The sequence below is a fragment of the Xanthomonas theicola genome, assembly GCF_014236795.1.
Classification (GTDB): domain Bacteria; phylum Pseudomonadota; class Gammaproteobacteria; order Xanthomonadales; family Xanthomonadaceae; genus Xanthomonas_A; species Xanthomonas_A theicola.
In genome coordinates this window covers 2710667-2935971 of sequence record NZ_CP049017.1, presented here as the reverse complement: position 1 = coordinate 2935971, position 225305 = coordinate 2710667, and the positions used below count along the sequence as shown (strand labels likewise).

Annotated in this window: 187 protein-coding genes, 2 tRNA genes and 23 pseudogenes (2 of these 212 running past the window's edge); 105 read left to right on the top strand and 107 right to left on the bottom strand. The window is 69.0% G+C overall.

Annotated elements, in window-relative coordinates; genetic code table 11:
* From secA to G4Q83_RS13710, 3 genes are all read left to right on the top strand, one after another.
* Positions 1-736: the final stretch of a preprotein translocase subunit SecA gene (secA, locus tag G4Q83_RS13720; RefSeq protein WP_128420731.1), read on the top strand. Its footprint begins 2003 nt before the window's first position; only the last 736 of its 2739 coding nucleotides appear in the window; the start codon falls outside the window, past its left edge; its stop codon occupies positions 734-736.
* A 313-nt stretch (positions 737-1049) separates the two neighbouring features.
* Positions 1050-1451 (top strand): VOC family protein, encoded by a 402-nt coding sequence (locus tag G4Q83_RS13715; protein ID WP_128420730.1) that lies wholly within the window; start codon positions 1050-1052, stop codon positions 1449-1451.
* Positions 1452-1881: 430 nt separating this feature from the next.
* Positions 1882-2313 (top strand): hypothetical protein, encoded by a 432-nt coding sequence (locus G4Q83_RS13710; RefSeq protein WP_128420729.1) that lies wholly within the window; start codon positions 1882-1884, stop codon positions 2311-2313.
* 105 nt (positions 2314-2418) lie between these two features.
* Here the strand turns inward: G4Q83_RS13710 and G4Q83_RS13705 are convergent.
* Positions 2419-3173, bottom strand: a protein-coding gene (locus G4Q83_RS13705) for an IS5 family transposase (protein ID WP_425509728.1) whose coding sequence is annotated in 2 segments (ribosomal slippage) — positions 2419-2871 and positions 2874-3173 — 753 coding nt in all. Because the reading frame shifts where the segments join, the coding sequence is not laid out codon by codon here.
* Positions 3174-3672: 499 nt separating this feature from the next.
* Here G4Q83_RS13705 and G4Q83_RS13700 point away from each other — a divergent pair.
* Positions 3673-4635, top strand: coding sequence for a Nudix family hydrolase (locus tag G4Q83_RS13700; RefSeq protein ID WP_128421649.1), 963 nt, complete (start codon positions 3673-3675; stop codon positions 4633-4635).
* Between the two features lie 124 nt (positions 4636-4759).
* On the opposite strand, the gene G4Q83_RS13695 is transcribed toward G4Q83_RS13700, so the two are convergent.
* The 3 genes and pseudogenes from G4Q83_RS13695 to G4Q83_RS13685 form a co-directional block, all read right to left on the bottom strand.
* The gene (locus G4Q83_RS13695; protein ID WP_128421648.1) at positions 4760-5350 is read right to left on the bottom strand and encodes a DUF4124 domain-containing protein; all 591 of its coding nucleotides are present in this window, start codon (positions 5348-5350) and stop codon (positions 4760-4762) included.
* 286 nt (positions 5351-5636) lie between these two features.
* The gene (metF, locus tag G4Q83_RS13690; RefSeq protein ID WP_128421647.1) at positions 5637-6461 is read right to left on the bottom strand and encodes a methylenetetrahydrofolate reductase [NAD(P)H]; all 825 of its coding nucleotides are present in this window, start codon (positions 6459-6461) and stop codon (positions 5637-5639) included.
* Between the two features lie 218 nt (positions 6462-6679).
* Positions 6680-7652, bottom strand: a pseudogene (locus G4Q83_RS13685) (alpha-amylase family protein); the annotation flags it as partial.
* A 108-nt stretch (positions 7653-7760) separates the two neighbouring features.
* Between G4Q83_RS13685 and G4Q83_RS13680 the strand changes: the two are divergent.
* The 9 genes and pseudogenes from G4Q83_RS13680 to G4Q83_RS13640 all read left to right on the top strand — a co-directional run bounded on the left by G4Q83_RS13680 (position 7761) and on the right by G4Q83_RS13640 (position 16238).
* Complete coding sequence (locus tag G4Q83_RS13680; protein WP_158255073.1) at positions 7761-7964, top strand: ribbon-helix-helix domain-containing protein; 204 nt, start codon at positions 7761-7763, stop codon at positions 7962-7964.
* On the top strand, positions 7961-10630 hold the full coding sequence (locus tag G4Q83_RS13675; protein ID WP_128421645.1) for a TrlF family AAA-like ATPase: 2670 nt from the start codon (positions 7961-7963) through the stop codon (positions 10628-10630). The genes G4Q83_RS13680 and G4Q83_RS13675 overlap by 4 nt, the downstream gene beginning before the upstream one ends.
* Positions 10631-10642: 12 nt before the next feature.
* Positions 10643-11884 (top strand): RNA-binding domain-containing protein, encoded by a 1242-nt coding sequence (locus G4Q83_RS13670; protein WP_128421644.1) that lies wholly within the window; start codon positions 10643-10645, stop codon positions 11882-11884.
* A gap of 311 nt (positions 11885-12195) precedes the next feature.
* Positions 12196-12994, top strand: a pseudogene (locus G4Q83_RS13665) (IS5 family transposase).
* A 79-nt stretch (positions 12995-13073) separates the two neighbouring features.
* Entirely contained in the window at positions 13074-14036 is a 963-nt protein-coding gene (locus tag G4Q83_RS13660) for an IS5 family transposase (protein WP_185817438.1), read from the top strand.
* Between the two features lie 561 nt (positions 14037-14597).
* Entirely contained in the window at positions 14598-14855 is a 258-nt protein-coding gene (locus tag G4Q83_RS24665; protein ID WP_128421927.1) for a DUF2958 domain-containing protein, read from the top strand.
* Between the two features lie 145 nt (positions 14856-15000).
* Positions 15001-15177, top strand: a pseudogene (locus G4Q83_RS22640) (chromosome partitioning protein ParB); the annotation flags it as partial.
* A pseudogene (locus tag G4Q83_RS13645) lies at positions 15174-15679 on the top strand (DUF2840 domain-containing protein). The pseudogenes G4Q83_RS22640 and G4Q83_RS13645, both read left to right, overlap by 4 nt.
* Before the next feature lie 46 nt (positions 15680-15725).
* The gene (locus G4Q83_RS13640; protein ID WP_386273136.1) at positions 15726-16238 is read left to right on the top strand and encodes a S26 family signal peptidase; all 513 of its coding nucleotides are present in this window, start codon (positions 15726-15728) and stop codon (positions 16236-16238) included.
* A 500-nt stretch (positions 16239-16738) separates the two neighbouring features.
* Here the strand turns inward: G4Q83_RS13640 and G4Q83_RS13635 are convergent.
* Positions 16739-17537 (bottom strand): annotated as a pseudogene (locus G4Q83_RS13635) (IS5 family transposase).
* A gap of 353 nt (positions 17538-17890) precedes the next feature.
* On the opposite strand from G4Q83_RS13635, the pseudogene G4Q83_RS13630 reads away from it, so the two are divergent.
* Together G4Q83_RS13630 and G4Q83_RS13625 are read left to right on the top strand one after the other, a co-directional pair.
* A pseudogene (locus tag G4Q83_RS13630) lies at positions 17891-18256 on the top strand (TraB/TrbI/VirB10 family type IV secretion system protein); the annotation flags it as partial.
* The gene (locus tag G4Q83_RS13625; RefSeq protein WP_128421487.1) at positions 18253-18462 is read left to right on the top strand and encodes a DUF2274 domain-containing protein; all 210 of its coding nucleotides are present in this window, start codon (positions 18253-18255) and stop codon (positions 18460-18462) included. The pseudogene G4Q83_RS13630 and the gene G4Q83_RS13625, both read left to right, overlap by 4 nt.
* Before the next feature lie 354 nt (positions 18463-18816).
* Here G4Q83_RS13625 and G4Q83_RS13620 read toward each other — a convergent pair whose 3' ends face one another.
* Together G4Q83_RS13620 and G4Q83_RS13615 are read right to left on the bottom strand one after the other, a co-directional pair.
* Positions 18817-20214 carry a chloride channel protein gene (locus G4Q83_RS13620; RefSeq protein WP_128421486.1) on the bottom strand — a complete coding sequence of 466 codons (1398 nt, stop codon included), beginning with the start codon at positions 20212-20214 and terminating at the stop codon, positions 18817-18819.
* A 140-nt stretch (positions 20215-20354) separates the two neighbouring features.
* Positions 20355-21588: pseudogene (locus G4Q83_RS13615) on the bottom strand (alkaline phosphatase family protein).
* 730 nt (positions 21589-22318) lie between these two features.
* Here G4Q83_RS13615 and G4Q83_RS13610 point away from each other — a divergent pair.
* On the top strand, positions 22319-23020 hold the full coding sequence (locus tag G4Q83_RS13610) for a transposase (RefSeq protein WP_246432393.1): 702 nt from the start codon (positions 22319-22321) through the stop codon (positions 23018-23020).
* Here G4Q83_RS13610 and G4Q83_RS13605 read toward each other — a convergent pair.
* Together G4Q83_RS13605 and G4Q83_RS13600 are read right to left on the bottom strand one after the other, a co-directional pair.
* Positions 23017-23532, bottom strand: coding sequence for a methylated-DNA--[protein]-cysteine S-methyltransferase (locus tag G4Q83_RS13605; RefSeq protein ID WP_128421484.1), 516 nt, complete (start codon positions 23530-23532; stop codon positions 23017-23019). The two genes, G4Q83_RS13610 and G4Q83_RS13605, sit on opposite strands and share 4 nt — an antisense overlap.
* Entirely contained in the window at positions 23525-25006 is a 1482-nt protein-coding gene (locus tag G4Q83_RS13600; protein WP_128421483.1) for an AlkA N-terminal domain-containing protein, read from the bottom strand. Before G4Q83_RS13600 ends, G4Q83_RS13605 begins: the two co-directional genes overlap by 8 nt.
* A gap of 228 nt (positions 25007-25234) precedes the next feature.
* Between G4Q83_RS13600 and G4Q83_RS13595 the strand changes: the two genes are divergently transcribed.
* The 5 genes and pseudogenes from G4Q83_RS13595 to ubiM form a co-directional block, all read left to right on the top strand.
* Entirely contained in the window at positions 25235-26284 is a 1050-nt protein-coding gene (locus G4Q83_RS13595; RefSeq protein WP_128421488.1) for a COG3904 family protein, read from the top strand.
* Between the two features lie 96 nt (positions 26285-26380).
* Positions 26381-26641, top strand: coding sequence for a hypothetical protein (locus G4Q83_RS13590; RefSeq protein ID WP_128421482.1), 261 nt, complete (start codon positions 26381-26383; stop codon positions 26639-26641).
* A gap of 83 nt (positions 26642-26724) precedes the next feature.
* The gene (locus G4Q83_RS13585; RefSeq protein ID WP_128421481.1) at positions 26725-27258 is read left to right on the top strand and encodes a DUF4019 domain-containing protein; all 534 of its coding nucleotides are present in this window, start codon (positions 26725-26727) and stop codon (positions 27256-27258) included.
* Between the two features lie 25 nt (positions 27259-27283).
* Positions 27284-27673, top strand: coding sequence for an MAPEG family protein (locus G4Q83_RS13580; RefSeq protein ID WP_128421480.1), 390 nt, complete (start codon positions 27284-27286; stop codon positions 27671-27673).
* 140 nt (positions 27674-27813) lie between these two features.
* A pseudogene (gene ubiM, locus G4Q83_RS24660) lies at positions 27814-28881 on the top strand (5-demethoxyubiquinol-8 5-hydroxylase UbiM); the annotation flags it as partial.
* Here the strand turns inward: ubiM and G4Q83_RS13570 are convergent.
* A complete protein-coding gene (locus G4Q83_RS13570) occupies positions 28857-29873 on the bottom strand; it encodes an IS30 family transposase (RefSeq protein WP_185817217.1) in 1017 nt (338 codons plus the stop codon). The pseudogene ubiM and the gene G4Q83_RS13570 sit on opposite strands and share 25 nt — an antisense overlap.
* A gap of 50 nt (positions 29874-29923) precedes the next feature.
* Here G4Q83_RS13570 and G4Q83_RS13565 point away from each other — a divergent pair.
* Positions 29924-30064: pseudogene (locus G4Q83_RS13565) on the top strand (5-demethoxyubiquinol-8 5-hydroxylase UbiM); the annotation flags it as partial.
* A gap of 582 nt (positions 30065-30646) precedes the next feature.
* On the opposite strand, the gene G4Q83_RS13560 reads toward G4Q83_RS13565, so the two are convergent.
* The 3 genes from G4Q83_RS13560 to G4Q83_RS13550 all read right to left on the bottom strand — a co-directional run bounded on the left by G4Q83_RS13560 (position 30647) and on the right by G4Q83_RS13550 (position 32222).
* Positions 30647-30868: an RNA-binding S4 domain-containing protein gene (locus G4Q83_RS13560; protein WP_128418611.1), complete on the bottom strand. Its 222-nt coding sequence runs from the start codon at positions 30866-30868 to the stop codon at positions 30647-30649.
* A 164-nt stretch (positions 30869-31032) separates the two neighbouring features.
* Positions 31033-31689 (bottom strand): serine/threonine protein kinase, encoded by a 657-nt coding sequence (locus tag G4Q83_RS13555; protein WP_128418610.1) that lies wholly within the window; start codon positions 31687-31689, stop codon positions 31033-31035.
* 26 nt (positions 31690-31715) lie between these two features.
* Positions 31716-32222 (bottom strand): RNA polymerase sigma factor, encoded by a 507-nt coding sequence (locus tag G4Q83_RS13550; RefSeq protein ID WP_128418609.1) that lies wholly within the window; start codon positions 32220-32222, stop codon positions 31716-31718.
* Positions 32223-32381: 159 nt separating this feature from the next.
* On the opposite strand from G4Q83_RS13550, the gene G4Q83_RS13545 reads away from it, so the two are divergent.
* The 3 genes from G4Q83_RS13545 to G4Q83_RS13535 all read left to right on the top strand — a co-directional run bounded on the left by G4Q83_RS13545 (position 32382) and on the right by G4Q83_RS13535 (position 36380).
* Positions 32382-34388: a DEAD/DEAH box helicase gene (locus G4Q83_RS13545; RefSeq protein WP_128418608.1), complete on the top strand. Its 2007-nt coding sequence runs from the start codon at positions 32382-32384 to the stop codon at positions 34386-34388.
* Positions 34389-34497: 109 nt separating this feature from the next.
* Entirely contained in the window at positions 34498-35217 is a 720-nt protein-coding gene (locus tag G4Q83_RS13540; RefSeq protein WP_128418607.1) for a pseudouridine synthase, read from the top strand.
* A gap of 35 nt (positions 35218-35252) precedes the next feature.
* The gene (locus G4Q83_RS13535) at positions 35253-36380 is read left to right on the top strand and encodes a GGDEF domain-containing protein (RefSeq protein ID WP_386273625.1); all 1128 of its coding nucleotides are present in this window, start codon (positions 35253-35255) and stop codon (positions 36378-36380) included.
* A gap of 19 nt (positions 36381-36399) precedes the next feature.
* Here G4Q83_RS13535 and G4Q83_RS13530 read toward each other — a convergent pair whose 3' ends face one another.
* The gene (locus G4Q83_RS13530) at positions 36400-37347 is read right to left on the bottom strand and encodes a DMT family transporter (protein WP_128418605.1); all 948 of its coding nucleotides are present in this window, start codon (positions 37345-37347) and stop codon (positions 36400-36402) included.
* A 151-nt stretch (positions 37348-37498) separates the two neighbouring features.
* A pseudogene (locus G4Q83_RS13525) lies at positions 37499-38313 on the bottom strand (DUF72 domain-containing protein); the annotation flags it as partial.
* Between the two features lie 271 nt (positions 38314-38584).
* Here G4Q83_RS13525 and G4Q83_RS13520 point away from each other — a divergent pair.
* Complete coding sequence (locus tag G4Q83_RS13520) at positions 38585-40168, top strand: serine hydrolase (protein WP_386273628.1); 1584 nt, start codon at positions 38585-38587, stop codon at positions 40166-40168.
* 136 nt (positions 40169-40304) lie between these two features.
* Here the strand turns inward: G4Q83_RS13520 and G4Q83_RS13515 are convergent, their stop codons facing one another.
* Both G4Q83_RS13515 and G4Q83_RS13510 read right to left on the bottom strand, forming a co-directional pair.
* Positions 40305-41333, bottom strand: a complete 1029-nt coding sequence (locus G4Q83_RS13515; RefSeq protein ID WP_246432098.1) for a LacI family DNA-binding transcriptional regulator — start codon at positions 41331-41333, stop codon at positions 40305-40307.
* A complete protein-coding gene (locus tag G4Q83_RS13510; RefSeq protein ID WP_246432097.1) occupies positions 41330-42871 on the bottom strand; it encodes a glycoside hydrolase family 30 protein in 1542 nt (513 codons plus the stop codon). The genes G4Q83_RS13515 and G4Q83_RS13510 overlap by 4 nt, the downstream gene beginning before the upstream one ends.
* A gap of 80 nt (positions 42872-42951) precedes the next feature.
* Between G4Q83_RS13510 and G4Q83_RS13505 the strand changes: the two genes are divergently transcribed.
* Together G4Q83_RS13505 and G4Q83_RS13500 are read left to right on the top strand one after the other, a co-directional pair.
* Positions 42952-45717 (top strand): TonB-dependent receptor, encoded by a 2766-nt coding sequence (locus G4Q83_RS13505; RefSeq protein WP_128418603.1) that lies wholly within the window; start codon positions 42952-42954, stop codon positions 45715-45717.
* 62 nt (positions 45718-45779) lie between these two features.
* Positions 45780-48296 (top strand): glycoside hydrolase family 3 protein, encoded by a 2517-nt coding sequence (locus G4Q83_RS13500; RefSeq protein WP_128418602.1) that lies wholly within the window; start codon positions 45780-45782, stop codon positions 48294-48296.
* Between the two features lie 238 nt (positions 48297-48534).
* On the opposite strand, the gene G4Q83_RS13495 is transcribed toward G4Q83_RS13500, so the two are convergent.
* Entirely contained in the window at positions 48535-48954 is a 420-nt protein-coding gene (locus G4Q83_RS13495; protein WP_128418601.1) for a rhodanese-like domain-containing protein, read from the bottom strand.
* 92 nt (positions 48955-49046) lie between these two features.
* On the opposite strand from G4Q83_RS13495, the gene G4Q83_RS13490 reads away from it, so the two are divergent.
* Both G4Q83_RS13490 and G4Q83_RS13485 read left to right on the top strand, forming a co-directional pair.
* A complete protein-coding gene (locus tag G4Q83_RS13490; RefSeq protein WP_128418600.1) occupies positions 49047-50009 on the top strand; it encodes a helix-turn-helix domain-containing protein in 963 nt (320 codons plus the stop codon).
* A gap of 101 nt (positions 50010-50110) precedes the next feature.
* A complete protein-coding gene (locus tag G4Q83_RS13485; RefSeq protein ID WP_128418599.1) occupies positions 50111-51943 on the top strand; it encodes an ABC transporter ATP-binding protein in 1833 nt (610 codons plus the stop codon).
* A gap of 22 nt (positions 51944-51965) precedes the next feature.
* On the opposite strand, the gene G4Q83_RS13480 is transcribed toward G4Q83_RS13485, so the two are convergent.
* The 8 genes from G4Q83_RS13480 to G4Q83_RS13445 all read right to left on the bottom strand — a co-directional run bounded on the left by G4Q83_RS13480 (position 51966) and on the right by G4Q83_RS13445 (position 60818).
* Positions 51966-52529: a hypothetical protein gene (locus G4Q83_RS13480; RefSeq protein ID WP_128418598.1), complete on the bottom strand. Its 564-nt coding sequence runs from the start codon at positions 52527-52529 to the stop codon at positions 51966-51968.
* 19 nt (positions 52530-52548) lie between these two features.
* Complete coding sequence (locus G4Q83_RS13475) at positions 52549-54057, bottom strand: phospholipase effector Tle1 domain-containing protein (RefSeq protein ID WP_246432096.1); 1509 nt, start codon at positions 54055-54057, stop codon at positions 52549-52551.
* Between the two features lie 97 nt (positions 54058-54154).
* Positions 54155-54718 (bottom strand): hypothetical protein, encoded by a 564-nt coding sequence (locus G4Q83_RS13470; RefSeq protein ID WP_128418597.1) that lies wholly within the window; start codon positions 54716-54718, stop codon positions 54155-54157.
* Positions 54715-55830 carry a phospholipase effector Tle1 domain-containing protein gene (locus tag G4Q83_RS13465; RefSeq protein WP_185817215.1) on the bottom strand — a complete coding sequence of 372 codons (1116 nt, stop codon included), beginning with the start codon at positions 55828-55830 and terminating at the stop codon, positions 54715-54717. The genes G4Q83_RS13470 and G4Q83_RS13465 overlap by 4 nt, the downstream gene beginning before the upstream one ends.
* Positions 55831-55855: 25 nt before the next feature.
* Positions 55856-56509 (bottom strand): hypothetical protein, encoded by a 654-nt coding sequence (locus G4Q83_RS13460; RefSeq protein WP_246432095.1) that lies wholly within the window; start codon positions 56507-56509, stop codon positions 55856-55858.
* 855 nt (positions 56510-57364) lie between these two features.
* The gene (locus G4Q83_RS13455) at positions 57365-59170 is read right to left on the bottom strand and encodes a DUF885 domain-containing protein (RefSeq protein WP_128418596.1); all 1806 of its coding nucleotides are present in this window, start codon (positions 59168-59170) and stop codon (positions 57365-57367) included.
* Positions 59171-59368: 198 nt separating this feature from the next.
* Entirely contained in the window at positions 59369-59662 is a 294-nt protein-coding gene (locus G4Q83_RS13450; protein ID WP_128418595.1) for a hypothetical protein, read from the bottom strand.
* Between the two features lie 214 nt (positions 59663-59876).
* On the bottom strand, positions 59877-60818 hold the full coding sequence (locus G4Q83_RS13445) for a LysR substrate-binding domain-containing protein (protein WP_128418594.1): 942 nt from the start codon (positions 60816-60818) through the stop codon (positions 59877-59879).
* Between the two features lie 224 nt (positions 60819-61042).
* Here G4Q83_RS13445 and G4Q83_RS13440 point away from each other — a divergent pair, with 224 nt between their 5' ends.
* Both G4Q83_RS13440 and G4Q83_RS13435 read left to right on the top strand, forming a co-directional pair.
* Positions 61043-61972, top strand: coding sequence for a DMT family transporter (locus G4Q83_RS13440; RefSeq protein ID WP_128418593.1), 930 nt, complete (start codon positions 61043-61045; stop codon positions 61970-61972).
* A 147-nt stretch (positions 61973-62119) separates the two neighbouring features.
* Positions 62120-62755: a DinB family protein gene (locus tag G4Q83_RS13435; protein ID WP_128418592.1), complete on the top strand. Its 636-nt coding sequence runs from the start codon at positions 62120-62122 to the stop codon at positions 62753-62755.
* On the opposite strand, the gene G4Q83_RS13430 is transcribed toward G4Q83_RS13435, so the two are convergent.
* The 3 genes from G4Q83_RS13430 to G4Q83_RS13420 form a co-directional block, all read right to left on the bottom strand.
* Entirely contained in the window at positions 62686-63588 is a 903-nt protein-coding gene (locus G4Q83_RS13430) for a peptidylprolyl isomerase (protein ID WP_128418591.1), read from the bottom strand. The genes G4Q83_RS13435 and G4Q83_RS13430 overlap by 70 nt on opposite strands.
* Before the next feature lie 92 nt (positions 63589-63680).
* The gene (locus tag G4Q83_RS13425) at positions 63681-64991 is read right to left on the bottom strand and encodes a polyhydroxyalkanoate depolymerase (protein WP_128418590.1); all 1311 of its coding nucleotides are present in this window, start codon (positions 64989-64991) and stop codon (positions 63681-63683) included.
* Between the two features lie 63 nt (positions 64992-65054).
* Positions 65055-65660, bottom strand: coding sequence for a methyltransferase domain-containing protein (locus G4Q83_RS13420; RefSeq protein ID WP_128418589.1), 606 nt, complete (start codon positions 65658-65660; stop codon positions 65055-65057).
* A gap of 82 nt (positions 65661-65742) precedes the next feature.
* Between G4Q83_RS13420 and G4Q83_RS13415 the strand changes: the two genes are divergently transcribed.
* Complete coding sequence (locus G4Q83_RS13415) at positions 65743-66198, top strand: CopD family protein (RefSeq protein ID WP_128418588.1); 456 nt, start codon at positions 65743-65745, stop codon at positions 66196-66198.
* A gap of 115 nt (positions 66199-66313) precedes the next feature.
* Here the strand turns inward: G4Q83_RS13415 and G4Q83_RS13410 are convergent, their stop codons facing one another.
* From G4Q83_RS13410 to G4Q83_RS13345, 14 genes and pseudogenes are all read right to left on the bottom strand, one after another.
* Positions 66314-67273, bottom strand: a complete 960-nt coding sequence (locus G4Q83_RS13410; protein ID WP_128418587.1) for an acetyl-CoA carboxylase carboxyltransferase subunit alpha — start codon at positions 67271-67273, stop codon at positions 66314-66316.
* A gap of 168 nt (positions 67274-67441) precedes the next feature.
* A complete protein-coding gene (dnaE, locus tag G4Q83_RS13405) occupies positions 67442-71029 on the bottom strand; it encodes a DNA polymerase III subunit alpha (RefSeq protein WP_128418586.1) in 3588 nt (1195 codons plus the stop codon).
* A 142-nt stretch (positions 71030-71171) separates the two neighbouring features.
* The gene (locus G4Q83_RS13400; RefSeq protein ID WP_128418585.1) at positions 71172-71864 is read right to left on the bottom strand and encodes a ribonuclease HII; all 693 of its coding nucleotides are present in this window, start codon (positions 71862-71864) and stop codon (positions 71172-71174) included.
* Positions 71861-73222: a lipid-A-disaccharide synthase gene (gene lpxB, locus G4Q83_RS13395; protein WP_246432094.1), complete on the bottom strand. Its 1362-nt coding sequence runs from the start codon at positions 73220-73222 to the stop codon at positions 71861-71863. The genes G4Q83_RS13400 and lpxB overlap by 4 nt, the downstream gene beginning before the upstream one ends.
* On the bottom strand, positions 73219-74010 hold the full coding sequence (gene lpxA, locus G4Q83_RS13390) for an acyl-ACP--UDP-N-acetylglucosamine O-acyltransferase (RefSeq protein ID WP_128418584.1): 792 nt from the start codon (positions 74008-74010) through the stop codon (positions 73219-73221). The genes lpxB and lpxA overlap by 4 nt, the downstream gene beginning before the upstream one ends.
* A gap of 19 nt (positions 74011-74029) precedes the next feature.
* On the bottom strand, positions 74030-74485 hold the full coding sequence (gene fabZ, locus G4Q83_RS13385) for a 3-hydroxyacyl-ACP dehydratase FabZ (protein WP_128418583.1): 456 nt from the start codon (positions 74483-74485) through the stop codon (positions 74030-74032).
* Positions 74482-75504 carry a UDP-3-O-(3-hydroxymyristoyl)glucosamine N-acyltransferase gene (lpxD, locus tag G4Q83_RS13380; protein ID WP_128418582.1) on the bottom strand — a complete coding sequence of 341 codons (1023 nt, stop codon included), beginning with the start codon at positions 75502-75504 and terminating at the stop codon, positions 74482-74484. The genes fabZ and lpxD overlap by 4 nt, the downstream gene beginning before the upstream one ends.
* Before the next feature lie 242 nt (positions 75505-75746).
* Positions 75747-78113, bottom strand: a complete 2367-nt coding sequence (bamA, locus tag G4Q83_RS13375) for an outer membrane protein assembly factor BamA (RefSeq protein WP_128418581.1) — start codon at positions 78111-78113, stop codon at positions 75747-75749.
* 86 nt (positions 78114-78199) lie between these two features.
* Positions 78200-79558, bottom strand: a complete 1359-nt coding sequence (gene rseP / locus G4Q83_RS13370; RefSeq protein ID WP_128418580.1) for an RIP metalloprotease RseP — start codon at positions 79556-79558, stop codon at positions 78200-78202.
* Positions 79559-79584: 26 nt separating this feature from the next.
* Positions 79585-80790, bottom strand: a complete 1206-nt coding sequence (dxr, locus tag G4Q83_RS13365) for a 1-deoxy-D-xylulose-5-phosphate reductoisomerase (protein ID WP_128418618.1) — start codon at positions 80788-80790, stop codon at positions 79585-79587.
* Positions 80791-80882: 92 nt separating this feature from the next.
* Entirely contained in the window at positions 80883-81707 is an 825-nt protein-coding gene (locus G4Q83_RS13360) for a phosphatidate cytidylyltransferase (protein WP_128418579.1), read from the bottom strand.
* Complete coding sequence (gene uppS, locus G4Q83_RS13355; RefSeq protein WP_128418578.1) at positions 81704-82444, bottom strand: polyprenyl diphosphate synthase; 741 nt, start codon at positions 82442-82444, stop codon at positions 81704-81706. The genes G4Q83_RS13360 and uppS overlap by 4 nt, the downstream gene beginning before the upstream one ends.
* A 39-nt stretch (positions 82445-82483) precedes the next feature.
* A complete protein-coding gene (gene frr, locus G4Q83_RS13350; protein ID WP_128418577.1) occupies positions 82484-83041 on the bottom strand; it encodes a ribosome recycling factor in 558 nt (185 codons plus the stop codon).
* A gap of 216 nt (positions 83042-83257) precedes the next feature.
* Positions 83258-83879: pseudogene (locus tag G4Q83_RS13345) on the bottom strand (IS5 family transposase).
* Between G4Q83_RS13345 and G4Q83_RS13340 the strand changes: the two are divergent.
* Positions 83859-84197 (top strand): annotated as a pseudogene (locus G4Q83_RS13340) (transposase); the annotation flags it as partial. The pseudogenes G4Q83_RS13345 and G4Q83_RS13340 overlap by 21 nt on opposite strands.
* Before the next feature lie 69 nt (positions 84198-84266).
* Here G4Q83_RS13340 and pyrH read toward each other — a convergent pair.
* The 12 genes and pseudogenes from pyrH to G4Q83_RS13285 form a co-directional block, all read right to left on the bottom strand.
* A complete protein-coding gene (gene pyrH, locus G4Q83_RS13335) occupies positions 84267-84989 on the bottom strand; it encodes a UMP kinase (RefSeq protein ID WP_128418576.1) in 723 nt (240 codons plus the stop codon).
* Between the two features lie 516 nt (positions 84990-85505).
* The gene (locus G4Q83_RS13330) at positions 85506-86987 is read right to left on the bottom strand and encodes a hypothetical protein (RefSeq protein ID WP_128418575.1); all 1482 of its coding nucleotides are present in this window, start codon (positions 86985-86987) and stop codon (positions 85506-85508) included.
* Positions 86988-87210: 223 nt separating this feature from the next.
* A pseudogene (locus G4Q83_RS24655) lies at positions 87211-87292 on the bottom strand (UMP kinase); the annotation flags it as partial.
* Between the two features lie 131 nt (positions 87293-87423).
* Positions 87424-88935, bottom strand: a complete 1512-nt coding sequence (locus tag G4Q83_RS13325; RefSeq protein WP_128418574.1) for a GGDEF domain-containing protein — start codon at positions 88933-88935, stop codon at positions 87424-87426.
* Positions 88936-89056: 121 nt separating this feature from the next.
* Positions 89057-89935, bottom strand: coding sequence for a translation elongation factor Ts (tsf, locus tag G4Q83_RS13320; protein WP_128418573.1), 879 nt, complete (start codon positions 89933-89935; stop codon positions 89057-89059).
* Positions 89936-90084: 149 nt separating this feature from the next.
* Positions 90085-90885 carry a 30S ribosomal protein S2 gene (rpsB, locus tag G4Q83_RS13315; RefSeq protein ID WP_128418572.1) on the bottom strand — a complete coding sequence of 267 codons (801 nt, stop codon included), beginning with the start codon at positions 90883-90885 and terminating at the stop codon, positions 90085-90087.
* Between the two features lie 269 nt (positions 90886-91154).
* Positions 91155-91760: a fimbrial biogenesis chaperone gene (locus G4Q83_RS13310; RefSeq protein ID WP_386273151.1), complete on the bottom strand. Its 606-nt coding sequence runs from the start codon at positions 91758-91760 to the stop codon at positions 91155-91157.
* Positions 91761-91875: 115 nt separating this feature from the next.
* Positions 91876-92223 (bottom strand): hypothetical protein, encoded by a 348-nt coding sequence (locus G4Q83_RS13305; protein ID WP_128418570.1) that lies wholly within the window; start codon positions 92221-92223, stop codon positions 91876-91878.
* 172 nt (positions 92224-92395) lie between these two features.
* Entirely contained in the window at positions 92396-93433 is a 1038-nt protein-coding gene (locus tag G4Q83_RS13300) for a Csu type fimbrial protein (RefSeq protein ID WP_128418569.1), read from the bottom strand.
* Positions 93430-95769, bottom strand: a complete 2340-nt coding sequence (locus G4Q83_RS13295) for a fimbria/pilus outer membrane usher protein (RefSeq protein ID WP_128418568.1) — start codon at positions 95767-95769, stop codon at positions 93430-93432. The genes G4Q83_RS13300 and G4Q83_RS13295 overlap by 4 nt, the downstream gene beginning before the upstream one ends.
* Before the next feature lie 10 nt (positions 95770-95779).
* Entirely contained in the window at positions 95780-96544 is a 765-nt protein-coding gene (locus G4Q83_RS13290; RefSeq protein WP_128418567.1) for a fimbrial biogenesis chaperone, read from the bottom strand.
* Between the two features lie 7 nt (positions 96545-96551).
* Entirely contained in the window at positions 96552-97076 is a 525-nt protein-coding gene (locus tag G4Q83_RS13285) for a Csu type fimbrial protein (protein WP_128418566.1), read from the bottom strand.
* 277 nt (positions 97077-97353) lie between these two features.
* On the opposite strand from G4Q83_RS13285, the gene map reads away from it, so the two are divergent.
* The 6 genes from map (at position 97354) to asnB (ending at position 105482) form a co-directional block, all read left to right on the top strand.
* Positions 97354-98130, top strand: a complete 777-nt coding sequence (gene map, locus G4Q83_RS13280) for a type I methionyl aminopeptidase (protein ID WP_128418565.1) — start codon at positions 97354-97356, stop codon at positions 98128-98130.
* Positions 98131-98159: 29 nt separating this feature from the next.
* On the top strand, positions 98160-100766 hold the full coding sequence (locus G4Q83_RS13275; protein WP_128418617.1) for a [protein-PII] uridylyltransferase: 2607 nt from the start codon (positions 98160-98162) through the stop codon (positions 100764-100766).
* A complete protein-coding gene (gene dapD, locus G4Q83_RS13270; protein ID WP_128418564.1) occupies positions 100766-101794 on the top strand; it encodes a 2,3,4,5-tetrahydropyridine-2,6-dicarboxylate N-succinyltransferase in 1029 nt (342 codons plus the stop codon). The genes G4Q83_RS13275 and dapD overlap by 1 nt, the downstream gene beginning before the upstream one ends.
* A gap of 56 nt (positions 101795-101850) precedes the next feature.
* The gene (locus tag G4Q83_RS13265) at positions 101851-102207 is read left to right on the top strand and encodes an arsenate reductase (protein ID WP_128418563.1); all 357 of its coding nucleotides are present in this window, start codon (positions 101851-101853) and stop codon (positions 102205-102207) included.
* A gap of 157 nt (positions 102208-102364) precedes the next feature.
* On the top strand, positions 102365-103498 hold the full coding sequence (dapE, locus tag G4Q83_RS13260) for a succinyl-diaminopimelate desuccinylase (RefSeq protein WP_128418562.1): 1134 nt from the start codon (positions 102365-102367) through the stop codon (positions 103496-103498).
* A 292-nt stretch (positions 103499-103790) separates the two neighbouring features.
* The gene (gene asnB, locus G4Q83_RS13255) at positions 103791-105482 is read left to right on the top strand and encodes an asparagine synthase B (RefSeq protein ID WP_128418561.1); all 1692 of its coding nucleotides are present in this window, start codon (positions 103791-103793) and stop codon (positions 105480-105482) included.
* Positions 105483-105645: 163 nt separating this feature from the next.
* Here the strand turns inward: asnB and G4Q83_RS13250 are convergent, their stop codons facing one another.
* On the bottom strand, positions 105646-106761 hold the full coding sequence (locus G4Q83_RS13250) for a right-handed parallel beta-helix repeat-containing protein (RefSeq protein WP_386273154.1): 1116 nt from the start codon (positions 106759-106761) through the stop codon (positions 105646-105648).
* A complete protein-coding gene (locus G4Q83_RS13245; protein WP_128418559.1) occupies positions 106758-109136 on the bottom strand; it encodes a penicillin acylase family protein in 2379 nt (792 codons plus the stop codon). Before G4Q83_RS13245 ends, G4Q83_RS13250 begins: the two co-directional genes overlap by 4 nt.
* A gap of 158 nt (positions 109137-109294) precedes the next feature.
* On the opposite strand from G4Q83_RS13245, the gene bfr reads away from it, so the two are divergent.
* Entirely contained in the window at positions 109295-109777 is a 483-nt protein-coding gene (gene bfr, locus G4Q83_RS13240) for a bacterioferritin (RefSeq protein ID WP_128418558.1), read from the top strand.
* Between the two features lie 84 nt (positions 109778-109861).
* On the opposite strand, the gene parC is transcribed toward bfr, so the two are convergent.
* Positions 109862-112105, bottom strand: a complete 2244-nt coding sequence (gene parC, locus G4Q83_RS13235) for a DNA topoisomerase IV subunit A (RefSeq protein WP_128418557.1) — start codon at positions 112103-112105, stop codon at positions 109862-109864.
* Between the two features lie 324 nt (positions 112106-112429).
* Here parC and G4Q83_RS13230 point away from each other — a divergent pair, with 324 nt between their 5' ends.
* From G4Q83_RS13230 to G4Q83_RS13215, 4 genes are read left to right on the top strand one after another with little or no spacing between them, the layout of a single operon-like run.
* Complete coding sequence (locus G4Q83_RS13230; protein ID WP_128418556.1) at positions 112430-112879, top strand: MarR family winged helix-turn-helix transcriptional regulator; 450 nt, start codon at positions 112430-112432, stop codon at positions 112877-112879.
* A gap of 8 nt (positions 112880-112887) precedes the next feature.
* The gene (locus G4Q83_RS13225; protein WP_128418555.1) at positions 112888-114369 is read left to right on the top strand and encodes an efflux transporter outer membrane subunit; all 1482 of its coding nucleotides are present in this window, start codon (positions 112888-112890) and stop codon (positions 114367-114369) included.
* Positions 114370-114379: 10 nt separating this feature from the next.
* Positions 114380-115573, top strand: coding sequence for an HlyD/EmrA/EmrK family protein (locus G4Q83_RS13220; protein WP_128418554.1), 1194 nt, complete (start codon positions 114380-114382; stop codon positions 115571-115573).
* Positions 115574-115581: 8 nt separating this feature from the next.
* Complete coding sequence (locus G4Q83_RS13215) at positions 115582-117162, top strand: DHA2 family efflux MFS transporter permease subunit (protein WP_128418553.1); 1581 nt, start codon at positions 115582-115584, stop codon at positions 117160-117162.
* A 97-nt stretch (positions 117163-117259) separates the two neighbouring features.
* Here G4Q83_RS13215 and G4Q83_RS13210 read toward each other — a convergent pair whose 3' ends face one another.
* Both G4Q83_RS13210 and G4Q83_RS13205 read right to left on the bottom strand, forming a co-directional pair.
* On the bottom strand, positions 117260-118141 hold the full coding sequence (locus G4Q83_RS13210) for an EAL domain-containing protein (protein WP_128418552.1): 882 nt from the start codon (positions 118139-118141) through the stop codon (positions 117260-117262).
* A gap of 7 nt (positions 118142-118148) precedes the next feature.
* Complete coding sequence (locus tag G4Q83_RS13205) at positions 118149-119192, bottom strand: CfaE/CblD family pilus tip adhesin (RefSeq protein WP_158254950.1); 1044 nt, start codon at positions 119190-119192, stop codon at positions 118149-118151.
* Between the two features lie 295 nt (positions 119193-119487).
* Here G4Q83_RS13205 and G4Q83_RS13200 point away from each other — a divergent pair, with 295 nt between their 5' ends.
* The 7 genes from G4Q83_RS13200 (at position 119488) to G4Q83_RS13170 (ending at position 129933) form a co-directional block, all read left to right on the top strand.
* Positions 119488-120120, top strand: a complete 633-nt coding sequence (locus tag G4Q83_RS13200; RefSeq protein WP_158254949.1) for a response regulator — start codon at positions 119488-119490, stop codon at positions 120118-120120.
* A 4-nt stretch (positions 120121-120124) separates the two neighbouring features.
* On the top strand, positions 120125-124306 hold the full coding sequence (locus G4Q83_RS13195; protein ID WP_158254948.1) for an ATP-binding protein: 4182 nt from the start codon (positions 120125-120127) through the stop codon (positions 124304-124306).
* Positions 124307-124786: 480 nt separating this feature from the next.
* Positions 124787-125533, top strand: a complete 747-nt coding sequence (locus G4Q83_RS13190) for a hypothetical protein (RefSeq protein ID WP_128418548.1) — start codon at positions 124787-124789, stop codon at positions 125531-125533.
* A gap of 21 nt (positions 125534-125554) precedes the next feature.
* Positions 125555-126088, top strand: a complete 534-nt coding sequence (locus tag G4Q83_RS13185; protein ID WP_128418547.1) for a CS1 type fimbrial major subunit — start codon at positions 125555-125557, stop codon at positions 126086-126088.
* A 298-nt stretch (positions 126089-126386) separates the two neighbouring features.
* On the top strand, positions 126387-126890 hold the full coding sequence (locus G4Q83_RS13180; protein WP_128418546.1) for a hypothetical protein: 504 nt from the start codon (positions 126387-126389) through the stop codon (positions 126888-126890).
* A gap of 168 nt (positions 126891-127058) precedes the next feature.
* Entirely contained in the window at positions 127059-127232 is a 174-nt protein-coding gene (locus tag G4Q83_RS13175; protein ID WP_158254947.1) for a hypothetical protein, read from the top strand.
* A complete protein-coding gene (locus G4Q83_RS13170) occupies positions 127219-129933 on the top strand; it encodes a TcfC E-set like domain-containing protein (RefSeq protein ID WP_128418545.1) in 2715 nt (904 codons plus the stop codon). Before G4Q83_RS13175 ends, G4Q83_RS13170 begins: the two co-directional genes overlap by 14 nt.
* A 238-nt stretch (positions 129934-130171) precedes the next feature.
* On the opposite strand, the gene G4Q83_RS13165 is transcribed toward G4Q83_RS13170, so the two are convergent.
* Positions 130172-130522: a helix-turn-helix domain-containing protein gene (locus G4Q83_RS13165; RefSeq protein WP_128418544.1), complete on the bottom strand. Its 351-nt coding sequence runs from the start codon at positions 130520-130522 to the stop codon at positions 130172-130174.
* Positions 130523-130815: 293 nt separating this feature from the next.
* Here G4Q83_RS13165 and G4Q83_RS13160 point away from each other — a divergent pair, with 293 nt between their 5' ends.
* Positions 130816-131013 (top strand): hypothetical protein, encoded by a 198-nt coding sequence (locus G4Q83_RS13160; RefSeq protein WP_128418543.1) that lies wholly within the window; start codon positions 130816-130818, stop codon positions 131011-131013.
* Positions 131014-131182: 169 nt separating this feature from the next.
* Here the strand turns inward: G4Q83_RS13160 and G4Q83_RS13155 are convergent.
* Together G4Q83_RS13155 and G4Q83_RS13150 are read right to left on the bottom strand one after the other, a co-directional pair.
* Positions 131183-131269: transfer RNA gene (locus G4Q83_RS13155), tRNA-Leu, on the bottom strand.
* A 108-nt stretch (positions 131270-131377) separates the two neighbouring features.
* Positions 131378-131815 carry a VirK family protein gene (locus G4Q83_RS13150; protein WP_128418542.1) on the bottom strand — a complete coding sequence of 146 codons (438 nt, stop codon included), beginning with the start codon at positions 131813-131815 and terminating at the stop codon, positions 131378-131380.
* A 364-nt stretch (positions 131816-132179) separates the two neighbouring features.
* Here G4Q83_RS13150 and G4Q83_RS13145 point away from each other — a divergent pair, with 364 nt between their 5' ends.
* The 7 genes and pseudogenes from G4Q83_RS13145 (at position 132180) to G4Q83_RS24650 (ending at position 137972) form a co-directional block, all read left to right on the top strand.
* Complete coding sequence (locus G4Q83_RS13145) at positions 132180-132356, top strand: hypothetical protein (protein ID WP_158254946.1); 177 nt, start codon at positions 132180-132182, stop codon at positions 132354-132356.
* Between the two features lie 55 nt (positions 132357-132411).
* Positions 132412-132498, top strand: a tRNA-Leu gene (locus G4Q83_RS13140).
* A 138-nt stretch (positions 132499-132636) separates the two neighbouring features.
* Positions 132637-135090: a ribonuclease R gene (gene rnr, locus G4Q83_RS13135; RefSeq protein ID WP_386273170.1), complete on the top strand. Its 2454-nt coding sequence runs from the start codon at positions 132637-132639 to the stop codon at positions 135088-135090.
* A 108-nt stretch (positions 135091-135198) separates the two neighbouring features.
* Positions 135199-135669: a GFA family protein gene (locus tag G4Q83_RS13130; RefSeq protein ID WP_128418541.1), complete on the top strand. Its 471-nt coding sequence runs from the start codon at positions 135199-135201 to the stop codon at positions 135667-135669.
* A 118-nt stretch (positions 135670-135787) separates the two neighbouring features.
* Positions 135788-136534 (top strand): 23S rRNA (guanosine(2251)-2'-O)-methyltransferase RlmB, encoded by a 747-nt coding sequence (gene rlmB, locus G4Q83_RS13125; RefSeq protein WP_128418540.1) that lies wholly within the window; start codon positions 135788-135790, stop codon positions 136532-136534.
* Between the two features lie 210 nt (positions 136535-136744).
* Positions 136745-136954, top strand: a complete 210-nt coding sequence (locus tag G4Q83_RS13120) for a hypothetical protein (protein ID WP_128418539.1) — start codon at positions 136745-136747, stop codon at positions 136952-136954.
* Positions 136955-137028: 74 nt separating this feature from the next.
* Positions 137029-137972: pseudogene (locus G4Q83_RS24650) on the top strand (IS1595 family transposase).
* A 63-nt stretch (positions 137973-138035) separates the two neighbouring features.
* Here the strand turns inward: G4Q83_RS24650 and G4Q83_RS23405 are convergent.
* Positions 138036-138236 (bottom strand): TolC family protein, encoded by a 201-nt coding sequence (locus G4Q83_RS23405; RefSeq protein ID WP_246432093.1) that lies wholly within the window; start codon positions 138234-138236, stop codon positions 138036-138038.
* A gap of 10 nt (positions 138237-138246) precedes the next feature.
* Here G4Q83_RS23405 and G4Q83_RS23400 point away from each other — a divergent pair.
* Positions 138247-138414: pseudogene (locus tag G4Q83_RS23400) on the top strand (ATP-binding protein); the annotation flags it as partial.
* Between the two features lie 159 nt (positions 138415-138573).
* Here the strand turns inward: G4Q83_RS23400 and gvpU are convergent.
* The 13 genes from gvpU to G4Q83_RS13040 form a co-directional block, all read right to left on the bottom strand.
* Entirely contained in the window at positions 138574-139035 is a 462-nt protein-coding gene (gene gvpU / locus G4Q83_RS13100; RefSeq protein ID WP_128419116.1) for a gas vesicle accessory protein GvpU, read from the bottom strand.
* 391 nt (positions 139036-139426) lie between these two features.
* A complete protein-coding gene (gene rnt / locus G4Q83_RS13095; RefSeq protein WP_170069128.1) occupies positions 139427-140071 on the bottom strand; it encodes a ribonuclease T in 645 nt (214 codons plus the stop codon).
* 175 nt (positions 140072-140246) lie between these two features.
* A complete protein-coding gene (locus G4Q83_RS13090) occupies positions 140247-140957 on the bottom strand; it encodes an HvfC family RiPP maturation protein (RefSeq protein WP_246432092.1) in 711 nt (236 codons plus the stop codon).
* Positions 140958-141050: 93 nt separating this feature from the next.
* Positions 141051-141920, bottom strand: coding sequence for an MbnB/TglH/ChrH family RiPP precursor modification enzyme (locus G4Q83_RS13085; protein WP_128419118.1), 870 nt, complete (start codon positions 141918-141920; stop codon positions 141051-141053).
* A gap of 94 nt (positions 141921-142014) precedes the next feature.
* Positions 142015-142266 (bottom strand): hypothetical protein, encoded by a 252-nt coding sequence (locus G4Q83_RS13080; protein WP_128419119.1) that lies wholly within the window; start codon positions 142264-142266, stop codon positions 142015-142017.
* Positions 142267-142420: 154 nt separating this feature from the next.
* Complete coding sequence (locus tag G4Q83_RS13075; protein WP_128419120.1) at positions 142421-142771, bottom strand: RcnB family protein; 351 nt, start codon at positions 142769-142771, stop codon at positions 142421-142423.
* A 157-nt stretch (positions 142772-142928) separates the two neighbouring features.
* Entirely contained in the window at positions 142929-143639 is a 711-nt protein-coding gene (gene phoU, locus G4Q83_RS13070; protein WP_128419121.1) for a phosphate signaling complex protein PhoU, read from the bottom strand.
* Between the two features lie 17 nt (positions 143640-143656).
* Positions 143657-144487 (bottom strand): phosphate ABC transporter ATP-binding protein PstB, encoded by an 831-nt coding sequence (gene pstB / locus G4Q83_RS13065; RefSeq protein WP_128419122.1) that lies wholly within the window; start codon positions 144485-144487, stop codon positions 143657-143659.
* Between the two features lie 18 nt (positions 144488-144505).
* Positions 144506-145372: a phosphate ABC transporter permease PstA gene (gene pstA / locus G4Q83_RS13060; RefSeq protein ID WP_128419123.1), complete on the bottom strand. Its 867-nt coding sequence runs from the start codon at positions 145370-145372 to the stop codon at positions 144506-144508.
* A 1-nt stretch (position 145373) separates the two neighbouring features.
* Positions 145374-146348 carry a phosphate ABC transporter permease subunit PstC gene (gene pstC / locus G4Q83_RS13055; RefSeq protein WP_128419124.1) on the bottom strand — a complete coding sequence of 325 codons (975 nt, stop codon included), beginning with the start codon at positions 146346-146348 and terminating at the stop codon, positions 145374-145376.
* Between the two features lie 199 nt (positions 146349-146547).
* Positions 146548-147648: a phosphate ABC transporter substrate-binding protein PstS gene (gene pstS / locus G4Q83_RS13050; protein WP_128419125.1), complete on the bottom strand. Its 1101-nt coding sequence runs from the start codon at positions 147646-147648 to the stop codon at positions 146548-146550.
* A 373-nt stretch (positions 147649-148021) separates the two neighbouring features.
* The gene (gene pstS, locus G4Q83_RS13045; RefSeq protein ID WP_185817212.1) at positions 148022-149041 is read right to left on the bottom strand and encodes a phosphate ABC transporter substrate-binding protein PstS; all 1020 of its coding nucleotides are present in this window, start codon (positions 149039-149041) and stop codon (positions 148022-148024) included.
* Positions 149042-149195: 154 nt separating this feature from the next.
* A complete protein-coding gene (locus G4Q83_RS13040) occupies positions 149196-150446 on the bottom strand; it encodes an OprO/OprP family phosphate-selective porin (protein WP_128419126.1) in 1251 nt (416 codons plus the stop codon).
* 301 nt (positions 150447-150747) lie between these two features.
* Here G4Q83_RS13040 and G4Q83_RS22625 point away from each other — a divergent pair, with 301 nt between their 5' ends.
* Positions 150748-150972: a hypothetical protein gene (locus tag G4Q83_RS22625; RefSeq protein WP_128419127.1), complete on the top strand. Its 225-nt coding sequence runs from the start codon at positions 150748-150750 to the stop codon at positions 150970-150972.
* A gap of 87 nt (positions 150973-151059) precedes the next feature.
* Positions 151060-151276 (top strand): annotated as a pseudogene (locus G4Q83_RS23395) (SulP family inorganic anion transporter); the annotation flags it as partial.
* Between the two features lie 386 nt (positions 151277-151662).
* On the opposite strand, the gene nth reads toward G4Q83_RS23395, so the two are convergent.
* From nth to G4Q83_RS13025, 3 genes are read right to left on the bottom strand one after another with little or no spacing between them, the layout of a single operon-like run.
* Positions 151663-152337 carry an endonuclease III gene (gene nth, locus G4Q83_RS13035; RefSeq protein WP_128419128.1) on the bottom strand — a complete coding sequence of 225 codons (675 nt, stop codon included), beginning with the start codon at positions 152335-152337 and terminating at the stop codon, positions 151663-151665.
* Positions 152334-152696, bottom strand: coding sequence for a hypothetical protein (locus G4Q83_RS13030; protein WP_128419129.1), 363 nt, complete (start codon positions 152694-152696; stop codon positions 152334-152336). Before G4Q83_RS13030 ends, nth begins: the two co-directional genes overlap by 4 nt.
* Before the next feature lie 10 nt (positions 152697-152706).
* Complete coding sequence (locus tag G4Q83_RS13025) at positions 152707-153489, bottom strand: enoyl-CoA hydratase/isomerase family protein (protein WP_128419130.1); 783 nt, start codon at positions 153487-153489, stop codon at positions 152707-152709.
* A 161-nt stretch (positions 153490-153650) separates the two neighbouring features.
* Here G4Q83_RS13025 and G4Q83_RS13020 point away from each other — a divergent pair, with 161 nt between their 5' ends.
* The 4 genes from G4Q83_RS13020 (at position 153651) to G4Q83_RS13005 (ending at position 157127) form a co-directional block, all read left to right on the top strand.
* On the top strand, positions 153651-154352 hold the full coding sequence (locus G4Q83_RS13020) for an FKBP-type peptidyl-prolyl cis-trans isomerase N-terminal domain-containing protein (protein ID WP_128419131.1): 702 nt from the start codon (positions 153651-153653) through the stop codon (positions 154350-154352).
* 116 nt (positions 154353-154468) lie between these two features.
* Positions 154469-155272, top strand: a complete 804-nt coding sequence (locus G4Q83_RS13015) for an NUDIX hydrolase (protein ID WP_128419132.1) — start codon at positions 154469-154471, stop codon at positions 155270-155272.
* Positions 155269-156138: a sulfurtransferase gene (locus G4Q83_RS13010; protein WP_128419133.1), complete on the top strand. Its 870-nt coding sequence runs from the start codon at positions 155269-155271 to the stop codon at positions 156136-156138. The genes G4Q83_RS13015 and G4Q83_RS13010 overlap by 4 nt, the downstream gene beginning before the upstream one ends.
* Positions 156139-156194: 56 nt before the next feature.
* Entirely contained in the window at positions 156195-157127 is a 933-nt protein-coding gene (locus tag G4Q83_RS13005) for a DUF1684 domain-containing protein (protein WP_128419134.1), read from the top strand.
* Positions 157128-157313: 186 nt separating this feature from the next.
* Here the strand turns inward: G4Q83_RS13005 and G4Q83_RS13000 are convergent, their stop codons facing one another.
* The 9 genes from G4Q83_RS13000 to ccmA form a co-directional block, all read right to left on the bottom strand.
* Positions 157314-158369 (bottom strand): tetratricopeptide repeat protein, encoded by a 1056-nt coding sequence (locus G4Q83_RS13000; RefSeq protein ID WP_128419135.1) that lies wholly within the window; start codon positions 158367-158369, stop codon positions 157314-157316.
* Between the two features lie 4 nt (positions 158370-158373).
* Entirely contained in the window at positions 158374-158826 is a 453-nt protein-coding gene (locus G4Q83_RS12995) for a cytochrome c-type biogenesis protein (protein WP_128419136.1), read from the bottom strand.
* Positions 158826-159428, bottom strand: coding sequence for a DsbE family thiol:disulfide interchange protein (locus G4Q83_RS12990; protein ID WP_128419137.1), 603 nt, complete (start codon positions 159426-159428; stop codon positions 158826-158828). The genes G4Q83_RS12995 and G4Q83_RS12990 overlap by 1 nt, the downstream gene beginning before the upstream one ends.
* On the bottom strand, positions 159428-161362 hold the full coding sequence (locus G4Q83_RS12985; RefSeq protein WP_128419138.1) for a heme lyase CcmF/NrfE family subunit: 1935 nt from the start codon (positions 161360-161362) through the stop codon (positions 159428-159430). The genes G4Q83_RS12990 and G4Q83_RS12985 overlap by 1 nt, the downstream gene beginning before the upstream one ends.
* Before the next feature lie 120 nt (positions 161363-161482).
* Complete coding sequence (gene ccmE / locus G4Q83_RS12980) at positions 161483-161935, bottom strand: cytochrome c maturation protein CcmE (RefSeq protein ID WP_128419139.1); 453 nt, start codon at positions 161933-161935, stop codon at positions 161483-161485.
* Positions 161932-162105 (bottom strand): heme exporter protein CcmD, encoded by a 174-nt coding sequence (gene ccmD, locus G4Q83_RS12975; RefSeq protein WP_128419140.1) that lies wholly within the window; start codon positions 162103-162105, stop codon positions 161932-161934. The genes ccmE and ccmD overlap by 4 nt, the downstream gene beginning before the upstream one ends.
* A complete protein-coding gene (ccmC, locus tag G4Q83_RS12970) occupies positions 162102-162851 on the bottom strand; it encodes a heme ABC transporter permease CcmC (protein WP_128419141.1) in 750 nt (249 codons plus the stop codon). The genes ccmD and ccmC overlap by 4 nt, the downstream gene beginning before the upstream one ends.
* A 95-nt stretch (positions 162852-162946) precedes the next feature.
* Positions 162947-163642, bottom strand: a complete 696-nt coding sequence (gene ccmB, locus G4Q83_RS12965) for a heme exporter protein CcmB (RefSeq protein WP_128419142.1) — start codon at positions 163640-163642, stop codon at positions 162947-162949.
* On the bottom strand, positions 163639-164286 hold the full coding sequence (gene ccmA / locus G4Q83_RS12960) for a heme ABC exporter ATP-binding protein CcmA (protein ID WP_128419143.1): 648 nt from the start codon (positions 164284-164286) through the stop codon (positions 163639-163641). The genes ccmB and ccmA overlap by 4 nt, the downstream gene beginning before the upstream one ends.
* Before the next feature lie 222 nt (positions 164287-164508).
* Between ccmA and G4Q83_RS12955 the strand changes: the two genes are divergently transcribed.
* From G4Q83_RS12955 to G4Q83_RS12945, 3 genes are all read left to right on the top strand, one after another.
* Positions 164509-165657, top strand: a complete 1149-nt coding sequence (locus G4Q83_RS12955; protein ID WP_128419144.1) for a pyridoxal phosphate-dependent aminotransferase — start codon at positions 164509-164511, stop codon at positions 165655-165657.
* Positions 165658-165780: 123 nt separating this feature from the next.
* Positions 165781-166620, top strand: coding sequence for an amidohydrolase (locus G4Q83_RS12950; protein ID WP_128419145.1), 840 nt, complete (start codon positions 165781-165783; stop codon positions 166618-166620).
* Between the two features lie 89 nt (positions 166621-166709).
* Complete coding sequence (locus G4Q83_RS12945; protein ID WP_128419146.1) at positions 166710-167147, top strand: hypothetical protein; 438 nt, start codon at positions 166710-166712, stop codon at positions 167145-167147.
* Between the two features lie 200 nt (positions 167148-167347).
* Here the strand turns inward: G4Q83_RS12945 and G4Q83_RS12940 are convergent, their stop codons facing one another.
* Entirely contained in the window at positions 167348-167671 is a 324-nt protein-coding gene (locus G4Q83_RS12940) for a hypothetical protein (RefSeq protein ID WP_128419147.1), read from the bottom strand.
* Positions 167672-167690: 19 nt separating this feature from the next.
* On the opposite strand from G4Q83_RS12940, the gene G4Q83_RS12935 reads away from it, so the two are divergent.
* Positions 167691-168398: a hypothetical protein gene (locus G4Q83_RS12935; RefSeq protein ID WP_128419148.1), complete on the top strand. Its 708-nt coding sequence runs from the start codon at positions 167691-167693 to the stop codon at positions 168396-168398.
* 461 nt (positions 168399-168859) lie between these two features.
* On the opposite strand, the gene G4Q83_RS12930 is transcribed toward G4Q83_RS12935, so the two are convergent.
* From G4Q83_RS12930 to G4Q83_RS12920, 3 genes are read right to left on the bottom strand one after another with little or no spacing between them, the layout of a single operon-like run.
* Positions 168860-170377 carry a pseudouridine synthase gene (locus tag G4Q83_RS12930; protein ID WP_128419149.1) on the bottom strand — a complete coding sequence of 506 codons (1518 nt, stop codon included), beginning with the start codon at positions 170375-170377 and terminating at the stop codon, positions 168860-168862.
* The gene (scpB, locus tag G4Q83_RS12925) at positions 170370-171356 is read right to left on the bottom strand and encodes an SMC-Scp complex subunit ScpB (protein WP_128419150.1); all 987 of its coding nucleotides are present in this window, start codon (positions 171354-171356) and stop codon (positions 170370-170372) included. The genes G4Q83_RS12930 and scpB overlap by 8 nt, the downstream gene beginning before the upstream one ends.
* A gap of 19 nt (positions 171357-171375) precedes the next feature.
* Entirely contained in the window at positions 171376-172311 is a 936-nt protein-coding gene (locus tag G4Q83_RS12920) for a segregation and condensation protein A (RefSeq protein ID WP_128419151.1), read from the bottom strand.
* A 362-nt stretch (positions 172312-172673) separates the two neighbouring features.
* Here G4Q83_RS12920 and G4Q83_RS12915 point away from each other — a divergent pair, with 362 nt between their 5' ends.
* The 9 genes from G4Q83_RS12915 (at position 172674) to G4Q83_RS12875 (ending at position 186117) form a co-directional block, all read left to right on the top strand.
* Positions 172674-172973, top strand: a complete 300-nt coding sequence (locus G4Q83_RS12915) for a YciI family protein (RefSeq protein ID WP_128419152.1) — start codon at positions 172674-172676, stop codon at positions 172971-172973.
* Complete coding sequence (locus tag G4Q83_RS12910; protein WP_128419153.1) at positions 172970-173254, top strand: BolA family protein; 285 nt, start codon at positions 172970-172972, stop codon at positions 173252-173254. The genes G4Q83_RS12915 and G4Q83_RS12910 overlap by 4 nt, the downstream gene beginning before the upstream one ends.
* A 246-nt stretch (positions 173255-173500) precedes the next feature.
* Positions 173501-174514 carry a LacI family DNA-binding transcriptional regulator gene (locus G4Q83_RS12905; protein WP_128419154.1) on the top strand — a complete coding sequence of 338 codons (1014 nt, stop codon included), beginning with the start codon at positions 173501-173503 and terminating at the stop codon, positions 174512-174514.
* A 107-nt stretch (positions 174515-174621) separates the two neighbouring features.
* On the top strand, positions 174622-177588 hold the full coding sequence (locus G4Q83_RS12900; RefSeq protein ID WP_128419155.1) for a TonB-dependent receptor: 2967 nt from the start codon (positions 174622-174624) through the stop codon (positions 177586-177588).
* A gap of 108 nt (positions 177589-177696) precedes the next feature.
* Positions 177697-179322, top strand: coding sequence for a glucoamylase family protein (locus G4Q83_RS12895; RefSeq protein ID WP_128419156.1), 1626 nt, complete (start codon positions 177697-177699; stop codon positions 179320-179322).
* A complete protein-coding gene (locus G4Q83_RS12890; protein WP_246432091.1) occupies positions 179319-180632 on the top strand; it encodes a sugar ABC transporter substrate-binding protein in 1314 nt (437 codons plus the stop codon). Before G4Q83_RS12895 ends, G4Q83_RS12890 begins: the two co-directional genes overlap by 4 nt.
* Positions 180629-181510: a carbohydrate ABC transporter permease gene (locus tag G4Q83_RS12885; protein WP_128419157.1), complete on the top strand. Its 882-nt coding sequence runs from the start codon at positions 180629-180631 to the stop codon at positions 181508-181510. Before G4Q83_RS12890 ends, G4Q83_RS12885 begins: the two co-directional genes overlap by 4 nt.
* On the top strand, positions 181507-182343 hold the full coding sequence (locus tag G4Q83_RS12880) for a carbohydrate ABC transporter permease (protein WP_128419158.1): 837 nt from the start codon (positions 181507-181509) through the stop codon (positions 182341-182343). Before G4Q83_RS12885 ends, G4Q83_RS12880 begins: the two co-directional genes overlap by 4 nt.
* A gap of 657 nt (positions 182344-183000) precedes the next feature.
* Positions 183001-186117 carry a discoidin domain-containing protein gene (locus G4Q83_RS12875; RefSeq protein WP_185817435.1) on the top strand — a complete coding sequence of 1039 codons (3117 nt, stop codon included), beginning with the start codon at positions 183001-183003 and terminating at the stop codon, positions 186115-186117.
* 133 nt (positions 186118-186250) lie between these two features.
* Here G4Q83_RS12875 and G4Q83_RS12870 read toward each other — a convergent pair whose 3' ends face one another.
* The 5 genes from G4Q83_RS12870 to zwf form a co-directional block, all read right to left on the bottom strand.
* Complete coding sequence (locus G4Q83_RS12870) at positions 186251-186946, bottom strand: bifunctional 4-hydroxy-2-oxoglutarate aldolase/2-dehydro-3-deoxy-phosphogluconate aldolase (protein ID WP_128419159.1); 696 nt, start codon at positions 186944-186946, stop codon at positions 186251-186253.
* An 89-nt stretch (positions 186947-187035) separates the two neighbouring features.
* The gene (gene edd / locus G4Q83_RS12865) at positions 187036-188952 is read right to left on the bottom strand and encodes a phosphogluconate dehydratase (RefSeq protein ID WP_128419160.1); all 1917 of its coding nucleotides are present in this window, start codon (positions 188950-188952) and stop codon (positions 187036-187038) included.
* A gap of 131 nt (positions 188953-189083) precedes the next feature.
* Entirely contained in the window at positions 189084-189803 is a 720-nt protein-coding gene (locus G4Q83_RS12860) for a 6-phosphogluconolactonase (protein WP_128419161.1), read from the bottom strand.
* Complete coding sequence (gene glk, locus G4Q83_RS12855; RefSeq protein WP_128419162.1) at positions 189800-190807, bottom strand: glucokinase; 1008 nt, start codon at positions 190805-190807, stop codon at positions 189800-189802. Before glk ends, G4Q83_RS12860 begins: the two co-directional genes overlap by 4 nt.
* Complete coding sequence (zwf, locus tag G4Q83_RS12850) at positions 190804-192267, bottom strand: glucose-6-phosphate dehydrogenase (RefSeq protein ID WP_246432090.1); 1464 nt, start codon at positions 192265-192267, stop codon at positions 190804-190806. The genes glk and zwf overlap by 4 nt, the downstream gene beginning before the upstream one ends.
* Before the next feature lie 407 nt (positions 192268-192674).
* Here zwf and G4Q83_RS12845 point away from each other — a divergent pair, with 407 nt between their 5' ends.
* Positions 192675-193763: an ABC transporter ATP-binding protein gene (locus G4Q83_RS12845; protein WP_128419163.1), complete on the top strand. Its 1089-nt coding sequence runs from the start codon at positions 192675-192677 to the stop codon at positions 193761-193763.
* A 101-nt stretch (positions 193764-193864) separates the two neighbouring features.
* Here the strand turns inward: G4Q83_RS12845 and ygfZ are convergent, their stop codons facing one another.
* Positions 193865-194743, bottom strand: coding sequence for a CAF17-like 4Fe-4S cluster assembly/insertion protein YgfZ (ygfZ, locus tag G4Q83_RS12840; RefSeq protein WP_128419164.1), 879 nt, complete (start codon positions 194741-194743; stop codon positions 193865-193867).
* A 38-nt stretch (positions 194744-194781) separates the two neighbouring features.
* On the opposite strand from ygfZ, the gene G4Q83_RS12835 reads away from it, so the two are divergent.
* The 17 genes and pseudogenes from G4Q83_RS12835 to G4Q83_RS23385 form a co-directional block, all read left to right on the top strand.
* Positions 194782-194952, top strand: a complete 171-nt coding sequence (locus G4Q83_RS12835; RefSeq protein ID WP_128419165.1) for a DUF1674 domain-containing protein — start codon at positions 194782-194784, stop codon at positions 194950-194952.
* Positions 194953-195012: 60 nt separating this feature from the next.
* A complete protein-coding gene (gene sdhC, locus G4Q83_RS12830) occupies positions 195013-195405 on the top strand; it encodes a succinate dehydrogenase, cytochrome b556 subunit (RefSeq protein ID WP_128419166.1) in 393 nt (130 codons plus the stop codon).
* Positions 195402-195788: a succinate dehydrogenase, hydrophobic membrane anchor protein gene (sdhD, locus tag G4Q83_RS12825; protein ID WP_128419167.1), complete on the top strand. Its 387-nt coding sequence runs from the start codon at positions 195402-195404 to the stop codon at positions 195786-195788. Before sdhC ends, sdhD begins: the two co-directional genes overlap by 4 nt.
* A gap of 29 nt (positions 195789-195817) precedes the next feature.
* Positions 195818-197608, top strand: coding sequence for a succinate dehydrogenase flavoprotein subunit (sdhA, locus tag G4Q83_RS12820; protein WP_128419168.1), 1791 nt, complete (start codon positions 195818-195820; stop codon positions 197606-197608).
* A gap of 97 nt (positions 197609-197705) precedes the next feature.
* On the top strand, positions 197706-198488 hold the full coding sequence (locus G4Q83_RS12815) for a succinate dehydrogenase iron-sulfur subunit (protein WP_128419169.1): 783 nt from the start codon (positions 197706-197708) through the stop codon (positions 198486-198488).
* Between the two features lie 131 nt (positions 198489-198619).
* Positions 198620-198868, top strand: coding sequence for an FAD assembly factor SdhE (locus G4Q83_RS12810; RefSeq protein WP_128419170.1), 249 nt, complete (start codon positions 198620-198622; stop codon positions 198866-198868).
* The gene (locus G4Q83_RS12805; RefSeq protein WP_128419171.1) at positions 198819-199274 is read left to right on the top strand and encodes a hypothetical protein; all 456 of its coding nucleotides are present in this window, start codon (positions 198819-198821) and stop codon (positions 199272-199274) included. The genes G4Q83_RS12810 and G4Q83_RS12805 overlap by 50 nt, the downstream gene beginning before the upstream one ends.
* 23 nt (positions 199275-199297) lie before the next feature.
* Entirely contained in the window at positions 199298-200542 is a 1245-nt protein-coding gene (locus G4Q83_RS12800; RefSeq protein ID WP_128419172.1) for a lipoprotein-releasing ABC transporter permease subunit, read from the top strand.
* A 37-nt stretch (positions 200543-200579) separates the two neighbouring features.
* Complete coding sequence (gene lolD, locus G4Q83_RS12795; protein WP_185817434.1) at positions 200580-201290, top strand: lipoprotein-releasing ABC transporter ATP-binding protein LolD; 711 nt, start codon at positions 200580-200582, stop codon at positions 201288-201290.
* 444 nt (positions 201291-201734) lie between these two features.
* A pseudogene (locus tag G4Q83_RS12790) lies at positions 201735-203870 on the top strand (methyl-accepting chemotaxis protein).
* A 649-nt stretch (positions 203871-204519) separates the two neighbouring features.
* Positions 204520-207006: pseudogene (locus G4Q83_RS12785) on the top strand (DNA internalization-related competence protein ComEC/Rec2).
* On the top strand, positions 206900-207562 hold the full coding sequence (locus G4Q83_RS12780) for a MotA/TolQ/ExbB proton channel family protein (RefSeq protein WP_128419182.1): 663 nt from the start codon (positions 206900-206902) through the stop codon (positions 207560-207562). Before G4Q83_RS12785 ends, G4Q83_RS12780 begins: the two are co-directional and overlap by 107 nt.
* A gap of 4 nt (positions 207563-207566) precedes the next feature.
* Positions 207567-207989 carry an ExbD/TolR family protein gene (locus G4Q83_RS12775; protein ID WP_128419174.1) on the top strand — a complete coding sequence of 141 codons (423 nt, stop codon included), beginning with the start codon at positions 207567-207569 and terminating at the stop codon, positions 207987-207989.
* Positions 207986-209734, top strand: coding sequence for a lipid A export permease/ATP-binding protein MsbA (gene msbA / locus G4Q83_RS12770; RefSeq protein ID WP_128419175.1), 1749 nt, complete (start codon positions 207986-207988; stop codon positions 209732-209734). The genes G4Q83_RS12775 and msbA overlap by 4 nt, the downstream gene beginning before the upstream one ends.
* Positions 209734-210768, top strand: a complete 1035-nt coding sequence (gene lpxK, locus G4Q83_RS12765; RefSeq protein WP_128419176.1) for a tetraacyldisaccharide 4'-kinase — start codon at positions 209734-209736, stop codon at positions 210766-210768. Before msbA ends, lpxK begins: the two co-directional genes overlap by 1 nt.
* 104 nt (positions 210769-210872) lie before the next feature.
* Positions 210873-211694 (top strand): 3-deoxy-manno-octulosonate cytidylyltransferase, encoded by an 822-nt coding sequence (kdsB, locus tag G4Q83_RS12760; protein WP_128419177.1) that lies wholly within the window; start codon positions 210873-210875, stop codon positions 211692-211694.
* A gap of 305 nt (positions 211695-211999) precedes the next feature.
* Positions 212000-212095, top strand: a pseudogene (locus G4Q83_RS23385) (gamma carbonic anhydrase family protein); the annotation flags it as partial.
* Here G4Q83_RS23385 and G4Q83_RS23380 read toward each other — a convergent pair.
* Positions 212096-212887, bottom strand: a pseudogene (locus G4Q83_RS23380) (IS5 family transposase); the annotation flags it as partial. It abuts the pseudogene before it with no gap.
* Between the two features lie 79 nt (positions 212888-212966).
* On the opposite strand from G4Q83_RS23380, the pseudogene G4Q83_RS12745 reads away from it, so the two are divergent.
* Positions 212967-213226, top strand: a pseudogene (locus tag G4Q83_RS12745) (transposase); the annotation flags it as partial.
* Between the two features lie 573 nt (positions 213227-213799).
* Here G4Q83_RS12745 and G4Q83_RS12740 read toward each other — a convergent pair.
* Positions 213800-215059 carry a TIGR03862 family flavoprotein gene (locus tag G4Q83_RS12740; protein ID WP_128420100.1) on the bottom strand — a complete coding sequence of 420 codons (1260 nt, stop codon included), beginning with the start codon at positions 215057-215059 and terminating at the stop codon, positions 213800-213802.
* 13 nt (positions 215060-215072) lie between these two features.
* Positions 215073-215516, bottom strand: coding sequence for an FKBP-type peptidyl-prolyl cis-trans isomerase (locus G4Q83_RS12735; protein WP_128420101.1), 444 nt, complete (start codon positions 215514-215516; stop codon positions 215073-215075).
* Between the two features lie 65 nt (positions 215517-215581).
* Here G4Q83_RS12735 and G4Q83_RS12730 point away from each other — a divergent pair, with 65 nt between their 5' ends.
* Both G4Q83_RS12730 and G4Q83_RS12725 read left to right on the top strand, forming a co-directional pair.
* Complete coding sequence (locus tag G4Q83_RS12730; protein WP_128420102.1) at positions 215582-215947, top strand: DUF6164 family protein; 366 nt, start codon at positions 215582-215584, stop codon at positions 215945-215947.
* A 28-nt stretch (positions 215948-215975) separates the two neighbouring features.
* The gene (locus G4Q83_RS12725; RefSeq protein ID WP_128420103.1) at positions 215976-216743 is read left to right on the top strand and encodes a sulfurtransferase; all 768 of its coding nucleotides are present in this window, start codon (positions 215976-215978) and stop codon (positions 216741-216743) included.
* Positions 216744-216909: 166 nt separating this feature from the next.
* On the opposite strand, the gene G4Q83_RS12720 is transcribed toward G4Q83_RS12725, so the two are convergent.
* Positions 216910-217716 (bottom strand): SDR family oxidoreductase, encoded by an 807-nt coding sequence (locus tag G4Q83_RS12720; RefSeq protein WP_128420104.1) that lies wholly within the window; start codon positions 217714-217716, stop codon positions 216910-216912.
* A gap of 202 nt (positions 217717-217918) precedes the next feature.
* Here G4Q83_RS12720 and G4Q83_RS12715 point away from each other — a divergent pair, with 202 nt between their 5' ends.
* On the top strand, positions 217919-218914 hold the full coding sequence (locus tag G4Q83_RS12715; protein ID WP_128420105.1) for an LLM class flavin-dependent oxidoreductase: 996 nt from the start codon (positions 217919-217921) through the stop codon (positions 218912-218914).
* 590 nt (positions 218915-219504) lie between these two features.
* On the opposite strand, the gene G4Q83_RS12710 is transcribed toward G4Q83_RS12715, so the two are convergent.
* Positions 219505-220158, bottom strand: a complete 654-nt coding sequence (locus G4Q83_RS12710; RefSeq protein ID WP_128420106.1) for an exopolysaccharide biosynthesis protein — start codon at positions 220156-220158, stop codon at positions 219505-219507.
* Positions 220142-221485: a hemolysin family protein gene (locus G4Q83_RS12705; protein WP_128420107.1), complete on the bottom strand. Its 1344-nt coding sequence runs from the start codon at positions 221483-221485 to the stop codon at positions 220142-220144. Before G4Q83_RS12705 ends, G4Q83_RS12710 begins: the two co-directional genes overlap by 17 nt.
* Positions 221486-221730: 245 nt before the next feature.
* Between G4Q83_RS12705 and G4Q83_RS12700 the strand changes: the two genes are divergently transcribed.
* Both G4Q83_RS12700 and G4Q83_RS12695 read left to right on the top strand, forming a co-directional pair.
* Positions 221731-222357: a DUF47 domain-containing protein gene (locus tag G4Q83_RS12700; protein WP_128420108.1), complete on the top strand. Its 627-nt coding sequence runs from the start codon at positions 221731-221733 to the stop codon at positions 222355-222357.
* Positions 222358-222442: 85 nt separating this feature from the next.
* Positions 222443-223564 carry an inorganic phosphate transporter gene (locus tag G4Q83_RS12695; RefSeq protein WP_128420109.1) on the top strand — a complete coding sequence of 374 codons (1122 nt, stop codon included), beginning with the start codon at positions 222443-222445 and terminating at the stop codon, positions 223562-223564.
* Between the two features lie 91 nt (positions 223565-223655).
* Here the strand turns inward: G4Q83_RS12695 and G4Q83_RS12690 are convergent.
* Positions 223656-224285: pseudogene (locus G4Q83_RS12690) on the bottom strand (peptidase S10); the annotation flags it as partial.
* On the opposite strand from G4Q83_RS12690, the pseudogene G4Q83_RS12685 reads away from it, so the two are divergent.
* Positions 224272-224505, top strand: a pseudogene (locus G4Q83_RS12685) (IS5-like element ISCARN85 family transposase); the annotation flags it as partial. The pseudogenes G4Q83_RS12690 and G4Q83_RS12685 overlap by 14 nt on opposite strands.
* 6 nt (positions 224506-224511) lie before the next feature.
* On the opposite strand, the gene G4Q83_RS12680 reads toward G4Q83_RS12685, so the two are convergent.
* A protein-coding gene (locus G4Q83_RS12680; RefSeq protein ID WP_128420110.1) for a TonB-dependent receptor domain-containing protein crosses the window boundary here: on the bottom strand, positions 224512-225305 show its final stretch. The gene runs 1120 nt beyond the window's last position; 794 of the gene's 1914 nt are visible here — the last part of the coding sequence; its start codon lies beyond the right edge, outside the window — the gene reads right to left on this strand; it ends in the stop codon at positions 224512-224514.

The following is a 225305-nucleotide window of genomic DNA, read 5'->3' as shown; positions in this document are numbered from 1 at the left end:
GGTCAAGGACAACGTCGACGGCATCCGCGACGACGTGATCTACGACCTGGTGGCGCGCTTCGTGCCGCCGAACTCGGTCGACGAACAATGGGACCTGCCTGGCCTGGAAGCGACCCTGTCCAGCGACCTGGGATTGCCGCTGTCGCTGACCGGTCTGGTCGAGCGCCACGAGGAACTGGATGCCGCCGGCATCGCCGAGAAGGTGCGCGAGGAAGTCGATCGTCACTTCCAGCAGAAAGAAACCGCGGTCGGCGGCGAGACCATGCGCGCGCTGGAAAAGCACGTGATGCTGACCGTGCTCGACCAGAGCTGGAAGGAGCACCTGGCGCGCATGGACTATCTGCGCCAGGGCATCCACCTACGCGGCTACGCGCAGAAGCAGCCCAAGCAGGAATACAAGAAGGAAGCCTTCGAGCTGTTCTCGGAAATGCTCGATCACGCCAAGCGCGAGGTGGTGACCCTGCTGGCGCGCGTGCGCATCCGCAGCGAGGAGGAGGTGGCGGCGCTGGAGGTGCAGGAACGGCAGCAGGTGCAGGCGCAACTGCGCCAGGCCCAGTTCCAGCATCAGGACGCCGGCGGCTACAGCGCCGACGAGGACGCCGAGCGGCTGGCGCTGGGGGCGAGCGCGCCGGCGGTGGCGCAGGTCACCCGCGAGACGCCCAAGGTCGGCCGCAACGATCCGTGCCCGTGCGGCAGCGGCAAGAAGTACAAGCACTGCCACGGCCAGTTGAGCTGAGAGCGCTGTTGCGCAATCGCGCAACAGCGCCACGTTCGGCTTCGCAAAACGTGGGCCCCGCCTCGCCACGACCCCGGCCTGTCGGCACGCCCCCTTGATTCAAAGGGGGAGCTGTAGCTCCGGATGGGGCGTCGGGAGACAACGCTACCGGCAATACTGCAGCACCTGCTGGTGCTTGCGCCGATCGATGCCCCGCCTTGCGCGGGGTGTTTGTTTCTGGCATGGGCTCGGGGCGCGCACGCGTGCCGGCGTTGCGTGTCGTGCGTTCTGCGCGTAGGGTGCCGGGTGTCGCCATTGCCGTCGGCTGCATGCCTTGGAACCTTCCGCCAGTCTTGAATTGAAGGTATTCGTGCCGGCGCGTGATTACGCGCTGTCCGTGCGGTTCTATCGGGAGGTGGGGTTCTTGCCCGAAGAGATCGGTCCCGGGCTCACCTGCTTCCGCCATGGCGAACGCTGCGCGTTCCTGCTGCAGGACTTCTACGAGCAGGGGCTGGCGCACAACCTGGTGCTCCACCTGTGGGTGGCGGACGCGGATGCCTGGTGGCGGCGGCTCGACGTCGCCGACCTGGCTGGCCGCTATGGCGCGCGCGTCGGTGTGCCGGAGGACCGGCCATGGGGCATGCGCGACTTCACCCTGCACGATCCCAGCGGCGTGCTGTGGCGGATCGGCCACACCAGCAACAGCCAGCCTCCACGAAAGTGTGGAGGCAGCTGATCGCCATGCCCCAGGCCTCTGTCTGGCGCGTCGAGGCTGAATTCCCGATTCGGCACGTTCGCTACCACGTCCAGGCGGCTGTCGCGGATGCGGACGCTTGTGGCCACCGCCAACCTGGGCCGCAGGCCATCGGTCCTCACCAAGCGGCGCACGTGGTGGCGACCGCAGCATGCACCTTCCTGGCGCTTTGCATCCAGCCATGCCGCGTGTGTTTGGCGCACGGACACGGACGCGTTTCCACATCTACGGCTGTGACCCCACGATTGGCGACCTGCCCGACCGCCTTGGCCTTGAACTCATCCGTGTACGGCCTGTTGCCCGCAATGACGGCACGCAGATGTCTCTGGAAGACGGCACGGTTGAAGGCGGTTCATCTTACAGCCCTGGGCTGATAGGATTGCCGCTCAATGATTAATACAAAAGGAGCGCCATGCCTGTAGTCAATTTGTTGAACGCAGTTTCATCGTCGCCGGCGGCGACCAATGATGCATCTGCATTTGCAAGCCATTCAACGTTGCCTATCATCGGGGTTGGCGGTAGTTCGAAAACATTTGCAATGCAAAATGGATTGCCGGCTCGAATCGGTTTTTATGGTCATGATTTGGCTTATTCTAAGCATAAGCCGCGGGTAAGGAGGGATGACAGCGCGGCGATACCTTACGGCACCTATTCGGAAAATGTTTGCCTCAAAACAGCTGACCGATTGGAGGAGGCTAATCCTCGGGTCAATGTCTTCCCATACCCGCCTGATTCAAAAAGGATAGTTGATGAATATAAAAGAGTGGTCAACAGTCCTGATTGCAGACTGGTTCTAACTACTACGACATCGATGCCCCCCTTGTTTAAACCGTGGGGTGGGTGATGTTCCGCCCGCGTTGTAGCGCGGGCTTATTGGGTAATCACTCGACCTGAGTCACTGGCGGCCCGCAGTTCGATCACCACCTCGGCTTACGCCTAGGGCGTGTCATCAATTAAGTAAAATGACGGAGGCGGCCCAGTAGATGGCGCCGAGGAAGTTGCAGGCGGTCTTGTCGTATCGGGTCGCAATGGCTCGGTACTGCTTGAGTTTGGCAAAGAAGTTCTCGATCAAGTGTCGATCCCTGTACAGCACCCGGTCGTAGTCACGTTGCACGTTGCGTGTTGGGTGGGAGGGGATGACGATCTGGGTCCCCTGTCGCTGCATCGGCTCGATGACGCGCGCGCTGGCGTCGTAGGCTCGGTCAGCGAGCAATGCGCCCACCGACAAGGGCGGCAACAAGGCATCTGCGCCTTCCAGATCCGACGCCTGGCCTGCGGTCAGATGAAACGCCAGCGGATTGCCCAGTGCATCGACCACCGCGTGGATCTTGCTGCTCAGTCCGCCGCGGCTGCGTCCGATGGCTTGCCGCTCCCCCTTATTGCCCCGGCGCTGTGCTGATGCGCCCGGACGATGGTGCTGTCGATCATTGCGTACTCGTTGTCCGCGTCTTTCGACAAGGCCTGGAACACCTGGTGCCAGATGCCGGACCGGCTCCAGCGGCTATGTCGCAGGTGGATCACGCGAAAATCGCCGAAGCGCTCAGGCAGATCGCGCCAGGGGATGCCGGCTCGGTAGCGGTACAGCACGGCTTCGACGAACAGCCGGTTGTCTTTGGCAGTCACGCCGACATGGCCGGCTCGGCCGGGAAGCAGATCGCGGATGCGATCCCACTGATCGTCTCGCAGGGCGTAGCGACGTGCCATTGCAGGGCCGGAGAGTAAAGGGGCGACAAGCATCCACTATTCTAGCAATTGATGACAGATCCTAGCCGATGCTGCGCAAGCATCCGCCGCCTCGCTTTGCCAACCCGGTGGAGGGTCTCGTCGAAGACGTGGTCCTCAGGGCGTGGCATCAATCCCCGAGCAGGGACGGCCCCGCGGCTTGGCTCTGGCGGTCCGCCAGCCGGTGCCGCGCGGCTGGACCTGACCGCCGTCAGGCGCTGTGCCCGCACCACCACCAGCTGGCGGCCTGCCGGGTTGGCTGTCGCGCTGACGCCGCAGACGGCGGCGTCTTTCGCCTTCGCTCGGATGTCGTCGTCCTTGAGGGCCGCAGGGGATCCGGCCATTGCGCAAGGCCGCTGGCGAGGAGGCCTTCCCGGCGATGCCAGCGCTGGCGTCGGTCACTGCCGTCGCGTGCGGATCGGCGGCGATGTGGACTCAATTGTCATTGCGCTGGCACCGCCGAAGGCGGCAAGCTGGCGTTATGTTCGAACCGCTCAGATCCATCCATGTCGTTGCCGGCGTGATCACCGATGCCCGCGGCCGCATCCTGCTGGCCCGGCGCACCGATGGCCGCGACCTGGCCGGCTTGTGGGAGTTCCCCGGCGGCAAGCGCGAGGCGGGCGAGACCTCCGAGCAGGCGCTGGTGCGTGAACTGCACGAGGAACTTGGCATCAAGGCGCTGGTCGGCGCGGCGCTGATGGAGGTGCCGCAACGCTATCCGGACAAGCGGCTGCGCCTGGAGATGCGCCAGGTGCTGGCGTGGAAAGGCGCCGCGCGCGGCCGCGAGGGCCAGGCGCTGACCTGGGTCACGCCGGACAAGCTGGATCGTTATGCGATGCCGCCGGCCGACCAGCCGGTGGTGGCGATGCTGCGCCAGCCTGATCGCTATCTGGTGACCCCGGAGCCGACCGACGCCGACCGCTGGCTGGCGGCGCTGGAGCAAGCGTTGCAAGGCGGCGTGCAACGCGTGCAGCTGCGCGCGCGCAGCCTGCCGGCGCAGCGCTGGCAGCCGCTGGCGCGGGCCGCCGCGGCGCTGTGCGCGGCGCGCGGCGCGCAGGTGCTGGTCAATCGCGATCTGGCCCTGGCGCAGGAACTGGGCGTCGGCGTGCATCTGCAGTCGGAGCAACTGCTGCAGTTCGAAGCACGGCCGTTGCCGGCAGGACAATGTGTGGCGGCGTCCTGCCATACCCTGGAAGAGCTGCAGGCGGCACAGCGACTCGGCTGCGATTTCGCCGTGGTCGGGCCGTTGGCGGCCACCGCCAGTCATCCCGGGGCCGCGGCACTGGGGTGGGACGCGTTCGAGCGCCTGCGCGAGGAAGTGGCGCTGCCACTGTATCCGATCGGCGGCCTGTCGCCGGACCAGGTGGCCGAAGCGCGCCGCCACGGCGGCCAGGGCATCGCCGCGATCTGCGGCCTGTGGCCGGTCGAAGTGGACGCGGCCTGAGCGGACGCGCGGTTGCGTGCGCATGGCGGACGCGGCGCAAAGGCCCGCGAACGGCGGCGCCTGCGATGCTGGCCGGCCGCGGCGGGGGGCTGCTGCGGCCCGCGAGCCGCCGGGCGACGCCGCCCTAGAAACTGATCCAGAAGCAGTTGTACTGCCGGCGCAGGTTCAGCATGGTCGGGGTCGGCGTCGCGCCGCCGAGAGTCTGCTCCAGGCGCAGCGCGGTGGCGCGCCTGTGCGGCGGCGCGGCGATGGCGCCGAGCGCGGCGTCGGCCGATGTTTGCGCTGCGGCAGGCGCAGTGCCGGTCGCCTGTTGCGCCGGCGGTTGCGGCACAACAGGCACGATCGCCAGCAGCGGCCGCCGGGTGATCGCGTCGAGGCGGTCGAGGATGCGCCGCGCTGCATCGTCGGACACGTCGTTCCACCAGTACAGCGTGGACAGGCGATTGACGTCGCGTACGTCCACCGCGGTGCGGATCTGCTGCGCCAGTTCGCTGAGCCGGCGGACGCATTGTGGCCGGTACAGGCCGCTGGCGCTTTCGCTGGCCGCGCTGGGCGCGGCGCGCGGCGGCAGCCGGTCGATCGCGCCCAGATCCTCGCAGCGACGATCGCTGAACACCGTGGCGCCGTCTGCACCGATGCAGCGGTTGACCTTCTGCGCGGCGGCAGGCGCGGCGCACAGGCCCAGCAACAGGAGGATCGGCGAGAGTGCGCGCATCGGCCTAGCCTAGCCGCAGGGCGGGTGAGTGGGAAGCTGTCGGAGGTGCAGGTGGCCGCTTGGGCGAGGCGTAGGGTCGCGCGGCGATCGTGGGATGGGCATCGGTCCCGATCCGTCGAGGGCGGGTGTGGCTGCTGCACTGGTCGCGGCTGATGGCCCTAGACCGCCCGGAGCCGCTCCTCCCTACAGGGGCGACGAGGTGCGGCGCCAGGGAGCTTCAGTCCGGGCGCTGTCCGGCATCGGGGCACGTCGCATGGTAAGTGGGTGGGCCCGGCGCGGACGGCGCTCACGCCAGCCGCGACAGCACGCCGACGGTGGGCTTGGCCAGGTTGAGCGTGTAGAAGTGCAGCGATGGCGCGCCGCCAGCGATCAGGCGTTCGCACAGCGCTGCGACCACGTCGGCGCCGAACTCGCGGATCGCATCGGCGTCGTCGCCGAGGGCCTGCATGCGCTTGCCGATCCAGCGCGGGATCTCCGCGCCGCACTGTTCGGAGAAACGCCGCAGCTGGCTGAAATTGGAGATCGGCATGATCCCCGGCACGATCGGGATCTGCACGCCGAGCCTGCGGACCGCATCCACGAAATGGAAATACGCGTCGGCGTTGTAGAAATACTGGGTGATCGCGGCGTCGGCACCGGCGTCGACCTTGGCCTTGAAGTGGCGCAGATCGAGCAGCGCGTCGCTGGCCTGCGGATGCGTCTCCGGATAGGCGCCGACCTCCAGGTGGAAGGCATCGCCGTGTTCGGCGCGGATGAAGGCGATCAGGTCCGCGGCGTAGCGCAGATCGCCGGGATGGCCCATGCCCGACGGCAGGTCGCCGCGCAGCGCGACCAGGCGCCGGCAACCGATCGCGCGGTACAGCTTGAGCAGTTCGCGGATCTCCTCGCGGCTGCCGCCCACGCACGACAGGTGCGGCGCCGCCTCGAAGCCATGGTGCTGCTTGAGGTGGCGCACCGTTTCGGAGGTATAGCTCAGCGTCGAGCCGCCGGCGCCGAAGGTGCACGAGACGTATTCGGGCGCGTACGCCTTCAGGCGCGCGGCGGTGCGGTCCAGCTGCGCACGTTGTTCGTCGGTCTTGGGCGGGTAGAACTCGAAACTGATGGCGGTCATGGGCGCGGCGCGTCAGGTGATGGCTGTAGTATATCTCTTCATCCGGATGGATGTGCCATTGGCGCGGTCGCAGGGGGCGCCGGTCGTCGCCGCTCCCCGCGGATCGCGGTGGCGGCTGCAGCACAGGCCGGGATGGGGGCGCCGCCGCCTTGCCGCCCTGGAGCCGCGCTGCGGCGCGTGGACGCCGCCGCCATCCGCGGTGTTGTCGTCCGCGGTGATCAACGCTTCCACATCCGCGCCTGGCGTGGCGGCAGGTTGAAGCTGTAGCTGCTGCTGGAGATGCGCACCACGCTGCCCGCGCCCAGCGCGTCGGTGTAGTCCCGGTTCCAGTGCAGCGCGCTGTCGCTCATCGCCACGGCGGCGGTGACCGCGGTGCCGCAGTTGTTGATGCCGACGATGCCCAGATCGCCGCGGCGGAACAGCAGATGGCAGGCGTCGTGGGACAGCACCTGCATGTCGCTGCCCTGCGCGGCGTTGTGGAAGCCGATCGTGCGCCTGAGGTCGTCGCGCTGGTAGACGCCTACCCAGCGATTGTCGCCGCTCTCGTCGTTGTCCGAGTAAACCATCGGCACGCCGCCGTCGCGGCCGAGAGCCGGTAGGCATAGGCCAGGGTCGCGTCGACTGGATCGAGGATCGTGTAGCGGAAGCCTGCGTTGTCTGGGATGTCGTGGGTGATCGTGAAGGTCGCTGCGCGCTTGCCGGGCAACGCCTGGCCGCAGGCGCCGGGATCGGCCAGCGGGTCCCGGCTGCCACCGAAGGCAAGGCGTCGCGGATCGAGTTGAACAGCGGGAAATCGTAGGCATGCGGCGGCGTCTGCAGGTAGGCCGCCAGGAACTGGTCGTAGTGGGTATTGCCGCCGCCGCCGGTGATGACCTCGCCGAACACATGTCCCCCCCGGAGCGGATGCCGCCGTCGAGCACGCGATTGAGGTGGTCCAAGCGCATGTGCTTGGCCGCGTCGATGCGGGGGCCGGCGACGCCCAGCGCCTTCAGCGCCTGCAGGTAGCTGCGCTGCTGCTGCACCCCAGTCGTTGCCAAGCCGGTTGGGCAAACGCGGATCGCCGCCGCCGGAGGCGGCAGGTGCGCACCTGGTAAGGGTCGTTGCAGTCGGTGATGCATTGCGCCGGGCCGAAGTCGCCGGCGCCGAGGAAGTTCACCGACAGGTCGCCGAACACCGCAGCGATGCGTGGCGCGCCGGGTCGGGGGCGCCCATGCTGTTTGACCATACGCCATTCCCTATGCGCAGTGAGTCAAGATGCAGTATTATTAAGCAACCTGATGCAAGTTGATGTTCAACCCCATGAGCCGCCCTGTAGACGCCGAAATCAAACGAGTGACTGTCACGCTGCCGCAGCGACAACTCGACGCGCTGCAAACGATCGCTTCGCGCGAGGATGTGAGCGTGGCATGGCTGGTGCGCAAAGCCGTGGACAAACTGCTGCGCGAAGGACCTGACATGCCTGTGACGAATCCCGCGCGGCCTTCCGGGAGGCGCAAGGAATGAACGACACGACTAGCCAGCCGAGCTACACCGTCGCCCGCTTCTGGCGCTGCGCTCTTCAGGTCAATCCATCCGGCTACCAATCGAAGTACCGCGGCACCGAACACGGGCTCGACGAGGCCACCTACAACCAGCAGTTGCTCGACCACTGCCTGGCACAGGACATCAAGGTCGTTGGCATCGCGGATCACGGCAGCGTCGATGCCGTCGATGGCCTGCGTCGTTTTCTGGAGCCGCACGGCATCGTCGTGTTTCCCGGCTTCGAGATCGCGTCCAGCGAGAAAATCCACATGGTGTGCCTGTTTCCCGAAGGCACGACCAAAGACCGGTTGAACCGCTACCTGGGACGGCTTGATCTGACGGACGTCCAGGACACGGTATGGCCCTCGGGCAAGACCTGTCTCGACCTGGCGCAAACCATCTTCGACTTGGGCGGCTTCTGGTATGCGGCGCACATGACGAGCGGCAATGGATTGTTGCGCCTCAATCAGGATGGCGGCGGGCTGGTGCATATCTGGAAGACCGAGGCGTTGGTGAAAGCCGGCCAGATTCCGGGGCCTCTGAAGGACTTGCCAACGAACTACAAAGACATCGTCCTCAACAAGAGCTCCGCCTACCAGCGCGAGCATCGCATCGCGCTGCTGAACGCGAAGGACGTAGCCAAGCCGGAGGACATCGCCGATCCATGCGCCAGTTGCTGGATCAAGATGACGCGGCCAAGCTTCGAGAGCTTCACCACTGCGTTCAAGGATCCGGAGTCACGCATCCGGCTTGGCGCCCTGGCTGACACGCACTACTCCCGGCTGGAAAACCTACGCTTTCATGGGGGCTACCTGGATGGCATCAGCATCGAGCTGTCGGCACACCTGAACGCAGTGATCGGCGGACGCGGCACCGGCAAATCGACCTTGATCGAGTGCCTGCGCTACGTGCTGGATGCGCCGCCGCGCGCGGCGTCCGCTCGCCGGCAGCACGATGAAATCGTCAAAGCCAATCTCGGCGCAGGCGGTCGTATCGAACTGGAGGTCGTCTCCCGAGCACTGCATGGCAGGCGCTATCTGGTTTCCCGCCGCTACGGCGAACCGCCCATCGTCAAGGATGAGCAGGGGCAGGTCTCCACGCTGCACCCGCGCGACCTGCTGCCCCGCATCGAGATATACGGCCAGAACGAGATTTTTGAATTGGCTCGCGATCCCGCAAGCCAGACGGCGATCCTGAATCGGTTTCTGCCCGGCGGCACCTCGCTGACCAGCGAGTTGGCGGCTATCGCCAAACGGCTCGCCGAGAACCGCGACAAGCTGCTGGCTGCAACCCGGCAGAAGGATGAATTGCAGACCCAAGTCGGGCGATTGCCCAAGCTGACCGAACAGGTGCAACAGTTCAAATCGCTCGGCCTGGAAAACAAGCTCGCGCTCGTGCCGCTGCTCGAACGGGAACGCCAGCTTTCAAGACGGGTCAATGAAGAGCTTGGTCGAGTCGGCGAAGGATTGTCGGCGCTGGAGGACAGCCTCCCGGACATGGCATTCCTCAGTGAGAAGGCGCTGGACGGGCTGCCGCACGCGCCTATTCTCGCCGCTATGCGTACGGTACTGGACACGCTTGGCAAGGACTTCACGACGCACCTCACCGCTCTGCGGAGGCTGCTTGCCGCAGCTTCCGCGACAGCCGAAGGTCAACAAGGGCAGTTGAAGACCCAGATCGACGCGGAATCGGAGTCCCTAGAAAAGGTCTTTTCCAGCCTGCCAGCGTTCGCCGGAAAACCCGGCCGCGACGTCGGCCGGGCATATCAGGAGCTGTTGCGCGAGATCGAGTCGATTCGGCCCAGCGAGACCCGTGTGGGGACCGTGGACAAGCTGCTGGCCGAGCTGGAAGCTCAGCGCAGAAATCTTCTGGACGAGTTCTATCGCCTTCGGGATCAGCGCAGTGACGAACTTCGGGCAGCCGTCAAGAAGCTCAATCGCAAACTCGACGGAAAGCTCCGGCTGAATCTGAAAATCGGTGGGCAGCGCAAGGCTTTGAAAGAGTTTCTGCTACAGGCGCCGGGGCTCGGCGAGAAAAAGCTCGCCTGGATCGAACAGGCAGGCGACGATCTGACCGTGCCCGCGCTGGTCCAGGCCATTCGCGGCGGCGAAGACGCCATCAAAACCTTGACCTGGGATTGGGGCATGCAGAACTCGGTCGTCGAAACCCTCGCACGGCTGGATCGCAGCCTGGTTCTCGAACTTGAAGAGATCGACCTTCAGGATCGCATCCTGATCGAACTGAATATCGCGCACCAGGGGGATATATTCAAACCGCTGGCGCAGTTGTCAACCGGCCAGCAATGCACGGCCATCCTGCACCTGCTGCTTCTGGAGAACGACGACCCGCTCATCATGGATCAACCGGAAGATAACCTGGACAACGCTTTCATCGCCGAGCGGATCGTCACGCAACTGCGTAGTGCGAAGACGGAGCGCCAGTTCCTGTTCGCCACCCACAACGCGAACATTCCGGTGTTCGGTGATGCGGAGTGGATCGGCATCTTCTCTGCCTCGGATTCCCATGCCGAGATGCCTGAGCAAGCCCAAGGCTCCATCGACGTGCCGGAGATCCGCGAACGCGTCGCCGAGATTCTTGAAGGAGGCCGGGAGGCGTTCTCCCAGCGCAAGGAAAAATATGGCTTCTAGCGAGAACAGAAGATGTTGAGAACCGAACTGCTGGAAATTATCGCGAATGGCGAGAACTCGGGCGTGGAGTTCAAACGCGACGACATCCGCCCAGAACAACTCGCCAAAGAGATCGTCGCGCTGGCGAACCTGCGGGGCGGGATGGTTTTGCTCGGTGTCGAGGACGATGGCGCCATATCCGGCGTTCAACGCGACGACCTCGAAACATGGGTCATGGACACCGTCTTCGGCCGCTATGTCCATCCTCTGCTGCTGCCGTTCTATGAGGTAATTGCTCTCGACGATGGCAAGCGCGTCGCCGTGGTCTCGATCGCTACAGGCACATCCAAGCCCTATGTGCTCCGACACAACGGGCGCGAAGACATCTATGTGCGGGTCGGAAGCACGTCGCGCCTGGCCACCCGGGAGCAGCAAGCCCGCCTGTTTGAAAGTGGCGGCATGCTACACAGCGAAATGCTGCCCGTCTCTGGCGCGGCCTTTGAAGCACTCGATCGAGAGCGCCTACAGGACTATCTGTTGACGCTGGCAGGCGACCGCGAGTTGCCGGCAACCGATGAGGCATGGCTGCGCCGCATGATCGGCTTGGGGTTCATGACGGAGACAGGCGTTGCCACGCCTGTCTGCACGATTGCGGGCCTGGTCCTGTTCGGTCGCACGCCGCGTCGCTTTCTGCGTCAGGCGGGCGTGCGTTGGATGGCGTTCATTGGGAACGACAAGACTTATCAGGCGCTCGACGACACGATCCTGGACGGTCCTCTCGTTGGCCGCTTTGGTTCACAAGGCGGCTCCCGGGAATTGATTGAACGGGGGCTGATCGAAGACCTGACGGACAGGATGCAGCCCTTCGTCAGCGTCGAAGACGAGACGCTGGCGCAAGGTTTGCGACGGCAGCGGACATGGCACTATCCGCCCGAAGCACTGCGCGAGTCGATCATCAACGCGCTGGCGCATCGCGACTGGACTCGCGCGCTGGAGGTTGAAGTCGTATCGTATTCTGACCGACTGGAGGTTTTGAGTCCCGGCGCGCTCCAGAACTCCATGACCATTGAAAAAATGCTCGCGGGGCAGCGATCCCCTCGCAACCCGATCATCGTGGAGGTGTTGCGTGACTACGGCTACGTGGATGCACGCGGCATGGGCGTGCGCAACAAAATCGTTCCTCTGATGCTCGAAGGAAACGGCGTTCGTCCCGACTTTGAAGCCACCGAGGATCATGTCAGGGTCGTACTACCCAGGTCCCCTGCAAATCCATAAGAACGCGCCCCTCTATGACGACAGCAAGATGGAGATGCGACCTTCGAAATTTCGGATGATCTGCACCAAGCTACCGTGAGGAATTAGCGCGGGTCCATGCTCTTTCTGAATCCATAGACTCCCAGCCTCGTCGCGAACTGTCCATATTCCAGCGACGCTGTACTGGTCCACGATCTGAATGTTCCCCACCGGAAGCCCGCAGCCATGCGGGATGCGTAAGCAGTTGTCAATCGCCGAAAAGCGCGCAAATCCTACGCTGTGCGCTCTAAGAACCTGTTCACGATCTTTCCCGGGTAGTGCAAACTCTGCGGATGCGCACAAAGACGTATCCGAGTGCCATGAGCCGGGAGCGGTTCGAGCAGATCCGCCCCATTCTGGAGCAGGCGCGCAAGCGTACCAAGCCACGGACCGTGGATCTGTAGGACGTGTGGTGCGCGGTGCTGTACCTGCTGCACACCGGCTGTCAGTGGCCAGCGCTGCCCAGCGACTTCCCGAAGTGGCGCACCGCGCACTGCTACTTTGCCAAGTGGAGCGAACCAGACGATGAAGGAGTGAGCCTGCTGGAGCGGGCGCTCAAAAAATCAGGTTGGCGCGGCCCGCCAGAGACAGGGGCGCAACGCTTGCAGCACGTTCTTGATCGTGGACGCACAGAGCGTGAAGAACACGGACACGGCCGGCCAGAAGGGTTATGACGCGGGCAAGAAGGTCTCGGGGATCAAGCGTCGCATCGCCGTCGATACCCAAGGCCTGCCACATGCGGTCGCGGTGACGACGGCGGAAGTGACCGACCGCAAAGGCGCGCTCCAATCCCTGGATCGTTGCAAGCCGAACCTGGGACACGTGCAAAACCTGTTGTGCGATAGCGGCTATACCGCAGAACCGTTCGCCGAAGGCGTACGAGAGATCCTGGGCAAGCAAGTCACGGTGCAGATCGCCAAACGCAGCGAACTGCACATCTTCAAGGTCATGCCCAAGCGCTGGATCGTCGAACGCAGCTTTGCGTGGCTGGAAAAGAACCGAAGGCTATGGAAGAACTGCGAGCGCAAGCTCAACACCAGCTTGCAGTTCATCCACCTGGCATGCCTGACACTACTACTCAAAAGATCGTGAACAGGTTCTAAGGAAGGTCTGAACAACACACCGCAGATGAGCGACACTATTCGCTCACGTAGAGGGATGGGCCACGCAACTGACGTTTGGTGATGCTGAGGGCCTGGGCAAGCGTAAGCGGAGGCGCCGTGAGATCTTCCTTGCCGAGATGGAGCAGGTCGTCCCATGGAAGCAATTGCTGGGGCTGATCGCACCGCACTATCCGGTGTCGGGGCGTCCAGGTCGGCCACCGTACGCATTGGCGACGATGTTGCGGATTCATCTGTTGCAGCAGTGGTATGCGTTGAGCGATCCGGCGATGGAAGAAGCGTTGCACGAGATCCCGAGCTTGCGTCGTTTTGCCCAGCTCGGTGGCTTGGACAACGTTCCCGAGGAGACCACGATTCTTAACTTTCGCCGCCTGCTGGAAACCGATGGCCTCGCCGCGCGGATGTTGGCAGCGGTCAACGCGCATCTGGCGCGCAAGGGCCAGAGCCTGCGGTCGGGCACGATTGTCGATGCGACGCTGATCGCCGCACCCAGTTCGACCAAGAATGCCGACCATGCGCGTGACCCTGAGATGCATCAGACCAAGAAGGGCAATCAGTGGTATTTCGGGATGAAGGCGCACATCGGCGTGGATGCGTTTTCCGGGTTGGTGCACCAGGTCCGTTGCACGGCCGCCAATGTCGCCGATGTCACGGTGACGCACGCCTTGCTGCATGGCAAAGAAGACAGCGTGTTCGGCGATAGCGGCGATAGCGGTGCGGACAAACGCGACGAACTGCAAAACTGCAAGGCAGCATTCTTCATTGCCGCCAGACCCTCGACGATCCAAGCCATCGGCAATCAACGCGAGCGTGTCCGGCAAACGCGTTGGGAACACTTCAAGGCCAGCGTACGCGCGAAGGTGGAGCATCCATTCCGGGTGATCAAACGCCAGTTCGGTTACACCAAGGTCCGCTATCGGGGCCTAGCCAAGAACACGGCGCAGGTGCTGACGTTGTTTGCGCTCTCCAATCGATGGATGGCGCGCCGGCAGTTGCTGCCGGCCAGGGGGTAATGCTGCCTGGCGCGGGATACGTCGCCAGAAAAGCGCAAAACCTCGTCCGACAAACCCGCTTTACGCGTTCCTGGCGTTCAAGATGCCGGAATGTATGTGGTCTGGAACGTTGTTCAGAGCTTCCCTAGGGGCTTCCATCGCTGACGCCTCAGGCCCGGATTCCGATCCGGGCCTGCGGGCTCCGCTTGCGTGCGGTCGGCGCACAAGTGCGCCGGTGCCTGTTGCCACCGTCTTCCCTGAGTTCATCACCTTGTCAGCGACGGTAGCCCACGACCGTGTGCTGTCAAGGAGCGCAGGGCCGTGTCCTCGGCAAGCCTGCGGGCCGCACCAACCCTGCGCTTTTGTCCTTGACAGCACACGGTCGCGGGCTACTTGGGTCGCGGGCGATGAACTCAGGAAAGGCGGTGGCAACAGGGCCAACCGGGTTCCTCGCGCCGACCGCACAAACAGCCAAAGCAAAGGCGGGCTCCGAATCTAGGAATCCGGTGTGCGGTGACACAGTGGCGGACGTGCGCGTGCCCCATACCTCCGCTTCTGTGCTTGCGTGCTTTTACGGATGCGATGGGTTGCGCATTCGTGTTTCTGCACGAATGCACGGATACGATTCAATGGTTGTGCGCTTTTCCACGCAAGTGCATCCGCGCTTCCGTGGAAGCGCCGCCTGTCGTGCGCGTGTTCGTAGCGAACACGCGCGCGACTTGGCTACGGGGGCCGCTCAATCCCGTCGGGCGAAGAGGTGGCCTGATCGACTTGGTAATCGGAATGCTTGCGCTGGCCACGGCCGAGCAATGCATCGTGGCATCCATTGTGACTATTTGAGTCTGGCCCAAGACCTGATCGGTCTTGGCCCGCACTGTTGCATTGATGCAGGACAACCCTGCCGCAAACAGTCCTGATCTTCGGCGCGGGCTGCGGCGCGGTGGTTGTGCTGTGCTCCATTTGGATGACGACTTAGCCGACGCATTCAGATGCGTTACGCAAAGCCGATCTCTACACCGCGCGTTTGACGCTCGACATTACGCCCGCCATGCGGGCGCGCATCAAGGTATCGGTCTTCACGCAAGGCGTGACCGTGGCCGAGTTACTGCGCGGCTTGCTGGAACGAGAGTTTCCCGAGAGCCGCAGAGAGGACGCACCATGAACCCATCTGCTTTGCCTGCCGCTGGCGCGGCCACGGCTGCACTGCCACTGCATCCCACAGCACTCGCTGGACATGCCGGCGCACCGCTGACCCGCGTGGTGCTGGCGTACATCGAACCGCGCTTCAAGCTGTACCTGCGCTTCGGTGAACCCGCTCGCACGCTCCAGCTCGACCGCTGGCGGCGCTGCGCCGCTGGCAGGCCAACGATTACGGCACTGTGCGCTGGCAGCTCATGGTGATGCAGACCGCCACGCTACTCGACGCCATGCAGCGCATCCCCGGTGTGCAGCCCGGCGCGCGCCTGCTGCATGCCGAGGGCGAAAACCAAGTCCGTGCCGTGCTGGAACGCATCGACGCCATCGAGGCGCTGGGCATCACACCCTCCGCTGTCTCGCCCGCGTACTGGCGCACGCTTGCTAACCGGCTCGCTGCGCGCCTACCGCTGCCCGAATACACCGCTGAGAAGCACGCCGCCTGGCTCATCGGAAAGGGACTGCCATGACCGCAGTTTCCACTGCCGGCACCGCGCCGCGTCCTCGCTCGCGGGCTTGTCCGCCTGCGGCCTCGCTGCGCTGGCCTGGGCATCCTTCGTGCATCCGCTTCCGCGCCTGATCTACAACCCTTCCGACAGCGTGACGGTCGGTTGGTATCGCGTCGATCCGCTCGGCCACGATACCGACTCGCGGCCACGTCCTTTGTCGGTGGGCAGCATCGTCCTGACGACGCTGCCGTCGAAGGCGGCCGCCTTGGCGGCGCAGCGCCGTTATCTGCCGATGCGTGTGCCGCTGCTCAAGCGGGTGGGTGCCGTCGCGCCGCAGGAGGTGTGCATCACGGGCCGTATCGTCCGCATCGACGGAGTGCCTGCGGCCGCCGTGTTGCCGACCGACCGGCTGGGCCGGCCGCTGCCATCCTGGCAGAAATGCCGATGCCTGGAACCTGGCGAACTGTTCCTGCTCAGCGCAACTAACCCGGCGTCGTTCGACAGCCGTTATTTCGGCCCCGTCCGCGCATCCGCCGTGATCGGCGTTGCACACCCGGTCTGGTTGGAGGCTCGCCCGTGATGGCCGCCCATTCGCTGCGCTTCATCGTGCTATCCGGCGTGTCGGCCTGCTGGCCGTTGCCATGTCGTCGCGCATGTCGCGCAAGCGCATCCGCGCTGCACTTCGCGCTGCCTTCTCATGTGCAGGCGTCTTGCCTCGAACGCGCTCGGCCTGCGGCCGTCTCCGCGTTCGCCGGGGCGCTGGCTGCGCATGCAGCGGCGCAGCCGGGCCGCAGGAGCCGGGAGCGACAGCGGAAGGCAACGGCGGAAGGCAAGACAAAAGGACGCGGCACTTGGCCGCGTCGAAAGGCTGTCTGCACATGGAGGAAACACGGCACGCAGCGGCTTTGCCGCCGTGCCGTGTTAAGCGCAAAGCGCGCGCCAATGCACGCATGTCCGCGTGCTTCGCACGATCGCACACGCCCGAACTTACGAGGAGCGCAGTCATGAGCGATCGCCGCGACGACGATTTCCGCGTGCGCCCCAGCGCCCCTAAGAACCTGTTCACGATCTTTTGAGTAGTCACGATCTTTTGAGTAGTAGTGTCAGGCATGCCAGGTGGATGAACTGCAAGCTGGTGTTGAGCTTGCGCTCGCAGTTCTTCCATAGCCTTCGGTTCTTTTCCAGCCACGCAAAGCTGCGTTCGACGCTCCAGCGCTTGGGCATGACCTTGAAGGTGTGCAGTTCGCTGCGTTTGGCGATCTGCACCGTGACTTGCTTGCCCAGGATCTCTCGTACGCCTTCGGCGAACGGTTCTCCGGTATAGCCGCTATCGCACAACAGGCTTTGCACGTGTCCCAGGTTCGGCTTGCAACGATCCAGGGATTGGAGCGCGCCTTTGCGGTCGGTCACTTCCGCCGTCGTCACCGCGACCGCATGCGGCAGGCCTTGGGTATCGACGGCGATGCGACGCTTGATCCCCGAGACCTTCTTGCCCGCGTCATAACCCTTCTGGCCGGCCGTGTCCGTGTTCTTCACGCTCTGTGCGTCCACGATCAAGAACGTGCTGCAAGCGTTGCGCCCCTGTCCCTGGCGGGCCGCGCCAACCTGATTTCTTGAGCGCCCGCTCCAGCAGGCTCACTCCTTCATCGTCTGGTTCGCTCCACTTGGCAAAGTAGCAGTGCACGGTGCGCCACTTCGGGAAGTCGCTGGGCAGCGCTGGCCACTGACAGCCGGTGCGCAGCAGGTACAGCACCGCGCACCACACGTCCTACAGATCCACGGTCCGTGGCTTGGTACGCTTGCGCGCCTGCTCCAGAATGGGGCGGATCTGCTCGAACCGCTCCCGGCTCATGGCACTCGGATACGTCTTTGTGCGCATCCGCAGAGTTTGCACTACCCGGGAAAGATCGTGAACAGGTTCTAAGAACCAAGGCAAGGGCCAAGGGCAGAGCTTCGTTTCCAAGGTGCTCAAGCAGGCGGGCAAGGGCAGCGGCGGCAAGTCGGCGGTACGCGGCCCGTGGAAGGGGGGCTGCACCGGCCAACGGCCCGGCTCGTGGCTGGGGCGCGGCCATACGGCGGCGCGCTTCGCAGGGGCGAAACCCACGCCCATGTCGCGGCGCGTGGCCGCCGATCCCGTGCGGTTCAAGGCGCTGCGTGCGCAATGCGCAGCCGACGCGCCAGTCGCGGCCGAAGAAGCTTGCCGCGCTGCCGCTGATGCATCCCTGCTGCGCTTCTTCGGCGGCCACGCTCGACAACCTGGCCGACACCGACCCGGCGGGCTACGCCGGCCTGGAGGAGGGTGTCGATTGGCATTGGGATCATATCTTTGCCGGCGCCGCGCTGACCACGCTGCTGGGTGTGGGCGCCGAACTGGCCGCGCCGGAGAACCGCCAGGACGGCAACCCCATCATCGTCGCCGGGCGCGACAGCGCGCAGGACAGCATCAATCAGGTCGGCCAGGAGATGACCCGGCGCAACATGAACATCCAACCGACGTTGACCGAGCGGCCGGGCCTGCCGGTGCGGATCATCGTGAACCGCGACCTGGTACTGCGGCCTTATCGGCCGTTGTTCTTCAACAGGGGGACTTCACGATGACGACGCGCAAGCTGCGGTTGGGGCCACTGCCCAAGACCGAGAGCATCAAACTGACCTTCACGTGTCCGGCCAGTCTCAAGGTGGACCTTGACCGCTACGCTGCGTTGCACGCGCAGACCTATGGCGAGACGGTCGATGCAGCGACGCTCATCCCCTACATGCTCGAAGCATTCATGGCCAGGGACAGGGGGGGGCAAGAAAGGTAGTGCCGGCAAGGCAGCGTCGCCGAAGCCAAACGGATGATGCGGTTTCCACAGATGGTTATCCCTCGAACGCGCAGCCCAAGGCTGCGCGTTCTTCGTCTTGGAGGCAGGCAGTCAATTGGGCTATGATGGCCGAACGCGCATGCCGCCTGCCGGCAATCAGCCCCGATGCAGTACGCTCCGGCTCTCTCCCGCGAAGCTCTTATGTGGCTCCTAGCCCATACCGCCGCAGCCTCGAAAATCGGCTCAAAGTAGATCTAAACCCTTGCCCCATATAGACTTCCGGTCATCCGGTCGTTTTCAATTGGTGCTTGACGCCGGCCATTTTTTGCGCGCGTGTTCGCGCTCGCCGCATCGCTAGCGCGGCGGTCGCACGTCCTCGCCAGGGTCGCCGGCCAGTTCGGCAACCAGCGGCGTCCGCTCCGTTTCCGGCTCGGTGACCGCCGGCACCGCCAGCAGCTGCTCGGCCAGGCCGCGATAGATCGGCGTGCGGCAGACCAGCGCCGACGCGCCGCGCGCGATCAGCACCGTGGCCAGGATCGGCAGCAGCATGCCGCTGCTGTCGGTGAGTTCCAGCGAGATCACCGCCGAGGTCAACGGCGCCTGGGTCACGCCGGTCAGGTAAGCGCACATGCCGAGCAGCACGAAGGTGCGCGGATCCACATCCGGCATCAGCACCGCCAGGTTGTGGCCGACGCCAGCGCCGACCGCCAGCGCCGGCGAAAACAGTCCGCCGGGGATGCCAGCCACGTACGACACCAGGTTGGCGAGCAGCTTCGTCACGCCAAATTCGTGGCCGACGCTGGCCTGGCCCTGCACCAGGCTGCGCGCCTGCTCGTAGCCGGTGCCGAACGCGCTGGCGCCGAACGCCAGGCCCAGCGCGACCAGCAGCAGGCCGCACAGTGCGGCCAGCAGTACCGGATGGCGGCCGCGCAGCGCGCCCAACCAGCGCGGCTTGCCGGCGACAGTGGCCAGCACCATGCGACTGAACGCGCCACCAAGCAGGCCGGCGACCACGCCGCACAGCACGATCGCCAGCCATGCCCGGCCCAGCGGCAGCGCCGTGGACACCTTGCCGAAGTAGGTGTAGTCGCCGAGCAGGCCCAGCGACATCACGCCGCCGACGATCACCGCGGTCAGCAGCGTGCCGGAGAAGTGGTGTTCGAAGCGGCTGCTCAGCTCCTCGATCGCGAACACCACCCCGGCCAGCGGCGCGTTGAACGCCGCGGCGATGCCGGCGGCGCCGCCGGCGAGCAGGAAAGGCGAGGCATGGCGCGGGTCGCGGAAGCCGCAGCAGCGCCCGAGCACGTACATCAGACTGGCGCCGACGTGCACGGTCGGGCCTTCGCGCCCGACCGAGGCACCGCCCAGCAACGCCAGCGTGGTCAGCAACAGCTTGCCGGCGGAGATGCGCAGCGACAGGTTGCTCTGGCGGAATGCGCCATCGGGCCGCTCCAGCGCGGCGATGACCTGCGGGATGCCGCTGCCGCGGGTGGGACGCAGCGCGCCGTTGGTCAGCCAGGCGAGCAGGGCGAACACGCCGGGGGTGAGCAGCAGCGCCCACCACGGCGAATGCGCAACGATGCGCTGGAACAGGTGAAACGCCGCATCGCTGGCCTTGGCGAACACGATCGCGACCAGCGCCACCGCGACCGCGCCGCCCCACAGCACCGCGCGCTGTTTCCAGCGCTCGTGCGAGAGCAGCAGACGCAGGCGATGGCGCATGCGCCATCGCGTGGGGTCGGGCGAATCCATGTGCGGATTGTCGCACGCGCTGCCAGGCGCAGTCGTCTTGCCTCATCCGCACGTGCGGGCCGTATGCATCTCGTGCAGCCGGCACCCGCCTCGCGCGGTGCGGCAGCCGCCTTCGCGAATCGCGTGGCCGTGCGCCGCGCTCAGCGCAGCGCCGGCATCAGCGCCTGCGGGTCGCCGTCGTTCGGCGCGGCGGGAATCCCGAGCAGCCGCGCCAGCAGCGGATACACGTCGACGTTGTCGAGCGGCGCCAGCGTGGCGCCCTGGCGGAACGCCGGGCCGCGCACGATGAACACCGCGCGCATCGCCGGCAGCGCCGGATCGTAGCCGTGCGCGCCGCGCAGGCCGCTGCGTGGCTTCTCCGCGGCGCGCTCGGCCGGCAGCGCGTCCCAGCCTTCGTGCATCTGGCACACGATCGGCGGGATGCGCGGATGGCTGCCGTAATGCCAGCGCGCCGGCAACTCGGCCTTGCGCCAGCAATCGTAGTGCGGATGCGCGCCGAGCAGCCTGGCTTCGACCGTGGCCTGCTGGCCGGGCCGCGGCGCGATGCCGACCGACTGGCCGTAGCTGACCACTTCTGCCTCCTGCATCGACACCATGTCCTGGATGACGACCACCTGCTGCGCCGGCACCGTCGCCATGCCGTGGTCGGACACCACCACCAGGTTGGTGCGCTGCAGTTGGCGCCCCGATCGCGGCGTCGACCTGCGCGACGGCGCGCGCGTACTGCGCCGACTGCGGGCCGAAATCGTAGCCGGCCTCGTCGACCTGCTCGAAGTGCAGTGTCAGCAGTTGCGGATGCGGCGCGGTGCGATCATCGAGCCAGCCCAGCGTCTGGTCGACCCGCGCGTTCGGCGCGACGTGGCCGTCGAAGGCCCGGCGGCGGCTCGGGCGCAGGCCCTGGATCGCCGCCGCGTGCCCGGCCAGGCCCAGATCGCCGCGGACAGACCGGCCTTCTCGGCGCCGCCCCAGATCGGTTCGCCGCCCCACCAGCGACCGTCGCCGACCGCGTCGCGGTCGCTGATCCGGAACGTGCCCAGCGCCGGGTCGCGCATGCTGTTGTGGACGATGCGGTGATGGTCAGAGCGCAGCCCGGTGACGATGCTGTAGTGGTTGGGGAAGGTCAGCGACGGATACGACGGCGACATCCATTGCGCGCGCACGCCTTCGTGCGCCAGGCGGCTCAGGTTCGGCGCGATGCCGCGATCTAGCATGTCCGCGCGCAATCCGTCGATCGAGATCAGCAGCAGCGCCGCCGGGGCGGATGCGGCGTGCGGCGTCGGGGCCGCGGTGCCGGGGTGAAGAGAGAGTGGAAGCGCAAGCGCCGAACAGCAGTGCCGCGCAGGCGCTGGCCAGTCGTAGGGCGGTGGAAGTCATCCGCGCATGATAAGGCGCGCCCGGTGACGTGGCGAAGACAGACATGGCGTGGCAGCGACTGCACGATTGCCGATGCGACGCGGTCGCGCAGTGCTGTGCGACGCGCGCCAGCGACTTCGCTGCTGTTGTAGGCGCGGCTTCAGCCGCGACAGGCGTTCTGGCAATGTCTGTCGCGGCTGATGGCCCGAGGCCACCCGGAGTCGCTTGTGTCTTATACGGGTCTATCGTTGAGGTGAGAGCGGAGTGCGGCAGGCCGTTAAGCCGCAGTGCCAAGCGAGCACGAGTGGGAGTCAGGACCGCCGCACTGCGTTTCTCCTGCCCTACAAGCCCGAACCGTTGCCTGAGCTGCGAGTTCGAACCGACAAGCATGGGCATCGGCAGGAGATCTCTGGCCCCTGAGTCTACTGCGGAGAACGTCCATGTCCATGCCACGTTTTGTCGGGATCGATGTCGCCAAGGCCGAACGCGTCACGCATGTCTTGCCGGACGCCCTGGCCTGGATCCAGGCCACTACGCCCGAGGAGCATGCCTTGCTGGTCGAACGCCTGGCACCGATGGAATGCCAGCCGATCGTGCTGGAAGCCAGCGGCGGCGACGAACAGGCCGTGCTGCAGGCGCTGGCGCAGGCCGGTCTGCCCGCGGTGCGGCTGTCTGCCCAGCGCCCCCGGGCGCTGGCGCGCGCGTTGGGCCTGAAGGCAAGACCGATGCCCTGGATGCGCGCTTGCTGGCCATGGCGGCCCAGTGCCTCCATGCCGCGCCCACCGCCGCGCTTCCTGCGCCGTTGCAGGCGCGGCGCGAAGGGCTTCACCTGCGCCGCACCCTGCTCGCCCAGCGCGATGCGCAGCGCCGCTGCCTGGCGCAGGTCACCTGCCAGGCCGTGCGCGGCCAGTGGGTCGAGGGGATCGCGCTGCTGCAACAGCGCATCAAGGACGTGTCCGGACAGATCGCCCAGGCCGGCGCGGCCTGCTCGCGCCTGCGCAAACGGCCTGGGCTCGGTCCAATCCTGCGCGCTACCCTGGCGGCCCGGCTTCCGGAGCTGGGTACCGTGCATCCGCGAAAGATTGTCGCTCTGGTCGGGCTGGCGCCGTTCAATCGCGCCAGCGGCCGCTGGCGCGGCCAACGCCGCATCCAGGGCGGTCGCGCCGGCGTGCGGCGGGTGCTCTCCATGGCCGCCTGGGCCTGGATCCGTACAGGCTCGCCGCTGTCACACACCTACGCCCGCTTGACCAGCGCAGGCAAACCCACCGATCTCGCCATCCTCGCGCGCATGCACAAGTACCTGCGATGGCTCAATGCCATCGCCCGCAATCAAGTGCCGCACAACCCTCCTGTCATCGCTTTCTGCATGACAGTCGACTCCTACAAAACTGCCACCGCGGCGTCAGCGGCAATTGTGCGTATTGCGTCGACGACGAACCGCGCTGCGGTTTAGTCGCACAGCGAGGTCGTCGCCCCGTCCGCCCCGCGCCGCTCCAGCGCCAGTAGCGCGGCCTTGAGCGGTAGGCCGCCGCCGAAGCCGGTCAGCGTGCCGTTGGCGCCGATCACGCGGTGGCAGGGCAGCACGATCGGCAGCGGATTGCGGCCGTTGGCGGCGCCGACTGCGCGCACCGCGCGCGGCTGTCCGATATGCCGCGCCAGCTGCGCGTAGCTCCAGGTCGAGCCGAACGGAATCTCGGCCAATGCCTGCCACACGCGGCACTGGAAGGCGGTTCCGCGCGGCGCCAGCGGCAGCTCGAACTCGGCGCGGTCGCCGGCGAAATAGGCCAGCAACTGCGCGCGCGCCTCGCGCACCGGCGCCGCGTCGCGGATCCAGTCGGCGCGGCCGCGCGCGTCGTAGCGGTTCTCCGGGAACAGGATGTGGCGTACGCCGTCCTCGCCGACGGCCACGGTCAGTTCGCCGATCGGGGTGGCGAAGGTGTCGTAGTGCAGGCGTTGCTCAGTCATGGAAAGTCTCCTCGGGCGGATCGCCGGCCAGGTGCCACAGCTGCAGCACGGCGTAGGCGCGCCATGGCCGCCAAGCCTGCGCGCGGGCTTCAGTGGCGCGTTCGCCCAGGCGTGCGCCGTCGGCGCCGAGCGCGCGCTGCAGGACCAAGTCGCCGGCCGGGAACGCATCGGGCTGGCCGAGCGCGCGCAGGGCGATGTACTGCGCGGTCCAGGCGCCGATGCCGGGGAGGGCGGTGGCGCGCTCGACGAATTCGGACAGGCGCTGGCCGGCGCGGAACTGCAGGCGTCCGGCCGCCACCGCCGCGGCCAGCGCGCGGATCGTGGTGGCGCGCGAGCGCGGCAGGCCGATCGCTTCCAGCGGTGCGTCCAGCAGGTCCTGTGGTGCCGGGAACGCGCGGTCCAGGCCGGGCGGCTGGCCGGGCCGATGGCCGCCGTGGCGGGCGACCAGGCGCGCGGCCAGGGTCGCCGCGCCGGCCACGCTGACCTGCTGGCCGAGCACCGCGCGCACTGCCACTTCGAAGCCGTCCCAGCCGCCCGGCACGCGCAGCCCGGGGCGGCGCGCGATCGCGCGCGCCAGCAGCGGCTCGGTGGCGAGCGTGGCATGCACTGCGCGCAGGTCGGCGTCCAGATCGAAGATGCGGCGCACCCGGCGCACGATGTCCGGGATCGCGCGCGGATCGGCCGCGGCGATCCGCAGGCGCAGTTCGTGGCGCTGCGGATCGGCGTCGACGCGGATGCGGGTCGAGGTCGCGAGCGGGCCGAGCACGCGCTCGTAGCTGGCTTCGCCGATGCGCTCGATGCCAGGGATCGCGCGCTTGCGCAGGAACGCCAGCATCGCCGGGAAGTCCAGCGGCGGGCGGTAGCCCAGGCGCAGCAGCAGGTCGCCGCCGGGCACCTCGGCGCGCCGCTTGCGGATCGCCGACGGCGGCATGCCGCAGCCTTCCAGGAACGCGGCGTTGAAGCGGCGCAGGCTGTTGAAGCCGGCCGCCAGCGCCACCTGGGTGATCGGCAGCGCGGTTTCGGTCAGCAGTTGCTTGGCCAGCAGCAGGCGCCGCGTCGCGTGCACCGCCGCTGGGGTGGCGCCGAGCTGGGCGACGAACACGCGCTGCAGCTGGCGCGCGCTGAGTCCGATCTCGGCCGCGAGATGGTCGACGCTGGCGTCCTGCAGCGCGCCCTCGGCGATCAGCGCCAGCGCGCGCCGCACCGATTCCTCACCCAGGTGCTGCTGTGCCTCCGGCGACAGCTCCGGCCGGCAGCGCAGGCACGGACGATAGCCGGCCGCGGCCGCGGCCGCGGCGCTGGGGTAATAGCGCACGTTGCTGCGCTTGGGCGCCGGCGCCGGGCACACCGGCCGGCAGTAGATGCCGGTGCTGCGCACGGCGGTGAAGAACACCCCGTCGAAACGCGCGTCGCGCGACTGGCGGGCGCGGTCGTAGAGGTCGTGATCGTCGGGCGTGGGGTGGGGCTGGGGCATGGCGCCAGTCTAGTCCGCGGCGGCGCGCCGGACTCGCCGTTTTCGGACATGGATGCGGCGGTCTTCGGCACGGCCCGTTCAGCGTACGGGCCGCGCGGTGCGGGCGGTTTAGGCGCAGTTGGGAACTGAATGCGCATCGGCACTAGACTAGCGACGCGCACTTCCCGGGTGCGCGCGTCTCTCCTGTCGTGGACCGGTCGCTTGTCTCTCCCGTATAAAACCTGGTTGTTGTCGCTGTGCTGTGCGGGCCTGTTGGCGTGCCAGCAGGGCGTGCCGTCCGCCGGCAGGACCGTGGCCGACAGCCCGCCCGGCGACGGCGAGCACATGGTCTCGGTCGGCACGCCGCCGGTGCCGTCGCCGCCGCCCGCCGCCAGGCCCAAGCCCGCCGCCGGCGCCGACGCCTGGGGTGCGGCCGCGCTGGAGAACGGCGAGGCCTTCGTCAGCTGCGACACCGACTACGCGGCCGCGGCCGGCGACGGCCAGGCGCTGGCCGGACTGGACCGGCCGACCCTCGAAGCGGCGTTGGCGCCGTGCCGCGAGCGCGGCCTGCTGCGGGTGCGCTACGCAGGCAAGATCAACGCCGGCTTCGCCGACCTGGTGCGACGCCTGGCCGAGGTCGCCGCGCGCGTTGGCATCGGCAAGCGCGTGCTGGACCTGGATTCAAGCGGCGGCCAAGTCGAGGCGGCGATCCGCGCCGGCGATGCGATCGGCGAGTCCGGCTGGACCATCTGGGTGCGCGAAGGCTCGATCTGTCACAGCGCCTGCGTGTTCGTGCTGGCTGCCGGCGACAACCGGCTGATCTCCGGCAAGGTCGGCATCCACCGCATGATGCGGATCAGCTCCACCGCCACCTCGCGCGCCGAGCTCAACCGCGAGTTGCAGGAGGTCTACGGCAACGTCAAGGACTACCTGGAGCGCAACGGTGTGGCGGTGGCGGTGGCCGACCTGATGATGACCGTGCCCAACCGCAGCCTGCGTCTGCTCAGCAGCGACGAGCTCAAGCAGTACGGGCTCGACGGGACCAACGCGGTGCAGGACGACCTGGAGCGGATCAAGCAGCTGCGCAAGTGCGGCGGCGACTTCGTACGGCGCAAGGATGCGTTCCTGATCGCGTTCGACCACGAGTGCAAGGCCAAAGGCGTGGGCCTGGAGACGCTGACCGCCTGCGGCCAGACCTTGAAGCAGCGCTTCGGCTTCCCCGACCCGGCCTGCCCGGCGGAGAGCCCGTTGTCGGAAATCGACGTGGCCACGCTGCCGCTGGCCTCGCCCGGGGCCTGAACGCCGGTTGCGCGCTCGCGCCGGGCGATGCGGCGTTCACGCCGCCGGCACCGTGGCGGCGCTAGCGTCCGCGTCATCCACTTCGGGAGCGTGCAGATGGCGGTCGGAACCAAGCTGATGGTGCGACTTTACCTGCCGCCGGCGTTGCTGGTGCTGGGCGGCTTCCTGGTCGCGGAACTGCTGCTGCACTTCGCCAGCGGCGCGCATGCGCAGACGCTGGCGCGGATCGCCTCGCTGTTGAGTCTGGCCGGGTTGCTGGCCGGTACGTCCTGGGCGCTGTGGGCCAGCTGGCGCGCCTGGCACCGGCAGCGCTATGCAGTGCCGGTGAGCGCTGTCGCGCCGGCCCAGGAGCCGTGAGCGGCGCCACTGCGCCGGCGTGCGCGGCCGGCGTAGACTGCGCTCCCGGCCGCTGCCGCGCCGCCTGAGCGATGTCCATCCCGATGCCTGCCTTGCCGCGCCTGTTGGCGCCATTGCTGTGTGCGGCCGCATTCGCTGCGGCAGCGCAGCCCGCTGTTTCCCAGCCCGCACCCCCCCAACCTGCCGCGCCACCGCCGGCCGCGTCCAAGCCGGCCGCGGCGGTCACGCCGGCCGCGCCGGGGCCGCTGTCCAAGCAGGATGCGCAGATGGCCCAGGCCGGCTTGCGCGCCGCGCAGCTGGTCGACGCCGGCCGCAGCGGCGAGCTGTGGGACGGCGCATCGGCGGTGGCGAAGAAGGCGGTTGCGCGCGAGGTGTTCGTGCGCCAGGTCGATGCCGACCGTGCTCGGCTCGGCGCGTTGCTCGGGCGCGGCGTGGCCAGCGTGGCGCGGGTGCAGTACGCGGCCGGCTCGCAGGTGCCGCCCGGGGTCTACGTCAACATTCGTTTCCCCAGCCGCTTCGCCAATGCGCCGCAGCCGGTGCGCGAGCTGGTCTCGTTGCGCCTGGACGAGGACAAGACCTGGCGCCTGGTCGGCTATCACGTTGGCCCGCCGAACTGACCCTTTGCTTTCGCCCGAGGTCTTGATGAGTATCGAAATCCGCATGCTGGCCTGGGCGATCCTGCTCGGGATCGTGCATTTGCTGCTGGCCTCGGCGTTCGTCACCGCGCAGCGCGGCGTGAAGTGGAATGCCGGCGCGCGCGATGCGCCGCAGGCGCCGCTCACAGGCGTGGCCGGGCGCATGGACCGCGCATTGCGCAACTTCCTGGAGACCTTCCCGTTCTTCGCCGCCGCGGCGTTGGCGGTGGTGGCGATGGACAAGGGCGGCACGCATACCGCGCTGGCGGCACAGCTGTATTTCTGGGCGCGCGTGGCCTACGTGCCGCTGTACGCGGCAGGCGTCCCCTACGTGCGCTCCTTGGTATGGGGGGTGTCGCTATGGGCGATCCTGCAATTGGTGTGGGCGCTGCTCTGAGGCCGCGCGGTGCCGTGATGCGCTACGTCCACGACACGCGTGCGCGGTGCTGCGACCGTTTGCCGCATGCCCGATCCAAGATCAACGACGCCGCGCGTGGCGGGTTTATGCTGGCCGCGTCTGATACGGGAAACGCAGCCATGCATATGGATATCGCCATCGTCGGCGCCGGCTCGGCGGGCCTGTGCTTCGCGCGTTCGCTGGCCGGCAGCGGGCTGTCGCTGGCGTTGATCGAGCCGCAGCCGCGCGCGGCGCTGGCCGAGGCCGCCTTCGATGGCCGCGAGATCGCCTTGACCCATGCCTTGCGCACGCTATTGGAGCAATTGGACCTGTGGCCGCGGATCGATCCGGACGCGATGGCGTCCCTGCGCGATGCGCGCGTGATGAACGGCTCCTCGCCGTTCGCGCTGACCTTCGCCGCCACTCGGGGCCGCCGTGCAACCTCGGCTGGCTGGTGCCCAGCCGCCTGATCCGCCGCGCCGCGTTCGACGCGGTGCAGGCGCAGCCGCCGGGGCTGACCCTGCTCGACGGGGTGTCGGTGCAGGTGCTGCGCAGCGACGACGCGCAGGCGCGGTCAGCGCCTGTCCAATGGCCAGGCGCTGACCGCGCGCCTGGTGATTGCGGCCGACAGCCGCTTTTCGGCGATCCGGCGCATGCTTTGCATCGGCGTGCAGATGCGCGATTTCGGCCACAGCATGCTGGTGTGCCGGGTGCGTCACGAGCGCCCGCACCAGCACACCGCCTGGGAATGGTTCGACTACGGCCAGACCCTGGCGTTGCTGCCGATGCGCGGCAACCAGGCCTCGGCGGTGCTGACCCTGGCGCCTGACCGCGTGCAGGCGCTGCTGGAGATGGACGCCGCCGCGCTGGCGCGCAGATCGGCGCCCGCTTCGAGCATCGGTTCGGCGCGATGACGCCGATCGTGCGGCCGCAGGCCTATCCGCTGGTCGCGGTGTACGCGCAGCGTTTCGTCGGCAAGCGCTAAGCGCTGATCGGCGATGCGGCGTTGGGCATGCACCCGGTGACCGCGCACGGCTTCAATTTTGGCCTGCAGCGCCAGGCGCGGCTGGCGCGCGCTGCACGTGGCGGCGGCGCAGGGCCGCGACATCGCCGCGCCGGGGCTGCCGGCCGGCTACGAGCGCGGGCGCCGCCTGGCCACCCGCACGCTGTACGAGGGGCGGTCTCAAGAATCAAGTGCAACACGTGATTTGAACGCTGCGATGTCCGCTTCCATTGCCTCGCTAGGCGTCTTCCAGCCAAGTGTCTGGCGAGGGCGAGTGTTCATCAGCAACGCGATGTGATTGAGGTATTCCTGGCTGACGGCGGATAGGTCCGCCCCCTTGGGCAGGAACTGGCGAAGTAGACCGTTGGTGTTCTCATTGCTTCCGCGCTGCCACGGTGCGTGCGGATCGGCAAACCACAGGTCGATGTTCAACCGTTCCATCAGCTCGGCATAGCGCGTCATTTCGGTGCCACGGTCATAGGTCAAGCTGGTTCGCATGGATGCGGGGAGCTTCTTCATCTGACGGGTGAAACCTTCCAGTGCGTCTGTGGCGGTGCAGCCGTCCATCCGGCACAGCACCACAAAACGCGTCTTGCGCTCCACCAGGGTGCCAGCACAGGAACGATTGAACGCTCCCTTGATCAAGTCACCTTCCCAATGTCCTGGGACCAACCGCTGTTGCACCTCTTCGGGTCGGTGCACGATCCGCGGTTCCTCAGGCACCCAGCTGCGTTTGGCGGCGGTCGTGCGCCGTGATCCCCGGGACGGCCTGCGCTGGCGCAACGCCTCCACAAGCTCCTTTTTCAGGCCGCCGCGCGGGTGCGCGTAGATCGTGGCGTAGATGGTTTCGTGACTGACGCGCTGGGCAGGATCATCCGGGGACATGAGGAGCAGCTTGGCAGCAATCTGCTGGGGCGACCAGCGCCACAGCACCAGATGATCGCGCACCATCTGGAATAAATCCGTTCCCGGTGTCAGCCGTCGCCGCCGAACGCTGTGCTGACGTCCTGTCCGGTAACGCATGGCCGCCTCTCGAGCACGGTAGACCGTGGCTTGCTGCCTGGCCAGCTCCCTGCTCGATGTCGACGGGCTTCTATCCAGCAGCCTGGATATCGAGCGTAAGCTCTGACCACGTCGCGTTTCGATTTGGAGTACCGCGCGCTCTTCTGCGCTCAGGTGGAGATAGCTTCTTGACATGCATACACCCTACTGGCTGAGAGGGTGTCGCGCTTGGAAGTTGAGTCTAAGAGGCGACCAATGCGATCGCCGCGTTGTATGCCGATGACCGCCTGCCGGCGCGCGCGCTGCGCGTGGCCGACCGGGTGGCGCCGTTCAAGCGCGCGATCGCCGCGCACCTGACCCAGTGCGGCGCGGTGGGCGCGCGCTGAAACCTGGATGCGTGCAGATGGGGAGTGTGTATCGCGCTGCTCGGCGAGGCGCAGCGACACCCGGTGCTGGATGTGGCAGTGGACCTATGGGCCGGCACGCGGATGCCAGTTGTCCTATTGGCTTGGCGAAGTGGTCGTGGGAGTCGCGATAGGCTTTTACCGGTAAGGCCCGTGGCGACTGAAGTTGCTCCACAGGTGTCGTTGCGCGGGCGCGGCGGCGTTCGGCAGCTCCGGCGATGCGTTGGGCGAGGGCGCTTCGCACATCGCCCGAGCGCTGCGCCGTTTCGATCGGCGCGATGGCCCAGGCGCAACCGGCGTGGCGCGGGCGCCAGTCGCCCGGCCAGGCATGCAGTTCGTCCAGGCCCAGGAACACCGTGCCGCCGCGGTCGGCATGCCCGCCATGGATGGACTGCGCCAGGCGGAACGGCCCGCGCCGCGTCGGCGTCGACCGGCAGTGCGGACACGCCGTGCAGCGGATCGTCCGCCGACAGCGCGGTCTTGCGCCTGCCGGTGCTGGTCAGCATGTCGCGGCTGCTGCGTGGGGCGGCTGGGAAGGCGGCGCGCCGGCCGCACCGCCTGCGCTCATGCCTTGCCGATCACCCGGATCTGCACGTCATGCAGCGCGACCACCTGGCCGGCGTGGATCTTGCACGCCTTGCGCAGTTCGACTTCGCCGTCCACGCGCACCTGGCCTTCGCCGATCACGGTCTTGGCCGCGCCGCCGCTGTCGCAGACGCCGGTCAGTTTCAGCAAGTGCTTGAGTTCGACGTAGTCGCTTTCTAACTGGAGATCGATGGTCTGCATGGGGGCTGCTCGGAAATCGGCGTCCATTGTCGGTCATCCGCGCGCGAAACGCTCGGACTTCACGCCGCGGCGCCTGGCTCCGGCTGTCGCCGGCGGACGGTGCCGCCGCCGGCGGCGTGCTGCGGCAGGGTTTGGCCCCTCCCGCAACACATGCGCTGCCGCGCTCAGTCGTGCCGGAAACGTTCCACCTCGTCGAGCACACGGCTGGCCTTGCGCAGGCTGGCGCCGCCCAGGCTGTCGTCGACGATGCGCATCAGCCGGGGCCGGCCGGGATGGCGCGACCTGCGATAGAGCCATGCGCTGGCGGCGATGCCTGCCACGCCCACGCCAAGTCCGCTCCACACCAGCCCCGGCGCCCTGGCCAGCAGATCGACGCCGGCGAGCGCGCCGAGCGCCATCAGCACCGGCACCCACAGCACCCACCAGGACAGGCCGCAGAGCAGGCCGCTGCCGACGTGCCAGCGCCGGGTGCGCGCGATCTGGTGCTGGATCTCCAGCACCGGCGCGCTGTAGTCGATGCGCAGCAGCCGGCCCACGACGATGCCGGCCATCGCCACCGTGACCACGCCATAGGCATGCACCGCCACGCCGGCGGCGACCACGTGCGCCGGCAGCGCGCTTCGGCTCCACAGCAGGCCGGCCAGGGCGATGCAGGCCAGGCCAAACGGCAGTTGCAGGATCTGCCCCCACAGCAGCGGCCGCAGGCTGCTGCGCACGCGCTGCAGGTTTTGCTGGAGCAGCCATTGCACCTGCAAGCGATCGTGGCGTTGCAGGCGCCGGTCCAGCGCCTGCCAAGCTTGCTTCAGTTCTTCGGGATGCATGGTGATGGGTTCCTGTGGGCGAAGGGTCAGAGTTCGTCGCGGAGGCGGTGCTTGAGGCGGCCGATTTTGGTGGAGACGTTGCTTTCGCCGATGCCCAGGATCTCGGCGATCTCGCGCTGCGGGCGTTCGTCCAGATACAACAGCAACAGCGCCCGCTCCAGCGGCGGCAGCTGCGCGATGAAGTGGTACAGCGCCTGCACTTGCCGCTCGCGCTCCGGATCGGTGGCGCGCGCGTCGGCGATGTCCAGATCCTGCAGCGGCAGGGTCTGCCGATGCGCGCGGGTGCGCCCGCGTAGCTCGCCGATCGCCACGTTCAACGCGATCCGGTACAGCCAGGTGGAGAACGGCCGCTGCCGGTCGTAGCGCGGGAACGAACGCCAAGCCTGCGCGGCAATCTCCTGGATCAGGTCGGCGCGGTCGTCCGGATGCCGGCAGTAGCTGCCGGCCACTTTCGCCGCAATGCCGCGGTGCGCCTGGAACAGCGTGGCGAAGTCGGCGGCGAGCGGTGCGGCAGGGGCGGGAGCGTCGTGCATGGGTGGGTGGTGCAAGGGTCTTGGAAGGTGGTTCGCGGCGTGGCGGCGTTTCTCACGCCTGAACGGCTTCGTTCACCCGCTTTCGACATGCGGCCCTGCAAGGCGCACAATGCGCCTCTTTGCGCCTGCCGGTTCTCTGCGGCGCCCCCGGAGTCTCCCATGTCCCAAGATACCCCCGCGCCGCTGCCGTTCGCAGACCTCGGCCTCTCGCCTGCTGTGATGAAGGCGGTCTCCGACGTCGGCTACGAATCCCCGTCGCCGATCCAGGCCGCCACCATCCCCGCGCTGCTGACCGGCCGCGACCTGCTCGGCCAGGCCCAGACCGGCACCGGCAAGACCGCCGCGTTCGCGCTGCCGATCCTGTCGCGGCTGGATTTCAACCAGCGCAAGCCGCAGGCGCTGGTGCTGGCGCCGACCCGCGAGCTGGCGATCCAGGTCGCCGAGGCGTTCCACCGCTATGCCGCGTCGATCCCCGGCTTCCAGGTGCTGCCGGTGTACGGCGGCCAGCCCTACGTCCAGCAGTTGTCGGCGCTCAAGCGCGGCGTGCACGTGGTGGTGGGCACCCCCGGGCGGGTCATCGACCACCTGGAGCGCGGCACCCTGGACCTGTCGGAGCTGAAGACGCTGGTGCTCGACGAGGCCGACGAGATGCTGCGCATGGGCTTCATCGACGATGTCGAGGCGGTGCTGAAGAAGCTGCCGGCCTCGCGCCAGGTGGCGCTGTTCTCGGCGACCATGCCGAGCGCGATCAAGCGCATCGCGCAGACCTATCTGCACGATCCGGCCGAAGTCATCATCGCTTCCAAGACCACCACCTCGGCGAACATCCGCCAGCGCTACTGGGCGGTCAGCGGGCTGCACAAACTCGATGCGCTGACCCGGATCCTGGAAGTGGAGCCGTTCGACGCGATGATCGTGTTCGCGCGCACCAAGGCCGGTACCGACGAGCTGGCGCAGAAGCTGCAGGCGCGCGGCCTGGCCGCCGCGGCGATCAACGGCGACATCCAGCAGGCGCAGCGCGAGCGGGTGATCCAGCAGCTCAAGGACGGCAAGCTCGACATCCTGGTCGCCACCGACGTGGCCGCGCGCGGCCTGGACGTGGAGCGGATCAGCCACGTGCTGAACTACGACATCCCGTACGACACCGAAAGCTACGTGCACCGCATCGGCCGCACCGGCCGCGCCGGCCGCAGCGGCGAGGCGATCCTGTTCGTCAGCCCGCGCGAGAAGGGCATGCTGCGCGCGATCGAGCGCGCCACCCGGCAGCCGATCGAGGAGATGCAGCTGCCCAGCGTGGACGCGGTCAACGACCAGCGCGTGACCCGCTTCATGGAGAAGATCGGCGAGACCATCGCCAGCGGCGGCATCGACACCTACCGCGAACTGCTGCAGCGCTTCGAGACCGAGAAGAACGTGCCGATGGTCGAGGTGGCCGCGGCGCTGGCGCGGCTGCTGCAGGGCGACACGCCGCTGCTGCTGGCGCCGGAGCGGCCGCGTCCGCCGCAGGGCGAGCGGCGTTTCGAGCGGCCCGGCGTCGAGCGGCGCGAGCGCGCCGACCGCGGCGAGCGCCCGGAACGCGCCAGGTTCGAGCCGAAGTCCGAGCGCGGGGCGCGTCCGCCGCACCGCGACGAGGGCGAACGCGGGCCGCGCCCGCCGCGTCCCGCGCCGGCCGGCCATGGCCCCGATTTCGACTACCAGCGCGACGTCGGCAGCTTCGAGGCGCCGCGCCGCGACAAGGCCGCCAAGGCGCCGCGCGCCGCGCCGGAAGTGGGCATGGAAACCTACCGCATCGAGGTTGGCCACCAGCACGGAGTCAAGCCGGCCAACATCGTCGGCGCGATCGCCAACGAGGCCGGCCTGGAGAGCAAGTACATCGGCCGCATCGACATACACGACGACCACTCGGTGCTGGACCTGCCGGCGGACATGCCGCGCGAGCTGCTGACCCACCTGAAGAAGGTGTGGGTCTCCGGCCAGCAACTGCAGATGCGCAAGCTCGACTGCGCCGCCGCCGGCGGCGCGCCGTTCAAGCCGAAGTTCGCGCGTGCCGGCGGCAAGCCCGGCGGCCGACCGAACGCGGCCGGTCCGCGCCCGGCCGGCGCCGCCAGCCGCCTCGCCGACAAGGCCGGCGAGCGTCCGCCGCGCAAGGGTCCGCCGAAGCGCTGAGAGGCCGGGATTGAGGATTCGCACCCGCTCCCCGGTTCCTTGATCCCTCGTACCGCTTCCGATGGCAGTAGCCCGTTGTTGCCAATCTCCCATCCCCCATCCCGGCCCCATGTCCACGCGCCTCAACAAGCACATCGCCGAGACCGGCCATTGCTCGCGCCGCGAGGCCGATCGCCTGATCGCCGCGCGCCGGGTCACCGTCAACGGCCTGCCCGGCGGGGTCGGCGCGGTGGTCGGCGAGGGCGACGAGGTCAAGGTCGACGGCCAGCCGCTGCGTACACGCGCCAAGCACAAATCCGGCCGCCGCCATGTCTACATCGCGCTGAACAAGCCGGTCGGGGTGACCTGCACCACCGAGCGCGAGGTCAAGGGCAATATCGTCGACTTCGTCGGCCACGAGCAGCGCATCTTCCCGGTCGGGCGCCTGGACAAGGAGTCCGAGGGCCTGATCCTGATGACCAGCAACGGCGACATCGTCAACGAGATCCTGCGCGCCGAGAACCGCCACCAGAAGGAATACCTGGTGGCGGTGAACAAGCCGGTCAGCGACGAATTCCTGCGCGGCATGGCGCGCGGGGTGCGCGTGCACAACGCGACCACGCTGCCGTGCCGCACCGCGCGGATCGCCAAGTTCGGCTTCCGCATCGTGCTCGAGCAGGGCCTGAACCGTCAGATCCGGCTGATGGCCGCCGCGTTCGACTACCGCGTCATCCAACTGCGCCGGGTGCGCATCGACAACATCAAACTCGGCGCGCTGAAGCCGGGCCAATGGCGCAACCTCAGCGAACAGGAATTGCGCGGCCTGCTGCCGCAACGCCAGGACTGGTGAACCCAGGCTGCCGGCGCGACCGGCCCGGCGCTGGCATTTGCCGCGGATTTGGCGATACTTCGCAACGCGATCCGTTGCCAGCCGCCCGGTGCCCCGTGATCAAGCCACGCAAACCCGACAACGAAGCTGCACGCCTGCGCGCACTGCACGCATTGCAGATCATGGACACCGAGCCGGAGGCGGCCTACGACGACCTGGTCGGCATCGCCGCCAGCCTGTGCGACACGCCATCGGCGCTGATCTCGCTGGTCGGCGAGGAGCGCCAGTGGCTGAAGTCGCAGCGCAACGTCGCCCTGCTCAGCACGGCGCGCGACGACTCGTTCTGCGGCCATGCCATCCTCGCGCCGCAGCAGGTGCTGGTGGTTGCCGATGCTGCGGTGGACCCGCGCTTCGCTTTCAATCGGCTGGTCACCGAAGCCGGGGTCCGCTTCTACGCGGGCGCGCCGCTGGTCAGCAGCGAGGGCCTGGCGGTGGGGGCGCTGTGCGTGCTCGATCGCCGGCCGCGCTCCCTGGAACCGGAGCAGGTGGTGGCGCTGCAGGCGCTGTCGCGGCAGGTGATGCAGCTGATCGAGCTGCGCCGCACCAGCCATGCGCTGGCATGGCAGCTGCGCGAACGCGATTGGTACGAGCAGCAGTTGGCCCAGTACCAGTCCTCGCTGGAATCGCTCAACGCGGACCTGCTCGAACAGTCCCGCACCGATCCGCTGACCGGGCTGCTCAACCGGCGTGCCTTCGCCACTGCGCTGATGGTCAACGCCGAGGTGGCGCAGATGAGCGCCAGCCCGCTCAGCGTGGCCTTGCTGGACTTGGACTACTTCAAGAACATCAACGACCTGCACGGCCACGACAAGGGCGATGCGGTGCTGCTGGCGCTGGCGGACATGCTGCGCATGCAGGCGCCGCCGGGCAGCCTGGTGGCGCGCTACGGCGGCGAGGAGTTCGCGGTCCTGCTGCCGGGAATGGACGCCAGGCAAGCCATGCTCGAATGCGAGGCCCTGCGCCAGGAGACCAGCCTGCTGCAGCTCGGCGTGCCGTTGACCGCCAGCATTGGCGTGGCCGCGTTGCAGCCGCCTGAGAGCGCCGAGCAGCTGCTCAAGCGCACCGACCTGGCGCTGTACCAGGCCAAGCGCGCCGGCCGCGACTGCGTGTCGCTGGCGGAGTGAGCGCAAGCCAGCGCCGCGTTCACTCCAGTGCGTTCTTCGCTTCGCTGGTCGCCAGCAGTTCCGCATGCGGCACCGGCCGGGGGCGGGTCAGCAGCGGGTGCAGGAACACCGCGCCCAGGATCACCGCCACGCCGAGATAGAACAGCGCGGTGAGCTGCTTCTGTTCGTCCAGCAGCACGATCGCGAACACGATCGCATAGACCGGTTCCAGGTTGGTCACCAGTTGTACCGCATAGGCGCTGAGGCGGCGCAGCGCGACCAGCGCCAGCGCGAACGGCAGCAGCGTGCACAGCAGCGCCAGGGCCAGCAGCAGGAGGGTGTCGTGCAGGCTGGGCAGCACCAGCAGCGGGCCGCTCAGCGCCGGCAGCAGCAGCGGCAGCAGCGGCGCCAGCAGGGTCAGGGTCACGGTACCGGCGCCCAGTTCCAGCGCGGTCACGGTCAGCGGATCGGCGTGGTCGACCAGGCGCTTGTTGAGCGAGCCGAACGCGGCCACGAACAGTGCCGACACCGCGCCGACCGCGACGCCGGCGCGCATCCCGTCGGGCACGCCGCCGACCACCAGCGCCATGCCCGGCAGCACCGCCAGGCCGAATCCCAGTTCGCTGGGGCGGAACGGGCGCTTGGCTACCCACGGTTCGATCACCGCGGTGAACACCGGCGCCAGCGCGATGCAGGTCGCCGCCACCGAGGCGTTGGCCAGCTTGATCGCGCCGTAGAAGGTCAGCCAGTGCAGGCCGACCAGTGCGCCGACCACGGCGTAGCCGAGCAGCAGCTTCGGGGTCAGCGCGGCCAGCCCGCGCCACACCCGCGGCAGCAGCGCCAGCGCCGCCGCCGCCAATAGCATCCGCCACCACACCAGCGGCAGTGCCGGCAGGGTGATCAGCTTGCCGAGGATCGCGGTGATGCCCCACAGCAGCACGCAGAAATGGATTTGCAACTGGGCTTTGGTGGTGGGGTGCAGGGGCATGGAGCTATTGTCGCGCGTTGACGTCGGGAATGGGGACTCGGGACTCGGGACTCGAAAACCCAAAAGCGCCGGAACGGCGCTTTTGGGTTTTCGAGTCGGATTGGAAGCAGCTGCCGCCGGGCCCGCCTTGATCCGCTGTTACGAGTCCCGAGTCCCGACGGAGTTCGGCCAGCAGCGCCATCGCCGCGGCCGGATTGCGCTCCTTGGCCGCACTGATAAGTAGATGAAGACCTCGCGCGGCGGGGCCGGCGCCGCCGACGTGCGGCAGGGCCTGCGGATCCTCGCCGCGCCGCCAGGCCTGCGCCTGGGCGGCCCAGGTGCGCAGCTCCTTGGGCGGCTAGCCGTGGGCCAGGTTGGCGCGGCTGCGCATCAGCCGCGCGTAGACGTAGTCGGTGCCGAGATCGGCGAAGGACGGATAATCGGGCGAATCGGTGAACACCGTGGCCACGCCGTGGGTGCGGGCCAGGTCCAGCAGGCGCGGCCCGACGCAGGCCGCATCGCGCACTTCCAGCACGTGCCGCAGCCGCCGGCCGCCGCCCTGTTGCGGCAGCAGGTCCAGGAACACGGCCAGGTCGTCGAGGTCGAGGGTGCGGCCGTGCTCGAACTGCCACAGCAACGGGCCGAGTTTTTCCCCGAGCGCGACGATGCCGCCGACGAAGTCCTCGATCTGCGCGGCGGCCGCGGCCAGCCGACGCATGCCGGTGATGCGTTTGGGCGCCTTGGCCGAGAACAGGAAATCTGCCGGCGCCTCGTCGCGCCAGCGCGCGTAGGTGTCCGGCTTCTGCGTGCCGTAGTAGGTGCCGTTGATCTCGATGCTGGCGACATGGCGACATGGCGGCTGGCGTATTCCAGCTCGCGGCGCTGCACCAGCCCCTGCGGGTAGAATGCGCCGCCGCGCCGCGGCGCGTAGGTCCAGCCGCCGATGCCGTCCGCCGCGGCCGGGGTGGCGTCGAAGAGGTGGTTCATGGCGTCAGCGAGGGCAGCGAGGGCAGCGGGCAGGCGGCGGATTTGCCGCAGCGCAGCGTGACCGGCATGTGCGCGGCGGCCGCGCGCGGGTGCAGGCGCGCCCGCGGCGGGCATCGCCGCGGCGCAACCCGGCACTGCCGCGGCCTGCAGCGGTTGCCCTACACTTCGCTCCTGCGCTGCGGCGGGCAGCGAGGCCTTGGCCGCGGTGCCGCCCGCGGCGCGTCTTGCCCCGATGTTTTTGCAGGAGTTTGCCGATTTGAAGAGCATGTCGATGGGCTGCGGCCTGTTGTTGGCGATGACCGCCACCGCGCAGGCGCAAGCGCCCGCCCCCGTGCAGCCCGCACTGCCGCCTGCGCTGCAGGACCTGGACGCGCGGGTCGAGCGGGTGCGCAAGCAGTTCGACGTGCCCGGCATCGCCATCGCCATCGTCAAGGACGGGCAGGTGGTGCTGGAGCGCGGCTACGGCGTGCGCGAACTCGGCAAGCCGGAACCGGTGGACGCGCAGACCCTGTTCGCGATCGCCTCCAACACCAAGGCGTTCACCGCCGCCTCGCTGTCGATCCTGGCCGACGAGGGCAAGCTCGCGCTCGACGACCGGGTCATCGAGCACCTGCCCTGGTTCCAGATGGCCGATCCCTACGTGACCCGCGAAATGCGCGTGCGCGACCTGCTCAGCCACCGCAGCGGGCTGAGCCTGGGCGCCGGCGACCTGCTGTTCTGGCCTGCGACCAGCTACAGCAACGAGGAGGTGGTGCGGCGCCTGGCGCAGGTGCCGCTGAAGGGCGGCTTCCGCGACCGCTATGCCTACGACAACATCCTCTACGCGGTGGCGCAGAAGCTGATCGAGCAGGTCTCCGGGCAGTCCTACGCCGAGTTCGTGCGCCAGCGCATCTTCGTGCCGGTGGGGATGAGCGGCGCGCGCATCAACAGCGACTACCTGCAGCCCGGCGACCATGCGGCGGTCGGCCATGCCAAGTTCGATTTCCGCGACCTGCGCCCGGTGCCGCCGCTGACCTGGTCGAACAATTCCGGCGCCGGCGGCATCTACGCCAGCGTGCACGACATGGCCAAGTGGATGCAGGTGCAGCTCGACGGCGGTCGCCTGCCGTCGGCCGATGGCCAGGAGCGGCGCCTGTTCAGCGCGCAGCGGCAGCAGGAGATGTGGCAGGTGATCACCCCGATCGCCATCGCCGAGCCGAGCGTGCCGCAACTGCTGCCGGCCAAGCCGAACTTCGCCGGCTACGGCGAGGGCTGGAGCCTGAGCGACTACCGCGGCCACAAGCTGGTCTGGCACACCGGCGGCTGGCCGGGCATGGTGTCGCGGCTGACCCTGCTGCCGGAACAGAAACTGGGCGTGATCGTGCTGACCAACCAGGAAGTGGGCGCGGCGTTCAACGCGCTGACCCTGCAGGTGCTCGACGCCTACCTGGGCGCGCCGGCGACCGACTGGACCGCCGCCTATGCGGCCGCGGTGGCCAAGGCCGATGCGAAGGCCGACGAGGACTGGAGCAAGCACCAGGCCGCGCGCGATGCGAGCTCCAAGCCGTCGCTGCCGCTGGCCGGCTACGCCGGCACCTATCGCGATCCGTGGTACGGCGAGGTGGCGATCGTGCAGCGCGGCAAGCAGCTGGAATTGCGCTTCAGCAAGACCGCGCAGCTGGTCGGCACGCTGGAACATTGGCAGCACGACACCTTCATCGTGCGCTGGCGCGACCGCTCGCTCAATGCCGACGCCTTCGTCAATTTCGCGCTGACCCCCGACGGCAAGGTGCGCGAGGTGCGCATGGAAGCGATCTCGCCGCTGACCGATTTCAGCTTCGACTTCCAGGATCTGTTGCTGACGCCGGTGCAGTGATTGGGCGGGACTCGGGACTGGGGACTCGGTTCTGCCAGCAAGGGGCAGCCCCGTTTCGTCGAATCGCCTGACTGCGATTCGCGCTGGAATGCATCCTGCCGTCCGAGTCCCCAGTCCCCAGTCCCGCACCAAACACTCAGCGCCGCGGCGCGGGCGGACCCAGCGAGTCGCGCAGCAGCAGCCGGTGCGGCAGGGTCTCGCACACCGGCGGTTGCGGCGCGCGCTGCCGCGCCAGCAGCAGTTCCAGCGCGCGCCGGCCCATCTGCTGCAGCGGTTGCTGCACCGTCGCCAGCGCCGGCGAGACCTGTTGCGCGACCAGGGTGTCGTCGAAGCCGCACACCGACAGGTCGCGCGGTACGGCGAGTCCGCGCAGGCTGGCGCTGCGCAGCACGCCGGCGGCCATCTCGTCGTTGGCGGCGAACACCGCGCTCGGCCGCTGGCGCTGTCCGAGCAACTGCTCGGCGGCCTCGACGCCGGACGCGAAATCGAAGCGTCCCGGCACCACCAGGCGCGGGTCGTAGGCGATGCCGGCGGCGGCCAGCGCATCGCGGTATCCGGCCAGGCGCCACTGGGTCGCGCCGTGGCCGGGCAGGCCGCGGATGTGGGCGATGCGGCGATGGCCCAGGCGCAGCATCTCGCCGACCAGTTCGCGCGCGGCGCGGCGCTCCTCCAGGCGCACGCCCGGCCACTCGCGCTGGCGCCGCGGCGACACGCACGCCAGCGCGATGCCTTCGGCGTGGAGCCGGCGCAGCAGCGGCGCGTCGTCGGTCAGCGGCGGGATCAGCAGCAAGCCGTCGATGCGCTGGTGCCGCGCCAGCGCGACCAGCGCATCGGCATGGTCGGGTCGGGTGCGGTCCACCGGCGCCAGCATCAGCGTATAGCGCTGCGCGCGGCAGGCCTCGAGCACGCCGTTCTGGATCTCCATCTGGTAGTACGAGGGATTGTCGTAGGCCAGCGCCACCGCATAGGAACGCTGGCCGGCCAGGCTGCGGGCCGAGGGATTGGGCTGGTAGCCCAGTCGCTGCATGGTCCGTTCCACCTTGTACCGGGTCTGCTCGCGCACGTTGGGCTCGCCGTTGATGACCCGCGAGACCGTCTTCATCGACACGCCGGCGCGTGCCGCCACGTCCTCGATGCGCAGCTCCTGTGCGGCGCGCCTGCTCACCGCGCCGGCGCCGGCCACACGAAGCTGGCGACGCTGCGCGCCGGCACGGTGTAGCGGAAGCGGCGCGCGCCCTCGGCGACCGCCACCGAGCGCTCGCGCTCGGCGCTGTTGACCACCACCAGCACCCGGCTGCCGTCCGGGTTCTCGAACGCCACGTTGTCCACGCCTTCGCCACCCTCGCTGGAATCGATGCGCCAGGCCTGCGGGCGCACGAAGCGGCTGGCATGGGCGAGCGCATAGTACTCGTCGCTGCGCAGCACGCGCTCGCCGTGCGGATCGACATCGACCACGCCACGGCAGGTGGCGCAGCCGCCGCTGTGCGGGCCGCCCTGCAGGTCCAGCGCCAGATTCCAGAACAGCACGCCGCGCGCGCCGTGGCGGACCGACTGCACGATCAGGCGCCGCGTCTGCAGGGTCAGGCCGCCGCTGCGCAGCGGTTCCCAGTCGCCGCCGGAGCACTCGGTCATGTACGCGTCCTTGTCCGGATAGGCCGCCTGCACCGGACCCTGCGCGGCCGGATCGCCGGCGTAGCAGTGCCAGGCGACGCCGGCGACGTGGCGCCGCGCCTGCGCGTCGGCGAGCACCGCCAGCGGCTCCTGCGGCTGGTCCCAGTTGTGGTCCCAGGCGAAGAGCAGCGGCGCGCCGCCGCGCGCGTCGAGCAGCGGGCCGAGGTGGCGGCCGATCAGTTGCGCGCGCTGCGCGGCCTGCAGGCGCATGCCCGGATAGTCCGCCGGGGTGAAGCCCGGCTCGTTCTGCAGGGTCAGCGCGAAGATCGGCACGCCGGCCTGCGCATAGGCATCGACGTAGCGCAGCAGATAGCGGGCGAAGGCGTCGTAGTGCTCGGGCTTGAGCGTGCCGCCGATCAGGCTGCCGCTGGTCTTCATCCAGGCCGGCGCGCTCCATGGCGAGGCCATGATCTTCAGCTCGGGATTGATCGCCAGCGCCTGTCGCGCGACCGGCAGCACGTCGTCGCGGTTGGCGGCGATGCTGAAATGCGCCAGCGCCGGATCGGGCGCGTTGTCCGGCGTGTCGTCGAGGCTGTAGTGGCGGCGCGAGAAATCCGACGCGCCGATGGTCAGCCGCGCGAAGCTCAGGCCCAGGCCGCCGTCCGCGCGGCCGAACAGTTCGCGCATCAGCGCCGCGCGCCGCGCAGCCGGCAACTGCTGCAGCACCCAGGCGGAGGAGTCGGTGATGGACGCGCCGAACCCGAGCATGCGCTGGCGCCGCGCCGCGGGGTCGATGCGGATGTCGGCGGCGGTCCCGGTTTCCCAGGCCGCGGCCGTCGCCGGCGCGAGCGCCAGGCGATGGTCCTGGGTGGTGATCCAGACCTGCACATCGCCCGGCGGTGGCGCTGGCCGCGCGCCGGGGGCGGCGCCGGTCCACGCCAGCAACGCGCCGCACACGGCGGCCGCCACCCGTTGCCGCACCGCGCGCGTGGCGGCCGGATGCTGCGCAAACCGCGTGCTGCGCCGCAGCGATTCGGCATGGCGCGGCGCCGTGGCGGCGAGAAAGTTCATCGACTTGCGTGGCTGCGGCATGTCTCGCTCCTGCGGGCATTGACCGCACTGGATACGACGAGTATGACAGCGCTGTCAAAAATGCCGGGAGAGGGCATCACATGATGGGCATGCGGAAATTCTTCATGGGCCGTGTGCGGCGCGGCGTACCGTCGCGGCGCTTGCTGGCGGTCGCCTGTTGCGTCGCCGCGCTGCAGCAGGCGCACGCGCAAAGCGCCGGTTCCGACGCGCCGGCGCCGCAGGACACGGTCAACACGCTGGATGCGGTGCGCGTCACCGGCATCCGCCACGCGATCGAGACCGCGGTGGAAACCAAGAGTGAATCGTCGCTGATCGTGGAGGCGATCTCGGCCGAGGACATCGGCAAGCTGCCCGACGTGAGCATCGCCGACTCGATCTCGCGGCTGCCCGGCGTCGCCACCCAGCGCGTGGACGGGCGCTCGCAGGTGATCAACATCCGCGGCATGTCCGAACAGTTCGTCGGCACCACGCTCAACGGCCGCGAGCAGGTCAGCACCGGCGACAGCCGCGGCGTGGAGTTCGACCAGTTCCCGGCCGAACTGATCAATGCCGTCACCGTCTACAAGACCGCCGATGCCGCGGTGATCGGGCAGGGCCTGTCCGGCACCGTGGACCTGAAGACGATCCGCCCGCTGGACCTGGACGAACGCCGCATCGTGGTCAGCGGCAACGGCGAGAAGAATTCCTTCGGCAAGCTCGGCGACGACGGCCACGACCGCGGCTACCGCGCCGCGGCGTCCTACGTCGACCAGTTCGCCGGCGACACCATCGGCGTCGCGCTGGGCGTGGCGCGGCTGAATTCGCCGTTCCAGGAAAAACACTACAAGGCGTGGTGGTGGGGCAATCCGGACAGCTGGGGCGCCACCCAGCCCGGCAAGCCGCCGGGCGCGGTCGCGCTGCAGGGATCGGAGGCATGGATCAAGTCGCGCGAACTCACCCGCGATGGCGTGATCGGCACGCTGGAATACAAGCCCAACGAGCATTTCCACAGCGTGCTCGACGGCTACTGGTCGAAGTTCGAGCAGAAGGAGACGATGCACGGCGCGATGTGGTCCAACGCGCCGGACTTCAGCAATGCGCTCGGCGAGCAGGTGAGCTACCGCGACATCGTCACCCGCGACCGGCAGGGCGTGCCGATCGTCACCCAGGGCACCCTGAGCGGGGTGCAGCCGGTGCTGCGCAACGACCGCAACGACCGCGAGGACAGGCTGCTCTCGCTCGGCTGGACCAATACGCTGCGCTGGGAGCCGTGGTCGCTGAGCCTGGACCTGAACTACTCGCGCGCCGAGCGCCGGCAGTCGCAGCTGGAGACCTACGCCGGGCTGGCCGATCCGCAGGGCATCGGCTTCGACCTGCCGCTGAGCAGCGACTTCGCGCGCTATTCGCTCGCCGACCTGGCCGATCCCGGCGCGGTCTACCTGTGGGACCCGCAGAAGTGGGGACACGACGGACGGCTGGAGAATTCCTGGCAGAAGGACGAGATCAAGGCCGGCCGGCTCGCGTTCTCCTACGACGTGGACACCGCGCTGGTGCGCAGCTTCGACCTGGGCGTGAACGTCAACCGCCGCAGCAAGGACAAGCGCGCCGACGTGTACTTCGCCGACCTGCCGGGGCGCACGCCGACCCTGGTCGATCCGTCGCTGCTGTATGCGCCGACCTCGCTGGGCTTCGCCGGCATCGGCGACATCCTCAGTTTCGACCCGCGCGCGCTGCTGTCGCGCTACTACGGGGTCACCCTGTCCGAGAGCAACGACGACCTGCGCAAGGACTACGTGGTCGACGAGGACGTCGACACCTATTACCTGCGCGCCAACATCGACATGGACCTGGGCGAGCGCGTGCGCGTGCGCGGCAACGCCGGCCTGCAGTACATCGCCACCGAGCAGTCCTCCACCGGCTTCAACGCCGGCGGCGGCGCGGTGGTCGGCGCGCAGACGCTGGGCGCGCGCTACCACGACGCGCTGCCGAGCCTGAACCTGGTGTTCGACTTGGGCGACGGCTGGATGGCGCGGCTGGGCGCGGCCAAGCAGCTGATGCGGCCACCGATCAACTACCTCAGCGCCGACGCCAGCGCCGCGGTGGACACCACCACCGGGCTGTGGAGCGGCAGCGGCGGCAACCCGACCCTGCAGCCGTACCGCGCCGATGCGCTCGACCTGTCGCTGGAGAAGTACTTCGGCTCGGCCAGCTACGTCAGCCTGGCGCTGTTCTACAAGGACCTGCAGACCTACATCTACCGGCAGAACCTGCGCTGGGACTTCACCGGCTACAACCCCGACGGGCAGACCCCGGTGTCGAACATCGGCACCTTCAGCACCTGGGCCAACGGCAGCGGCGGCTACATGCGCGGCGTCGAGTTCGCCGCCACCGTCACCGGCGACGTGTTCAGCGAACGCCTGGACGGCTTCGGCGTGCAGCTCAACGGCTCCTACACCGAATCGTCGATCGATCCCGATCCCAGCGACAATTCGCCCGGCACCGACACCATCGCCGGCCTGTCCAAGATCGTCGCCAACGCCACCGTGTTCTACGAGAAGCACGGCATCGGCGCGCGCATCAGCCAGCGCTACCGCGACGCCTACCGCGGCGAGTACGGCTCGCTGTTCGGGCAGCGCAGCTACCGCAACACGCTCAGCGAGCGCGTCACCGACCTGCAGCTGAGCTACGACTTCCCCGACAGCAGCCGGCTGAAGGGCCTGTCGCTGATGTTCCAGGTCAACAACCTGACCAACGAGGCGTTCCGCACCGAGGTCAGTGCCGCCGGCGTCGCGTCCACGGTGTTCCTGCCCGAGGAATACACCGAGTACGGCCGCCAGTACCTGCTCGGCTTCCGCTACAAGCTCTGACGCGGGCACCGCCCCGCCCGCCACGACCGGCGCCGCGCCCGCACTTCGATGGAGGAAACAGGATGTCCACACCGCATGCCCTGGCCCGCGCCGTGCTCGCCGCCGCCGCCCTCGTCGCCGTGGCCGACGCCGCGCCGCCCTCCGCGCCGGCGCCGTTGCGCGACTGGCCGGCGCTGCGCAGCGCGGTGGCGCCCGACCCGGCCGAGGAAGCCAGGATCGCGCAGATCCTGGACGGCATGACCCTGGCGCAGAAGGTCGGGCAGATGACCCAGGCGGAGATCAAGTCGATCACGCCCGAACAGGTGCGCCAGTACTACATCGGTTCGGTGCTCAACGGCGGCGGTTCGTGGCCGGGCAAGGACAAGCACGCGCGCGTGGACGACTGGCTGCGGCTGGCCGATGCCTACTACCAGGCTTCGATGCGCAGCGACGCGCAGGTGCCGATCCCGATCGTGTGGGGCACCGACGCGGTGCACGGGCACAGCAACGTGTACGGCGCCACGCTGTTCCCGCACAACATCGGCCTGGGCGCGGCGCGCGACCCGGCGCTGGTCGAACAGGTCGCGCGCGCCACCGCCGAGGCCAGCCGCGCCACCGGCATCGCCTGGGCGTTCGCGCCCACGCTGGCGGTGGCGGAGGATCCGCGCTGGGGCCGCACCTACGAGAGCTTCTCGTCCGACCCGGCGCTGGTGCGCAGCTATGCCGCCGCCTACGTGCGCGGCATGCAGGGCCGGCTCGGCGACGATGCCAGCGTGCTGGCCACCGCCAAGCACTACCTCGGCGATGGCGCCACCGCGCACGGCCGCGACCAGGGCGTGGCGCAGATCGACAAGGCGCGGATGCTCAACGTGCACGCGCAGGGCTACTACGGCGCGATCGAGGCCGGCGTGCAGACGGTGATGGCCTCCTACAGCAGCTGGCACGATGCCGCCGCCGGCGTCGACTACGGCAAGATGCACGGCGCCGCGCCGCTGCTGAGCGAGGCGCTGAAGCGCAAGATGGGCTTCGACGGCTTCGTGGTCTCCGACTGGAACGGCATCGGCCAGGTACCGGGCTGCAGCAACGCCAGCTGCGCGCAGGCGATCAACGCCGGCGTGGACATGGTGATGGTGCCCGACGAGTGGAAGGCGTTCATCGACAACACCGTCGCCCAGGTGCAGGCCGGACAGATCCCGCAGACGCGCATCGACGATGCGGTGCGGCGCATCCTGCGGGTCAAGCTGCGCGCCGGCCTGTTCGCGCACGCGCCCTCCGCCAGCCGCTACGCCGGACGCGAGGACGCGCTGCTGCACCGCGACCTGGCGCGGCGCGCGGTGCGCGAATCGCTGGTGCTGCTGAAGAACGAGCGCGGCGCGCTGCCGCTGCGCCGCGGCCAGCGCCTGCTGGTGGTCGGCAAGAGCGCCGACACTCTTTCCGACCAGGTCGGCGGCTGGTCGCTGACCTGGCAGGGCACCGACAACCGCAACGCCGATTTCCCCAATGCGCAGAGCGTCCTGGCCGGCTTGCGCGATGCGGGCGGCGCCGCGCAGGTGCGCTATGCCGCGTCGGTCGCCGCGGTCGCGCCGGACAGCTACGACGCCATCGTCGCGGTGATCGGCGAAACGCCGTATGCCGAGGGCAGCGGCGACATCGTCGCCTCCAACACGATGGCGCACAGCCAGCGCCATCCCGAGGACCTGAAGACGCTGCAGGACGTCGCGGCGACCGGCAAGCCGGTGATCACCGTGCTGCTGTCCGGGCGGCCGCTGTACGTCAACGACCTGCTCAACCTCTCGCAGGCCTTCGTCGCCGCCTGGCTGCCGGGCAGCGAGGGCGGCGGGGTGGCCGACGTGCTGTACGGCGGGGCGTACGATTTCCGCGGCCGGCTGGGCTTCCCGTGGCCGGGCCAGGCCTGTCCGCCGCCGGTGGCGCCGGCCGATCCAGCGCGGCCGCCGCTGTTCGCGCTCGGCTACGGCTTGCGCTATGCCCAAGGCGGCCGGGTCGGGACGCTGCCGGTGCAACTGCCGGCCGACTGCGGCGCGGCCACCACGCTGCCAGTATTCAACCTGCGCGACGCCGCGCCGTACACGCTGAAGCTGGCCGCGCGCGGCCAGGAGCGCGCGCTCGGCGCCGACCTCAACGCGGTGGTGGAGTGGCCGCAAGCGGATCCGGCGCTGCGCGTGCGCACGGTACAGGTCAATACGCAGCAGGACGCCAAGCAGGTGACCTGGCTGGCGCCGGCGCGGCTGCTGGCCAGCGGCGCCGCCAGCCAGAACCTCACCGCGATGGCGCAGGCGCACGCCGCGCTGCAGTTCGACGTGCAGGTGCAGCAGGCGCCGACCGCAGCGGTGACGCTGCGCCTGGGCTGCGTGCGCGGCTGCGGCGACGGGATCGACATCGCCGCAGCGCTGCCCGCGGCGGGATCCGGCAAGCGCACCATCAGCGTGCCCCTGGCCTGCTTCGCCAAGCGCGGCGCCGACCTCGGCGGCATCGACATGCCGTTCGCGATCGATGCCGATGCGCCGTTCGCGGCGGCGTTCACCCGCATCCAGGTCGTGGCCGGCGCGGCGGACGCGCCCGATGCGCTGCGCTGCGATTGAGGCTGGCGCGGGCGCCGGGCAACGCGCAAGCGCCGGATGCCGCGTTGGCAGGAGACGCTCGTTCGCGGCAACCGTGCCGTCTTCTCGCTGCGGTGAAGGCCGTTGCCGCGCACCCGGAGCGTCGCGCGCGGCGTGAACCCATTGCGGCGTCGGCGGGTGGGCGTCCGTCGTCGCCGCGCAACCGGCGTGGGCCGCGTGCAGGCCGGCAGGGCAGTGCCATCCGCGCCCGCACGCCGGGTCAGGCAGGCTCCGCGCCGGCAGCGCCGCGCACCAGCGCGAAGCCTTCGTCCAGCCAGCCGGTGATGCCGCCGAGCATCAGTTTCACCGGGCGTTGCAGCGTGGCCAGGCGCAGCGCCGCCTTGTCGGCGCCGTTGCAATGCGGGCCGGCGCAATACACCACGAACAGGGTGTCGGCCGGATAGGCGGACAGCTTGCCGGGCACGATCTTGGCGTGCGGCAGGTTGATCGCGCCGGGCAGGTGGCCTTGCGCGTACAGCGCCGGGGAACGGACATCGAGCAGGACGAAGCCGGCCTCGCCGCCGCCGGACACCGCCGCGTGCACGTCCCAGCAATCGGTTTCCAGCGAGCGCTTGGCGGCGAAATGGCGCAGCGCGTCGGCGCTGGAGGCGGCGGCTGTCTGCAGCACGGGATTGCGCATGGGGCGTGTCCTTGGCGTGGGAGCGGCCAGTGTGACGCCGGCGCCGCCGCGGCTACACTGGCAGGATGGACGAACAGCGGTCGTTTCCTGCCATGACGAAGACGCCGCCCCGTGTGGTCGCGTTGGCCTATCCGAACCTGTGCCTGTTCGAGTTCGGCATCGCCGCCGAGCTGTTCGGCCTGCCGCGGCCGGAACTGGACATGCCCTGGTACCGCTTCGGCGTGGCGATGACCGCGCGCAAGGTGCGCAGCGGCATCGGCGGCCTGCGGGTGGCCGCCGACGGCGGGCTGGCGCTGTTGCGCACCGCGCACACGATCGTGGTGCCGGGCTGGAGCGGGCCGGCGGTGCTGCCCGGCGCCGCACTGAAAACCGCGCTATGCGACGCCCATGCCCGCGGCGCGCGGCTGCTGTCGATCTGCTCGGGCGCGTTCCTGCTCGGCCATTGCGGCCTGCTCGACGGGCGCAGGGCGACCACCCACTGGCGCTACGCGCAGCAGTTCCGCGACTGCTTCCCGGCCAGCACCCTGGTCGGCGATGCGCTGTACGTGGAAGACGGCCGCATCGTCACCTCGGCCGGCAGCGCCGCCGGCATCGACGCCGGCCTGCACCTGATCCGCAGCGACTTCGGCACCGCCGTGGCCAACCGGGTGGCGCAGCGGCTGGTGATGCTGCCGCACCGCGAGGGCGGGCAGCGCCAGTTCGTGGCCAGTCCGGTCGCCACGCCGCGTGCCCATCCGTTCGACGGCGTGTTCGACTGGGCGCGGCAGCACCTGCACGCCGGCATCGGCGCCGCGGACCTGGCGTGGGCCGCGGCGATGAGCGAACGCAATTTCTATCGCCGCTTCAAGGCCGCGCTCGGCGCCACCCCGGCGCAGTGGCTGCAGCAGGAGCGGGTGCGCGCGGCGAAGGCCTTGCTGGAGGACGGGCGGCTGGCGTTGGGCCGGGTCGGCGAGGCCTGCGGCTTCGACAGCCTCGACGCGTTCCGCGCCGCGTTCCGGCGCCACGTGGGCGTGGCGCCTTCGGTCTACCGCAGCGGTTTCGGACAGGTGGCCTGACCGCCGCGCGGACGCGCACGCCGTCGCCGCCGGCGCGAGCGCACATGCCCAGGACAGCGGTATCGGCTACGCTGCGCGTCCTGCAGGATGGATGCGTTGCGATGTTCCGCTGGTTCGAGTCGCTGATTCCCGTGTTTCCCGAGATCGATCCGCGCACCCCGCCGCGCGGGGTGTGGCGCTTCTACGCGTTCTACCTGCGCCCGGTATGGCCGGTGTTCGCCGCCACGCTGGTGGCCGGGCTGCTGCTGGCGCTGGTCGAAGTGGCGATGTTCGATTTCCTGGGGCGCATCGTCGACCTGGTCGCCGAAGCGCCGGGGCCGGACTTCTTCGCGCGCCACCGCGACGAACTGCTGTGGATGGCCGCGATCACCCTCGTCGCGCGGCCGTTGCTGACCGGGCTGCACAACCTGCTGGTCAACCAGGCGATCATGCCCGGGCTCAGCAACCGCACGCGCTGGCTGATGCACAACTACGTGGTGCGGCAGAGCCTGGGCTTCTTCCAGAACGACTTCGCCGGGCGCATCGCCAACCGGGTCATGCAGACCGGCACCTCGCTGCGCGAATCGGCGGTGCAGATGGTCGATGCGCTGTGGTACATCCTGGTCTACACCGGCACCGCGCTGTACCTGTTCGCGCAGGCCGATGCGCGTCTGATGGTGCCGCTGCTGGTCTGGCTGGTCGCCTACACGGCGCTGATGGCGTACTTCGTGCCGCGCATGCAGCAGCGCGCGTGGATCGCCTCGGAGGCGCGCTCCAAGGCGATGGGCCGCATCGTCGACGGCTACACCAACATCGCCACGCTGAAGCTGTTCGCGCATGCCAGGCGCGAGGAAGCCTACGTGCGCGAGTCGATCCAGGAACTGGCGGTCAAGCACCGCGGGCAGACCCGCATGACCACCGCCATGGATTTCTCGATCGCGGCGTTGAACGGCTTCCTGATCGTCGGCACCTGCGCATTGGCGATGTGGCTGTGGAGCCAGGGCCGGATCAGCGTCGGCGCGATCACCCTGGCCACCGGGCTGGTGATCCGCATCCACAACATGTCCGGCTGGATCATGTGGGTGGTCAACGGCATCTTCGAGGACATCGGCACGGTGCAGGACGGCATGGAGAGCGTGGCCCAGCCGATCCAGGTGCAGGACCGCGCCGATGCGCAGGTGTTGCAGGTGACGCGCGGCGAAGTGCGCTTCGAGCACATCCACTTCCACTACGGCAAGCGCGGCGGGGTCATCGCCGGGCTCGACCTGCAAGTACGGCCGGGCGAAAAGATCGGCCTGGTCGGGCCGTCGGGCGCCGGCAAGTCGACCCTGGTCAACGTGCTGCTGCGGCTGTACGACCTGGAGCGCGGGCGCATCCTGATCGATGGCCAGGACATCGCCGCGGTGACCCAGGAAAGCCTGCGCGGGCAGATCGGCCTGGTCACCCAGGACACTTCGCTGCTGCATCGCTCGATCCGCGACAACCTGCTGTACGGCCGTCCCGACGCCACGCAGGCGCAGCTGCAGGCGGCGGTGCGCAAGGCGCGCGCCGACGGCTTCATCGACGCGCTGCGCGACGGCGAAGGCCGCAGCGGCTACGCGGCGCATGTGGGCGAGCGCGGGGTCAAGCTGTCCTGCGGCCAGCCCCAGCGCATCGCCATCGCCCGGGTGCTGCTGAAGGACGCGCCGATCCTGGTGCTGGACGAAGCCACCTCGGCGCTGGATTCGGAAGTGGAGGCGGCGATCCAGGACAGCCTGGACGAACTGATGGCGGGCAAGACGGTGATCGCGATCGCGCACCGGCTCTCGACCATCGCGCGCATGGACAGGCTGGTGGTGATGGACCAGGGTGCCATCGTCGAAACCGGCACCCACGCCGAACTGGTCGCGCGCGGCGGCCTGTACGCGCGGCTGTGGGCGCGGCAGACCGGCGGCTTCGTCGGGGTGCGGACATGATGTCGGACACGCGCGATGACACCTATCGTACGAGTGCGTACTCGCCCTGCGCACCGAAGTGCTGCGGCTTTCTGCCGATCCGTGCGCACAATCGGTCGCCGCACTGGGTCAATGCACCGGAGCGGGTCGCGGCCAACACCGCCTCGGGGAACTGGGCATCGCGCAGGGCCTGCTGGCTGCGCCAGACGAAATAGCCGCTGCCGGCGACCGCCAACAGCGACCCCAGCAGCAATGCCAAGCCGCTCTTCCACAGCAGCGACTGCCGGCTTGCCAGCAACTGCGCCACTTCCTCGGACAGGCGCAGCTCGGCCTGGCGCACCTGCGCGGCGGCCTGCTTCAAGCGTTCCTCGCCCTGGCGCAGGCCGTCGCCCGTGGCGCGTTCCACCACGCCGCGCGTCTCGTTGCCCACGGTGCGCACCACATCCTGCGACAACTGCTGCGATTGCGCGGCGAAGCTCTGCGCGGCCCCGTGCAACGCCTGCGCACTGCGCTGCTGCTCGCGCAGCGCGGCCTCGGCGCGCTGTTGAAGCGTGTCGGCCAAGGCGCTCAGGCGCATCGCCAGTTCTTGTAATTGGTCCGATGTCATGGCACGCGGTCTCCTTGCCTCATCCCAGGCGCATGACCGGAGCGGCATGCACCGGCGCCTGCTGCTGGGCTTCCAGTGCGCGCTGCTGCTGCAACTGCCGCTCCTGTTCCTGCTGCAGCGCCAGCGCCTGGTTCGCTTGCTGGCCGCTGCGCAACCAGGCCTGGCCATCCTCGCTCTGGGCGTAGGCGCGACCGGCGGCCAGCACGCCGTCGCCATCGTTGCGCAACGCCGCATCGGTGGCCGCCAGGAACAGCGGATTCCAGCGCATCGGTGCCGGTTGCCCAGCTCCGGCGACCTGTTCGCGGTCCGGTGCCCGATCCTGTGCGGCGGGCGCGGCGGCGTCGCGCCGCAGCGAGGCATGGGGCGCATTCAACAGCAGGGGCGTCCAACTCTCGATCTGCGGCGCCGGCGCCGGCGCCGACGGACGTTGCTGGAAGAACGCCGGCAGCGATGGATCGGTGCGTTCGGCGGGCAGCGGCACCGCCCGCAACGGGTACCGTGCGCGCAATGCCGCATCCAGTGGCTCGGCATCGGTACGGTTCAGGCTCCATGCCGTGCCGGCCAGCTCCTTCACGTGCACGCGCTGGCCGAGCACGCTGGCCAGCGCCGTGGTGTAGAACGCCTGGTGCTGCTCGGAGCGGTGGATCACGTTCATCTCCGGCGCCCCCGGCACCGTGCGCGCCTGCGCGAACGGGGTGTCGCCGAGGCTGTTGACATAGGCGGACAGCAGATTGCCATTGCGCACCGCCAGCCCGTCGAGCCGGTAGGAGCCGCCGATGTCCGAATGCGCCCCTGGATTGACCAGATCGAGGAAGCGCCCGTCGCGCGAGCGGCCGGGGTCCAGGATGTCCTTGACCGGGAACGCGTCGCGGCGCTCGTCGCGCGCGCTGATCTGCAGGCCCGACACCACCGACGGCGGCAGGCGCACGTCGCGCAGGTTCATGTCGCCGGTGGCGACCGGGTCCAGCAGCGCCACCGCCTGCGCGGTGCGCCCCGGCGGCGCCAGCGGCGGCCGGGTCGCGGTGAGCTGGCGCACCTCGCCGGCCGGGCCGTAGTCGATCTGCATCCCTTCCGGATCCTGGATGCCGCGCTCATCGACCATCCGGGTGAACATCGCCGCGGTCACCGCGCCGCGGCTGAAGCCGGTGGAGAGGATGCTGATTTCGGCGTGGGGATTTTCGTCATGCCACCTCCTGGCTTGGAGAATGAACCGCAAGTACATTTCTTCCATGCGCGGACCGTAGCTGTAGCCCAGGCCGCCATCGATCGCTTGGGTGAAGGCATTGTCCTGGGTGCCCACGCCGGGGACATAATATCCTCTTATATTTTTAACATCGTTATTTTTTGCCGTTTGCACCTGATCGTCCAGGATGCCGATATTGGTGATGTGCTCGGGATCCTTGTACTTGTCGTTGCCCGTGCCATCGAAGGAGGCTACGAACAGGCGGGAGTGCGGATTGCTCCCGCTGACCAGCCGCGGCGCCTGGAACTGCGCCAGCGCGTGGCGGCTCTGCTCATAGATTGCCAAGTCTTGCTGTCTGGCCGGATATGCCTCCACGCCATCAGGCCAGCGCCTCGGATCGCTTTGCTCGCTTCCCATCGTCTTCTCCTTGGTCACCGTGCCTTCAGTAGCTCTTGGTGTAAGCAAGCATCAGGTCATAACGAAATCTACTGTCCGGTTTGCCAGCGCGCTGCGGAACAGTAGTAAACACCATTGCCCGCATATACACATTGATGGTGCGATCGTTCACTTCCAGGATGATGTCCGGAAAGATCGGCGCCGTCAGAATCGGCGGCAACTGCTCCTGCGGTACCTTGTGCAGCACGATCTTGTCCTTGAAGATCGCGCCGATATCCACCGTGGCGTGGTGTGGTTGGCCATCCTTGGAGCGCCAGCTGACTTCGGCAGGGGGCGGGAAGTCTGGGAAATTGCGGATGCCGATTGTCGAACCTGATAGGTTGTCTGGGTAGCCATCCCCCAGCGAGGCTGATGAGATACGCTTTACATCATCCGAATCGTGGGCCTCGTAGCGACCATTATACAATATCTTGCAACCATAAGTGTCGTAGCACGCAGTACCAAAGGCATGCCGATCGAACGGAATCGGCTTGCGCGTATCGATATGCACGGTGCGATTGGCGTCCAACGGCACGTTGGTGGGCGACTTGACGGCGGGAGCGTTGGTCATTTGCGGACATCCTGCAAGTACGAGCGGCAATGCGGTTGCCAGCAGCGCAAGAAACGACTGCATCTGACGCTTGTTGAAGGAATAGAACATGAGCGCCGCTCCATCGTGAGAGAAGTGGATCGCGACATGGTGTGGTGACCATCCATGGAAGCGCCCGTTATGGCCATTCGACCGAGGCGAGGCGGGGAAGTCAAGCATGACGGTCCTTGTCGCCATCGCGGATTGACTTGCGCCGCCAGCGGATTGCCGTTGCGCACCGCCAGCCCGTCGAGCCGGTAGGAGCCGCCGATGTCCGAATGCGCCCCCGGATTGACCAGATCGAGGAAGCGCCCGTCGCGCGAGCGGCCGGGGTCCAGGATGTCCTTGACCGGGAACGCGTCGCGGCGCTCGTCGCGCGCGCTGATCTGCAGGCCCGACACCACCGACGGCGGCAGGCGCACGTCGCGCAGGTTCATGTCGCCGGTGGCGACCGGGTCCAGCAGCGCCACCGCCTGCGCGGTGCGCCCCGGCGGCGCCAGCGGCGGCCGGGTCGCGGTGAGCTGGCGCACCTCGCCGGCCGGGCCGTAGTCGATCTGCATGCCTTCCGGATCCTGGATGCCGCGCTCATCGACCATCCGGGTGAACATCGCCGTGGTCACCGCGCCGCGGCTGAAGCCGGTGGACAGGATGCTGATTTCGGCGTGGGGATCCTGTTTCTGCCATTCCTTGGCCTGACGTACGAACCGCAAGTACATTTCTTCCATGCGCGGACCGTAGCTGTAGCCCAGGCCGCCATCGATCGCTTGGGTGAAGGGATCGTCCTGGGTGCCAACGCCTGGGACGTAATGGCCTCCGATGTTGCGCATGCCGGATTTTTGCGCCGCTTTGACCTGATCGTCCAGGATCCCGATATTGGTGATGTGCTCGGGATCCTTGTACTTGTCGTTGCCCGTGCCATCGAAGGAGGCCACGAACAGGCGGGAATGCGGATTCTTATCGCTGACCAGCCGCGGCGCCTGGAACTGCGCCAGCGCGTGGCGGCTCTGCTCATAGATTGCCAAGTCCTGCTGGCTGGCCGGATACGTCTCCACGCCATCAGGCCAGCGCCGCGGATCGTTGCGTTCGCTTCCCATCGGCTTCTCCTTGGTCACCCTGCTATCAGTAGGTTTCGGTATAGGCAAGTATCAGGTCATTGCGGAAATCACTATATTTATTTCCAGGCTCCTGCAGAACCGACGTGGAAACATGTGCTCGCATATACACATTGATCGTACGGTCGTTCACTTCCAATATGATGTCCGGGAAGATCGGCGCCGTCAGAATCGGCGGCAACTGCTCCTGCGGCACCTTGTGCAAGACCACCTGATCCTTGAAGATCGCGCCGATATCCACCGTGGCATGGTGCGGCTGGCCGTCGCTGGAGTGCCAACTGACCTCGGCCGGCGGTGGGAAATCGGGATAATTGCCGATACCGATGGTGTGCGCGGTCATGTTGTCGGGATAGACATCGCCCAACGAAGCGGACGACATCTGCTTCACGTCGTCCGGGTCACGGGCCTCGTACCGGCCGTTGTAGAGCACTTTGCAGCCATAGGTATCGAAACACGACGCACCAAAGGCATGCCGATCGAACGGAATCGGCTTGCGCGTATCGATATGCACGGTGCGATTGGCGTCCAACGGCACGTTGGTGGGCGACTTGACGGCGGGAGCGTTGGTCATTTGCGGACATCCTGCAAGTACGAGCGGCAATGCGGTTGCCAGCACCGCAAGAAACGACTGCATCTGACGCTTGTTGGAGAAATAGAACATGAGCGCCGCTCCATCGTGAGAGAAGTGGATCGCGACATGGCGTGGTGACCATCACGACGCCGACGAAATTTTCTTGGTATCGTCCAGGATGCGACAACTAAATACTTGCCATTATAAATCACCTTGCAGCCGTAGGTGTCGTAACAACCGGCCCCAACGCATGCCGATCGAACGGGATGGGCTTGCGGGTGTCGATATGCACGGTGCCATGGGCATCCAATGGGATGTTGCAAGGATCCCTTGTCACAGGCTCACGGCGCATACGGTGCCATCCTGTCGGCAGCAGTGGCAGGGTGAGGGCCAGCACCGCGATGGGCAACCACGTCCGGCGCTTGGCAATGAGGGGCATGATCGTGCTCCATGGTCGAGGTGGGCGACGGCATCCATGGGCCGCCGCGCGCGTGGCCGCCGTGACCATATATGAAGAAGTGCGCTGTGGCGGTTGGCGAAAGACGGTCGCATGGCCAGGTTCTATCACGAGAGGACAGGCGGCAGAACGGTCCGCAGTGGACGCGATGCGGTCTCCACTGCCATTGAAGTGATGCGTGCGCGCAAAGCCAAGTAGCGCAAGACTTTTCTGCCGGCCAGCGTGCCGGCTCTGTGCGTCCGCCGCCGGTTTCGATCGCTGGCCGTTTTCACCCACGCCCGCCTATGCAGACGGTCGTCATTGGTTTCAGGATGATGCTCGGGAAGCTCGTGCCTTCCGGATCGGCAGTCGCCATGTTCCGACGATAAAACACGCTTTCGGGTGCGATCCCTGGGCCAGCCTGCTGTGGGTGGCAGGCTCGGGTTTTCCAGGGGCTCGGCAGCGTCCGCTTCCATGCCGGCGGCGGCGGTCCGCCGCCGGCTGGCCGGTTACCGAATCGGCTCGTCCAGCATCAGCTCGCGCACGAACCGCACCGGCGGCGCGCCGTAGGACAGCACCTGGTCGTGGTAGGTCTTCAGGTCGAACTTGTCGCCGAGCTTGGCCTGCACCGCCTTGCGCAGATCCAGGTGTTCCTGCACGCCGACGAAGTAGGTCGGCAGCTGCGCCGAGGTCAGCTGCGCGCGCACCCACTTGCCTTCGGCCTCGCTCTGCTGCTGGAAGGTGTCGTGCACCATCAGCTGCAGCGCCTGCTGCTTGCTCCAGTGGTCCACGTGCACGCCCTGGTCGAGCAGCGCGTTGGCGACGCTGCGCAGGTAGAACTTCAGCTGCACCAGGTGGAACAGCGGATCGTGGTCCAGGTAGCCCTGTTCCTGCATCATGCGCTCGGTGTACACCGCCCAGCCCTCGGCGAATACGCCAGAGCGCAGCACGCCGCGCAGCGTCGAGGGGAACTTGGCCGAATGCCAGCCTTCCACGTAGTGGCCGGGCACGCCTTCGTGGATGCTCAGCAGGTGGATCATGCGCCCGTTGTACTCGCGCAGGAACGATTCGGCCTGCTGCGCGCTCCAGTCGTCGGGAATCGGCGACACCGCGTAGAAGGTCTTCAGGTGCTTGTCCAGCGGGCCGGGCGAGTCGCAGTAGGCCACCGATACGCCGCGCTGGAATTCGGGCATCAGGATGATGTCCACCGGCGCATCGGGCAGGGTCAGCAGGTTCCTGGCGCGGACGAATGCGGTGGAGGACGCCAGCGAGGCCTTGGCCTCGTCGATCACCTTGTCGCGCGCCGGGTGCTGCGCGTACGCCAGCTCCAGCGCCGCCTCGATCGCGGCCTGCTGCTGCGCCTGGCTCGGCGCATCGGCCAGCGCCGGCGCGTGCGGCGCGTCCTTCAGCACGCTGCGGGCGATGCCGTACATCTGCTCGCGCACGCGCTTGAGTTCGGCCTCGGCGCGCTGCTTGATCTCGGCGCGCGACAGCGAGGAATTCAGCGCGAACGTCAGTTTCTGGTCGTACTTCTCCGCGCCGATGCGGAAGTCGCCCTTGGCGTTGGGCACCAGGGTCTGGTCCAGCCAGGCCTGCTGTTCGGCCACCGCTTGCTTCAGCCCATCGATCGCCGCCTGCAGGCGCTGCGCGTCGGCGTCCGGCAGTTCCTTGACGTGCGGGACGATGAAGGTGTCGACGATGCTGAGGATGCCCTGGTTCTGCTTGGCCACGGTCTGCGCGTTGATCAGCGGCACTCGCGCCGGGTCCAGGTTCGCGCGTGCTTGCGCGAACAGGGCCGGGATCTTCTCCATGCGCGCGGTGGCGGACGTCAGCCGCTCCGGCAGCGGCGCGAATTCGCGCGCCATCAGCCCGTAGATCGCGCCGCCGGCCAGGCCGTTGTAGACCTGCGGATCCCAGGCCCAGTTCTGCGACACTTCGCTGCTCCAGATGTCCGACTGCAGCTGGTTGCGCAGCAGCGCCGCATCCACCTGGTTCTCACGCGAGAGCTTGGTCACCTGGAGCTTGTCCAGGTCGGCCAGCAGCTGCTTGCTCGCGTCCAGGCTGTTCTGCCGGCCGGCGGCGCTGAGGTCGTCCAGTTCGCGGTCGTAGCGGTGGTCGCCGGCCTGGGTGGCGGCGACCGGGGACGACCGCATCCAGGTGTCCACGGCACGCGTGGACAGCGCGGCGAAGGCGCTGTCGGCGGCCGCATCGGCGGCGCCGGCGGCAGCCCCGGGCGTGGCGCTCGGGGCGTCGGCGGGCCTCTGGCAGCCAGTGAGGGCCGTGAGCAGGGCGGCGGCGAGCAGGTGCGTGCGCATCGGGGTTCCTGTTGTGGAGGGATCGCCAAGCATAGGTGGCGGCGCCAGCGCATGCACCTGCCGTGGGTCGCGATCTGCCGGCAGGTGTGGCTTGGTGGCCGGTCGCGGGCGACGCCCGGGCGCGCCGCGACCAGCCAGGCAACCGAGCCGGTGCGGCGGCGCCGCTCGCGCGCCCCGCAGACGCTGGACGCAGGCGTCCTAGCCTTCGTCCTGTTCGAACTCCACGATCACTTCCAGGTCGAAGGCCAGCGCCTCCACCGCCTCGCGCACCTTCTGCGCGGTGGCCGCGTTGCCGGCTTCGATCTCGACTTCGTGGGTGCCCGGACCCTGGTCGTCGGGCAGTCCGGCGGAACTGGAATCGTCGTCGTCCATATGGCTCATCAGGTCGTCGATTTCCTCGACGTGCTCAATGCCTTCCAGGCTGCCGAGCAGATTGATGATGGCGCGGGCGTCGTCCTCGCCGCCGGTGATGCGGATGCGGAGCAGGGGCATGGGCCTTCCTCTGGGTGGAAAGCCCCAGGCTAGGCAGGCGGCGGCTAAGGCGAGGTGACGAATCCTGGGCTGTGCGCGCTCGGGCGGCACCAGCACCATGCACCGGCCGGCCGATGCTGGCGCGCGGAGCAGCGACGTCCGATCGCGGCCGCTGGCGGCGGCATGCCCGGTCGCGACTGAAGCCGCTTCTATGCGAGCCGCCCTGGCCTGGCCGCTAGTCTGCGCGGGGCGGCAGCCCGAGCAGTTCCGCAGGCAGTGCCGGCAGCGGCGTGCGTTCGTCCAGCGCTTCGCGCTTGAGCCAGTCGATGAACTGGCTGGCCGCCGGGCTGGGCAGGCGGTGGCCGGGATGCACGATGTAGTAGGAATAGCGCGCCTTCAGTGCCGGGCCGGGCAGGCGCACCAGTTCGTAGCGCTGCAGATACGGCTGGGCGATGTGCTTGCGCGCCAGCACCGCGCCGACGCCATAGACCGCCGCGCGCATCGCGTCGGTGCTGTCGTTGAACGTGTGCATCGGCGGCAGCCGCACGCCGCGCACCGCGGCGGCGCGAAACCAGTCGCGCCAGCCCTGCGGCGACATGTCGCTGAGCAACGGCAACTGCGCGATCTGCTCGGGATGGCGCAGCGCGGCCAGTTGCGGCAGCGCCGGCGATGCCACCGGGAACAGTGCGTCGTCCATCAGATGGTGCGAGGTCAGCCCGGGCCACGCGCCCTGGCCGTAGCGGATGCCCAGATCCGGCCCGCCTTCCTCGAAGCGCGAGAACGCGGCGTCGGTCTGGAGATCCAGGCGCACGTGCGGATGCGCCTGGCAGAAGCGCGGCAGCCGCGGCAGCAGCCAGCAATAGGACAGCGACCGCAGCGTGGTGATGCGCAGCGGCGCGGTATCGGCCTGCGGATGCAGGTTGCCGGCCACGGCCGCGATATCGGCCAATGCCGCGCTGGCCGCGTCGGCCAGCTGCCGGCCCTCGGCGGTGAGCTTGACCCCGCGCGCATGGCGCTGGAACAGCGTGGCGCCGAGCAGCGCCTCCAGCTTGCGCACATGGTGGCTGACCGCGCTGGCGGTGAGGTGCAGCTCCACCGCCGCGTGGGCGAAGTTCTGGTGGCGCGCCGCGACGGCGAACACGCCGAGCGCGGGCAGCAGGGCAGGGCGCAGTTGCATCGCCAGGCACGCGGCAGATTTGTGGCTCGCGACGATATCACACGCTTGTGGACATTGCTGTGGCGGGAGATCCTGGCAGCCATGCGCAGGATAGGCGGCCGGCCCGGCGCCGGCGAGGCCGGCCCGGTGCATCCGGCAATCGCCGCGCCATGCCGGCGCAAGCGGCGCGCGTCGCCGACGTCGGCACGACGACGCAACCGCCACGACCACCGCAACCCGCCACGATGAACACAGGAGACAGCACGGTGAATGCAGCCGACCCCGCGTCCGCCGATCCGGCCGACGCCCCTCCGGCGCCGCTGGTGCGCGACTGGCGCACCCCGCTGGAACTGCTGTTGCTCGGTATCGTCTGGGGCTGCTCGTTCCTGTTCATGCGCGTAGCCGCGCCGCAATTCGGCGCCTATGCGCTGGTGGAACTGCGTCTGGCGCTGGGCGCGGCGGTGCTGTTGCCGTTCCTGTGGCTGGCGCGTGCGCGCTTCCCGCTGCGGCGCTGGCCGGCGCTGGTGGCGATCGGCGTGCTCAATTCGGCGCTGCCGTTTTTGCTGTTCGCCTGGGGCGCGCAACATGCGCCGGCCGCGATCGGCGCGATCTGCAATGCGATGACGGTGCTGTTCACCGCGTTGGTCGCGTTCCTGTTCTTCGGCGAGCGGATCGGTGCGCGGCGCGCGGTCGCGCTGTTGGTCGGCTTCGTCGGCGTGCTGGTGCTGGCCACCGGCACGTCGGCCGGGCTGAGCGTGGGGCCGGCCGCGTTCGCCGGCGCCACCGCCTCGCTGCTGTATGGCATCGGCTACAACCTGGTGGAGCGGCACATGGGCGATCTGCCGCCGGCGGCGTCGGCCGCCTCCACCCTGGGCTGCAGCGCGCTGCTGCTGGCGCCGCTGGCGTGGACGCACTGGCCGGCCGCGCCGGTGCCGGCACGCGCCTGGGCTTGCGCCGGCGCGCTGGGCGTGGTCTGCACCGGCCTGGCGTTCCTGATGTACTACCGGCTCATCCAGCGCATCGGCCCGGCGCGCGCGTCGACGGTGACCTACCTGGTTCCGGTGTTCGGCGCGCTGCTGGCCTGGTCGATCTTGGGCGAGCCGCTGACCTGGAGCATGCTGGTGGCCGGTGCGCTGATCCTGGGCAGCGTCGCCTTCAGCCAGCGCGCGCGCTAGGGCGTGGCATTGCCCGCTGTACCGCGCTTGCGCGTGCATGTGGCGAGCGTGCGCGAGGAGGGGGACACTAGTCCACGTCCGAGCGATGACGCGCCCGGTTCGGGAATCGACGACAAGGCCTAAAGGACCACGGCAACGACTTCCTCCCTGCTCGCATCGCAGTTCGCCTTCAAGGCCTGGGCCAACGCCGAGCCGCTGCAGGCGCTGGCGCAGATCGAGGCGGCGGCGTATCCGGCGCAACGGCAGCGCGCGATGCGGCTGTTGAACCACACCTACGTGGTGGACCGGATCTTTGCCGCGCATCTGGACGGCGGGGCGCATGCGTTCGCCGCCAGCAACACGCCGGAGACGCCGGCGCTGGAGGCATTGCACGCGGCCGTTGCCCAGTCCGACCGGTGGTATGCCGAGTACATCGCCCGGCTCGACGCGACCGCACTGCAGCAGTCGCTGGCGTTCCGCTTCACCGACGGCGATGCCGGCAGCATGACCTGCGAGGAAATGCTGTTCCACGTGCTCGCGCACGGCGCTTATCACCGCGGCAACATCGCCATGCTGCTGAGCGAATGCGCGGTGGAGCAGCCGCGCGAACTGTTCACCCGCTTCCTGCACGCGCGCGAACCCGAACGCCGCGGCGCGGCGCGGCGCCTGCCTAGGCGCCTGGCGCAGCGCCGACGCGGTGCACGACGCCGCCTGCCGGCGAACGCGACGGCGAACTACTGCGGCGGCGTGCGCACCGGCAGCGGCACGTTGCACAGGTCGATGTGCCCGGCCGGGCGCTTGTAGAAATCGTCCCGGCGGTTGCGCCGCGCTTCGGCCACGTCGCGGAACGTCTGGGTGTCGGTACGCAGCAGTTGCAGCGGGGTGCGCTCGGCTTCGGGCACGTCGCTGGCGAGCGCGATCGCGCGGATCGGCGTGCGCTGTTCGGGCTTGGCGTAGAAGCCCATCGGGTCCGGCCCGCGCGGGATCACGCTGAGCAGTTCCATGCCCTTGACCACGCGCCCGACCACGGTGATGTTGCGGTCCAGCTGCCGCGGCGACTGCCCGGTGACCACGTACAGTTCGGCGCCGATGCTGCTGTCCTCGGCGTTGTTGCGGCCGGCGCCGAGGGTGCCATAGCAGTGCGCCAGCCACGCCTTGCCGTCCTTGGGGTCGCGCGCGGCCGGGAAGCCGTCGACGAAGCCCACCTGCGGCGCCCAGCCGTCGCTGTCGGGCAGCGCCTGGAACGCCAGGCCCTTGGCGGCGCGCTGGAATTCGGCGGGCAGGTGGCGCTTGGCCGAGCCCAGCGGCCTGGCCTTGCCCGGCTCCTCGCCGTCGGCATCGCCGAACTGCACCACGAAGTTGTCCTGCGAGCGGTAGATGCTCAGGCCGTCCCAGAAGTGCTCGTGGGCCAGGGTGCGGATGTTGCCGACATGCTCCGGCGCGAACGCCGGCGCCAGTTCGATGACCACGCGGCCAGTGTCCAGGTCCAGGTACAGCGTGTTGGCCGGATCCAGCGTGCGCCAGTCGCTGGGCTTGGACGCGTCCAGGATCTGCTGCGGGCTGCGATATGGCGCGGCCGGGGCGGCCGCGGTGGCGGACAGCAGTGCGAGGGCGAGCAGGGCGGGGCGCGGGGACATGGGGGCAGCCAGCAGGACGGTGACCGATTCTTGCCCAGGCAGCGGCGTCTGCCAATGGCCGCCGCGTGGGGCGGCGGCACGCCGCACCCCGCTCAACCGGCCTTGCGGCTGCCGCGGCGCTTGAGCGGGGTGACGTTGCCGCCCGGCGCGCGCGCGGCGGCGGACGCGTTGGCGGCGATGAACCCGCGCACCTGCGGATAGACGATGTCGCGCCAGCGGCGGCCGCTGAAGATGCCGTAGTGGCCGGCGCCTTCCACTTCCAGGTGCTGCCGGCGGTGCGCGGCGATGCCGGTGCACAGGTCGTGCGCGGCGGCGGTCTGGCCCAGCCCGGAGATGTCGTCCAGCTCGCCTTCGATGCTGAGCAGCGCGGTGTCGCGGATCGCCGCCGGGTCCACGCGCTCGCCGCCGATCACCCACTCCCCGCGCGGCAGCAGGAATTCCTGGAACACCACCCGGATGGTGTGCAGGTAGTAGGTCGCCGGCATGTCCAGCACCGCGTTGTATTCGTCGTAGAAGCGGCGATGCGCCTCGACGTCCTGCAGGTCGCCCTTGACCAGGTTGGCGTAGAAATCCCAGTGCGACATGAAGTGCCGGCTGGGGTTCATCGCCAGGAACCCGGTGTGCTGCAGGAAGCCCGGGTACACCGCGCGGCCATGGCCCGGATATGCCTGCGGCACGGTGTGGATGACGTTGCGCTCGAACCAGGACAGCGGATTGCGCGTGGCCAGGTCGTTGACTTCGGTCGGGTTGCGGCGCGCGTCGATCGGCCCGCCCATCATCACCAGCGAGCGCGGCGTGGTCTCGCCGCGGCCGGCCATCAGCGACACCGCGGCCAGCACCGGCACGGTCGGCTGGCACACGCTGATCACGTGCAGCGTGTCGGCGCCGATGTGGCGGATGAACTCCTGCACGTAGTTGACGTAGTCGTCCAGGCCGAAGTCGCCGTCGCGCTGCGGCACCATGCGCGCGTCGATCCAATCGGTGACGTAGACCTTGTGGTCGCGCAGCAGGGTGCGCACGGTATCGCGCAGCAGCGTGGCGTGGTGGCCGGACAGCGGCGCCACCACCAGCACCGCCGGCTGCCGCTTGAGCGCGGCCACCACCTTGGCGTCGTCGCTGAAGCGCTTGAAGCGCAGCAGGCGGCAGAACGGCTTGCGCAGCACTTCCTGCTCAACGATCGGCAACGGATGGCCGTCGACCTCGACGTGGTCCAGCGCCCAGGCCGGCTTCTCGTAGTCCTTGCCGAGCCGATGCAGCAGTTCGTTGCCGGCGGCCAGGCGCTCGGCGCCGGGCAGCGTGGCCCACAGACTATTGGCGTCGGAGAAGATCTTGGCGTTGGCCGCGGCCTGGTGGACCCAGGGAGCGAGCAGGTTGCGGGTCAGTTCGTGCCACTGGTAGAGCATGCCGGTGTTTCCATCCTGCGCGTATGCTGCCGTGCAGCATAGCCTATCCGGTGTGGTTGCACCTTAATGGGGCGCCAGACCGATCGTCTCCAGTGCCGCCACATCCCGCGCCAGCGCTGGCGACAGCCAGCAATGACTGCCCACCGGGCGCAGCCCCAGTACACCAAACTGGCGCCGATACCAGCGCGCCGCACGCGGCTGGAAGCCGGCGTGGTCGCCGTCGAACGCGTCCTCGGCGGCGAAGGTCTCCAGGAAGGCGACCCCGCCGCACAGCTCGGCCAGGCCCGGCAGGCCCTGGCGCAATTGGCGGCTGGGCACGTAATGCAGCACGTCCGAACACACCAGCAGGTCCACCGGCGCGCACGGCCGCAGCCAGGCGAAATCGCCGAACCGCGCCGGATGCAGGTTGCGATGGCGGCCATAGCGCGCCACCGCGTAGTCGCTGCTGTCGAAGCCCAGGTAGCTCAGTTTCGGCCGCAGCTTGAGCAGCGGGGCGCGCCAGGCGCCTTCGCCGCAGCCGATGTCGAGCACGTTGCGGACCGGCCGTTCCAGGTAGTACTCGGCCTGGGCGACGGCGAGCGCGACCTTGCGCGCCAGACGCGCGGCGTCGCCGATGCCGTCGCGGCGATACCAGCGTTGGAAATAGGCGGCGTCGTACTGTTTGTCCATGCGGGTTGGGTGATCCGTGCGGGCGCGATGCGAATCGGCGAAAATGGCGTGACATCCTACGCCAGCGACCCGGAGCCAGCGCATGCAACTCTATCTGTGGATCAAGTCCCTGCACCTGTTGTTCGTGGTCGCATGGATGGCGGCGGTGTTCTACCTGCCGCGGATCCTGGTCAACGTCGCCGAGAGCGCGGGGCAGCCGGAGGTGCAGGTGCGGCTGCTGCTGATGGGGCGGCGCCTGTACCGTTTCGGCCACATGATGTTCGGCCTGGCGCTGCTGCTGGGGCTGACGCTGTGGCTGGGCTACAAGGTCCTGCCCGACTTCCCGACCATGGTCGCGCCCGGCCACAGCGGCTGGCTGCACGCCAAGCTGGGCCTGGTGGCGTTGATGCTGGTCTATTACGTGTTCAGCGGGCGCTGGCTCAAGGGCGTGGCGCAGGCGCGCGCGCTGCCGTCCTCGCGCGCGCTGCGCCTGTTCAACGAACTGCCGGTGGTGGCGCTGCTGCTGGTGATCTGGCTGGTGCTGGCGAAGCCGTTTTGACGGGACTCGGGACTCGGGGCATTCCGGGTTGGCCGATCCGGTCATGGCGTGCCCGAGCAGCTAGGGCGAAAGCGGTGCGGCTTGGGGGTGTGTCAACGCTCGCCTGTCGTTGCGATCAGGCCGCTTCGTACGCCCCGTAGCCGCGCAGGCGCTCGTAGCGCTTCTGCAGCAGTTGCGCGATCGGCAGCCGGTCCAGCGCGTCCAGTTCGTTGAGCAGCACCGCCTTCAGGCGCCTGGCCATCTGCGTGGGGTTGCGGTGCGCGCCGCCGATCGGCTCGCGCACCACCTTGTCGACCAGGCCCAGCGCGGACAGGCGCTGGGCGGTCAGGCCGAGCTGCTCGGCGGCGTCCTTGGCCTTGCCGGCGTCCTTCCACAGGATCGAGGCGCAGCCTTCCGGCGAGATCACCGAGTAGGTGCCGTACTCCAGCATCAAGGTGCGGTCGCCGACGCCGATCGCCAGCGCGCCGCCGGAGCCGCCTTCGCCGATCACGGTGCAGATCACCGGCACTTTCAGTTCGGCCATCTCCAGCAGGTTGCGCGCGATCGCCTCGCTCTGGCCGCGCTCTTCGGCGCCGATGCCGGGGTAGGCGCCGGGGGTGTCGATGAAGGTCAGCAGCGGCAGCTTGAAGCGCTCGGCCAGCTTCATCAGCCGCAGCGCCTTGCGGTAGCCCTCCGGGCGCGGCATGCCGAAGTTGCGCGCGACCTTGCTCTTGGTGTCGCGGCCCTTCTGGTGGCCGATGATGACCACCGGACGCCCGTCGATGCGGCCGAGGCCGCCGACGATGGCCTTGTCGTCGGCGAAGGCGCGGTCGCCGGCCAGCTCCTGGAACTCGTCGCAGAACACGTCGATGTAGTCCAGCGTGTACGGGCGCTGCGGATGCCGCGCCAGTTGCGAGATCTGCCACGACGACAGGTCTCGGAAGATCTGCGCGGTGCGCACCCGCAGCTTGTCCCGCAGGGCCCGCACTTCGGTGTCGACATTGACTGCCGGGCCGGTGCTGGCGTTGCGCAGTTCCTGGATCTTGGCTTCCAGATCGGCGATGGGTTGCTCGAAGTCGAGGTAGTTCGGGTTCATTGGACGCCGTCGTGAACGTAAGGGGTGGAGTTTAGCCGAACCGATGCGGTTGGCCCGTGGGGGGAGTGAAGCTCGGGACTGGGGACTGGGGACTGGGGACCCGGAAAATCGAAAGCAACGGCCTTTAGCCCTTCCGGGTCCCCAGTCCCCGGTCCCCAGTCCCGGCTCCTACGCCCACGGCGGGCTGTATTTCACCTTCACCGCGCACACGCCCGGATCGGCGCGCAGGGTGTCCAGCAGCTGTGGGTCCACGCGCACCGAATGGCTGCCGTTGAGGTCGAGCATGCCGGCCACGGCGCCTTGTTCGGACTGCAGCAGCAGGTCCAGGCGCAGCGGCGTCTTGCCGGGGCGGTGGCGCGCCAGCAGCGCGTCGATGCGCGGCCAGGTGCTGCGCTGGCGCAGGTCCAGGCGCAGCGACAGGCGCTGCGCGTGGTGGGTGCAGATCTGTTCGTAGTCCCAGCACTGGCGGATGCGCAGCGCATAGCCGCCGTTGAATTCGTCCTCGCGCACGCCGCCCTTGACGATCAGGATGCGGTCGCGGGTGAGCAGGTGGCCGAACTCGGCGATGGCGTCGGTGAACGCGCTGCACTCGACCCGGCCGCGGCCGTCCTCGAGCTGCACGAACACCTGGCTGTCGCCCTTGCGCCGCACCCCGACCACCTGGCCGGCGAGGATCGCGCTGGTTTCCGGGCGCCAGGCGCGTTTTTCGCCGTCGCCGCCACCGCCGCGTCCGCCGCCGGATTGCGCGCAGATCTTTTCCAGCGCGCTCAGGTCGCAGCCGACCAGTTCGCGCACTTCCTCGCGGAAGGGATCGAACGGATGGCCGCTGAGATAGAAGCCCAGCGTCTCGCGCTCGCCGGTCAGCAACTGGCCCAGCGGCCATTCCTTGCTTTCCGACAGATCCAGGTGCAGCGCCGGGGCGCTGGCGTCGGCGCCGCCGAACAGCGAGTTCTGCCCGGAGGCGCGCTCGCGCGCCATCTGCTCGGTGGCCTTCATCACCTCCGGCAGCTGCAGCATCAGTGTGGCGCGGTTGCTGCCCAGCCCGTCCATCGCGCCGGCGTTGATCAGCGCTTCCAGGGTGCGCTTGTTGAGCTTGGCCGATTCCACACGCGTGCAGAAATCCAGCAGCGAGGCGTAGTCGCCGCCGCGCTCGCGCTCGGCCACGATCGCCTCGCACGCGCCGCGGCCCACACCCTTGATTGCGCCCAGGCCGTACTGGATGGTGTCCGCGGTGGCCGCGGCGAACATGTACGCCGAGGCGTTGAGCCGCGGCGGCAGCACGCTCAGGCCGAGATTGCGCACCTCGTCGAGGAAGCCGACCACCTTGTCGGTATTGTCCATGTCCGAGGACAGGGTGGCGGCCATGAACTCGGCCGGGTAGTGCCGTTTCAGCCACGCGGTCTGGTAGCTGACCAGCGCGTAGGCGGCGGCGTGCGACTTGTTGAAGCCGTAGCCGGCGAACTTCTCCATCAGGTCGAAGATTTCGTCGGCCTTGGCCTGGCCGACGCCGCCCTTGGCCGCACCCTCGCGGAAGATCTCGCGATGCTTGGCCATCTCCGCCGGCACCTTCTTGCCCATCGCGCGGCGCAGCAGGTCGGCGCCGCCCAGCGAGTAGGCGCCGACGATCTGCGCCATCTGCATCACCTGTTCCTGGTACACCATGATGCCGTAGGTGTCTTTCAGGATCGCCTCGGTGCGCGGATCGGGGTAGACGATCTCCTGCTGGCCGTGCTTGCGCGCGTTGAAGTCCGGGATCAGGTCCATCGGGCCGGGGCGGTACAGCGACACCAGCGCGATCAGGTCCTCGAAGCGGTCGGGCTTGGCGTCCTTCAGCAGCCGGCGCATGCCCGAGGATTCGAACTGGAACACCGCCCCGGTGTTGCCCGAGGCGAAGATGCCCTTGTAGGTGGGTGCGTCGTCGAGCGGGATCGCGGCGATGTCCACCGGCGGGACGCCGGCGCGCGCATGGCGCGCGTTGATCGCCTTCACCGCCCAGTCGATGATGGTCAGCGTGCGCAGGCCGAGGAAGTCGAACTTGACCAGGCCGACCTGCTCGACGTCGTCCTTGTCGAACTGGGTGACCGGATTCCTGCCCAGGTGGTCGACGTCGTGTTCGGCGAACAGCGGGCAGAAGTCGGACAGCGGCGTCGGCGCGATCACCACGCCGCCGGCGTGCTTGCCGGCGTTGCGGGTCAGGTCCTCCAGCTGCCGCGCCAGGTCCATCAGGTCGCGCACGTCGTCCTCGGCCTGGTAGCGCTGGATCAGCTCCGGCGAGGCCATCTCGCTGTCCTTGCCTTCGCCCATCGCGTCCTTCAGGGTGATGCCGAGGACGTTCGGGATCAGCTTGGCCACGCCGTCGACCAGGCCATACGGGAAGCCGAGCACGCGGCCGCAGTCGCGCACCACGGCCTTGGCCGCCATGGTGCCGTAGGTGATGATCTGGCTGACCCGGTCGCGCCCGTACTTGCGCGCGACGTAGTCGATGACCTCGTCGCGGCGGTCCATGCAGAAGTCGATGTCGAAGTCGGGCATCGACACGCGTTCGGGATTGAGGAAGCGCTCGAACAGCAGGTTGTACGGCAGCGGGTCCAGGTCGGTGATCTGCAGCGCCCACGCCACCAGCGAGCCGGCGCCGGAGCCGCGGCCCGGGCCGATCGGGATGCCCTGCGCCTTGCCCCACTGGATGAAGTCGGCCACGATCAGGAAGTAGCCGGGGAAGCCCATCTCGATGATGGTGTCCAGCTCGAACTCGAGCCGGTCGACGTAGTCCTGGCGGGTCTTGCCCGGCGCCAGCGGGTTCTTCTCCAGGCGCGCGGCCAGGCCGTCGCGCGACTGGCTGCGGATCCAGCTGTCCAGCGTCTCGTCGTCGGGCACCGGATAGGCGGGCAGGAAGTAGCTGCCCAATTGCATCTGGAGATTGCAGCGCTGCGCCAGCGCCAGCGTGTTGGCGATCGCGTCGGGGATGTCGGCGAACAGCGCGGCCATTTCCTCGGACGACTTCAGGTATTGCTGGTCGCTGTAGTCGCGCGGGCGCTTGGGATCGTCGAGCACGCGGCCGGAGGAAATGCACACGCGCGCCTCGTGCGCGGCGAAGTCGCTGGCGTACAGGAAGCGCACGTCGTTGCTGGCCACCACCGGCAGCCCGCGCATGCCCGCGGCGTGCAGCGCGAACCGGTTGAACGCGTCCTCGCCGTCGCGGCCGGTGCGGGTCAGCTCCAGGTGCAGGCCGTCGCCGAAGATGCGCTGCCAGTCGGCCAGTTGCTGCTCGGCCAGGTCGTGGCGGCCTTCGCCGGCCAGGCGCCCGGCCAGGCTGTCGCGTCCGGCCAGGGCGAATAGGTTGTCGCTGCCGGCCTGCAGCCACTCCGGCCGGATCGCCACGCCGCCTTCGTTGCGATGGCCCTCCAGCCAGGCACGGGTCAGCAGCCGCGACAGGCTCAGGTAGCCGTCGCGGTCGCGGCACAGCACGGTGAGCCGCCACGGCGCCTGGGTGCCGTCGGCGATCAGCAGGTCGGCGCCGGCGATCGGCTTGATGCCCACGCCCTCGGCCGCCTTGTAGAACTTGACCAAGGCGAACAGGTTGTTCAGGTCGGTGACCGCGAGCGCGGGCAAGCCGAGCTCGACCGCGCGGCTGAGCAGGTTGGCCTGCTTGGCTTTCTTCGGGTCCGCCTGATCCGGCTTCTCGGGCACGCGGATGGTGGAGTCCGCCAGCGAGAACTCGGTGTGGACGTGCAGATGAGCGAAGCGGGAAGTGGACATGCGGAACCAGAGCGATGCCCGGGCAGGGTAGCGGCGGGGACGGGGGCGGGCAAGGCTTGACAAGCCGGGACTCGGAACCGGAACCCCGGGCCCCGGCGGGCTGCGTGCGCGGGAGCCTGTGCGCGTTGCCTGCGGGCGGAAACTATGCGATCTGCCGCTGTTCCGGGTCCCGAGTCCCGACTCCCGAGTCCCGGCTCTGCAACGCACTGCGCACGGGCGCGAAGCTGCGCCGATGCTGCGGGCACGGACCATGCGCGGCCAGGGCGGCCAGGTGCGCGGGGGTGGCATAGCCCTTGTGCAGGTCGAAGCCGTAGTGCGGGTGCTGGTCGTGCAGGCGCTGCATGATGCGGTCGCGGGTGACCTTGGCCACGATCGAGGCGGCCATGATCGCGCGGTCCAGGCCGTCGCCGCCGACCAGCGCCTCGGCGGTGCAGGGCAGGCCCTTTGGCACGCGGTTGCCGTCGATGCGCGCGAACCCGGCCACGTGCGCCACGCCCTCGACCGCGCGGCGCATGCCCAGCATGGTGGCCTGGTAGATGTTCAGCCGGTCGATCTCCTCGGCCTCGATCAGCACCACCTGCCAGGCCAGCGCGCGCTCGAGGATGCGCGCGTACAGGATCTCGCGCCGTGCCGCGGTCAGCCGCTTGGAGTCGTCCAGGCCGTTGATGCGGGTCCGCGCCGGGTCGAACACCACCGCCGCCACCGCGACCGGCCCGGCCAGCGGCCCGCGCCCGGCTTCGTCGACGCCGGCGTAGAGCCGACGGGACGCGGGACCCGGGACCCGGGACTCGGAAAGCAGGCGTTGCTGCGGCGATGCGTGATCGGGATGCTTCATGCTGTTGCGTCTTCCGAGTCCCGAGTCCCGCGTCCCGCGTCCCGAGTCCCCAGCAATTCCGCCACCGCATCGGCCGCACGCGCCGAGGCGTCCTGGCGCAGCAGCCGGTGCAGGCGTTCGTATTCTGGTTGCAGCGCGGCCAGCGCCTGCGGATCGCGCAGCCAGTGCAGCAGCGCGGCGGCGAGCGCGTCGGGGGTGCAGGCGTCCTGCATCAGTTCCGGCGCCAGGTCGCGGCCGGCGAGGATGTTGGGCAGCGCGTAGCGGTCGACCTTCAGCAGGCCCAGCGCCTTGACGATGCGGTAGGTCAGCGGTGCGACCTTGTAGCCGACCACCATCGGCCGCTTCACCAGCATCGCCTCCAGCGTCGCGGTGCCGGAGGCCAGCAGCACCACGTCGGCGGCGAGCAACGCGGTGCGGGCCTGGCCGTCGAGCAGGTGCGAATACACCACCGGCAACGCCGAGCGCGACAGCTGCGCGGCGAGCAGCGCCTTGCACGCGGGGTTGGCCGCCGGTACCACCACGTGCGCGCCCGGCATCTGCTGCAGCACCTGCCAGGCGGCGGCGAAGAAGGTGTCGCCGAGCCGGCCGATCTCGCCCAGGCGGCTGCCCGGCAGCACCGCCAGCACGGTCGCGGCGGACGGCAGGCCGAGTTCGGCGCGCGCCGCCTCGCGGTCGCCGTGCAGCGCGACCGCGTCGGCCATCGGGTGGCCGACGAAGCGCGCATCCACGCCGTGCCTGGCGTAGATCGGCGGCTCCATCGGGAACAGGCACAGCACCCGGTCGGCGCTGGCGCCGATCTTGGCCGCGCGCCGCTCGCGCCAGGCCCAGACCGAGGGACTCACGTAGTGCACGGTGCGGATGCCGCGCCGCTTGAGCCAGCGCTCCACGCCGAGATTGAAGTCGGGCGCGTCGATGCCGACGAACACGTCCGGGCGCCAGTCCAGTAGGCGCTCGCGCAGCGCGCGGCGCAGTTTCAGCAGGCGCGGCAGGTGGCGCAGCACTTCCATCAGCCCCATCACCGCCAGCTCGCTGGCGTCGAACCAGGTCTGGCAGCCGGCAGTGCGCATCGCGTCGCCGCCGATGCCGCCGAACTCGGCCTGCGGATAGCGCGCGCGCAGCGCTTCGATCAGGCCGGCGCCGAGCTGGTCGCCGGAGGCTTCGCCGGCGACCAGGGCGATGCGCAGCTTTGCTGCGGGGGAACTGGGGACTGGGGACTGGGGACTCGAGGTTCGGGACTCGGGACCGGAGACTCGGGACCCGGGGAGTTCGTTGTCTTGCGCTCCGGTCTGCGAGCTGCACGATGCATTGCCGTTCCGGGTCCCGAGTCCCTGGTCCCGAGTCCCGGTTCCACTGTTCATCGCAACAACGGCCGCTCGCCGGCTTCGATGAATTCCAGCATCGCGCGTACGTCCTCGCTGCGTTCGGCCAGCACCGCGAGCTGCTGCTTGGCCTCGGCCAGCGGCACGCCGGCCACGTACAGCGCGCGGTAGGCGCGCTTGATCGCGGCCACGCGCTCGCTGTCGAAGCCGCGGCGCTTGAGGCCTTCGCTGTTGATGCCGCGCGGGCGGCCCAGCGAGTTGCCGCCGACCATCGTGAACGGCGGCACGTCGCCGTTGATCAGCGCGCCCATGCCGAGGAAGGCGTGGGCGCCGATGCGGCAGAACTGGTGCGCGCCGGCGAAGCCGCTGACGATCACGTGGTCGCCGACCTCGACGTGCCCGGCCAGCGTGGTGTTGTTGGAGAACACGCAGTGGTCGCCGACCACGCAGTCGTGGGCCACGTGGGTATAGGCCAGGAACCAGTTGTCGCTGCCGATCCGGGTGATGCCGCCACCGCTGCCGGTGCCGCGGCTGACGGTGACGAACTCGCGGATCACGTTGCGGTCGCCCATCACCAGCTCGGTGCGCTCGCCGGCGAATTTCTTGTCCTGCGGATCGCCGCCGAGCGCGGCGTGGCCGAGCAGGCGGTTGTCGCGGCCGATCCGGGTCGGGCCGACGATGCTGCAATGCGGGCCGATCACGCTGCCGCTGCCGATTTCCACGTCGGCCTCGATCAGAGTGAAGGCGCCGACGCGCACGTCCGCAGCCAGCGTCGCCGACGGGTCGATCACCGCGGTGGGATGGATCGGAGGAACGTTGTCGCTCATTGCAGGTCTCCTGCGCGGATCATTCGCGGGTGCCGGCGCACAGCACTTCGGCGCAGGCGACGACCTTGCCGTCGACCTTGGCTTGGCCGTAGTACACGGCCATGTTGCGGATCACCCGCTTGATCTCCACGTGCAGCTCCAGCACGTCGCCGGGCACGACCTGCTTGCTGAAGCGGGCGTTCTCGACCTTGACCATGTAGAACAGCTTGGATTGCGCGTCGCGGCCCAGGGTGAGCTGGGTCAGCACGCCGCCGGCCTGGGCGAGCGCCTCGATGATCAGCACGCCGGGCATGATCGGCTGGCTCGGGAAGTGGCCCTGGAAGAACGGTTCGTTGATGCTGACGTTCTTGTGCGCCACGATCCTGCGGTTCTCGAAGTCGAGCGAAACCACCTTGTCCACCAGCAGGAAAGGGTAGCGATGCGGGATCAACGCCTGGATATGGTGGATGTCCGGCAGGTTCTGGTCGTGGCTCATGGCGTCTCCTTGCTGACAGCCAGGATGCGACGGGCCAGGGCATCGAGCTGCTTGAAGCGCGCGGCGTTCTTGCGCCACGTGCGGTTGTCGGTCAATGGAGTGCCGGACGAGTACTCGCCCGGCTCGTGAATGGAGTTGCGCACCACCGACTTGCCGGTGACGACCACCTTGTCGCAGATCTCCAGGTGGCCGACCACGCCCACCGCGCCGCCGAGCATGCAGTAGCGGCCGATCCTGGCGCTGCCGGCGATGCCGGTGCAGCCGGCGATGGCGCTGTGCGCGCCGATGTGCACGTTGTGCGCGACTTGCACCAGGTTGTCCAGGCGCACGTCCTCCTCGAGCGTGGTGTCCTCCAGCGCGCCGCGGTCGACGCAGGCGTTGGCGCCGATCTCGCAATCGTCGCCGATCGCCACGCCGCCGAGCTGCGGCACCTTGATCCAATGGCCGGCGTCCATTGCCAGACCGAAGCCGTCGGCGCCGAGCACCGCGCCGGGATGGATGCGCACCCGCGCACCCAGGCGCACGCGGGCGACCAGGGTGACGCGGGCGATCAGCTCGCAGCCGGCGCCGACCCGGCAGTCGTCGCCGATCACGCAGCCCGGGCCGATCACGCAGCCGTCGCCGATCACACTGCGCGCGCCGATGCTGACGAAGGCGCCGATGTGCGCGCCGGCGGCGATCTGCGCGCTGGGGTCGATGCTGGCGCTGGGATGGATGCCGGGCGGGCGCGCCGGCGCCACGTCGAACAGCGCGGCGATCTTGGCGAAGGCGAGGTACGGATCGCGGGCGATCAGCGCGGTGCCGGGCGCCGCCTCCGCGTCGTCGGCGCGCAGCACCACGATCGCGGCGGCGCTGTCGGCCAACTGCGCGCGATAGCGCGGATTGGCCAGGAAGCTCAGTTGCCCGGGCCCGGCATGCGCCAGCGTGGCCACCCCGTGCACGGCGACGGCGCCGTCGCCATGCACCTGCAGCCCGAAGCGTTCGGCGATCTCGTGTGCGGTATAGGAAAGAGTATTCACGCCGGGATTCTACCGTGTGCCATCGGCACGGTCATGCGTAAGGCCACATAGGGCCCGCGCTACGCAGTCTTGCAGCGTTAGTCTCGAGCAAGTTGCGATCAGCCGGCTGGATGAAAGCCCCCTTTTGTTAAAGGGGGCGCGCCGAAGGCGCGGGGATTAGGCAAGCCAAGCCCCGGCCAGGTTTTCGCTCAGCGAAAACCTGGGCTGCCAGGGCAACGCCCTGGCAGCGGGCGGGCAGTTCTTTAGAACTGCCCGCCAAAGGTGAACTGCAGGCGCTCGATCTCGTCGTTGTCCTGCTTCTTCAACGGGAGCGCGTAGCTGATCGAGATCGGACCGACCGGCGCGCGCCACAGCAGTGCGACACCGGTGGAGGCACGCAGGTCGTTGGTCTTGTAGGCGTCGATGCCGTTGAACACGTTGCCGACGTCGACGAACGCGGAGATGCGCGCCGACGGGCTGTCGAACAGCTTCGGGAAATACATTTCCATCGAGCCCACGGTCTTGAACGAGCCGCCCAGCGGCTGCCCGCGGCTGTACGAAGCGGTGGCCTCCGAGCGCGGACCGAGGGTGTTGTCCTGGAAGCCGCGCACCGAGTTGGTGCCGCCGGCGTAGAAGTTCTCGTAGAACGGCAGGCCCGAGGCGGTGACCGTGCGGGTGGTGCCGTTGGCATTGGTGATGGTGCGGGTGACGTCGCTGCCGTAGCTGTCGCCGTAGCCGAATTCGGCGCGGGTGTTGAGCACCAGCGACGGGATGATCGTCCAGTACTTGGAGATCTGGTAGTTCAGCTTGTAGTACTCGACGGTGGAGCCGGGCAGGGTGGCTTCCAGGCCGACGCGCTGATACAGGCCGCGGGTCGGCATGAAGTAGTCGTTGCGGGTGTCGCGCGCCCAGCCAAGCTCGCTGCGCCAGGCGTGGAAGGTGCGCTGGCCGATCGCGTCGATGTAGTCGATGATCGCCTTCGGAGTGAAGTTCTCGTAGGTGGTGATCTGGTTGCTGTCGATGCCGAACATCAACGACACGGTGTCGTTCTCGGTGATCGGCACGCCGAAGATCGCCTGCGCCGCGCCGTTCTTGCTGTTGTACTGTGCGGTGCCGAAATCGGAATAGTCCAGCTTGCGGTACGAGATGTTGTAGCCCAGCGATACGCCGTCGTCGGTGAAGAACGGATTGGTGTAGGAGAACGCGTAGCGCTCCTGGTAGCTGCTGCGCGAGGCGTCCACCGCGACGCGGTTGCCGCCGCCGAGGAAATTGTTCTGCGACAGCTGGATCGAGGTGGTCACGCCGTAGGTCTGCGAATAGCCCAGGCCGAAGGTGAAGCTGCCCGAGGTGGTCTCCTTGACGCTGTAGACCACGTCGACCTTGTCGTTGCTGCCCGGCACCAGCGTCGTCTCCACGTCCACCGACTCGAAGTAGCCCAGCCGCTGCAGGCGGATCTTGGAACGGTCGATCGCCGCCTGCGAGTACCAGCTGTTCTCGAACTGGCGCATCTCGCGGCGCAGCACTTCGTCGGAAGTCCGGGTGTTGCCACGGAACACGATGCGGCGCACCGCCACGCGTGGACCCGGCACCACCTGCAGGTTGATCGCAACGGTGCGCTTCTCGCGGTCGGTGGTGGGGATCGGATTGACCTTGGCGAAGGCGTAGCCGATGTTGCTGAGCGTGTTGGTGATCGCGTCGGAGCTGAACTCCAGCAGCGCGCGCGAGAAGGTGTCGCCCGGTTTCGGGATCACCAGCTTCTCCACCTCTTCCTGCGGCAGCACGGTGTCGCCGGTGACCTTGATGTCGGAGATCTTGTACTGCTCGCCTTCGGTGATGCCGGCGGTCAGGTACATGTCGCGCTTGTTGGGGCTGATCGCCACCTGGGTGGAATCGACGCTGAAATCGACATAGCCGCGGTCCAGATACCAGGAGTTGAGCTTTTCCAGGTCGCCGGACAGCTTTTCCTTGGAATACTGGTCGTCGCGGCGGTACCACGACAGCCAGTTGTGCTCGCGCGACTCCCAGTTCTCCAGGATGTCCTTGTTGGCGAATTTCTCGGTGCCGACCAGGTTGACGTGCTGGATCTTGGCGGCCTTGCCTTCCTTGATCGCGATCGCCACGTCGACCCGGTTGCGGTCCAGCGGACTCACCGTCGGGGTGATCTCGACGTTGTACTTGCCGCGGTTGTTGTACTGCCGGGTCAGTTCCTGGGTCACCCGGTCCAGGCTCAACCGGTCGAAGGTGCCGCCCTCGGTCAGGCCGATGTCGGACAGGCCCTTGAGCAGCTCTTCGCTCTTGATGTCCTTGTTGCCGGTGACGGTCAGCTTGTTGATCGCCGGGCGCTCCTTGACCGTGACCACCAGGATGCTGCCCTGGCGATCGACCTGCACGTCCTCGAAGAAGCCGGTGCGGTACAGCGCGCGGATCGCCTCGCCGACCTTGGCGTCGTCGACCGTGTCGCCGCGTTCCACCGGCAGGTAGGTGAACACGGTGCCGGAGGAGATGCGTTGCAGCCCGTCGATGCGGATGTCGCTGGCGGTGAAGGGCTCCGCCGCCTGGGCCAGGGCCGGCAGGCTGAGGCCGGCGGCGAGGGCGAGGGCTAGCAGGCGGCGAGTGGGAAATCTCGTCATGTCACGTCCGGTAGAGGTCGATATCGTTGTTGCATGGGCGCCGGCGCAAGACGACGACAGCGGGAGCGAGCGGGTCAGCATCGGGTTCATCGCAGGACCTGGCCGAAGATGTCGTTGTAGAACGCCAACCCCATCAGCCCGGCCAGCATCGCCAGGCCGACGAACTGCCCCGCCGCCATGGCACGCTCGCTCAGCGGGCTGCCCTTGACCAACTCGATAAGGTAATACAGCAAGTGCCCGCCGTCCAAGATCGGAATCGGCAGCAGGTTCATGATCGCCAGGCTCAGCGACAGCAGCGCCAGGAAATTCAGGAACCAGTCCGGGCCCTGCTTGGCCGACACATTGGCGACCTTGGCGATGGTGATCGGCCCGGACACGTTCTTGATCGAGGCCTGGCCGGTCAGCATGCGGCGGATGAGCCCCAGCGTATCCCCGGTCAGCCGGCCGGTCTCGCGCAGCGCGGCCGAGATCGCCGCCAGCGGGCCGTACTGCAGCCTGGCGTCGAATGCCGGCCGCCCCTGCGCGGCCAGGTCGATGCCCAGCGCCAAGCCGTGCAGGCGCGGGTCGGTGCTGGGCTTGAGGCGCACCTCCAGCGCCAACCGCTCGTCGTTGCGCTCGACCTCGATCAGGCCGCTGCCACCGTTTTTGCCCAGGGCCTGCACCCGCGGCGCGACCTGGTCGGCGCTGGCGACGGGAGCGCCGTTCACCGCCACGATGCGGTCGCCGGGGCGAAGCAGGCCATCGGCGGCCGAGCCCGGGGTCACCCCGCTGACGATCGCCGGCTGCAGGGTGAAGCGCCAGGTGAGGCCGGCCAGGCGCGGGACCTGCTGCTCGTCGAAGCCGTCCGCCAGCTGCGACAGGCGCAGCGTATGCACGCGGGTGGCGCCGTCCTGCGTGTCCTCGGTCTGCACGCGCACGTCGGTGCGGTCCATCGCCGCGACGGTCAGCTGCATGCTGGCGTCGCTCCAACTGGAAACCTCGCGCTCGCCGATGCGGGTGATGCGCTCGCCCGGCTGCAACCCGGCCTGCAGCGCCAGGCCTTCGGCGCGGCCGACCACCGCGGCGTAGTCCTGCTTGCCGATCACGAACATCGCCCACAGCAGCGCCACGCACAGCACCAGGTTGGCGATCGGGCCGGCGGCGACGATGGCGATGCGCTGCCATACGGTCTTGTTATTGAAGGCCTGCCCGCGCTCGGCCGCGGACACCTCGCCCTCGCGCTCGTCGAGCATCTTCACGTAGCCGCCGAGCGGGATCGCGGCGATCGCGAACTCGGTGCCATGGCGGTCGCGGCGCGACCACAGCGGCTTGCCGAAGCCCACCGAGAAGCGCAGCACCTTGACCCCGCAGCGGCGCGCGACCCAGAAGTGGCCGAACTCGTGGAAGGTCACCAACACGCCCAGGCTGACGATCAGCCACCAGACGGACCCGATGAAATCACCCATGCGCGTGGCTCATAGGGGCGTGCGAATCAAGCATGGGCGGGCAGGCGGGCAATGGCGAGTTCGGTGATCTTGCGCGATTGCGCGTCCGCCGCGAGCAGTGCGTCCAGGGAGTCGGCCGCGCCCGCAGACAGCACGGTCAGGGCGTTCTCGACCAGCGCAGGAATCGATAGGAAACCGATACGGCCCTGAAGAAAGGCTGAAACGGCGGTTTCGTTGGCCGCGTTCAGGATCGCCGGCGCGCTGCCGCCGGCCTGCATCGCGCGCCAAGCCAGACCGAGACAGGGGAACGCATCCAGGTCCGCAGGCTCGAATTCCAGGCGGCCATGGGCCAGCAGGTCCAGCCCGGCGACGCCGGACTCGATCCGCTCCGGCCAGCCCAGGCCCACCGCCAGCGTGGTGCGCATGTCCGGCAACCCCATCTGTGCCAAGGTGGAACCGTCGATGAACTCCACCAACGAATGCACTAGGCTCTGTGGATGCACCAGCACCTCGATGCGCGAAGGCGGCAGCGCGAACAGATGATGCGCCTCGATCACTTCCAGGCCCTTGTTCATCAAGGTGGCCGAGTCGACCGAGATCTTCGGGCCCATCGACCATTTCGGATGCGCCACCGCCTGCGCCGGGGTCGCCGCCTGCAGGCGCGCGCGGTCCCAGCCGCGGAACGGGCCGCCGGAGGCGGTCAGCAGCACCCGCCGCACCTCGGCGCCGGCCTGGCGCGAGCGCAGGCACTGGAAGATCGCGCTGTGTTCGCTGTCGATCGGGATGATCTCGGCGCCGGCGATGGCGGCCGCGGTGGTGATCAGTTCGCCGGCCAGCACCAGCGACTCCTTGTTGGCCAGCAGCAGGCGCTTGCCGGCACGCGCTGCGGCCAGGGTCGAGGCCAGGCCGGCGGCGCCGACGATGGCGGCGACCACGCTGTCGCAGGCGTCGCTGGCCACCAGCTGCTCCAGCGCCGCGGCGCCGGCATGCGCCTGCGTGCGCAGCCCGGCGGCGCGCAGGCCGTCGCGCAGCGCCCCATACAGGGCCGGGTCGGCGATCACCGCGTGCGCCGGCCGGTGCGCCGCGCACAGCGCCAGCAGCCCGGCCAGGTTGCCGCCGGCGGCCAGCACGCCGGCGCACAGCCGTTGCCGGTGGCGCGCGATCACGTCCAGCGCGGAGGCGCCGATCGAGCCGGTGGCGCCGAGCACCGCAACCCTGCGGGCCGCGCTTGGGCACGCACAGGCCGGCGCCATCACTCGATCGCTCATCGACATAAGTTCCCTCGCTCTTCCTTGCCCCGCGCGCGCAAGCGCGGCGGGGCCCAACCCAATAGCGTTCACAGGCCCTAGAACCCGAAGATGTCCTTGCCCAGCGCGAAGATCGGCAAGGCCGCCAGCACGCCGTCGATGCGGTCGAGCACGCCGCCGTGGCCGGGAATCACGTTGCCCGAGTCCTTGGCCCCGACGTGGCGCTTGAGCAGGCTCTCGAACAGATCCCCGACCACCGAAGCCAGCACGCTGACCGCGGCCACCAGCAACAGGCCGGGCAGCTGCGGCAGTGCGACCCCGGCCAGCCAGCCGAAGCCGGCGGCGCAGATCAGCCCGGCCAGCAGCCCGCCGATCAGGCCCTCGACGGTCTTGTTGGGGCTGATCCGCGGCGCCAGCTTGTGCCTGCCGAACCGGCGGCCGGCGAAATAGGCGCCGGAATCGGCCGCCCAGATCGCGACCAGCGCGGTCAGCAGCCAGCGGTGGCCGTTCGGCTCGCTGGCATGGATCATGCCCAGCGCGGACCAGGCCGGCACGATCGCCAGGGTGCCGGCGGCCAGCTTGAACACCCGCGCATAGGTGGCGTGGTCGGAGCCGAACCGGAAGAAGCGCAGCCACAGCAAGGCCACGCACCACCAGCCGGCGCCGATCAGGGTGGTCAGCTGGAACAGCACCAGCGAACCGGCCGAGGCCCACACCAGCAGCACCATCAGCAGCAGGTTCAGCATCAGCAGGATGGTGCGCGGCAGGGTGTCGTCGACCTCGGCCAGTTTCAGCCATTCCCACAGGCCGACCAGGAAGATCAGCGCGGTCAGCGCCGCCAGCCACTGGGTCGGCAGCAGCAGAATGGCGCAAATGGCCAGCGGGGCCATGATCAGCGCGGCGATGACGCGGGTACGGGTCATGCGGATGTGCTCTCCGTGGCCGGGTTGGCGACCTGCGCGCTGGTCAGGCCGAAACGCCGCTCGCGGCGGGCGTAGTCGTCCAAGGCTTGTTGCAGCACCTCGGCGCCGAATTCGGGCCAGAGCGTCTCGGTGAACCACAGTTCGGTATAGGCCAGCTGCCACAGCAGGAAATTGCTGATGCGCACGTCGCCGCCGGTGCGGATGAACAGGTCGGGCTCCGGCAGGTCGGCCAGCGCTATGCGCGCGGCCAGCGCCGCTTCGTCGACCTGCTCCGGGCGCAGGCGCCCGGCGGCCACCTCTTCGGCCAGCGCGCGTGCAGCCTGGGCGATGTCCTGGCGGCCGCCGTAGCTGACCGCGATCGACAGGTGCAAGGCCCGGTTGTCGCGGGTGGCGGCCTCGGCCTGGGTCATGCGCTCGTGCAGCGACGCGTCAAAGCGCGCGCGGTCGCCGATGAAGCGCACGCGCACGCCGCGCCGCTGCAGTTCCTCGACCTCGCGGTCCAGCGCTTGCAGGAACAGATTCATCAGCGCGTCGACTTCTTCCTGCGGCCGGCTCCAATTCTCGCTGGAGAAGGCGAACAGGGTCAGCGCCTGGATGCCGCGCGCCAGGCAGAAGTCGACGGTGCGGTTGACGGCGCGCGCACCGGCGCGGTGGCCGATCACGCGTGGCCGGCGGCGGCGCTGCGCCCAGCGACCGTTGCCATCCATGATGATGGCGATGTGGCGGGGCAGGGACATGGAGTCGGGGTCGGAAGGCATAGCCGTGACGGTGTAGGCTCAGACCGCCATCAGTTCCTGTTCCTTGCTCTTGACCACATCGTCGACGTCCTTGATCGCCTTGTCGGTCAGCTTCTGGATGTCTTCCTCGCTGGCGCGGGCCTCGTCCTCGGTGACCTTCTTGTCCTTCAGCAGATCCTTGACCTGCTGGTTGGCGTCGCGGCGAATGTTGCGGATCGCGACCTTGCTGTCCTCGCCTTCGCCGTGCACGACCTTGGACAGCTCGCGGCGGCGTTCCTCGGTCAGGGCGGGCAGGTTGAGGCGGATGGTGGTGCCGGCGGTGTTCGGGGTCAGGCCCAGGTCCGAGGCCAGGATCGCCTTTTCCACCGCGCCGACCATCTGCTTTTCCCACGGGCTGATGGTCAGCGAGCGGGCGTCGGCCACGGCGACGCTGGCGACCTGGCTCAGCGGCATTTCCGAACCGTAGTAGTTGATCTTCAGGTGCTCGACCAGTGCGGTCGAGGCACGGCCGGTCCGCACCTTGATGAGCGTATGGCGCAGCGCGTCGATGCTCTTGGCCATGCGGGTCTGTGCGTCTTGTTTGATTTCGTTGAGCATCGCCGATGTCCGTGCTGAATCTGAATCGGGCGATTATAGCCGGGACCGGGGACTCCCGGGACTCGGGACTCGGGACTCGGGACTCGGGACTCGGGACTCGGGACTCGGGACTCGGGACTCGAAGAGCATTGCGCACCGCAGCAGCAGTACAGGCGCCAAGCTTGCTTGACTCGGTCAGACTAGGGCGACCTGACTTGCTGAGCGGGTTGTGTTCGCTCATGCGAGCCAGACCATGGCGGCGGCCCGATGAATGGCGCCCAAGAAGTTGCATGCAGTCTTGTCGTATCGCGTTGCAATAGCGCGGTACTGCTTCAGACGCGCGAAGAAGTTCTCGATGAGGTGACGCGCCTTGTACAGACGACGGCTTGCGCGGTGGTGTCCCTGAGCAGGACATCGTCGCCTTCGAGATCGTGAGACTGTCCGGGCGTGAGGTGAAAGCCGCTTGGATTGCCCAGTGCATCGACCGCGGCGTGCATCTTGGTGCCCAGGCCGCCCCGGCTGCGTCCGATGGCCTGCTTGGACGCATCCCCCTTTTTGCACCAGCGCTGTGCTGGTGGGCGCGCACGATGGTCGAATCGATCAGCGCGTACTCGTTGTCCGCATCCTGTGCCAGGGCTCGGAAGAGCTGTTGCCACCCGCCACTGCGGCTCCAGCGCCAGTGGCGGGTGTGCACGACACGAAAGTCGCCAAAGCGTGCAGGCAGATCGCGCCAGGGGATGCCTGCGCGGTAGCGGCACAGCACGGCATCGACGAACAAACGGTTGTCCTTGGCCGTGGCGCCGGGCTGACCGGCCAATAGATCATCGTCCTTACCCCACCCAAGCACCTTCAACTGCATTTGATTGTCGACAACTACGCCACCCACAAGCATCCAAAGGTGAAGGCGTGGCTGGAAAAGCACAAACGCTTGCACATGCGTTTCACGCCGACTTCCAGTTCGTGGATGAACATGATCGAGCGCTTTTTTCGGGACATCACAGTATATTTGCGCGATGGTAGTTTCGGGTCGATACGCGAACTGGAAACTTCAATTGCCACGTTTCCAGCACTTCGAAATGCTCAACCGACGCGGTATGTCTGGAACGCCAAGGGCGAGGATATTTTGAGCAAAAATCAGCGCGCCCGTGAGGCGATGGCGTCACAGGCTCATGGGTAATTTATTTCGAGAACGGCACACTGGAGGCACGACGCTTTACGAGTCCCCAGTCCCGACAGTCTCGATTCTTCAGCTACGTCCCTTCACCAGCGTCCCGATCTCGGCGCCGCGCAGGATCTTCAGCAGTTCGCCGGGCTGGCCCATGTTGAAGATGCGCAGCGGCAGGTCGCTGTCGCGGGCCAGCGCGAACGCGGCGGTGTCCATCACCTCGAGGTTGCGGGCGATCACCTCGTCGTAGCTCAGGCGGTCGAAGCGTACCGCATCGGCGTGCTTCTTCGGGTCCATGTCGTACACGCCGTCGACCTTGGTCGCCTTCAGCAACAGGTCCGCGCCGATCTCTATCGCGCGCAGCGCCGCGCCGGAGTCGGTGGTGAAGAACGGATTGCCGGTGCCGGCGGCGAAGATTGCGATGCGGCCCTTCTCCAAGTGGCGGATCGCGCGGCGGCGGATGAAGTCCTCGCACACGTCGTTGATCTTGATCGCGCTCATCACCCGCACCTTGGCGCCGAGCTTCTCCAGCGCGTCCTGCATCGCCAGCGCGTTGATGACGGTGGCCAGCATGCCCATGTGGTCGCCGGTGACCCGGTCCATGCCGCCGGCGGCCAGCCCGGCGCCGCGGAAGATGTTGCCGCCGCCGATCACCAGCGCCACTTCCGCGCCGGCCTGCTGGGCCTCGATCACTTCATGGGCCAGGCGGTGGATGACCTTGGGGTCGATGCCGTAGTCGCCGTCCCCCATCAGCGCTTCACCGGAAAGTTTCAACAGGATACGGCGATAGGCGAGCTGGGACATGGCGACCTCGTTGGGGGACGGGCAAACCGGGTGATTCTAGCCGATCGGCGGTAGCGCGTCTGCGGTGTCGGCGTGCGTTCAGGCCGGGACGTCGATGGAGCGTGCGCTGACGCGATTGCAGCCGCCGAGCTTGGATCGGTACAGCCTATCGGCGGCGGCCCGCAGCAGTGCCTGCGCCGTGCTGAAGTGCTCGCGCCCGCCCTGGGGCGGTGCCGGCGGAAAACGGATGTGCGGCGGCCTGCTTTCGTGGAACTTCAATAGGTGAGCGCGACAATGCTTGCCTCTTTCTCAAGGCCAGCTCCGCCTTTTCCCGGAGTGGGGTCGAGAACGGTGAGAAACCAACGGCGTGAAAGCGGCGCGCCGGGAGAACGGCCAGCAGTTCGCTGCAGGTGTTCCATCGCACGCGCACAGCCGCTGCGCTTGTAGCGCAGCGGCAGCGCGACAGGTCGCGCCGGTGTTCACAGATCCAGTCGTCCCTTGGCCATTCGATGATGCGGCTGCCGGCGGGAAATGCCGCTAACTCTGCGCATCCGACGGAAGTAGCCTCTCTGCCGCCTCCAGAACATGACTGAAGGCGTGCTCGATGGCTTGATGGGCCGTATATGTTTCCAATTCCAGTTGATCGAACGAAATTGGGGCGAAATGCTTGTTTCGTCTGTAGCCAAAGACCGAATAGGCTTCGTTGAACGAGTGGCCTCCGCTATGAGACAACCACGCAGCGGTGGCGATCTGCGCCGCTTGTATCGGGAAATTGCGATCGGATTCGTGGTCGGAATCCATGATGTTGCGAAACACATGATCGAGGATGTTCGCCGAGCCAGACATGCCGACTCCCATGATCCGCTCCGCGCCGATGGCCGCAAAATCGTGATGGCTCAGGCCGGTCGAGGGGGACGGTCCTTTGCGTCGATCGATCGGACGGATGCCTTCACCCGATGTGGTCGCCAGTGCCGGGTGGATCCCCAGTTGATATGGAAGCAGCAAGCCGTGCAGATTGCTGGAAGGGTCTTGGATGCTCGAATCGCACGCGTTTCGTTGCGGAAGGATGACTGCCTCGTAAAACGCACTTGCCTTGTCTTTCAATTTTTCAAAGTTCGGTGCGGCCAACGCATGCTTGACGCACAGCGAGAGCACCAGTGACACTGACTTGTCGCCTTTGTAGGCGAGCAGTTTCGCAAGATTTTCCTTGCATGGGGTTGCAAGGAATGCTTTGAACTCGGGCAAATCCGAGCGCCAGGGCGCAGGGTCGATCCGCAGCCCTGCTGCGATGGTTTTCGCCAAATGCCCGGCGGTTTGCGTTCGGTAACTGTGCAAGTCGGTGAGTAGGTAATCAGCGACCTGATCGCGGACAGCAAGCATGCTGCTATCTGGATTATTTACAAGATATTCTGCAAGATGCGTCTCGAACAGTCTCCCGTATAGATTGTCGTTGCGTCGAGTGATGTAGAGTCCGTCCTGCATCGATGTGCGGATGCGATCAATTTTCCGAGTGAAATCCGCGCATTCGCGGGCTATTCCGCATGCAAGTTGCAAGGCGTTGCGCGCCGAGCGATGGGACAGATCGCCGGCCAGCCATGTGTCTCTCAGGATTGTTTCGATTTCTTTACGGGAGTCTGCGTCGGGAGGAAGGCATGCGCGGGCTGCCACCAATGCAGCGATCACGCACTCGCCCGGGCTGCGCTTTGGATCTTCACGTCGTATCGGTGTGATATGAAGAGGAGCCATGGTGTGTTTTTCGATGACAGCATGCGCATGTTTGGGAAGATTCCGTACGCCGAGGATTTTTCCAGTCCCGGAAAGCTGGAGATTCTTATTGTACTTTCCAGCAACTTCTGGGGGGATGGTTTTGCCGATCAGGCGATTCCCATGGCTGTTGGCGCCAGCGAAGAACCTCTTGAATCTGGAGCTCAAGCTGGATTCGGAAGTTTTGTTTTGGTGCGCGCCGGTGGTTGTTGAAGCCATTGGAACCGGGTGAATCATTTCAAGAGAGCCGAGCATGTTTCATCGCTGCGGGAAGATCCACTTGATTTTCGCGCTATTTTCCTTGGTTGAACAGTGGGAAAATTCTTGAGTGCCGGCGGTGGCAGATGTCGATGTGGTTCGGGGCCGCTGCGGAATTTCGATGAGGAGGTGTCCTGCTTCGATGGGACGCGGCAATGGCTTGGCTGCTGCTGTCGCCTAGGCGGCGCTTGGCCCTATGCGAAAACCCCCGCGTTCCGAAGGCCAGACCGTTGATGACCTTGGGGGTCGATGCCGTAGTCCCCATCCCCCATCAGCGCTGCGCCGGACAGTTCCAGTAGGATGCGGCGATTGGGCGAGCCGGGACATGATGATCTCGTTGCGCGCGCACGGGCACACCGCGCGCGTCCAGCCGACGCGCGGCCGGGGCTCTGCCGCCGGCATGGGCGGCGCGTGCCAGGGCGCGCCGCGGGGTTCAGGCCGGGGTGTCGCGCAACGAGCGCGCGGTGACGCGGTTGCGGCCGCCGTGCTTGGACCGGTACAGCATGTCGTCGGCCGCCTGCAGCAGTTCCTGGGCGGTGCCGAAGCACTCGCGCCCGCCCTGGGTGGCGACGCCGGCGGAGAAGCTGATGTACAGCGGCCCGCTCTTCGCCTCGGCCATCGGCCGCTGCGAGATATCGGCGAGGATGCGCCGGATCACGCTCAGCGCCGCCTCTTCGCTGGTGTTGGGCAGCAGCACCAGGAATTCCTCGCCGCCGAAGCGGGCCACGGTGTCGCTGCTGCGCAGCAGCGGCTGCAGGGTCTGCGCGAACGTGCGCAGCACTTGGTCGCCGATCAGGTGGCCGTGGGCGTCGTTGATCTTCTTGAAGTCGTCCAGGTCGATGAAGGCGATCGACAGCGGCCAGTCGTGGCGGCTGGCCAGTTCGAACTGCTGGTCGAGCAGGATCTCCAGCTGGTGCCGGTTGTAGACCCCGGTCAGCGCGTCGCGGCTGGCCTGTTCGGCCAGGCGGCGCGCGCGGTGCTCGGTTTCGTCGGCCCGGTGCTGTGCCTGTGCCGCGTTCTGGATCTCGCGCAGGTTGCGCAACACGATCAGTTCACGGGCATGGCTGATGATCGCTTCGATCCGCTGCGGTTGCACGATGCGCACGTCGAAGATCGGCCCGATCGCGGGCATCGCCGTGGCCATGCCGGCGATCATTTCGTCGAAGCGGTGGCTGTCCAGCTGCAGCTCGCGATAGACCCGCTGCACCGCGCGCGCGCGCGCGACATCGGTGTCGGTGGCCAGCCAGATGTCGGCGACGCAGCCGGACAGCAGCACGCAGCGGCCGAACGCGTCCGGCGCCGGTTCGGCGCCGGCGCCGGCGCCGCGGCCGATGCTGCGCTGCAGGTAGCCGGGCAGCCGCCATTTCTGTGCCAGCCAGGCGCCGACCTCGGCATGGTCGTAACCCAGCCGTTCGCGCTCCAGCGCGAGCAGGCCTTCGTCGTCGATGCTGTCGGCGTCGCGCAGCAGCGGCGCATAGTCGTCGTGGCAGATGTGCAGCAAGGCCAGCGCGCCCACGTCCTGCAGCAGCCCGGCCAGCATCAGTTCCTCGTGCTTGCCCAGCCCCACCGTCTGGCCGAGTTCGCGGCTGGCCAGCGCCGACAGCACGCTGCGCCGCCACAGCCGCTCCTGCAGGTCGCTGGAGGCGGTGCCGCTGCGCAGGCTCTGCGCCATCGAAAAACCCAGCGCCAGGCTCAGCGCGGCATTGAGCCCGAGCATGGTCAGCGCCTGGACCAGGTTGTCGATGCGGCGTCGGCTGGCGTACAGCGGCGAATTGGCGATGCGCAACATGCGCGCGCTGAGCGCCATGTCCATCGCGATGGCCTCGGCGGCGGTGGCCAGGTCCACGTCCGGATCCTGCGCCAGGTCGATGATGCGCAGCGCGATCCCGGGTGGCGATGGCAGGTTGCGGGAGTGAGCCAGGATGGCTTCGAGTTCAGGGCGCATGCGGTTCCACGTGAAGTGTAGTGGGGACAGTGGCGCGTCGCGCGTCCCAGCCCGCGCAGCGTACCACCGGCGAAAAAAAAGCCGCGACCAAGCGCGGCTTTTTCGTCCACGAGCGCCCGGATCAGGCCAGGCCGGCCTGCTTCATCACTTCGGCGGCGTAGTCTTCCACCACCTTCTCGATGCCTTCGCCCACGGCCAGACGCTGGAAGCCGATCACCTCGGCGCCGGCCGCCTTGACCGCCTGCTCGACGTTCTGGTCGGTGTTCAGCACGTACGGCTGGCCGTACAGGGTGACTTCGTTGACGATCTTGGCGATCTTGCCACTGATGATCTTCTCCAGAATGTCGGCTGGCTTGGCCTTGTCCTTTTCCGACATTTTGGCCAGCTCGATCTCTTTTTCCTTGGCGAGGAAGTCGGCCGGGACGTCGGATGCCTTCACGTGCGGCGGGTTCATCGCCGCGATGTGCATGGCGATGCCGCGGGCTAGTTCGGCATCGCCGCCCTTGACCTCGACCAGCACGCCGATGCGGCCGCCATGTACGTAGGCGGCGACGTTGTTGCCGCTGTCGATGCGCACCAGGCGGCGCACCTGCACGTTCTCGCCGACCTTGGCGATGACCGCGGCGCGGGCTTCCTCGACGGTCTCGCCGCCGGCCAGCCTGGCGCTCTTCAGCGCGTCGGCGTCGGCCGCGCCGCAGTTCAGCGCGGCCTGGGCCACAGCCGCGGCGAAGGCCAGGAAGCTGTTGTCCTTGGCGACGAAGTCGGTCTCGGAGTTGATCTCGACCAGCACGGCCTTGCCGCCGTCCTGGGCCACGGCGATGCGGCCTTCGGCGGCGACGCGGTCGGCCTTCTTGTCGGCCTTGGCCAGGCCCGACTTGCGCAGCCATTCGGCGGCGTTGTCGATATGGCCGGCGTTCTCGCTGAGCGCTTTCTTGCACTCCATCATGCCGGCGCCGGTGCGCTCGCGCAGTTCCTTGACCAGGGAAGCGGTGATTTCCACGGGATGACCTCACATAAGGTGGGAAAGGGCCGGCTTGCGGCCGGCCTGCAATTGTGGGGAGGCGGGCGCTTGCGGCGCCCGCGGACCCGGGCGCCGCAAGCGCGCCGGGCGGCGACTGCGCATGTTCGCGCAGTCGCATGGCGCGCCGGTTACTCGGCGGCGGGAGCGGCTTCTTCGGCCTTCTTGCCGTTCTTGCGCGGGCCGCGGCCCTTGTCGTCGCCGGCCTCGCTGCTGAACTCTTCCTCGCGCACGCTGGCGGCGTTCGGCGCGGCGGCCTTGCCTTCCAGCACGGCGTCGGCGGCGGCGCGCGCATACAGCTGCACGGCACGGATGGCGTCGTCGTTGCCCGGGATGGCGTAGTCCACCAGGTCCGGATTGTAGTTGGTGTCGACCACCGCGATCACCGGGATGCCGAGCTTCTTGGCTTCCTTGATGGCGATGTCTTCATGGCCGATGTCGATGACGAACAGCGCGTCCGGCAGGCGGTTCATTTCCTTGATGCCGCCCAGCGAGGCTTCCAGCTTGTCGCGCTCGCGGCGCAGGGTCAGCACTTCGTGCTTGACCAGCTTGTCGAAGGTGCCGTCGGTCTCGGCCGACTCCAGTTCCTTCAGTCGCGCCACCGACTGCTTGACGGTGCGGAAGTTGGTCAGCGTGCCGCCCAGCCAACGCTGGGTCATGAACGGCTGGCCGCAACGCTCGGCTTCTTCCTTCACCGAGTCGCGGGCGCTGCGCTTAGTGCCCAGGAACAGGATGATGCCGCGCTTCTGCGCGACGCTGGAGATGAAGTTCATCGCGTCGTTGAACAGCGGAACCGTCTTTTCGAGGTTGATGATGTGGATCTTGCCGCGCGCGCCGAAGATGTACGGCGCCATCTTGGGGTTCCAGTAACGGGTCTGGTGGCCGAAGTGGACGCCGGCTTCCAGCATCTGACGCATGGTGACCTGGGGCATGGGTGGCTCCTGAGGGGGAATTGCCCGGGCACGGCCGTCGATGGGGCCGCACGAGGCAGGCGCGGGCCGGTGGGCGCGCGCGGCAATTCCGGGGTTGGGCTTCCCTGTCGCTTCCGTGGCCGAACCTCTTGCGAGGCACCCCGGCACGGGGATGGGCGGCAGGTGTGGATTCGCCGGTGTCGTCCGGCGTGGACGTCTCGTCGACGTGGGTTGTCTGCAGAGGTTGCGGAGTATAGCGCCGGCCCCATGCCGGCGCAATGGTGCCGCGCTCAGTCGCCCAGGTCCAGCCGCCTTTCGGGCTGGCTGTCGATGCGGGCGACGAAATGGCCGTCGCGGAAGGCGTCGGCCACGCCCAGCAGCCGCCATTGCCGGCTCTGGCCGGCCAGCACGTAGCCGGCGAGGCTGTCGGCGATCGGGTGGTGCCGGCCCTGCGCGTCGAAGAACGTCAGGTCGGCGATGCGCGCATGCCGGTTGCCGGCATTGTGGATCAATAGCACGGGCCGCGCATCGTCCCCGGCCAGCCGCGCGGCCAGCGGCGGCGTGGTGGCTGGCCGTTCCGGCTGCACGAATACCGGGGCCGAGTAGCGCAGCAGCGCAGTGTCGCCAGGCGTGGCGCGTTCCTCCACCACCAGCCGGTAGGCATTCTCGCGGCTGGCCGGGACCGGACCCAGCCGCAGCCGCAGCAACTGGCGGCCGCCGGCAGGGATGTCGATCAGGCGCGGGCTGAGCGCGACATCGCTGGCCGGCTCCAGCAGATCCTGGTTGTCGTGCTGCTGCCAGCGGTACAGTCGGGCCTCGGCCTGCCACGGGGCGTGGCTGTGATTGTAGAACCAGACCACGGTTTGAGCGCTGTCCGCATCGATCTGCGACAGCACCGGCGCGATCGCGATCCGGCGGGCCGTCTGCGCCAGGGCGGCCGCCGCCGACAGGGCAACCAGGGCCAGGGTCGCACCGATGGCGGGAAAGCGGAAGGGCGGCGCGCGCGCATGTTCAGAACGTGAAGGTGGTGAAGCGCGCCGAGCCGCGTTTCGCGGTGGCGGCATCGGGCGTGGCGAACTGGGGGGACGCCGGCGTCAGGGCTGCCGTCTTGGAGGGCGGGCCGCCCTCGGCACGGGAGACCGCCAGGGGCTGGCTGCCGCCGCAACTGGGGGCACCCGCCGCGGCGTTCAGTTCACAGGCGCCGACCACGTGCAGGCCGATGCGCAGCGCCGTGCGCTCGGCGGCATGCGCCTGGAACGGCGCGACGAGGCAGGCGGTGACCAGGGTGGCCGCGATGCCCGAACGGGTGAAGAGCGCCGCGGTGGACGCCTGCGGGATGAAGGTGGAACACGTATCCACACGTGTCTGTATGTTGCCAACTATCATATAGCACACTATTTAAATGCGCGCCGCCCATGTCTGCGGTTGGGACGGGTTCGCGGAACGAGGCGGCTACAGCTTTGTGAATGCCTGACGCGTTTCATCGGCACGGGGATGCCCGAACTTTAGGTCGCTGGTCTGCGCGTGGGACCTAGTATGTGATCGTCGCGATCACCGTGTCGCTGTAGCTGCCGGCGACGGGGGTCTGCCCGGTGGGCACCCGGCCGTAGACGGTGAGGGTCTGGGTGTTGCCGTTGCCGATGCCGCTGAGTACGTCGGTGCCCACCGTCGAGCCCCAGCGGCGGCTGCGCGCGCTGTCGTGGTACAGGTCGTAGTTGATGTACGCGGCGCCGGCGCTGTGCTTCATCCGCCGCGCGCCGTTGGCCGCGTTGAGGCCGTCGCCCAGGCCGACGTTCCAGGCAGTGCGGTTGGTGCAGGCCATGCTGAGCGTGGCGACGCTGTCGACGCTGCGGTGGATGCTGCCGCCGACGCTGCCGAAGTCCAGGTCGGTGGCGACGTAGGCGCTGCAGCGCGGCGCCACCACGGCGCTGGCGGTGAACGGGAACGCGCCGGTGGCGCTCTTGGTGCCGGTGCCGCCGGCGGTGCAGGTCGCCGGCGTCGCTGGCGGGCCGATGATGCTTTCGTTGTACGAGTAGTTCAGCGCGGTGTTGGCGCTGCTGAAGACGCTGTTGTAGGCGCCGACCGACACCGTCTGCGCGGTAGGTACGCGCGCGTAGAGCGTCACGGTGAAGGTCTGCGAGCCGCCGGTGACCACCGGCACCGGGTAGCTGAAGTCCCAGGCCAGCGGGCCCGGGCCGCTGGTGTTGGCCAGGTTGCCCCAGATCGTGGTGCGCGCGGCGTCGGTGTAGATCTGGTAGGCGAGCACGTCGCTGGCGGCGTTGGTCATGCCTCGCGGGGTATAGGCGCCGTTGCCGGTGCTACCGTCGCCGATGCTCAGGCACATGCGCACGCGGGTGGCGCCCAGCACGCTCAGCGCAGCGGTGTTGCAGGCCACGTTGAAGGTGGCGGACACGTCGGTGTTGCCGGTGGCCGAGACCGTGCCGAACGCCAGCGCACCGACCGCGGTGGCGGTGCAGGTGGTGTCGGCGCGCGCGCGGCCCGGCAGCAGCAGCGCCAGAAGCAGCGCGGCCAGCACCGCGGCGGCCCGCACACCGCGAAGGGCGGTCATGGCGCCGGCTCCGGCCGGCATGCCAGCGGCCCCACCCGCGGCAACGGGGCGGACGCGTCGGGGTAGTCGAACTCCGCGCGGCAGGGGCCGTCCGGCGTGACCACGTCGAGCCGGTTGTGCGGCTGCAGGTTGTCGAGGAAGGTCTCGCCGTCGTAGCCGACCACGGCCGGCGGCGCGTCCTGGCCGTGCACCCGCACCGTGCTGCCCAGCGCCAGGGCGCGCCCCTGCGCATCCTGCAGCACCACGGTCGCGGCGCGGATCCGCTGCAGCCCGAAGCGCACCTGCAGGCCGGAGTGCTGGCGTGGAGTCACCGAGGCCTCCACCCGGTCCACCCGCAGGTCCGCGGGCAGGTCGAGCGCGTCGATCGACAGCCGGTTGCGCTGCCACGACTGCAGCGGCGTGACCAGCAGGATGCCGTTGCGGTCGGTGACGCCGATCGGGCGGTTCTCCAGCCGCACCGGTACCTCAGCATAGCCGTCGGTGGACACCAGCGCGAAGGCGTCGGCGATGTCGCGGGCGGCGAAGGTGTGGCCCTGCATCCATACCAGACTGCCGCTGGCGCTGGCATAGCCGTACTGGGTGTCGCCCCGGCTCGCGGCGCCGAACGCGTAGCGGCCGACCCGGTTGAGCCAGCCGATCTCGGCCAGGCCGCCGTTGCTGTCGTTGCCCGCGCTGGCCTGCACGCGCCAGCCCACCCCGCCGACCTCGCCATCGCCCGGCAACGGCTGGCTCAGGTCGGCGACCATGCTGGTGCGCGGCCCATTGCGCTGGATCGCGGCGCTGGCCTGGCGGCTCTGCCCCAAGCTGGTGGAGAGCGAGAAGTACAGGCTGCGGTCCGCGCCGGTGTGCAGGTTCTGGTTCAACGACAGGTTGGCGGACCAGTGGCCGCGGAAGGTCTGCGACCAGAACAGGCTGGCGTAGCGGGTGCTGTCCACGTGCGGGTAGCTCAGGCGCACGTAGCTGACGCCCAGCGAGCCGAAGCGGGTGAAGTTGACGCCGAGCACGGCGCTGTCGCTGGCGCGCACCGGCAGCGCGCCCTGCAGGGCACCGAGGTCGCGGTAGCCGTCCTGGGCGCGCTGGGTGTTCACGCTGGCGTTGACGTGGCGGTTGTTCCAGCTGTAGCCGAGCGTGTACTGGCCGCCCTGCCGCGCACCCATCCGGCCATGGGCATAGGCGAGGTTGACCACGCCGGCGTTGCCCAGCTGCCACAGACCGCCCACCCCCGCGGTGGCCACGCCGCCGCCGCCCTCGGCATGCAGTTCGTAGGTGCAGTCCTCGCGCACGCCGCGCCGCTGGGTCGCGCTGGCGACCAGCTCGGACTCGTAGGCGAACGAGCGCACGCCGTAGTCCTTGCGCAGATGGCCGATGCCGGCCGACCAGTCGGTCACGCCCTTGGCCAGCAACTGCTGGGTGCCGTAAAAGGCGAAGTCCAGCGTGCGGACGCGGCCGAAGGCGTCGGTGACCACGATCCGGGCATTCCCGTTGCCGCTGATGCCGGGCTGGGCGGCGAGCTGGAACGGTCCCACCGGCGCCTCGCCGTTGTATTGGCGCAGGCCATCGACGTACAGCTCCACGGTGGAAGGCACCACCGCCTCGCCGAGGAAGGTCGGGGTCGGCGTCAGCATCCGGTACGGCTGCAGCCCGTAGTTGCTGCCCACCTGCACGCCGCCGAGCCGTACCGAGCGGCTCCAGTCGACGAAACCGGTGTAGAAGTCGCCTACGCTGAGGCTGACCGCCGATTCCGGGAAGTCCAGCTGCCAGGCGCTGTCCAGGCGCACCGACTCGCCGTGCAGCCGCGAATCGTGGTGGCGCTCGCCGCCGCGCAGCACCAAGGTGCTGGTGAACAGGCCCGGCCCGCTGCCGAACGCGCGCAGTTCCGCGGTCAGCGCCACATTGCTGCTGGTCTGGGTGCGGGTGGCGTACAGGTCGTAGTTGAGCAGCACGCCGGGCGAGGCCGAGGCCGGCGGCGTCTCCTCGTCGGCGGCCTTGAGCACAGTGGTGGGCAGCGACAGCTGCTCCAGCGGCGCCTGCAGGGAGATCTGCTGCAGCGCCGCGTCGTAGCGCACGTCCACGTTCTGCAGTGTCTCCAGCGCGATCCAGTCGGCCGGCGCGCGCGCGGCCAGGGTGAAGCCCAGTTGGCGCAGGGTGGCGACCGTGGCGCGCAGGGTGCCGGCGCGCAGCTCGAACGGCGCCAGCCCGCGGTCGGTGCGGTTGACGGCGACGTCCAGGTACAGCGTCTGGGGCTCGGGTGCGGCGGGAGCGGGCGTCGGCGGTTCACCCGCGTCGGTCGCATCGGCGCGGCAGGAAAGCGGCGGGGACGCCAGGGCCGCGAGCATCAGCAGGCGCTCAAGGCGACGCGGACAGCGTGAGGAGCGTGCGCTCGTCCGCCTCACCGTTGATCCTTGCGGTGAACACACCCAGCGGGAAGGCGCTCAGCGGCCTGCCCAGCGACCAGCGCATGGTCTGGCCCGGCAGGACGTAGCCGACCAGGCCATCCAGCGCGAAGCGCGGCGAACCGTCGGCGATGTGCCGCAGGTCGGCGATCTGCGCGTGCGCGCTGCCGCGGTTGCCGACCTCCAGCGACGCGGTGCCGTCCGCATCGCGCCGCAGCCGCGCCCGCAGGTCCGGCTGCGGCGGCTGCGGCTGTCGCGGCAGCACGAATACCGGCACCGAGTAGCGCAGCACGAACTGCATGCCGGCGCGCTCGGCCTGCGGGCGCGGCAACTCGTCGACGATCACCCGGTAGGCCACCTCCTCCGCCGGTGCCGCCGGGTCGGCACGGATGACCCGGATCAGCTGGCGTTCGCCGGCCGGCAGCGAGCGCATCGGCGGGCTGATCAGCAGTTCCTGGGTGGGCTGCAGTTCCTCGTTGCCGTCGTGCTGGGTCCAGCGGTAGGCGCGCACCTGCACCTGTACCGGCGCGCTGCCGCTGTTGCTCAGCCACAGGCCGTCGGCGTTCTGCTCCGGCGCCAGGCTCAGCATGGTCGGTGCCAACTGCAGGCTCGCCGCCGCCGCCTGGCCGCCGCCGAGCGCGGCCAGCAGCGCCAGTCTCCACGAGAGCCCGCCGCGACGGCCTGCGCCGCGGCTTTCGCCCTGGTTCCCGGTTTTCATCGCGAGTTCAGTAGGTGATGGTGGCGGTGATGGTGTCCTGGTAGCTGCCGGCCGCGGCGTTGTTGCCGGCCGGGTTGGTCACGCGGCCGTACACCGGATAGACCTCGTTGTTGCCGGTGGCGCTGCGGCTGAGGGTGTTGGCGCCGGCGGTGCTGCCCCAGACCGTGCTGCGGCCGGTGTCCTGGTAGAGCTGGTAGCCGACGTAGTTGTTGGTGGTCACGGTGGCATCGGTGAGCTTCATGCGCCGCGTGGTCACGTCGTTGGCGGTGCTGGCGTGGGCGCCGGCGCTGAGCGCGATGCTGTAGGGGGTCTGCGCGGTGCACTGGGCGGTCACGCTGCCCTGCGCGTCGGCATTGCTGGTGGAGGTCGACAGCACCGAGCCGAAGTCCATGTCCACCGCCGCGGCGGCCGTGATCGTGCAGGCCTTGGTGACGGTCATCTTGACGTTGAACGTGGTGGTGTCCGCGGCGGCGGCATCGGCGGAAGCCGTGGCCAACACGGCACAGGTGAGACAGGACAGGACAGTACGCATTGACAATTTCCTTGACTCCGGGGGTCTATCTGCAGTGACGAGGAGTTCGGGCTGGTCTTTGCACCGGCCATGCCAGCTATGTGCAGTTGTAACCGTCCAACCGCTTGTTTTCCGTGATTTTAATCACTCTTCGCCAGGGCCATTCTTTTGACGTTGCGGCGCGCCGCGATGAATGGGATGCCTTCACCGGACTGGATTGGCACTCACTTTCCCTTCATGGCCTGAACGGGTATCAGGGGTGCGTTCAGATTCGGCGCGGATCGGCGATAATCCGGGCATGAGCGTCAATCTGAAAACCAAACAGGAAATCGAACTGATGCGCGTGGCCGGGCGATTGGCCGCCGAGGTGCTCGACGTGGTCGCCCCGCATGTGAAGCCGGGCGCCACCACCGCCGAACTCGACCGCATCTGTCACGACCACATCGTCAACGTGCAGCAGGCGGTGCCGGCCAACGTCGGCTACCGCGGCTACCCGAAGACGGTGTGCAGCTCGGTGAACAACGTGATCTGCCATGGCATCCCCAACGACAGCAAGGTGCTGAAGGACGGCGACATCGTCAACATCGACGTCACCGTGATTAAGGACGGCTGGCACGGCGACACCAGCCGCATGTACTACGTCGGCACGCCGTCGGTGATGGCGCGGCGCCTGGTCGAGGCGACCTACGAGGCGATGTGGCGCGGCATCCGCGCAGTGCGGCCGGGCGCCACGCTGGGCGACGTCGGCAACGCGATCCAGCAGTACGCCGAAAGCCAGCGCTTCAGCGTGGTGCGCGAGTATTGCGGCCACGGCATCGGCAAGGTCTACCACGACGAACCGCAGGTGCTGCACTACGGCCGTCCCGGCGAAGGCCTGTTGCTGAAGCCGGGCATGACCTTCACCATCGAGCCGATGATCAACGAGGGCTTGCGCTACACCCGGGTGCTGCCGGACGGCTGGACCGTGGTGACCAAGGACCGCAAGCTGTCGGCGCAATGGGAGCACATGATCGCGGTCACCGAGGACGGCGTGGATGTGCTGACCCTGTCGCCCGGCGGCCTCGGCGAGCCGTGAGCCTGCTGCCGGCCGGCAGCGACGCCGGCATGCCCGATGCGGCCGCCGACGATGCCGACTGGGCTGCGGCCGCCCGGCAGTTGCTGGCCCAGGCCGACGCGCGGCTGAGCAAGCGCTTCGACCACGGCGACGCCATCGACCGCCTGCTGGCGCTGCGCGCGCGCGCGCTGGACCAGTTGATCGGGCACGCCTGGAGCCGCTGCCTGCCGCGCGACGCCGGGCTGGCGCTGTTCGCGGTCGGTGGCTACGGCCGCGGCGAACTGTTCCCGCGCTCGGACATCGACCTGCTGGTGCTCGGCGAAGCCGGGCGCCAGCGCGCGCACGAACCGGCGTTGGCGCGGCTGTTCGCACTGCTCTGGCACGCCGGCGTGCCGGTGAGCCATGCGGTGCGCTCGGCCGCGCAATGCACCGCCGCCTGCGCCGACCAGACCGTGCTGACCGCGCTGATCGAGGCGCGCCCGCTGCTCGCCGACGCCGCGGCCAGGGCGTCGCTGGCCGCGGCGATCGCGCCGCAGCAGGTATGGCCGCCGCGCGAATTTTTCCTTGCCAAGCGCGAGGAACTGCAGCTCCGCCACCAGCGCTTCGGCGACACCGCCGACAACCTGGAGCCGGACATCAAGGACGGCCCGGGCGGACTGCGCGACCTGCATACGCTGGGCTGGATGGCGCTGCGCGCGTTCGGCGTGCGCGATCTGCAGGCGCTGGTCGGGCTGGGCCACGTCGGCAACGACGAGGCCGACGCGCTGGCGCGCGAGCGCAAGGCGCTGGCGCGGTTGCGCTTCGGCCTGCACCTGGTGGCCGGTCGCTTGGAGGAGCGGTTGCGCTTCGATTATCAGAAGGCGCTGGCGCAGCGCCTGGGCGATGTCGACGATCCGGAGAGCCTGGGCGTCGAGAAGATGATGCAGCGCTTCTATCGCAGCGCGGCGCTGATCCGGCGCATCAGCGACCGGCTGCTGCAGCGCTTCGAGGAACAGTTCGACGGCGAGGTGCAGCCACGGCTGCTGGGCGGCGGCTTTTCGCTGCGCCGCGGCTACCTGGTCGCCGACGCCGCCGCTTGGCCGCAGGCCGATCCGATGCAGGTGTTCGCGCTGTTCGCGACCTGGGCCGCGCACGGCGAGGTGCACGGCCTGCATTCGCTGACCGCGCGGGCGCTGGCCGAAGCGCTGCCGCGCCTGCCCGCCTACGACAGCGCCGGCGCGCCGGCGCGCGAGCGTTTTCTGGCCTTGCTGCGCGGCCCGCGCGCGGTGCAGACGCTGACCCGGATGGCACGGCTGGGCGTGCTCGGGCAGTGGATCCCGGCGTTCGCGCAGGTGTCCGGGCGCATGCAGTTCGACCTGTTCCACGTGTACACGGTGGACCAGCACACGCTGATGGTGCTGAAGAACATCGCCGTGTTCGCCGGCGCGCGCGCCGACGACCGTTTCTCGATCGCGCACGAGGTCTGGCCGCGGCTGCGCAAGCCGGAGCTGCTGTTGTTGGCCGGGCTGTTCCACGACATCGCCAAGGGCCGCGGCGGCGACCATTCCGAACTTGGCGCGGTCGACGCGCGCGTGTTCTGCGCCGGCCACGGGCTCAGCGCGGCCGATACCGAACTGGTCGCCTGGCTGGTCGAGCAGCACCTGCGCATGTCGGTGACCGCGCAGAAGCAGGACATCTCCGATGCCGAAGTGATCCACCGCTTCGCCAGCCTGGTCGGCGACCGCGAGCGCCTGGATTATCTGTACCTGCTGACTTGCGCCGACATCGCCGGCACCAGCCCCAAGCTGTGGAACGCGTGGAAGGACCGCTTGCTGGCCGACCTGTACTTCGCCGCCCGGCGCGCGCTGCGCGACGGCCTGGAGCATCCGCGGCCGGTGGCCGAGCACGTGCAGGAGGCGCGCGAGGCCACCCGCGCGCTGATGCACATCCAGGGCCACGACGACGCGGTCATCGACCGTCAGTTCGCCGGCATGCCGGACGAGAGCTTCCTGCGCTTCCGCCCCGAGCAACTGGCCTGGCAGGCGAGTTCGCTGATGGAAGTGGAACTGGGCGGCACCCTGGTCAAGGTGCGCCCGGTCACGCCCGACGACGATGCGCTGGAAGTCTTCGTGTATTCCCCGGACCGCGACGGCCTGTTCGCCGCGATCGTGATGACCCTGGACCGGCTCGGCTACGGCATCCACCGCGCCCGCGTGCTCGATGCGCCGCACGAGGCGATCTTCGATACCTTCGAGGTGATGCCGGCTGATGCCTTCGCCAGCGGCGACACCGCGCAGCTGGAAGCGGCGCTGCGCGAGGCGCTGAGCGGCGACCTGACCCGGCTGCGCCCGGCGCGGCGCGTGGTGCCGCGGCAGCTGCGGCATTTCCGTTTCGCGCCGCGCATCGAATTCCGCGAGAGCGTGGACGGCCGCCGCACCCGACTGAGCCTGGTCGCGCCGGACCGGCCCGGCCTGCTGTCGAACGTGGCGCAGGTGCTGCGCCGCCACCAGCTGCGCGTGCACGACGCGCGCATCGCCACCTTCGGCGAGCGCGCCGAAGACCTGTTCCAGATCACCGACGAGCACAACCTGCCGTTGCCCGACGCTTCCCGCCAGGCGCTGCACGCCGCATTGCAGGCCTGCCTGGATCCCGATACCCCGCCTGGAGAATCACGCTAATGGCCATCAAGAAGCTTGCCGCCATCAAGAAGCCTGCCGCCGGCAAGAAGCCCGCTGCCCCCAAGCCCGCCGCCAGGAAGGCCACCGCGAAGAAGGCCGCGGTCAAGACCGTCGCCGCCGCCGCGGCCGCCCAACCCGCGGCCGCGCCGAAGGCGCCGGCCAGGCCGCTACGCGCCAAGCCGGCCGCTGGCCCCAGCGCCGACGAGCTGAAGTTCACCATCGACAGCGCCTTCGAACGCCGCGCCGCGTTGACCCTGGACGAGATCGAAGGCTCGACCCGGCCGGTGGTCAACCGCGTCATCGACGGCCTGGAAAGTGGCGAGTTCCGCGTCGCCGAGCCCGACGGGCGCGGCGCCTGGACGGTCAACGAGTGGCTGAAGAAGGCGGTGCTGCTGTACTTCCGCGTCAACGAGATGACCGTGGTCGAGGCGCAGCCGGCGCCGTTCTGGGACAAGGTCGAATCGCGCTTCGCCGGCTACCACGAGGCCGAGTTCCGCAAGGCCGGCGTGCGCGTGGTGCCGGGCGCGATCGCGCGCCGCGGCAGCCACTTCGGCAGGGACGTGGTGCTGATGCCGAGCTTCACCAACATCGGCGCGCACGTGGGCGAAGGCACCATGGTCGATACCTGGGCCACGGTGGGGTCGTGCGCGCAGATCGGCAAGCACTGCCACCTGTCCGGCGGCGCCGGCATCGGCGGCGTGCTCGAGCCGCTGCAGGCCGGCCCGACCATCATCGAGGACCACTGCTTCGTCGGCGCGCGTTCGGAAGTGGTGGAAGGCGTGGTGGTCGGCCACCACAGCGTGATCGGCATGGGCGTGTTCATCGGCCAGAGCACGCGCATCTACGACCGCGCCACCGGCGAGATCTCCTATGGCTACGTGCCGCCCTGCAGCGTGGTGGTGTCCGGCCAGCTGCCGGCCAAGGACGGCTCGCACTCGCTGTACTGCGCGGTGATCGTCAAGCGGGTCGACGCCAAGACCCGCGGCAAGACCAGCGTCAACGAACTGCTGCGCGGCCTGGCCGATTGACGCATCCTCGTGCGCCCGGCAGACGGGCGTTTCTGCGCTTTTTCGGGACATCGCCGATGACCACGCTGTACGGACTGAAGAACTGCGACACCTGCAAGAAGGCGAGGAAGTGGCTGGACCGTTTCGGCATCGCCCACACCTTCGTCGATTACCGCGAGCACACGCCCGCCCCCGAGACCGTGCTCGAATGGGCCGGCAAGGCGGGCGGCTTCGACGCACTGGTCAACAAGTCCTCGACCACGTGGCGGCAACTGCCGGACAACAGGAAAATGCCCGTTTCCGAGGCCGAGTGGAAACTGTTGCTGCGCGAGCATCCGCAACTGATCCGGCGGCCGCTGGTCATCACCGGCGACGGCCGGCTCAGCCAGGGCTTTTCCGACAACGGCTTCAAGCAGCGCTTCGGCGTGGGCTAGGCGTCAGTCGTGCTTGCGCTCCCTGTAGGAGCGGCTTCAGCCGCGACCATGGCCCAAAGGATGTCCGAGCGCACGTCGACCGTTCGCACTGCAGGCGTGCGTGGCACGCTCTGCATCCTGTCGCGGCTGAAGCCGCTCCTACAGTGGTTTCCTACTCATGTCCGACGTTGTTGACCTTACCTGCGAACTGATCGCCCGCGCGTCGCTGACGCCCGACGACGCCGGCTGCCAGGAACTGATCGCGCAGCGGCTGGCGCGCGCCGGCTTCGCCATCGAGCGGCTGCGCTTCGGCCGGGTCGACAACCTGTGGGCCACCCATGGCGCCGGCAACCACGGCCCGGTGCTGGCGCTGCTCGGCCACACCGACGTGGTGCCGCCGGGACCGCGCGAGGCCTGGGCCAGCGATCCGTTCGCCCCGCAGATCCGCAACGGCGTGCTGTACGGGCGCGGCGCCGCCGACATGAAGAGCGGGGTGGCCGCGTTCGTGGTCGCCGCCGAGCAGTTCGTCGCCGCGCATCCGGACCATCCCGGCACGCTGGCGCTGCTGCTGACCTCCGACGAGGAAGGCGACGCGTTGGACGGCGTGCGCAAGGTCGCCGAGACCTTGCGCGCGCGCGGCGAGCGCATCGACTGGTGCATCACCGGCGAACCGTCCTCCACGGAGCGGCTCGGCGACCTGCTGCGCGTCGGCCGCCGCGGCAGCCTGTCCGCCGCGCTGACGGTGCGCGGAGTGCAGGGGCATGTCGCCTATCCGCACAAGGCGCGCAACCCGATCCACCTGGCCGCGCCGGCGCTGGCCGAACTGGTCGCGCGGCACTGGGACGACGGCTACGAGCGCTTCCCGCCGACCAGCCTGCAGATCTCCAACCTGCACGCCGGCACCGGCGCCAGCAACGTGATCCCCGGCGACCTGCAGGCGGCCTTCAACCTGCGCTACACCCCGCACTGGGACGCGCCGCGGCTGGAAGCGGAGATCGCCGCGCTGCTCGACCGCCACGGCCTGGACTACAGTGTGCGCTGGCATCGCAGCGGCGAACCGTTCTATACCCCCGAAGGCACGCTGCGCAGCGTGGCGCGGCAGGTGCTGGGCGCCTTCGCCGGTGCGCCGCCGGAGGAAAGCACCGGCGGCGGCACCTCCGACGCGCGCTTCATCGCGCCGCTGGGCGCGCAGTGCATCGAGGTCGGCCCGGTCAACGCCAGCATCCACCAGGTGGACGAGCACGTGCACGTGGCCGATCTGGAGGCGCTGCCGGCGCTGTACCTGCGCCTGATCGAACGGTTGCTGTCGTAACGGTTGCGCCGCTGTGCCGGCCGGGTTACGTTCGCCGCATGACCTCGCTGTCCGCGCTCCGCCCGACCCCCGTCAACGGCCGCAATAATGCGCTGGCCGGCAATCGTGCGCGGCCGATGCGGGTCTGCGACTAGGCGCTACCGAAACACCACGCCCAGCCTCCAGAAAACCCGCATCGGCCGATGCGGGTTTTTTTATGCATGCGTGGGATGCGTGGTTCCCTCCACAAGAACCCGGCCATCCATGGCCGGGGATTGAAATAAGACCAACCCCCCACGACCAGGAGTTCTCTATGTGTTCGATCTTCGGCATCTTCGGCCTGCAACCCGGCGACGACGTGCAGGCGCTGCGCCGGCAGGCGCTGGAGTGCTCGCAGCGGCAGCGCCATCGCGGCCCGGACTGGAGCGGCGTGTATGTCGACGACGGCGCGATCCTGGTGCATGAGCGCCTGGCCATCGTCGATCCGGCCGGCGGCGCGCAGCCGCTGCTGTCCGCCGACGGGCAGCTGGCGCTGGCGGTCAACGGCGAGATCTACAACCACCGCGAACTGAAGGCGCAGTTGGCCAGGCCCTACGCGTTCCAGACCGGCTCGGACTGCGAGGTGATTAATGCGCTGTACCGCGAGGACGCGCCGGCCGCGCTGCTCGACCGGCTCAACGGCATCTTCGCCTTCGCGCTGTGGGACAAGGCCGCCGGCCGCGTGCTGCTCGCGCGCGATCCGATGGGAGTGTGCCCGCTGTACTGGGGCCACGACGCCCAGGGCCGGCTGCGGGTGGCCTCGGAGATGAAGGCGCTGGCCGACAGCTGCGCCGACGTCGCCCAGTTCCCGCCCGGCCACTACTACGATGGCGCCAGCGGCGAGCTGCTGCAGTACTACCACAAGCCGTGGCGCGACTACGCGGCGGTGCAGGGCGTGGAGGTGGGCAAGCAGGAACTGCGCGAGGCGTTCGAGCGCGCCGTGCACCGCCAGTTGATGACCGACGTGCCGTACGGCGTGCTGCTGTCCGGCGGCCTGGATTCGTCGCTGGTGGCGGCGGTGGCCGCGCGTTTCGCGCGCAAGCGCATCGAGGACAACGACCAGGCCGAGGCCTGGTGGCCGCGCCTGCATTCGTTCGCGATCGGCCTCAACGGCTCGCCCGACCTGGCCGCCGCGGCGATCGCGGCCGAGGCCCTGGGCACCGTGCACCACGGCTTCGAGTACACTTTCGAGGAAGGCCTGGACGCGCTGCCGGAGGTGATCCGGCACATCGAGACCTACGACGTCACCACCATCCGCGCGTCCACGCCGATGTTCCTGCTGGCGCGGCGGATCAAGGCGATGGGGGTGAAGATGGTGCTGTCCGGCGAGGGCAGCGACGAGATCTTCGGCGGCTACCTGTACTTCCACAAGGCGCCGAACGCGCGCGAGTTCCACGAGGAGCTGGTCCGCAAGCTGGATGCGCTGCACAACTACGACTGCCTGCGCGCCAACAAGTCGATGATGGCCTGGGGCGTGGAGCCGCGCGTGCCGTTCCTGGACGTGGAGTTCCTGGACGTGGCGATGCGCATGGACGCGCAGTACAAGATGGCGGGGGTGGGCGCCGATGGCCGCAAGCGCATCGAGAAGGCGGTGCTGCGCGAGGCGTTCGCGGGCCATCTGCCCGAGTCGATCCTGTGGCGGCAGAAGGAGCAGTTCAGCGACGGCGTCGGCTACGGCTGGATCGACGGGCTGAAGGCGCAGGCGCAGGCGCAGGTCGGCGACCGCGAACTGGCCGCGGCCGACAAGCGCTTCGCGGTCAACCCGCCGCAGACCAAGGAAGCCTATTACTACCGCACGCTGTTCGAGCGCGCGTTCCCCACCCCCGCCGCGGCCGAGACCGTGCCCGGCGGCAAGTCGATCGCCTGTTCCTCGCCGGCGGCGATCGCCTGGGATGCGAGCTTCGCGACGATGGCCGATCCGTCCGGCCGCGCGGTGGCCGGCGTGCACGACCAGGCCTTGGCGTGAGCGCCGTCGCGCGGCTGGCGAGGCCGCTGTCGGCTGCGGCTGGATCGTCCGTGCCACGCCGCCGCCGCGACCGTGCAGGACGGCGGCGTGGCTGCTTGCGCCGGGGACGGTCCGCTTTCGATGCCCGCAACCGCGCGAGGGCGGCTCGCGGCCGCGACGGCGCCTATTCGAAGCGCACGCAGCGCCCGTAGCGCTCGGGCTGGATGTCGATGCCGGAGGCGTCGGCCTGGTTGTTCCTGCGCCACAGGTTGGGGCGGAAGTCTGCGCCGGTGCAGTTGGCTGCACGATCCACGCCGATCATGTAGGTGTAGGGATTGCCCTTGAAGATGTTGCCATCGAACGTGTTGTCCTGGCTCATGCTGTTGTCCCAGCACAGGATTTCCGGGGTGCGCTGGCGGATCGAGCAGGCCAGGTAGATGCCGGCGCCCTTGTTGTCGGTGAACTGGTTGCCGACGAACAGGTTGCGCCGCGCATCGGCCAGGTACACGCCCTGGCTGCCGTTGCGCTCCAGGCGGTTGTTGCGGATCTCGCTGTCTTCCAGGTGTTCGGTGGTGATGCCGGCGGCCACGTTGTCGTGGATGTAGTTGTCGATCAGCCTGACCTTGGCGCTGCGGTTGAATGAGACCCCGTCCCAGATCGCGCCGGACACGTCGTTGCGCTCGATCAGCAGGTCGCGGCTGTCGTACTCGCTGAGCAGGCAGGCGCTGCGGCATTTGCTCACGCGCAGTCCGGACAGGCGGATGTTCTGGCCGGCGCGCACCACCACCAGACTGTTGCTCAGGTACGGGCGTTCGGGCATGAATTCCTGGTCGGCGCTGCCGCCGACGATCTGCAATTGCTCGATGCCGACGTCGCGGATCGGGCGCTGCGGGCGTTCGTTCTGGTAGTCGCCGACCACGATGACCGGCTGCTGCACGCCGTCGCGCATGCGCAGCACCGTGGCATCGCCCTGGCCGCGCAGGCGCAGGCCGTCGCGCTGGATCGACAGCAGCTTGGTCACGTGGAAGTCGCCGGCGCTCAGGCAGACCGTGGCCGGCTTGCCGTCGTTGGGTACGCGGTCGACCGCGGCCTGCAGGTCGTCGCCCGGTTCGGCGCGCACGCTGCAGGCGGTGGCCGCGGCAGGCGCGGGCGTGGCTGCCGTGGCGCGGCCGCTGCTCAGGCAGGCGGCGAGCGGCAACAACAGGGCGAGCAGGGGGCGTGGATTCATCGGGTACAGGCTCCGCTTGGGGGAGGAGGGATCGTCGCGGCGCCGCGCGCCGCCGGCGCGCCGATCGCTCATTGTCGCGCAGGCGGCCGTAATGTCAGCGTGTAGCGCGCGGGGCCGGGCAGGAACGGCGAGGCGCGGCCGCGCACCCAGTCCTCGTGGCCGGCGCCCCAGAACGGCGACAGCGGATGGCCGCTCTGGCCGCCGGGCATGTGCACGATGCCGTCGGCCTCGTGTCCAGGCGCCACCACCATGCGCTCGGAGGCGCCGAAGTCCGGACGCTGCACCCGCGGCATGTCGTTGTCGCCCGCCAGCGGCGCGGCCGGCATGCACAGCCAGCGCTGCAGCAACGCAGGCAGCGATCGTGCCAGCGGATGGCAGATCGCGGCGGTGTTCTGTTCGCCCCAACTGCGCTGCGCCAGCGGACCGTGCTGGCCGAGCGTGTCGCGGACCTCGACTGCGGCGTCTTCCAGCAACGCCTGCCAGCTGCCGTAGCGGCGCGGCAGCAGATGCGCCGGCTGCTGTTGCAGCAGCGGCCATGCCACCGCCTCCAACTGCGGCAGCGGCGGCATCGCCTCATCCGCGCCCGAGCGGGCGCGGGCCGGGGCGGTCAGGCCGTCGCGGATCCGCGCCAGCAGCGCCAGGCGCCAGGCGCGCACCAGCCGGTAGCTCACCGAATCGGTGCCGGCGTGGCCTTCCCAGTGCTTGCTGGCCTGCGCCAGCGCGTGCAGCGCGGGCGTGGCGGCGGCATTGTCGTGTCGTTGCAGCAGCGCCCACCAGCGCTGCAGCAGCAGCGCGCGGTCATCGAGTTGGATCGCCAGCAATTGGCGCTCGTCGTGCTGTTGGCGCAGGCGCAGGTCGTCGCGGATCTGCCGCGCGCGCGCGCCCAGCGCGTATCCGCCATCGCCGAGCAGCGCCAGTTCGTCGCCGCCGACCACGCGCGCATTGGCGGTCCACAGCTGTCCATCGGCGGGGTCGATCCGCTGTGGCGAGTGCACGGTGGAGATCGGCCAGGGTGCGCAGCGCCGTGCCGGCGGTACCGTCGCGCGGACGTCGTGGACCGGTTCGTCGACCGCGCAGTCGGCGCCGCGTACCGGCAGCGCGCCGAGCACGCGCCAGCCGATGCGGCCGGCCGCGTCGGCCAGCACCAGGTTCTGCGCAGGCGTGGCGATGTGCTGCGCGCTGGCGAAGGCGCCGGCGAGGGAATCGGCGCGGGCCAGATCGGCCAGCCCCAGGTTCAGCGCGCCGGGCAGGTGCGCCACCCAGCGCTGCGCCAGCGCGCTGCCGTCCGGCTCGTGCCGCAGGATCGGACCGTACACGGTGTCTTCCACTTCCAGCGCGACCTCCGCGCCGCCGGCCACCTCGATCCGTTCGCGGTGACGGACGACCGCCGTGCAGCCGGGTTGCGGCCTGGCGGCGCAGGGGCTCACCCGGTACCAGTCGGAGGTGTCGGCATAGCTGTTGGTGAAGCCCCAGGCGACATGGCCGTTGCTGCCGACGACGACCGCCGGCAGGCCCGGCAGCGAAAAGCCGGCGACATCCACGCGGCCGCCCGGCGCCTGCGCGTCGGCGTAGCGCAGCCGCACCCGGAACCACAGGCTGGGCGCACCCAGCCGCAGATGCATGTCGTTGGCGACGATGGCGCGGCCGTCCTTGCTGCGGCTGCCGGCGATCGCCCAGTTGTTGCTGCCGGGTGCGGCAGGCTCCTGGACGCCGCCGCTGGGCGCGGCGTCCGGCAGGTGGCGCAGGTCGACCTGGCTGGCGTCGGGCAGGACCGCGTCGCCGCGTGCCGGCGTGTGCAGGGCGGCGTCCCAACTGCTGCCGTCGTGGCGCAGCAGCGCGAACAGCGCTGCCGGCAAGTGCTGCTGCAGGCGGTACAGCCCCAGTTCGCGGCCGGATTGCGTGCCTTGCAGGTCGAAATACATCGCCTCGCCGGCGAGTGCCGAGTCCACCGGCTGCCATGCGCGCGGGGCCTTGAACAGCAGCAGATACGGCCACGGCCGCACCCGCAGCGCGTGCAGGCCGCCATTGACGCCGGCGCTGTAGGCCCGCAATGCCGCGCCATGGCTGCCGCCGAAGCCGGCCAGTTGCGCGGTGGCGCGCGCGCGCAAACGGTGCACGCGGCGCTGCTGGTCCGTGGCGAGGGTGGCGTTGCCGAGCAACGCGGACAGCTCGCCGGCGGCGGCGCGGCGCATCAGGTCCATTTCGAAGTAGCGCTCCTGCGCATGCACGTAGCCGAGCGCGCGCATTGCATCGGCTTCGCTGCCGGCGTCGATGCCGACCACGCCGAGGGCGTCGCGCTGGATCCGCACCGGCGCCGCCAAGCCGTCCAGATCGGCCTGGCCGTCGAGTGTGGCCAGGCTGCCGCGCAGCAGCAGCCACAGCAGCAGCACCGCCGCGATCGCCAGCGCCGCCAGCCATCGCCCCCATCGTGCCCGCCTGTTCCGCATCCGCGCTTCTCCGTCGGCCAATCCTGAAGTGTAGGCGCGGCTGCGTGTCGCTTCCGCGTCGCCGCGCGCGGGAACCGGGATGCTAATGATTCCGATTGGAACGTCGCGCGCGCGGCTCGGGCATTATGGCCGTCTCGGATGACACGGAGCCTGCCCCGATGAAGGGACACCCTGACGTTGTGCAATGCCTCAAGGACCTGCTGCGCGGCGAGCTCGCCGCACGCGACCAGTATTTCATCCATTCGCGGCGCTACGAGGACCAGGGCCTGCAGGTGCTGTACGCGCGCATCCACCACGAGATGGAAGAGGAGACCGAGCACGCCGACGCGCTGCTGCGGCGCATCCTGTTCCTGGAAGGCGACCCGGACATGCGCCCGCACGCGTTCGCGCCGGGCCGCACGGTCGAGGACATGCTGGAAAAGGACCTGCAGGTCGAATACGAGGTGCGCGCGAACCTGGCGGCGGGCATGGCGCTGTGCGAGCGGCACGGCGACTACGTCAGCCGCGACATCCTGCTTGAGCAGTTGCAGGATACCGAGGAAGACCACGCCTGGTGGCTGGAACAGCAGTTGGGCCTGATCAGGCGCATCGGCCTGGCCCTGTACCAGACTTCGAAGATCGGCGCCGGGGTAGCGGAGTGACGGCCCGCGAGCGTCCTGCCAAGTAGACCAATCGGCCCGAAAGGGCCGATTGGCCGTCACCAATCCCGAATCCCGGCTCCCTGATCACTCCACCGCCAGATCGTCCACCTTCTGCCAGCCGCGCGGCAGCAGTCCGCCGCGGCTGGCGCGCGCGCCCAGGTACGCGTCCAGGTCCTTGAACGACAGCGACATGGTGCGCTGGCCGCTCTTCACCAGCAGCGTGTTGCCCGGCGCGACCGCGGCGATCGCCACCACCCGCTCGGTGCCGAGCTTGGCCTTGGGGATGTCGATGAGCTTGTTGCCCTTGCCCTTGTCCAGCTCGGGCAGGTCGGCGATCGGGAACGCCAGCAGGTGGCCGGCGCTGGTCACCGCGACGATGCGGTCGGTCGCGGCATTGCCGACCGAGGCCGGCGGCAGCACCTTCGCGTTCGGGGTCAGGTGGAGCATCGCCTTGCCGGCCTTGTTGCGGCTGGTCAGGTTCTCGAAGCGGGTGACGAAGCCGTAGCCGTGCGAGGACGCCAGCACCAGCCGGCTGTCGTTGTCGCCGCTGGCCATGGCCTGGAACGACGCGCCGGACGCGGGAGAGAAGCGCCCCGTCAGCGGCTCACCGTTGCCGCGCGCCGAGGGCAGGGTATGGGCCAGCGTGGAGTAGGCGCGGCCTTCCGAATCCAGGAACGCCACCTGCTGCGTGCTGCGCCCGCGCACCGCCGCCAGCAGGCTGTCGCCGTCGCGATAGGACAGGCCGGCCGGATCCACGTCGTGGCCCTTGGCCGCGCGGATCCAGCCCTTCTCCGACATCACGACGGTCATCGGCTCGCTCGGCACCAGCTCGGTCTCGTCGATCGCCTGCGCCGCGCCGCGCTGCACCAACGGCGAGCGCCGCGCGTCGCCGAACTTCTTGGCGTCGGCGACCAGCTCGTCCTTGATCATCTTCTTCAGCTTGGTCTTGCTGGCCAGCACCGCCTGCAGCTGTTCGCGCTCCTTGGCCAGCGCGTCCTGCTCGCCGCGGATCTTCATCTCCTCCAGCCGCGCCAGCTGGCGCAGGCGGGTTTCCAGGATGTAGTCGGCCTGTTCCTCGCTCAGCCCGAAGCGCGCGATCAGCGCCGGCTTGGGCTCGTCCTCGCCGCGGATGATGCGGATCACTTCGTCCAGGTTGAGGAACGCGACCAGCAGGCCTTGCAACAGGTGCAGGCGCCGCTCCACCTTCTCCAGGCGATGGTTGAGCCGGCGCACCACGGTGTCGCTGCGGAAGCGCAGCCATTCCTCCAGCAGGGTCTTGAGGTTCTTGACCTGCGGGCGGCCGTCCAGGCCGATCACGTTGAGGTTGACCCGGTAGCTGCGCTCCAGGTCGGTGGTGGCGAACAGGTGGCCCATCAACTGCTCGGCGTCGACCCGGTTGGAGCGCGGCACCAGCACCACCCGCACCGGGTTGGCGTGGTCGGACTCGTCGCGGATGTCCTCCAGCCACGGCAGCTTCTTGGCGCGCATCTGCTGCGCGATCTGCTCGATCACCTTCGACGGCGACACCTGGTAGGGCAGCGCGGTGACCACGATGTTGGCGTGTTCCTTCTGGAACGTGGCGCGCGCGCGCGCGCTGCCGTGCCCGGTCTCGTAGAGCGCGCGCAGGTCGGCGGCCGGGGTGATGATCTCGGCGCTGGTCGGGTAGTCGGGGCCGCGCACGTGTTCGCACAGGTCGGCGACGCTGGCGTCCGGATCGTCGAGCAGGTGGATCAGCGCGGCGACGATCTCGTTGAGGTTGTGCGGCGGCACGTCGGTGGCCATACCCACGGCGATGCCGGTGGTGCCGTTGAGCAGCAGGTGCGGCAACCGCGCCGGCATCCAGGTCGGCTCGTCCAGGGTGCCGTCGAAGTTCGGCGACCAGTCCACCGTACCCTGGCCCAACTCGCCGAGCAGCACCTCGGCGATCGGGGTCAGCTTGGATTCGGTGTAGCGCATCGCCGCGAACGACTTGGGATCGTCGGTGGAGCCGAAGTTGCCCTGGCCCTCGATCAGCGGGTAGCGGTACGAGAACGGCTGCGCCATCAGCACCAGGGCTTCGTAGCAGGCGCTGTCGCCATGCGGGTGGTACTTGCCGATCACGTCGCCGACGGTGCGCGCGGACTTCTTCGGTTTGGCCGCCGCGTTCAGGCCCAGCTCGCTCATCGCATAGACGATGCGCCGCTGCACCGGCTTCAGGCCGTCGCCGAGGAACGGCAGGGCGCGGTCCAGCACCACGTACATGGAGTAGTCGAGGTAGGCGCGTTCGGCGTATTCGCGCAGCGGCAGCTGTTCGAAACCATGGAAGGCGGGGCGGGCGAGATCGGTCATGCGCAGGGAACACCTATGGGGGGAACGCGGCGGCGGGTGCCGCAGGTCAGCCGGTCGATTATCCGGATGCGGCCGGCGATGCCAAGCCGCGCGTCGCGCTGGCGCGCGAATGGCGCGCAAGGCGTCGACGACGGCGCCGGGGAGCAAGCCGCCCGCGTACGACGGCCCACGGGGTAGGCCGGCTCGGCGATCGGACCGCGCCGCAGTGCGATCCGCCGTCGCGGCGAGGGGGGTGCCGCCAGCGTTGCGCTGCTGCAACGCAGCATTCACTTGGATTCGGTATATTTCCTTGACATATATTTGCAAATGAAAATAATTGCGGCCATGACCACTGCCTCCTCCCCCCCTGGCCCCCCATCGTTCGGTTTGCTGCTGCGGCAGGTGCGCGACGGCCTGATGCGCTGCCTCGATCGGTCCATGGCCGAACTGGAGCTCGATCTCTGCTTCGGTCACTACCTCGGCATGAAGGCGCTGGCGCACATGTCGCCATGCACCGCCAACGAATTGGCCCAGGCCATCGACCAGAACCCCAGCGCGGTCACCCGCCTGCTGGACAAGTTCCAGGACCTGGGCTGGGTGCGCCGTGAAGCGCATGCGCAGGACCGCCGCGCGCTGCAGATCGTGCTGACCGACGAAGGCCGCGCGCTGTGGCAGCAGCTCAAGCAACGCGGCGACGAGGCCATCGCCAGCGCGCTGCGCGACCTCTCCGCCGCCGAGCGCGAGCACCTCACGTCGCTGTTGACCCGCGTCCGCGACTCCCTCAATTCGCCATGAATCCGCTCATGAATCTCTCCGCTTCGTCCCATCGCCTGCGCCCGTTCGCGGCCGCGGCATTCACCTTGGCGCTGGCCGCCTGCGCCAGCAGCCGCGGCCTGGAGCCGCAGGGCCGCCGGCTCGACCCCGACCGGCAACTGCAGGCCGGCAAGACCCTGGCCGCCGACCGGCTGGCGCCGGCCGCCTGGCCGCAGCAGGACTGGTGGACCGCGCTGGGCGACCCGCAGCTCGACGCGCTGATCGCCGAAGCGTTGCAGGGCACCCCGGACCTGGAGGCGGCCGACGCGCGCCTGCGCCTGGCGCAGGCACAGGCCGGCGCGGCCAACGCCGACCGCGGCGCCAAGCTGTCGCTGTCGGCCGGCTACACCGGGCTGCAGCTGCCCAAGGGGCTGGCCGGCGACAAGATCGGCGGCAAGTACATCCACAACGAGCAGGCGCTGCTGGACTTCAGCTACGGCTTGGACCTGTGGGGCGGCAAGCGCGCCGCCTGGGAAGCGGCGGTGGATCAGGCGCATGCGGCGCAAGTCGATGCGCAGGCCGCGCGCCTGGACCTGTCGGCCGGCGTGGCCCGCGCCTATGCGCAGCTCGGCTACGCCTGGCGCCTGTACGACCTGGCCGGCGAGGAACTGGCGCGCTCGAACGACAGCCTGAAGCTGGTGCAGCAACGTCGCGACGCCGGCATCGACAGCGACCTGCAGCTGCGCCAGGCGCAGGCGCGGGTGCCGGCGGCGCGCCAGCAGCAACAGGCGGCGCAGCAGCAGATCGACGAGGCGCGCACCGCGCTGGCGGCCTTGCTCGGCCGCGGTCCGGACCGCGGCCTGCAGATCGCGCGCCCGCGCCCGCTCGACCCGGTGACGGTGCAGCTGCCGTCGGTGCTGCCGAGCGACCTGCTCGGGCGCCGGCCCGACGTGGTCGCCGCGCGTTGGCGGGCCGAGGCGGCGGCGCAGGGCATCGGCGCGGCCAAGGCGCAGTTCTACCCCAGCATCAACTTGCTCGCGCTCGGCGGTGTGGCCGCCACCGACCTCGGCGACCTGTTCAAGCACGATGCGCTGCTCGGCGTGTTCGCGCCCAGCCTGAGCCTGCCGCTGTTCGACAGCGGCCGCCTGCGCAGCCAGCTGGCCGAGCGCGACGCGCAATACGACCTGGCCGTGGCCAGCTACAACCAGGCGTTGGTGGCGGCGCTGCGCGAGGTGGCCGACCAGGCCAACGCGGCGCGTTCGCTGGCGCAGCAGGCGCAGCAGCAGGCGCAGGCGGTGGGCACCGCGCAGGCCGCCTTCGACCTGGCGCAGCAGCGCTACCGGGCCGGCATCGGCAACTACCTGGAGGTGCTGAGCGTGCAGCAGCCGCTGCTCGAGGCGCAGCAGCGCCTGGCCGTGCTGCAATCCAACCAGATCCTGGTGTCGGTGCGCCTGAACCAGGCGCTGGGCGGCGGCTACGACGCCACCCCCGCGGCCGACGCGCCGTCGACCTCTTCCGTTTCGCATTCCTGAGACCGCTGCAATGAACCAGACAACGACTCCCGATTCCTCCGCCCCCGGCCCCGCCCCCGGCCGCAGCCGGCGCGGCCGGTTGCTGCGCGGCCTGGCCGTGGTGGTGGTGCTGGTGCTGGTCGCGCTGGCGATCTGGTACTTCGTCTCCGGCCGCTGGCACGAAGACACCGACGACGCCTACGTGCAGGGCAACCTGGTGCAGATCACGCCGATGGTCGCCGGCACCGTGGTCGGCATCGGCGCCGACGACGGCATGCGCGTGGAGCGCGGCCAGTTGCTGGTCAAGCTGGATCCGGCCGACACCCAGGTCGCGTTGCAGCAGGCCGAGGCCAACCTGGCGCGCAGCGTGCGCCAGGTGCGCGGCCTGTTCCGCAGCGTGGAAGGCGCGCAGGCCGAACTGTCGTCGCAGCAGGCGACGCTGCAGCGCGCCCGCGCCGACGTCGCCCGCCGCAGCAGCCTGGTCGCCAGCGGGGCGATTTCCGCCGAGGAACTGGCGCATGCGCGCGACCAGCTGGCCGCCGCCGAGGCCGCGGTCAGCGGTTCGCGCGAGACGGTGGCGCGCAACCGCGCGCTGATCGACGACAACGGCGTGGCCCGCCAGCCCGACGTGCAGGCCGCCGCCGCGCAGGTGCGCCAGGCCTTCCTCAACAACGCCCGCAGCGCGATCGTCGCGCCGGTCTCCGGCTACGTCGCGCGGCGCTCGGTGCAGGTCGGGCAGCGCGTGCAGCCCGGCGCGGCGCTGATGGCGGTGGTGCCGCTGGAGCAGGTGTGGGTGGAAGCCAACTTCAAGGAAACCCAGCTCAAGCACATGCGCCTGGGCCAGCCGGTGGAGCTGGAGTCGGACCTGTACGGCGGTGCGGTGCGCTACCAGGGCACGGTGCAGAGCCTGGGCCTGGGTACCGGTAGCGCGTTCTCGCTGCTGCCGGCGCAGAACGCCAGCGGCAACTGGATCAAGATCGTGCAGCGCGTGCCGGTGCGCATCGCCGTCGATCCCAAGCAGCTGGCGCAGAACCCGCTGCGCATCGGCCTGTCGATGAAGGTGGACGTGAACCTGCACCAGCAGAACGGCGGCGTGCTGCCGACCAAGTTCGCCACCGGCACGCTGCTGGGCACCGACGTCTACGCGCAGCAGCTGGGCCAGGCCGACGCCGCCATCGCGCAGATCATCCACGCCAACCTGCCCGACGCGTCCAAGGCGAACTGAGTCCGGCCATGTCCAACCAAGCTGCCATTCCTGCCGCGCCCGGGGCTCCGGGCGTACCGGCCGCCGCCGGGTTCCGCCCGCCCAGCGTGGCCTTGTGCACGGTGGGCCTGGCGATGGCCTCGTTCATGCAGGTGCTCGACACCACCATCGCCAACGTCTCGCTGCCGACCATCGCCGGCAACCTCGGCGCCAGTGCGCAGCAGGCGACCTGGGTGATCACCTCGTTCGCGGTCAGCAACGCGATCGCGTTGCCGCTGACCGGCTTCCTGAGCCGGCGTTTCGGCGAGACCAAGCTGTTCGTGTGGGCGACGCTGGCGTTCACCATCGCCTCGCTGCTGTGCGGCCTGGCGCAGAGCATGGGCATGCTGGTGGTGTCGCGTGCGATCCAGGGCTTCGTGTGCGGGCCGATGTATCCGATCACGCAGAGCCTGCTGGTGTCGATCTACCCGCGCGAGAAACGCGGGCAGGCGTTGGCGCTGCTGGCGATGATCACCGTGGTCGCGCCGATCGCCGGTCCGATCCTGGGCGGCTGGATCACCGACAACTACAGCTGGGAATGGATCTTCCTGATCAACGTGCCGCTGGGCATCATCGCCGCGATCGTGGTCGGCGCGCAGCTGCGCGACCGCCCGGAACCGGTCGAGCGCCCGCGCATGGACTACGTCGGCCTGATCACCCTGGTCATCGGCGTGGGCTGCCTGCAACTGGTGCTGGACCTGGGCAACGACGAGGACTGGTTCAGCTCGGACAAGATCGTGGTGCTGGCCGCGGTCTCGGTGGTGGCGCTGGCGGTGTTCCTGATCTGGGAACTGACCGACAAGGACCCGATCGTCAACCTGCGGCTGTTCCGCCACCGCAACTTCCGCGCCGGCACCCTGGCGCTGATCGTGGCCTACGCCGCGTTCTTCAGCGTGTCGCTGCTGATCCCGCAGTGGCTGCAGCGCGACATGGGCTACACCGCGATCTGGGCCGGCCTGGCCACCGCGCCGATCGGCGTGCTGCCGGTGATCATGACCCCGTTCGTCGGCAAGTACGCCCCGCGCTTCGACCTGCGCCTGCTCGCCAGCATCGCCTTCATCTTCATGGCCGCGACCAGCTTCATGCGTTCGGACTTCAACCTGCAGGTCGACTTCGCGCACGTGGCCGGGGTGCAGTTGCTGATGGGCGTGGGCGTGGCGCTGTTCTTCATGCCGGTGCTGCAGATCCTGCTGTCGGATCTGGACGGGCGCGAGATCGCGGCCGGCTCCGGCCTGGCCACGTTCCTGCGCACGCTGGGCGGCAGCTTCGCCGCCTCGCTGACCACCTACTTCTGGGCCAAGCGCACGCAGATGCACCACGCGCACCTCACCGAGCACATCTCGATCTACACCCCGGGCATGCAGGAGCAGGTGCAGGCGATGGGGCAGGGCGATCTGCAGACCGGCGCGGCCTTCCTCAACAACACCATCAACCACCAGGCCTCGCAGATGGGCTTCAACGACATCTTCTACCTGCTGGGCTGGGTGTTCCTGGGCATCATCTTTTTCCTGTGGCTGGCCAGGCCGCCGTTCGCCGGCGGCGGCGGAGCGGCCGCCGCCGGCGGGCACTGAGCCACGCCGCCGCTCGCGCCGGCGGCGTGGCGGCGGCGCACCGGGTTGGCCGGCGATCGTGAGGGTGGAGCGCGCCAGCCTGCGGCCCCGGTGCGGATCAGTTGATCGCGTGCCAGCAGTGGTGCAGGTGACCGTGCCTGGACAGCACGCGCAGCTGCGCATAAGGCACCGGCCGGCACAGCGCATGGCCCTGGATGGCGGTTGCGCGGGTCATGTCCAGCGTGGCCAGCATGCGCAGTGCGTCGGCCGATTCGATGCCTTCCAGCACGAAGTCCAGTGCCAGTTCGCGGGCCAGCTGGTAGCTGTGCCTGATCAGCGTCATCCGCATCGGGTCGTTGGCGCAGTCGTGGGTCAGTTCGCTGGACAGCTTGATTTCGCTGAAGGTCGCGAAGTCGAGCAGGCGCAGCAGCGAGGAGTGGCCGGTGCCGTAATCGTCCAGGGACAGACGCAGGCCGTTGCCGCGCAGCGCCTGCATCCGTTGTTTCAGCGATCGGCTCGGCCGCCCGGCCGATGTTTCGAGCAATTCGAGGGTCAGCTGCCCGCTCAGGCGGTTCTGCGCGCGTTCCAGCTCGCGCAGGAAGCCGTCATCGTCGAGCGATTCCATCGCGACATTGACCGACAGCGGCATCGGTTGCCCGTGCGCCTGTTCCAGCAGGCACAGTGCCTTGCTCGCCTGGTCGAGCACATGGCAGTCCAGTTCGGCCAGGCGTCGCTGGCTGCGCAGTCCGGCCACCAGCGCGCGTGGGAAACATGCGCCACGCCGCGGCTCCTTCTCGCGCAACAGCGCCTCGATGCTGTGCAGGCCGCCGTCGGTGCGGTAGATCGGCTGGTAGCGCAGGTGCAGCGCGGCGATGTCCTGGCCGACGCAGGGGCCGTCCGCATCGACGAGCGCCGCGTCGGCCTGGGCCGGCGCGGCGGGTCTTTCCATGCGGGCATGGCGCCAGCGCGGCATGGGCGCGGCGTGAAGGTCGTTCAGCATGCGTGGCTCACGTGGAGGGGGTGAAATGGACCCGCAGGACGCCGCTGTAACGGCCGGCCGGCTTGCTCGCGTAATCCTGGGGAGAGACTTTCACTCGCAGGGTCCATGGTGCGCAGGTCACGTCCATGGGCAGTCCCGGGATACGCGTCGTGCGCTTGAACCGCGCATCGATGCGAGCGAAGCGCTTGATCTGGCCGTACTGCCATGCGATATCGCGCGCGCCGTCGCTGCCGGGAGCGCTGCTCAGCACTTGGTAGGCGATCGGTGTGTTGTCCACGGCGTTGTGCAGTTCGAAGCGGCCGTTGCCGGATTCGGGGTCCAGCAACTGCAATTCGTAGTCCATTGGCTCCCGGCCCCGGCCATCGTAGAGGCACAGCGCGATCTCGCCGCTCGGCGGCGCGCCGGCCGCGCGGCTGCGCAAGGGCATGGAACGTCCCTTCGGAAAATAGATGGCGGCGCCATCGTCGTCGATGTCCAGGGTGATGTCGTAGCCATACGTGGCCATTGCACCGGCGGCCTGCCGCGCGTCCAGTCGCAGCGTGGCGTGCCAGGTGCCGGCCGGCAGCGCGTTGACGCTGCCGGCCGGCAGGCGGATCGAGTAGGTGCGCGCGGCCACCTGGGCCCCGGCCGGCGGCGGCGCCGTGGAATTCAATGCCATCTTGAGCTGGCCGCCGCCGCTGCCGGCCGGGTCGGCCCAACTGCTCCAGGCGAGCAGCTGCAGCGGGACGCTGTGGCCGTTCTGGTCGGTGAACGTCAGGCCGATGGGGGTGGCGGCGTCGCGCTGGTCGGTGTGCTTGTCCGGGCACGCGCCAGTGGCCGGGCTGTTGCCGGGCGCACAGGCCAGCCATGTCGCCGGGGCCTGCGCCTGCGGGTCCAGACGCGCGAACACCTGGTTCTCGGCGATCACCAGGTCCTGGCTCATGTGGGTTCTGGCGCTGAGCCTCACCTGCCGCGTGCCGCCGGGCGCAGGGGTTTGCGCCGCTGCGGCGCCGGCATGGGCGGACAGCAGGGCGGCCAGCGAGAGTGCAGCAATGTGGGTGGGCGTTTTCATGATGGCGGCTGTGTGTGTGCATGTGCCTCTGCAGCCACAGGACATGCGGTGGATGGGGCAGCGCGGCGGGCGTCGGCGTACGGACGCCCACCAGGCTCCTCCGGGTGGAGGAGCCCATGGCGGCTGCTGCTTTTGAATGCGTGGATGATGCCGCGCCGCGCGCGCGAGGCGAACTGGAAAATTCCGGATTTGCCGTTTACGGGGAATGCATGCTTGTTGGGCCTTTGCCGGTTGATATAGTTCAGGCATGCAGCCGGCATGCGCTGCAATATCAAGGACGCTGGGAGATACATGCATGACGAGACGAGTGGTGGTGGCCGACGACCATCCGGCGGTGGTCCAGGGATGTCGTTTCGTGCTCGGCGTCGACGGCTTCTATGACGTCGTCGCGACCGCGGCCAACGGGCCCGAGTTGCTGCAGGTGCTGACGACGGTCCGCTGCGACCTGCTGATCGTCGACTACAACATGCCCGACAAGGAGGGCGACGGCATGCAACTGCTCAAGCTGCTGCGGCGGCGCCATCCGATGCTGCCGATGCTGCTGTTTTCGGCGCTGGACAACGTGGCGCTCATCACCCAGGTGCTGGAGCTGGACAACATCGGGATCATGCACAAGTCCAGCGATATCATGGAGCTTCCCAACGCGGCCAACGCGCTGCTCTTCGGGCGGCGCTACATCGATGCGCGGATACAGGACCGCCTGCTGCAGGCCGATGCCCAGCGCCTCAGCAACCAGGTGGAACTGACCGGCCGCGAGATCGAGGTCATACGCCTGTTGGCGCAGGGCAGTTCTCCGGCGGAAGTGGCGCAGGCGCTCAGCCGCAGCATCAAGACCGTGAGCTGGGCCAAGATCTCGGCCAAGCGCAAATTGGGCGTGGCCTCCGACGCGCAGTTGTTCCAGTACTTCCGCGAACTGCATGGAGGTTGATCGAATGACGGCCAGGCTGTTGTGGACGCTGTTCGTCGGCTGGACGGTGCTCTGCATGGCGCCGTCCACGGCGCGGGCACAGCAGCCTGGAACGCAAGCGCCGTTGGTGGTGGGGTTTTCGCGGCAGGGATTGGCGCCGCTGGCGCATCCCAGCGAGCATGGAGCGACCGGCTACAGCATCGACTACCTGCGCCGGCTGGCCCAGTCCGCCGGGTGGCAACTGGCCTATCGCAGCTATCCCACGTTCCAGGACAGCCTGGATGCGCTGTGCCGGGGCGAGATCGACATCGTCCCGGACGTGATCGTCAACGAGCAGCGCAGCCGCTGCCTGATCTTCACCACCCGCTATCTCGACTCGCGACCGGTGCTGGTGACGCGCAATGCAACGGCGCCGATCACCGGCGACAACTGGCGGACATTCCGTTTCGTCGCCGAACGCGGACAGGCGGTGGCGCAATGGCTGGCGCAATGGCCCGGACCGGTGCCGCCGTTGCTGGTGGAGAACACCCGCGCCGCGCTGGCGGCGGTGGAGGAGAAGCGGGCCGACGCGTATCTGGGAGAGCCCTATCAACTCGACGGCGTGTTCAAGCGTTCCGGCTTTTCCGACCTGCAGGTCCGCCCGCAGTCCATCTACGACGATGCGGGTCTGCATTTCGCGCTCTCCTGGCGCGCGGAGGCATTGCGCGCGCGTCTGGACGCGGCGATGGCGGCAATGCCGCCGGGCGAACTGGCGCGGCTGCAAGCGCACTGGCTGGATCAGCGGACCGTGCAGTCGCGCACGGCCGCCGACACCATCACGCCCGGGCAGCGCGCCATGCTGCAGCGCCAGGCGCCGCTGCGGCTGGGATTCGTGCCGAGCGCGCAGCCGATCGGCTTCCTGGACGACGACGGCGCCCCGCAGGGGATCGCGTCGGGCTATCTCGACTATCTGACGCGGCAAACCGGGTTGCAGGTGGAGCCGGTGCCGGTCAGCGGTTCGGCGCAGGCACGGGCGCGTGCCGAGCGCGGCGAACTGGACATGCTGATGCCATTGGAGGCGATGGACGAACGCGTACCCGGTTGGGCCTATACCAAGCCCTTCACCACCGTGACCTACGTGGTGGTGGCGCGTGCGGACGCGCTCACCTATTCGGCACTGGAAGGATTGGACCATGCCGCCCTGGCGGTGCCCGACCATCCGACCTTGCGCCGCGTACTGGGCAGGCGCCTGCCGCACAGCCGGCTGGCGCCGGCGGGAAACGACCGGCAAGGGTTGCAGATGGTGCTCGACGGGCACGTCCAGGGCTATGTCGGCAACCTCGCGGTGGTGGACGCGCTGATCGCCCGCGAGTTCTCCGGGCGGCTCAAGGTGGTCGCGCCCACCGATATCTCGATGGGGCTGCTCATCGCCGTCTCCCCCTCCCATGCCGAGCTTGTCCCGATCATCGACAACCTGATCGACGCCATGCCCCGGCAGCAGCGGCGCCGGATCGACGACCACTGGCTGCGCAATTCCTACCAGTTCGGCGTCTCGCAGCGGCGGGTGTTCGCGCTGGTGGGCGGCAGCATCCTGGCATCGGTGCTGGTGATCGCGCTGGTGCTGCGACTGTACCTGGCATCGCGCAGGCGCACGCGCGCGCTGCAGGTCGCCGAGCAGCGCCTGACCGGCCAGCTGCACTTCAACAGCCTGCTGCTGGACGCCTACCCGTTGCCGGTGGCGGTGAAGGATGGCCAGCAGCGTTACGTGCGGGTCAACCGCGCCTACCAGGACGCGTTCGACGTCAGCGAGCAGGGCCTGGTCGGACAACGCATGCAGGACGTGTCGCACTACGCTCCGGACCTGCGCCAACGCGTGATCGCGGCCACCGGCGAGGCGCTGGCCAGCGGCGAGCCCAATCGGCGCGAATACGTCGTGCCCGATCGCCACGGCCGCCGCAGGATCTGGTTGAACCTGATCCAGCCCTATCGCCTGGATGGCGCGACCAGCGCCGGCGTGCTGAGCACCTTCATCGACCTGACCAGCATCCGCGAGGCCGAGCAGAAGGCGCGGCGCCTGGAGTCGATGCTCTCGCGCATCACCGCCAACCTGCCGGCCACGGTGTTCGAGATCCGCGCCGATGGCGATGGCGCGTTCTGTTTCAGCTACGTGGCCGGCAACGTCGAGGAGCTGTTCGGCCAGTCCAGCGAGCGGCTGGCCGCCGAACCGCAGTGGCCGGCCACCTGCCTGTCGGCGGCCGACCATCGCAGGGCCAGGCGCCGCTTCGCGCTGTCGGCCGCGCGGATGCGGCCGCTGTCGCTGGAATTCCAGGTCGCGGCGCACTGCGGCGGGAAGTGGCTGCGCACCGAGGCGGCGCCACGGCGCGAGGAGGACGGCACGCTGGCCTGGAGCGGGGTCTGCTCGGACATCACCAAGGCCCGCGAATACGAGTCCGAACTGGCGCGCACCACCGCGCTGGCCGAAGTGGCCGCGCGCAGCAAGGCCAACTTCCTGGCCACCATGAGCCACGAGATCCGCACGCCGATGAACGGCGTGCTGGGCCTGCTGGAAATCCTGTCGCGCTCGCCGTTGCCGGAGGAAGCCGGCGCCATGCTGTCCACGGTGATGCAGTCGGCGCGCTCGCTGCAGCACATCCTCGACGACATCCTGGACCTGTCCCGGCTGGAATCGGACCAGGTGCAGATCGTGACCGAGCCGGCCGACCTGGTGGCGATGCTGGAGAACGTGCTGTCCACCATCGGCCATCGCGCGCACGACAAGGGCCTGCGGCTGCGCTGCCATGTCGATCGGCGGGTCGGGCGGCGCTTGCAGCTGGACGTGATCCGGCTGCGCCAGGTGTTGATGAACCTGATCAGCAATGCGATCAAGTTCACCCATCACGGGCAGATCCGCGTCGCGTTGCAGGTGGAGGAAGAGCAGGGCCCGTTGCAGACCATCCGCTTCGAGGTGCGCGACACCGGGATCGGGATCACCCCGGCGCAGCTGGAAAAACTGTTCGAGCCGTTCTCGCAGGCCGACGATGCGATCGCCCGCCAATACGGCGGTTCGGGCCTGGGATTGATGATCTGCCGGCGCCTGGTGCGGCTGATGGGCGGCGACATCGCCATGCACAGCGTGCATGGCCAGGGCACCGCGGTGTCCTTCGCGGTGCGCATGCCGTGCGTGGAAGCGTCGCCGCCGCCGTCGGCCGGCGCGCCGCGCGTCGGCCTGGCGCTGGGCGAGCCGTCGCGGCGCGAGGACGTGCGCCAGCAGCTGCTGGCGCTGGGGGTGGAGCCGGTCGATGGCGCCGCATCGCCCGCCGCGCCGGTCGCGCTATGGCTGCTGGACGAGGCTGCGGCGCAGGTGCCCGGGGTGCCCTGCGCATGGGTGGTCGACGAGCCGCTGACGCTGGGCTACGCCGAGCCGTCCGGCCGCCTCTTGCTGAGCGTCAATCCGTTGAGCCGCAAGGCCTTGCAGCAGGTGCTCGGGCGCCTGCTGCCGCGCGCGCCGTCCGGCCCGGTGGCGGCGCCCGCGCCGGCGCCGCGTTCCGGATTCCTGGAGTACGGCAGCGTGCTGGTGGTGGAGGACCATCCCACCAACCAGATCCTGCTGCGCCAGCAGCTGATCGAACTGCAATGCATGCACGAGATCGTCGGCAGCGGCCGCGATGGCATGGCGGCGCTCGCCGCGCAATCCTTCGCCCTGGTCCTGAGCGATTGCTACATGGCCGGCATGGATGGCTACCGCATGACCGAGCTGATCCGTGCCGGCGAAGCCGCCGGCCAGCGCCTGCCGATCGTCGGCATGACCGCCAGCACCCTGCCGGAGGAGCAGGAACGCGCGCGCGCCGCGGGCATGGACATGTTGCTGCTCAAGCCGATCGGCCTGGAACAGCTGGAAGCGGTGCTGCGACGCTACCTGGGCCCGCCGGAGCCGCTGGCGTCGGCGGCGCAGAGCGTGCGCGACGGCGTGCGTGCGGCGATGCGGCAGGCGTTCGTCGACGAGACCGCCAAGGACCTGGGCGCACTGGACCAGGCCATGGCCGCCGGCGATCGCGGCGGCGCCCGCGACAGTCTGCACAAGATCGGCGGCGGCCTGGCGGTGCTGGGCGAACGCGGACTGTCCGCACAGGCGCGCGCGCTGCTGGAGGCGCTGGCCGCCGACCAGCCGGGCATCGAACCGGGGCTGCACGCCTTCGAACGGCAATTGCGCCAGCAGTTCGCGCTGTGAGCGGGGGCGTGGCGCGCGGCCGGGTCCCGGCCGCGTGGCGCCATCGCGCGTGGCGCGGCGCGCGAGCGCGTCTGCGAAGACGCCCCGGCCGCGCGTCGGGCGACTTCCGACGCCCGCGACGCAGCGGCGACGCAGCGGAGTAAGCCGGCGGCAGGCCGTCCGCGCCCTGCGCGCGCCCGGCCCTGCGCGCCTGGCGCAGGCGTGCCGGGTGGCTTGGTGGTGGAGGTCCGGCCAGCCTCCGGCCACGGCGTCGATCGGCTAGCGCCTGGCCCGGCATGCGCCTGCGCAGCGCCGTTTCCAGAAAAATCCAGTTAACCCCTCCCTGGAAAACTCTTACAGTCTGCCTCGCTTCGAGGGACGTGCCAGGCGAGTCCGGCACAGCCACCACGCTCGATGCGTGTCCGGTCGCCGCATCCCGCAGGCGACATCCGGCGCAGATCCGGACTGGCGCCGTCGCTCATCAATTTTCTGGAGATAGTCATGTCTAGTTTCCATAGGCGTCGCGTGTTGTTGCTGGTGCTCGGGGTATTGGCGGCGGGCGCGGCGCAGGCCGCGATCCAGGTCACGCCGATGTCGGTGACGCTGGCGGCCGACAGCAAGGGGGTCGGCAAGTTCGAGGTCGTGTCCCAATCCGACGCCACCCAGTATCTGAAGGTCTATGTCCGCCGCGTGGAGTCGCCAGGGAGGGCGGACGAGCACGAGGTCGACGCCACCCCGACCAACGGCCGCGACCTGGTGGCGATGCCGCAGCGGCTGGTGCTGCCGGCCGGCGCGACGCGGATGGTGCGGCTGGCCGCCCAGGCGCTGCCGGAACAGGACGCGGTCTACCGTGTGTACGTACAGCCGGTGCAGTCGCCGGACAGCGACCTGCCGGCGGCGGGCGATACCGCCAGCGCCGGCGTGCAGGCGAAGGTGGGCGTCTCGATCACCTGGGGCGTGCTGGCGCTGGTCAAGGCCAGGCAGCCGAGCATCCAGCTGGAGCTGGCCGACGCCGGCAAGTCGCTGCGCAACGCCGGCACCAGCCGTGCCCGCCTGGAGACGATCGAGTATTGCCCGACCGCCGCGGCCGGGGAGCAATGCCGGTCGGTGGAGCTCAAGCGCAACATCTATCCAGGGCAGGTCATCGCATTGCCGGAGCGTCCGGCATCGATGCGGACCTGGGTCGTGCACTATCGCGACGAGGACAGCGCGGTGATGCGGAAAGTATTAGAGCCAGCGGCTCTATAAAATCGGCAATGACGATAGTTCATGCCATCCATCGAAAATGAAAAAGGAAAAATTATGAAGTTCAATGCTCTCGCTGTCAGTGCGGTTGCAATGATGTTGGCAACGGCTCCTGCTTTCGCTGCAGACCAAAATATTGAAGTTAAATTGAAAGTTGCATCTAATGTCTCCATCAATAATCAGGATGGTACTCTTTTTAAAGAAATCGAACTTAAGAAAGTGCCATTTGGCCAATATATTAAATACGCTGCAGAAACCCCGGTTGTATTCAATACAAATGACGTCAATCACGATATTGTTGTGACGCCTTCTGAAATGAATATTTCAGGTCACAATAGCTCGGAAAATTATAATCTAAGGGTTATTATTGGTGGAAAGGATTTGACCCTCAATAAGCCAACTACTTTTTCTTCTTCTGAATATCACGGGGCGACTGCTTTCACTTCTATGGATTTCGCTGTTGCTATACTTGATCCGAGTACCGCTAGCTATGCCCAAAATCTGCCGGCGGGCGACTATTCCGGCACCATCGCGCTGAGCATCACGCAATCCACCTGAGGCTGGATTCGCCGTATTTCTTCGGATTGGCGGCGGTTCTGGTTACTCAGCGAGGCTTCCCCCGGCCGGTGGCCATATCGGCACCATTCTACTGTGCATTACTCAGTCTGCCCGAGAGAACATTCAGCATCGCTTGTTGTCATGGAGTGGGTTGACTATCTGCTTCGCTCGCTACTCACTTGGTTGAGGGTGCCTGGCACGGGGGCTGCGACCTCATCGACTTGTGCGGTGTGTTTCCTCGCCTGTAGTGGCTTCTATACAGTTCATATAATTTCTCTGGAATAAGGATTGTAATATAATGAAAATAAATGCAATAGTCTATAGCGCCGCTCTGGCGTCGACCGTGCTGTTGGCGGCTCCCGCTCTCGCGACCGATCAGAATATCGCTGTCAATCTGACAGTTGAATCGGATGTCGTACTGAAGAAGAGTGACGGCTCTATTTTTGATAATATCGAGCTCAAGAATGATAATTCTGGCAAGAAACATCGTTATTATTCATATGAAACGGTTATATTTTATACGAACGATATGACCAAGAACATCATCGTCACGCCTACGAAGATGGATATTGAAGATGCAAAAAGAACTGAAAAGCACGATCTTTATGTTTATCTTGGAGGTAAGGAAATAGCTGTTGGTAATCGGGTCAATTTTACTCCGTCTGAATACTGGGATAGTGTTAAATTCCTGCCATTGGATTTCAAAGTTGGTGTTAAGCCTAGTAAAGAAATTTTGGATGGTGGGCTGCCGGCGGGCGACTATTCCGGCACCATCGCGCTGAGCATCACCCAGGGCGCCTGAGGCTGGATTCGCCGATGACGCTGTAATAGAGCGGGTTGCTTCCCGCTCGCTTGTCCTCCTGCCGGCACGCATGCGCCGGCAGGTGGATGTTTGAATGATGTAGCCGCCTGCTTCGGTACGCTCGCCCTGCATCGATGATTGCGTGCACCTCGCATCGTGTCCTGCCGAATGTGCCGCCTCGACCTGCGCGCGTTTCTGGCGGCGGTGCACGCAGCGGCGATCTCGCCACAAGTTTTTCCGACATCGATTGCCGATGCTGCGCCGCATGCCGGTGCGGGCATGGCGGTGTTTGTGTGTTCCCTTTTCATTCCATTCGAGGCGTTCTCCCATGTCCAAGCGTAAACACCCGTTGTCCGTGGCGCTGGGTCTGTTGCTCGGCGTGAGCGCCTCCGCCTGGGCCGGCGGGGTGCCGGCCGGTTTCGAGGATCTGGTGCAGTCGCATCCGGAAATCCTGAGCACCTCGCTGCTGGGCAAGCCGCTGGGCGACTACCCGTTCCAGGTCGATGACGCGCATGTCGTGCTCGCCGACGCGGCGCCGCTGCTGGCGGCGCTGCCGCTGCGCCAGGACCTGGATGCGCAACAGCTGGCCGCGCTGCGCGCGGCGCTGGCCGCGCCATTGCCGCGCAACAGCCAGTTGGCCTGCGACCCGCGGCTCTCCCCGGCCTGCGGCTACCTGCCCGATCCCGACCCGGTCGGGGTCATCTACGACGAAGCCCGGCAGACGCTGGCGCTGTTCGTGCGGCCGGACTGGCTGGCGCGCGCGCAGTGGCATCCGGCGGACGGCTGGTTCACGCCCAGCGCCGACGCGCGCAACGCCCTGGTCCACAGCCAGCAGATCGACGTCAGCGGCGGGCGCGGCTATCGCAGCGTGGCCGTGGACGGGCGCGCCGCGCTGGGCGTGGGCGCGGCCGATTATCTGGGCGTGGACTGGCGCTACCTGAGCAACCACGGCGGCGGCGACGCATCGCAGCGGCTGTCGCTGGACCAGGCGTTCTACCGCCACGACCTGGGGCGCCGCCATTACCTGCAGGCCGGGCGCATGGACGCGGCGGACCTGACCGGGGCGCTGGGCGGCAGCTATGGCTTCCAGATGCTGCCGCAGGGCCTGCTCGACGGCGTGCGCGTGGGCACCACCCAGGCGTACCGCAACGACGATCCCGCCGCGCGGCGGCGTCCGCTGGAGGTGATCCTGCCGCGTCCGGCGCGGGTGGACGCCTATCGCGGCCAGCAGCTGCTGGGCAGCGCCTACCTGGGCGCGGGCATCGTCCAGTTCGGCACCGTCGGCTTCCCGGCGGGCAGTTACCCGGTCACCCTGTGCATCTACGAGGACGGCCGCCTGGCGCGCAGCCAGACCGTGCCGTATTCCACCGGCGCCAGCGCCGGCCAGGCGCGCAGCTGGGAGTGGTTCGCGCAGGCCGGGCGCGTCCGCCGCGACGGCTTCGGCGGCGACGGCGTTGGCGACGGCCGCGGCGTCGCCGCCGAGGCGGCGATCAAGTACAACCTCGACGAAACCCTGAGCGCGGCCCTGGGCATGGCCCGCCAGGACGGGCGCGTGTATGGCGAGGCGCGGCTGGACTGGGCTCATGCCTTCACCCGCAGCCAGGTGAGCGCCGACCTCAGCGCCTACGCCGGCAGCCATGGCGCGCGCGGCGACTCGGCGTTGCTGTCCTGGTATGGCCAGGGGATCGGCGTGAACCTCTCGCATTACCGCTTGGACGCCCCGGACTGCGGGCGGGGGGGGGCCGGGTCCTGCTACGCGAGCCAGTCGGCGACGTTCAGCGCCGCATGGGGCAAGGTGAGCTATGCGCTGGGCTATCGGCAGAGCCGTTCCGCCTACTGGCAGGCGCCCGCCGGGTTTTGGCCGGCCGCCGGCGCCGGCTGGACGCTAGGCGCCGCGCCGTCGCCGCTGCCGGGCCAGGACTGGGACGTGCCGGCGTGGACGCGCGAGCGCAGCCTGCTGCGCAGCCTCAGCCTGTCGGCCAACCGCAGCTGGCGGATCGGTCCGGTCGATCTGCTGGCCAACGCCAGCGTGTACCGCGCCCGCGAGTCCGGCGGCGTGGACCGCGGCGGCTACCTGACCGTGACCGCGTCGCGCTACCGCAACGACAGCACCAACCAGCGCAGCGTGCTGGATCGCGCCAACCTGCGCTGGGAGCGCGGCGGCAACGCCGCCAGGGGCGCCGGTTACGACTACAGCCAGACGCGCACCTGGGACGCCGGCGACTACCGCCAGCTGGAAGTCCACCTGGCCGGCGGCGGCGGGGCGCAGTCCGCCGGCGTCAGCGGCATCGTCGATGGCCGCTGGGGCGACGTCGCCGCCACCGTCAACGACTACTACAGCGCCGGCGAGCACACGCCCGCGTTCAGCGGCAGCTACGCCTCCACGCTGGCGATCGGCCGCCAGGGCGTGTTCGTGGGGCGCGACCCGCTGCGCAGCTCGCTGCCGGCCGCGGTCGGCTTCACGCTCGATGCGCCGGCCGATCCCGGCGATGCCGACGACAGGGCGCAGGTGGACCTGAGCGCCATGCAGGGGCGCCAGCGCCTGCGCCAGGGGCAGCATCTGCTGCTGCGCGCCGACAGCTACCGGACCTTCAGGACGCATATCGGCGAGCCGGAGGCGGTGACCAGCCAGACCATGCAGCTGGGTGGCGGCACCGGCGACTTCGACTGGTTCCTGTTGCCGGGCAAGCTCGCCGTGCACACGCTCGATGCGCGGGTGCTGCATACCTACCTCGGCACGCTGCAGGTGCATGGCGAGCATCTGCTCGACGGCGGCTATGTGCTCAATGGCGAGGTGCCGCCGATCGGCGACGGCGGCCTGTTCATGGGCGAGCTGGATCGCGTGCCGGACGCCCTGTACGTGATCAAGCAGGGCGAACTGTACCGCTGCCCGGTGCGGGTCCAGGACCTGCACGCGATGGTGCGCAACATCGGCGTGGTCCAATGCGAGGCGTCCAGCAAGCGCGCCGTTCCCGCGTCGCTGCTGCGCGAGCCGCGCGCCCAGCGCGTGTTGCAGTTGATGCCGATCGCCCGCGCCGATTGAGCGCCGCCGGCAGGACGGTCCCGGGCGCTGCCGGGGCGATGGCGGCGGCGCCGGCATGGCCGCGGGCGACGCCATCGCCGGCGCGCCGTGCAGGCGCGTCGGGCCGCCGATTCCGCCGGGCACGCCCGCGCCCGGCGCGATGCGCTCCGGTTCGGAGTGGGCGCTGGCCGCCGAATGCTTGCGTGGCCGCATGCCCGGCGCGCCCGCGCAGTTCGGCGGGCGCCGGCGGCGCCGCGTCTCAGCCCTTGTCCGGCTTGAGCAGTTCCAGCACCGCTTCGCGGCGCCGTGCCGGCAGATTGCGGTAGCGGGTCAGCAGCGCCTTCTCGTGCGCATCGTGCGCCTGCAGCACGTAGTCCGCGGACGCATCGTGGACGCGCGCAGCGCCCTGCACCTGGCCGCAGATCAGTTCGTCCAACGAGCGCTTGAGCACGCCGCGCAGATTCGGCAACAGGCGGAAGCCCGGCGTCTCGCGATCGTTCTCCCAGGCCGACACCGACGACTTGGTCACGCCCAGCGCGAACCCCAGTTGTTCCTGGGTCAGCCCCGCGGCCTTCCTGGCTTCGCGCAAGCGGTCGCCGAAGCTTTTCATCGCGGTGGGCCTTGCGCAGACGGGGCCTACCAAGATATGGAGCATCCATCGCCTTGTCGTACAGGCACGCTTGACTCTATATGTTCGGAAATCGAATACTCTGGCGGTACGGGTCGCGTCGATGCGTGATGGTTCGCATGGCGGACAGGGACGACCAGGAGGGCGGCGATGCTGTGTCCATTATCGATCGCGGTGCCTGCGATGGCGGCAACGGCGCCCCGGTGCGGCGCGGTCCCGCACCAGGCAGCGGGAGCCGTTGGAGCCAGGCATGCGGTCGCGCCGCAGGGTGCGGCATGCCCACCTACGAAGTGAAGCTGCGGCGTGTCGGGCAACTGGAGCCGGCGCTGTACGTGCTGGTGCATGCCGCCAATGCGTACCTGGCCGCACGCGCCGCCGAGCGCCACAATCCGGGCCATCGGGCCTACATGGTGGCGGTGTGGGTCGGCGGCGTGCGCGTGGACATCGGCGCCTTCCGGCGGCGGGACCGCTGAGTCGGGCCGTCGCGATGCGCGGCGCGCCGTGCGCGGCACGGCGGCCAGTGCCGTGCCTGCCGCCGCGGCGCCATCCGGCACGCGGCGCCGCGGCCGGTGGCGCGCAGACGACAAAAAACCCGCCGAAGCGGGTTTTTCTTTAACTGCTTGACTGCTTTCGCTGTATCGATGGTGCCCAGGAGAGGACTCGAACCTCCACGAAGTCGCCCCCGCTAGCACCTGAAGCTAGTGCGTCTACCAATTCCGCCACCTGGGCGATACAGGCCGGGGATTTTGTCGGTTGCGCACGCCGCTGTCAAGCGGCGCTTTTCATGCGCATGCCGGCCTGCGCGCGCCGTGCCGGCGGCGCGCGCAACGCCGGCCTTCAGTGGGGGGCGGTGAAGTGCAGGCCCTGGTCGATCGCGCAGCGGTAGCCAAGCGTGGCGCCGATCTGCTGGTAGCCGGGCAGGGCGAACACCGCCATGGTGAAGTCGATGCTGCCGTCCGGGCGCACCTGGTAGCGCAGGAACTGCTGGATCGGCTTGCCGTCGCGGCCCACGGTGAAGTGCTCGTCGGCGAAGGACAGGGTGCCGTCGGCGATCACCCGGTATGCGCCGATGCGCAGGCCGCCGCGGGTCTGGGTCGGGGTGGCGCCGGCGGAAGCGGGCGTGCACTGGCTCAGGTCGACCGCGACCGCCACAGTCGCGCCGGTGTCCAGCGCGCGTTCGATCTCGGCGAGCGAATGGAGCGGCGTGGCGGCACTGGCAGGATGGGCGAAGGCGAGCAGCGAGGCGGCGAGCAGCGAGGCGGGTAGGGACGTCATTGGGGAGCTCCGGAGCGTGGGGGGACGAGGGGGATTCGCCGCATGCACGCTAATCCTTTGCGATGCGCGGTCAACCGACAAAATCGCGATTCCCCGGTTGCATCACAGCGCTTGTTCGAAGCAGGTCCGGTGCCCGCGCCATGGATCCGACATTGTGCGAAATTGTGCGCGGCAGGCGCGGTTTTGCGCCGACTGCGCGCCGGCCCTGCACGCCGCCGCCAACGCACGATCGGCGCTTTCCCGCGATCGGCAATCGCGATCGGCAATGATGTGTCGTGCCTCGCGTGCCTCGACGCCTTGCGTGGGCGGCGATCGCGATCGAGCGTACCGCTGCCGATACGGGGGGGCGGTCCCGGCGAGCGCGGTGAAACGGTGGCTGCAGGGCATCACCGATGGCGGGAATGCGTGGAGTGCATGGCGCGTCCGGATCGCCTTCGGCTTCGCCGCGATCGCCGCCATCCCGCAGGCATGCTCGGCCGGGATTGACGGAAACGCCGTGCGCGCTCGCCGCCGCGCCGCCGCGCCGCCGCCGGCGGCTTGACGCGCGCCGGCGTTGACAACGGCGCGCGCCGCCCGCAAAATTCGCGGCCTTCAGCGCCCAGGTGGCGGAATTGGTAGACGCACTAGCTTCAGGTGCTAGCGGGGGCAACTTCGTGGAGGTTCGAGTCCTCTCCTGGGCACCACATGCAGCAACGCGGGAGCGCTGAACTCCCGCAACGACCGGCCCGCCGACGCGGGCCTCGTCGTTTCTGGAGGAGACCTCGCGGCCCGTGGCTGCACGGGTTGGCCTGCGTTGGCGGCCCAGCGAGTACCATGGGCGCATGACCAACAGAAAAAGCAAGTCCGGCAAATCCGGCAAGCCCGCATCCCACGACGCCCCCGCCGGCAAGGCCGCCGCCCCGGCCGCTGCGCCGCCGCCGAAGAAATCCAAGCTGCCGTCGTGGATGCCCAGCCTGCCCAGTTTCCTGCGGCGCAGCCCCAAGCCGCCGCTGCAACCGCTGCATCCGCCCGAACCCAGGTCCGCGCCGTCGCGCAAGCCGGCCGCCGTCGCCGATCCGTTCGCCGCGCGCGAGGCCCAGCGCTATGCCGAGCCGATCGCCAGCCGCGAGGCGATCCTGCAACTGCTCGACCGCTGCGACGGCCCGCAGACGCTGGAGGAACTGGCCGCGCAGCTCGGCCTGACCGAGCCTTCGCGCACGGAGGCGCTGAGCAAGCGCCTGGGCGCGATGCTGCGCGAGGCGCAGCTGGTGCAGAACCGCCGCGGCGGCTATGCGCCGGTGCAGCAGACCAACCTGATCCCCGGCGTGGTGATCGCCAATCCCGACGGCTTCGGCTTCCTGCGTCCGGACGAGGGCGGCGACGACCTGTTCCTGCCGCCCTACGAGATGCGCAAGGTGCTGCATGGCGACCGCGCGCTGGCCAACGTCACCGGCATCGACCGCCGCGGTCGCCGCGAAGGCAGCATCGCACGGGTGCTGGAGCGCGGCCTGAGCCGACTGATCGGCCGCTTCAGCATGGAGGGCGGCATCGCCTACGTGGCGCCGGACGACAAGCGCATCCAGCGCAACGTGCAGATCCCGCCGGATGCGACGGGCGAGGCGCGCGACGGCCAGCTGGTGGTGTGCGAACTCACCTCCACGCCGGACGGGCGCCGCCCGCCGATCGGCAAGATCATCGCCGTGCTCGGCGACAAGCTGACCCCGTCGCTGGTGGTGGAGACCGCGATCCACGGCCGCGAATTGCCCTACGAATTCCCGCAGGCGGTGCTCGACGAAGCCGCGGCGGTGCCGCTGACGGTGGAGCCGGCGGCGATCGAGGGCCGCGTGGACCTGCGGCAGACGCCGCTGCTGACCATCGACGGCGCCGACGCCAAGGATTTCGACGACGCGGTGTTCTGCGAACCGAACGCGGACGGCTTCCGCCTGGTGGTGGCGATCGCCGACGTGTCGCACTACGTGCGTCCGGGCACGCCGCTGGACGTGGAGGCGGTCCGCCGCGCGACCTCGGTGTACTTCCCCGGTTTCGTGGTGCCGATGCTGCCGGAGACGCTGTCCAACGGCATCTGCTCGCTCAACCCCAAGGTCGACCGCATGTGCTTCGTCTGCGACATGCAGATCGACCGCCAGGGCGAGGCGACCGGCGCGCGCTTCTACGAGGCGGTGATGAACTCGCACGCGCGCCTCACCTACGAGCAGGTGTGGCAGGCGGTGGGCGAGAAAGACGAGCAGGTGCGCAAGAACGTGGCCGCGGTGCTGCCGCAGCTTGAGCGCCTGTACCAGCTCTACCATGTGCTGGCCAAGGCGCGTGCGCGCCGCGGCGCGATCGAGTTCGAGACCTCGGAAGTGCGCTTCGTGCTCGACAACACCGGCGAGGTGGCCCAGGCCGGCATGCTGGTGCGCAACGATGCGCACAAGCTGATCGAGGAATGCATGATCGCCGCCAACGTGGCCGCGGCGCGGCACCTGCTGGAGGCGCGTGTCCCGGCGCCGTACCGCGTGCACGAGCGGCCGCCGGAGTCCAAGTACGCCGACCTGCTGGAGTTCCTGAAGGAGTTCAAGCTGAGTCTGCCGCCGTGGAACAAGGTGGCGCCGGGCGACTACACCAAGCTGCTGAAGAAGGTGCGCGAGCGCCCTGACGCGGCGTTGCTGGAGTCGGTGCTGCTGCGCAGCCAGAGCATGGCGGTGTACTCGCCGGACAACGCCGGCCATTTCGGCCTGGCGCTGCAGGCGTACGCGCACTTCACCTCGCCGATCCGCCGCTATCCGGACCTGCTGGTGCACCGCGCGATCAAGTACGCGCTGACCCGCGGCGCGCCGGACAAGTCCCTGTATTCGCCGCGCCAGATGGCGGCGCTGGCGCTGCAGTGCTCCGAGCGCGAGCGCCGCGCCGACGAGGCCGAGCGCGAGGTCGACGAGCGCTACCGCGCGGCGTGGATGGAAAAGCACGTCGGCGGCCAGTTCGACGGCGTGGTCAGCGGCGTCACCAGCTTCGGCCTGTTCGTGGAGCTGGACCAGTCCAAGGTCAACGGCCTGATCCACGTGACCCAGCTGCCGCAGGACTATTACCAGTTCGACGCGGTGCGCAAGACCCTGTCCGGCGAGCGCCGCGGTCGCCAGTTCCGGCTCGGCGACCGGGTCCGCATCCTGGTGCTGAAGGCCAGCATGGAAGAGCGCAAGATCGACTTCCGCCTGGTCGAGGAGGGCGAGCCGATGACCGATATGCCCCCGCCGCCGGAACGCGGCCAGCCGGCCAAGCGCAAGAAAAAGAAGTACTGACGGCGCAGCGTCGCGGCGGCCCGCTTGGCGGCCGCCGCGATCGTTCGTCCCCTGCGCGCAGCGCATGGGGCGCTGCCTGCGCGATGCGGTTCGCAGCGGAGAGCAGACATGGAGCATGACGACTACAGCGGCGGTTGCCAGTGCGGTGCGGTGCGCTTCCGGGTGCGCGGCCGGCTCGACGACGCCTCGATCTGCCATTGCCGGATGTGCCAGAAGGCGTTCGGCGCCTACTACGCGCCGCTGGTGTCCACGCGCGGCGCGGAACTGGTGTGGACGCGTGGCGCGCCGAAGCATTTCCAATCTTCCAACCTGGTGCGGCGCGGCTTTTGCGCCGACTGCGGCACGCCGCTGACCTACGAGGCGCCGGACGGCGTCGCCGTGGCCGCCGGTGCGTTCGACGCTCCGGCGGCGTTGCCGCCGCGGATCCAGTACGGGCTGGAAGGCAAGCTGCCGTTCGTGGACGGCCTGCACCGGTTGCCGTCGATCCGCACCGAAGCCGACCTGGACGCGGCGCCGTTCCTGGCGCAGCTGGTGTCGCACCAGCATCCGGACCACGACACCGAGCGCTGGCCCGGCTGAGCCGGCTGCGGCCGGAACCCGGCAAACCGGTCGCGGCCGGCACTGCGGCGCAGGCGATGTGACGCGAGCGCCGGCAACGCCTACCATTCCCGCCTTCCTTCCTCGCAGCCCTCGCCTCATGAGCAAGCAGAACCAGTGGATCGTCGGCGTCAACGCCGTGGCGTCGTCGATCGAGAACGACGCCGACAACGTGCGCGAGGTACTGGTCGAGGCGGGCAGCAAGAACCCGCGGCTGCTGGAGATCGAGGAGAACGCGCGGCGCAAGGGCATCGAGGTGCGGCGGGTGAACACCCAGGCGCTGGACGGGGTCGGCGGCTCGGTGCGGCACCAGGGCGTGGCCGCGCGCTATGCGGCGGCGCGCACCTGGGGCGAGAACGAGCTGGAGGGCCTGATCGCCGCCGCCGAGGGCCGCGCGCTGCTGCTGGTGCTCGACGCGGTGCAGGATCCGCACAACCTCGGCGCCTGCCTGCGCAGCGCCGCGGCGGCCGGCGCCACCGCGGTGGTGATCCCGAAGGACAAGTCGGCGCCGGTCAACGCCACCGTGCGCAAGACCTCGGCCGGCGCCGCCGACCGCATCCCGATCGTGGCGGTCACCAACCTGGCGCGCTGCCTGCGCGACCTGCAGAAGCAGGGCGTGTGGATCTACGGCCTGGTCGGCGAGGCGCAGACCTCGCTGTACGCGCAGGACCTGCGCGGCAATGTCGCGCTGGTGCTGGGCGGCGAATCCGACGGCCTGCGCCGGCTGACCCGCGAGCATTGCGATGGCCTGGTCGGGATCCCGATGCCGGGCGACATCGAGAGCCTCAACGTGTCGGTGGCGACCGGGGTGACCCTGTTCGAGGCGGTGCGGCAGCGCATGGGGTGAAGCGCTGCGCGCGTGCGCATGCGTGTCGCGGAGTTCCGACGGTGTCGGTCTTGCCAGGTCTGACGCTGCATTCGTCGCGACGCATGGCCCAAGGCCACCCGGAGTCGCTGCCACAGTGACTTGTGGCGCGCTGGCTGGGTGCGCTGTAGGAGGGGGCTTCAGCCCATAAGCGCTAACCTTTGCCCAACGTGGTGGCGAACTTCCGACCTTATGGGAGACGAGCAAGCACAGGTTCAATGGGATAAGGGCTGGTGGGATCTGGGCGATCTGGAGACGGACCGGCCAGCGTGGGAAGTGGTGGAGCGCCTGCTTCCAGCGGGCTGGGAGCGGGCTGCACGTGATTGCCGCGCCATGGTGCGCCGCCATGGCAGCATCAGTTCGGCGTCGATGTTGCTGAGGGTGCTGTTGATTCGTTCCTGATTCCCCACCAGTCGCATCCCTTGATCCAGGCGTCTGCAAAGCTGCATCTGTCTGATCCACAACAGGCCGGGGCCATGGGGAGGAAAAAGCACCTGATCCGGTTCCAGGCGGGCCTGAGTCTGCCGGCGTTTCTGGAGCGCTACGGCCAGCAGGCGCCATGCCGACAGGCATTGTTCGCGCAACGATGGCCCCAGGGGCTGGTCTGCCCTGCCTGCGGGCATCGCCGTCATTGCCGCCGGCATGGCCGCGATGTGTTCCAGCGCCATCGCGGCAAGCACCCGACCTCGCTCCCCCCCCTGGCACGGTACTGGCCGACGCCAAACTGCCGCCGCGGACCTGATTCTTGGCCATGTCCCTGCTCGCCCAGCACAAGAAGGGCCTCTCGGCCCTGGCCTTGCGCCGGCAACTGGGCGGCGGCGACAACACCGCCTGGTTGCTCAAGCACAACCTGATGCAGGTCTATGGTCGAGCGCGATGCCGACCGGCCCTTGCAAGGCGATATCCGGTTGCACCACGCCTACCGGGGCGGCGAGCGTCGCGGACAGGGCCGCGGCCGGGCCAGTCCGGGCAAGACGCCCTTCGTGGCGGCCGTGCAGTGCAGCCCTGAAGGCCATCCGATCGCCATGCGCATGGACCGGCTGGCCGGTTTCCGCACAACCCACCTGGCCGCTTGGGCCAATCGCGCGCTGCTGCCCGGTAGCCGCGGGGCGTCCGACCGGCTGCGCAGCGTTGCGGCGATTACCCAGGCCCGCTGCCTGCGCACGGCCATCGTCACCGGCAGCGGGGGGGCCGACCGAGCCGGCCTTGGCCTGGGTCAATACCTTAGCTGGGCAACGTCAAAAGCGCCTTGCATGGCACCTATCATGCACGGCGGCCCAAGGACCTGCAGCGCTGCCTGTCCGAATTGTGCTGCCGCTTCAACCGGCCCTTGGACTTGGCCGCCATGGTGCGGCGATGGATCTTCGCGGCGGGGCCTACGCCACCGCTGCCGTATCCAAGGGCAACGCCGGATGCATGATGTGGGGAATCAGGAACGACTTTGAACAGGCTCTGAGCTGGTCGCGCCTGGCCTGGCGCAGGGTCAGTTCCGCGTCTGCTGCGCGTCCAGCCAGGTGCGCAGGTCGGTGGCGCCACTGCGGTAGCGGACTTCGTACATGCGCTCCACGTCGCGCGCGGCGTCGAAGGATTGCTGCGCCGACGCCACCTGCGTTTGCGACTGGACACGCGCCGACAAGGTGTTGGCCGCCGAGCGTGATGCCGACGGTGCGCTCAGCGTGCGCATGCGCGTCCGCGGTCCTGACATCGCCGAGGGCGCGTTGGAGACGGTGTTCGCCCCGTTCGTGCGGCTGGAGACCTCGCGCTCGCGCCAGACCGGCGGCGCCGGCCTGGGCCTGACCATCGCCCGCGCGCTGGCCGAGAAGGACGGCGCCGCGCTGCGCCTGCGCAACCTGCGCGAAGGCTGCACTGGCCGGCGCCACCGCGCCGGGGCTGAGCGCAGTGGGCTGGGCGCGCGCGGCGCCGCACCCGCGACGGTGGATCGTCCCTGCCGTCATGCGCGTCGTTGGCGTGCCCGGCCAGGGGAAGAATCCAGGCCCAGCGATGCCGACCTGGACCGATCGCTAAGCTTGTTCGGCCGACAGCGATCCCAGGCTGAAGCCTGAAATGGCATTTATCTTGCCGCGCCAAAGCACGCCGCGGTTGTTCGGCACGGGCTGGCCGGCAAGAGAGAAGCAGCGCGAATCGATCAAGTGAACGAACTGCGGAGGAGACGTGGCTTGCTGGTCTTCCGCAGCGTCGTAGATGGTGGCATGGCTGGCAAAGGCTTGGCGAATGCTCTCCTTGCCTTCGGCATCGCCGGGGTAGGCGGCGGAAAATTCTTGCGCGAATGTTTCGAAATATTTTTTCCCGCCGACCAGCAGGCCGGAAACAATGGCCCCTTCGACGAATAGCGTGATGCCGAACTGCACGGCCGAGGTATTGACGATCGTGACGAGCTTCTGCAAGTACCAATCGACGCTCTGGCCGTCGAACGACAGTTTGATCTCTTCCGAGTTGGATTGCCTTTCATCTCGATTGGCCATGCGATTCTCCTTGTTGGAAGGGCTGACGCCCGAGTCATTCGTGCCGGGACGCGGTGTCGGCGTGCATCGGAGGCTGGGCGGCCAGTGGCCGAACCGACGGGATGTCGCAAACGTGCGCTTCGGCACCGTTGCCGCGGCCGAGTGTGCCACAAGTTGCGGGACGCGGAGTGCACGGCCATGCCGGGCGCGGGGCGGCGCCGCGCGCCGATACGATGAACGCGCTGCTCAACTCGGACGATGCGCTGCGAGCGCGATCTGACTCGGCTGTGCCGAGATGTGTCCGCGCAAGCACCTTCGATCCCGCTTGACGCCCGACGCTGCGTGCGTGCCGCGGGCCGGCGCAGCGCAGCTGCATTTTCGGGATGGCCGGCCCCGGCCGCGCGAGGCGCGTTCAGCCGATCAGCGGCGCCGGCCAGGCGTTGGCGATCCTGCAGAACAGGCGCGCGGTCTGCTCGGTGTCGTAGACCGCGCTGTGCGCGTCGGCGGCGTTCCAGTCGAAGCCGGCCGCCTGTACCGCGCGCGCCAGCACGGTCTGTCCGTAGGCGATGCCGGCCAGGGTCACGGTGTCGAATACGCTGAAGGGGTGGAACGGGTTGCGCTTGTGGCCGCAGCGCGCCACCGTGGCGTTGAGGAAGTTCAGGTCGAAGTGGGCGTTGTGCCCGACCAGGATCGCGCGCTGACAGCCGTACTTCTTCACCGCCGTGCGCACCGGCGCGAACAGGTGGTCCAGCGCCTCGCGTTCCGGCTTGGCGAAGCGGAACGGATGGTCGAGGATGATGCCGGTGACTTCCAGCGACTTCGGGTCGATGGCGGTGCCGGGCGCCGGCACCACGTGCGCGCTGGTAGTGGCGCCGGGATGCAGCCGGCCGAAATCGTCCATCTCGATCGGTACCGCGGCGATCTCCAGCAGCGCATGCCGGTTCCAGTCGAAACCGCCGGTCTCCACGTCCACCACCACCGGCAGATAGCCGCGGAAACGCCGCGACATCGGGGTGATGGCAAGCGGCTGGGAGGGGCTGTCGAGGGGATCGTTCATCCGCAAAGGGTAGCAGAGCGCCGCTAAACGCCGGCCGCGGCAGTCCGCGGTGCGGTGACTGGGGAATGCCGGGAATGCAGGCGCCGGAGGGCGTCGAGGCGGCGGCCCGACCGCGGCAGGCGCTGCTGCCGGGCGCCATGGCGGCCGCTCCCGACCGCGGCGTGCGCCTGCCGATTCAGCGGCTTCCCGCGTCGCGACGGGAGGTGCCCGTGCAACTGGCCGCATGCGCCGCGCTGCGCGGGTCAGGCGGCCGGCGAGTGCCGAGGACGCTGTCTTGTTCGCGCAGGCGCTCGAGCAGCGCGGCGCCTTCCTGCAGTAGCGCGCCGGCGTCGCTGCCGTGCTCGGCGGCCAGGCGCAGCAGCAGCGTGCGGCGGCTGTGCCGGGCATCGTGCAGCAGCGCCAGCAGTCGGTAGGCCAGCGGCGCCAGTTCGGCGAAGCGCACCTGGCCGTCGGCGTCGCGGCGTGCCAGCAGACAGGTCGGCCGTGGCGGCGCCTCGCCCGGCCGCCGCGCAGGACCGATGCGCTGCACCGGCCAGCGGTAGCGCAGCAGGCGCAGCCATGGCGACAGCTGCGCAACGCCGTCGAGCAGGTCGCCGCGGGCATCGTGCGGCGGCAGCGCGGCATTGTCGATCCGTACCTCCAGCTCCACCGTCTCGTAGTGCGCCAGTTCGGCCAGCCAGGGCCGTTGCGGATCGGTGGCGCGTTGTTGCAGGAAGCGCACGAACTCGCCGCCCATCCGCGGGAACAGCGGCGTGCGCGCCCGGTGTTCGGCGCAGAACGCGCGCAGCAGCGCTTGCCACGCGGCATCGCCCACGCTCGCGCGCAAGACCAGGAAATGCGCGGCGAGCAGCTGCGCGATGTTGTCGAAGCACAGCGCGCGGTACACCGCCAGGCGCCGCGGCTCATGTCCGCCGGCGGCGCATGCCGCTGCCGATCGCGCAGGTGCAGGGCCAGCGCCAGCTGTTGTGCGTGCAGCGGCTCAGTCATGCGCCGCCGCCTGCGCCGCCGGCATGGCCCGCGCCTGCGCGTCGCGGATGCGCTGCAGCTCGTGCAGCAACTCGGGCAGCGGTGGGAACTGGCTGTCGCGTTCCAGCAGGCTCGGGCGCACGCCGTGCAGGCGGTAGGCGGCGTCGAGCAGTTGCCAGACGTCGGCCGCCACCGCCGCACCATGGGTGTCGATCTTCAGCGCGCTGGCGGCATCGTCGTGATGCCCGGCGACGTGGTGCCAGACGATGCGCGCGCTCGGTATCGCGGCGAGGAAGGCCAGGGCATCGTCGCCATGGTTGGCGGCATTGACGCAGACGTTGTTGACGTCCAGCAGCAGGTCGCAGTCGGCTTCGGCCAGGACCGTGGCGACGAACTCGGCCTCGCTCAGCGCCTGGCCCGGCGCGGCGTAGTAGGACACGTTCTCCACCGCGATGCGCCGGCCCAGCGCATTCTGCGCCTGGGCGATGCGCGCGCCCGCATGGCGCACCGCCGCGTCGGTGAACGCCAACGGCAGCAATTCGTAGAGCCGCCCAGCGTCGGCGCTGTAGTTCAGGTGTTCGCTGTACAGCGCGGCCCGGTGCCGTTCCAGGAACTGCCGGGTCTGCCGCAACAGCAGCGTATCCAGCGGCGCCATGCGGCCGAGCGACAGCGACAGGCCATGGCAGCTGAGCGGATGGCGCGCGGCCCGCGTGTCCAGCATCGCGCCCAGGCGGCCGCCGACGCCGATCCAGTTGTCCGGCGCGCACTTCAGAAAGTCGAACGCCGCTGGCGGCGCCTGCAGCAGCTCCGGCAGCAGGCGGCGGCGCAGGCCGACGGCGCTCGCCGCCGCCAACGGCTGTGGCGAGCAATCGGCCGCCGCCACCGCACGTGCCTTCGCCGCACTTGCCTTCGGCCATCGCCTTGTCCTCGCGCTGCGCGGCGGCGGCGGAAGCGTCCGCCTTGGCCGGCGTGGCGTCCTACGCGCGGCCGCCGCGCGTGCCTGCGGCCGCCTTGGCGTCGCCGGCAGCGGCGGCCTTGGCTTTGGTCTCGGTGTCGGCCTGGGGCTGCTGGGCTGGCGTTGCGGCCGCGCTGGGCGCAGGCGCGGCCTGCGCGCCGAGCGCATAGCCCTGGGCCAGTTCGGTCACCGCCAGCGCGGAAGCGGGCATGCCGGGCCCGCCGAGCAGGACGGCGCCGGCAAGGACGGGGGACGGACGCGAAGGAATGGACATACAGGCTCTCCAGGTGGGGCGGACGTGGCGCCGGCGTCGCCACGCCGACGGTGAGCGCCAAGCGTATCCGCTGCCGCGGCCCGCTGTATGCGGCGCAGCGCCGCGCAAAAAAAGCCCCGCCGAAGCGGGACCTTGTCTGCGGCGTGCGCCGACGTCAGCGGCTGTGGGCGATGGCGCTGGTAATGAGCTCGGTGGCGACGGCGATCGGCACGTACGGGTCGTCGATCCGGCGCCATTCGTGGCCACGCGGCGGTGCCTTCAGGCCGTGCCTGCGGTAGTCCGGCATGTGGTCGCTGCGCTCGCTCACCGCCAGGCGCTTGCCGCGCTGGTGGCGGCGCGGGTCGTCGTGGCGATCGGGATGGCGTGCCTGCTGCGGGCCATGGTCGTCGCGCTGGTTCTTGCGCTGCCTGTGCGGGTCGCGATCGTGGTCGTCCTGGCCGGCGGCGAATGCGCCGCCGCAGGCCTGCAGCGACAGTGCGAGGACCGAACCGACGATGCGCTTCATATGTGTCTTGGGTGGTCGGTGGAGAGCGGCTCCACGGGACCGACAGGCTAGCTGTCGGTCGATGAATTTTCGTTAAAATCCCTAGGATATTCAGTGGATTGCATGTATCGATAGGGGTGCCGCATCTCCGCTGCGTCGAGGCCGCGTGAGTCCGTGGCTAGAGGCCGGCGGTGGTGCTGGTCTCGTCGCGCTTGTCGCGCGGCGGCAACGGCTGGTCGCCGTGCACCAAGAACCATACGTTCTCGGCGATGTTGGTGGCATGGTCGCCGATCCGTTCCAGGTTCTTGGCCATGAACAGCAGATGCGTGCACGGGGTGATGTTGCGCGGATCCTCCATCATGTAGGTCAACAGCTCGCGGAACAGCGCGGTGTACTGCGCGTCCAGCAGCGCATCGCCCTGGCGGATCCGCAGTGCCGCGTCGGCATCGCCACTGCGGTAGGCGGCCAGCGCTTCGCGCACCTGCTGCGCGGCCAGCATGCCCAGCTGGCGCAGGCCCAGCGTATGCGGCATCGGCGGCGACATGTTCAGCGTGATCGAGCGCTTGGCCACGTTGGCGGCGTAGTCGCCGATACGCTCGATGTCGGCCGGGATGCGCAGGCCGGCCAGGATCTCGCGCAGGTCGCGCGCCATCGGCCCGCGCAGCGCCAGGCGCATCACGTCGTGGCTGATCGAATGCTCGAGCGCGTCGATCGCCTCGTCGTTGACGACGATGCGCAGCGCGGCGTTGTCGTCGCGGCGCTCGACCACGTCCAGTGCCGCCTCCAACTGCGCCACCGCGGTCTCGCCCATGCGCACGATCTCGGCGACCAGGCGCTGTTGTTCTTCATCGTAGCTCTTCACGATGTGTTCATTGGGCTGGTTGTTCATCAGGTATCCCTTGTCGATCAGCCGAAGCGGCCGGTGATGTAGTCTTCGGTCTGCTGCTTGCTGGGCTGCGAGAAGATGATTTCGGTGCGGTCGTGCTCGATCAGGTCGCCCAGATACATGAAGGCGGTGTAGTCGGACACGCGCGCGGCCTGCTGCATGTTGTGGGTGACGATGACGATGGTGTAGTCGTTCTTCAGTTCCTCGACCAGCTGCTCGATGCGGCTGGTGGAGATGGGATCCAATGCCGAGGTCGGCTCGTCGAGCAGCAGTACGTCCGGGCGCAGCGCCACCGCGCGGGCGATGCACAGGCGCTGCTGCTGGCCGCCGGACAGGCCCAGCGCGCTCTGCCCGAGCTTGTCCTTGACCTCGTCCCACAGCGCGCCCTGGCGCAGCGCCTGCTCGACGCGGCCGGCCATGTCGGCCTTGGACAGCTTCTCGTGGTGGCGGATGCCGTAGGCGACGTTCTCGAAGATGGTCATCGGGAACGGCACCGGCTTCTGGAACACCATGCCGACCTTGCTGCGCAGGCGGTTCATCGGGTACTTCGGCGAGAGGATGTCCTCGCCGTCCAGCAGCACTTCGCCGCGCGCCTCCTGCTTGGGATACAGCGCATAGATGCGGTTGAAGATGCGCAGCAGGGTCGACTTGCCGCAGCCGGACGGGCCGATCAGCGCGGTGACGCGCTTTTCCGGAACTTCCAGGTCGATGCCCTTCAGCGCGTGGTACTTGTCGTAGTGGAAATCCAGGCCGCGCGCGGCCACCTTGACCGGCGACGGCGCCAGCGCGGTGTGCCCGATGGGCATGGCGATGCGATGCATCGGTGCGGCGGCGTTGCGGTGATCGTTCATGGCCGGTTCCATAGGAAATCAATCGTTGGAGGTCTTGTAGCGCCGCAGCAGGCCGCGCGCGCCGAGGCTGACCAGCAGCACGAACGCGGTGAGCACCAGCGCGCCGGACCAGGCCAGCAGCTGCCAGCTCGGGTAGGGGCTGCCGGCGAAGGAGTTCATCACCACCGGTACGCTCGCCATCGGTTGCATCACGTTGTTGTTCCAGTACTGGTTGCCGAACGCGGTGAACAGCAGCGGGGCGGTCTCGCCGCTGATCCGCGCCAGCGCCAGCAGCACGCCGGTGACGATGCCGGCCGAGGCGCTGCGGTACAGCACCTGCATCGTCACCTTCCATTGCGGGATGCCCAGCGACAGCGCCGCTTCGCGCATCTGCCCCGGCACCAGGCGCAGCATCTCGTCGGTGGTGCGCACCACCACCGGCAGCACGATGAAGGCCAGCGCCAGCGCGCCGGCCATCGCCGAGAAGCGCCCGCCGGTCTGCATCACGTACAGCGTGTACACGAACAGGCCGAGCACGATCGACGGCGCCGACAGCAGGATGTCGTTGACGAAGCGCACCACCTGGCCGGTCTTGCGCGCATTGCCGTATTCGGCCAGCCAGGTGCCGGCGGCCACGCCCAGCGGGGTGCCGATCAGCAGCGCCAGGCCGCACATCACCGCGCTGCCGAAGAACGCGTTGGCCAGGCCGCCTTCCCCGCCCGGCGGCGGGGTCATGCGGGTGAACAGGTCCGGACCGATGCCGGCGATGCCCTTGGCCAGCAGCGTCCACAGGATCCAGCCCAGGAACCCCAGCCCGAACAGTGCGGTGAGGCAGGACAGCAGCAGCGCGAAGAGGTTGACCACGCGGCGGCGGTTGTACAGGTGCTCTGCGACGTTGGCGGCCATGTCAGTTGCCCTCTCGGCGCGACAGCTGCTGCAGCATCAGGCGGGCGATCGCCAGCACCACGAAGGTGACGATGAACAGCACGAAGCCCAGCAGCAGCAGCGCCGAGCGGTAAGTTTCCGTCGCCTCGCCGAAATCGTTGGCGATCAGCGCGGCGATGGTGGTGCCCGGTTCCAGCAGCGACGGCGACAGCCGCACCGTGTTGCCGACCACGAACGCCACCGCCATGGTCTCGCCAAGGGCGCGGCCCAGGCCGAGGAAGATGCCGCCGATCACCGCCGAGCGGGTGTACGGCAGCACGATGTCCCAGCTCACTTCCCAGCGCGTGGAACCCAGCGCGTAGGCCGATTCCTTCAGCCGCGTCGGCACGGTCAGGAACACTTCGCGCATCACCGAGGAGATGAACGGGATCACCATGATCGCCAGCACGAAGCCGGCGGTGAGCAGGCCGATGCCCAGCGGCGGGCCCTGGAACATCGGGCCGATCAGCGGCAGGGTGCCCAGGTGGTCGTTGAGCCATGGCGTGACGTATTCGGTCATCACCGGCACCAGCACGAACAGACCCCACATACCGTAGATGATCGACGGGATGCCGGCCAGCAGTTCGATCGCGGTCCCGACCGGGCCGCGCAGCCAGCGCGGCGCCACTTCGGTGAGGAAAAAGGCGATGCCGAAGCTCACCGGCACCGCGATCAGCATCGCGATCAGCGCGGTGACCAGGGTGCCGTAGATCGGCGCCAGCGCGCCGTACTTGTTCTCCACCGGATTCCATTCGCTGGAATAGAAGAAGCTCAGGCCCTGCATCTGCAGGGCATGGCGGCCGCCCCACAGCATCGACAGCGCCGCGCCGGTCAGCGCGATGAGGACGAATACGACGGTGGCGGTGAGCGTCCAGCGGAACAGGCGGTCGGCACGGGCATCGCGCAGGTCGCGTCCGCGCGGCGCCGTTATCGCTTCGGGAATGGCAGTGGCGTTCATGGGCTCGGTTTTCGCCGGATCGCGCGGCGGCGCGATCCAATCGTGGCCGTCGCGGGGATAGGCCGCGCGCGGAGGGTGGCTGCGTCGCTCCCGCGCTGGCGGGAACCCGGAAGTCGGCGTGTTACGTGGTGCCGCCAGTCGCATGCCCGGCACGCGACCGCGCCCGCGCGGACGCCTGCGCCGGCGCTGCTGCGCTTAATTATTTGAACTCCTTGCCCCAGTAAGCCTCGATCTGCTGCACCAGCTCCGGCGGCAGCGGCACGTAGTGCAGATCGCTGGCCTGCGACTGGCCCTTCTCGAACGCCCACTTGAAGAACTCCAGGGTGGCCTTGCTGCGCGCCGGGTCCTTGGCCTGCTTGTGCATCAGCATGAAGTTGGTGGCGGTGATCGGCCATGCCTGCGCGCCGGCGGCATTGGTGATGATCAGGTTGAAGTCCTTGGCGTTGGACCAGTCCGCCGACGCGGCGGCGGCGGCGAAGCTGTCGGCGTTGGGCTGGACCCAGTTGCCGGCGGCATTCTGCAGCGACGCGTACGGCATCTTGTTCTGCAGCGCGTAGGCCAGTTCGACGTAGCCGATCGAGCCCTTGATCTGCTGCACGTACGAGGCCACGCCCTCGTTGCCCTTGCCGCCGACGCCGCCCGGCCACTGCACGGAGGTGCCTTCGCCAACCTTGCTCTTCCACTCCGGGCTGACCTTGGACAGGTAGTTGGTGAAGTTGAAGCTGGTGCCCGAGCCGTCGGAGCGGTGCACCAGGTTGATCTTGCCGCCGGGCAGGGGCGTGCCGGGATTGAGTGCGGCGATCGCTGGATCGTTCCAGGTGGTGACCTTGCCGAGGAAGATGTCGGCGAGCAGCGTGCCGGTCAGCTTCAGCTTGCCCGCTGCCATGCCCTCCAGATTGACCACCGGCACCACGCCGCCGATCGCCGAAGGGAACTGGCCGAGGCCGGCCTGGGCCAGCTCTTCGCTGGACAGCGGCTTGTCGGAGGAACCGAAATCGACCGTGCCGGCCTTGATCTGGGCGATGCCGCCGCCGGAACCGATCGACTGGTAGTTGATCTTGTTGCCGGTGGCGCTGTGGTAGTCGGCCGACCACTTGGACACCAGCGGATAGATGAAAGAGGCGCCGGCGCCGGAGATCTCCGCGGCGGTCCTGGCGCCGTCGGCGGGAGCGGCCGCGGGCGCGCCGCCTGCCGCATCGGCCGTCTCCTGCGGCTTGTCGCCATTGCCGGGCTGGCAGGCAGTGACGGCGAAGGCGAGGGCCAGGGTCAGGGCGGCAAAGCGTGCCGGCTGCAGGTTCATGGGTCACTCCGTAGCGAAGGGGGCCGATCGATCCGGCGGATGCAGGTTATGAAATGATGTTTTTGTTACATCCTCATGACGGCGTCGTCCATGCGTGAAATTCATCAAGAAAAACAGCGGTTTGTGCATAGCTGCCGGTGGTGCCGGGCGGGCCGCGGCGGGAGGGCGACGCGGCGCGGCGCGCGGTTCGGCCCGCCCGTCCCGCCGGCATTGGCTTGCGGCATCCGGCCCCGCGCCTGTTCTTGCCGCGCCCCGGCCGCTTCCGTGCGCCGCTCATGCCAGGCACGGAGCCCCTTCTGCCGATGGAAGCAGAAAAAACGCGGGCCCCGTGTGCAGGGCCCGCGTCCAAGCAGCGATCGGTGGAGCGTGCCGGTCAGTACTTCAGGTTGGCGCTCCAGTAGGCGTCGATCTGCTTGACCAGCGCGTCCGGCAGCGGCACGTAGTCCAACTGCTTGGCCTGCGCGTCGCCATTGGCGTACATCCACTTGAAGAAGTCCTTGGCGGCCTTGGCGCCGGCCGGGTTCTTCGGTTGCTTGTGGACCAGGATGAAGTTGGTCGCGGTGATCGGCCACGAGGCCTCGCCCGGTGCATTGGTCATTACCAGGTAGAAGTCCTTGGCGCCGGCCCAGTCGGCGCTGGCGGCCGCGGCGGCGAAGCTCTCGTCGCTGGGCTGCACGAACTTGCCGGCGGCGTTCTTCATCGCGGTGTAGGACATCCTGTTCTGCAATGCATAGGACAGTTCGACGTAGCCAATGCCGCCCCTGATTTGCTTGACGTAGGCGGCCACGCCCTCGTTGCCCTTGCCGCCGATGCCGATCGGCCACTGCACCGAGGTGCCTTCGCCGACCTTGCTCTTCCAGTCGGCATTGACCTTGGACAGGTAGTTGGTGAAGTTGAAACTGGTGCCCGAGCCGTCTGAGCGATGCACCACGGTGATCTTGGCGTCGGGCAGCTTCAGCCCCGGATTCAGGCCGGCGATCGCTGGGTCGTTCCAGGTCTTGACCTTGCCCAGGAAGATGTCGGCCAGGGTCTTGCCGTCCAGCTTCAGCGCGCCCGGAGCGACGCCCTGCACGTTGACCACCGGCACCACGCCGCCGATCACCGACGGGAACTGGGCCAGGCCGGACGCGGCCAGCTCGTCCGGTTTGAGCGGCGCGTCGGAGGACCCGAAGTCGACCGTCGCCGCCTTGATCTGGGCGATGCCGCCACCGGAACCGATCGACTGGTAGTTGACCTTCTTGCCGGTGGCGGCGTTGTAGTCGGCCGACCACTTGGACATGACCGGGTAGATGAAGGAGGCGCCGGCGCCGGTGACGTCGGCGGCATTGGCGGCGAACACGAACGACGCGGCGACGGCGGCGGCGGCGACGCGGGACTTGAGCGAGAGGATCACGGAGTAGGCTCCTGGAGAGTGATGTGCGGGGCGCCGCAGACGGCCATTGCATAACCGTTCGATGACGGCGCCGGGTCTGGTGCATGACGGAAACATGATGCGGTGCGGCGGTGCGGCACCGGTGCAGGACGCAGCCCCGCACCGGGAAGCGGGATCACCAGTAGAACTGCGCGCGCGCCTCGAGGATGTTCGGCTTGTCACTGACGTTGCCGCGCGCGGCGCTGCTGTACTTGCTGCTGTCCACCATCACGTAGTTCAGTGCCAGCTTGAAGTTGGAACGCCAGTACCAGTTGGCGCCGACCGTCCAGGTGCTCATCTTGCCGCCGAGCACGCCGGCGACCAGCGGGGCGCCGACCGGACGCGTCACCACGTCGCCGTCGTTCAGGTCGATGTCGTCGTAGCGCACACCCAACTGCCACATGCCGCTGGCCGGTTCGGTCGGCAGCGGGGTGGTCGGCACGCCGGCCCTGTAGCCCCAGGTCTCGCCGGTGACGTTCCACACGCCGCTCAGGTACCAGCCGTTGCTGCTGTAGTTGCCGCTGGCGCCGTAGCGCTCGACCTTGGCGTTGTAGTACTCGCCCTGCGCCTTGAACGGGCCGGCGACCCACATCGCTTCGCCGCCGATCACGCCGATGCGGTCGGTGTTGGTCAGGTTGCCGCTGTCGACCAGCCGCACCGAGGCCTGGTCGGCGTCCGGACGCGCGCGCAGGCGCAGCGTGTCGGCGTCGGTGTCGTAGTTCACGTAGCTCAGGCCGAGGTGCAGGACGTTGCCCGACGCGTTGACCGGCGCGAAGGTGGCGCGCGCGCCGTAGCCGCTGCCGTGCGCCAGGTTGCGGGTCAGTTCGCGGCCGAACGCGCCGCCCACCACGCTCCAGTTGCTGTCGCCGAAGCCGACCGCGCCGCCGAGCCGCCGCGACACCGCGTAGGTGTTGGTGACCGAGGCCTTGGAGATGAAATCGTTGTTCTTGGTGCTGGACAGTTCTTCCAGGCTGTTGGGCTGCTTGTACTGGCCGACCTGCAGGAAGTTGTTGGCGTTGCCGCCGAACTTGTACTTGACGTTGGTGTCCAGGAACTTGCCGGTGCTGCGCACCGTAGTGCCGTTGTTGGACGCCTCGCGCAGGGTGCTGGCGTCGAAGCCCACCACCCACTCGAGGTTGCCTGGACCCTTGCCCTTGGCGACCAGCTCGGCGCGGCGGATGCCGAAGTCGGAATTCTTGCCATTGTTGCCGGTGGTGCCGTTGAGGTCCTGCACATCGTTGTCGTACCAACTGCCGTCGGCCTGGACCAGACCTTCGAAAGAGATTTCCGAGCCGCCGATCACATCGATGGCGATTTCGGCGTGCGCAGCAGGCGCGAACATCGCAGCGAGGACGGCTGCCGAGAGGAGGGTGCGGGACAGTTTCATGAAGTGCCTGGACGGTGGAAGATGCGCGCAGGCTAGTATGTGAAGATTGCGTAAATGTGACACTTGCGATGCATCGGCCGCGCAGCCGGACGCAGGCCGCCGCGCCGTCTGCGCATTGGACGCGCACCATGTTGCGCTCCCATGGCGTGCAGATGAACGCCACGCGCGGCGGCGCACGATGCGTGTCGCACACCGCGGCATCGTCTCGCCGCCGCGCCATCGCCTGGGGTTTCTGTGTGAAGCAACACTTTGCCGTCGCGCGGGCCGGGTACGTCGAGGCCATGGACACGCAGGCCCGCAATTGCATGCCGATGCTCGCCGCGCTGTCGTCGATCGCGCTGCCGGTGCTGATGCCGTCGCAGCGTGCGGCGCCGCCGAGAACCTCGCCCTCGACGCCGAGCAGGGCCGCCTCGTGCCGCCGCTGCCGGAAGACGGCCGGCGTCCTCCCGAGGCCACGCCGCGGCCGCGGCTGGCGCCGGCCCTGCGCCACGTCGCGGTCTGCAGGCGTGGCGCATGCGACGCATGACAGGGCGATCCCATGCCGGCGCTTCCGCGTTCGCCGCCCATCTGCGCAGCGGCGCGTTCGGCCGCGATCCGCTGGCCTTGGTTGGGCCTGTCGTTGGAGGGCTCGGCCACGTTCCTGCGCGTGCCGACCGTGGCGCGGACCCTCGCGCAACTGCCGCTCGACACCGAACTGCATCTGGACCTGGCGCGGCGACACCACCTCGACCATGCCTGCCTGGAACTGCTGCGCGACTGGAGTCGCAACGGCGCGGCCAGGGACAGCGAGCTGGTGGTGGACTGCAATGGATCGGCGCGTGGAGGGGCAGCGCGCGGCGCAGCCCGGTGCGTATCGTCCTGCTGCACCGGCTGCCGATCCGGGCCGGGCGCCGGTGCGGCTGCGGGCGGCGCTGCGACGAGCGAGGAGGCGAGTGCTCCGGCATCGGCGGCTGTCGGGGCTGAAGCCCTTCTTACAGGGCACCCGGCCGGCGCTCCGCTGGCTGTTGCAGGAGCGGTTCCAACCGCGACAGGAACAATGGCAGGATCACCGGCGTCCGCCGCCGCCGGGGCTGAAGCCCCACCTTGTACGTTACCGCTGCCAGGGCGTTCGGCCGGCGATTCGCGGGCTGTTGTACGAGCGGCCCCAGCCTCTCCACGCGGCCTTCGGCCGGTCGCCGCAGGACCGTCGAGGACGCGACCGCAGCTGCGCCACTCCTCACTCCAGTGGCTTGTCCCCGAACCGGCACAGGTCGCGGATCGCGCAGCGCGGGCAATCCGGTTTGCGCGCCTTGCACACGTAGCGGCCGTGCAGGATCAGCCAGTGGTGCGCGTCGTGCATGAACGGCGCAGGGACCCGCTTGAGCAGGCCGTCCTCGACCGCGCGCACGTCCTTCCCCGGAGCCAGCCCGGTGCGGTTGGCGACGCGGAAGATGTGCGTGTCCACGGCAATGGTCGGTTCGCCGAAGGCGGTGTTGAGCACCACATTGGCGGTCTTGCGGCCGACGCCGGGAAGGGCCTGGAGCGCGGCGCGGTCGCGCGGCACCGCGCCGGCGTACTGCTCGACCAGGATGCGGCAGGTGGCGATGACGTTCCTGGCTTTCGCGTTGAACAGGCCGATGCTGGAGATGTAGCGCTTCAGGCCGTCCTCGCCCAGCGCCAGGATCGCCGCCGGCGTGTTCGCCACCGAATACAGGCGGCGCGTGGCCTTGTTGACGCCGACATCGGTGGCTTGCGCCGACAGGATCACTGCGATCAGCAGTTCGAACGGCGTGGTGTAGTCCAGCTCGGTGGTCGGGGTGGGATTGAGTTCGGCCAGCCGCGAGAACAGTTCGTGGATCTCGGCCTTGCTCAGCGTGCACCCGCGCCGCGCCGCGGCGCTGCGTGCGCTCATTTCGGATCCCGTGTGACGGCCTTGGCCTTGGCCCGCGCCAGGATCGCCGCCGCCGCCGGCGGCAGCGCCGGGGCTGCGGCGGTCGCCGGCGGCGTGCGCCCGGCCTGGCGCGCGGCGGCGCGGCGCGCCAGGCGTGCGCTGCGTGCGCGGTAGCGTTCGCGCGCGGCCCAGGCCTCGCGCAGGCGTCGTTGCGCGGCCAGCAGCTGCGCGCGCAACTGCGGATGCGCCGGATCCAGCCGGTCGTCGTCGGCGTCGCCGGCATAGTCCATCAGGCCGCCGTCGATCGCCGCGTCCAGATCGTCGTCGAGCACCCAGCGCAGCAGTTGCAGCGGTGGTGCAGGGGAGGGCGAGGAGGGCATCGGCCGCGGCTCAGCGATTGCGGAACAGCGGCGCGCGCCGCTCCAGGAACGCACGGGTGCCTTCGCGCATGTCCTGGCTGGAGAACATGAGGCCGAACTGCGCCGTCTCGTACTCGAGGCCTTGTTCGAGCGCCGATTCGCTGCCGACCTGGATCGCGTCGAGGATGCCGCGCAACGCCAGCGGCGCGGCCCCGGCCAGTTGTCGCGCCAGCTGCAGCGTGGCCTCGCGCAGTTCGGCGGCGGGCGCCACGCGGTTGACCAGGCCCAGTTGCAGCGCGCGCGCCGCGTCGATCGGCGTGCCGAGCAGGCATAGTTCCAGCGCCGCGGCACGGCCGGCCAGCCGCGCCAGGCGTTGGGTGCCGCCGAAGCCAGGGATCAGCCCGAGGTTGATCTCCGGCTGGCCGAACCTGGCACTGTCGGCCGCCACCCGCAGGTGGCAGGCCATGGCCAGTTCCAGCCCGCCGCCGAGCGCGAAACCGTTGACCATCGCCAGCACCGGCTTGGGCATGCGCTCGATCCGGCGCATCAGGCGCTGGCCGAGCTGCGAGAAATCGCGGCCTTGCATCGGTGTCAGTTCGTTCATTTCGGCGATGTCGGCGCCGGCCACGAACGCCTTTTCGCCAGTGCCGGTCAGTATCGCCACACGGATTCCGGAGTCGGCCTCGGCCGCGGCGAAGGCCGCGTCCAGGGCATGTAATGTCTGCCGATTCAAGGCGTTGAGCTTGTCGACGCGGTTCACGGTGATGATGCGGATCGCATCCTGGGTATCGGTGACGACCGGTGCGCCGGACATGGCCATTCCTGAGGTGTAAAGAAGCAGTGAAGGGAACTCCGGGCACGCCGGCCTGTCAGACCCTGCGCCGCCGGTAGCGGTTATGCGCCGCGGGGGCTATCCTAACGCGCCATCTCAGGCGGCACGGGCCGTCCTGTGCCACCACCCTGGAGAATTGTTTGATGAAGTTGCGTTCTATTGCGGTCGCCGTGGCGGCCCTCGCCCTGAGCGGCAATGCGTTCGCCCAGGACACCTCGTCCGAGAAAGGCAAACTGAGCTATTACTTCGGCTACGACTACGGCAACAATCTTGCCGAACTGTCCGGCCGCGGCGAGCAGCTCGACATCAATGCGGTGGTGAAGGGCCTGCAGGATGCCTACGCCAAGAAGCAGCCGGCAGTCAGCGCCGACCAGTTGAAGCCGGCGGTCGAAGCGTTCCAGAAGCGCGAGCAGGCCCGCGCCCAGCAGGCCAAGGCCGACTACGAGAAGGCTGCTGCCGAGAACAAGACCAAGAGCGACCAGTTCATTGCGCAGAACAAGGCCAAGTCCGGCGTGCAGACGCTGTCCAGCGGCGTGCAGTACCGCGTGATCGAAGCCGGCAAGGGCGCCAAGCCGACCCAGGCCAGCACTGTGCATCTGGAAGTGGCTGGTCCGTATCCGTTCGGCCAGCGCCCGGCGCAGGCGCGCCCGGCGCAGCAGATCCCGTCGATCAAGGTCAGCGAGGTCGAGATGCAGGCCATGCGCGACACGCTGCTGCAGATGCCGGCCGGTTCCAAGTGGGAAGTGACCCTGCCGCCGGACAAGGCCTATGGCGCCGACCCGCGCACGCCGTTCCCGCCGAACGTGGCGGTGCAGTTCGAGATCAAGCTGGTCAGCGTCAAGTAAGCGCGCCGTCCAGTGCACGACGATTGCGCCGGCGGCAACGCCGGCGCAATTTTTTTGTGGCAAGGTAAAGTGCCGCCGCGCGCGAATCGCGCTAGGCTGGCGAGGTGCCGAATCCGATGGATCCCGTCCCCCATGCCCTGCTCACGCCCTGCATCGGTATCTGCGCCCTCGACGCGCAGGGGTATTGCGCGGGATGCCTGCGCAGCGGCGACGAGATCGCGCGCTGGCGCAACATGAGCGACGCCGAGCGCCAGCGCTACATGCAGGACGTGCTGCCGGCGCGCGGCTGGTCGCCGCCGTCGCCGGGGCAGCGCCTGGCCGAACGTTCGCGGCTGCTGCGCGCGCTGCACCCGTTGCAGCTGCCGCCGCAAGGTCCAGGCTGGAACCACCACGAGCTGCAGGATCTGCTGCCCGACGGCGCGCCGGCCGAGGCCGCGGTATTGGCCGCGCTGGTGCCGCGCGCCGACGGCACCCGCGTGCTGCTGACCCGGCGGACCGACGGCTTGCGCCACCACGGCGGCCAGGTCAGTTTCCCCGGCGGCCGCATCGAAGCCGGCGACGCCGATGCGGTGGCCGCGGCGATCCGCGAGAGCGAGGAGGAAATCGCCCTGTCCGCGGCGCAGGTCGAACCGCTGGGCTATCTGGATCCGTTCGCGACCATCAGCGGTTTCCGGGTGACGCCGGTGGTGGCGGCGGTCGATCCGGCATTCGTGCCGCAGCCGCATCCCGGCGAAGTGGCGGACGTGTTCGAGGTGCCGCTGGCCTACCTGATGGCGCCGGAGAACCTGCGCAGCATCCAGACCGACTACCGCGGGCGGCCGCGGGTGGTGCTGGAGTACGGCTGGCCGGGGCAGCGGATCTGGGGTGCGACCGCGGCGATCCTGCTCAACCTGCGCCGACGACTGGAGCAAACCGCGTGAGCGAATCGCACCCGCTGCCCGAATGGCAGCAACTGGTCGAGGCGCCGGCGCTGGCCGCCGCGCTCGGCCATCCGCATCTGCGCGTGGTGGACGCGCGCTTCGCGCTCGCCGATCCGCACGCCGGGCGCCAGGGCCATGCGCAGTCGCATCTGCCCGGTGCGGCGTACGCCGATCTCGACACCGACCTGTCCGATCTCGGCCGCCGTGGCCTGGGCCGTCATCCGCTGCCCGACGCCGCGGCGTTCGCGCGGACGCTGGGGCGCTGGGGCATCGCGCCGCACACCCAGGTGGTGGTCTACGACGCCGGCGACGGCAGCATGGCCGCGGCGCGGCTGTGGTGGATGCTGGGCCTGCTGGGGCACCGCCGTGCCGCGGTGCTCGATGGCGGGCTGGCCGAGTGGCGCCGGCTGGGCCTGCCGGAAACGCCGGCCGTTGCCGCGCCAGCGTCGCTGCCGCCGTATCCGCAGCGCTTCGACGCCAGCCGCATCGCCACCGCGGAGGAGGTCGTGGCGCGCCTGCACGAGGCGCCGGGCTGGCTGTTGGACGCACGCGCCGGCGAACGTTTCCGCGGCGAGGCGGAGCCGATCGATCCGCTCGCCGGGCACGTGCCCGGCGCGATCAACCGCCCGTCGGGCCAGAACCTGCGCGACGGCCGCCTGCGCCCGCCGCAGGAACTGCGCGCGGAACTGGAACCGCTGCTGCACGGGCGCGATCCGCGCGAGGTGGTGGTGATGTGCGGCTCGGGCGTGACTGCCTGCCATCTGCTGCTGGCGCTGGAACGCGCCGGCCTGCACGGAGCGCGCGTGTATGCCGGATCGTGGAGCGGCTGGATCGCCGATCCGTCGCGGCCGCGCGCCGGCGGCTAGCCCGGCAGGGCAGGCGCGGCGAGGGGGCACGGGTGGCGAGTACGAGGACCGAGGCGATGCGGTGGCGTGGCGCGTGGCTGCTGGGAGTGGCGCTGAGCCTGGCTGCCTGCGGCGAGCGGCCGCGCGCCGCAGGTGCCGACGCGTCGCCGCGTTCCCAGTCCGGCGCGCAGTACCGGATGGCGGTGGAGCAGCGCCGCGCGGCTCGCGTGGCGCTGCTGCGCGCAGCGGCCGGCTGGCTCAGCTATACCGGCTCCGGGCGCCTGCGCAGCGGCGTGCACCAGGTGGGCAGCGCCGCGGGCAACGGCGTGCAACTGCCGACCGGCCCCGCGCATCTGGGCAGCCTGCACGTCGGTACCGACGGCGAGGTGTCCTTCGAGGTCGCGGAGGGCGCGGCAGTGAGCGTGCATGGGCAGCCGTTCGTCGCCGGCCGCCTGGGCACCGATGCGGCGCACGCGACCCAGACACGACTGACGCTGGGCGAGCAGGAGTTCTACGTGGTGCGCACCGGCAACCTGTTCGGCTGGCGTTTCCGCGACCCGCATGCGGCCGCACGCGACAGTTTCCGCGGCATCGACTATTTCCCGATCGATCCGCGCTGGCGCGTGGTCGCCGATTGGCGTCCCGCGCCGGCACCGCGCGCGATCGTCCTGCTCACCTCGGTCGGCACGCCGCAGCCGCTGGCGCTGGCCGGCAGCGCCGAATTCGCCTTCGGCGGCCGCCGCTATCGGCTGCAGGCGTTGCGCGAGGACGACGGCGCGCGCCTGTTCTTCCCGTTCACCGACCGCACCAGCGGCCGAGAGAGTTACGGCGGTGCGCGTTATCTGTTCGTCGCGCCGCCGCAGGGCGAACGCATCGTGCTGGACTTCAACCTGGCGCAGAACCCGCCGTGCGCGTTCACTGCGCACGTGGTGTGCCCGCTGGCGCCGCTCGGCAACCGCCTGGAACTGGCGGTGACCGCCGGTGAGAAGAACTACCTGGGCCCGCGCTGAGCGGCGGTTCGCGGCGGCCGCCTGCGCCGCCCTGCGCGTTGCAGCGGACAGGACGCGCTGCGCGTGGCCCCGCGCCAGCGGTCCCGGCGGCACCCAGTGGCGCAGCCTGCGCCGCTGCGTTCGTCGCGGCTGCAGCCGCTACTACAGGAAGCCAAATGCGTTGGCCGCCGCGCCGCCGCGCCCGCGTCACCGCTTCCCGAGCACCAGCTCCACCGGTGTCGCCGCCGGCAGCGTCACCGTCACCGGCGCCGATTCCAGATCGCCTTCCTGGCGCATCGCGTTGCCGCTGTCGGAGAGCCGCGCCAGGACCTGCACTTGCTTGAGCTGCGACAGCTTCTGCGTCGGCATCGGGCTGTCGGCGTCGCTCAGGGTGACGCGCAGCGGCAGCGATTGCAGCGGGTGCTGCTGCACCGCGACCGGCATCGGCGGGCCGCCGGGCACGCGCGCGATCACGAACACCCTGGCGTTGCCGCGCAGGCGCGCACGCGCGGCCAATTGCGGATCCAGCGCAACCGTGACGGTGAGCGCGGTAGCGGAGGCGGGCGCCGCTTGGGCGGCGGTCTCCGCTGCGGCCGGGCCGCGCGCCGTCGCGGCCGCCGGCAGCGCCGGCAGGCCGGCATCGGCGCGTGCGGCGTCGATCTGCGGGCGCAGCGCGGTGGCGGTGGCCGCATCCACGCGCGGCAGCAGCCCTTCCCAGGTCGCGGCGGCCTCGGCGTGCTGGCCGCGCTGGCGCTGCGCGATGCCCAGGAACCAGGTGGCACGCTCGCCGTGCGGCTCGACCTGCAAGGCATGGCGCAGCCAGGCGATGCCCTGGTCGTCGAACTGCCGCTGTGGCGTGGCCAGCGCGCGCGCTTCGGCCGCCTGCACCAGCAACTGCGCCTCGTCCGGCGCCAGCTGCACCGCGCGCGCGAACGCGGCGGCGGCCTCGGTGGGGCGGCCCAGCGACATCTGCGAGCGCGCCAGCAGCGCCCAGCCGTCGGCCCGATTGGGATCCTTGGCCAGCGCCGCCTGCAGCCGCGCCACGCCATCTTCCAGATCGCGTGGCGCCTCGCGGTTCTGCGCCTGCAGCGCGCGCGGCGTGCCGACCAGCGCATACAGCGCGGCGGCGGCCACGCCCAGCGCCAGCACCGCGACGACCAGCAGCGCGCTACCGCCGCGCTGGCGCCGCAACGGCCACAGCATCGCACCGAACAGCAGCGCGGCCAGCACCGCGGCAAGTGCATGCATGCCCCAGCTCAGCATCGCTTCACCATTCCTGTTCGTCCTGCGCGGGCGGCGCGTCGCCGGCCGGCGCGCGGCGGCGCACGATCCGGACCAGGACCAGCGCGCCGGCGCCGAGCAGCGCCAGCGGCCCGAACCACAGCAGCCAGGTGCGCGATTCCAGCTGCGGCCGGTACAGCACGAACTCGCCGTAGCGTTCGACCAGGAAGCGCTTGATCTGCGCGTCCGAGCGGCCCTGTTGCATCAGCGCCAGCACCTCGCGGCGCAGATCCAGCGCGATCTGCGCATGCGAGTCGGCCAGCGACTGGTTCTGGCACTGCACGCAGCGCAGTTCGGCTGTCAGCGCATGGAAGCGCGCTTCCTCGGCCGCCGAGCGATAGGCAGGCGGCGTCGGGTCGGCGAGCGGTTGCGCGCCGCCATGGCCTGCGCCTGCCAGCAGGAGCAGGAGCGGCAGCAACTGCGCGCGCCGGCGGTGCATCACGGCGTGGCCCGGCCCTGTCTGGAGATAGGCGCATCGCGTTCGGCCTGCACCAGCGCCGGCAGCAGTTCGTCGCGGATGATCCGGTCGCTCAGTGCGCCGGAGTGTTTCCAGCGCACCACACCGTGCGCGTCCACCAGGAAGGTCTCCGGCGCGGCGGCCACACCCCAGTCGATCGCGGTGCGGCCGTCCGGATCGGACAGCACCACGAAGAACGGGTTGCCGAGCTGTTCCAGCCAGTGCAGCGCGTCTTCGCGGGTGTCCTTCCAGTCGTAGCCGATCACGCGCACGCGCTTGGTCAGCGCGAAGCGGGTCAGCACCGGGTGCTCCTCGCGGCACGCCGCGCACCAACTGCCCCACACGTTGAGCACGTACGGCGCGCCGCGCAACTCGGCGCTGCGCACGCGGATCGACGCATCGTGCAGCACCGGCAGCTCGAACGCCGGCGCCGGCTTGCCGATCAGCGCCGACGGCAGCGCATCGCGATCGGCCATGCCGGAACGCTGCACCGCATGGAACAGCAATGCCAGCAGGCCGAGGAAGAACAACACGCCGAGCACGATGGCGGCGAGCGGCAGGCGACGCGGAACGGGGGTGGACATCAGGACTTCTCCGGGGAACGACGGAAGCGCCGGTCGCCGGCGGCGACGAAGCCGCCCAGCGCCATCAGCGCTGCGCCCAGCCAGATCCAGCGCACGAACGGTTTGACATGCAGGCGCATCGCCCAGGCGTTGCCGCCCAGCGGTTTGCCCAGCGCGATATAGACGTCGCCGAACAGGCCGGGATGGATGCCGGCTTCGCTCAGGCTCTGGCCGCCGCTGGCATAGACGCGCTTTTCCGGATGCAGCAGCGCCAGCGGGCGGTCGTCGCGCAGCACCTGCAGGTGCGCGCGGTCAGACACGTAGTTGGGGCCGCGGGTCTGCTCCAGGCGCTGGAACTCGAACCGGTAGCGGCCCATCTGCAGGCTCTGCCCCGGCGCCAGCGCCACTTCGCGCTGCTGGTCCAGCGCCTCGACCAGCAGCGCACCGGTCAGGAACACCGCGATGCCGGCGTGGGCCAGGGTCATGCCCAGCATCTCGGCGGTGAAGCGGCTGCCCTTGCGCTGCAGCCGGCTCCACACGAAGCGCGCGGTGCCGAGCAGCACCCAGGCCGCGCCAGCCACGCCCGCGGCGGTCTTCCACGGTCCCTGCGGCGCCAGGAAGAAGCCGAGCACGCCGGCCAGCAGCGCCACTCCGGCCCATGGCGCCAGCAACGCCAGCGGCCGCGACGGCTGTTCGCGCTGCCAGCGGGTCAGCGGCCCGAACGGCAGCAGCGCCACCAGCGGCGCCATCAGCACCACGAACAGGGTGCCGAAGTAGGGTGGGCCGACCGACAGCTTGCCGAGTCCGAGCGCGTCGGCCAGCAGCGGATACAGCGTGCCGAGCAGCACCATCGCGCAGGCGCAGGTCAGCAGCAGGTTGTTGGCCAGCAGCAGGGTCTCGCGCGAGGACGCGGCGAAGCGCTGGCGCGGATCGCCGGCCGCGGCGCCGAGGCGGCCGCCGCGCAGCGCGTACAACAGCAGCGCGCCGCCGCAGACCAGGCTCAGGAACACCAGGATGAACAGGCCGCGGCCGGGATCGGCGGCGAACGCGTGCACGCTGGTCAGCACGCCCGAGCGCACCAGGAAGGTGCCCAGCAGCGACAGCGAGAACGCGGCGATCGCCAGCAACAGCGTCCACGCGGCGAAGCTGCCGCGCTTTTCGGTCACCGCCTGCGAATGCAGCAGCGCCGCGCCGGCCAGCCAGGGCATGAAGCTGGCGTTCTCCACCGGATCCCAGAACCACCAGCCGCCCCAGCCCAGCTCGTAGTACGCCCACCAGCTGCCCAGGGCGATGCCGATGGTCAGCAAGCCCCAGGCCACGTTGGTCCACGGCCGCGTCCAGCGCAGCCAGCGCGCATCGACCTGACCGTCGAGCAGCGCGGCGATGGCGAACGCGAACGGCACCGCGAAGCCGACGTAGCCGGCGTACAGCAGCGGCGGGTGGATCACCAGGCCCGGGTCCTGCAGCAGCGGATTGAGGTCGCGCCCTTCCAGCGGCGCCGGCAGCAGCCGCGCGAACGGGTTGGAGGTGAACAGCAGGAACGCCAGGAAGCCCAGGCTGACCAGCGCCAGCGTGCCGAGCACCCGCGCCATCACCGGCGCCGGCAGGCGCCGCGAGCACCGCGCCACCGCGCCGGTCCACAGCGCCAGGATCAGCGTCCACAGCAGCAGCGAGCCTTCGTGCGCGCCCCATACCGCCGAATAGCGGTACACCAGCGGCAGCAGCGAGTTGGAGTTCTCGGCCACGTAGGCCACCGAGAAATCCTGCACCAGGAACGCATGGGCCAGCACCGCGAAGGCGCCGGCGACCAGCGCCAGCTGCGCGAACGCCGCCGGCCGCGCCACCGCCATCCAGCGCGCGTGGCCGCGCTGCGCGCCGGCCAGCGGCAGGACCGCCTGCAGCAGCGCGGTGAGCAGCGCCAGGATCAGCAGGAGTTGGCCGAGTTCAGGGAGCATGGTGACGCCGGGACTCGGGACCCGGGACGCGGGACCCGGAAAAGCGGGACTGCGCGCGGCCTGGACGTTGGCTTTTACGCGTCCCGCGTCCCGCGTCCCGCGTCCCGCACCTCCATCCAGTCACTGCACCGCCTCCGCCACATCGTGCTTGCGATGCGCGTTGCCCATCTTGTCTTCCAGTTCCTTGGGCATGTAGGTCTCGTCGTGCTTGGCCAGCACGTCCTCGGCCACGAACACGCCATCGCGGATGCGGCCGGTGGCCACCACCGCCTGGCCCTCGCGGAACAGGTCGGGCAGGATCCGATCGTAGCTGACGGTCAGCTGCGCATCGCCGTCGGTGACCCGGAACCGTGCCAGCAGCGAACCGGGCGGGCGCTGGAACGAGCCTTTCTCGACCATGCCGCCGAGGCGGAAGCGGGCGTGTTCGCCGGTCTTGCCGGCCAGCACTTCGGCCGGGGTGTACAGGTAGGCGGTGTTGCGCTGCAGCGCCATCGCCACCAGCGCGGTGGTCAGCCCCGCGGCCAGCACCAGCACCATCAACAGCAGCAGGCGGCGCTTGCGCTGCGGGGTCATCGGCTCAGGTCCAGCGCGGCCGGATCGGCCTTGGGCCGCTGTTTTCGCTGCGCGCGCCGCCGCGCCGCGCGCAATGCGCCGCGCAGCTGCAGCCGCGCCAGCACGAAGTCGGCCAGCAGCACGCCGACGAACACCGCATAGGCACCGACTACATAGGGCAGGTAGTTCATGCGCGCGTCTCCGCCAGTTTCGCCACCCAGTCCTTGCCGGCCTCGCGGCGCAGGTTGTCGGCGCGCGCACGCGCCAGCAGCGAGCCGGCGAACCAGAACTTGGTCGCCGCCAGCATCAGCCACAGCGGCGGCAGCATGCTCGGGTCCATGCTCGACTGGCCGAACAGGCGAATGGTCTGGCCCTGGTGCAGCGAGTTCCACCACACCACCGAATAGCGGATCACCGGCAGCAGCGCCACGCCGACGATGGCCAGCAGCCCGGCCGCGCGCGCGGCGTTGCGGCGCTCCTCGATCGCCAGGTACAGGCCCATCACCCCGATGTACAGGAACAGCAGGATCAGTTCGGTGGTCAGGCGCGGGTCCCAGTCCCACCACGCGCCCCACATCGGCTTGCCCCAGATGCTGCCGGTCAGCAGGGTGATCACGGTGAAGGCGGCGCCGATCGGCGCGCAGGCCATCGCCAGCACCTCGCACAGCTTGATCCGCCACACCTGCGCGATCGCCGCGTACAGCGCCATCAGCCCGAACACGAACAGGCTCATCCACGCGCTGGGCACGTGAATGTAGAGGATGCGGAAGGCGTCGCTCTGCAGGCGGTCGGCCGGCACCACGAACAGCGCCTGCCAGGTCCCCGGCGCGGCCAGCAGCAGCGCGGCCAGGTAGCACCACGGCGTCCAGCGCGCGGCGAAGCGGTCGAAGGCGGGGGGCGAGCCGAGTTGGTGGAACCAGCGGACGACGGAGGACATGCGGTGGATTCTAGCGGGCGGGAGGCGTGCTTCGGTGCGGCGACAGCGGTTCAACGATAGACCATGATGGTACGGCGCGCGCTGCGCCAGCACGCTCAGCTCAACGCGATCCGGATCGCCGCCGCCGCCGCCAGCGGCGCCAGCACCAGGCCCAGCACCAGCCCGGCCGCCAGCAGCAGCAGGCCGCCGCCGGGGTCCAGGCCCTGCGCCGCGGCGGCCACGCTGCCGGCGCCGAACACCAGCACCGGCACGTACAGCGGCAGCGCCAGCAGCGCGACCAGGATCCCGGCGCGCTTCATGCTCACCGTCAGCGCCGCCACCACCGCACCGATCAGGCTCAGCAGCGGCGTACCCAGCGCCAACGATGCCAGCAGCACCGGCATGCGGTCATGCGGCAGGTGCAGCAATTCGCCCAGCAACGGCGTGGCCAGGATCAGCGGCAGCGCGGTGGTCAGCCAGTGCAGCAGCACCCGCACCAGCACCAGCCAGGCCAGCGGCACCGGCGCCAGCAGCCACTGTTCCAGTGAGCCGTCCTCGGCGTCGCCGCGGAACAGGCTGTCCAGCGCCAGCAGCCCGGCCAGCAGCGCCGCCAGCCACAGCGCGGCGCCGGCGACCTCGCCGAGCAGGCGCGGCTGGTTGCCCATCGCCAGCGCGAACAGCGCCACGATCAGCAGCGCGAACAGCGCCGGCTGCAGCGCATCGCCGCGGCGCCGCCACAGCAGCCGCAGATCGCGCAGCAGCAGCGCGCCGGTGGCCTGCCACAACGAGGGCACCGGCGCGGCCGGGCTCATGCGGCCACCCCGCTCAGGCGCAGCATGCGCGTGCGCACCGGCGGCGCGGCGTAGGCGCCATGGGTGGTGACCAGCGCCGCACCGCCGCTGCGCAGGTGCGCGGCGATCATCCGGTTGACCAGGGTGATGCCGTCCAGGTCGAGGTTGGCGTAGGGCTCGTCGAGCAGCCACAGCGGCGCCGGCGACAGCCACACCCGGGCCAGCGCCAGGCGCTTTTTCTGCCCGGCCGACAGCTGCCGCACCAGCGTGTCCGCGTAGCCGGCCAGGCCGACGATGGCCAGCGCGCTGCCCGGCATCTGCTTGGCGCGGCGGCCCTGCAGGCCGCACAGGTAGTGCAGGTTCTCCAGCGTGCTCAGGTCCGCCTTCAGTGCGCCGAGATGGCCCAGGTAGGCCATGTAGCGCGCGCGGTCGCCGCGGCGCACCGGGCGGCCGTCGATCTCGATGCGCCCGGCCTCGGCGCGCAGCAGCCCGACCAGCACCCGCAGCAGAGTGGTCTTGCCGGCGCCATTGTCGCCTTGCACCAGCAGCGCCTCGCCCGCGTCCAGGTGGAAATCCAGCGGACCGAACACGGCGTCGTCGTCGCGAGCGAAAGTGAGCCCATGCGCGGCCAGCAGCGGCGGCGGGGAATGCAGCGGATCGGTCATCGGCGAAGGGCCGCAGCGGGACGGGCGCGGCGGCAGACGGTGGCGGCGGGAGGTGCGCATTGTATCGGCATGCGGCCGCCTGGCGCGGGCGCAGTGGCGGCGGCTGCATGCCGGCGACGCCGCCGCGTGCCGTGCGGGGAACGCTGTTTTGCATGCCGCCGCCGCATTGCCGGCAAGCGGCTTTGCGTACACTTCGCGCTTTCCCGTTTCCGTGGCCTACGCATGCTCCCGCAGACCAAGCTGCCCAAGGTGGGCACCACCATCTTCACGGTGATGTCGCAACTGGCCGCCGAGCACGGCGCGGTCAACCTGGGCCAGGGCTTCCCCGACTTCGCCGCGCCGGCGCGGCTGATCGACGTGCTCGCGCAGGCCATGCGCCAGGGCCACAACCAGTACCCGCCGATGACCGGGGTGCCGGCGCTGCGCCAGGCGATCGCCGGCAAGGCGCTGCGCTGCTACGGCGCGCAGGTCGACCCCGACACCGAGGTCACCGTCACCAGCGGCGCCACCGAGGCGCTGTTCAACGCCATCCAGGCGGTGGTGCGGCCCGGCGAGGAGGTGATCGTGCTGGATCCGGCCTACGACAGCTACGAACCGGCGATCGACCTGGCCGGCGCGCGCGCGGTGCACGTGCCGCTGGACCCGCAGACCTTCGCGGTGGACTGGGAACGGGTGCGCGCGGCGATCACCCCGCGCACCCGCCTGCTGATGCTCAACAGCCCGCACAACCCGTCCGGGGCGATGCTCGGCGGCGACGACCTGCAGGCCATCGCCGACCTGCTGCGCGGCAGCGACATCTTCCTGGTCTCCGACGAGGTCTATGAGCACATCGTGTTCGACGGCCGCCGCCACGAATCGGTGCTGCGCTGGCCGGAGCTGCGCGAACGCGCCTTCGTCGTTTCCAGCTTCGGCAAGACCTACCACTGCACCGGCTGGAAGATCGGCTACACGATCGCGCCGCCGGCGCTCAGCGCCGAGTTCCGCAAGGTGCACCAGTACAACACCTTCACCAGCTTCGGCCCGGCCCAGTACGCCTTCGCCGCGATGATCCGCGACGAACCCGAGCACGACGAGCGGCTCGGCGCCTTCTACCAGGCCAAGCGCGACCGCTTCCGCGAACAGTTGCTGGGCACCCGGCTCGCACCGCTGCCGGTACCCGGCGGCTACTTCCAACTGGTCGACTACTCGGCGGTCAGCGACCTGCCCGACACCGAATTCGTGAAGCGGCTGACCATCGAGAAGGGCGTGGCCGCGATCCCGCTGTCGCCGTTCTACCAGACCCCGCCGACCGGCCAGCGCCTGGCGCGGCTGTGCTTCGCCAAGAACGAGGCGACGCTGGATGCGGCGATCGAGCGGCTGCAGCGGCTCTGACGAGCCGCGCCGGGACTCGGGACCGGGGACGGGGGACTCGTAAAATCGAGAGCGCGAATCGGCGACCCTCGCTTTATCGAGTCCCCAGTCCCGCGTCCCGCCTACTTCGAACCGGACACTCCCATGCCCCCCACCCCCGACCTCCGCATCTCCCTGATCCAAGGCGACACCCGCTGGCACGATCCGGCCGGCAACCGCGCGCATTACGCCGCGCTGCTGGCGCCGCTGGCCGGCGCCACCGACCTGGTGATCCTGCCGGAGACCTTCACCAGCGGCTTCTCCAACGAGGCGCTGGACCAGGCCGAGGGCATGGACGGGCCGAGCGTGGCCTGGATGCGCGCGCAGGCGGCGCGGCTGGGCGCGGCGATGACCGGCAGCGCGCAGTTGCGGGCGATCGGCGAGGACGGGACGGCGAAGGTCTTCAATCGCCTGCTGTGGGCCACGCCCGACGGCGAACTGCAGCACTACGACAAGCGCCACCTGTTCCGCTACGCCAACGAGCACCAGCGCTACGCCGCCGGACGCGAGCGGCTGTGCGTGGAGTGGAAGGGCTGGCGGATCAATCCGCAGGTCTGCTACGACCTGCGCTTCCCGGTGTTCTGCCGCAACCGCTACGACGTCGAGCGTCCCGGTCAGTTGGATTTCGACTTGCAACTGTTCGTCGCCAACTGGCCCTCGGCGCGCGCCTACCCGTGGCGCACCCTGCTGCGCGCGCGCGCGATCGAGAACCTGTGCTTCGTGGCCGCGGTCAACCGCGTGGGCGTGGACGGCAACGGCCTGCACTATGCCGGCCACAGCGCGGTGATCGACTTCCTGGGCCAGCCGCAAGTGGAGATCCGGGAACGCGAGCAAGTGGTCACCACCACGATCTCGGCGGCGGCGCTGGCCGCACACCGCGCGCGCTTCCCGGCCATGCTCGACGCCGATGCCTTCACCCTGGGCGTGCCCAACGCCGATCGCTGAACGGCGCCGTGCCGCAGGCCGTTTCCCACACGTGATCTTGCGCGGCGCGCTGCTACGCTCGCGCCGTTTCCCATTCACGGAACGTGGCCATGAACAACAAACTGTTGACCGCCGTCGCGCTGCTCGCCGGCCTCGCCTTCATGCCGCAGGCGCATGCCGCCGGCAACATCGATTGCCAGCTGCGTTTCAACCTGTCCGGCTGGTCGGTGTTCTACAAGACCGCCTCCGGCACCGGCACCATCACCTGCGACAACGGCGCCAAGATTCCGGTCAAGATCAGCGCCAAGGGCGGCGGGTTGAGCGTGGGCAAGTCGAAGATCGTCGACGGCCGCGGCCGGTTCACCGGCGCCTATACGCTCAACGATCTGTTCGGCACCTATGCGGGGGCCGAAGCGCATGCCGGTGTGGTCAAGTCTTCCGATGCGCAGGTGATGACCAAGGGCGACATCTCGTTGGCCCTGGCCGGCACCGGCAAGGGCTGGGACCTGGGCGTGGTGGTCGGCGGCTTCACCATCGAGCGGCGCTGAGCCGCGCGGTGCGACCGCGCGCGTGGCCGCGCCGATCGCAGTAGCGCGGTGGGCTGCTCGAAATGTGGGCGATGGCCGTTCGTGGCCGCTCCGCATGTGACTGCACGGGACGGGAACCGCTGGCCCGGGTTGTTGGTCGGCAGGCGAGACCCGCGAAGTGCAGGCGATGGAATAGTCTGGCGCTGCGGCAAGTCGGATTTCTAGATTTGTCGAATTGATTTTCCAAAGGGATCGCATAAATTCAAGCTGCGTGGTAATTCGGCAATCGCCTCCAGCGCGATCCGCATCCTCGCGAAAATATCCCGGGTAAATAAAGGATCGAACATGATAACGTCTGCCTTGGCGATGCCAGCCGCCACCTCCTTTCCATCTGCCACGCACCACGGCGGCGGTGTGTTACCTGTGACCGGCGGGGTGATGGGAGTTCTAAGTTCATCGAATAGGATAAAAATCAAGAATGAAGGTGGTGTGGTAATAGAGGAAATAAGGACCAGCGGCGGCTCCAGGATGATGACGATAAACAACGGACGTAGATCGGAGTTGATGGAAATAAAGGCGGGAGATGGTTTTGTCGGCAGCGTGGCTGATGCGCATGATCTGATGTATCGCAAGCAGCCATGCGATCGGCGGAAAATTGCTTCCAATTCAGCGGGCGCGCGCGATGCGCATGGCAATGATGGTCGTCGCCATGAGCGGACTGCTGGCGGTTCATCGAAGCCAATGGGGGAGCCGGCCGCCCGTGGCTCCGCTGGTACTGGCGCTGCTGCGCAGGATCCGGCTCATCGCCAGCAAGCGTCGAAAGGATCGGGCACGCCGGCCACCGCGGTTTTGAATCGTCCCAGCGACGCCTCCGTGAAGAATTTTGCATTGCGCGATGCGGTGGATCGGCCTGCGCATGGCCGCAAGGCGAGAAGCGTCAGCAGCTCGGGCAATGAAATAAACCAGATCGGCGGCGAAGAGTCGACTGGCGATGACGGTGATGGGCTGGATACAATTTATACCGAAGAACGGAAGCGTGGTTATCCAACCAATATGCGGATCAATGTAACGAATTTCAAATGGCCGTCCTTGCCGTCCTTGTTTCCGCCGTATGACAAGCACATCTGTGACAAGGCGGCGGATCGACTTGCGAGAGCCGACAGGGGCAAGATCCGTCTGTCGGATGCAGAAAGGCAGGAAGATACCGTTATCGTCAAGAGTTATATATGCCGGGGCTTTAATTCACCGTATGACCCGCGCTTGGGCAGATAGCAACGCCGCCGCCACGCGTTGCCGGAAATCAGGACCGATTCCCGTCCGGGGGGATGTCGCTACTCCGGTAGCGTCGACCTTCGGCGACCAAGCGAGAGGCTGCCGCCTGTGTGGGAGGACGGGCGGTCGCCAAGGTCCAGGGCGTGCGATCCACCCCCGAACAGGCCGCACTGGGTCTGGCAAGCTGTCAGTTGGTGTCTGCGACTGGCGGTTGGGCCACGCCGCGCGGCGCCAGCCGACGGCTGGCTTGCCAGACCCAATCCGCGAAGTCGCTCCCACAAGTGGCATCACTTGGATCGAAAGTGCTCTAGGACCACGCGGTCCCGCTAGCCCTGGCCGCGCTTGGCGGCACAGGGCCTTCGGTGCTTCGGTTGAGCCGACAACCCGCTGACGCAGGCGCCGTCGGCGGCGTCCTGGCCGCGCCTTCCGGCGCGGCCAGTGCGGCCCATCGGTTTCGACGCTCAGCCGCCGCGCGGGCCGCGATTGCCGCCGCCGGGCCGGCCGCCGCCGGGCCGGTTGCCGGCCGGGCGGCCGCTCGGACCCGGCCCGCGCTTCTGCCCGTCGCCGCGCGGGCCGGCCGGGCGCGCCGCGCGCGGCGCGGCGCCGTAGGGGTTGAAACCGGGGTTGGCGTGGTCGGACGGGAAGCTCGGCGCATTGCCCGGATGCCCGTACGGATGCGCCTTGCGCTGGCCTTGCTCCTGGCCGCGGCCCTGGGTCGCGCCCTGGCCGGCACCGGCGCCGGCCGGGCGCGGCTTGCCATAGGGACGCCCTTGCCCCTGGCCGCCACGCCCGTCCGGACCGGCGTTGCGGTGGCCGGTCGGACCGGTGCTGACACCCTCGGGCACGTACCAGGTGCGGAACGCGGCGGGGTTGCCGTCCGGCAGCGGTTTGGGCCCCTTCGGGTTGCGCTGCTTGAACGGCTTCTGCGCCTGCTTGGCGGCCATCTCGCCGCTGACGGTCAGCCCGCCGTACGGCTTCTTGCCGCCGCGGCCGCGGTCCTCGCGGAAGGTATCGAAGCGGCGCAGCTCGCGGCCTTCGTCGGCGACGTTGTGGCCGTTGACGTAGGCATTGCCGCCGCGGCCGACCTGCACGGTGGCCTTGGCCGCCTTGCGCTGGCCGATCACCGGCTGCAGGGTCAGCGCCGACGGCGTGCCTTCTTCCAGCTTCAGCTCGGCGCGCAGCGCCTCGACCTTGTCCTGCGCCAGTTCCAGCGACTGCCCGCGCAACAGCTCGCGCGGCAGCGCCACCTTGCCGTAGCGGGTGCGCTTGAGGCGGCTGACCTGGCAGCCCTGCGATTCCCACAGCCGGCGCACTTCGCGGTTGCGGCCTTCCTTGACCACCACGCGGAACCAGTCGTGCGAGTCGGTGCCGCCGATGCGCTCGATCTCGTCGAACTTGGCGCCGCCGTCTTCCAGCAGCACGCCGCGTGACAGGCGCTCGACCATGCTGTCGGGCACCTTCTCCTCGCCTTCCGGGGCGCGCACGCGCACCACGTACTCGCGTTCGATCTCGTAGGACGGGTGCATCATCGCGTTGGCCAGCTCGCCGTCGGTGGTCAGCAGCAGCAGGCCGGTGGTGTTGATGTCCAGGCGGCCGATCGCGATCCAGCGCGCGCCCTTCAGCGACGGCAGCGCCTCGAAGATGGTCGGGCGGCCCTCGGGATCCTCGCGGGTGGTCACTTCGCCTTCGGGCTTGTTGTAGACCAGCACGCGCGACGGCTCGGTCAGCGCGCTGGCGACGAAGCTGCGACCGTCCAGCTCGATCCTGTCGCCACTCTTGACCGACATGCCGGTCTGCGCGACCTCGCCGTTGACCTTGACCAGGCCGTCGGCGATGCGCTGCTCCAGCGCGCGGCGCGAGCCCAGGCCGGCCTGGGCCAGGACCTTGTGCAGGCGTTCTTCCAGTTTCGGCTGCTCGCCGGCGGCATCGCGCTTGAGCGAGAGCTTGTTCAACGACAGCTTGCGGGAGGTGTCACTCATTCACTTGGCTCCGGCCGGCGCGGGGTGCGTCGGCCTGTGGTTCGGAATCGGCATCGTCAACAGCCACGGTCGTCGTCGCGACGGCGTTGTCTTCGGCTTCGTTCGCATCCGCCGCGCGCTCGTCCGGCGCGGCTTCGGGTTCGCCCGTCGGGGCGGTATCGCTGGGTGAGGCATCCGCTGCGGCGGCGTCTGCATCGGTTTCGGTTTCAGTGCCGGTATCGGTATCGGTATCGGTATCGGTATCGCTGTCCGCGGTGGCCGTGGCGTCCGCAGCGGCGGGGTCGGTCGCGGTATCGGCCTGTGCTTCATCCAGGTCGACTGCGGCGTTGCTCGCCTCGGCGGGCGTCGCTTCGTCCGCGCCAGCGGCCGCGTCCGCCGCGTCCGCGCCGGGCTGGGCCATGTCGCCGACCGGCAGCGCGTCGCGGTCCAGCGGCAGCTGCGGTTCCAGCTCGCCGATGTCCCGCAGTTCCGACAAGGGCGGCAGTTCGTCCAGGCGCTTGAGCCCGAAGTAGTCCAGGAAGCCCTTGGTGGTGCCGAACAGCGCCGGCTTGCCGGGCACGTCGCGGTGGCCGACCACGCGGATCCACTCGCGCTCTTCCAGTGCCTGGATGATGTTGCTGCTGACCGCAACGCCGCGCACCTGCTCGATCTCGCCACGGGTGATCGGCTGGCGGTAGGCGATCAGGGCCAGGGTCTCCAGCGTGGCGCGGGTGTAGCGGGTCTTGCGTTCGGTCCACAGCCGCGCCACCCACGGGTGCACCTCGCCGCTGACCTGGTAGCGGAAGCCCGACGCCACTTCCGCCAGTTCCACGCCGCGCCCGGCGCAGGCCGCGCGCAGCTGTTCCAGTGCGCGCTCGATGCTGCCCGGCGGCGCCGGCGCGTCCTCGGGGAACAGGCCGTGCAGTTGGGCCAGCGGCAGCGGTTGGTTGGCGGCGAGCAGGGCGGCTTCGACGATGCGGTTGATCAGCGCTTGATCCATGCGTAGGCGGGTCTTGGTGTCAGGTAGGGCCGTTGGCGGCGTCGGTATCGTCGAATTCGCTGTTGAACTGCAGCGGTTCGTTGGTGTTGCCCAGCGCCAGCGACTTGACGTAGATCGGCGCCATGGCCCGCCGTTCGCCCGCGGCGGCGGGCTGCATCGGTTCCTGGACGATGTCCAGCAACTGTTCCTTGGCCAGCTCCAGCAAGGCCAGGAAGGTGACCAGCACGCCGAGCTTGCCTTCCTCGGCACGGAACAGCGACTCGAACCGGTAGAACCGGCCGTCGTCCAGGCGGCTCAGCACTTCGCCCATCCGTTGCCGCACGCTCAGCGCCTCGCGCTTGATCGCGTGGCCGCTGAACAACTCGGCGCGCTTGAGCACGTCGTACAGCGCCAGCAGCATCTCCTTCAGTTCCACCGGCGGCGGCAGCTTCACCGCGGCGCGGTCGGGCACGTGCGCCTGCACCGGCGTGGTGTCGCGGTCCTGCCGCGGCAGCGCGTCGATGTCCTCGGCGGCCTGCTTGAAGCGCTCGTACTCTTGCAAACGGCGTACCAGTTCGGCGCGCGGATCGGCTTCCTCGCCTTCCTGCGCCGGCGGCCGCGGCAGCAGCATCCGCGACTTGATCTCGGCCAGGATCGCGGCCATCACCAGATATTCGGCGGCCAACTCGAAACGCAGTTCCTGCATCACGTTGATGTAGTCCACGTACTGCCGGGTGATCTCGGCGACGGGGATGTCCAGGATGTCCAGATTCTGCCGGCGGATCAGGTACAGCAGTAGATCGAGCGGGCCTTCGAACGCGTCCAGGATGACTTCCAGCGCATCCGGCGGGATGTACAGGTCCTGTGGGATCTGCAGCACCGGTTGCCCATGCACCACCGCCAGCGGCATTTCCTGCTGCTGTGGCGCGGTCGGCTGGATTGGCGGGTTCGCGTCGAGCGCGAGTTCGGAGGTCATCGGTTGGACATCAGGTGTTGCGATAGCGAAGGGCCGGGCAGGGGCGATCCGGTCGCGGCGCCTTGCCTGCAGTACCGCGGTTCACGTCGCGTCGTCCCCGCAACGCGATCCACACTTCAACAGGACACAAGACATACGCCGCGAGTCGCGGCGACGGGACAGCTTGAGGAGGGCGTCTGCGCGGGCGGCGTCAGGCAGCGAATCGGTCGTCGGAAGGGGCTGGGGCGCCAATCACCAACGGGCCGCTGCATCCGGCCGCGTGCAACGGACGCAAGGGTAATGCGCCAGCCGGGTCGGTGTCCAGCGCCGTGGCGCTAGAATTGGGTGAGGTTCATATGCAAAGCGAAGGGATAGGTGACGGCATGTGGTACGTGATCGAGGGATACGACGGCGCCGATGCGCTGCCGCGGCGACTGGCGGCGCGGCCGCCGCACCTGGCGCGGCTGGTGGCGCTGCAGGAAGCCGGACGCCTGCTGCTGGCCGGTCCGTGCCCGGCGATCGACGCCGAGGATCCGGGTCCTGCGGGCTTCAGCGGCAGCCTGGTGGTCGCCGAGTTCGACTCGCTGGCGCAGGCCCGGGCCTGGGCCGAGGCCGATCCATACGTGGCCGCCGGGGTCTATGCGCGGGTCGAGGTGCGGCCGTTCCGGAAGACCTTGCCATGAACCGGGTCGCGGCGAACCGGGTGGAGCGGATCCGCGCCGTGCTGCAGACCGCGTTCGCCCCGCAGGCGCTGGAGGTCGAGGACGACAGCCACCGCCATGCCGGGCACGCCGGCGCCCGCGACGGCCGCGGCCACTTCAATGTGCGCATCGTCAGCGCTGCCTTCGCCAGCCTGGCGCCGCTGGCCCGGCACCGCGCGGTGTACGCGGCGCTGGGCGCGATGATGCAGACCGACATCCATGCGCTGTCGATCCACGCCCAAGCGCCGCGCGACGGCGGCTGACGCGCGCCGGCCTGCGCCGCGTCAGCCGCCGGTCCGCCCGCCGCGGCGCCGTGGCGCATGCCAGGAACGCGGAATGCAGGCATCGATCATGCTGCGGCGCATCATGATTCTGGCGATTTCGCGTCCATGCAAGTGGTTGAATCGTAATAATTTTATTGAAAAAATAACAAAGGGCTTCTGCCTCGTCCTGAGAACGATTACAGTCCGCGCCAGTTTCTCGATGTCTCGGCCGCGGAGGGCGGCGCGATGGCCAAGAGCGCGATCACCATCAAAGATGTCGCACGCGAGGCCCGGGTGTCCGTGGCCACGGTGTCGCGTGCGCTCAATGGGCACGAGAACGTCGCCGAGCCGGTGCGCAAACTGGTGCTCGAGGTGGCCGAGCGTCTGCGCTACAGCCCGCACGCGGCCGCGCGCAGCCTCAGCAGCCGCCGCACCCAGACCGTGGGCGTGGTGCTGCCGGACCTGTACGGCGAGTTCTTCTCCGAGCTGATCCGCGGCATCGACGGCGCCGCGCGCGCGCGCCGCCAGCACCTGCTGGTATCCAGCTACCACGGCGATCCGGAAGAGCAGGGCCGCGCGCTGCGCGCGATGCGCGGGCGCGTGGATGGCCTGCTGGTGCTGTCGCCGTATGCCGAGCGTCCCGGTTTCCTCACCGACAACCTGCCGCAGGCGCTGCCGACGGTGCTGATCAATACCCATCTGCCCGGCGCCGAGTATCCGGTGCTGAGCATCGACGACCATGCCGGCGCGGTGGCGATGACCGAGCATCTGCTGGCGATGGGCCATCGCCGCATCGCCTTTGTCGGCGGTCCGGAACTGAACTTCGATGCGCGCGAACGCCTGCGCGGGTTCCGCGACGCCATCGCCCGCCATCCCGGCGCGGCCGAGGGCCGGGAGTTCCCGGGCCAGTTCGACGAAGCCTCGGGCCACCGTGCGGGGCAGGCGATGCTGCGGGCCGGCACGCTGCCGGACGCGGTGTTCGCCGCCAACGACATGACCGCGCTCGGCTGCCTGTACGCCTTCGCCCAGGCCGGCGTGCGCGTGCCCGGCGACGTCGCCCTCGCCGGTTTCGACGACATCCCGCTGGCGCGTTTCGTTCACCCATCCCTCACCACGATGCGGGTCAGCATCGCCGGGCTCGGTGAGCAGGCGATGAACCGCCTGCTGCAGTCGGTCGACCGCCCTGGCGCCGACAGCCTGCAGCGGCAGACCCTGATTCCGGAGCTGGTCGTGCGCGATTCCAGCATGCCCGGTTCCTAGCGGCACGGATGTCCGCGTCGCCGTTGTCTTGCTCCGCTTGTTTGCATCGCAGCCCCACGCACCACCAATAAATAACTGGCAACACCATTCCTGGAGGGAAGCACCGCATGAACCACGCGCCACGTTCCGCACAGCCCGCACGCAAGCTGTTGAACTGCGCCCTGGCCAGTTGCCTGCTGCTGGGCGCCGCACCGGCGTTCGCGCAGAGTACCGGCGCCACCATCCGCGGCCAGGTCATGGCCGCTTCGGCGCCGGCCGCCGAAGCGCAGGTCACCGCCACCAACCTGTCCACCGGTCTGACCCGCAGCGTGCAGGCCAGCAACGGCGTGTACTTCGTCGGCGGGCTGCCGCCGGGTGCGTACCGCATCGATGTCACCGCCAACGGCCAGACCGCCACGCAGAACGTCACCGTGCAGGTCGGCCAGGTGGCGACGCTGAATCTGAGCGTGGGCGGCGCAGCGGCCACCGGTGACGCCATCACCCTCGGCGCGGTCAACGTCACCGCCCCGGCGCTGGTGGAGACCCGCACCTCGGAGAATGCCACCTACATCTCCAACAAGCTGATCGAGACGCTGCCGCGCGCGACCCGCAACTTCCTGGAGCTGGCCGACACCGTGCCGGGCGTGCAGTTCAGCCGCGACGGGCAGGGCAACACCAAGATGCGTTCCGGCGCCACTTCGGCCAACGGCACCAATGTGTTCATCGACGGCGTCAGCCAGAAGAACTACGTGCTCACCGGCGGCGTCAGCGGTCAGGACTCCAGCCGCGGCAACCCGTTCCCGCAGTCGGCGATCGGCGAGTACAAGGTCATCACCTCCAACTACAAGGCCGAGTTCGACCAGCTCAGCAGCGCCGCGGTGGTCGCGGCCACGCGCTCGGGCGGCAACCAGTTCGAGGGCAGCTTCTTCTGGGACTACACCAACGACAAGTGGCGCAAGCCCAGCCCGCTGGAAGAGCGCAACGGCAAGCGCGACGCGTTCAAGGAGGAGCAGTACGGCGCCACCTTCAGCGGCCCGATCCTCAAGGACATCGCGCACTTCTTCGTCGCCTACGAGGCCAAGCAGTACGTGACCCCGGGCGTGGTCCAGGCCGGTTCGATCTACCGCGACCGCGTCGCCGAACTGCCGGCGGACCTGCAGGCGCAGATCGGCACCTATCCGCAGCCGTTCAAGGAAGACCTGTACTTCGGCAAGCTCGACTGGGCCATCGGCGAGAACCACTACTTCGAGCTCAGCGGCAAGTACCGCGAGGAGACCTCGGTCGACGGCATCGACGGCAGCAACGCCGCCGCGCATGCGACCGATGCCTACCAGGAAGACAAGCGCGCCGACCTGCGCTACCAGTTCACCTACGGCCGCATCATCAACGATGCGCACCTGACCTACGAGAACGCGTTCGTCAATCCGCAGGCGGTCAACGACGGGCTCGGCTACAACCTGATGTACTACCCGGCCGACGGCAATCCGGACACCATCCTCAGCGTCGGCGCCGGCTCCAACTACCAGCGCAAGGGCCAGAAGGGCTGGGGCCTGCAGGACGACCTGACCATCCAGGACCTGCAGTGGCACGGCACGCACACGCTGAAGATGGGGGTCAAGTACAAGGACGTGGAACTCAACACGCTGCAGCAGATTCCATACAACCCGCAGTTCTACTACAACATCCTGACCAGCACCCAGATCCCGTACCAGGTGCAGTTCGGCGATGCGGTCGCCGGCACCAGCGGCGGCAACGCGATCTCCAAGAACAGGCAGTACGGCATCTACGTGCAGGACGACTGGGAGGTCGACCAACACCTGACCCTCAACCTGGGCGTGCGCTGGGACTACGAGAAGACCCCGTCGTTCCTGGACTTCCAGACCCCGGCCGACGTCGCCGCGGCGCTGTTGAGCTGGAGCAACCTCGACAACGCCAACTACAACATCCGCCATTACATCGGCACCGGCAACAACCGCAAGGCGTTCAAGGACGCCTGGCAGCCGCGCCTGGGCTTTTCCTACGACCTGGCCGGCGACCAGCGCTACGTGATCTTCGGCGGCGCCGGCCGTGCCTACGACCGCAACCTCTTCGACTACCTGTCGCTGGAGCAGCTCAACGGCAGCTTCCGTTCCTACGCCTATTACTTCCAGTCGGCGGCCAATCCGTGCCGCGGCCAGCCGTGCCTGGCCTGGGATCCGTCGTACCTGGATCCGGCCACGCTGCAGGCGCTGGTGGCCGGCGCCGGCGCCGGCAGCGGGCGCGAGATCTACCTGATCGACAACGACATCAAGACCCCGTACTCGGACCAGTTCAGCCTGGGCATGCGCAATGCGGTGGACCTGTGGGGCGAGCAGTGGAACACCGAGGTCACGCTATCGCACATCGCCAGCCACGACGGCTTCGCGTTCCTGCTCGGCAACCGCCGCGAGGACGGCTCGTTCTTCGTGCCCGGCACCATCTACGGCGCGCCGTTCGGCGAGGGCCCCGACGGCTTCGGCAGCGTGCTGCTGGGCACCAACGCGCTGGAGACGCGCAACGACTCGCTGGGGCTGAAGATCGACAAGCCGTACACGGCCAAGTCCGGCTGGGGCGCGACCGTGGCCTATACCTACAGCAACGCCAAGGAGAACCGTCAGTTCGGCGAGCACTACTCGCTCGACTATCCGAGCATCGGCGGCTACGGCTGGCACCAGGCCGCAGGCGTGCCCAAGCACCGCCTGGTCGCCACCGCGATCTACGACCTGCCGTGGGACATCACCCTGTCCGGCAAGCTGACCCTGTCCACGCCGACGCCGTTCTACGGCACCAACTGCCTGGCCGGCAATACCCAATGCTACATCGCCCAGTTCACCCCGGACCGCAGCATCGGCTACAAGGACCTGAGCCTGACCTTGAACAAGCAGTGGGACACCGGCAGCAACGTCAAGTTCAATGTCCGCGCCGATGTGCTGAATGTGTTCAACTGGGTCAACTACAACTCCTATGGCGCCAATACCGGTACCGCGACCGACCTGGACACCGCGTATGGCACGACCGACTACAAGATCTATGGTCAGATGCGCACTTTCCGCCTGTCGTTCGGGCTGAATTGGTAAGCGATTACGTCACGGCCGCCCCGGAATCTTCCGGGGCGGCCGCCGCAGATTCCGGGATGGGACAGTTTTCACCGTGCATGTAAGCGATTTCAAAGGGGTGTCGAACGCATGAAACTGGGCAGCGTCGCACGCTCACCATTGGTCCTGCTGCTGGCGACGGCGGCATTGCTGGCATCCTGCAAGAAAACCGAGGAGCCGGCCGTCGCGGACAAGAAGCCGGTCAAAGTGATTCTGATAGAAGCCGAACTGCCCCCCAAATTGCTCAAACCCGCGTTGCCGCCGCTGTTCGACGACATCGAGCGGCGCACCTTCCAATTCTTCTGGGACACCACCAACGAGCAGAACGGCATGGCGGTGGACCGCTACCCGTCGCGCCCGTTCGCCAGCATCGCCTCCATCGGCTTCGCGCTCACCGCCTATCCGATCGGCTACGAGAACGGCTGGATCGACCGCGAGCAGGCGGTGCAACGCACCCTGACCACGCTGCGCTTCCTGCGCGATGCGCCGGTCGGTCCGCAGCGCACCGGTCGCGCTGGCTACAAGGGCTTCTACTACCACTTCCTGGACATGCAGAAAGGGTTGCGCTACGACCAGTGGGTGGAACTGTCGAGCGTGGATACCGCGCTGTTGATGATGGGCGTGCTGTTCGCCCAGTCCTACTACGACGGCGCCAGCGCCGACGAGCAGGAGATCCGCCAGATCGCCGACACGCTGTACCGCCGCGTGGACTGGAAGTGGATGCAGCAGCGCAAGCCGTTGATCTCGATGGGCTGGTACCCCGAGCGCGGCTTCATCCAGTACGACTGGATGGGCTACAACGAAGGCATGATGGTCTACATCCTCGCGCTGGGCTCGCCAACCCATCCGGTGCAGCCCGACGCGTGGCTGGAATGGACGCGCACCTATAACAAGGACTGGGGCGTGTTCCAGGGCCAGGAATACCTGTCCTTCGGCCCGCTGTTCGCGCACCAGTACAACCATGTCTGGATCGACTTCCGCGACATCCAGGACCAGTACATGCGCGAACACGGCATCGACTACTTCCTCAACAGCCGCCGCGCCACGCTCGCCCAGCGCGACTACGCCATCGACAACCCGATGAAGTGGAAGGAATACGGCGAGAACGTCTGGGGCCTGACCGCCAGCGACGGCCCGCAGAACACCACCCAGGAGTACCGCGGCGAACAGCGCCAGTTCTTCCACTACCGCACCCGCGGCGCCGGCCTGTTCGAGCACTTCGACGACGGCACCATCGCACCCACCGCGGCGGTGTCCTCGATCGTGTTCGCGCCCGAGGTGGTGATCCCGGCGACCCAGGAGATGCACAAGCGCTTCGGCGACTACATCTATTCCAGCTACGGTTTCCTGGATTCGTTCAATCCCAGCTTCAACTACGATATCCCGCTCAAGACCGGTCGCATGATCCCGAACCGCGGCTGGGTGGCGGGCGACTACATCGGCATCGACCAGGGCGCGATCGTCACCATGATCGCCAACTACCGCAACGAGTTCGTCTGGAATGTGATGAAGAAGAACAAGTACCTGCGCACCGGCCTGGAGCGCGCCGGTTTCAACGGCGGTTGGCTGACCCCGGAAGGCGAGCGGCAACCGCTGCCGAAGAAGGACGAGCAGGCCGCGGCCGCGCGTGCGCTGGGCATCGCCGAGTCGCGCGCCGCCACCGAAGCGCAGCAGAATCCCGCACAGCGCAACCAGCCGCAGAAGCAGCCCGAATGAGTGTACTGCGCGCGACCGGTCGCTGGCTGTCGTTGGCTGCGCTGGCGGCGGCGCTGGGCGGCTGCGCGCGCGCGCCGCAGGGCCAGGTGGTGCGGTTCTGGGCGATGGGGCGCGAGGCCGAAGTCGTGGCCGAGCTGATCCCGCAGTTCGAGAAGGAGCATCCCGGCATCCACGTGGACATCCAGAACATCCCGTGGACCGCCGCGCACGAGAAGCTGCTGACCGCGTTCGCCGCCGACGGGCTGCCGGACGTTTGCCAGCTCGGCAACACCTGGATTCCCGAGTTCGCCGCGCTGGACACGCTGCAGCCGCTGCAAGCCTATGTCGACCGGTCCACGGTGGTCGATCCGAAGGACTATTTCGCCGGCATCTGGGACACCAGCGTCATCGACGGCCAGTTGTACGGGGTGCCGTGGTACGTGGACACGCGCCTGCTGTTCTACCGCAAGGACATGCTGCGCGAGGCCGGGGTGGACGCGCTGCCGCAGACCTGGGCCGAGTGGGAGCGGGCCATGGCTGCGGTCAAGCAGCACGTCGGCCCCAAGCGCTACGCGATCCTGATGCCGATCAACGAGTTCGAGCAGCAGCTGTCGCTGGGCCTGCAGTTCAACGATCCGCTGCTGCGCGACCACAACAACTACGGCAATTTCCGCAGTCCCGGCTTCCGCAAGGCGCTGGCCTTCTACGCCAACATGTTCCAGCAGGGCTGGGCGCCGAAGATGTCCGAGACCCAGATCTCCAACGTGTGGGACGAGTTCTTCAAGGGCTTCTACGCGTTCTACATCTCCGGCCCGTGGAACATCCGCGAGTTCCGCAAGCTGCAGCCGGCGGCGCTGGAAGGGCAGTGGGGCACGCTGCCGCTGCCGGGCCCGGACGGACCGGGCGCCGGCATCGCCGGCGGCACCAGCCTGGTGATCTTCCGCAAGTCGCAGCGGAAGGACGCGGCGTGGAAGCTGATCGAGTTCCTGTCGCGGCCGCAGACCCAGGCGCGCTTCCATGCGCTGATCGGCGACATGCCGCCGCGGCGCAGCACCTGGGCGTATCCGTCGCTGGCCAACGATCCGCTGGCGCACGCGTTCCGCGACCAGCTGGAGCGGGTCAAGCCGGCGCCGAAGGTACTGGAATGGGAGCGCATCGTGCAGGAAATGCGGCTGGTCACCGAGCGCGTGGTGCGCGGCGGCGAGAGCCAGGAGCAGGCAGTGCAGGACCTGGACAAGCGCGTGGACGAGATCCTGGAGAAACGGCGCTGGATCTACCGGCAGCAGCATCCGCAGGCCAGCCCTGCCGCGGCGGCGGGAACGGCGCCATGAAGCGCGGTTCCCTGGTCGGCTGGCTGTTCGCCGGCCCGGCGCTGATCGTGATCGGCGTGTTCTTCGGCCTGCCGGTGCTGTCGGCGCTGGCGCTGAGCGTCACCGACTTCGACCTGTACGCGCTGGCCGACAGCGACCACCTGCGCTTCGTCGGCTTCGGCAACTACGTCGAACTGCTGCAGACGCAGATGTTCTGGAAGTCGCTGTGGAACACCACCTACTTCGTCATCGTCGGCGTGCCGCTGTCGATCGGCGCCTCGCTGGGCGCGGCCTTGCTGCTCAACGCCCCGGTGGCGCGCTTCGAGGCGCTGTTCCGCACCGCGCTGTTCGCGCCGGTGGTGACCACGCTGGTGGCGGTGGCGGTGATCTGGCGCTATCTGTTCCACACCCGCTACGGCCTGGTCAACTACGGCCTGAGCCACCTGGGCATCGGCCCGATCGACTGGCTCGGCGACCCGCACTGGGCGATGCCGACGATCATGCTGTTCGCGGTATGGAAGAACTTCGGCTACAACATGGTGATCTTCCTGGCCGGCCTGCAGGGCATCCCGCAGGATCTGTACGAGGCCGCGCGCATCGACGGCGCGTCGAAGTGGCGGCAGCTGCTGCACATCACCCTGCCGATGCTGGGGCCGGTGCTGCTGGTGGTCGGGGTGATCACCGTGTCCGGCTACTTCCAGCTGTTCGCCGAACCCTACGTGATGACCCGCGGCGACCCGTTGCAGAGCACGGTCAGCGTGCTGTACTTCATGTTCGAGGAAGGCTTCAAGTGGTGGAACCTCGGCCGCGCCTCGGCGGTGGCGTTCCTGCTGTTCCTGATCATCCTGGGAGTGACCTCCGTGATGCTGCGCTTCGGCCGCAAGAAGGGCCTGGTATGAGCCGCGAAATCGGCGCGTCGCGCTGGAACGCGCTGCTGGTCAACGGCGGGCTGCTGCTGCTGGCGCTGATCAGCCTGGCGCCGTTGCTGTGGATGCTGTCGGTGTCGTTCATGCCGGCCGGGCAGGCCAGCCGCTTCCCGCCGCCGCTGCTGCCGACCGGCCCGACCCTGGCCAACTATGGCGAGCTGTTCTCGCGCACCGGCATGGCGCGCAACTTCGCCAACAGCCTGCTGGTGTCGTGCGCGATCACGCTCGGCTCGCTGCTGGTCAACACCATGGCCGGCTATGCGTTCGCCAAGCTGCGCTTCGTCGGCAAGGAGCGGATCTTCCAGGTCCTGCTGGCGGCGCTGGTGATCCCGGCGCAGGTGGCGATGCTGCCGCTGTTCCTGCTGATGAAGCAGCTGCACCTGGTCAACAACTTCGGCGGGGTGGTGGTGCCGGCGCTGGCGACGGTGTTCGGCATCTTCCTGGTGCGGCAGTACGCGCGCTCGATCCCGGACGAGTTGCTGGAGGCGGCGCGGATCGACGGCGCCGGCGAGCTGCGCATCTTCTTCCAGATCGTGCTGCCGATGCTCAAGCCGGTGCTGGTGACGCTGACCATCTTCACCTTCATGGCCGCATGGAACGACTTCATGTGGCCGCTGATCGTGCTGACCGACCAGGAGCACTACACCTTGCCGGTGGCGCTGGCGGCGCTGTCGCGCGAGCACATCATGGACGTGGAGATGATGATGGCCGGCGCGGTGGTGACGGTGATCCCGGTGCTGGCGCTGTTCCTGGCGCTGCAGCGCTACTACATCCAGGGCCTGTTGCTGGGAAGCGTGAAGGGGTGAGGGAACGCGCTTGCGAGCCACTGGCTCGCGCGTTCCCGAACGCCCGGCCACGGATGGCCGGGCCGGGTTGTCCGGAGCCGATCAGTTGCGCCAGGGATGGCATGGGAAAGATGCGAGTGTGGCGACGCGCTTGCGAGCCACTGGCTCGCGCGTTCCCGAACGCCCGGCCACGGATGGCCGGGCCGGACGTTCTGGTGTGGGGATGTCGCGCCAAGGATGGCAGCGGGGTTGCGGATCACGGAGCGCCACTGGCGCGCGTTGCGCCGAACGCCTGGTCATGGATGGCCAAGCCGGGTTGTCCGGAGCCGATCAGTTGCGCCAGGGATGGCATGGGAAAGATGCGAGTGCGTCGACGCGCTCGCGAGCCACTGGCTCGCGCGTTCCCGAACGCCCGGCCACGGATGGCCGGGCCGGGTTGTCCGGAGCCGGTAGGCTGCGCCATGGACGGCATGGGGAATGCACGAGCGTGGGGTCGTGCGAACCGCGGGCCATGTGTGCACGTACCTGGAGGGGCTCCGCGTGGTCTTGGGCCATCAGCCCCGACGCGTTTCCGATAACGCGTCGGTGTTGAACCCCTCCTGCAAAAAAGCCAACGACACAACGGGGAGCAGATCTATGACGGGAGTGGCGATGACGAGCGGACGGTGGCTGGCAGCGATGCTGGGCCTGGCGGCGGTGCAGGCCTTCGCCGCGGCGCCGACCGCGCCGGTGGCGCTGGACGGCTTCAACAACCTGGACAACTGGCAGATCGTCGTCTCCAACCAGGTCACCGCCTCGACCCGGCTGGTGCAGGCCGCCAGCGGCGGCCGCGCCAAGGCGATCTGCCTGGACTACGACTTCAACGGCGTCTCCGGCTACGCCGGCATCCGCCGCGCGATCCCGATCGAGTATCCGGACAACTACCAGCTCTCGTTCCAGCTGCGCGGCGATTCGCCGAGCAACGACCTGCAGTTCAAGCTGGTCGACGCCAGCGGCGACAACGTGTGGTGGGTGAACCGCCCGCGCTACGACTTCCCCAAGCAGTGGAGCACGGTCAGCTTCAAGAAGCGGCAGATCGACAAGGCCTGGGGCCCGAGTCCGGACAAGGAACTCAAGCGCAGCGCGCAGGTCGAGTTCACCATCTACAACCAGGTTGGCGGCAAGGGCACGGTGTGCTTCGACCAGCTGGCGCTGACCCCGCTGCCGCCGCAGGACACCTCGCCGCTGGCGGTGAAGGTCAGCGCCGACACCGCACCGGCGCTGGAGCAGCGCATCGCCGACGGCAAGGCGGACACGGTGTGGTACAGCGGCAACGCCAAGACCCAGACGATCATGCTGGACCTGGGCAAGGTGCGCGAGTTCGGCGGCGCCAAGGTGCAGTGGGCGCCGGGCGTGTACGCATCGCGCTACAAGGTGCAGGGCTCGGCCGACGGCCGCAGCTGGCGCGAACTGCGCAACGTCACCGCCGGCAACGGCGGCACCGACTGGTTGCCGATGCCCGAGACCGAGGCGCGCTACGTGCGCTTCGACCTGGAGGACGGCCCCAGCTTCCGCTACGGCATCGCCGACATCGCGCTGCAGCCGCTGGCCTTCGCCGCGACCCCGAACGACTTCGTCAAGTCGGTGGCCGCCGATTCCACCCGCGGCTGGTTCCCGCGCGGTTTCAGCGGCGAGCAGCCGTACTGGACCATCGTCGGTCTGGACGGCGGCCGCGAGCAGGGCCTGGTCGGCGAGGACGGCGCGATCGAAGTGGGCAAGGGCGGCTTCAGCATCGAGCCGTTCCTGCTGCTGGACGGCAAGCGCCTGAGCTGGGCCGACGTGAAGACCGCGCAGAGCCTGCAGGACGACTACCTGCCGATCCCGAGCGTGGACTGGAGCCACGACAACGCCGGCCTGCGCATCACCGCCTTCGTGCAGGGCACGCCGGAGCAGGCGCAGCTGGTGGCGCGCTACCGGCTCAGCAACCCGAGCAAGCAGCCGCACGACTACACCCTGGCGCTGGCGGTGCGGCCGTTCCAGGTGAACCCGCCCAGCCAGTTCCTCAACACCGTCGGCGGAGTCAGTCCGATCCATCTGCTGGCGTTCGACGGTGCCCAGGTGCAGGTCAACGGCGAGCCGCGCGTGTTCGCGGTGCAGAAGCCCGACGCGGCCTACGCCACCGCGTTCGACGCCGGCATCGACATCGAGCGCCTGGCCGCCGACGGCGCCGCGCTGCCGCAGCAGGCGGCCGATGCCGACGGCCTGGCCTCGGGCGCGCTGCTGTACCGCGGGCGCCTGGCGCCGGGCGAAGTGCGCGACGTGGCCCTGGTGATCCCGCAGACTGGCGCGCAGGCGCTGCCGTCCGAGTTCGATGCGGCGCGCGCGCAGCAACGGGTGGCCGCGCAGTGGCACCAGACGCTGGACCGGGTGCAATTGCACGTGCCGGCCGAGGGCAAGGCGCTGGCCGACACCTTGCGTACCGCGCTGGCGCACATGCTGATTTCGCGGATCGGGCCGCGCCTGCAGCCGGGCACGCGCTCGTATTCGCGCAGCTGGATCCGCGACGGCACGATGATCTCCGAAGGCCTGCTGCGCCTGGGCCGCGCCGACGTGGCGCGCGAATACCTGGATTGGTACGCGCCCTACCAGTTCGCCAACGGCATGGTGCCGTGCTGCGTGGACGACCGCGGCAGCGACCCGGTGCCGGAGAACGACAGCCATGGCGAACTGATCTTCGGCGTCGCCGACTACTACCGCTACAGCGGCGACCGCGCGTTCCTGGAGACGATGTGGCCGCGCGTGCTGGCCGCGTACGAGTACATGGAGCAGTTGCGGCTGAGCGAGCGCACCGAGGACAACCGCGCGCGCAACCCGGCGTTCTACGGGATGATGCCGGCGTCGATCAGCCACGAGGGCTATTCGGCCAAGCCGATGCATTCGTACTGGGACAACTTCTGGGCGCTGCGCGGCTACAAGGACGCGGTGCAGATCGCCGCCGAGCTGGGCCGGGTCGACGATGCGGCGCGCTTCGCCGCCTCGCGCGACCAGTTCCGCCAGGACCTGTACGCCTCGCTGGACAGCGCCACCCAGCAGCACCACATCGAGTTCCTGCCGGGCTCGGCCGAGTTGGGCGATTTCGATCCCACCTCCACCACCATCGCGCTGGCCCCGGGCGGTGAGCAGGGGCGGTTGCCGCCGGCGCTGCTGCACAGCACCTTCGAGCGCTATTGGAGCGAGTTCGTGTCGCGCCGCGACGGCAAGCGCGATTGGAAGGACTACACCCCGTACGAATGGCGCAACGTCGCCGCGTTCGTGCGCCTGGGCTGGCGCGAGCGCGCCCGGGAGGCGACCGCGTTCTTCTTCAAGGACCGCGCGCCGCAGCCGTGGAACCAGTGGGCGGAGGTGGTCTCGCGCACGCCGCGCAAGCCGTTCTTCGTCGGCGACCTGCCGCACGCCTGGGTGGCGTCGGACTTCGTGCGCTCGGTACTGGACATGTTCGCCTACGTGCGCGACATCGACGACAGCCTGGTGCTGGCGGCCGGCGTGCCGAGCGCATGGCTCGACGGCAAGGGCATCGCCATCCAGGACCTGCGCACGCCGCAGGGCCAGCTCAGCTACCAGTTGCGCCGGCACAAGAACCGCCTGAGCCTGGGTATCGGCGGCGGCCTGCGCTTGCCCAGCGGCGGCCTGGTGCTGCCGTGGCCGTATCCGGGCGAACCCGGCCGCACCCAGGTCAACGGCGAAGCGGCGCAGTGGGAACATGGCGAGCTGCGGATCCGGTCGTTGCCGGCGGATGTGCAGATCGAGGTGAAGTGACGCGTCGGGACTCGGGACTCGGGACCGGGGACCGGGGACTCGGAACAGCAGAAGCAAAAAGCGCCGGCATGCCGGCGCTTTTTTGTTGTTCGCTTTTCGAGTCCCGAGTCCCGAGTCCCGAAGTCCCAGCGCTTTACCGAGTCCCCGGTCCCCGGTCCCCGGTCCCCGGTCCCGAGTCCCGAGTCCCGCGGACGATCTCGGCCGCCTTCGCCGCGCTCTCGCGCACCTTGTCCCACTCGCCGTTGGCCAGCCAGTCCTTCGGCACCATCCACGAGCCGCCGATGCAGACCACGTTCGGCTGCGCCAGATAGTCGGCGGCGGTGTCCTCGCCGATGCCGCCGGTGGGGCACAGCTTCAGCTCCGCCAGCGGCCCGGCCAGGCCCTTGAGCATGGCCAGGCCGCCGACCGCCGAGGCCGGGAACAGCTTGCACACGCGGAAACCGCGCGCCATCAGCGCCAGCAGTTCGGTCGGGGTGGCCGCGCCCGGCACCACCGGCAGCGGCGCCAGCGCCAGCGCGTCGGCCAGCGCCGGCGGCGTGCCCGGGGTGACGATGAAGTCGGCGCCGGCGTCGATCGACTGCTGCAACTGGGTCGCGCTGAGCACGGTGCCGGCGCCGATCTGGATGTCCGGCAGCTCGCGCTTGAGCATCGCCAGCGCCTCCATCGCCACCGGCGTGCGCAGGGTCAGCTCGATCGCCGGCAGGCCGCCTTCGAGCAACGCGGCGCAAACGCGGCGCGCCTCGTCCAGGCTGTGGACGGTGACCACCGGCAGGATGCCGGCGGCGCGCAGCAGGGTTTCGGCGGTGGTCTGGTGGTCGGCAATCGTCATGACGGTCTCGGGTTCGCGATGATGGCGGGGCGCCGGCCGCATCCGGCCAGCACAGGGGAGGCAGAGGACGCGCGCGGCGCCGGCGGTTTTTATGCGTCCTTTTCCTCGTGCGGCGCGGCGGCCGCTTCGCTGCCGCGGCCCAGGTCGTACTCGGCGTCGTAGTTCCAGTCGTCGCCATCGGCGGACGGCGGGCCGCAGGAGATCGACATCGCGCCCTGGTCGGCGGGGCCGACCACGCGGCGGTTGATCGCGAACAGGTTGCGGCCGAGGTCGTGCGCGGCCGGCGCGGTGTTCGGCGCCAGCGTACGCGCCGCCCACTCGGCGGCATCGACCAGCACTTCCAGGGTGCCGGCCGCGCCGTCCAGGCGCACCATGTCGCCTTCGCGCACGCGCGCGATCGCGCCGCCGCGGGCCGCTTCCGGGGTCACGTGGATCGCCGCCGGGAACTTGCCCGAGGCGCCGGACAGGCGCCCGTCGGTGACCAGCGCCACGCGCCGGCCCTGGTTCTGCAGCAGGCCCAGCAGCGGCGCCAGCGAGTGCAGTTCCGGCATGCCGTTGGCGCGCGGACCCTGGTAGCGCAGCACCACCACGAAGTCGTGCGGCAGCGCGCCGGCGGCATGCAGCTTGTTCAATGCCTGCGGCGCGTCGATCACCACCGCCGGCGCCTCGATGGTGCGGAACTGCGGCTTCACCGCCGACAGCTTGATCAGCGATTTGCCCAGATTGCCGCGCAGCAGGCGCAGCCCGCCCTGCGCCTCGAACGGGTTCGAGGCTGGGCGCACCACCGCTTCGTCGGCGCTCCTGGCCGGGCTCGGCACGTAGGCCAGCGCACCGTGCTGCACGCACGGCTCGTCGCCGTAGGCGCGCATGCCGCCGGGCACGATGGTGGCCAGGTCGTCGTGCATCAGCCCGGCGTCCATCAGCTCGCGGAACACGAAACCGACGCCGCCGGCGGCGGCGAAATGGTTCACGTCGGCCTCGCCGTTCGGATAGACGCGGGTCAGCAGCGGCACGATCTGCGACAGCGCGTCCAGGTCGTCCCAGGTCAGCACGATGCCGGCCGCGCGCGCCACCGCCAGCCAGTGGATGGTGTGGTTGGTGGAGCCGCCGGTGGCCATCAGCGCGACCGCGGCGTTGACGATCGCGCGTTCGTCGATCAGCCGGCCGAGCGGGCGGAAATCGCTGCCCAGCGCGGTGATGCGCAGCGCGCGTTCGGTGGCCTGCTGGGTCAGCGCATCGCGCAGCGGGGTGCCGGGATTGACGAACGAAGCGCCGGGCAACTGCACGCCCATCGCTTCCAGCAACACCTGATTGGAGTTGGCGGTGCCGTAGAAGGTGCAGGTGCCGGGCGCGTGGTAGGAAGCCGATTCGGCGGCCAGCAGCTCCTCGCGGGTGGCCTGGCCGGCGGCGTAGCGCTCGCGCACCTCGGCCTTGCGCTTGTTGGGGATGCCCGGGGTCATCGGCCCGGCCGGCACGAACACCGCCGGCAGGTGGCCGAAGGCCAGCGCGCCGATCAGCAGGCCGGGCACGATCTTGTCGCACACGCCCAGGTAGAGGGTGGTGTCGAACATGTCGTGGCTGAGGCCGATGGCGGTGGCCTGGGCGATCACGTCGCGCGAGAACAGCGACAGCTCCATGCCCGGCCGGCCCTGGGTCACGCCGTCGCACATCGCCGGCACGCCGCCGGCGACCTGCGCGGTGGCGCCCAGCGCGCGCGCGGTGCTGCGGATGATCTCGGGGTAATGCTCGAACGGCTGATGCGCCGACAGCATGTCGTTGTAGGCGGTGACGATGCCCAGGTTCGGGGTGATGCCGCCTTCCAGCCGGCGCTTGTCGGTCGGGCCGCAGGCGGCGAAGCCGTGCGCCAGGTTGCCGCAGCTCAGGCGGCTGCGGAACGGGCCGTCGCGCAGCGCGGCGTCGACGCCAGCCAGGTAGGCGCGCCGCGACGGCGCGCTGCGCTCGCGGATGCGTTCGGTGATCGCGTGGAGTTTCGGATGCAGGCTCATTGGCTGACGTGGCTATGAAGTGTGGGGGTGGCGTCGGGACTCGGGACCGGGACTCGGGACTCGGTAAAGAGCGGGAATGCAGCAGCGGTGGGCCGTTCCGGGTCCCCAGTCCCCAGTCCCGAGTCCCGGCTTCATTCGCACCAATGCACGCGCAAGCGCGCACCGGGCGTATCGAAGGCGACGCGGATCGGGAATTCGTGCGGGTCGCTGCCGGCCAGGGCGCGGTTGAGCACGTTCAGCTTCTGCTTGCCACGCAGCAGCAGCATGCGCTGGCCGATCGGCGCCAGGCCGGCCGGGGTCAGGGTGATGCGCAGCGGCCAGGTGTTGGCGCCGGGGCAGCCGGTGGCGTCGAGCGCGGCGTAGGGCAGCGGATTGCCCAGCGCCTTGCCCAGCTCGGTGGCGCCGGGGAACAGCGACGCGGTGTGGCCGTCGCCGCCCATGCCCAGCACCGCCATGCACGCGGCCGGCGCGTGCCGCGCATGCAGGTTGGCGGCGTGCACGCAGTCCTGCAGCGGCTTGCCGACCCGCACCAGCGGCTCGAAGCGGGCGCCTTCGGCGCGCTCCAGGAAGCTGTGCCGGACCAGGTAGGCATTGCTGTCGCTGTCCTGCGGCGACAGCCAGCGCTCGTCGACCAGGCCCACTTCCAGCTTCGACCAGTCCAGCGGCAGCTCGGCCAGCGCCTGGTACACCGGCGCCGGGGTGGTGCCGCCGGACAGCAGCAGGCGCGCGCCGCCGCGCCGCTCGATGTCCACGCGCAGCGCAGCGCCGATCTCGGCCGCCGCCGCGTCGATCCACTCGTCGGGATCGTCGTAGCGGATCAAGGTGATGCGATCGGACAACGTGGCGTTCATGCGACGACTCCTGGGGATTGCCGTTCGGCATCGACTGCGTAGGCCGCGGCGCCGAGCAGGCCGGGACGGGGGTGGATCACCGCCAGCGACGGCACCTGCGCCATGATCGACGAAAAGCGGCCCTTGTGCTCGAAGCGCTGGCGGAAGCCGGAGTGCTGCAGCGCGTCGAGCATCTTCGGCACCAGGCCGCCGGTCAGGAACACGCCGTTCCAGGCGCCCTGCACCAGCACCAGGTCGCCTGCGATGGCGCCGAACACCGCGCAGAACACGTCGATGGTGCGCATCGCGCGGTAGTCGCCCTGCGCGGCGCGCGCGGTGATGTCCGCTGGCTGCAGCGGGCCAGGGTCCTCGCCGGCCATCTCGCTGAGCGCGCGGTGGATGTTGACCAGGCCGGGCCCGCAGATCAGGCGCTCGTTGGACACGCGGCCGAACTGCTGCGACAGCAGTTCCAGGATGCGGATCTCCTCGGGCGTGCCCGGCGGGAAGCTGACGTGGCCGCCCTCGGTTTCCAGCGGATAGCAGCGGCCGCCGCGGATCAGCAGCCCGCCCACGCCCAGGCCGGTGCCGGGGCCGATCACCGCGTAGTTGCGCGGTTGCGCGACCGGCGCCGGCTGCCAGGTCGCGCCGCCGACCTGGACCACGTCCTGCGGCCGCAGCAGGCTGATCGCCATTGCCTGCGCGGCGAAGTCGTTGATCAGGCGCAGTTCCCCGAAGCCGAGCATGGCGCGGGTGCGCGAGCGCGAGATCACCCACGGATGGTTGGTGATCCGCGCCTCGTCGCCGTCCACCCGCCCGGCCACGGCGAACACCCCGCTGCGCGCCTCCACCCCGGTCTGCTGCAGGTAGTGGCGCGCCGCGTCGCCCAGCGACGGGAACTCCACCACCGAGTAGGTCTGGGTGCTGTCGTCGAGCAGGGGCGTCGACGCGTCGAGGTCGGCGAGCGCGAAACGCGCATTGGTGCCGCCGATGTCGGCGACCAGCACCGGCCGTTGCGGCGCGCTCATGGCGCGCCCCGCTGCACGGCGCCGGCGTCGTCGGCGGACACGTAGCGCTCGGCTTCCTGTGGCCCCCAACTGCCGGCCGGGTAGGGCAGCAGCGGCAGTTGCGCCTGCGCCCAGGCGTCGCTGACGCTGTCGATCCAGGCCCAGGCCGCGCGCACTTCGTCGTCGCGCACGAACAAGGCGTGGTTGCCGTTGAGCGCATCGAGCATCAGGCGTTCGTAGGCGATGCGGCGGTGCAGGCCGGTCGGGACCGACAGTTCCAGTTCCAGCGGCTGCAGTTCCAGCGCGCCCCATTCCGGGCCGGCCAGGCTGCTCATCAGGCCCAGTTCGATGTTCTCCTGCGGCTGCAGCTGGAAGGTCAGCCGGTTCGGCGCCACGTGTTGCGCGTCCGGGCGCTCGAACAGCCAGTGGGTGACCGGCTTGAGCGTGACCACGATGCGGGTGGTGCGCTCGGCCAGGCGCTTGCCGGTGCACAGCCGGAACGGCACCCCGGCCCAGCGCCAGTTGTCGAGGTAGGCGGTGACGCCGACGAAGGTCTCCACGTCGCTGCCTTCCGGCGGCTGGTAGGCCTGGGCCGGCTGGCCGTCGATGGCGCCGGCGGTGTAGCGCCCGCGCACGCTGTCGCGCGCGGCGTGCGCGGCCTGCAGCGGACGCAGCGCGCGCAGCACCTTGACTTTCTCGTCGCGGATGCGGTCCGCTTCCAGCGAGGCCGGCGGCTCCATCGCCACCAGGCACAGCAGTTGCAGGATATGGCTCTGGACCATGTCGCGCAGCGCGCCGGAACGGGCGTAATAGGCGTCGCGGCCGTCCACGCCCTCGCTCTCGGCGACCAGGATCTCCACCGATTCGATGTAGTTGCGGTTCCACACCGCCTCCAGCAGCGTGTTGCCGAAGCGCAGCGCAATCAGGTTCTGCACCGCCGCCTTGCCCAGGTAGTGGTCCAGGCGGAACACGCGGTCCTCGTCGATCAGCGCGCCGATCGCCTGCAGGATCGCGCGCGCGCTGGCCGAGTCGTGGCCGATCGGTTTCTCCAGCATCAGCCGGTTCGGCGCGGCCAGCGCGCCGCCCAGGGCCAGGCCCTGGCAGGTGCTGATGTAAAGGCCCGGCGGGATCGCCAGGTAGCTGACGCACTTGCGCGCGGCCAGTTCGCGCACCGCATCGGCCACCGATTCGGCATTGCGCAGGTCCACCGCGCGGTAGTCGACGCGCGCCAGCAGCGCCTGGATGATCGCGTCGCTGACCTTCGGCATCGCCGCCTGCAGCCGCGGCTTGAGGATCTCGTGGAACTTGGCGGTGTCGTGCGGCGACAGCGCCAGCGCGCGGATGCGGACGTCTTCCGGCAGCAAGCCGTCGTCGAGCATGCGCAGCAGCGACGGGAACAGATAGCGCTGGGCCAGATCGCCGGTGGCGCCGAACAGCAGGAAGGTATCGTGCATCGACCGGTTTTCGGTTTCGGGTGACATGTCGTCGATCACCTGGGGGCTAGTAGTGACGTGGCGTTGGTAACGAGCGGCGGGACCGGCCTGTATCCGTCCTGCCGCTCGCGCGGGGCAGAGCGAGTGGCGACCGCCAAGCGGGACCGCACGATCCGGGAGATGAATACGACTGCCAGACCTCTAAGCATACCTGTCCAATCCCTCAAGCATCAGGTCGGCGCTCGGCGCACGCCGCGGCGGCGGCGGGCGGATCGCATCGCAGGCTCTCCCAGGCGTCGATGGCGTTCCGTGAAAACGGTTACATGGCAGAATGCCGCATTGCGGTCCATTGTTGCCCATGTCGCTGGCACGATGCGAACCGCATTGTTAATGCACTGCCTTCGGGAGGGACCGGCGGCAGCCCGTCTCTCCTGCCGGAAATCGGATACCGCACCATGGCGAACGTACAACTGGACGACATCCGCAAGGTCTACGACAACGGCCAGGTCGCCGTGCACGGGGCCAGCTTCGAAGTGGCCGATGGCGAACTGATGGTGCTGGTCGGGCCCTCGGGCTGCGGCAAGTCCACCCTGTTGCGGATGATCGCGGGGCTGGAGGAGATCAGCGGCGGCGAGTTGCGCATCGGCGGGCGCGTGGTCAACGACGTGGCGCCGAAGGATCGCGACATCGCGATGGTGTTCCAGAGTTACGCGCTGTACCCGCACATGACCGTGGCCGAGAACCTGGCGTTCGGGCTGACGCTGCGCGGCGAGACCAAGGAGGTCATCGCGCGTCGCGTCGCCGCCGCTGCCCAGACGCTGGGCCTGACCCCGATGCTGGGCAAACTGCCGCGGGCGATGTCCGGCGGCCAGCGCCAGCGCGTGGCGCTGGGCCGCGCGCTGGTGCGTGAGCCGGCGGTGTTCCTGCTCGACGAGCCGCTGTCCAACCTGGACGCCAAGCTGCGCCACTCGGTACGCACCGAGATCGCGCAGCTGCACCGCAAGCTCGGCACCACCATGATCTACGTGACCCACGATCAGGTCGAGGCGATGACCCTGGGCCAGCGCATCGTCGTGCTCAAGGACGGGCTGATCCAGCAGATCGACACGCCGATGGCGCTGTACGACCGCCCGGCCAACCTATTCGTGGCCGGCTTCCTCGGCAGCCCGGCGATGAACGTGCTGCAGGGGCGGTTGTTGGAGGACGGCGGCCTGCAGCTGCAGATGGCCGACGGCGGCCGCGTGCCGCTGCACGGCGCCCGGCTCGCGCCGCAGTGGCTGGGCCGGCCGCTGGCGATCGGCGTGCGCCCGGAGCACCTGCAGCCCAGCGCGGACGGGCAGGGCGGGTTCGAGGCGACCATCGAGGTGATCGAGCCGGTCGGCAACGAGATCTTCGTCAACCTCAGCCACGGCAGCCAGCCGCTGGTGATGCGGGTGTCGCCGCGCGCGTTGCCGGGCCTGGGCGAACGCCTGCGCGTGGCGGTGCGCGGCGAGGCGCTGCATTTCTTCGACCCGGAGAGCGGCGAGCGCCTGTCGGCCGCCTGAGCGATACCGCGAACGGCGTCGGCCGTTCGCGCGACCGTGTGCCACCCCGCCATGGCGCGGCGGCGGCAGGAAAGGGCGCTACGGCGCCGCGCCGCCGGCGCTCAGCGCGCCAGGCCTGGGTGCAGCGGCTGCCACTGCGCGCGCTGCGCGCCGATGCACAGCGCGGTCGGCGGCGCGTCCTCCAGCGGCAGCACCGCCAGCGCCAGCATGCCGGCGACGCTGACCACGCTGCCCAGCGCCTGTCCATCGCGCAGCACCTGCGCGCCGACCTCGGCGTCGGCCGCGCCGTCCACCGCCAGCAGTTGCAGCGCGCGCTTGGCCTTGCCCAGGAAATGGGTGCGGGCGACGATCTCCTGGCCCGGATAGCAGCCCTTCTTCACGCTGAAGGCATGCAGCCGGTCCAGCGCCAGCTGCTGCGGGGTCCATTGCTCGCGCTGGCTGGCTTCGAGCCGGGCCAGGCCCAGGCGCAGGTCGGCCTGCCGCCAGGCGCCGGCGAAGACCGGGTCGTCGGCGACGTGGCTGGCCTGCGCCGTCGGCACCAGCCGCAGCGTGCGCGGCAGGCCGTCGCCGCCAATGTCCAGCTCGATCGCGCCATCGTCGCACTGCGCCAGTGCCGCGCCGTGCGCCTGCGCGGGCGCGGCCAGGCGCGCGCAGGCGCGCAGGTCCTCGCGCGCGGCGATGCGTACCTTGCGCCGGAACACGAAGCGGTTCAGCGCCGCGGCCAGGTCCGCGGCGCCGCCGTCGGGCAGCAGCAACAGCAGGTCGTCGTCGGCGCGGCGCAGCAGCGCGAACAGCGCCAGCACCCGTCCTTTCGCGCTCAGCCAGGCGTTCCATTGCCAGTGGCCGTTGCGCAGCGCCTGCACGTCGTTGGCGAACTGCGCCTGGGCGAAGGCAACCGCATCCGCGCCGCTCACGCCCACGTAGTGCAGGTCTGGCAGCGCGGAAAAACCGTCGGAAGTGAGATTCAGGTTGTCAGGCACGAGGGGGAGGACTAAAATTACGCTGTTGTGAGACCCGCATGATAGGACAACCAACCCCCACACCCGAGCCCGATCCCGAAACGCAGCGGCCCACCCAGGAGAACATTCCGGAAGCGGCGCCTGCGCCGCGGGAAATCGGCGGCCGCGGCGGCCTCGAGCCGACGCGCTACGGCGACTGGGAGAAAAACGGACGCTGCATCGATTTTTGAGCAGCTTTGAGCCAACGCGGCCTTAAGCACGCCGCCCAGCCGAGACAACGAGCCCAGCGAATGGCTACGCGCGAACGTCCCCTGTCCCCTCATCTGCAGGTCTATCGCTGGCAGATCCAGATGGCCGCCTCGATCCTGCATCGAGCCACCGGCATCGTCCTGTCGGTCGGCGCCCTGGTCATCGCCGCCGCGCTGCTGGTGCTGATGCTCGGCCCGGCCTCCTGGAACTGCTTCCGCGACATGGCCGGCGCCTGGTACGGCCAACTGTTCCTGTTCGCCTGGAGCTGGGCCTTCGCCTACCACCTGTGCAATGGCCTGCGCCACATCGTGCAGGACTTCGGCCATGGCTTCAGCATTCCCGCCTTCGTGCGCAGCAGCTGGCTGTCGGTGATCGGCAGCCTGGTCATCGTCGCGCTGATCTGGGCCTACGTGCTGACCGGAGCCGCCGCATGAGCCGCTATCGCACCCCGTTGAAGAACGTGCGCGGCCTGGGCGCCGCCAAGTCCGGCACCGAGCACTTCGTGCTGCAGCGGCTCACCGCCACCGCACTGGTCGGCCTGACCATCTGGTTCCTGGTGTTCTTGCTGAGCCTGCTCGGCGCCGACTACGTCAGCGCAACCGAGGCGGTGGCCAAGCCGTGGAACGCGGTGCTGCTGGTCGGCTTCCTGGTCGCGATGTTCTGGCATGCGCAGATCGGCCTGCAGGTGATCCTCGAAGACTACGTGCACAACTCGTTGCTGGCCCTGGCGCTGCAGACCACGGTGAAGTTCGTCGCCGTGCTCGGTGCGATCGTCGGTGTATTCGCGGTCGCCCGCATCGCGCTGGGCAGCGCCTGATCGGCGCCCGGAACAGGAATTCGAACTCGATGTCCGCTTACAAGATCACTGAACACAAGTACGACATGGTCGTGGTCGGCGCCGGCGGCGCCGGCCTGCGCGCCACGTTCGGCCTGGCCGCCAAGGGCCTGCAGACGGTCTGCCTGACCAAGGTCTTCCCGACCCGTTCGCACACCGTGGCCGCGCAGGGCGGCATCTCCGCCGCGCTCGGCAACATGGGCGAGGATGACTGGCGCTACCACTTCTACGACACCATCAAGGGTTCGGACTGGCTGGGCGACCAGGACGCGATCGAATACATGTGCCGCGAGGCGATCCCGGCGATCATCGAGCTGGAGCACTACGGCGTGCCGTTCAGCCGCACCGAGGACGGCAAGATCTATCAACGTCCGTTCGGCGGCATGACCACCAAGTACGGCGAAGGCCCGTCCGCGCAGCGCACCTGCGCCGCCGCCGACCGCACCGGCCACGCCATGCTGCACACGCTGTACCAGCAGTCGCTGGCGCACAACGCGCGCTTCATGATCGAGTACTTCGCGCTCGACCTGATCTTCGACGAGGAAGGCGTGTGCCGCGGCGTGCTCGCGCTGGACATGGCCGAAGGCTCGCTGCACCTGTTCCGTGCCCACGGCGTGGTGCTGGCCACCGGCGGCTACGGCCGCGCCTACTTCAGCGCCACCTCCGCGCACACCTGCACCGGCGACGGCGGCGGCCTGGTGATGCGTGCCGGCCTGCCGATGCAGGACATGGAGTTCGTGCAGTTCCATCCCACCGGCATCTACGGCGCCGGCTGCCTGATCACCGAGGGCGTGCGCGGCGAAGGCGGCATCCTGCGCAACAGCGACGGCGAGCGCTTCATGGAGCGCTACGCGCCGCACTACAAGGACCTGGCCTCGCGCGACGTGGTGTCGCGTTCGATGACCGTGGAGATCCGCGAGGGCCGCGGCGTCGGCGAGCACAAGGACCACATCCTGCTCGACCTGACCCATCTCGGCCCGGAAGTGATCAACGAAAAGCTGCCCGGCATCGCCGAGAGCGCGCACATCTTCGCCGGCGTCGACGTGGCCAAGCAGCCGATTCCGGTGATCCCGACCGTGCACTACAACATGGGCGGCATCCCGACCAACTACCACGGCGAAGTGGTGCGCAAGGACGGCGACAACCCCGACTCGGTGGTGCCCGGCCTGTACGCGATCGGCGAAGCGGCCTGCGTCTCGGTGCACGGCGCCAACCGCCTGGGTTCCAACTCGCTGCTGGACCTGGTGGTGTTCGGCCGCGCGGTGGCCAACCGCTGCGCCGAGACCATCAAGACCGGCGCGCCGCACAAGACCCTGCCGGGCGATGCCTGCGACAAGGCGCTGGGCCTGCTCGACAAGCTGCGCCATTCCGATGGCGGCACCCCGACCTCGGTGATCCGCGACAAGATGCAGCGCACCATGCAGTCCGACGCGGCGGTGTTCCGCACCAGCAAGACGCTGAAGGAAGGCGTGGACAAGATGGCCGAGATCTACGCCACCTTCGAGGACGTGAAGGTGTCCGACCGTTCGCTGGTGTGGAATTCGGACCTGATCGAGACCTACGAGCTGAACAACCTGCTGCTCAACGCGGTGGCGACGATCAACTCGGCCGAACAGCGCAAGGAAAGCCGCGGCGCGCATGCGCACGAGGATTTCCCGGACCGCGACGACGTCGACTGGCAGAAGCACACCCTGGTCAGCGTCGACGACAAGGGCCAGTGCGGCTTCGACTACCGCCCGGTGCACATGTACACGCTCAGCAAGGACGTCGACGTGGTGCCGCCGAAACCGCGCGTCTACTGACCAAAGCCGGGATTGGGGATTGGGGATCCGAAACGCTTCGCTTCCTGCTCTCAACGCCTCTCCAATCCCCAATCCCCAATCCCGGATTTTAAAAGCCATGGCAGAGTTCACCCTCCCCAAGAATTCCAAGATCGGCAAGGGCAAGCACTTCGCCGCCAAGGGCGCGAAGAACGCACGCACCTTCAAGATCTACCGCTGGAATCCGGACGACGACAGCAACCCGCGCACCGACACCTACGAGGTGGACCTGGACGCGTGCGGCCCGATGGTCCTGGACGCGCTGATCAAGATCAAGAACGAGATCGACCCGACCCTGACCTTCCGCCGTTCCTGCCGCGAAGGCATCTGCGGTTCGTGCGCGATGAACATCGACGGCACCAACACGCTGGCCTGCACCAAGGCGATCGCCGACTGCGGCAAGGCCGAAGTGCCGATCTATCCGCTGCCGCACATGAGCGTGATCAAGGACCTGGTGCCGGACCTGACCCACTTCTACGCGCAGTACGCCTCGATCAAGCCCTGGATCCGCACCCAGACCCCGCCGCCGCCGGACCGCGAGCGGCTGCAGTCGCCGGAAGACCGCAAGAAGCTCGACGGCCTGTACGAGTGCATCCTGTGCGCGTGCTGCTCGACCAGCTGCCCGAGCTACTGGTGGAACGGCGAGCGCTACCTGGGTCCGGCGATCCTGCTGCAGGCCTACCGCTGGATCATCGACTCGCGCGACGAGGATACCGGTGCGCGCCTGGACGATCTGGAAGATCCGTTCAAGCTGTACCGCTGCCACACCATCATGAACTGCGCGCGGACCTGCCCGAAGGGACTGAACCCGGCGCTGGCCATCGCCGAGATCAAGAAGCTGATGATGGCGCGCCGCGCCTGAGCGGCTAGCGTTTCACTACGGACGGCAGGCCCGTCCGACCGCGCGGCACCGGCTCTCGGGTTCGGTGCCGCGCGCGTTTCCGGCGGTCGCCGCAGCAGGCGCCCGCCCACCAAGACAGAGGGTGCGATGCGATGGACGAAGCCACCGAACTGAAGAAGCTGCGCTGGCGCTGCCGGCGCGGCATGCGCGAGCTGGACCAGCTGTTCGGGCGCTACCTGGACCGGCGCTGGGCGCAGGCGTCCGAGGCCGAGCGCGGGGTTTTCCTATACCTGCTCGATTGCGAGGACGATACGTTGTGGCGCTGGTTCATGGGCTACGAGGCCTGTCCCGATGCACGCGCCGCCGACCTCATCGCCACCATCCGCGCCATGCCGGCTTGAGTGGCGCCCCTCGCGCTGGCTGCTGGCGGCGCTGGCGCTGCTGAGCGTGCTGGCGCCGCTGTCGATCCTGGGCTCGGACATGCCGCGCCCCTGGGCATGGCCGGCGGCGGCGCTGGCCGCGCTGTACGCGGCGCTGCTGCTGCGCCGCGAAGCCCGCCGCCCACCGCGTACGCTGCTGATCCCGCCGCAGGCCAGTGCGGCGGCGAGCGTCGACGGGCAGCCGCTGGCGGCGCTGTGGGTGGACTGGCGCGGGCCGCTGGCCTTCGTGCGTTGGCGCGACGCGCATGGCGGGGCGGGGCGCCTGGCCTGGTGGCCGGACACGCTGCCGGCGCCGGCACGACGTGAACTGCGTCTGGCCGCTCAGGCCCGTGCCGCTACGTCTGCGCCGCCGCAGATGGCACCATAGCGCTCCCTGGACGGTGGCTGCGCATGTTCAAACCCTTACCCGTGGCCATCGGCCTGCGTTATCTGCGCGCCAAGCGCCGCAACAACTTCATCTCCTTCATCTCGATGGCCTCGATCCTCGGCATCGCCTTGGGCGTGACCGTGCTGATCACCACGCTGGCGGTGATGAGCGGCTTCCAGAAGGAGATCCGCGACCGCCTGCTGCAGATGGCCGCGCATGCCACGGTCAGCGCGCAGGGCGCGCCGATGGAGGACTGGCAGCACGCGGTGGACGTGGCCACACGCGATCCGCGCGTGGCCGGCGCCGCGCCATACGTGGAGGAAGAGGCGCTGCTCACCGGGCAGCGCAACCAGCCGGCGATCGTGCGCGGCATCCTGCCCGGCGAGGAGGCCAAGGTCTCGGTGCTGGCGCAGAAGATGAAGCAGGGCTCGATCGACAGCCTCACGCCCGGCTCCTACAACATCCTGCTCGGCCAGGAACTGGCGCTGTGGCTGGGCGTGGGCGTCGGCGACAAGGTCGTGGTGATGCTCGGCGAACCGCAGGCCAGCCCGATGGGCATGGTGCCGCGCTACAAGCGCTTCACCGTCAGCGGCCTCTTCGAGGCCGGCTACAACGAGATCGACCGCGGCCTGGCGGTGACCAGCATGGCGGACCTGCAGCGCGTGCTGCGGATGGGCGACGGCGTCACCGGCGTGCGCCTGAAGCTGCACGACATGGACCTGGCCTGGGAGGTGGCGCGCGACCTGGCGCTGAACCTGCACGGCCCGTACATGGTCAGCGACTGGACCCGCGAGAACGCCAACCTCTATCAGTCGCTGAAGATGGAAAAGACGGTGATGGGCATCCTGCTGTCGCTGATCATCGCGATGGGCGCGTTCAACCTGGTGTCCTCGCAGGTGATGCTGGTCACCGACAAGCAGGCCGACATCGCCATCCTGCGCACGCTGGGGTTGAGCCCGGGCGGGGTGATGCAGGTGTTCATGGTGCAGGGCACGCTGATCGGCGTGATCGGCACCGTCGCCGGGGTGATCGGCGGCATCGTGCTGACCCTGAACCTGGAGCGGATCCTGGCCGGCATCGAGGCGCTGTTCAACATCAAGCTGCTGCCGGAGGACGTGTACTACATCACCGGCCTGCCCACCGACATGCAGCCGCGCGACGTGGTGGTGATCACCATCGTCGCGCTGCTGATGAGCTTCCTGGCCACGCTGTATCCGGCCTGGCGCGCGGCGCGCACGCAACCGGCGGAGGCGCTGCGCTATGAATGAGAAGCGGGATTCGGGACCCGGTACTCGGGACTCGACAATGCACCAATCGCAGCGGGCGAATGCGGCGATCCGGGCCCAGGCGCTGGGCAAGACCTATGCCGAGGGCAAGATGCGCACGCCGGTGTTCGACGGGCTGGACCTGGCGGTGGCGCCGGGCGAGACCGTGGCCATCGTCGGCGCGTCCGGCGCCGGCAAGAGCACGCTGCTGCACCTGCTCGGCGGCCTCGACGTGCCCACCGCCGGCGAGGTGTACGTGGCCGGGCAGCGCATGTCGGCGCTGTCGGACGCGGCGCGCGGCCAGCTGCGCAACCGCTCGCTCGGCTTCGTCTACCAGTTCCATCACCTGCTGCCGGAATTCACCGCGTTGGAGAACGTGATGATGCCGGTGTTGCTCGGCGCCGCCGAGGTCGCCGACGCCAATGCGCGCGCGCGCGCATTGCTGGAGTCGGTGGGCTTGGGCCATCGCCTGGCGCACAAGCCCGGCGAGCTGTCCGGCGGCGAGCGCCAGCGCGCCGCGGTGGCGCGCGCGCTGGTCAATCGCCCGGCCTGCGTGCTCGGCGACGAGCCGACCGGCAACCTCGACGAGAAGACCGCGGCCAACGTGTTCGCGCTGATGCTGGAACTCAACCGCGCGCACGGCACCAGCCTGGCCCTGGTCACCCACGACCGCCGCCTGGCGCGCAAGCTCGACCGCGTGCTGGAACTGCACCAGGGCAAGCTGCGCGAACTGGCCGCCGCCGACGTGTAGCCGGCGGCCGGGCACGCCGGCGTGTTTCTTTCTTCAGCACGGCCAAGTGCCGTGAGCCGGGCCGATGACGCACCCATTGGCCGGCTGACCGGGACCGCGCCCAGCCGGCCGCCATCGCCTGCAATCGCGCCGCGGCGCTTCCCGCCCTGAGTTTGCGCCGCCTGCTTGATGGCGGAGAGCGGCTTCGGGGCGCTGCGGCCATTGCATCATGCCCTCGATCCGCACAGCAGAGCGGCAGGATGCCTGCACCCTCGGTCCGGCACGCCTCGACGCAGGGATGCGGCCGAACCTCGCCGACCATGACCTGGCGCGGCCGACATGACCGTATTCAACGATCAGCGTCCTGCACCTCGAGTCCGCTCTTTTCCAGCCGCCAAGTATATCGGAAGTCGCACCATTGCTATGCCGGCCACCTCCCCGAAATTCCAAACGTCTAGGTGACATATGCTCAGCATCATGCAGCGCTATAACGTGAGTCGACGTTTGGGCGGCGCATTCAGCATCCTGATACTGATTTCAGGGTTTTTGGTGGCGGCGGGGTTCCTCATCCTGTCCGATTCCAGGAAAAAAATGGACTACATCGTGCTCGACCGCACGGCGAAAATCCAGGCCGGCAACAGTATGCTCGACGCCAACTCGACAATCCTGATTGCGTTCGGCGCCTACATCATGGCGCCTTCCAGCGCGGTCAGGCAGTCATCATTGGCGGTGATTGTCCAGCAGCAGCGCTTGTATGCCGAGCGGCGCGCCAGACTGGATCGGCTGCCAAGCACCGCACAGGGATGGAAGATTCTCGCGAGCATGGACGCCGAACTGGCTGGTGTCCAGCGTCTGAACGATAAGGTCATCAGTCTTGTCGACTAGAACAGGAACGATGAAGCCGAGGCATTTTTCAACGGGACGTCGCGTCCGGCGATGCTGACCTGGCAGAAGTTCATCCGCGACTACGTCAAACGCCAAGACCAGCAGGTCCAGGTCGCTTATGCGGAGGCGGTTGCGGCAATGAATCGAGGCAGGGCCTTCCTCATCACTGGTGGCGTGCTTTTGGTCATCGCCAGTGCTGTGCTCGCTTGGCTCATCACCCTCAGTCTGAGCAGGCCGCTTGCCCGCGCCATCCGGACCGCCGAAGCGATCGCGCGCGGGGACCTCGACAATGACGTGCGCACCGATGCGAAGGACGAGACCGGGCGCCTGCTGAATGCAATGCAGGTCATGCAGAGTCAATTGCGCGGCCTGCTGGCCGCGCAGTCCGACATGGCCGATCGTCATGAACGGGGGCAGATCAACCATCGCATCGATGCCAATGCATTCCCGGGCGACTATGGGCCGATGGCGCGCGACAGCAACGCCCTGGTCGCGTCCCATCTGGCGCTCCAGCAGGATCTGGCGCCGATCATGAGCCGCTATGCCATCGGCGACCTGAGTGAAACCATGGCCGACCAGCCGGGCGAGAAAACGGTGTTGACGCGCACCATGGGCGAGGTCAAAGCCAATCTCTCGGCCATGAACCATGAGATCAAGCACTTGGCCCAGTCGGCCGCCAATGGCGACTTCTCGGCGCGAGGCGACGCCGATCGTTTTCAATATGATTTCCATGTCATGGTCGATAGCCTCAATCACCTGATGCAAACCGCCGATGGCAACCTGCAGTCGCTTTCCTCGCTGCTGCAGGCGATCGCGTCTGGAGATCTCACCGCGCGCATGCGCGGCGATTTCCACGGCGTATTCGCGCAGATGCGCGACAATGCGAATCTGACCACCAAGCAATTGGCCGCGATCGTCGGCAGGATCCAGGAGTCGGTGGCGGCGATCAACACCGCTGCCGGGGAGATCGCCTCGGGCAACGAGGACCTTTCCCAGCGTACCGAGCAGCAGGCGGCGAATCTGGAGGAAACCGCTGCTTCGATGGAGGAGTTGACCTCCACCGTCAGACAGAACGCCGAACATGCCCGTCAGGCGAACCAACTGTCCCTCGGTGCCGCTTCCATCGCCTCCGAGGGAGAAAAGATCGTCGGCAGGGTCGTGGACACCATGGCCGGTATCGAGACGTCTTCGCACAAGATCGCCGAAATCATCTCGGTCATCGATGGCATCGCCTTCCAGACCAACATCCTGGCGCTCAACGCCGCCGTCGAAGCGGCGCGCGCAGGCGAGCAGGGCCGGGGGTTCGCGGTGGTCGCCTCCGAGGTGCGGACGCTCGCTCAGCGTGCATCGAACGCGGCCAAAGAAATCAAGGGCCTGATCGACGCGTCGGTCGAGCGCGTAGCCGAGGGTTCCACGCTGGCGGGCCAGGCTGGCAAGACCATGAGTGAGATCATGGCCAGCGTGCAGCGGGTGACCGGCATCATGAGTGATATCTCGGCTGCCTCGCAAGAACAATCCACCGACATCGAACAGGTCAACCTGACGGTCACGCACATGGATGAAATGACCCAGCAGAACGCGGCGTTGGTCGAGGAAGCCACCGCCGCCGCGCGCTCCATGGAGGAGCAGGCCAACCAGCTGACCGCCGCGGTGTACGTGTTCAAGCTCGATCGCGCCGGAACCGATGCCGCGATGCCATCCCTCCGCGCGGCGTAGCACACGCATGGACATGGACCGCAGGCTGCGCACAAAGCCCAAGCCGAAGAGGCGGCCGGGCCTGCATTGAGCATGTGAGGCGGCAGGCGGATAGCGCGGACCCGGGAAGACGCGGTTGCGCGGAGGCCCGGCAACCGGCTCGCGCCACTCCGGCGCCTGGATGATGTCCTTCCATTTCCAGGGGCGGGGGCGGTCGATGGACCGGAATCCATCATAGCGGCGCCGGCCGCCTCGGATGGTGCGCGGCCGTCAGGCGCCAGGCGCCGTGTCGCCGACCGTGTTCGTGGGTCCCTGTCCTGTTCGGGTAACGGCCGTGGACGAGCGCACGGCTGCGCGCCTCGTGGTGCTGCGCGGGGTCGCCGGGGCGAATTCCTACTCGCCGCGCAGGGCTTGCCCGATAACGGACGCCGAACGGAGAGGCGAATCTGTCCGCAAGCCGGTCCTTAGAGCATTTTCGATCCAAGTGCTCCCACAACACTGCGCTGGATGCAAATACCAGCATCGAAAATGCTCTAGAGATCCGCCTTGCCGCAGTCGGCGCCCATCACGCACCGGCGTCCTGTCCATGCCAAGGAGTGGCGATCACATGCAGCGGTTCTCCGATTCTGCGCTCGCCGCTGCCGCCGTGCCGCCACCGGGGCAAGCGACCATGGCCGCGCCGTTCGGCATCGCCGTCGCCGCCAGCCTGGCCGCCGGCGTGCTGGCGGCGCTGTGGCTGCCGCGGTTGGCGCCGTGGCCGCTGGCGCTGGCGCTGTTGCTCGGCGGCATCGCAGTGTTCGCCGGCATGCCGCGCTGGCGCTGGCTGAGCGGGTTTGCCATCGGCTGCGGATGGTTGGGGCTGACCGCCGGTCTGGTGCTGGCGCGGCAACTGCCCGCCGACTGGGAGAAGCGCGTGGCGACGCTGAGCGGGCAGGTGGTGGAATTGCCGCAGGCCGAGGTACGGCACACCCGCTTCCTGTTCCGGGTGGACGCCGATGCCGCGCAGCCGGCGCCGTTGCGCGGGCGCTTGCTGCAACTGGCCTGGTACGACGAGTTCGGCGCGCAGGCACCGGGTCCGCGCAGCGCCGTGCATGCCGGCGCGCGCTGGCGCCTGAACGTGCGCCTGCGCGCGCCGCGCGGGCTCAGCAATCCTGGCGGCTTCGATGCCGAGGCGTATGCGCTGGCGCAGCGGATCAGCGGCAACGGCTATGTGGCCGCGCCGCAGCAGGCCGTCGAGCTGGCGCCGGGGCGTGGCATCGACGCCTGGCGCGAACGCCTGTCGGCACGGATCGCGGCGGCGGTGCCGGGCACATCGGCGCGCTACGTGCAGGCGCTGGCGCTCGGCGATACGCGCATGCTGGACGAGCGCGACTGGCGCATCCTGCGCGCGGCCGGGCTGACCCACCTGATCGCCATTTCCGGTTTCCACGTCGGCCTGGTCGCCGGCGCGTTCGCGCTGCTCGGCGGCGGCCTGTGGCGGCTGTGGCCGCGCCTGGGCCGGCACTGGCCGCGGCACCAGGCGGCGGCCTTGCTGGCGCTGCTCGGCGCCGGCGGCTACACCGTGCTGTCGGGGATGGCGTTGCCAACCGTGCGCACTTTGCTGATGATCGCGGTGGTGGTGGCCGCGCGGCTGTGGCGGCGGCCGGTGCGGGTGGTCGACGCGCTGGCGCTGGCGGCGATCGTGATGCTGGCCTTCGATCCGCTGGCGGTGCTGTCGGCCGGGTTCTGGTTGAGTTTCCTCGGCGTGGCCTGGCTGGCCTGGTGCATGCCGGTCGCCGGCACCGGTTGGCGCGGCAAGCTGCGCGAGTTCCTGTCGGCGCAGGGCGTGGCCACGCTGGGCCTGCTACCGCTGAGCACGATGCTGTTCGGGCAGGCCTCGGCGGCCGGTCCGTTCGCCAACCTGCTGGCGATCCCATGGTGGAGCCTGGTGGTGGTGCCGCTGGCGCTGCTGGGCACCGCTCTGGAGGCGCTGCACGCCGGTGCCGGGAGCTAGGCATGGCGCATGGCGGCGGCCTGCTTCGACCTGTCCTGGCCGCTGTTCGCGACGCTCGGCGAGAGCCGCTTCGCGCTGTGGTGGTTGCCGGAGGCGCGCGACTGGGCGCTGCCGCTGGCGCTGCTGGGTGCGTTCTGGCTGCTGCTGCCGCGCGCGGTGCCGGGCAAGCCGCTGGCGGCCCTGCTGTGGTTGCCGCTGTTCTGGCCGCCGCTGGAGCGGCCGGCCGTGGGCGAGGTGGAACTGGTGATGATGGACGTGGGGCAGGGGTTGTCGATGCTGGTGCGTACCGCACGGCACCAACTGCTGTACGACGCCGGCCCGGCGGTGGCGGATGGCTATGACGCCGGCGAGCGTGTGGTGGTGCCGGCGCTGCACGCGCTGGGCGTGGCGCGGCTGGACCGCACGGTGATCAGCCATGGCGACTACGACCATGCCGGCGGCTTCGAAGCGGTCCGCGCGGCGCTGCCGGTCGGCCTGGCCGAAGCGCCGGACGGTGCGCCGCTGCGGGTGGACCGGCCGTGCGTGGCCAGAACCGCCTGGGAGTGGGACGGGGTACGTTTCCGCTACCTGCATCCCACGCCCGGCTTCCGCTATCGCCGCAACGAGTCCAGTTGCGTGCTTCGGGTGGAAAGCGCCCACGGCGCCATGTTGCTGAGCGGCGATATCGGCCAAGCCGTCGAGCGCCGCCTGCTGCGGCAGGCGCCGCAGGACCTGCGCGCCGACGTGGTGCTGGTACCGCATCACGGCAGCGCCACGTCCTCGCAGCCGGACTTCGTTGCCGCCACCGGCGCGCGGCTGGCGCTGATCTCGGCCGGCCACGGCAACCGCTTCGGCCATCCGCGGCCGGCGGTGGTGGCGCGCTGGCAAGCATCCGGGGCGGAGGTCGCGACCACCGCGCAGAGCGGCGCGCTGCGGATATGGCTGGGACGCGCCGGCTTGCAGTTGCGCGAGCGGCGGCCGTGGCGGGCGCGGCTGTGGGATGCCGCGGAGCGGGCGCGGGCGGCTGCTATCCTATCGGCCAGTGAACGAGCGGCCGAGCGTGCCGGAGGGTTGCGACGTGTGGGAACTGGTCAAGGCCGGTGGCTGGCCGATGGCGCCACTGCTGCTGTTGGGCGTGGTCGCGCTGGCGATCGTCCTGGAGCGGTTCTGGAGCCTGCGCCGTAGCGAGGTGCTGCCGCCGGGGCTGGGCCAAGAAGTGCGCGACTGGGCCGCCCGCGGCAAGCTGGACCCGACCCACATCGAGTCGCTGCGGCGCAATTCGCCGCTGGGCGCACTGCTCGCCGCCGGGCTGGACGTGCGCAACCGGCCGCGCGAGATCGTCCGCGAACGCATCGAGGACACTGGCCGCCATGTCGTGCACCGCATGGAACGGTTCCTGAACGCACTGGGCACGGTCGCCTCGGCTGGGCCGCTGCTCGGCCTGCTCGGCACCGTGGTCGGCATGATCCAGATGTTCCTGGGTATCCTCGAGCACGGCGTCGGCGACGTGAACCAGCTCGCCGGCGGCATCGGCAAGGCGCTGGTGTGCACCGCCACCGGCATGATCATCGCGGTCCCGGCGCTGGTCTTCCACCGCTATTTCAAGAGCCGCATCGCCGGCTACGTCATCGAGATGGAGCAGGAGGCCACCGCCCTGAGCGACGCCCTAGACGGCCAGAGTGCGCCGGCCGCGGCACGCCCGGCGCTGCGCGCGGGCGCCGCCGTCGCGGCCAAGGGCTGAGCCGGTGCGGATCCGCGACGACCGCGTCCAGGACGAGCCGCATATCGACCTGGTGCCCTTGATCGACGTCATCCTGGTGCTGATCGTCTTCTTTGTCGTGACCACCACCTTCGACGCCCGTTCCACGCTGCAACTGCAATTGCCCAACGCCAGCGACCAGCACAACCCGGCGCCGCCGCGCGCGCTCAGCGTGCTGGTCAATGCCGATGGCCACTACTTCGTCAACGACCAGGAAGTGCTGCGCACCGACGTGGAGTCGGTCAAGCGCAGCATCGCCCAGGTCGCCGGCGACGACCGCGAGCAGCCGGTGCTGCTGCGCGCCGACGCGCGCACGCCCTACCAGGCCGTGGTCACCGCGCAGGACGCGCTGGGTCAGCTTGGCTTCCGCCGCATCGCCATCGCCACCGCGCCGGAAGTCAAGCAGTGAGCGCCAAGTCGGCACCGGTCTGGCCGATCTACCGTCGGCTGCTCGGATATACCCATGCCTACTGGGCGATGCTGAGCGCTGCGGTGGTGGCGATGGTGGTCGAGGCCGTCGCCGGCTATTTCTTCACCCGGCTGATGGATCCGCTGGTCAACCGCGGCTTCGTCAATCCCGAGCCGCGCATGGCGGTGCTGCTGCCGCTGGCGATCCTGGGCCTGTTCGTGATGCGCAGCTGCGCCACCTTCGTCGGCGACTACTGCATGGCGCGTACCGGCCGCAGCGTGGTGCGCGACCTGCGCGGGCAGGTGCTGGCCAAATACCTGCACCTGCCGTCGTCGCACTTCGACGTCGAGGCCACGCCGGTGATGGTCAGCCGCCTGAACTTCGACACCGAGCAGGTCACCCAGGCCGCCTCCGACGCGTTGAAGACGCTGGTGGCCGATACCCTGACCATCGTCGGCATGCTGGTGGTGATGCTGCAGATGAGCGTCAAGGTGACCCTGGCGCTGCTGCTGGTGGCGCCGCTGATCGGGGTCATCGTGTCCTACGTCGGCAAGCGCTACCGCAAGATCAGCCGCGGCATCCAGGACGGCATGGGCTCGATGGCGCAGCGCGCCGAGCAGTCGCTGGGGGCGCAGCAGGAAGTGAAGGTGCACGGCACCCAGTCCCTGGAGATCAGCCACTACGCGGCCCTGGCCAACCGCATGCTGGGCCTGAACATGAAGGTCGAGACCACCCGCGCGCTGGCCTCCAGCCTGGTCCAGTTCCTGGCCGCGGTGGCGCTGGCGGCGATCGTCTGGGTCGCCACCCGCGAGGCGCTGGCCGGGCGCCTCAACGCCGGCCAGTTCATGGCGCTGATGACCTCGATGATGGCGATCATCCCGTCGCTGCGCCGGCTGACCAGCGTGCAGACCTCGATCTCGCGCGGCGTCGCCGCCGCCGAGCGTCTGTTCTCGATCCTGGACACGCCGCAGGAGCACGACACCGGCAGCGTATCGGTGCAGCGCGTCCGCGGCGAACTGGTGTTCGACAAGGTGATGCTGCGCTATCGTCAGGACAGCGGCCTGGCGCTGGACGACATCAGCTTCAGCGCCAAGCCGGGAACGGTCACCGCCATCGTCGGCCGGTCCGGCAGCGGCAAGACCAGCCTGGTGCGGCTGGTACCGCGCTTCTACGAGCCCAGCGGCGGCGGCATCACCCTGGACGGGGTGCCGCTGCACGACTACCGCCTGCACGACCTGCGCCGGCAGATCGCGCTGGTCGGGCAGCGAGTGATGCTGTTCGACGACACCATCGCCGCCAACATCGCCTACGGCACCGAGGCCCGCGTCGCGCACATCCGCGCCGCGGCCGAGGCGGCCAATGCCTGGGAGTTCATCGAGCGGCTGCCGCTGCAGCTGTGCACCCCGGTCGGCGAGAACGGCGCGCTGCTGTCCGGCGGCCAGCGCCAGCGCCTGGCGATCGCCCGCGCGATCCTGCGCGATGCGCCGATCCTGATCCTCGACGAAGCCACCGCGGCGCTGGACAACGAATCGGAGCGGCTGGTGCAGGACGCGCTGCACCGGTTGATGCCCGCGCGCACCACCCTGGTCATCGCACACCGGCTGTCCACCATCGAACATGCCGACCAGGTGCTGGTGATGGACCAAGGCCGCATCGTCGAGCGCGGCACCCACCACGCGCTGCTCGCCCAGGGCGGCCTGTACGCCCACCTGCACAGCATGCAGTTCCGCGAAAGGCAGACCTGATGAGCGGTCGCGTGCCAACCACGCCTGGCTACTGGTACCGCCAGGGCACGCCGCCGCTGTACGCACGGCTGCTGACCCCGCTGTATGCGGCGGCGATCGGCCTGCGCCGCGCGTTGTACCGGCGCGGCTGGCGCAAGCGCTACAGCATCTCGGTGCCGGTGGTGGTGGTGGGCAACCTCACCGCCGGCGGCACCGGCAAGACACCGTTGACCATCGCCCTGGTGCGCCGTCTGCAGGATGCCGGCTGGACGCCCGGCGTCGCCGCCCGCGGCTACGGCCGCAGCCAGGACCAGGTCGCGCGCTGGATCGAGCCCGGCACCACGCCGAAACTGGGCGGCGACGAGCCGGTGCTGATCGCACACAAGACCGGCGCGCCGGTGCGGGTGGATCGCGACCGTGTCGCCGCCGCGCGCGCGCTGCTGCAGGCCGGGTGCGACATCGTGGTCTGCGACGACGGCCTGCAGCACTACCGGCTGCAGCGCGACGTCGAGATCGAAGTGGTCGACGGCCACCGGCGCTACGGCAACGGACGCCTGTTGCCGGCCGGGCCGCTGCGCGAGCCGGTCGCACGCGGCCGCGAATGCGATTTCCGGGTCATCAACCTGGGCCGGGCCAGCGACGCCGGCGAGGTCGAGGTCGGCTTCGGCGAGTGGGCGATGCGCCTGCGCATCGACAGCGCGCAGCCGCTGCAGGGCGGGCGCGCACGCGCCTTGCGCAGTTTCGCCGGGCAGCGCGTGCACGCCGTCGCCGGCATCGCCCATCCGCAGCGCTTCTTCGACATGCTGCGCGCCCACGGCATCGGTGTGGTGCCGCATGCGTTTCCCGACCATCACCGCTACCGTGCCGCCGACCTGTCGTTCGGCAGCGAGTTGCCGGTGCTGATGACCGAGAAGGACGCGGTCAAGTGCGCGGCGCTGGTCAACCACTGGTGCTTCAGCGTGCCGTTGGTGGCCGAGTTGCCGGCCGCGTTCTGGATCGGCCTGCTCGACCGGCTGGACAAGCTGCGCGGGCGCAGCGGCGACGCGCTCCAATAGCGGCGACGCGTTTCGCTTATGCTCGACGGACAACAGGAAGATCGCTTCATGTTTGGATTTCGTGAATTCCGGCGTCCGGCCGCCGTGGCAGGCGGGCGCCGCGCATGAGCGCCGCGCCTGCCGCCGCGCCGCCGTTCGTGGTCGCCATCCCGGCGCGCTATGCGGCCTCGCGCCTGCCCGGCAAGCCGCTGCGCGCGCTCGGCGGCGAGCCGCTGGTCCGCCACGTGGCGCGCCGTGCGCTCGCCGCCGGTGCGCGGCAGGTCTGGGTGGCCGCGGACGATCCGCGCATCGCCGCGGCGGTGGCCGACCTGGACGGGGTGCACGTGGCGCTGACCTCGGCGGCGCACGCGTCCGGCACCGATCGCCTGGCCGAATGCGCCGACATCGCCGGCTGGGACGACGCCACCCTGGTGGTCAACCTGCAGGGCGACGAGCCGTTCGCGCCGGTCGCCGGGATCGTCGCGGTGGCGCAGGCGCTGGCTGGCAGCGGAGCGGAGATGGCGACGCTGGGGACGCCGGTCGAATCGGCCGAGAGCCTGTTCGACCCGAACGTGGTCAAGCTGGTGCGCAGCGCGCACGGCGACGCGCTGTACTTCAGCCGCGCGCCGATCCCGTGGCATCGCGACGCGTTCGCCGCCTCGCGCGAGCAGCTGCCGCCGGGTCCGTGGCTGCGCCACATCGGCATCTATGCCTATCGCGCAGGCTTCTTGCGCCGCTTCGCGGCGATGCCGCCGGGGCCGCTGGAGCAGGTCGAGTGGCTGGAGCAACTGCGGGTGCTGGAAGCGGGGTTCCGCATTGCGGTGGCGCTGTCGCCGGCGCCGTTCCCGCCCGGGGTGGACACGCCGGAGGACCTGGCCCGCGCCGAGGCGCGTTTGCGGGCCCTCACCCCCAAGGGAGTTCCCCCGGCCTTGCCGGGGTGGCAGTAGCCGTTTGCCGTTTACAGGAGTCCATCGCGGAGACGGCGGTTGTGAGCCGCCAAGCACACGATCGGAGAATCGGAAATGGACAGGCATTAGAGTCCAATAACTTATCCGTAAATTGTATCGACCCGGACCGGTCCCTTGCGGAGCGCGATAATGGCCGCGGCGAGCGGGACTCGGGACCGGGGACCGGGGACCCGGAAAAGCGGGGGAGCCGTTGGTCCGGGTCGTGCGGGTCCTTGATGGGCAGGCGCTATCATCGGCGCGCGCGGCGATCTGGCGCATGCCCGGCCCGATCGCCGGAGACTGCCGTGAACCCGATCCGCCCGTTCCTTGACAAGACGCCGCAGCTGGGCGCACGCGTCTACGTGGACCCGGCCTGCACCGTCATCGGCGACGTGGTCCTGATGGTTGAGAGCGACGACGCTGCGCTCGAGCTTCTCGTACCGAACGAGCAGCTTGCCGGAGCGGTTGAACCCGCCATGGCAGACCTCGCCCCCCGCCGTCGGGCCTTTTTCTTCGGGTCACCCCGCTTGTCATCGGCCGCTTTGCGGCGATCGAGGACATGGGGAATGTCGCCGTGGCGCTCGATGGTGCGCAGATGCGGCACGCCGCGGTCGCCCGCGTCGGCGCACGGATGCTTGTTTGGCCGATGCGGCCGATCCTTGCGCCTGACGGCGATGGCGCCGAGGACGCCATCAAGCGCCTTGCCGTCATGAACGTTGGCCCCGCTCACCACGAGCGACAACCCGACGCCACGCCCGGCCACCCGCAGCTGTCGCTTGCTGCCCGTTTTTCCCCCGATCCATCCGATTCGGGCCGACGGTTTCTTGAGCCAATGGCGCCTTCATCATCGCGCCGTCGACGCCCTGCCAGCGCCAGGCAATGCCCGCCATCTGGTCGTACTCGGCCAGCCCTTTCCACAACGCGTCGAAGAAGCCCGCCGCCGCCCACTCCAGGAAGCGTTGGTGGATGGCACTTGCGCTAGCCAAGCGCTCCTTGGGCAGCGCCTTCCACTGGCCGCCGGTGCGCAGCCCATGGACGACGGCCTCCAACACCTGCCGCGCCGGCTTCGGTGGTCGGCCCGCTCCTGGCTTGCGACCAGATACCCGGTGCGCCGCCAAGCGCAGCGGCATCAGCGGCTCAACCCGTTCCCAGACGTCATCGGCCACGACCCACGATTCGACGCGCTTAGCCATGGTCCCGATCCGCCGCCGCGTTCTCTGCGGCTCGGATCAGAAGTTTAACAATTCGGATAAGTTCTAAGTCACAGCCAGGATGCCCGATCGCGTGCACAGGATGTTGCGGATTCGGCGAAGCTGGCGGTGTCGCCGGTGGTGGGCTACATCAAGGGCAAGCGCGCGATCCATCTGGCAGGGGGGTATGCCGAGCGTAAACGGAACGTCGTGGGTCGGCACTTCTGGGCCAGAGGCTACTTTGTATCGACGGTAGGTCGGGATGAAGCGGAGGTCCGGGAGGACGTGCGCAATCAGGAGAAGGAGGATGACCGGCTCGATCAGTTGCAGTTGCTGCGATAAGCCAGTCACCTTCAGGTGGCGCCATTCAAGGGAGGCGCGTTAGCGCCCCCGCCAGCCGCTTTGAGCGGCTCACATTACGAATGCCCTCGGCTTTGCCGGGGGATTGTTACCTGTTCCGTCCCTGAAATGACTTTACAGAGTCGTTCGACCTTGTCGAGGATGGATCGAGCGGTAGCCGTCCAGATGAAGGGCCGCTTGTGAAGGGGGTCGTGGGCGGCCTGGCGTTCGAGGCGCTGGACCAGTTCCTTGGCGCTAGAGCACTTTCGATCCAAGCGATGCCACCCGGAGTCGCTCCCACAACACTCCGCTGGCTGCAAATACCCGAGTCGGAAATGCTCTAGCTGTCGCCGCAGTTGTCGGAGGGGGCCGATGCGTTGCATCCGCGCTTTGCCGGCAATCCGCTGGTGCAGGGGCCGCCGCATATCCGCTCCTATGCCGGCATGCCCCTGCCTGGCCGTGGCGGCCACCTCTACGGCAGCCTGGGCCATGCCGCCGGGCAGTCGCTCGGCGCGGTCTGCGTGATGCGCGAGGTCAGCGTCGAGCGCGAGACCACGCGCGCGGCGGCGCCGCCGCTCAGCCGGCGCCGCGCTGCAGCCAGGCCACCGCGCCGCGCCCGGCGCGCAGGCCGCTGGCGAAACAGGCGCTCAGCAGGTAGCCGCCGGTGGGCGCTTCCCAGTCGAGCATTTCGCCGGCGCAGAAGGTGCCGGGCAGGGCGTGCAGCATCAATGCCGGGTCCAGCGCCTCCAGCCGCACGCCGCCGGCGCTGCTGATCGCCTCGGCCAGCGGACGCGGGCGCAGCAGGGTCAGCGGCAGCCGTTTCAGCATGGCCGCCGCGGCTGCCGGATCCTGCCCGGCCTGCTTGCCCATTACCTCGAACAGCAGCGCCGCCTTGGCCCCGTCGATGCCGGCCTGGCGCCGCAGGTGTTCGCCGAAGCTGCGCCCGCCGCGTGGCTTGCCCAGCTCGGCGTGCAGCCGTGCCAGCTCGCGGCCCGGCGCCAGATCCAGCCACAGCGTGCTCGGGCCGTGTGCGGCAATGGCCTCGCGCAGGTCCGCCGACAGCGCATAGACCAGGCTGCCTTCGATGCCGTGTTCGCCGACCACGCATTCGCCCTGCAGGGACCGTGCGTGGCCATGCGCATCGTGCCAGTGCGCGACCACCGGTTTCAGCGGCGCGCCGGCATGGCGTTCGCGGAAATGCGCGCTCCAGTCGATATCGAAGCCGCAGTTGGCCGGCTGCAGCGGCGCGACGTCGACGCCGCGCGCGCGCAGCGTGTCCTGCCAGGCGCCGTCGGCACCGAGCTGCGGCCAGCTGCCGCCGCCCAGCGCCAGCACGCAGGCATCGGCATGCACCGGGCGTTCGCCGTCGGCGCTTTCCAAGCGCAGCGCGCCGTCGCTGTCCCAGCCTTGCCAGCGCTGCTGCACGTGGAAGCGCACCCCGGCCTCCTTCAGCCGCCGCACCCAGCCGCGCAGCAGTGGCGCGGCCTTGCGGTCCAGCGGGAACACGCGGCCGGAACTGCCGACGTAGGTGCCCACGCCCAGTACCTGCGCCCAGGCGCGCAGCGCATCGGCGTCGAAGTCGGCCAGCCAGTCGCCGACCTGCGCGGCGCGCTCGCGGTAGCGCGACACGAACAGCGCGAACGGATCGGAGTGGGTCAGGTTGAGCCCGCCCTTGCCGGCGATCAGGAACTTGCGCCCGACCGAGCCCTTGCCCTCGTACACGTCGACCTCGGCGCCGGCCGCGCGCGCGGTCTCGGCGGCCATCAGCCCGGCCGGACCGCCGCCGACGATGGCGATGCGGCCGCGCACGGCGGCGGCGAGCGTGCTGGCGGGCATCGGCGGCGACGGCTCAACGCGGCGTGACGTCGAGCAGTTCGACCTCGAACACCAGCGAGGCGCCGGGCGGAATCACCCCGCCCGCGCCGCTGGCGCCGTAGCCGTACTCGGCCGGGATCATCAACCTGCGCTTGCCGCCCACGCGCATGCCGGCCACGCCTTCGTCCCAGCCGCGGATCACCTGGCCGCCGCCGAGGGCGAAGCTGAAGGGCTGGCCATGGTCGGCCGAGGCGTCGAACTTCTCGCCGCGCCGGTCCTTGGCCTTCTCGTCGTACAGCCAACCGGTGTAGTGCACGGTCACCTGGCTGCCGGGGCGTGCCTCGGCGCCGCTGCCGACGCGCTCGTCGATCACCTGGAACGCGGCGATGCTGCCGCCGGGCGGCGGACCGGGCGGCGTGCAGCCGCCCAACAGCCAGACCGGCAACGACAGGCTCAACAGCAGCAGGGCACGGCGCATGCGGGCATCCATGGCGAACAGGGCGTGCAAGGGTAGCGCATCGCCGCAGCGGCTATCATCGGCGCATGGCCAAACTGCTGCTCAACCTGCGCAACGTCCCCGACGACGAACTCGCCGAGGTGCGCTCGCTGCTCGATGGCGCACGCATCGACTACTACGAGACCCGTCCCGGCACCTTCGGCATCTCCGCCGGCGGCGTGTGGCTGCGCGAGGACGCCGAGCAGGCGCGGGCCAAGGCGCTGCTGGCCGGCTACCAGGCGCAACGCGGCGAGCGCGCCCGCGCCGAGCGTGCCGCGGCGTTGCGCGATGGCAGCGCCGAGACCTTCGCCACGCTGCTGCGGCGGCGCCCGCTGTTCGTGCTGGCGACGCTGCTGGGCATGCTGCTGGTCGCTTCGCTGGTGCTGCTGCCGTTCTTCCTGCTGCGCGGCTGAGCGGCGCGGCGCACGCTAAACTGCGCGGATGATCGCCAATACCGCCGCCTACCACTTCGTCGCCATCGCCGATCCCGACGCGCTCGCCGCGCGGTTGCAGGCGCGGGCGCAGGCCGGCGCCCTGCGCGGCACCCTCCTGGTCGCGGGCGAGGGCATCAACCTGTTCCTGGCCGGCGCGCCGGCGGCGATCGACGATTTCTACGCGCAGCTGCGCGCCGACCCGCGCTTCGCCGGGCTGCGGGTCAAGACCAGCGCCAGCACGCAGCAGCCGTTCGCGCGGCTGAAGACCAAGGTCAAGCCGGAGATCATCGGTTTCCGCCGCGATGCCGCTTCGCCGCTGGACGCCGAACGCGCGCCGGCGGTGGCGCCGGCGACGCTGCGGCGCTGGCTGCGCCAGGGCCACGACGACGGCGGCCGCCGCGTGGTGCTGCTGGACACGCGCAACGCGCAGGAAGTGGCCTACGGCACGTTTGCCGGCGCGCTGACCTTGCCGATCGTCAAGTTCACCGATCTGCCCGAGGCGCTGGCGCCGCATCGCGCCGCACTGGCCGACGCCACCGTGGTCAGCTTCTGCACCGGCGGCATCCGCTGCGAGAAGGCGGCGCTGTGGATGCGCGCGAACGGCATGGACAACGTGCTGCAGCTGGACGGTGGCATCCTCGGCTACTTCGAGGAGGTGGGTGGCGAAGGCTACGACGGCCGTTGCTTCGTGTTCGACCAACGCGTGGCGCTGGATCCGCAACTGCAGCCGCTGGTGGACCCCGCGGATCCGGCCACCTTGCGTGCAACCGGTTGATCGCAGCGGCGATCGCCGCAGACGCGGCGTTCCAGCCGGCGATCGGTTCTGCGCATCAAGAACAACCCAGGCGCCCCGGTGCCGGCCGCCACCCGCGTCATCTTGTCGCATCCGCAGCCGCGGCAACACTGCGCCGATCCAATCCCGAATCTCCAATCCCGGCGCCTCAGACATACTGCATCTTGCGCGTCATCCCGCCATCGACGACGAAGTCCTGGCCGGTGACGAAGCCGGCGTCGGCCGACAGCAAATAGACCGCCAGTGCGCCGATGTCCTGCGGGGTGCCGACGCGCCCGGCCGGATGCTGCGCATGGTCCTGCCGCGACAGCGCCGGCTTGCGCCGCGCGCTCGACTTGCGCCAGGCGTCGGTGGCGATCCAGCCGGGACTGATGCAGTTGACCCGCACCGCCGGCCCGGCACTGATCGCCAGCGCATGGGTGAAGGCGAGCAGGCCGCCTTTCGCCGCCGCATAGGCTTCGCTGTCCGGCTCCGATTGGCGGGCGCGGGTCGAGGCGATGTTGACGATCGCGCCGCCGCCGGCGCTGTCGCGCAGCGCCGGCAGCGCATGCTTGCTGCACAGGAACGCGCCGCCCAGGCTCGCGCCCAGCCGGCGGTTCCATTCGCGCAGCGGCAGGCGCTCCAGCGGGCCGCTGTGCGCGTCGGCGATGCCGGCATTGTTGACCAGGCCGTCGATGCGGCCGAAGCGGGCCAGCGCGGCGCCGACGAAGCGGCGCACGCCGGCCTCGGCGGCCACGTCCAGACGCCGGAACGACACGCGCTCGCCGGCGTCCAGTTCGGCCAGGCAGGCGCGTCCGGCGGCGGCGTCCAAGTCGCCGATCGCGACCTGGCCGCCGGCGCCGAGCACCGCCTGCACCACGCCGCGGCCGATGCCCTGCGCGCCGCCGCTGACCAGTATCACGCGATCACGCAGCGGCAGGGCGGCAGGAGCGGTCGGTGTCGGGATCAGGGGCATGGCGGCGAACACGGGCAGGGCGGCATGGTCAGCCTAGCCAGGGCGCCGTGCAGCCGGTGTGGCCGTCCGAGCGGCGGATGCCGACATGCCGGCGCGGCGTGCGGCCACCACCGCGGCTGCAAATCAGCGTTCCGGCGCCGGCCGCTGCAATCGCCGCGCAGCGCCCCCAGTTCGGTCGCATCGCCTGCAGGAATTCCGCCCCATGATGCCGATCTCCATCCTCGATCTCGCCCCGGTCTGCGAAGGCAGCGACGCCGCCCAGGCGTTCGCCAATATGCTGGACCTGGCGCAGCACGCCGAGCGCTGGGGCTACCACCGCTACTGGCTGGCCGAACACCACAACATGCCGGGCATCGCCAGCGCCGCCACCGCGGTGCTGATCGGGCATGTGGCCGGCGGTACCCGCCGGATCCGAGTCGGCGCCGGCGGCATCATGCTGCCCAACCACGCGCCGCTGCAGGTGGCCGAGCAGTTCGGTACGCTGGCCTCGCTGTATCCGGGGCGCATCGACCTGGGCCTGGGCCGCGCGCCCGGCACCGACCAGGCCACGGCGCGGGCGTTGCGCCGCTATTTCGACAGCGCCGACCAGTTCCCGCACGACGTCGGCGAATTGCTGCGCTACTTCGAGCCGGCCGAGCCGGGGCAAGCGGTGCGCGCGGTGCCCGGCGCCGGCATCGAGCTGCCGGTGTGGCTGCTCGGCTCCAGCCTGTTCAGCGCGCGCCTGGCCGCGACGTTGGGGTTGCCGTTCGCGTTCGCCTCGCACTTTGCCCCGGACGCGATGGACGAGGCGCTGGCGGTCTACCGGCGCGAGTTCCGCCCTTCGGCGCGCCTGCGCGACGCCTACGCGGTGCTGGCGCTGAACGTGGTCGGCGCCGACTCCAGTGCCGCGGCGCGGCGCCTGTTCACCACTCAGCAGCAGAGCTTCGTCAACCTGCGCCGCGGCCGTCCCGGCCTGATCCCGCCGCCGATCGACGACATCGAGGCGTTCTGGCAACCGCACGAGAAGGCGGGCCTGGAGCGCGCACTGGCCTGCACCGTGCTCGGCGATCCGGCCGAGGTCGCGCGCGGCATGGCCGAGTTCGTCGCCCGCCACCGGCCCGACGAGCTGTTGCTGACCGCCAATATCTACGACCACGCGGCGCGGCTGCATTCATTCGCGATCGCCGCCGACGCGTGGACGCGGGCCGTCGCGGCCTGATGCAGCGTGCGCACGCAGCGCGGCCGCCACGGCCCATGCGGGAGACCCATCCCGAATGCGAGACGATTTCGCATGCCATGGATTTTGCTGCGCATGTGATCGTCTCGCGGCTCGCCCCGCTTTCGGCGCGGCCATGCGGCCATGCGGCCCGGCCGACGCAAGCACACACGGGGAACATGCAATGAACGGACACCATTCGTCCGCGCCGCACGCGTGCGGGCTGGAAGCGGCTTTGCGGCAGCTGACGAAAGCCCTGGAGCGCCCGCGCGGCGGCGTTCACGGCCCTCATTACTGTGGCGGCGATGGCGCGTATGGCGGCTGTGGCGCGCAGGGACGCCCGGCCGACATGAGCGGCGGGTTCGCGGTCGAGTGCGATGCGGGCGCCAACCGGTAACGGCCCGCCGCGTTCCGGCGCCGGCGATGCCGGTGGCCGCCGCTAGCGCATTTCCGACTCGGGTATTTGCAGCTAGCGGAGTGTTGTGGGAGCCACTCCGGGTGGCCTGGGGCCATCAGTCGCGAATGGCTCTACCTGTAAAGCTCGTCGCGACTGAAATCGCTCCACAAGTGACATCGCTTGGATCGAAAGCGCGTTAGCGTACGGCGCGCAGCCAGTCGCGGCCCAGGTCGACCACCTGGTCCGAGGCCAGGCCCAGGCCGACCGCCACCGCGATGCCGCCCAGCCACGACACCAGCATCAGGCCGCCATCGCGTTCCAGCAGCGCCAGCGAGAACAACAGCAGCATCGCGCCGAACGCATAGTTGGTGAACGGGATCGGCAGCGACAGCAGGATCCCCAGCACCACCAGCAGCAGGCCGCTGAACGCCTGCGCCGGCAGCGTCTCCACCAGCGCGGGCAGGCGCGGCTTGAGCAGCTTGTCCAGCCGCCGCAACCACGGCACGATGCGGGCGACGAAGCGTTGCATGGTGCGCCGGCGCGGGCCGCGTTCGCCGATGAAGCGCGGCAGCCAGGGCTTGCGCAGGCCAAGCAGCATCTGCACGCCGATCAGGATCACCAGCGGCCCGCTGAGGCCGCCGGCCAGGCCCGGCACCGGCAGGAACGCCGGCAGGATCGCCACGAACAGGAACACGCCGAACGCGCTTTGCTGCAGGTTGGCCAGGATCAGCCGCAGCCGCAGCTGCTCGTCCGGATCGCCGAGGAGGAAGCTGTCGAGCAGGGCGCGGATGCCCTCGGCGCTGTAGCCGTCGCCGCGGTGCGCGTCGGGTGCCTCACCCGGTGATGTCATCGCTGTTCTCGTCCTGCAGCTTGCTCAGCAGCAGCTTGTCCACGCGCGCGCCGTCCAGGTCGACGATCTCGATGCGCCAGCCGGCCCAGTCGAAGAACTCGCCGGCGTGCGGGATGCGGCCGAAGTAATAGATGCACAGGCCGGCCAGGGTGTTGTAGTCGCCTTCCTCGGCGTTGGGCAGTTCGGCGCCGCCGAGCAGCTCGCGCAGGTCCTCGATCGCCAGCGAGCCGTCGATCAGCAGCGAACCGTCGGCGCGGGTCACCACCAGCGCGTCCTCGTCGGGGTTGTCCACCGACTGCAGGCGGCCGACCACCGCGCCCATCAGGTCGCTGATCGTGACCAGGCCCTGGATCTCGCCGTATTCGTCCACCACCAGCGCCATCGACTGCTGCTCCTCGCGGAAGATCTCCAGCAGCTTCATCGCATGGGTGGATTCGGAGACGAACAGGGTGTCGCGCAGGCTCTGGAACAGGTGGGTGGCGTTGCCGTCCATGCGCGTCACCAGCGATTTCACCTCCAGCACGCCGGCGATGTCCTGGTCGCTGCCGCGGTATACCGGGTAGCGCGAGAACTCGTGTTCGCGCATCGCCTGGAAATTGCGCGCGGGCTCGGCGTTGGCGTCGAGCCAGGCGATGCGGTTGCGCGGGGTCATCAAGCTCTCGGCGGTACGGTCGCCCAGGCGCATGACCCGGTTCATCATGTCGCGCTCGTGGCTGTCGATCACGCCGGCCTCGTGGCTCTCGGCCACCAGCATGCGGATCTCCTCTTCGGTCACCGACGCCGCTTCCTCCTTGCCCAGGCCGAGCAGGCGCAACACCAGCCGGGTCGAGTGCGACAACACCCACACGAACGGCGCGGCGATCCGGGCCAGCCAGCCCATCGGCAACGCGACGAAGCCGGCGATGACCTCCGAATGGGCGAGCGCCATGCGCTTGGGCACCAGTTCGCCGAAGATCAGCGTCAGGAAGGTGATCAGCACGATCGCCAGGGTCTTGCCGATCAGCTCGGCGTACGGCTGCGGCTGCCCGACCAGACTGAAGGTGGACGCCAGCGTCGGGAACAGCGCCTGCAGCTTGGTGGCGATCGCCTCGCCGATGGCGTCGCCGCCGAACACGCCGGTCAGGATGCCGATCGCGGTGATGCCGATCTGCACCGTGGACAGGAAGTGTTCCGGATTCTCGGCCAGCGCCAGCGCCTTGGCCGCGCGCGTGCTGGTTTGCGCCATCTGCTTCAGGCGGCTCTTGCGCGAGGTCATCAGCGACATCTCGGACATCGCGAAGAAACCGTTCAGCAGCACCAGGGCCACAACGATCAACAGTTCAAGCATGCGCGCGCTCCCTGGCGGCGAGGGAAGCGGGGACATGGGCGCCGTGGCGGCGCGGAGGGGGGCGGGGGTGGTCGTCCATAGGGTGCGCTTAGCGGCGGCGCGGCAGCATGGTAGCAAACCCGGGCGGCGACCTGTCCACGCCCCGCAGGCGCGGCGGCGCCGGTCGTCGGGTTCCCCATATTGTCAACAAACGGTCATAATTCAGCCCCGGTGCCGTCCCTCCCGCGACGGCGGGATTGCGTTTCATGTTCTCGTTGCAGACCATCTTCGGCTCCGGCAAGCAGTTCTACACCCTGCTCGACGAAGCGGCGCAGGCCGCCTACGACAGCACCAGGGCCCTGCATTCGATGATGCGCGAGTCGGACCGGCAACCGGCGCTGGACGCCTTCAAGCTAGCCCGGCTGCGCGAGCGCGCCGCCTCCGACAAGATCGGCCAGGCGCTGGTCGACAGCTTCATGACCCCGATCGAGCGCGAGGACATCGAGGCGCTGGGCTCGGCGCTGTACAAGATCCCCAAGCAGGTGGAGAAGTTCGCCGACCGCTATTCGCTGGCGGTGCAGCACCTGGAGCACATCGATTTCGCCCCGCGCGCGGCGATGCTGGAACAGGCCGCGGCAGTGGTGGTGGAGATGGTCCACGACCTGCGCAACATGCACCTGGACCGGATGAGCGCGCACAACGACAAGCTGCGCGCGCTGGAGAACGAGGCCGACCGGCTGATGCTGGAGCTGTACCGCGACATCTACTCCGGGCGCCTGGACAACCTGCAGATGTTCCTGCTCAAGGAGTTCTTCGAGATCCTGGAGAAGGCCATCGACCGCTGCCGCGAGGCCGGCGTGGTGGTCTACCAGATCGTGCTGAAGAACTCGTGATGGACGAGGTGCGGATCTGCTGCATCTGCGGCCGTGCCGCCACGCCCGCCGGCGCGGCCGGCACCCCCGACGCGAGGGCCGCGCGATGCTGACGCTGGTCCCGGTCGTGATCCTGGCCGCGCTCGTGTTCGAGTTCATCAACGGCTTCCACGACACCGCCAACTCCATCGCCACCGTGGTCGCGACCAAGGTGCTCAGCCCCGGCTGGGCGGTGATCCTGGCGGCCGGCATGAACCTGATCGGCGCGCTGACCGGGACCGCGGTGGCGATGACCATCGTCGCGGGCCTGCTCAACACCGAGGTGGTGGTGGTCACCCCGCAGGTGATCCTGTGCGCGCTGCTCGGCGGCATCGTCTGGAACCTGATCACCTGGTGGAAGGGCCTGCCGTCCTCGTCCTCGCACGCGCTGATCGGCGGCCTGTGCGGCGCCGGCCTGGCCGCCGCGCGCAACCACTGGGACGCGCTGATCTGGTCGCAGAACGTGGGCGACTGGGCCAGGAACAAGGGCCTGCTGTGGAAGGTGTTCGTGCCGATGATCACCTCGCCGATCGCCGGCTTCCTGCTCGGCATCGCGGTGATGCTGCTGCTGTGGGCGATGATCGCCGGGCTGGCCCGGCTCGGCGGCCCGCTCGGGCGGCTGGCGCGGCCGCGCTGGGTCAATGCCTTCTTCGGCAAGGCGCAGATCGCCTCGGCCGCCTACATGGGCTATGCGCACGGCCATAACGACGCGCAGAAGACCATGGGCATCATCGCCATGACCCTGGTCGGCGCGCAGAGCACCGGCGCGCTGGACGACCTGCCGGCGTGGCTGGCGTTCCTGCATCCTGCCGCCAGCCAGAGCCAGGGCATCGCCACCTGGATCGTGCTGACCTGTGCGGTGGTGATGGCCGCCGGCACCGCCTCCGGCGGCTGGAAGATCATCAAGACGTTGGGCCACAAGATGGTCAAGCTGGATCCGATCCACGGCTTCGCCGCGGAAACCAGCTCGGCGACGATCCTGACCCTGGCCGCGCACTTCGGCATGCCGGTGTCCACCACTCACAGCATCTCCACCGCGATCATGGGCGTGGGCTTCGCCAAGAACCCGCGCTCGCTGCGCTTCGGCGTGATCGAGCGCATCGTCTGGGCCTGGATCCTGACCATTCCGGCCGCCGCCGGGGTGGCGTACTTGATCTTTCAGGTGTTCGCGCTGTTCGGCTGGGTGTGAGTTTTCGGGACTCGGGACCGCGGGGACTCGGGACTCGAAGAACGGAAATCGGTAAAGCTTCGTTCGCGATGCTACGAGTCCCGAGTCCGGATCAGTTAGCGCGATACATCCCCATCACATCCCTGCGCAGCGCGCGCTGGCTGTCGGCGCGGTTGTAGAACATGTGCCCGCCCGGATAGTTCTTGACCTGCACCCGGGTCGGGTCGCCGCCCATCACCGGCATCTGGTCCACGGTCAGCACCGAGCCCATGAACGGGCACGACAGGTCGTTCCAGCCATGCACGATCAGCACCCGCAGCTTGGGATCGATCGCCACCGCCTGGCGCAGGTCGGTCACCGAGCCCTTGCGCAGTTCGTCGTTCCAGTCCCACAGCTTGTTCACGTTGTAGTTCAGCGCCTGGTAGCGCGCATCCACCTTCCAGCCGACCACGCGGGTCACGAAATCCACCATCGCGGTGGTGGTCGGGGCGATGATGCTGTCCAGCAGCGGATCGTTGGTGCGCTGCTCGGGCGCGTTCGGAAACGGATCGAACGCGGTCACGTTGGAGTCGTAGCGGCTGCCGAGCCGGCCCTTGTCGCGGAACACCTCGCGCAGGTAGGCGTGGGTCTGCAGGCGGCCGCCGGCACGGCGCACGTACACCGGGTCCAGCCCGGTCATCGCCGCCACCTGCTGGATCATGCGTTCGCTGCCGGCCGGGTCCGAACGCCCGCGCAGCTTGGCGCTTGATCTTGGCTTCGTGCCGGTGGTCCGGCCGAAGTCCAATCGGGTCGATCCTTGGGAGTACAACCGGGAAATGTACAAGCGGCGCAACGAAGTGGAGGGGCTGTTGCGTCGCTTGAAAGGCGACCGCTGGATTTTTTCACGCTTGGAGAAGCTGGATGTCATGTTCCTCCGATTCCTTAGCTTCGTCCTGGTCGTTGATGGGCTTGGGATGTGTTAAAAGGCCCTAATAAAGATCAATGGCGAGCTGCACCGAATAGCGACGGCCGTCGGTCAGCAAGAAGTTGTTAGGCCCAAACACGCCCCACGCGAACTCATCGGTGAGGTTCTGAGCCAGGACACGCAGCGTGGCCGGTGCGGCGCCCCACTTCAAACGATACCGAAAGCCCAGGTCCAGCAACGTATAACCGGGCACCTTGTTCACGCCATCGAGCGAGGCCGTGCGATCACCGTAGTTCACCGCCGCGAAGTCCACCGCCAGGCCGGACCACAGCGGTGGACGATATTCGAGGTTCAGCCGCAGCGTGCGATCGGTTTGTCCGATCGGCCTGTTGCCTTCCAGTTCGCCGGAAACGCGAGGACTCATCAACACCGCACCGGCGACCACGTTCAACGAGTCGATCGGCGTGCCAGAAAGGCTCAGCTCGACGCCGCGATGACGTACCTCGCCCAACGAGGTATAGAGACCCTGCGGGTTGATGGCGTAATAGGGCTTCTCGATATTGAAGACGCCGGCGATGAGTTTCAGGTCGGAGGCAACCGCCCAGGACAGCCCCGCGTCCATCTCCCGGGAGCGAATGGCAGGCAGGGCTTCGTTGCGATTCACCGCACCGTTTGGAGCGATGCCGTTCTCCTCCAGCCCTCGCACGTAGCCGCCATACAACGTCAAGCGCTGCGACAGGTGCGCCGATAGCGTGCCGTTGGCCAGCCAGGGCGCGTCACGCCGGGTGACGCGAGGGGCGTTGGGTTGGTCGACGCGTTTCTCGTAATCGACCCGCTGCACGCCGAGGCTGAGCTCCC

What these genes read in the sequence shown, in the direction of transcription:
- G4Q83_RS13710 (WP_128420729.1), top strand. Translation starts at nt 1,882, where the DNA reads ATGCCTGTAGTCAATTTGTTGAACGCAGTTTCATCGTCGCCGGCGGCG.
- G4Q83_RS13700 (WP_128421649.1), top strand. Translation starts at nt 3,673, where the DNA reads ATGTTCGAACCGCTCAGATCCATCCATGTCGTTGCCGGCGTGATCACC.
- G4Q83_RS13695 (WP_128421648.1), bottom strand. Translation starts at nt 5,350, where the DNA reads ATGCGCGCACTCTCGCCGATCCTCCTGTTGCTGGGCCTGTGCGCCGCG.
- metF (WP_128421647.1), bottom strand. Translation starts at nt 6,461, where the DNA reads ATGACCGCCATCAGTTTCGAGTTCTACCCGCCCAAGACCGACGAACAA.
- G4Q83_RS13680 (WP_158255073.1), top strand. Translation starts at nt 7,761, where the DNA reads ATGAGCCGCCCTGTAGACGCCGAAATCAAACGAGTGACTGTCACGCTG.
- G4Q83_RS13675 (WP_128421645.1), top strand. Translation starts at nt 7,961, where the DNA reads ATGAACGACACGACTAGCCAGCCGAGCTACACCGTCGCCCGCTTCTGG.
- G4Q83_RS13670 (WP_128421644.1), top strand. Translation starts at nt 10,643, where the DNA reads ATGTTGAGAACCGAACTGCTGGAAATTATCGCGAATGGCGAGAACTCG.
- G4Q83_RS24665 (WP_128421927.1), top strand. Translation starts at nt 14,598, where the DNA reads ATGGGTTGCGCATTCGTGTTTCTGCACGAATGCACGGATACGATTCAA.
- G4Q83_RS13625 (WP_128421487.1), top strand. Translation starts at nt 18,253, where the DNA reads ATGACGACGCGCAAGCTGCGGTTGGGGCCACTGCCCAAGACCGAGAGC.
- G4Q83_RS13620 (WP_128421486.1), bottom strand. Translation starts at nt 20,214, where the DNA reads ATGGATTCGCCCGACCCCACGCGATGGCGCATGCGCCATCGCCTGCGT.
- G4Q83_RS13610 (WP_246432393.1), top strand. Translation starts at nt 22,319, where the DNA reads ATGGCGGCCCAGTGCCTCCATGCCGCGCCCACCGCCGCGCTTCCTGCG.
- G4Q83_RS13605 (WP_128421484.1), bottom strand. Translation starts at nt 23,532, where the DNA reads ATGACTGAGCAACGCCTGCACTACGACACCTTCGCCACCCCGATCGGC.
- G4Q83_RS13600 (WP_128421483.1), bottom strand. Translation starts at nt 25,006, where the DNA reads ATGCCCCAGCCCCACCCCACGCCCGACGATCACGACCTCTACGACCGC.
- G4Q83_RS13590 (WP_128421482.1), top strand. Translation starts at nt 26,381, where the DNA reads ATGGCGGTCGGAACCAAGCTGATGGTGCGACTTTACCTGCCGCCGGCG.
- G4Q83_RS13585 (WP_128421481.1), top strand. Translation starts at nt 26,725, where the DNA reads ATGCCTGCCTTGCCGCGCCTGTTGGCGCCATTGCTGTGTGCGGCCGCA.
- G4Q83_RS13580 (WP_128421480.1), top strand. Translation starts at nt 27,284, where the DNA reads ATGAGTATCGAAATCCGCATGCTGGCCTGGGCGATCCTGCTCGGGATC.
- G4Q83_RS13570 (WP_185817217.1), bottom strand. Translation starts at nt 29,873, where the DNA reads ATGTCAAGAAGCTATCTCCACCTGAGCGCAGAAGAGCGCGCGGTACTC.
- G4Q83_RS13560 (WP_128418611.1), bottom strand. Translation starts at nt 30,868, where the DNA reads ATGCAGACCATCGATCTCCAGTTAGAAAGCGACTACGTCGAACTCAAG.
- G4Q83_RS13555 (WP_128418610.1), bottom strand. Translation starts at nt 31,689, where the DNA reads ATGCATCCCGAAGAACTGAAGCAAGCTTGGCAGGCGCTGGACCGGCGC.
- G4Q83_RS13550 (WP_128418609.1), bottom strand. Translation starts at nt 32,222, where the DNA reads ATGCACGACGCTCCCGCCCCTGCCGCACCGCTCGCCGCCGACTTCGCC.
- G4Q83_RS13545 (WP_128418608.1), top strand. Translation starts at nt 32,382, where the DNA reads ATGTCCCAAGATACCCCCGCGCCGCTGCCGTTCGCAGACCTCGGCCTC.
- G4Q83_RS13540 (WP_128418607.1), top strand. Translation starts at nt 34,498, where the DNA reads ATGTCCACGCGCCTCAACAAGCACATCGCCGAGACCGGCCATTGCTCG.
- G4Q83_RS13530 (WP_128418605.1), bottom strand. Translation starts at nt 37,347, where the DNA reads ATGCCCCTGCACCCCACCACCAAAGCCCAGTTGCAAATCCATTTCTGC.
- G4Q83_RS13520 (WP_386273628.1), top strand. Translation starts at nt 38,585, where the DNA reads ATGGGCTGCGGCCTGTTGTTGGCGATGACCGCCACCGCGCAGGCGCAA.
- G4Q83_RS13510 (WP_246432097.1), bottom strand. Translation starts at nt 42,871, where the DNA reads ATGCCGCAGCCACGCAAGTCGATGAACTTTCTCGCCGCCACGGCGCCG.
- G4Q83_RS13505 (WP_128418603.1), top strand. Translation starts at nt 42,952, where the DNA reads ATGATGGGCATGCGGAAATTCTTCATGGGCCGTGTGCGGCGCGGCGTA.
- G4Q83_RS13500 (WP_128418602.1), top strand. Translation starts at nt 45,780, where the DNA reads ATGTCCACACCGCATGCCCTGGCCCGCGCCGTGCTCGCCGCCGCCGCC.
- G4Q83_RS13495 (WP_128418601.1), bottom strand. Translation starts at nt 48,954, where the DNA reads ATGCGCAATCCCGTGCTGCAGACAGCCGCCGCCTCCAGCGCCGACGCG.
- G4Q83_RS13490 (WP_128418600.1), top strand. Translation starts at nt 49,047, where the DNA reads ATGACGAAGACGCCGCCCCGTGTGGTCGCGTTGGCCTATCCGAACCTG.
- G4Q83_RS13485 (WP_128418599.1), top strand. Translation starts at nt 50,111, where the DNA reads ATGTTCCGCTGGTTCGAGTCGCTGATTCCCGTGTTTCCCGAGATCGAT.
- G4Q83_RS13480 (WP_128418598.1), bottom strand. Translation starts at nt 52,529, where the DNA reads ATGACATCGGACCAATTACAAGAACTGGCGATGCGCCTGAGCGCCTTG.
- G4Q83_RS13470 (WP_128418597.1), bottom strand. Translation starts at nt 54,718, where the DNA reads ATGACCAACGCTCCCGCCGTCAAGTCGCCCACCAACGTGCCGTTGGAC.
- G4Q83_RS13465 (WP_185817215.1), bottom strand. Translation starts at nt 55,830, where the DNA reads ATGGGAAGCGAACGCAACGATCCGCGGCGCTGGCCTGATGGCGTGGAG.
- G4Q83_RS13460 (WP_246432095.1), bottom strand. Translation starts at nt 56,509, where the DNA reads ATGTTCTATTTCTCCAACAAGCGTCAGATGCAGTCGTTTCTTGCGGTG.
- G4Q83_RS13455 (WP_128418596.1), bottom strand. Translation starts at nt 59,170, where the DNA reads ATGCGCACGCACCTGCTCGCCGCCGCCCTGCTCACGGCCCTCACTGGC.
- G4Q83_RS13450 (WP_128418595.1), bottom strand. Translation starts at nt 59,662, where the DNA reads ATGCCCCTGCTCCGCATCCGCATCACCGGCGGCGAGGACGACGCCCGC.
- G4Q83_RS13445 (WP_128418594.1), bottom strand. Translation starts at nt 60,818, where the DNA reads ATGCAACTGCGCCCTGCCCTGCTGCCCGCGCTCGGCGTGTTCGCCGTC.
- G4Q83_RS13440 (WP_128418593.1), top strand. Translation starts at nt 61,043, where the DNA reads ATGAACACAGGAGACAGCACGGTGAATGCAGCCGACCCCGCGTCCGCC.
- G4Q83_RS13430 (WP_128418591.1), bottom strand. Translation starts at nt 63,588, where the DNA reads ATGTCCCCGCGCCCCGCCCTGCTCGCCCTCGCACTGCTGTCCGCCACC.
- G4Q83_RS13425 (WP_128418590.1), bottom strand. Translation starts at nt 64,991, where the DNA reads ATGCTCTACCAGTGGCACGAACTGACCCGCAACCTGCTCGCTCCCTGG.
- G4Q83_RS13420 (WP_128418589.1), bottom strand. Translation starts at nt 65,660, where the DNA reads ATGGACAAACAGTACGACGCCGCCTATTTCCAACGCTGGTATCGCCGC.
- G4Q83_RS13415 (WP_128418588.1), top strand. Translation starts at nt 65,743, where the DNA reads ATGCAACTCTATCTGTGGATCAAGTCCCTGCACCTGTTGTTCGTGGTC.
- G4Q83_RS13410 (WP_128418587.1), bottom strand. Translation starts at nt 67,273, where the DNA reads ATGAACCCGAACTACCTCGACTTCGAGCAACCCATCGCCGATCTGGAA.
- dnaE (WP_128418586.1), bottom strand. Translation starts at nt 71,029, where the DNA reads ATGTCCACTTCCCGCTTCGCTCATCTGCACGTCCACACCGAGTTCTCG.
- G4Q83_RS13400 (WP_128418585.1), bottom strand. Translation starts at nt 71,864, where the DNA reads ATGAAGCATCCCGATCACGCATCGCCGCAGCAACGCCTGCTTTCCGAG.
- lpxB (WP_246432094.1), bottom strand. Translation starts at nt 73,222, where the DNA reads ATGAACAGTGGAACCGGGACTCGGGACCAGGGACTCGGGACCCGGAAC.
- lpxA (WP_128418584.1), bottom strand. Translation starts at nt 74,010, where the DNA reads ATGAGCGACAACGTTCCTCCGATCCATCCCACCGCGGTGATCGACCCG.
- fabZ (WP_128418583.1), bottom strand. Translation starts at nt 74,485, where the DNA reads ATGAGCCACGACCAGAACCTGCCGGACATCCACCATATCCAGGCGTTG.
- bamA (WP_128418581.1), bottom strand. Translation starts at nt 78,113, where the DNA reads ATGACGAGATTTCCCACTCGCCGCCTGCTAGCCCTCGCCCTCGCCGCC.
- rseP (WP_128418580.1), bottom strand. Translation starts at nt 79,558, where the DNA reads ATGGGTGATTTCATCGGGTCCGTCTGGTGGCTGATCGTCAGCCTGGGC.
- dxr (WP_128418618.1), bottom strand. Translation starts at nt 80,790, where the DNA reads ATGGCGCCGGCCTGTGCGTGCCCAAGCGCGGCCCGCAGGGTTGCGGTG.
- G4Q83_RS13360 (WP_128418579.1), bottom strand. Translation starts at nt 81,707, where the DNA reads ATGACCCGTACCCGCGTCATCGCCGCGCTGATCATGGCCCCGCTGGCC.
- uppS (WP_128418578.1), bottom strand. Translation starts at nt 82,444, where the DNA reads ATGTCCCTGCCCCGCCACATCGCCATCATCATGGATGGCAACGGTCGC.
- frr (WP_128418577.1), bottom strand. Translation starts at nt 83,041, where the DNA reads ATGCTCAACGAAATCAAACAAGACGCACAGACCCGCATGGCCAAGAGC.
- pyrH (WP_128418576.1), bottom strand. Translation starts at nt 84,989, where the DNA reads ATGTCCCAGCTCGCCTATCGCCGTATCCTGTTGAAACTTTCCGGTGAA.
- G4Q83_RS13330 (WP_128418575.1), bottom strand. Translation starts at nt 86,987, where the DNA reads ATGCTCGGCTCTCTTGAAATGATTCACCCGGTTCCAATGGCTTCAACA.
- G4Q83_RS13325 (WP_128418574.1), bottom strand. Translation starts at nt 88,935, where the DNA reads ATGCGCCCTGAACTCGAAGCCATCCTGGCTCACTCCCGCAACCTGCCA.
- rpsB (WP_128418572.1), bottom strand. Translation starts at nt 90,885, where the DNA reads ATGCCCCAGGTCACCATGCGTCAGATGCTGGAAGCCGGCGTCCACTTC.
- G4Q83_RS13300 (WP_128418569.1), bottom strand. Translation starts at nt 93,433, where the DNA reads ATGACCGCCCTTCGCGGTGTGCGGGCCGCCGCGGTGCTGGCCGCGCTG.
- G4Q83_RS13295 (WP_128418568.1), bottom strand. Translation starts at nt 95,769, where the DNA reads ATGCTCGCGGCCCTGGCGTCCCCGCCGCTTTCCTGCCGCGCCGATGCG.
- G4Q83_RS13290 (WP_128418567.1), bottom strand. Translation starts at nt 96,544, where the DNA reads ATGAAAACCGGGAACCAGGGCGAAAGCCGCGGCGCAGGCCGTCGCGGC.
- G4Q83_RS13285 (WP_128418566.1), bottom strand. Translation starts at nt 97,076, where the DNA reads ATGCGTACTGTCCTGTCCTGTCTCACCTGTGCCGTGTTGGCCACGGCT.
- map (WP_128418565.1), top strand. Translation starts at nt 97,354, where the DNA reads ATGAGCGTCAATCTGAAAACCAAACAGGAAATCGAACTGATGCGCGTG.
- G4Q83_RS13275 (WP_128418617.1), top strand. Translation starts at nt 98,160, where the DNA reads ATGCCCGATGCGGCCGCCGACGATGCCGACTGGGCTGCGGCCGCCCGG.
- dapD (WP_128418564.1), top strand. Translation starts at nt 100,766, where the DNA reads ATGGCCATCAAGAAGCTTGCCGCCATCAAGAAGCCTGCCGCCGGCAAG.
- G4Q83_RS13265 (WP_128418563.1), top strand. Translation starts at nt 101,851, where the DNA reads ATGACCACGCTGTACGGACTGAAGAACTGCGACACCTGCAAGAAGGCG.
- dapE (WP_128418562.1), top strand. Translation starts at nt 102,365, where the DNA reads ATGTCCGACGTTGTTGACCTTACCTGCGAACTGATCGCCCGCGCGTCG.
- asnB (WP_128418561.1), top strand. Translation starts at nt 103,791, where the DNA reads ATGTGTTCGATCTTCGGCATCTTCGGCCTGCAACCCGGCGACGACGTG.
- G4Q83_RS13250 (WP_386273154.1), bottom strand. Translation starts at nt 106,761, where the DNA reads ATGAGCGATCGGCGCGCCGGCGGCGCGCGGCGCCGCGACGATCCCTCC.
- G4Q83_RS13245 (WP_128418559.1), bottom strand. Translation starts at nt 109,136, where the DNA reads ATGCGGAACAGGCGGGCACGATGGGGGCGATGGCTGGCGGCGCTGGCG.
- bfr (WP_128418558.1), top strand. Translation starts at nt 109,295, where the DNA reads ATGAAGGGACACCCTGACGTTGTGCAATGCCTCAAGGACCTGCTGCGC.
- parC (WP_128418557.1), bottom strand. Translation starts at nt 112,105, where the DNA reads ATGACCGATCTCGCCCGCCCCGCCTTCCATGGTTTCGAACAGCTGCCG.
- G4Q83_RS13230 (WP_128418556.1), top strand. Translation starts at nt 112,430, where the DNA reads ATGACCACTGCCTCCTCCCCCCCTGGCCCCCCATCGTTCGGTTTGCTG.
- G4Q83_RS13225 (WP_128418555.1), top strand. Translation starts at nt 112,888, where the DNA reads ATGAATCTCTCCGCTTCGTCCCATCGCCTGCGCCCGTTCGCGGCCGCG.
- G4Q83_RS13220 (WP_128418554.1), top strand. Translation starts at nt 114,380, where the DNA reads ATGAACCAGACAACGACTCCCGATTCCTCCGCCCCCGGCCCCGCCCCC.
- G4Q83_RS13215 (WP_128418553.1), top strand. Translation starts at nt 115,582, where the DNA reads ATGTCCAACCAAGCTGCCATTCCTGCCGCGCCCGGGGCTCCGGGCGTA.
- G4Q83_RS13210 (WP_128418552.1), bottom strand. Translation starts at nt 118,141, where the DNA reads ATGCTGAACGACCTTCACGCCGCGCCCATGCCGCGCTGGCGCCATGCC.
- G4Q83_RS13205 (WP_158254950.1), bottom strand. Translation starts at nt 119,192, where the DNA reads ATGAAAACGCCCACCCACATTGCTGCACTCTCGCTGGCCGCCCTGCTG.
- G4Q83_RS13200 (WP_158254949.1), top strand. Translation starts at nt 119,488, where the DNA reads ATGACGAGACGAGTGGTGGTGGCCGACGACCATCCGGCGGTGGTCCAG.
- G4Q83_RS13195 (WP_158254948.1), top strand. Translation starts at nt 120,125, where the DNA reads ATGACGGCCAGGCTGTTGTGGACGCTGTTCGTCGGCTGGACGGTGCTC.
- G4Q83_RS13190 (WP_128418548.1), top strand. Translation starts at nt 124,787, where the DNA reads ATGTCTAGTTTCCATAGGCGTCGCGTGTTGTTGCTGGTGCTCGGGGTA.
- G4Q83_RS13185 (WP_128418547.1), top strand. Translation starts at nt 125,555, where the DNA reads ATGCCATCCATCGAAAATGAAAAAGGAAAAATTATGAAGTTCAATGCT.
- G4Q83_RS13180 (WP_128418546.1), top strand. Translation starts at nt 126,387, where the DNA reads ATGAAAATAAATGCAATAGTCTATAGCGCCGCTCTGGCGTCGACCGTG.
- G4Q83_RS13175 (WP_158254947.1), top strand. Translation starts at nt 127,059, where the DNA reads ATGTGCCGCCTCGACCTGCGCGCGTTTCTGGCGGCGGTGCACGCAGCG.
- G4Q83_RS13170 (WP_128418545.1), top strand. Translation starts at nt 127,219, where the DNA reads ATGTCCAAGCGTAAACACCCGTTGTCCGTGGCGCTGGGTCTGTTGCTC.
- G4Q83_RS13165 (WP_128418544.1), bottom strand. Translation starts at nt 130,522, where the DNA reads ATGAAAAGCTTCGGCGACCGCTTGCGCGAAGCCAGGAAGGCCGCGGGG.
- G4Q83_RS13160 (WP_128418543.1), top strand. Translation starts at nt 130,816, where the DNA reads ATGCCCACCTACGAAGTGAAGCTGCGGCGTGTCGGGCAACTGGAGCCG.
- G4Q83_RS13150 (WP_128418542.1), bottom strand. Translation starts at nt 131,815, where the DNA reads ATGACGTCCCTACCCGCCTCGCTGCTCGCCGCCTCGCTGCTCGCCTTC.
- rnr (WP_386273170.1), top strand. Translation starts at nt 132,637, where the DNA reads ATGACCAACAGAAAAAGCAAGTCCGGCAAATCCGGCAAGCCCGCATCC.
- G4Q83_RS13130 (WP_128418541.1), top strand. Translation starts at nt 135,199, where the DNA reads ATGGAGCATGACGACTACAGCGGCGGTTGCCAGTGCGGTGCGGTGCGC.
- rlmB (WP_128418540.1), top strand. Translation starts at nt 135,788, where the DNA reads ATGAGCAAGCAGAACCAGTGGATCGTCGGCGTCAACGCCGTGGCGTCG.
- G4Q83_RS13120 (WP_128418539.1), top strand. Translation starts at nt 136,745, where the DNA reads ATGGGAGACGAGCAAGCACAGGTTCAATGGGATAAGGGCTGGTGGGAT.
- G4Q83_RS23405 (WP_246432093.1), bottom strand. Translation starts at nt 138,236, where the DNA reads ATGCGCACGCTGAGCGCACCGTCGGCATCACGCTCGGCGGCCAACACC.
- gvpU (WP_128419116.1), bottom strand. Translation starts at nt 139,035, where the DNA reads ATGGCCAATCGAGATGAAAGGCAATCCAACTCGGAAGAGATCAAACTG.
- rnt (WP_170069128.1), bottom strand. Translation starts at nt 140,071, where the DNA reads ATGAACGATCCCCTCGACAGCCCCTCCCAGCCGCTTGCCATCACCCCG.
- G4Q83_RS13080 (WP_128419119.1), bottom strand. Translation starts at nt 142,266, where the DNA reads ATGTCCATTCCTTCGCGTCCGTCCCCCGTCCTTGCCGGCGCCGTCCTG.
- G4Q83_RS13075 (WP_128419120.1), bottom strand. Translation starts at nt 142,771, where the DNA reads ATGAAGCGCATCGTCGGTTCGGTCCTCGCACTGTCGCTGCAGGCCTGC.
- phoU (WP_128419121.1), bottom strand. Translation starts at nt 143,639, where the DNA reads ATGAACAACCAGCCCAATGAACACATCGTGAAGAGCTACGATGAAGAA.
- pstB (WP_128419122.1), bottom strand. Translation starts at nt 144,487, where the DNA reads ATGAACGATCACCGCAACGCCGCCGCACCGATGCATCGCATCGCCATG.
- pstA (WP_128419123.1), bottom strand. Translation starts at nt 145,372, where the DNA reads ATGGCCGCCAACGTCGCAGAGCACCTGTACAACCGCCGCCGCGTGGTC.
- pstC (WP_128419124.1), bottom strand. Translation starts at nt 146,348, where the DNA reads ATGAACGCCACTGCCATTCCCGAAGCGATAACGGCGCCGCGCGGACGC.
- pstS (WP_128419125.1), bottom strand. Translation starts at nt 147,648, where the DNA reads ATGAACCTGCAGCCGGCACGCTTTGCCGCCCTGACCCTGGCCCTCGCC.
- G4Q83_RS13040 (WP_128419126.1), bottom strand. Translation starts at nt 150,446, where the DNA reads ATGAAACTGTCCCGCACCCTCCTCTCGGCAGCCGTCCTCGCTGCGATG.
- nth (WP_128419128.1), bottom strand. Translation starts at nt 152,337, where the DNA reads ATGAGCGCACGCAGCGCCGCGGCGCGGCGCGGGTGCACGCTGAGCAAG.
- G4Q83_RS13030 (WP_128419129.1), bottom strand. Translation starts at nt 152,696, where the DNA reads ATGCCCTCCTCGCCCTCCCCTGCACCACCGCTGCAACTGCTGCGCTGG.
- G4Q83_RS13025 (WP_128419130.1), bottom strand. Translation starts at nt 153,489, where the DNA reads ATGTCCGGCGCACCGGTCGTCACCGATACCCAGGATGCGATCCGCATC.
- G4Q83_RS13020 (WP_128419131.1), top strand. Translation starts at nt 153,651, where the DNA reads ATGAAGTTGCGTTCTATTGCGGTCGCCGTGGCGGCCCTCGCCCTGAGC.
- G4Q83_RS13015 (WP_128419132.1), top strand. Translation starts at nt 154,469, where the DNA reads ATGGATCCCGTCCCCCATGCCCTGCTCACGCCCTGCATCGGTATCTGC.
- G4Q83_RS13005 (WP_128419134.1), top strand. Translation starts at nt 156,195, where the DNA reads ATGCGGTGGCGTGGCGCGTGGCTGCTGGGAGTGGCGCTGAGCCTGGCT.
- G4Q83_RS13000 (WP_128419135.1), bottom strand. Translation starts at nt 158,369, where the DNA reads ATGCTGAGCTGGGGCATGCATGCACTTGCCGCGGTGCTGGCCGCGCTG.
- G4Q83_RS12995 (WP_128419136.1), bottom strand. Translation starts at nt 158,826, where the DNA reads ATGCACCGCCGGCGCGCGCAGTTGCTGCCGCTCCTGCTCCTGCTGGCA.
- G4Q83_RS12990 (WP_128419137.1), bottom strand. Translation starts at nt 159,428, where the DNA reads ATGTCCACCCCCGTTCCGCGTCGCCTGCCGCTCGCCGCCATCGTGCTC.
- G4Q83_RS12985 (WP_128419138.1), bottom strand. Translation starts at nt 161,362, where the DNA reads ATGCTCCCTGAACTCGGCCAACTCCTGCTGATCCTGGCGCTGCTCACC.
- ccmE (WP_128419139.1), bottom strand. Translation starts at nt 161,935, where the DNA reads ATGACCCCGCAGCGCAAGCGCCGCCTGCTGCTGTTGATGGTGCTGGTG.
- ccmD (WP_128419140.1), bottom strand. Translation starts at nt 162,105, where the DNA reads ATGAACTACCTGCCCTATGTAGTCGGTGCCTATGCGGTGTTCGTCGGC.
- ccmC (WP_128419141.1), bottom strand. Translation starts at nt 162,851, where the DNA reads ATGTCCTCCGTCGTCCGCTGGTTCCACCAACTCGGCTCGCCCCCCGCC.
- ccmB (WP_128419142.1), bottom strand. Translation starts at nt 163,642, where the DNA reads ATGAGCCCGGCCGCGCCGGTGCCCTCGTTGTGGCAGGCCACCGGCGCG.
- ccmA (WP_128419143.1), bottom strand. Translation starts at nt 164,286, where the DNA reads ATGACCGATCCGCTGCATTCCCCGCCGCCGCTGCTGGCCGCGCATGGG.
- G4Q83_RS12955 (WP_128419144.1), top strand. Translation starts at nt 164,509, where the DNA reads ATGCTCCCGCAGACCAAGCTGCCCAAGGTGGGCACCACCATCTTCACG.
- G4Q83_RS12950 (WP_128419145.1), top strand. Translation starts at nt 165,781, where the DNA reads ATGCCCCCCACCCCCGACCTCCGCATCTCCCTGATCCAAGGCGACACC.
- G4Q83_RS12945 (WP_128419146.1), top strand. Translation starts at nt 166,710, where the DNA reads ATGAACAACAAACTGTTGACCGCCGTCGCGCTGCTCGCCGGCCTCGCC.
- G4Q83_RS12935 (WP_128419148.1), top strand. Translation starts at nt 167,691, where the DNA reads ATGGAAATAAAGGCGGGAGATGGTTTTGTCGGCAGCGTGGCTGATGCG.
- G4Q83_RS12930 (WP_128419149.1), bottom strand. Translation starts at nt 170,377, where the DNA reads ATGAGTGACACCTCCCGCAAGCTGTCGTTGAACAAGCTCTCGCTCAAG.
- scpB (WP_128419150.1), bottom strand. Translation starts at nt 171,356, where the DNA reads ATGGATCAAGCGCTGATCAACCGCATCGTCGAAGCCGCCCTGCTCGCC.
- G4Q83_RS12920 (WP_128419151.1), bottom strand. Translation starts at nt 172,311, where the DNA reads ATGACCTCCGAACTCGCGCTCGACGCGAACCCGCCAATCCAGCCGACC.
- G4Q83_RS12915 (WP_128419152.1), top strand. Translation starts at nt 172,674, where the DNA reads ATGTGGTACGTGATCGAGGGATACGACGGCGCCGATGCGCTGCCGCGG.
- G4Q83_RS12910 (WP_128419153.1), top strand. Translation starts at nt 172,970, where the DNA reads ATGAACCGGGTCGCGGCGAACCGGGTGGAGCGGATCCGCGCCGTGCTG.
- G4Q83_RS12905 (WP_128419154.1), top strand. Translation starts at nt 173,501, where the DNA reads ATGGCCAAGAGCGCGATCACCATCAAAGATGTCGCACGCGAGGCCCGG.
- G4Q83_RS12900 (WP_128419155.1), top strand. Translation starts at nt 174,622, where the DNA reads ATGAACCACGCGCCACGTTCCGCACAGCCCGCACGCAAGCTGTTGAAC.
- G4Q83_RS12895 (WP_128419156.1), top strand. Translation starts at nt 177,697, where the DNA reads ATGAAACTGGGCAGCGTCGCACGCTCACCATTGGTCCTGCTGCTGGCG.
- G4Q83_RS12890 (WP_246432091.1), top strand. Translation starts at nt 179,319, where the DNA reads ATGAGTGTACTGCGCGCGACCGGTCGCTGGCTGTCGTTGGCTGCGCTG.
- G4Q83_RS12885 (WP_128419157.1), top strand. Translation starts at nt 180,629, where the DNA reads ATGAAGCGCGGTTCCCTGGTCGGCTGGCTGTTCGCCGGCCCGGCGCTG.
- G4Q83_RS12880 (WP_128419158.1), top strand. Translation starts at nt 181,507, where the DNA reads ATGAGCCGCGAAATCGGCGCGTCGCGCTGGAACGCGCTGCTGGTCAAC.
- G4Q83_RS12875 (WP_185817435.1), top strand. Translation starts at nt 183,001, where the DNA reads ATGCTGGGCCTGGCGGCGGTGCAGGCCTTCGCCGCGGCGCCGACCGCG.
- G4Q83_RS12870 (WP_128419159.1), bottom strand. Translation starts at nt 186,946, where the DNA reads ATGACGATTGCCGACCACCAGACCACCGCCGAAACCCTGCTGCGCGCC.
- edd (WP_128419160.1), bottom strand. Translation starts at nt 188,952, where the DNA reads ATGAGCCTGCATCCGAAACTCCACGCGATCACCGAACGCATCCGCGAG.
- G4Q83_RS12860 (WP_128419161.1), bottom strand. Translation starts at nt 189,803, where the DNA reads ATGAACGCCACGTTGTCCGATCGCATCACCTTGATCCGCTACGACGAT.
- glk (WP_128419162.1), bottom strand. Translation starts at nt 190,807, where the DNA reads ATGAGCGCGCCGCAACGGCCGGTGCTGGTCGCCGACATCGGCGGCACC.
- zwf (WP_246432090.1), bottom strand. Translation starts at nt 192,267, where the DNA reads ATGTCACCCGAAACCGAAAACCGGTCGATGCACGATACCTTCCTGCTG.
- G4Q83_RS12845 (WP_128419163.1), top strand. Translation starts at nt 192,675, where the DNA reads ATGGCGAACGTACAACTGGACGACATCCGCAAGGTCTACGACAACGGC.
- G4Q83_RS12835 (WP_128419165.1), top strand. Translation starts at nt 194,782, where the DNA reads ATGATAGGACAACCAACCCCCACACCCGAGCCCGATCCCGAAACGCAG.
- sdhC (WP_128419166.1), top strand. Translation starts at nt 195,013, where the DNA reads ATGGCTACGCGCGAACGTCCCCTGTCCCCTCATCTGCAGGTCTATCGC.
- sdhD (WP_128419167.1), top strand. Translation starts at nt 195,402, where the DNA reads ATGAGCCGCTATCGCACCCCGTTGAAGAACGTGCGCGGCCTGGGCGCC.
- sdhA (WP_128419168.1), top strand. Translation starts at nt 195,818, where the DNA reads ATGTCCGCTTACAAGATCACTGAACACAAGTACGACATGGTCGTGGTC.
- G4Q83_RS12815 (WP_128419169.1), top strand. Translation starts at nt 197,706, where the DNA reads ATGGCAGAGTTCACCCTCCCCAAGAATTCCAAGATCGGCAAGGGCAAG.
- G4Q83_RS12810 (WP_128419170.1), top strand. Translation starts at nt 198,620, where the DNA reads ATGGACGAAGCCACCGAACTGAAGAAGCTGCGCTGGCGCTGCCGGCGC.
- G4Q83_RS12805 (WP_128419171.1), top strand. Translation starts at nt 198,819, where the DNA reads ATGCACGCGCCGCCGACCTCATCGCCACCATCCGCGCCATGCCGGCTT.
- G4Q83_RS12800 (WP_128419172.1), top strand. Translation starts at nt 199,298, where the DNA reads ATGTTCAAACCCTTACCCGTGGCCATCGGCCTGCGTTATCTGCGCGCC.
- lolD (WP_185817434.1), top strand. Translation starts at nt 200,580, where the DNA reads ATGCACCAATCGCAGCGGGCGAATGCGGCGATCCGGGCCCAGGCGCTG.
- lpxK (WP_128419176.1), top strand. Translation starts at nt 209,734, where the DNA reads ATGAGCGGTCGCGTGCCAACCACGCCTGGCTACTGGTACCGCCAGGGC.
- kdsB (WP_128419177.1), top strand. Translation starts at nt 210,873, where the DNA reads ATGAGCGCCGCGCCTGCCGCCGCGCCGCCGTTCGTGGTCGCCATCCCG.
- G4Q83_RS12740 (WP_128420100.1), bottom strand. Translation starts at nt 215,059, where the DNA reads ATGCCCGCCAGCACGCTCGCCGCCGCCGTGCGCGGCCGCATCGCCATC.
- G4Q83_RS12735 (WP_128420101.1), bottom strand. Translation starts at nt 215,516, where the DNA reads ATGCGCCGTGCCCTGCTGCTGTTGAGCCTGTCGTTGCCGGTCTGGCTG.
- G4Q83_RS12730 (WP_128420102.1), top strand. Translation starts at nt 215,582, where the DNA reads ATGGCCAAACTGCTGCTCAACCTGCGCAACGTCCCCGACGACGAACTC.
- G4Q83_RS12725 (WP_128420103.1), top strand. Translation starts at nt 215,976, where the DNA reads ATGATCGCCAATACCGCCGCCTACCACTTCGTCGCCATCGCCGATCCC.
- G4Q83_RS12720 (WP_128420104.1), bottom strand. Translation starts at nt 217,716, where the DNA reads ATGCCCCTGATCCCGACACCGACCGCTCCTGCCGCCCTGCCGCTGCGT.
- G4Q83_RS12715 (WP_128420105.1), top strand. Translation starts at nt 217,919, where the DNA reads ATGATGCCGATCTCCATCCTCGATCTCGCCCCGGTCTGCGAAGGCAGC.
- G4Q83_RS12710 (WP_128420106.1), bottom strand. Translation starts at nt 220,158, where the DNA reads ATGACATCACCGGGTGAGGCACCCGACGCGCACCGCGGCGACGGCTAC.
- G4Q83_RS12705 (WP_128420107.1), bottom strand. Translation starts at nt 221,485, where the DNA reads ATGCTTGAACTGTTGATCGTTGTGGCCCTGGTGCTGCTGAACGGTTTC.
- G4Q83_RS12700 (WP_128420108.1), top strand. Translation starts at nt 221,731, where the DNA reads ATGTTCTCGTTGCAGACCATCTTCGGCTCCGGCAAGCAGTTCTACACC.
- G4Q83_RS12695 (WP_128420109.1), top strand. Translation starts at nt 222,443, where the DNA reads ATGCTGACGCTGGTCCCGGTCGTGATCCTGGCCGCGCTCGTGTTCGAG.